At 68.6% G+C, this 209,692-nt stretch carries 228 protein-coding genes and 3 tRNA genes (1 of these 231 only partly in view); 75 read left to right on the top strand and 156 right to left on the bottom strand.

The window, feature by feature from the left end; translation table 11 throughout:
* Positions 1–309: 309 nt before the first annotated feature.
* Positions 310–1,287 (bottom strand): hypothetical protein, encoded by a 978-nt coding sequence (locus RN51_RS14430; RefSeq protein ID WP_156149191.1) that lies wholly within the window; start codon positions 1,285–1,287, stop codon positions 310–312.
* A 316-nt stretch (positions 1,288–1,603) separates the two neighbouring features.
* On the opposite strand from RN51_RS14430, the gene RN51_RS14425 reads away from it, so the two are divergent.
* Positions 1,604–2,284: a YqaJ viral recombinase family protein gene (locus tag RN51_RS14425; protein WP_045264708.1), complete on the top strand. Its 681-nt coding sequence runs from the start codon at positions 1,604–1,606 to the stop codon at positions 2,282–2,284.
* Positions 2,285–2,355: 71 nt separating this feature from the next.
* Here RN51_RS14425 and RN51_RS14420 read toward each other — a convergent pair whose 3' ends face one another.
* From RN51_RS14420 to RN51_RS14400, 5 genes are read right to left on the bottom strand one after another with little or no spacing between them, the layout of a single operon-like run.
* On the bottom strand, positions 2,356–2,850 hold the full coding sequence (locus RN51_RS14420; protein WP_045264707.1) for a hypothetical protein: 495 nt from the start codon (positions 2,848–2,850) through the stop codon (positions 2,356–2,358).
* Complete coding sequence (locus RN51_RS18600; protein ID WP_045264706.1) at positions 2,847–3,482, bottom strand: LPXTG cell wall anchor domain-containing protein; 636 nt, start codon at positions 3,480–3,482, stop codon at positions 2,847–2,849. Before RN51_RS18600 ends, RN51_RS14420 begins: the two co-directional genes overlap by 4 nt.
* Entirely contained in the window at positions 3,479–4,093 is a 615-nt protein-coding gene (locus RN51_RS14410) for a signal peptidase I (protein ID WP_052674732.1), read from the bottom strand. The genes RN51_RS18600 and RN51_RS14410 overlap by 4 nt, the downstream gene beginning before the upstream one ends.
* A 27-nt stretch (positions 4,094–4,120) precedes the next feature.
* Complete coding sequence (locus tag RN51_RS14405) at positions 4,121–4,738, bottom strand: SipW-dependent-type signal peptide-containing protein (protein ID WP_045264705.1); 618 nt, start codon at positions 4,736–4,738, stop codon at positions 4,121–4,123.
* Between the two features lie 7 nt (positions 4,739–4,745).
* Positions 4,746–5,366, bottom strand: coding sequence for a SipW-dependent-type signal peptide-containing protein (locus RN51_RS14400; RefSeq protein WP_045264704.1), 621 nt, complete (start codon positions 5,364–5,366; stop codon positions 4,746–4,748).
* A gap of 280 nt (positions 5,367–5,646) precedes the next feature.
* On the opposite strand from RN51_RS14400, the gene RN51_RS14395 reads away from it, so the two are divergent.
* Both RN51_RS14395 and RN51_RS14390 read left to right on the top strand, forming a co-directional pair.
* On the top strand, positions 5,647–7,362 hold the full coding sequence (locus RN51_RS14395) for an MDR family MFS transporter (protein ID WP_045264703.1): 1,716 nt from the start codon (positions 5,647–5,649) through the stop codon (positions 7,360–7,362).
* Positions 7,349–7,855 carry a MarR family winged helix-turn-helix transcriptional regulator gene (locus RN51_RS14390; RefSeq protein WP_045264702.1) on the top strand — a complete coding sequence of 169 codons (507 nt, stop codon included), beginning with the start codon at positions 7,349–7,351 and terminating at the stop codon, positions 7,853–7,855. Before RN51_RS14395 ends, RN51_RS14390 begins: the two co-directional genes overlap by 14 nt.
* Here RN51_RS14390 and RN51_RS14385 read toward each other — a convergent pair.
* Positions 7,794–8,738, bottom strand: coding sequence for a LysR family transcriptional regulator ArgP (locus tag RN51_RS14385; RefSeq protein ID WP_197073264.1), 945 nt, complete (start codon positions 8,736–8,738; stop codon positions 7,794–7,796). The two genes, RN51_RS14390 and RN51_RS14385, sit on opposite strands and share 62 nt — an antisense overlap.
* Positions 8,739–8,808: 70 nt before the next feature.
* Here RN51_RS14385 and RN51_RS14380 point away from each other — a divergent pair, with 70 nt between their 5' ends.
* The gene (locus RN51_RS14380) at positions 8,809–9,471 is read left to right on the top strand and encodes a LysE/ArgO family amino acid transporter (RefSeq protein WP_045264700.1); all 663 of its coding nucleotides are present in this window, start codon (positions 8,809–8,811) and stop codon (positions 9,469–9,471) included.
* A gap of 6 nt (positions 9,472–9,477) precedes the next feature.
* Here the strand turns inward: RN51_RS14380 and RN51_RS14375 are convergent, their stop codons facing one another.
* From RN51_RS14375 to RN51_RS14330, 10 genes are all read right to left on the bottom strand, one after another.
* On the bottom strand, positions 9,478–9,834 hold the full coding sequence (locus RN51_RS14375; protein ID WP_045264699.1) for an iron chaperone: 357 nt from the start codon (positions 9,832–9,834) through the stop codon (positions 9,478–9,480).
* A gap of 84 nt (positions 9,835–9,918) precedes the next feature.
* Positions 9,919–10,722, bottom strand: a complete 804-nt coding sequence (locus tag RN51_RS14370; RefSeq protein WP_045264698.1) for an amino acid ABC transporter ATP-binding protein — start codon at positions 10,720–10,722, stop codon at positions 9,919–9,921.
* Positions 10,709–11,374, bottom strand: a complete 666-nt coding sequence (locus RN51_RS14365) for an amino acid ABC transporter permease (RefSeq protein WP_045264697.1) — start codon at positions 11,372–11,374, stop codon at positions 10,709–10,711. The genes RN51_RS14370 and RN51_RS14365 overlap by 14 nt, the downstream gene beginning before the upstream one ends.
* Positions 11,375–11,377: 3 nt before the next feature.
* Positions 11,378–12,199, bottom strand: coding sequence for an amino acid ABC transporter substrate-binding protein (locus RN51_RS14360; protein WP_045264696.1), 822 nt, complete (start codon positions 12,197–12,199; stop codon positions 11,378–11,380).
* 253 nt (positions 12,200–12,452) lie between these two features.
* A complete protein-coding gene (locus RN51_RS14355) occupies positions 12,453–13,430 on the bottom strand; it encodes a hypothetical protein (RefSeq protein ID WP_045264695.1) in 978 nt (325 codons plus the stop codon).
* 287 nt (positions 13,431–13,717) lie between these two features.
* The gene (gene rplA / locus RN51_RS14350; protein ID WP_045264694.1) at positions 13,718–14,407 is read right to left on the bottom strand and encodes a 50S ribosomal protein L1; all 690 of its coding nucleotides are present in this window, start codon (positions 14,405–14,407) and stop codon (positions 13,718–13,720) included.
* Positions 14,408–14,418: 11 nt separating this feature from the next.
* Positions 14,419–14,850 carry a 50S ribosomal protein L11 gene (gene rplK / locus RN51_RS14345; RefSeq protein ID WP_045264693.1) on the bottom strand — a complete coding sequence of 144 codons (432 nt, stop codon included), beginning with the start codon at positions 14,848–14,850 and terminating at the stop codon, positions 14,419–14,421.
* 193 nt (positions 14,851–15,043) lie between these two features.
* The gene (gene nusG, locus RN51_RS14340) at positions 15,044–16,084 is read right to left on the bottom strand and encodes a transcription termination/antitermination protein NusG (RefSeq protein WP_045264692.1); all 1,041 of its coding nucleotides are present in this window, start codon (positions 16,082–16,084) and stop codon (positions 15,044–15,046) included.
* A gap of 42 nt (positions 16,085–16,126) precedes the next feature.
* Positions 16,127–16,399, bottom strand: a complete 273-nt coding sequence (gene secE, locus RN51_RS14335; RefSeq protein ID WP_017201518.1) for a preprotein translocase subunit SecE — start codon at positions 16,397–16,399, stop codon at positions 16,127–16,129.
* Positions 16,400–16,439: 40 nt separating this feature from the next.
* Positions 16,440–16,512, bottom strand: a tRNA-Trp gene (locus RN51_RS14330).
* A gap of 195 nt (positions 16,513–16,707) precedes the next feature.
* Here RN51_RS14330 and RN51_RS14325 point away from each other — a divergent pair.
* The gene (locus RN51_RS14325; RefSeq protein ID WP_197073263.1) at positions 16,708–18,531 is read left to right on the top strand and encodes an HSP90 family protein; all 1,824 of its coding nucleotides are present in this window, start codon (positions 16,708–16,710) and stop codon (positions 18,529–18,531) included.
* A gap of 22 nt (positions 18,532–18,553) precedes the next feature.
* The gene (locus RN51_RS14320; protein WP_045264690.1) at positions 18,554–21,352 is read left to right on the top strand and encodes a hypothetical protein; all 2,799 of its coding nucleotides are present in this window, start codon (positions 18,554–18,556) and stop codon (positions 21,350–21,352) included.
* A 26-nt stretch (positions 21,353–21,378) separates the two neighbouring features.
* Here the strand turns inward: RN51_RS14320 and poxB are convergent, their stop codons facing one another.
* The 8 genes from poxB to gabT (RN51_RS14280) form a co-directional block, all read right to left on the bottom strand.
* Positions 21,379–23,103 (bottom strand): ubiquinone-dependent pyruvate dehydrogenase, encoded by a 1,725-nt coding sequence (poxB, locus tag RN51_RS14315; RefSeq protein WP_045264689.1) that lies wholly within the window; start codon positions 23,101–23,103, stop codon positions 21,379–21,381.
* A 56-nt stretch (positions 23,104–23,159) separates the two neighbouring features.
* A complete protein-coding gene (locus RN51_RS14310; RefSeq protein WP_045264688.1) occupies positions 23,160–23,597 on the bottom strand; it encodes a pyridoxamine 5'-phosphate oxidase family protein in 438 nt (145 codons plus the stop codon).
* A 121-nt stretch (positions 23,598–23,718) separates the two neighbouring features.
* Positions 23,719–25,083: an NAD-dependent succinate-semialdehyde dehydrogenase gene (locus RN51_RS14305; RefSeq protein ID WP_045264687.1), complete on the bottom strand. Its 1,365-nt coding sequence runs from the start codon at positions 25,081–25,083 to the stop codon at positions 23,719–23,721.
* Positions 25,084–25,141: 58 nt separating this feature from the next.
* Positions 25,142–26,608 carry an NAD-dependent succinate-semialdehyde dehydrogenase gene (locus RN51_RS14300; RefSeq protein WP_045264686.1) on the bottom strand — a complete coding sequence of 489 codons (1,467 nt, stop codon included), beginning with the start codon at positions 26,606–26,608 and terminating at the stop codon, positions 25,142–25,144.
* Between the two features lie 22 nt (positions 26,609–26,630).
* Positions 26,631–28,178 (bottom strand): APC family permease, encoded by a 1,548-nt coding sequence (locus RN51_RS14295; RefSeq protein WP_045264685.1) that lies wholly within the window; start codon positions 28,176–28,178, stop codon positions 26,631–26,633.
* Complete coding sequence (locus RN51_RS14290) at positions 28,178–29,062, bottom strand: universal stress protein (RefSeq protein WP_045264684.1); 885 nt, start codon at positions 29,060–29,062, stop codon at positions 28,178–28,180. Before RN51_RS14290 ends, RN51_RS14295 begins: the two co-directional genes overlap by 1 nt.
* Positions 29,062–30,444, bottom strand: a complete 1,383-nt coding sequence (locus RN51_RS14285; protein WP_045264683.1) for a flavin monoamine oxidase family protein — start codon at positions 30,442–30,444, stop codon at positions 29,062–29,064. Before RN51_RS14285 ends, RN51_RS14290 begins: the two co-directional genes overlap by 1 nt.
* A gap of 107 nt (positions 30,445–30,551) precedes the next feature.
* The gene (gabT, locus tag RN51_RS14280) at positions 30,552–31,916 is read right to left on the bottom strand and encodes a 4-aminobutyrate--2-oxoglutarate transaminase (RefSeq protein WP_045264682.1); all 1,365 of its coding nucleotides are present in this window, start codon (positions 31,914–31,916) and stop codon (positions 30,552–30,554) included.
* A 98-nt stretch (positions 31,917–32,014) separates the two neighbouring features.
* Between gabT (RN51_RS14280) and RN51_RS14275 the strand changes: the two genes are divergently transcribed.
* The gene (locus RN51_RS14275; protein WP_045264681.1) at positions 32,015–33,523 is read left to right on the top strand and encodes a PucR family transcriptional regulator; all 1,509 of its coding nucleotides are present in this window, start codon (positions 32,015–32,017) and stop codon (positions 33,521–33,523) included.
* Between the two features lie 93 nt (positions 33,524–33,616).
* Here the strand turns inward: RN51_RS14275 and RN51_RS14270 are convergent, their stop codons facing one another.
* Together RN51_RS14270 and RN51_RS14265 are read right to left on the bottom strand one after the other, a co-directional pair.
* The gene (locus RN51_RS14270; RefSeq protein WP_045264680.1) at positions 33,617–34,006 is read right to left on the bottom strand and encodes a riboflavin kinase; all 390 of its coding nucleotides are present in this window, start codon (positions 34,004–34,006) and stop codon (positions 33,617–33,619) included.
* Positions 34,003–34,512, bottom strand: coding sequence for a flavin reductase family protein (locus RN51_RS14265; protein ID WP_045264679.1), 510 nt, complete (start codon positions 34,510–34,512; stop codon positions 34,003–34,005). Before RN51_RS14265 ends, RN51_RS14270 begins: the two co-directional genes overlap by 4 nt.
* Before the next feature lie 103 nt (positions 34,513–34,615).
* Between RN51_RS14265 and RN51_RS14260 the strand changes: the two genes are divergently transcribed.
* Positions 34,616–35,221, top strand: a complete 606-nt coding sequence (locus RN51_RS14260) for a PadR family transcriptional regulator (RefSeq protein WP_045264678.1) — start codon at positions 34,616–34,618, stop codon at positions 35,219–35,221.
* Positions 35,222–35,223: 2 nt separating this feature from the next.
* Here RN51_RS14260 and RN51_RS14255 read toward each other — a convergent pair whose 3' ends face one another.
* From RN51_RS14255 to RN51_RS14220, 8 genes are all read right to left on the bottom strand, one after another.
* A complete protein-coding gene (locus tag RN51_RS14255) occupies positions 35,224–36,108 on the bottom strand; it encodes a ribokinase (protein ID WP_045264677.1) in 885 nt (294 codons plus the stop codon).
* Positions 36,101–37,480: an NtaA/DmoA family FMN-dependent monooxygenase gene (locus RN51_RS14250; protein WP_045264676.1), complete on the bottom strand. Its 1,380-nt coding sequence runs from the start codon at positions 37,478–37,480 to the stop codon at positions 36,101–36,103. Before RN51_RS14250 ends, RN51_RS14255 begins: the two co-directional genes overlap by 8 nt.
* 110 nt (positions 37,481–37,590) lie before the next feature.
* On the bottom strand, positions 37,591–38,439 hold the full coding sequence (locus tag RN51_RS14245) for an ABC transporter permease (protein WP_045264675.1): 849 nt from the start codon (positions 38,437–38,439) through the stop codon (positions 37,591–37,593).
* The gene (locus RN51_RS14240) at positions 38,432–39,229 is read right to left on the bottom strand and encodes an ABC transporter ATP-binding protein (protein ID WP_045264674.1); all 798 of its coding nucleotides are present in this window, start codon (positions 39,227–39,229) and stop codon (positions 38,432–38,434) included. Before RN51_RS14240 ends, RN51_RS14245 begins: the two co-directional genes overlap by 8 nt.
* Positions 39,229–40,332 (bottom strand): ABC transporter substrate-binding protein, encoded by a 1,104-nt coding sequence (locus RN51_RS14235; RefSeq protein ID WP_045264673.1) that lies wholly within the window; start codon positions 40,330–40,332, stop codon positions 39,229–39,231. Before RN51_RS14235 ends, RN51_RS14240 begins: the two co-directional genes overlap by 1 nt.
* Positions 40,333–40,537: 205 nt before the next feature.
* Positions 40,538–41,149 carry a TetR/AcrR family transcriptional regulator gene (locus tag RN51_RS14230; protein ID WP_045264672.1) on the bottom strand — a complete coding sequence of 204 codons (612 nt, stop codon included), beginning with the start codon at positions 41,147–41,149 and terminating at the stop codon, positions 40,538–40,540.
* A 37-nt stretch (positions 41,150–41,186) separates the two neighbouring features.
* The gene (locus RN51_RS14225; RefSeq protein WP_045264671.1) at positions 41,187–42,743 is read right to left on the bottom strand and encodes a glucoamylase family protein; all 1,557 of its coding nucleotides are present in this window, start codon (positions 42,741–42,743) and stop codon (positions 41,187–41,189) included.
* A gap of 130 nt (positions 42,744–42,873) precedes the next feature.
* Positions 42,874–44,325: a helix-turn-helix domain-containing protein gene (locus RN51_RS14220; protein ID WP_045264670.1), complete on the bottom strand. Its 1,452-nt coding sequence runs from the start codon at positions 44,323–44,325 to the stop codon at positions 42,874–42,876.
* A 133-nt stretch (positions 44,326–44,458) separates the two neighbouring features.
* Between RN51_RS14220 and aceA the strand changes: the two genes are divergently transcribed.
* The 3 genes from aceA to RN51_RS14205 all read left to right on the top strand — a co-directional run bounded on the left by aceA (position 44,459) and on the right by RN51_RS14205 (position 48,114).
* Positions 44,459–45,784, top strand: coding sequence for an isocitrate lyase (gene aceA, locus RN51_RS14215; RefSeq protein WP_045264669.1), 1,326 nt, complete (start codon positions 44,459–44,461; stop codon positions 45,782–45,784).
* 142 nt (positions 45,785–45,926) lie between these two features.
* Positions 45,927–47,588 (top strand): malate synthase A, encoded by a 1,662-nt coding sequence (aceB, locus tag RN51_RS14210; RefSeq protein WP_045264668.1) that lies wholly within the window; start codon positions 45,927–45,929, stop codon positions 47,586–47,588.
* Positions 47,589–47,682: 94 nt separating this feature from the next.
* Entirely contained in the window at positions 47,683–48,114 is a 432-nt protein-coding gene (locus RN51_RS14205; RefSeq protein ID WP_045264667.1) for a hypothetical protein, read from the top strand.
* Positions 48,115–48,127: 13 nt separating this feature from the next.
* On the opposite strand, the gene RN51_RS14200 is transcribed toward RN51_RS14205, so the two are convergent.
* Complete coding sequence (locus RN51_RS14200) at positions 48,128–48,646, bottom strand: Lrp/AsnC family transcriptional regulator (RefSeq protein ID WP_082066604.1); 519 nt, start codon at positions 48,644–48,646, stop codon at positions 48,128–48,130.
* Between the two features lie 104 nt (positions 48,647–48,750).
* Here RN51_RS14200 and ald point away from each other — a divergent pair, with 104 nt between their 5' ends.
* From ald to RN51_RS14185, 3 genes are all read left to right on the top strand, one after another.
* Positions 48,751–49,845 carry an alanine dehydrogenase gene (gene ald / locus RN51_RS14195; protein ID WP_045264665.1) on the top strand — a complete coding sequence of 365 codons (1,095 nt, stop codon included), beginning with the start codon at positions 48,751–48,753 and terminating at the stop codon, positions 49,843–49,845.
* An 81-nt stretch (positions 49,846–49,926) separates the two neighbouring features.
* A complete protein-coding gene (locus RN51_RS14190) occupies positions 49,927–51,126 on the top strand; it encodes a pyridoxal phosphate-dependent aminotransferase (protein ID WP_045264664.1) in 1,200 nt (399 codons plus the stop codon).
* Between the two features lie 161 nt (positions 51,127–51,287).
* On the top strand, positions 51,288–51,689 hold the full coding sequence (locus tag RN51_RS14185; protein ID WP_156149190.1) for a hypothetical protein: 402 nt from the start codon (positions 51,288–51,290) through the stop codon (positions 51,687–51,689).
* On the opposite strand, the gene RN51_RS14180 is transcribed toward RN51_RS14185, so the two are convergent.
* From RN51_RS14180 to RN51_RS14120, 13 genes are all read right to left on the bottom strand, one after another.
* Positions 51,647–52,048, bottom strand: a complete 402-nt coding sequence (locus tag RN51_RS14180) for a VOC family protein (protein WP_045264662.1) — start codon at positions 52,046–52,048, stop codon at positions 51,647–51,649. The genes RN51_RS14185 and RN51_RS14180 overlap by 43 nt on opposite strands.
* 78 nt (positions 52,049–52,126) lie before the next feature.
* Entirely contained in the window at positions 52,127–53,260 is a 1,134-nt protein-coding gene (locus RN51_RS14175; protein ID WP_045264661.1) for a UDP-N-acetylmuramate dehydrogenase, read from the bottom strand.
* Between the two features lie 13 nt (positions 53,261–53,273).
* Entirely contained in the window at positions 53,274–53,672 is a 399-nt protein-coding gene (locus RN51_RS14170) for a MaoC/PaaZ C-terminal domain-containing protein (protein WP_045264660.1), read from the bottom strand.
* On the bottom strand, positions 53,672–54,142 hold the full coding sequence (locus RN51_RS14165) for an FAS1-like dehydratase domain-containing protein (protein ID WP_045264659.1): 471 nt from the start codon (positions 54,140–54,142) through the stop codon (positions 53,672–53,674). The genes RN51_RS14170 and RN51_RS14165 overlap by 1 nt, the downstream gene beginning before the upstream one ends.
* A gap of 60 nt (positions 54,143–54,202) precedes the next feature.
* Complete coding sequence (locus RN51_RS14160) at positions 54,203–55,405, bottom strand: glycerate kinase (RefSeq protein WP_045264754.1); 1,203 nt, start codon at positions 55,403–55,405, stop codon at positions 54,203–54,205.
* Between the two features lie 116 nt (positions 55,406–55,521).
* Positions 55,522–57,099 (bottom strand): SLC13 family permease, encoded by a 1,578-nt coding sequence (locus RN51_RS14155; RefSeq protein ID WP_082066603.1) that lies wholly within the window; start codon positions 57,097–57,099, stop codon positions 55,522–55,524.
* Positions 57,096–57,755 (bottom strand): response regulator transcription factor, encoded by a 660-nt coding sequence (locus tag RN51_RS14150; RefSeq protein WP_045264658.1) that lies wholly within the window; start codon positions 57,753–57,755, stop codon positions 57,096–57,098. Before RN51_RS14150 ends, RN51_RS14155 begins: the two co-directional genes overlap by 4 nt.
* Position 57,756: 1 nt before the next feature.
* The gene (locus RN51_RS14145) at positions 57,757–59,331 is read right to left on the bottom strand and encodes a sensor histidine kinase (protein ID WP_082066608.1); all 1,575 of its coding nucleotides are present in this window, start codon (positions 59,329–59,331) and stop codon (positions 57,757–57,759) included.
* Positions 59,324–59,626, bottom strand: coding sequence for a hypothetical protein (locus RN51_RS14140; RefSeq protein ID WP_045264751.1), 303 nt, complete (start codon positions 59,624–59,626; stop codon positions 59,324–59,326). Before RN51_RS14140 ends, RN51_RS14145 begins: the two co-directional genes overlap by 8 nt.
* 71 nt (positions 59,627–59,697) lie before the next feature.
* Positions 59,698–60,495: a sulfite exporter TauE/SafE family protein gene (locus tag RN51_RS14135; protein ID WP_045264657.1), complete on the bottom strand. Its 798-nt coding sequence runs from the start codon at positions 60,493–60,495 to the stop codon at positions 59,698–59,700.
* Positions 60,496–60,545: 50 nt separating this feature from the next.
* The gene (locus RN51_RS14130) at positions 60,546–62,093 is read right to left on the bottom strand and encodes a tripartite tricarboxylate transporter permease (RefSeq protein ID WP_045264656.1); all 1,548 of its coding nucleotides are present in this window, start codon (positions 62,091–62,093) and stop codon (positions 60,546–60,548) included.
* On the bottom strand, positions 62,093–62,662 hold the full coding sequence (locus tag RN51_RS14125; RefSeq protein ID WP_231579308.1) for a tripartite tricarboxylate transporter TctB family protein: 570 nt from the start codon (positions 62,660–62,662) through the stop codon (positions 62,093–62,095). The genes RN51_RS14130 and RN51_RS14125 overlap by 1 nt, the downstream gene beginning before the upstream one ends.
* Before the next feature lies 1 nt (position 62,663).
* Positions 62,664–63,683 (bottom strand): Bug family tripartite tricarboxylate transporter substrate binding protein, encoded by a 1,020-nt coding sequence (locus tag RN51_RS14120; protein WP_045264655.1) that lies wholly within the window; start codon positions 63,681–63,683, stop codon positions 62,664–62,666.
* A gap of 163 nt (positions 63,684–63,846) precedes the next feature.
* Between RN51_RS14120 and RN51_RS14115 the strand changes: the two genes are divergently transcribed.
* Both RN51_RS14115 and RN51_RS14110 read left to right on the top strand, forming a co-directional pair.
* Positions 63,847–65,061, top strand: a complete 1,215-nt coding sequence (locus RN51_RS14115; protein WP_045264654.1) for a PAS domain-containing protein — start codon at positions 63,847–63,849, stop codon at positions 65,059–65,061.
* Between the two features lie 101 nt (positions 65,062–65,162).
* Positions 65,163–66,737, top strand: coding sequence for an AMP-binding protein (locus tag RN51_RS14110; RefSeq protein ID WP_045264653.1), 1,575 nt, complete (start codon positions 65,163–65,165; stop codon positions 66,735–66,737).
* 67 nt (positions 66,738–66,804) lie between these two features.
* On the opposite strand, the gene rplQ is transcribed toward RN51_RS14110, so the two are convergent.
* The 44 genes from rplQ to RN51_RS13895 all read right to left on the bottom strand — a co-directional run bounded on the left by rplQ (position 66,805) and on the right by RN51_RS13895 (position 96,608).
* The gene (rplQ, locus tag RN51_RS14105; protein ID WP_045264652.1) at positions 66,805–67,362 is read right to left on the bottom strand and encodes a 50S ribosomal protein L17; all 558 of its coding nucleotides are present in this window, start codon (positions 67,360–67,362) and stop codon (positions 66,805–66,807) included.
* Between the two features lie 33 nt (positions 67,363–67,395).
* Complete coding sequence (locus RN51_RS14100) at positions 67,396–68,385, bottom strand: DNA-directed RNA polymerase subunit alpha (protein WP_021201111.1); 990 nt, start codon at positions 68,383–68,385, stop codon at positions 67,396–67,398.
* Positions 68,386–68,519: 134 nt separating this feature from the next.
* Complete coding sequence (gene rpsK, locus RN51_RS14095; protein ID WP_017829189.1) at positions 68,520–68,918, bottom strand: 30S ribosomal protein S11; 399 nt, start codon at positions 68,916–68,918, stop codon at positions 68,520–68,522.
* A 31-nt stretch (positions 68,919–68,949) separates the two neighbouring features.
* Positions 68,950–69,324: a 30S ribosomal protein S13 gene (rpsM, locus tag RN51_RS14090; protein WP_017201568.1), complete on the bottom strand. Its 375-nt coding sequence runs from the start codon at positions 69,322–69,324 to the stop codon at positions 68,950–68,952.
* 178 nt (positions 69,325–69,502) lie between these two features.
* Positions 69,503–69,619: a 50S ribosomal protein L36 gene (gene rpmJ / locus RN51_RS14085; RefSeq protein ID WP_005050492.1), complete on the bottom strand. Its 117-nt coding sequence runs from the start codon at positions 69,617–69,619 to the stop codon at positions 69,503–69,505.
* 64 nt (positions 69,620–69,683) lie between these two features.
* Positions 69,684–69,905, bottom strand: a complete 222-nt coding sequence (infA, locus tag RN51_RS14080) for a translation initiation factor IF-1 (RefSeq protein ID WP_017201569.1) — start codon at positions 69,903–69,905, stop codon at positions 69,684–69,686.
* 165 nt (positions 69,906–70,070) lie between these two features.
* Complete coding sequence (locus RN51_RS14075; RefSeq protein ID WP_045264651.1) at positions 70,071–70,739, bottom strand: DsbA family protein; 669 nt, start codon at positions 70,737–70,739, stop codon at positions 70,071–70,073.
* A complete protein-coding gene (gene map, locus RN51_RS14070; protein WP_045264650.1) occupies positions 70,739–71,590 on the bottom strand; it encodes a type I methionyl aminopeptidase in 852 nt (283 codons plus the stop codon). The genes RN51_RS14075 and map overlap by 1 nt, the downstream gene beginning before the upstream one ends.
* A 1-nt stretch (position 71,591) precedes the next feature.
* Positions 71,592–72,197 carry an adenylate kinase gene (locus RN51_RS14065; RefSeq protein WP_045264649.1) on the bottom strand — a complete coding sequence of 202 codons (606 nt, stop codon included), beginning with the start codon at positions 72,195–72,197 and terminating at the stop codon, positions 71,592–71,594.
* The gene (gene secY / locus RN51_RS14060) at positions 72,194–73,516 is read right to left on the bottom strand and encodes a preprotein translocase subunit SecY (RefSeq protein WP_045264648.1); all 1,323 of its coding nucleotides are present in this window, start codon (positions 73,514–73,516) and stop codon (positions 72,194–72,196) included. Before secY ends, RN51_RS14065 begins: the two co-directional genes overlap by 4 nt.
* Before the next feature lie 183 nt (positions 73,517–73,699).
* Entirely contained in the window at positions 73,700–74,335 is a 636-nt protein-coding gene (gene rplO / locus RN51_RS14055; RefSeq protein ID WP_052674730.1) for a 50S ribosomal protein L15, read from the bottom strand.
* Entirely contained in the window at positions 74,335–74,520 is a 186-nt protein-coding gene (gene rpmD, locus RN51_RS14050) for a 50S ribosomal protein L30 (protein WP_017201575.1), read from the bottom strand. The genes rplO and rpmD overlap by 1 nt, the downstream gene beginning before the upstream one ends.
* Positions 74,520–75,200, bottom strand: a complete 681-nt coding sequence (rpsE, locus tag RN51_RS14045) for a 30S ribosomal protein S5 (protein ID WP_269430495.1) — start codon at positions 75,198–75,200, stop codon at positions 74,520–74,522. Before rpsE ends, rpmD begins: the two co-directional genes overlap by 1 nt.
* Positions 75,201–75,220: 20 nt before the next feature.
* Entirely contained in the window at positions 75,221–75,580 is a 360-nt protein-coding gene (gene rplR / locus RN51_RS14040) for a 50S ribosomal protein L18 (RefSeq protein WP_017201578.1), read from the bottom strand.
* Positions 75,581–75,582: 2 nt separating this feature from the next.
* A complete protein-coding gene (gene rplF / locus RN51_RS14035; protein ID WP_045264646.1) occupies positions 75,583–76,119 on the bottom strand; it encodes a 50S ribosomal protein L6 in 537 nt (178 codons plus the stop codon).
* A gap of 6 nt (positions 76,120–76,125) precedes the next feature.
* Positions 76,126–76,524 carry a 30S ribosomal protein S8 gene (rpsH, locus tag RN51_RS14030; RefSeq protein ID WP_021201117.1) on the bottom strand — a complete coding sequence of 133 codons (399 nt, stop codon included), beginning with the start codon at positions 76,522–76,524 and terminating at the stop codon, positions 76,126–76,128.
* Positions 76,525–76,656: 132 nt separating this feature from the next.
* Entirely contained in the window at positions 76,657–77,247 is a 591-nt protein-coding gene (gene rplE / locus RN51_RS14025) for a 50S ribosomal protein L5 (RefSeq protein WP_045264645.1), read from the bottom strand.
* On the bottom strand, positions 77,247–77,606 hold the full coding sequence (gene rplX, locus RN51_RS14020) for a 50S ribosomal protein L24 (RefSeq protein WP_045264644.1): 360 nt from the start codon (positions 77,604–77,606) through the stop codon (positions 77,247–77,249). The genes rplE and rplX overlap by 1 nt, the downstream gene beginning before the upstream one ends.
* Positions 77,607–77,608: 2 nt before the next feature.
* Positions 77,609–77,977 (bottom strand): 50S ribosomal protein L14, encoded by a 369-nt coding sequence (gene rplN / locus RN51_RS14015; protein ID WP_017201583.1) that lies wholly within the window; start codon positions 77,975–77,977, stop codon positions 77,609–77,611.
* Entirely contained in the window at positions 77,974–78,291 is a 318-nt protein-coding gene (gene rpsQ / locus RN51_RS14010) for a 30S ribosomal protein S17 (RefSeq protein ID WP_045264643.1), read from the bottom strand. Before rpsQ ends, rplN begins: the two co-directional genes overlap by 4 nt.
* Complete coding sequence (gene rpmC / locus RN51_RS18815) at positions 78,291–78,608, bottom strand: 50S ribosomal protein L29 (RefSeq protein WP_017829202.1); 318 nt, start codon at positions 78,606–78,608, stop codon at positions 78,291–78,293. Before rpmC ends, rpsQ begins: the two co-directional genes overlap by 1 nt.
* Positions 78,608–79,027, bottom strand: coding sequence for a 50S ribosomal protein L16 (rplP, locus tag RN51_RS14000; RefSeq protein WP_045264642.1), 420 nt, complete (start codon positions 79,025–79,027; stop codon positions 78,608–78,610). Before rplP ends, rpmC begins: the two co-directional genes overlap by 1 nt.
* Complete coding sequence (rpsC, locus tag RN51_RS13995) at positions 79,027–79,782, bottom strand: 30S ribosomal protein S3 (RefSeq protein WP_017201587.1); 756 nt, start codon at positions 79,780–79,782, stop codon at positions 79,027–79,029. Before rpsC ends, rplP begins: the two co-directional genes overlap by 1 nt.
* Positions 79,782–80,180 (bottom strand): 50S ribosomal protein L22, encoded by a 399-nt coding sequence (gene rplV, locus RN51_RS13990; protein ID WP_045264641.1) that lies wholly within the window; start codon positions 80,178–80,180, stop codon positions 79,782–79,784. The genes rpsC and rplV overlap by 1 nt, the downstream gene beginning before the upstream one ends.
* Positions 80,180–80,461, bottom strand: a complete 282-nt coding sequence (gene rpsS, locus RN51_RS13985; RefSeq protein WP_017829205.1) for a 30S ribosomal protein S19 — start codon at positions 80,459–80,461, stop codon at positions 80,180–80,182. The genes rplV and rpsS overlap by 1 nt, the downstream gene beginning before the upstream one ends.
* Before the next feature lie 12 nt (positions 80,462–80,473).
* The gene (gene rplB, locus RN51_RS13980; protein WP_017201590.1) at positions 80,474–81,313 is read right to left on the bottom strand and encodes a 50S ribosomal protein L2; all 840 of its coding nucleotides are present in this window, start codon (positions 81,311–81,313) and stop codon (positions 80,474–80,476) included.
* A 20-nt stretch (positions 81,314–81,333) separates the two neighbouring features.
* A complete protein-coding gene (rplW, locus tag RN51_RS13975; RefSeq protein WP_017829206.1) occupies positions 81,334–81,657 on the bottom strand; it encodes a 50S ribosomal protein L23 in 324 nt (107 codons plus the stop codon).
* A complete protein-coding gene (gene rplD / locus RN51_RS13970; RefSeq protein WP_045264640.1) occupies positions 81,654–82,316 on the bottom strand; it encodes a 50S ribosomal protein L4 in 663 nt (220 codons plus the stop codon). Before rplD ends, rplW begins: the two co-directional genes overlap by 4 nt.
* Before the next feature lie 2 nt (positions 82,317–82,318).
* Positions 82,319–82,978 (bottom strand): 50S ribosomal protein L3, encoded by a 660-nt coding sequence (gene rplC / locus RN51_RS13965; RefSeq protein ID WP_045264639.1) that lies wholly within the window; start codon positions 82,976–82,978, stop codon positions 82,319–82,321.
* 8 nt (positions 82,979–82,986) lie between these two features.
* Entirely contained in the window at positions 82,987–83,295 is a 309-nt protein-coding gene (gene rpsJ / locus RN51_RS13960) for a 30S ribosomal protein S10 (RefSeq protein ID WP_017201594.1), read from the bottom strand.
* An 859-nt stretch (positions 83,296–84,154) separates the two neighbouring features.
* Positions 84,155–84,367, bottom strand: coding sequence for a hypothetical protein (locus RN51_RS13955; RefSeq protein ID WP_045264638.1), 213 nt, complete (start codon positions 84,365–84,367; stop codon positions 84,155–84,157).
* A 154-nt stretch (positions 84,368–84,521) separates the two neighbouring features.
* On the bottom strand, positions 84,522–85,712 hold the full coding sequence (tuf, locus tag RN51_RS13950; protein WP_017829210.1) for an elongation factor Tu: 1,191 nt from the start codon (positions 85,710–85,712) through the stop codon (positions 84,522–84,524).
* 168 nt (positions 85,713–85,880) lie between these two features.
* On the bottom strand, positions 85,881–87,995 hold the full coding sequence (fusA, locus tag RN51_RS13945) for an elongation factor G (RefSeq protein WP_021201125.1): 2,115 nt from the start codon (positions 87,993–87,995) through the stop codon (positions 85,881–85,883).
* Positions 87,996–88,082: 87 nt separating this feature from the next.
* Positions 88,083–88,553 carry a 30S ribosomal protein S7 gene (rpsG, locus tag RN51_RS13940; protein WP_017201608.1) on the bottom strand — a complete coding sequence of 157 codons (471 nt, stop codon included), beginning with the start codon at positions 88,551–88,553 and terminating at the stop codon, positions 88,083–88,085.
* Positions 88,554–88,558: 5 nt separating this feature from the next.
* Positions 88,559–88,927 carry a 30S ribosomal protein S12 gene (gene rpsL / locus RN51_RS13935; protein WP_017201609.1) on the bottom strand — a complete coding sequence of 123 codons (369 nt, stop codon included), beginning with the start codon at positions 88,925–88,927 and terminating at the stop codon, positions 88,559–88,561.
* Between the two features lie 224 nt (positions 88,928–89,151).
* Complete coding sequence (locus RN51_RS13930) at positions 89,152–89,799, bottom strand: hypothetical protein (protein WP_045264637.1); 648 nt, start codon at positions 89,797–89,799, stop codon at positions 89,152–89,154.
* An 85-nt stretch (positions 89,800–89,884) separates the two neighbouring features.
* Positions 89,885–90,316, bottom strand: coding sequence for a hypothetical protein (locus RN51_RS13925; RefSeq protein ID WP_052674739.1), 432 nt, complete (start codon positions 90,314–90,316; stop codon positions 89,885–89,887).
* Between the two features lie 68 nt (positions 90,317–90,384).
* Entirely contained in the window at positions 90,385–91,416 is a 1,032-nt protein-coding gene (locus RN51_RS13920; RefSeq protein WP_045264636.1) for a hypothetical protein, read from the bottom strand.
* 122 nt (positions 91,417–91,538) lie between these two features.
* The gene (locus tag RN51_RS18595) at positions 91,539–91,691 is read right to left on the bottom strand and encodes a hypothetical protein (RefSeq protein ID WP_197073262.1); all 153 of its coding nucleotides are present in this window, start codon (positions 91,689–91,691) and stop codon (positions 91,539–91,541) included.
* A 71-nt stretch (positions 91,692–91,762) separates the two neighbouring features.
* A complete protein-coding gene (locus tag RN51_RS13915; RefSeq protein WP_045264635.1) occupies positions 91,763–92,413 on the bottom strand; it encodes an HAAS signaling domain-containing protein in 651 nt (216 codons plus the stop codon).
* Positions 92,410–92,742 (bottom strand): PadR family transcriptional regulator, encoded by a 333-nt coding sequence (locus tag RN51_RS13910; RefSeq protein ID WP_045264634.1) that lies wholly within the window; start codon positions 92,740–92,742, stop codon positions 92,410–92,412. The genes RN51_RS13915 and RN51_RS13910 overlap by 4 nt, the downstream gene beginning before the upstream one ends.
* 43 nt (positions 92,743–92,785) lie before the next feature.
* A complete protein-coding gene (locus tag RN51_RS13905; protein WP_231579307.1) occupies positions 92,786–93,724 on the bottom strand; it encodes a sugar ABC transporter permease in 939 nt (312 codons plus the stop codon).
* A 1-nt stretch (position 93,725) separates the two neighbouring features.
* Positions 93,726–95,330, bottom strand: coding sequence for an ABC transporter permease subunit (locus RN51_RS13900; protein WP_045264633.1), 1,605 nt, complete (start codon positions 95,328–95,330; stop codon positions 93,726–93,728).
* Positions 95,331–95,399: 69 nt separating this feature from the next.
* Positions 95,400–96,608, bottom strand: coding sequence for a sugar ABC transporter substrate-binding protein (locus RN51_RS13895; protein WP_045264632.1), 1,209 nt, complete (start codon positions 96,606–96,608; stop codon positions 95,400–95,402).
* Positions 96,609–96,793: 185 nt separating this feature from the next.
* On the opposite strand from RN51_RS13895, the gene RN51_RS13890 reads away from it, so the two are divergent.
* The 3 genes from RN51_RS13890 to RN51_RS13880 all read left to right on the top strand — a co-directional run bounded on the left by RN51_RS13890 (position 96,794) and on the right by RN51_RS13880 (position 98,848).
* Complete coding sequence (locus tag RN51_RS13890) at positions 96,794–97,225, top strand: hypothetical protein (protein WP_045264631.1); 432 nt, start codon at positions 96,794–96,796, stop codon at positions 97,223–97,225.
* 13 nt (positions 97,226–97,238) lie between these two features.
* On the top strand, positions 97,239–97,727 hold the full coding sequence (locus RN51_RS13885) for a YajQ family cyclic di-GMP-binding protein (RefSeq protein WP_045264630.1): 489 nt from the start codon (positions 97,239–97,241) through the stop codon (positions 97,725–97,727).
* A 488-nt stretch (positions 97,728–98,215) separates the two neighbouring features.
* Complete coding sequence (locus RN51_RS13880; RefSeq protein ID WP_045264629.1) at positions 98,216–98,848, top strand: GntR family transcriptional regulator; 633 nt, start codon at positions 98,216–98,218, stop codon at positions 98,846–98,848.
* 4 nt (positions 98,849–98,852) lie between these two features.
* Here the strand turns inward: RN51_RS13880 and RN51_RS13875 are convergent, their stop codons facing one another.
* The 5 genes from RN51_RS13875 to RN51_RS13855 all read right to left on the bottom strand — a co-directional run bounded on the left by RN51_RS13875 (position 98,853) and on the right by RN51_RS13855 (position 103,754).
* Entirely contained in the window at positions 98,853–99,860 is a 1,008-nt protein-coding gene (locus RN51_RS13875; RefSeq protein WP_045264628.1) for an alpha/beta hydrolase, read from the bottom strand.
* Between the two features lie 71 nt (positions 99,861–99,931).
* Positions 99,932–101,305, bottom strand: a complete 1,374-nt coding sequence (locus RN51_RS13870; RefSeq protein WP_045264627.1) for an FAD-dependent oxidoreductase — start codon at positions 101,303–101,305, stop codon at positions 99,932–99,934.
* 61 nt (positions 101,306–101,366) lie between these two features.
* The gene (locus RN51_RS13865) at positions 101,367–102,428 is read right to left on the bottom strand and encodes a polyprenyl synthetase family protein (protein ID WP_045264626.1); all 1,062 of its coding nucleotides are present in this window, start codon (positions 102,426–102,428) and stop codon (positions 101,367–101,369) included.
* A gap of 46 nt (positions 102,429–102,474) precedes the next feature.
* On the bottom strand, positions 102,475–103,194 hold the full coding sequence (locus tag RN51_RS13860; RefSeq protein WP_045264625.1) for a class I SAM-dependent methyltransferase: 720 nt from the start codon (positions 103,192–103,194) through the stop codon (positions 102,475–102,477).
* A complete protein-coding gene (locus tag RN51_RS13855) occupies positions 103,191–103,754 on the bottom strand; it encodes a DUF402 domain-containing protein (RefSeq protein ID WP_045264624.1) in 564 nt (187 codons plus the stop codon). The genes RN51_RS13860 and RN51_RS13855 overlap by 4 nt, the downstream gene beginning before the upstream one ends.
* A gap of 56 nt (positions 103,755–103,810) precedes the next feature.
* On the opposite strand from RN51_RS13855, the gene RN51_RS13850 reads away from it, so the two are divergent.
* A complete protein-coding gene (locus RN51_RS13850) occupies positions 103,811–105,079 on the top strand; it encodes an isochorismate synthase (RefSeq protein WP_045264623.1) in 1,269 nt (422 codons plus the stop codon).
* A gap of 13 nt (positions 105,080–105,092) precedes the next feature.
* Here RN51_RS13850 and RN51_RS13845 read toward each other — a convergent pair whose 3' ends face one another.
* Genes RN51_RS13845 through RN51_RS13835 form a run of 3 tightly spaced genes read right to left on the bottom strand, consistent with a single transcriptional unit; the run spans position 105,093 to position 107,966 of the window.
* Positions 105,093–105,935 (bottom strand): polyphosphate kinase 2 family protein, encoded by an 843-nt coding sequence (locus RN51_RS13845; RefSeq protein ID WP_045264622.1) that lies wholly within the window; start codon positions 105,933–105,935, stop codon positions 105,093–105,095.
* A gap of 16 nt (positions 105,936–105,951) precedes the next feature.
* Positions 105,952–107,601: a 2-succinyl-5-enolpyruvyl-6-hydroxy-3-cyclohexene-1-carboxylic-acid synthase gene (menD, locus tag RN51_RS13840; protein ID WP_045264746.1), complete on the bottom strand. Its 1,650-nt coding sequence runs from the start codon at positions 107,599–107,601 to the stop codon at positions 105,952–105,954.
* Positions 107,602–107,615: 14 nt separating this feature from the next.
* The gene (locus RN51_RS13835) at positions 107,616–107,966 is read right to left on the bottom strand and encodes a PLD nuclease N-terminal domain-containing protein (RefSeq protein ID WP_045264621.1); all 351 of its coding nucleotides are present in this window, start codon (positions 107,964–107,966) and stop codon (positions 107,616–107,618) included.
* A 111-nt stretch (positions 107,967–108,077) separates the two neighbouring features.
* On the opposite strand from RN51_RS13835, the gene RN51_RS13830 reads away from it, so the two are divergent.
* From RN51_RS13830 to RN51_RS13815, 4 genes are all read left to right on the top strand, one after another.
* Positions 108,078–108,470 (top strand): hypothetical protein, encoded by a 393-nt coding sequence (locus tag RN51_RS13830; protein ID WP_231579306.1) that lies wholly within the window; start codon positions 108,078–108,080, stop codon positions 108,468–108,470.
* A 71-nt stretch (positions 108,471–108,541) separates the two neighbouring features.
* Positions 108,542–109,195: a DsbA family protein gene (locus RN51_RS13825; RefSeq protein ID WP_045264619.1), complete on the top strand. Its 654-nt coding sequence runs from the start codon at positions 108,542–108,544 to the stop codon at positions 109,193–109,195.
* 89 nt (positions 109,196–109,284) lie between these two features.
* Complete coding sequence (locus tag RN51_RS13820; RefSeq protein WP_045264618.1) at positions 109,285–110,097, top strand: tyrosine-protein phosphatase; 813 nt, start codon at positions 109,285–109,287, stop codon at positions 110,095–110,097.
* A gap of 44 nt (positions 110,098–110,141) precedes the next feature.
* Positions 110,142–112,217: a bifunctional lysylphosphatidylglycerol flippase/synthetase MprF gene (locus RN51_RS13815; RefSeq protein ID WP_045264617.1), complete on the top strand. Its 2,076-nt coding sequence runs from the start codon at positions 110,142–110,144 to the stop codon at positions 112,215–112,217.
* Between the two features lie 46 nt (positions 112,218–112,263).
* On the opposite strand, the gene RN51_RS18460 is transcribed toward RN51_RS13815, so the two are convergent.
* Complete coding sequence (locus RN51_RS18460) at positions 112,264–112,401, bottom strand: hypothetical protein (protein ID WP_156149189.1); 138 nt, start codon at positions 112,399–112,401, stop codon at positions 112,264–112,266.
* A 221-nt stretch (positions 112,402–112,622) separates the two neighbouring features.
* On the opposite strand from RN51_RS18460, the gene RN51_RS13810 reads away from it, so the two are divergent.
* Positions 112,623–113,438 (top strand): nucleotidyltransferase domain-containing protein, encoded by an 816-nt coding sequence (locus RN51_RS13810; protein ID WP_231579305.1) that lies wholly within the window; start codon positions 112,623–112,625, stop codon positions 113,436–113,438.
* A gap of 3 nt (positions 113,439–113,441) precedes the next feature.
* On the opposite strand, the gene tet(42) is transcribed toward RN51_RS13810, so the two are convergent.
* On the bottom strand, positions 113,442–114,728 hold the full coding sequence (tet(42), locus tag RN51_RS13805; RefSeq protein ID WP_231579304.1) for a tetracycline efflux MFS transporter Tet(42): 1,287 nt from the start codon (positions 114,726–114,728) through the stop codon (positions 113,442–113,444).
* A gap of 71 nt (positions 114,729–114,799) precedes the next feature.
* Here tet(42) and RN51_RS13800 point away from each other — a divergent pair, with 71 nt between their 5' ends.
* On the top strand, positions 114,800–115,405 hold the full coding sequence (locus RN51_RS13800) for a TetR/AcrR family transcriptional regulator (RefSeq protein WP_045264615.1): 606 nt from the start codon (positions 114,800–114,802) through the stop codon (positions 115,403–115,405).
* Positions 115,406–115,420: 15 nt separating this feature from the next.
* Here RN51_RS13800 and arfB read toward each other — a convergent pair whose 3' ends face one another.
* From arfB to RN51_RS13770, 7 genes are all read right to left on the bottom strand, one after another.
* Entirely contained in the window at positions 115,421–115,861 is a 441-nt protein-coding gene (gene arfB, locus RN51_RS13795) for an alternative ribosome rescue aminoacyl-tRNA hydrolase ArfB (RefSeq protein ID WP_045264614.1), read from the bottom strand.
* Between the two features lie 85 nt (positions 115,862–115,946).
* A tRNA-Met gene (locus tag RN51_RS18455) sits at positions 115,947–116,022 on the bottom strand.
* A 203-nt stretch (positions 116,023–116,225) separates the two neighbouring features.
* The gene (locus tag RN51_RS13790; RefSeq protein ID WP_052674729.1) at positions 116,226–117,629 is read right to left on the bottom strand and encodes a DUF6716 putative glycosyltransferase; all 1,404 of its coding nucleotides are present in this window, start codon (positions 117,627–117,629) and stop codon (positions 116,226–116,228) included.
* Positions 117,626–118,498, bottom strand: a complete 873-nt coding sequence (locus tag RN51_RS13785; RefSeq protein WP_045264613.1) for an N-acetylneuraminate synthase family protein — start codon at positions 118,496–118,498, stop codon at positions 117,626–117,628. The genes RN51_RS13790 and RN51_RS13785 overlap by 4 nt, the downstream gene beginning before the upstream one ends.
* 93 nt (positions 118,499–118,591) lie before the next feature.
* Positions 118,592–119,752: an acylneuraminate cytidylyltransferase gene (locus RN51_RS13780; RefSeq protein ID WP_156149188.1), complete on the bottom strand. Its 1,161-nt coding sequence runs from the start codon at positions 119,750–119,752 to the stop codon at positions 118,592–118,594.
* A gap of 20 nt (positions 119,753–119,772) precedes the next feature.
* Positions 119,773–121,122, bottom strand: a complete 1,350-nt coding sequence (locus RN51_RS13775; RefSeq protein ID WP_045264611.1) for a polysialyltransferase family glycosyltransferase — start codon at positions 121,120–121,122, stop codon at positions 119,773–119,775.
* Positions 121,119–122,099 carry a glycosyltransferase family 2 protein gene (locus RN51_RS13770; protein ID WP_045264610.1) on the bottom strand — a complete coding sequence of 327 codons (981 nt, stop codon included), beginning with the start codon at positions 122,097–122,099 and terminating at the stop codon, positions 121,119–121,121. The genes RN51_RS13775 and RN51_RS13770 overlap by 4 nt, the downstream gene beginning before the upstream one ends.
* Before the next feature lie 450 nt (positions 122,100–122,549).
* Here RN51_RS13770 and RN51_RS13765 point away from each other — a divergent pair, with 450 nt between their 5' ends.
* Together RN51_RS13765 and RN51_RS13760 are read left to right on the top strand one after the other, a co-directional pair.
* Positions 122,550–123,467: a hypothetical protein gene (locus RN51_RS13765; RefSeq protein WP_045264609.1), complete on the top strand. Its 918-nt coding sequence runs from the start codon at positions 122,550–122,552 to the stop codon at positions 123,465–123,467.
* 9 nt (positions 123,468–123,476) lie between these two features.
* On the top strand, positions 123,477–123,782 hold the full coding sequence (locus tag RN51_RS13760) for a DUF4229 domain-containing protein (protein ID WP_045264608.1): 306 nt from the start codon (positions 123,477–123,479) through the stop codon (positions 123,780–123,782).
* 92 nt (positions 123,783–123,874) lie between these two features.
* On the opposite strand, the gene RN51_RS13755 is transcribed toward RN51_RS13760, so the two are convergent.
* The 3 genes from RN51_RS13755 to RN51_RS13745 are packed head-to-tail and all read right to left on the bottom strand — an operon-like array spanning position 123,875 to position 125,568.
* On the bottom strand, positions 123,875–124,849 hold the full coding sequence (locus RN51_RS13755; RefSeq protein WP_045264607.1) for a 1,4-dihydroxy-2-naphthoate polyprenyltransferase: 975 nt from the start codon (positions 124,847–124,849) through the stop codon (positions 123,875–123,877).
* A 51-nt stretch (positions 124,850–124,900) separates the two neighbouring features.
* Positions 124,901–125,191, bottom strand: a complete 291-nt coding sequence (locus RN51_RS13750) for a DUF4287 domain-containing protein (protein ID WP_045264606.1) — start codon at positions 125,189–125,191, stop codon at positions 124,901–124,903.
* Between the two features lie 14 nt (positions 125,192–125,205).
* The gene (locus RN51_RS13745; protein WP_045264605.1) at positions 125,206–125,568 is read right to left on the bottom strand and encodes a cupin domain-containing protein; all 363 of its coding nucleotides are present in this window, start codon (positions 125,566–125,568) and stop codon (positions 125,206–125,208) included.
* 45 nt (positions 125,569–125,613) lie between these two features.
* Between RN51_RS13745 and RN51_RS13740 the strand changes: the two genes are divergently transcribed.
* Entirely contained in the window at positions 125,614–126,639 is a 1,026-nt protein-coding gene (locus RN51_RS13740) for an ArsR/SmtB family transcription factor (protein ID WP_082066601.1), read from the top strand.
* Positions 126,640–126,654: 15 nt separating this feature from the next.
* Here RN51_RS13740 and RN51_RS13735 read toward each other — a convergent pair whose 3' ends face one another.
* Positions 126,655–127,113 (bottom strand): Lrp/AsnC family transcriptional regulator, encoded by a 459-nt coding sequence (locus RN51_RS13735; protein ID WP_045264604.1) that lies wholly within the window; start codon positions 127,111–127,113, stop codon positions 126,655–126,657.
* Between the two features lie 72 nt (positions 127,114–127,185).
* Between RN51_RS13735 and RN51_RS13730 the strand changes: the two genes are divergently transcribed.
* Positions 127,186–128,625, top strand: coding sequence for a DUF6421 family protein (locus tag RN51_RS13730; protein ID WP_045264603.1), 1,440 nt, complete (start codon positions 127,186–127,188; stop codon positions 128,623–128,625).
* A 131-nt stretch (positions 128,626–128,756) separates the two neighbouring features.
* Positions 128,757–129,428: an SDR family oxidoreductase gene (locus RN51_RS13725; RefSeq protein ID WP_045264602.1), complete on the top strand. Its 672-nt coding sequence runs from the start codon at positions 128,757–128,759 to the stop codon at positions 129,426–129,428.
* A 24-nt stretch (positions 129,429–129,452) separates the two neighbouring features.
* On the opposite strand, the gene RN51_RS13720 is transcribed toward RN51_RS13725, so the two are convergent.
* On the bottom strand, positions 129,453–130,844 hold the full coding sequence (locus tag RN51_RS13720; protein ID WP_045264601.1) for an MFS transporter: 1,392 nt from the start codon (positions 130,842–130,844) through the stop codon (positions 129,453–129,455).
* Positions 130,845–130,899: 55 nt separating this feature from the next.
* Between RN51_RS13720 and RN51_RS13715 the strand changes: the two genes are divergently transcribed.
* Positions 130,900–131,973, top strand: a complete 1,074-nt coding sequence (locus tag RN51_RS13715) for a threonine aldolase family protein (RefSeq protein ID WP_045264600.1) — start codon at positions 130,900–130,902, stop codon at positions 131,971–131,973.
* Positions 131,974–132,010: 37 nt separating this feature from the next.
* On the opposite strand, the gene RN51_RS13710 is transcribed toward RN51_RS13715, so the two are convergent.
* Complete coding sequence (locus tag RN51_RS13710; protein ID WP_045264599.1) at positions 132,011–132,616, bottom strand: NUDIX hydrolase family protein; 606 nt, start codon at positions 132,614–132,616, stop codon at positions 132,011–132,013.
* A gap of 72 nt (positions 132,617–132,688) precedes the next feature.
* Here RN51_RS13710 and RN51_RS13705 point away from each other — a divergent pair, with 72 nt between their 5' ends.
* Entirely contained in the window at positions 132,689–133,345 is a 657-nt protein-coding gene (locus RN51_RS13705) for an alpha/beta hydrolase (protein ID WP_045264598.1), read from the top strand.
* Here RN51_RS13705 and RN51_RS13700 read toward each other — a convergent pair whose 3' ends face one another.
* Complete coding sequence (locus RN51_RS13700) at positions 133,346–133,627, bottom strand: hypothetical protein (RefSeq protein ID WP_045264597.1); 282 nt, start codon at positions 133,625–133,627, stop codon at positions 133,346–133,348.
* Between the two features lie 288 nt (positions 133,628–133,915).
* Between RN51_RS13700 and RN51_RS13695 the strand changes: the two genes are divergently transcribed.
* Positions 133,916–135,535, top strand: coding sequence for an ABC-F family ATP-binding cassette domain-containing protein (locus tag RN51_RS13695; RefSeq protein WP_045264596.1), 1,620 nt, complete (start codon positions 133,916–133,918; stop codon positions 135,533–135,535).
* 48 nt (positions 135,536–135,583) lie between these two features.
* Here RN51_RS13695 and RN51_RS13690 read toward each other — a convergent pair whose 3' ends face one another.
* The 4 genes from RN51_RS13690 to RN51_RS13675 all read right to left on the bottom strand — a co-directional run bounded on the left by RN51_RS13690 (position 135,584) and on the right by RN51_RS13675 (position 138,889).
* On the bottom strand, positions 135,584–136,243 hold the full coding sequence (locus RN51_RS13690) for a response regulator (protein ID WP_045264595.1): 660 nt from the start codon (positions 136,241–136,243) through the stop codon (positions 135,584–135,586).
* A complete protein-coding gene (locus RN51_RS13685; RefSeq protein WP_052674728.1) occupies positions 136,240–137,511 on the bottom strand; it encodes a sensor histidine kinase in 1,272 nt (423 codons plus the stop codon). The genes RN51_RS13690 and RN51_RS13685 overlap by 4 nt, the downstream gene beginning before the upstream one ends.
* 34 nt (positions 137,512–137,545) lie before the next feature.
* Positions 137,546–138,328: a DUF998 domain-containing protein gene (locus RN51_RS13680; protein WP_082066598.1), complete on the bottom strand. Its 783-nt coding sequence runs from the start codon at positions 138,326–138,328 to the stop codon at positions 137,546–137,548.
* Between the two features lie 153 nt (positions 138,329–138,481).
* Positions 138,482–138,889 carry a DUF6157 family protein gene (locus RN51_RS13675; RefSeq protein ID WP_045264594.1) on the bottom strand — a complete coding sequence of 136 codons (408 nt, stop codon included), beginning with the start codon at positions 138,887–138,889 and terminating at the stop codon, positions 138,482–138,484.
* Between the two features lie 70 nt (positions 138,890–138,959).
* Between RN51_RS13675 and RN51_RS13670 the strand changes: the two genes are divergently transcribed.
* From RN51_RS13670 to RN51_RS13655, 4 genes are all read left to right on the top strand, one after another.
* Positions 138,960–143,540, top strand: a complete 4,581-nt coding sequence (locus RN51_RS13670; RefSeq protein ID WP_045264593.1) for an ATP-dependent helicase — start codon at positions 138,960–138,962, stop codon at positions 143,538–143,540.
* A 23-nt stretch (positions 143,541–143,563) separates the two neighbouring features.
* On the top strand, positions 143,564–144,385 hold the full coding sequence (locus RN51_RS13665; RefSeq protein WP_045264592.1) for an EI24 domain-containing protein: 822 nt from the start codon (positions 143,564–143,566) through the stop codon (positions 144,383–144,385).
* Positions 144,385–145,158, top strand: a complete 774-nt coding sequence (locus RN51_RS13660) for a DNA-formamidopyrimidine glycosylase family protein (protein WP_045264591.1) — start codon at positions 144,385–144,387, stop codon at positions 145,156–145,158. Before RN51_RS13665 ends, RN51_RS13660 begins: the two co-directional genes overlap by 1 nt.
* Positions 145,159–145,238: 80 nt before the next feature.
* A complete protein-coding gene (locus RN51_RS13655) occupies positions 145,239–145,646 on the top strand; it encodes a DapH/DapD/GlmU-related protein (protein ID WP_017829277.1) in 408 nt (135 codons plus the stop codon).
* A gap of 23 nt (positions 145,647–145,669) precedes the next feature.
* On the opposite strand, the gene RN51_RS13650 is transcribed toward RN51_RS13655, so the two are convergent.
* Positions 145,670–146,329 carry a LuxR C-terminal-related transcriptional regulator gene (locus RN51_RS13650; RefSeq protein ID WP_045264590.1) on the bottom strand — a complete coding sequence of 220 codons (660 nt, stop codon included), beginning with the start codon at positions 146,327–146,329 and terminating at the stop codon, positions 145,670–145,672.
* Entirely contained in the window at positions 146,322–147,569 is a 1,248-nt protein-coding gene (locus RN51_RS13645) for an ATP-binding protein (protein WP_045264589.1), read from the bottom strand. The genes RN51_RS13650 and RN51_RS13645 overlap by 8 nt, the downstream gene beginning before the upstream one ends.
* A 114-nt stretch (positions 147,570–147,683) precedes the next feature.
* On the opposite strand from RN51_RS13645, the gene RN51_RS13640 reads away from it, so the two are divergent.
* The 4 genes from RN51_RS13640 to RN51_RS13625 are packed head-to-tail and all read left to right on the top strand — an operon-like array spanning position 147,684 to position 151,113.
* Positions 147,684–149,273, top strand: a complete 1,590-nt coding sequence (locus RN51_RS13640) for a PspC domain-containing protein (RefSeq protein WP_045264588.1) — start codon at positions 147,684–147,686, stop codon at positions 149,271–149,273.
* Positions 149,273–149,605 (top strand): hypothetical protein, encoded by a 333-nt coding sequence (locus tag RN51_RS13635; RefSeq protein ID WP_045264587.1) that lies wholly within the window; start codon positions 149,273–149,275, stop codon positions 149,603–149,605. Before RN51_RS13640 ends, RN51_RS13635 begins: the two co-directional genes overlap by 1 nt.
* A gap of 10 nt (positions 149,606–149,615) precedes the next feature.
* Positions 149,616–150,356: a substrate-binding domain-containing protein gene (locus tag RN51_RS13630; protein ID WP_231579303.1), complete on the top strand. Its 741-nt coding sequence runs from the start codon at positions 149,616–149,618 to the stop codon at positions 150,354–150,356.
* Between the two features lie 40 nt (positions 150,357–150,396).
* Complete coding sequence (locus RN51_RS13625; RefSeq protein ID WP_045264586.1) at positions 150,397–151,113, top strand: glutamine amidotransferase-related protein; 717 nt, start codon at positions 150,397–150,399, stop codon at positions 151,111–151,113.
* Between the two features lies 1 nt (position 151,114).
* On the opposite strand, the gene RN51_RS13620 is transcribed toward RN51_RS13625, so the two are convergent.
* Together RN51_RS13620 and RN51_RS13615 are read right to left on the bottom strand one after the other, a co-directional pair.
* A complete protein-coding gene (locus RN51_RS13620) occupies positions 151,115–151,585 on the bottom strand; it encodes a hypothetical protein (protein WP_045264585.1) in 471 nt (156 codons plus the stop codon).
* Positions 151,582–152,796, bottom strand: a complete 1,215-nt coding sequence (locus tag RN51_RS13615; RefSeq protein WP_045264584.1) for a cation:proton antiporter — start codon at positions 152,794–152,796, stop codon at positions 151,582–151,584. The genes RN51_RS13620 and RN51_RS13615 overlap by 4 nt, the downstream gene beginning before the upstream one ends.
* A gap of 116 nt (positions 152,797–152,912) precedes the next feature.
* On the opposite strand from RN51_RS13615, the gene purU reads away from it, so the two are divergent.
* Complete coding sequence (gene purU, locus RN51_RS13610; protein WP_045264583.1) at positions 152,913–153,764, top strand: formyltetrahydrofolate deformylase; 852 nt, start codon at positions 152,913–152,915, stop codon at positions 153,762–153,764.
* 134 nt (positions 153,765–153,898) lie between these two features.
* Here the strand turns inward: purU and RN51_RS13605 are convergent, their stop codons facing one another.
* The gene (locus tag RN51_RS13605; RefSeq protein ID WP_045264582.1) at positions 153,899–154,945 is read right to left on the bottom strand and encodes an NAD(P)H-dependent flavin oxidoreductase; all 1,047 of its coding nucleotides are present in this window, start codon (positions 154,943–154,945) and stop codon (positions 153,899–153,901) included.
* A 145-nt stretch (positions 154,946–155,090) separates the two neighbouring features.
* On the opposite strand from RN51_RS13605, the gene RN51_RS13600 reads away from it, so the two are divergent.
* Positions 155,091–155,363 (top strand): DUF6412 domain-containing protein, encoded by a 273-nt coding sequence (locus tag RN51_RS13600; protein ID WP_045264581.1) that lies wholly within the window; start codon positions 155,091–155,093, stop codon positions 155,361–155,363.
* 66 nt (positions 155,364–155,429) lie between these two features.
* On the top strand, positions 155,430–156,209 hold the full coding sequence (locus RN51_RS13595; protein WP_045264580.1) for a YidC/Oxa1 family membrane protein insertase: 780 nt from the start codon (positions 155,430–155,432) through the stop codon (positions 156,207–156,209).
* Here RN51_RS13595 and RN51_RS13590 read toward each other — a convergent pair.
* The 3 genes from RN51_RS13590 to RN51_RS13580 all read right to left on the bottom strand — a co-directional run bounded on the left by RN51_RS13590 (position 156,181) and on the right by RN51_RS13580 (position 158,578).
* On the bottom strand, positions 156,181–157,098 hold the full coding sequence (locus RN51_RS13590; RefSeq protein ID WP_045264579.1) for an EamA family transporter: 918 nt from the start codon (positions 157,096–157,098) through the stop codon (positions 156,181–156,183). The genes RN51_RS13595 and RN51_RS13590 overlap by 29 nt on opposite strands.
* A gap of 134 nt (positions 157,099–157,232) precedes the next feature.
* A complete protein-coding gene (locus tag RN51_RS13585) occupies positions 157,233–158,117 on the bottom strand; it encodes an SDR family oxidoreductase (protein WP_045264578.1) in 885 nt (294 codons plus the stop codon).
* Positions 158,118–158,230: 113 nt separating this feature from the next.
* Positions 158,231–158,578 carry a hypothetical protein gene (locus RN51_RS13580; RefSeq protein WP_045264577.1) on the bottom strand — a complete coding sequence of 116 codons (348 nt, stop codon included), beginning with the start codon at positions 158,576–158,578 and terminating at the stop codon, positions 158,231–158,233.
* A gap of 186 nt (positions 158,579–158,764) precedes the next feature.
* Here RN51_RS13580 and RN51_RS13575 point away from each other — a divergent pair, with 186 nt between their 5' ends.
* Positions 158,765–159,244, top strand: coding sequence for a hypothetical protein (locus tag RN51_RS13575; RefSeq protein ID WP_045264576.1), 480 nt, complete (start codon positions 158,765–158,767; stop codon positions 159,242–159,244).
* A 25-nt stretch (positions 159,245–159,269) separates the two neighbouring features.
* Positions 159,270–159,818, top strand: a complete 549-nt coding sequence (locus RN51_RS13570) for a CinA family protein (RefSeq protein ID WP_045264575.1) — start codon at positions 159,270–159,272, stop codon at positions 159,816–159,818.
* A 58-nt stretch (positions 159,819–159,876) separates the two neighbouring features.
* On the opposite strand, the gene RN51_RS13565 is transcribed toward RN51_RS13570, so the two are convergent.
* From RN51_RS13565 to RN51_RS13540, 6 genes are all read right to left on the bottom strand, one after another.
* On the bottom strand, positions 159,877–160,965 hold the full coding sequence (locus RN51_RS13565) for an alcohol dehydrogenase catalytic domain-containing protein (protein ID WP_045264574.1): 1,089 nt from the start codon (positions 160,963–160,965) through the stop codon (positions 159,877–159,879).
* An 11-nt stretch (positions 160,966–160,976) separates the two neighbouring features.
* Complete coding sequence (locus tag RN51_RS13560; RefSeq protein WP_045264573.1) at positions 160,977–161,684, bottom strand: phosphonatase-like hydrolase; 708 nt, start codon at positions 161,682–161,684, stop codon at positions 160,977–160,979.
* On the bottom strand, positions 161,681–162,820 hold the full coding sequence (locus tag RN51_RS13555) for a TIGR03364 family FAD-dependent oxidoreductase (protein WP_045264572.1): 1,140 nt from the start codon (positions 162,818–162,820) through the stop codon (positions 161,681–161,683). The genes RN51_RS13560 and RN51_RS13555 overlap by 4 nt, the downstream gene beginning before the upstream one ends.
* Positions 162,817–164,571, bottom strand: coding sequence for a phosphonate ABC transporter, permease protein PhnE (gene phnE, locus RN51_RS13550; RefSeq protein WP_052674727.1), 1,755 nt, complete (start codon positions 164,569–164,571; stop codon positions 162,817–162,819). Before phnE ends, RN51_RS13555 begins: the two co-directional genes overlap by 4 nt.
* Positions 164,568–165,398: a phosphonate ABC transporter ATP-binding protein gene (gene phnC, locus RN51_RS13545; RefSeq protein WP_045264571.1), complete on the bottom strand. Its 831-nt coding sequence runs from the start codon at positions 165,396–165,398 to the stop codon at positions 164,568–164,570. The genes phnE and phnC overlap by 4 nt, the downstream gene beginning before the upstream one ends.
* A 108-nt stretch (positions 165,399–165,506) precedes the next feature.
* Positions 165,507–166,436 carry a phosphate/phosphite/phosphonate ABC transporter substrate-binding protein gene (locus RN51_RS13540; RefSeq protein ID WP_045264570.1) on the bottom strand — a complete coding sequence of 310 codons (930 nt, stop codon included), beginning with the start codon at positions 166,434–166,436 and terminating at the stop codon, positions 165,507–165,509.
* 169 nt (positions 166,437–166,605) lie between these two features.
* Between RN51_RS13540 and RN51_RS13535 the strand changes: the two genes are divergently transcribed.
* The gene (locus RN51_RS13535) at positions 166,606–167,349 is read left to right on the top strand and encodes a GntR family transcriptional regulator (RefSeq protein ID WP_045264569.1); all 744 of its coding nucleotides are present in this window, start codon (positions 166,606–166,608) and stop codon (positions 167,347–167,349) included.
* 253 nt (positions 167,350–167,602) lie between these two features.
* On the opposite strand, the gene RN51_RS13530 is transcribed toward RN51_RS13535, so the two are convergent.
* Positions 167,603–168,745, bottom strand: coding sequence for a sensor histidine kinase (locus tag RN51_RS13530; RefSeq protein ID WP_045264568.1), 1,143 nt, complete (start codon positions 168,743–168,745; stop codon positions 167,603–167,605).
* A 227-nt stretch (positions 168,746–168,972) separates the two neighbouring features.
* On the opposite strand from RN51_RS13530, the gene RN51_RS13525 reads away from it, so the two are divergent.
* Entirely contained in the window at positions 168,973–169,629 is a 657-nt protein-coding gene (locus RN51_RS13525; protein ID WP_231579302.1) for a response regulator, read from the top strand.
* Here RN51_RS13525 and RN51_RS18745 read toward each other — a convergent pair.
* The 3 genes from RN51_RS18745 to RN51_RS13515 form a co-directional block, all read right to left on the bottom strand.
* Positions 169,616–169,843 carry an HNH endonuclease gene (locus tag RN51_RS18745; RefSeq protein WP_231579301.1) on the bottom strand — a complete coding sequence of 76 codons (228 nt, stop codon included), beginning with the start codon at positions 169,841–169,843 and terminating at the stop codon, positions 169,616–169,618. The two genes, RN51_RS13525 and RN51_RS18745, sit on opposite strands and share 14 nt — an antisense overlap.
* 14 nt (positions 169,844–169,857) lie before the next feature.
* Positions 169,858–170,832 carry a DUF222 domain-containing protein gene (locus RN51_RS18740; RefSeq protein ID WP_045264567.1) on the bottom strand — a complete coding sequence of 325 codons (975 nt, stop codon included), beginning with the start codon at positions 170,830–170,832 and terminating at the stop codon, positions 169,858–169,860.
* A 117-nt stretch (positions 170,833–170,949) separates the two neighbouring features.
* Entirely contained in the window at positions 170,950–171,813 is an 864-nt protein-coding gene (locus RN51_RS13515; RefSeq protein ID WP_045264566.1) for an EamA family transporter, read from the bottom strand.
* A 268-nt stretch (positions 171,814–172,081) separates the two neighbouring features.
* Between RN51_RS13515 and RN51_RS13510 the strand changes: the two genes are divergently transcribed.
* The 3 genes from RN51_RS13510 to RN51_RS13500 all read left to right on the top strand — a co-directional run bounded on the left by RN51_RS13510 (position 172,082) and on the right by RN51_RS13500 (position 175,432).
* Positions 172,082–173,362, top strand: a complete 1,281-nt coding sequence (locus tag RN51_RS13510) for a M18 family aminopeptidase (RefSeq protein WP_045264565.1) — start codon at positions 172,082–172,084, stop codon at positions 173,360–173,362.
* Between the two features lie 67 nt (positions 173,363–173,429).
* The gene (locus RN51_RS13505) at positions 173,430–174,872 is read left to right on the top strand and encodes a purine-cytosine permease family protein (protein WP_045264564.1); all 1,443 of its coding nucleotides are present in this window, start codon (positions 173,430–173,432) and stop codon (positions 174,870–174,872) included.
* Complete coding sequence (locus tag RN51_RS13500) at positions 174,869–175,432, top strand: cysteine hydrolase family protein (protein ID WP_045264563.1); 564 nt, start codon at positions 174,869–174,871, stop codon at positions 175,430–175,432. The genes RN51_RS13505 and RN51_RS13500 overlap by 4 nt, the downstream gene beginning before the upstream one ends.
* A gap of 21 nt (positions 175,433–175,453) precedes the next feature.
* Here RN51_RS13500 and RN51_RS13495 read toward each other — a convergent pair whose 3' ends face one another.
* Entirely contained in the window at positions 175,454–176,164 is a 711-nt protein-coding gene (locus tag RN51_RS13495; RefSeq protein WP_045264562.1) for an MBL fold metallo-hydrolase, read from the bottom strand.
* 98 nt (positions 176,165–176,262) lie between these two features.
* Here RN51_RS13495 and RN51_RS13490 point away from each other — a divergent pair, with 98 nt between their 5' ends.
* Positions 176,263–176,787, top strand: coding sequence for a TetR/AcrR family transcriptional regulator (locus RN51_RS13490; protein WP_045264561.1), 525 nt, complete (start codon positions 176,263–176,265; stop codon positions 176,785–176,787).
* Positions 176,788–176,876: 89 nt separating this feature from the next.
* Here the strand turns inward: RN51_RS13490 and RN51_RS13485 are convergent, their stop codons facing one another.
* Both RN51_RS13485 and RN51_RS13480 read right to left on the bottom strand, forming a co-directional pair.
* Positions 176,877–178,250, bottom strand: a complete 1,374-nt coding sequence (locus RN51_RS13485) for a pyridoxal phosphate-dependent decarboxylase family protein (RefSeq protein ID WP_197073260.1) — start codon at positions 178,248–178,250, stop codon at positions 176,877–176,879.
* A gap of 10 nt (positions 178,251–178,260) precedes the next feature.
* Positions 178,261–178,947 (bottom strand): TetR/AcrR family transcriptional regulator, encoded by a 687-nt coding sequence (locus RN51_RS13480; protein WP_045264559.1) that lies wholly within the window; start codon positions 178,945–178,947, stop codon positions 178,261–178,263.
* A 67-nt stretch (positions 178,948–179,014) separates the two neighbouring features.
* On the opposite strand from RN51_RS13480, the gene RN51_RS13475 reads away from it, so the two are divergent.
* The 6 genes from RN51_RS13475 to RN51_RS13450 all read left to right on the top strand — a co-directional run bounded on the left by RN51_RS13475 (position 179,015) and on the right by RN51_RS13450 (position 185,822).
* A complete protein-coding gene (locus RN51_RS13475; protein ID WP_045264558.1) occupies positions 179,015–180,055 on the top strand; it encodes an agmatine deiminase family protein in 1,041 nt (346 codons plus the stop codon).
* Positions 180,055–181,770 (top strand): amidase, encoded by a 1,716-nt coding sequence (locus RN51_RS13470; protein WP_045264557.1) that lies wholly within the window; start codon positions 180,055–180,057, stop codon positions 181,768–181,770. The genes RN51_RS13475 and RN51_RS13470 overlap by 1 nt, the downstream gene beginning before the upstream one ends.
* Before the next feature lie 187 nt (positions 181,771–181,957).
* Positions 181,958–182,809 (top strand): tryptophan 2,3-dioxygenase, encoded by an 852-nt coding sequence (locus RN51_RS13465; protein WP_045264556.1) that lies wholly within the window; start codon positions 181,958–181,960, stop codon positions 182,807–182,809.
* Positions 182,809–183,771, top strand: a complete 963-nt coding sequence (locus RN51_RS13460) for an amidohydrolase family protein (RefSeq protein ID WP_052674726.1) — start codon at positions 182,809–182,811, stop codon at positions 183,769–183,771. Before RN51_RS13465 ends, RN51_RS13460 begins: the two co-directional genes overlap by 1 nt.
* A gap of 1 nt (position 183,772) precedes the next feature.
* On the top strand, positions 183,773–185,011 hold the full coding sequence (locus RN51_RS13455) for a kynureninase (RefSeq protein ID WP_045264555.1): 1,239 nt from the start codon (positions 183,773–183,775) through the stop codon (positions 185,009–185,011).
* A complete protein-coding gene (locus RN51_RS13450; protein WP_082066606.1) occupies positions 185,001–185,822 on the top strand; it encodes a PaaX family transcriptional regulator C-terminal domain-containing protein in 822 nt (273 codons plus the stop codon). The genes RN51_RS13455 and RN51_RS13450 overlap by 11 nt, the downstream gene beginning before the upstream one ends.
* A 92-nt stretch (positions 185,823–185,914) precedes the next feature.
* Here RN51_RS13450 and RN51_RS13445 read toward each other — a convergent pair whose 3' ends face one another.
* Positions 185,915–186,400, bottom strand: coding sequence for an FBP domain-containing protein (locus RN51_RS13445; RefSeq protein WP_045264553.1), 486 nt, complete (start codon positions 186,398–186,400; stop codon positions 185,915–185,917).
* A gap of 298 nt (positions 186,401–186,698) precedes the next feature.
* Here RN51_RS13445 and RN51_RS13440 point away from each other — a divergent pair, with 298 nt between their 5' ends.
* Positions 186,699–187,046 (top strand): hypothetical protein, encoded by a 348-nt coding sequence (locus RN51_RS13440; protein ID WP_045264552.1) that lies wholly within the window; start codon positions 186,699–186,701, stop codon positions 187,044–187,046.
* A gap of 24 nt (positions 187,047–187,070) precedes the next feature.
* Here RN51_RS13440 and RN51_RS13435 read toward each other — a convergent pair whose 3' ends face one another.
* The gene (locus RN51_RS13435) at positions 187,071–187,448 is read right to left on the bottom strand and encodes a hypothetical protein (RefSeq protein WP_231579300.1); all 378 of its coding nucleotides are present in this window, start codon (positions 187,446–187,448) and stop codon (positions 187,071–187,073) included.
* Between the two features lie 214 nt (positions 187,449–187,662).
* Between RN51_RS13435 and RN51_RS13430 the strand changes: the two genes are divergently transcribed.
* Positions 187,663–187,869: a CsbD family protein gene (locus tag RN51_RS13430; RefSeq protein WP_045264550.1), complete on the top strand. Its 207-nt coding sequence runs from the start codon at positions 187,663–187,665 to the stop codon at positions 187,867–187,869.
* Positions 187,870–187,945: 76 nt separating this feature from the next.
* Here the strand turns inward: RN51_RS13430 and RN51_RS18590 are convergent, their stop codons facing one another.
* Entirely contained in the window at positions 187,946–188,110 is a 165-nt protein-coding gene (locus tag RN51_RS18590) for a hypothetical protein (protein ID WP_017201713.1), read from the bottom strand.
* 123 nt (positions 188,111–188,233) lie between these two features.
* On the opposite strand from RN51_RS18590, the gene RN51_RS13425 reads away from it, so the two are divergent.
* The 7 genes from RN51_RS13425 to RN51_RS13395 all read left to right on the top strand — a co-directional run bounded on the left by RN51_RS13425 (position 188,234) and on the right by RN51_RS13395 (position 194,013).
* Complete coding sequence (locus tag RN51_RS13425; protein ID WP_045264549.1) at positions 188,234–188,500, top strand: DUF7218 family protein; 267 nt, start codon at positions 188,234–188,236, stop codon at positions 188,498–188,500.
* An 8-nt stretch (positions 188,501–188,508) separates the two neighbouring features.
* A complete protein-coding gene (locus RN51_RS13420; RefSeq protein ID WP_045264548.1) occupies positions 188,509–189,618 on the top strand; it encodes a carboxylate-amine ligase in 1,110 nt (369 codons plus the stop codon).
* A 44-nt stretch (positions 189,619–189,662) separates the two neighbouring features.
* The gene (locus tag RN51_RS13415; protein ID WP_045264547.1) at positions 189,663–191,060 is read left to right on the top strand and encodes an MFS transporter; all 1,398 of its coding nucleotides are present in this window, start codon (positions 189,663–189,665) and stop codon (positions 191,058–191,060) included.
* 56 nt (positions 191,061–191,116) lie between these two features.
* Positions 191,117–191,809: a DUF899 domain-containing protein gene (locus tag RN51_RS13410; protein ID WP_045264736.1), complete on the top strand. Its 693-nt coding sequence runs from the start codon at positions 191,117–191,119 to the stop codon at positions 191,807–191,809.
* 32 nt (positions 191,810–191,841) lie between these two features.
* Positions 191,842–192,621 carry an endo alpha-1,4 polygalactosaminidase gene (locus tag RN51_RS13405; protein WP_231579299.1) on the top strand — a complete coding sequence of 260 codons (780 nt, stop codon included), beginning with the start codon at positions 191,842–191,844 and terminating at the stop codon, positions 192,619–192,621.
* 121 nt (positions 192,622–192,742) lie between these two features.
* Complete coding sequence (locus tag RN51_RS13400; RefSeq protein ID WP_156149186.1) at positions 192,743–193,810, top strand: iron-containing redox enzyme family protein; 1,068 nt, start codon at positions 192,743–192,745, stop codon at positions 193,808–193,810.
* Positions 193,807–194,013, top strand: coding sequence for a CDGSH iron-sulfur domain-containing protein (locus RN51_RS13395; protein WP_045264546.1), 207 nt, complete (start codon positions 193,807–193,809; stop codon positions 194,011–194,013). Before RN51_RS13400 ends, RN51_RS13395 begins: the two co-directional genes overlap by 4 nt.
* A gap of 12 nt (positions 194,014–194,025) precedes the next feature.
* Here the strand turns inward: RN51_RS13395 and RN51_RS13390 are convergent, their stop codons facing one another.
* Together RN51_RS13390 and RN51_RS13385 are read right to left on the bottom strand one after the other, a co-directional pair.
* Positions 194,026–194,901, bottom strand: a complete 876-nt coding sequence (locus RN51_RS13390; RefSeq protein WP_045264545.1) for a heme o synthase — start codon at positions 194,899–194,901, stop codon at positions 194,026–194,028.
* Between the two features lie 6 nt (positions 194,902–194,907).
* Positions 194,908–195,687, bottom strand: coding sequence for a YggS family pyridoxal phosphate-dependent enzyme (locus RN51_RS13385; RefSeq protein ID WP_231579298.1), 780 nt, complete (start codon positions 195,685–195,687; stop codon positions 194,908–194,910).
* Positions 195,688–195,777: 90 nt separating this feature from the next.
* Between RN51_RS13385 and gabT (RN51_RS13380) the strand changes: the two genes are divergently transcribed.
* The gene (gene gabT / locus RN51_RS13380) at positions 195,778–197,115 is read left to right on the top strand and encodes a 4-aminobutyrate--2-oxoglutarate transaminase (RefSeq protein ID WP_082066594.1); all 1,338 of its coding nucleotides are present in this window, start codon (positions 195,778–195,780) and stop codon (positions 197,113–197,115) included.
* Between the two features lie 4 nt (positions 197,116–197,119).
* On the opposite strand, the gene RN51_RS13375 is transcribed toward gabT (RN51_RS13380), so the two are convergent.
* A complete protein-coding gene (locus tag RN51_RS13375) occupies positions 197,120–197,782 on the bottom strand; it encodes an HAD-IA family hydrolase (protein ID WP_197073259.1) in 663 nt (220 codons plus the stop codon).
* 68 nt (positions 197,783–197,850) lie between these two features.
* Here RN51_RS13375 and RN51_RS13370 point away from each other — a divergent pair, with 68 nt between their 5' ends.
* The gene (locus RN51_RS13370) at positions 197,851–198,873 is read left to right on the top strand and encodes a type I glyceraldehyde-3-phosphate dehydrogenase (protein WP_045264542.1); all 1,023 of its coding nucleotides are present in this window, start codon (positions 197,851–197,853) and stop codon (positions 198,871–198,873) included.
* Complete coding sequence (locus RN51_RS13365; RefSeq protein ID WP_045264541.1) at positions 198,870–199,601, top strand: glutamine amidotransferase; 732 nt, start codon at positions 198,870–198,872, stop codon at positions 199,599–199,601. Before RN51_RS13370 ends, RN51_RS13365 begins: the two co-directional genes overlap by 4 nt.
* Positions 199,602–199,662: 61 nt before the next feature.
* Here RN51_RS13365 and RN51_RS13360 read toward each other — a convergent pair whose 3' ends face one another.
* Positions 199,663–200,208 carry a carboxymuconolactone decarboxylase family protein gene (locus tag RN51_RS13360; RefSeq protein ID WP_045264732.1) on the bottom strand — a complete coding sequence of 182 codons (546 nt, stop codon included), beginning with the start codon at positions 200,206–200,208 and terminating at the stop codon, positions 199,663–199,665.
* A 123-nt stretch (positions 200,209–200,331) separates the two neighbouring features.
* Between RN51_RS13360 and RN51_RS13355 the strand changes: the two genes are divergently transcribed.
* Positions 200,332–201,183: an AraC family transcriptional regulator gene (locus RN51_RS13355; RefSeq protein WP_045264540.1), complete on the top strand. Its 852-nt coding sequence runs from the start codon at positions 200,332–200,334 to the stop codon at positions 201,181–201,183.
* A gap of 25 nt (positions 201,184–201,208) precedes the next feature.
* On the opposite strand, the gene RN51_RS13350 is transcribed toward RN51_RS13355, so the two are convergent.
* The 3 genes from RN51_RS13350 to RN51_RS13340 form a co-directional block, all read right to left on the bottom strand.
* Positions 201,209–201,279: transfer RNA gene (locus RN51_RS13350), tRNA-Cys, on the bottom strand.
* Between the two features lie 13 nt (positions 201,280–201,292).
* Positions 201,293–202,543: a pyridoxal phosphate-dependent aminotransferase gene (locus RN51_RS13345; RefSeq protein ID WP_045264539.1), complete on the bottom strand. Its 1,251-nt coding sequence runs from the start codon at positions 202,541–202,543 to the stop codon at positions 201,293–201,295.
* Positions 202,540–203,901 (bottom strand): aminotransferase class I/II-fold pyridoxal phosphate-dependent enzyme, encoded by a 1,362-nt coding sequence (locus RN51_RS13340; protein ID WP_045264731.1) that lies wholly within the window; start codon positions 203,899–203,901, stop codon positions 202,540–202,542. Before RN51_RS13340 ends, RN51_RS13345 begins: the two co-directional genes overlap by 4 nt.
* A gap of 103 nt (positions 203,902–204,004) precedes the next feature.
* Here RN51_RS13340 and RN51_RS13335 point away from each other — a divergent pair, with 103 nt between their 5' ends.
* Entirely contained in the window at positions 204,005–204,790 is a 786-nt protein-coding gene (locus tag RN51_RS13335; protein WP_045264730.1) for a DNA/RNA non-specific endonuclease, read from the top strand.
* 15 nt (positions 204,791–204,805) lie between these two features.
* On the opposite strand, the gene RN51_RS13330 is transcribed toward RN51_RS13335, so the two are convergent.
* Both RN51_RS13330 and RN51_RS13325 read right to left on the bottom strand, forming a co-directional pair.
* Entirely contained in the window at positions 204,806–205,894 is a 1,089-nt protein-coding gene (locus RN51_RS13330; RefSeq protein ID WP_045264538.1) for an alkene reductase, read from the bottom strand.
* 46 nt (positions 205,895–205,940) lie between these two features.
* Positions 205,941–206,456, bottom strand: coding sequence for a MarR family winged helix-turn-helix transcriptional regulator (locus tag RN51_RS13325; protein ID WP_045264537.1), 516 nt, complete (start codon positions 206,454–206,456; stop codon positions 205,941–205,943).
* Between the two features lie 74 nt (positions 206,457–206,530).
* Between RN51_RS13325 and RN51_RS13320 the strand changes: the two genes are divergently transcribed.
* Positions 206,531–207,100, top strand: a complete 570-nt coding sequence (locus tag RN51_RS13320; RefSeq protein ID WP_045264536.1) for a TetR/AcrR family transcriptional regulator — start codon at positions 206,531–206,533, stop codon at positions 207,098–207,100.
* Positions 207,097–208,056, top strand: a complete 960-nt coding sequence (locus tag RN51_RS13315; protein ID WP_045264535.1) for a DMT family transporter — start codon at positions 207,097–207,099, stop codon at positions 208,054–208,056. The genes RN51_RS13320 and RN51_RS13315 overlap by 4 nt, the downstream gene beginning before the upstream one ends.
* Positions 208,057–208,117: 61 nt before the next feature.
* On the opposite strand, the gene RN51_RS13310 is transcribed toward RN51_RS13315, so the two are convergent.
* Together RN51_RS13310 and RN51_RS13305 are read right to left on the bottom strand one after the other, a co-directional pair.
* Entirely contained in the window at positions 208,118–208,573 is a 456-nt protein-coding gene (locus RN51_RS13310; RefSeq protein ID WP_045264534.1) for a MarR family winged helix-turn-helix transcriptional regulator, read from the bottom strand.
* Between the two features lies 1 nt (position 208,574).
* Positions 208,575–209,692: the 3' portion of an MDR family MFS transporter gene (locus RN51_RS13305; RefSeq protein WP_419865800.1), read on the bottom strand. It continues 637 nt past the right edge of the window; 1,118 of the gene's 1,755 nt are visible here — the last part of the coding sequence; its start codon lies beyond the right edge, outside the window — the gene reads right to left on this strand; its stop codon occupies positions 208,575–208,577.

The following is a 209,692-nucleotide window of genomic DNA, read 5'->3' as shown; positions in this document are numbered from 1 at the left end:
CTCGGATCCGCGTCAGAGCGTGGGTCTGGGCGATGAGCATGGGTCTGGGCGATGAGATGGCGTGAGGACGGGCGCACTCCCGGCGAGACCCACGTTCCGCATCGAGACCCACCCTCGGATCCGCGTCAGAGCGTGGGTCTGGGCGATGAGCATGGGTCTGGGCGATGAGATGGCGTGAGGACGGGCGCACTCCCGGCGAGACCCACGTTCCGCATCGAGACCCACCCTCGGATCCGCGTCGGAGCGTGGGTCTGGGCGACGAGCGTGGGTCTCGGCGATGAGATGGGGCGAGCACGAGCGCAGTGTGCGTCAGGGGTGGAGGCCGAACGCACGGAGCCGCGCGCCGAGAGCATCCGACGTGACGATGTGCTCGGATCCCCAACGGACGATCCGCCACCCGGTGACGCCACGAATCGCATCCTCTCGACGCTTCTCCGCGAGCACCACGGCCTCCGCCGACATTCCTGAGCGCAACGTCGGATCGAGGTACTTTCCCCACCCGTCGAACTCGCCGAACACCCGTGCTCCCCGAAAGGCGAAGTCGAGCCGATAGTCCTCACCCTGCGGTCCGATGACACGCGACTGCAGATCGACCTCGGTGAACCCGAGCCGATGAAGGTGCAGACGGCTCACGCTCTCTCCGGGAAGCTGGGCACGGCCATCCGAGAGCGCGATCACCTCGCGTGCTTGACGGATGCCACGGTTCGAGACCCCTTGCGCACGCCTGCCGAGCTCGCTCCTCCACTCTTCGGCGGCCGCATCATCTTGCTCGTGTCCACGCACCGCTGTGCGCCGCAGCGCCGCGTCGGCGACCGCGATCGCCGCCTCGGGCGTGAGCCGGCACGCCAGATCGAGCACAGTCCTTTCGAGCGAAGTGCACCTGATGCCCTCGACTTCCACGATGTCGCGTGCGCGGAGGGTGAGATCGTGCCTCGCGACGCCCCACCTCACCCTGCTTCGGCTCGTCGGTCCGAGAACCGCGTGAACGTGCGCCGGTGACGTCCGATAGAGCGGAAGCCCGTGGATCACGGCGGCCGAGGCGAAGCAGAATGTGGCACCGCCGTCGATGGATTCGTGGTGCACGGCAAGCACCTTCAGCAGATGACGACCTTCGACCCAAAGCTGCTCCCACTCCGCGGCGTCCACGTACCAGCCGCGACGTACTCGCACGATGGAGCCGCCGTCGACCATGGCCCGGAGTCCACGCTCAGTGACCCCTCGAGCGAGAACATCGCTTCTGGAGAGCAGGAGCTGGCGCGCTTCCTCGAGCGTGACGGCTTTTCGCATGCACTCGATCATCGTCATCCGCGCATGCCCTCCGCGCTGCAGAGCTCCACAAAGCCCCGGCGGTGCGCACAACTGGCTTCGCGTCGACGCTGTGCAGGAAGCAGGACGAGAGAGCATGTCGTCGCCTCGCGGAACCGGCACCCACGCCTATCGCCGAGACCCACGGTCCCGAGCGACTGCGAACGTGGGTTTCGGCGACCACCGTGGGTCACAGCGAGTCCGCGTGCAGTCAGCGACGAGAGGGACGGGGCGGGCGTGAGGGGCAGGGCGGCGTGTGCGGGCGGGGAGGGTCGGCGGACGGGGTTAGGGTCGAAGGGTGACCCCGGAACTCTCAGCACGCATCGTCGCGGATTCCCGTGACCGCGTGGCATGGCTGAGAGCTCGATCGCGCGGCATCACGGCGACAGACGTGGCCGGGCTCACCTCCGAGAAGTCGATCGCGAGGGCAGCGGACTCGAAGCTCGGCGGCGGACCCCGCTTCGGCGGCAACGCCTACACGGATCACGGCCGCCGACGCGAACCCGAGATCGCCGCATGGGTGGCTGCCACCCACGGCATCCTCCCCTCGTCCGCCCTGTTCCGTGCCGAAGTCGAGCATCGCCACCTCGCCACCCCCGACGGCATCGCGGTCGACGCGGACGGACGAGTGAAGCTCGCCGAGATCAAGACCACGAACAAGCCCTTCCGTGGCATCCCGCGCACCTACCTCCGTCAGATCTGGTGGCAGCAGCACGTCCTGGGCGCCGAGCGCACACTGTTCGTGTGGGAGGAGCACGTCGACTTCGCTCCGATCCACGACGAGCCGCGCTGCGTATGGATCGACCGGGACGATCGCGAGATCGCCAAGCTCGTCGGGCTCGCCACCGACCTCATCGACGAGCTCTACCGCCGCACCACAGGACAGCAGGTTCCGAGCCGGCTCGTGGACGCGGCTGCCAGCCGCCGGGAACAGCTTCGAGAGCGCGACGCCTTCCGCGCGCTCGCCCTCGCCGACTGACGAGCTCGCCGACCGACCACTGCGCCGACTGACCGCTGCGCCACAGGCCCGCACCACCGCGCACGCACACCTCACGTGCAGGTGTTGTTGCCGCCGAGGCCCAGCAGGCCACCCACCGACAGCGTGCGCGTGGCCGCCGGTGACACCCACGCCGTTCCCGCGATGCTCTCGACCTTGACGGTGTTCGTCGAACCGAGCAGGCTTCCGAGCAGCGTGTTCAGGAGCCCCGAGCTGATCGTCGACGAATAGGTGTACGGACCGGAGCCGCTCTGCGTGACATTGCTGTTGTCGACGACAACGTTGTTGATCGACAGCCGTTGCTGCGCCGTCAGGTAAGGCGAGGTCCAGGTGATCGTGAACCCGGTGAACGTGCCGAGAAGGTTCGTGACCGTGCACGAGGTCACCACGGGAGTCGCCAGCGTCGATGCCGTGAACGATTGCCCCGCGTACTCGCTGTCGGTGAATGCGGCGTCTGTCACCTGCACCGCCGGAGAGGATACGACACCGAGCAGCACCGCGAACCCGGCAACCGCGGTGAGGATGCGACCACGTCCGCGGCCTCTCATCCCGCACCCCCAGCGCCCGAGCCGGCATGTCGACGCCGGAGCACCAGAACCGCACCCGACCCGACGAGGACCGCACCGGCTCCGACGATCCACGGCACCGCGGACGGAGGACCTGTCGTCGCCAGAGCACCGTCGGACCCCGCGACCACGGTCTCCCCCGCGCCCTGCGCGTGCACGCGGACATCGGTGCTACCCGCGCCCGAACCGCCTGCGGGGTCGAGGACGATGGCGAGGCGGAGGTGCGCCGTCTCGGCGTCGCCGATCTGAAGGAGCGGAACCTCGACGCCGTCGCGAGGGATGTCCCACCCCGCGCGCAGCACCGTCGCACCATCAGGGCATCCGCTTGCGGTCCATGCCTGCGGGCAGGTCGAGACGTCCAGGAGCAGGTGCGCCTCACCTGTCGCGCTCACGGCGATCCGGATGACTCCCGGATCGGGCGCATCGGCGCTCACCTCGATGTCCCACTGCACCGGCTGCCCCGGCAACAGGCTGCCGGCCGCCGCCCAGTCCGCGACGGAGACCAGTCGGAGAACGGATCCCTGGATGACCTGCGTCGTGGGCGCCGCCCAGGCCGCACCAGGCGTCGCGATCGCGGCAACCGCGAGCAGCGCGACGGCGAGCGCGCGCCTCATGGCCCGTTCCCGTCGGGATCGCGCGCGGCGCGATGCTGCTCACGTGGCCAGAAAGCCCAGACGACGAGAGACGTCGCCGCGACGGTCAGGACTCCCAGCACCATCGGATTGCCCATCCCGGCGATGATCGACGCGACTCCCGGTATCGCGAAGATCACCTTCCTGACGGAGGAGACCGTGTAGGGGAAGGGGTCCTCCGCCGTGTTCGCATCCCCTTGCATCGTGATCACCCGCTCCTGCACACTCGCACCCGCGATGACGGAGGTGACGCGGTGGGTGACGGGAAGCTCCCCCTCGCGGTCGACCGTGACCACATCGCCGACCGCGATCTCACTCGCCGGTACGCGCTGCACCACGGCGACCGATCCGGCGGGGATGGTGGGCGACATCGAGCCGGTGCGGAACATGATGAGCGTGATCTGCGCCGTGAGAGCGAGTACGACGAGCAGGATGCAGACCGCGCCGGCGATCGCAGCCAGCCAGAGCAGCACATCGCCGATCACACGCCCCGGTCGCATGCGTGTGTGTACCCTCGCCGCGGTCGCGTGGGGTTCGACCGCGGCGAGGGACGTCTTCTCCGCCCTCAGGCTGCGCCGTGTGGGGGTGGTCATGTGCTCGTCCTCTCCCTGACACCGCTGCTACGACGACGTCCCGAGGAACTGCCAGGTCTGCGTCATCGTCAGCCCCTGCGCCGCGTTCGCGGCGGTGAGCGGGAGCGTGACCGCGAAGCAGTAGTTCACCTGTGCGGCACCGTTCGCGGTGACGACCTGCGTTGCCGAGCCGCCAGCGGTGAGCGCCGATCCGTCCGCCACGACCGACGTCCCTGCCGCGTAGGTGGTCGAGTTGCAGGTGGTGCCGGCGATCGTGCGCACACCGTAGGTGAGGTAGGCGGCGAGCCCCGTCCCTCCCGGCGTTCCCGCCGACAGCTGCAGTGTTCCTGCGACGGACGGGTTCGCGGTCTTGACGCTGAACAGCGCGTAGGTGGAGTTGCCCGGAGCCATCGCGGTGGGAGCGAGCTGGAAGTTCAGGGTCGCGGCGGCGCCGGTGGTTGCGTGGCTCGAGAAGGTGGCTCCATCCACGGCTCCGACGATGTCGAACCTGCCAGCGGTGAAGTTCGCGGCACCGTACTCGGAGTCGTTCCACGCGGCGAGGGTGGCGGCGGCGCCGATGCCGAGCACGAGTCCTCCGGCGAGGACCGCTCGCAGTCGACGTGATCGAAGCTTCCGCCCCTCCCGCACCTCTCTGCGGGTCACCATCACACGCTCAGCTCGTCGACGTGGCCGTGAACTTCCAGGTGGCGTTGGTCACCAGGCTCGGCGTGAGCGCCGCATCCGCCGTCACCTTGAAGCAGAGCTGCACGGCCGTGCCGGGAGCGGTCGTGGGACTGCCGACGGCGAGCGGCACCTGTGTCACGCCGGTCTGCACGTCGAGTGTCGCCCCGGTGGCGATCGGCGTCCCGGTGGCACTCGCCGCGTTGCAGGTCGCGCCGGGTGCGAGTTGATAGATCGAATAGGAGAGGTGTCCGGTGTTGGAGCTCGCTGCGGGGTCGGCTGTGGTCCCTGCGGCGGCGAGGTTGGCTGCGGTCGTCGTACCCCCGGCCAGACGCACCCAGAACCCGGCGTACACCGAGCTCGTCGGCGACATGTTCCCCACCAGCCCGGCGGGGAGCGTGAACGCCAGCGTGGCGGCGCTGCCCGCGGAGTTGTGGTCGGCATACGTGGTGCCGTCCGTCGATCCCTGCAGGTTGAACGCACCTGCCGTGAACGTGCCGTTCGCGAACTCGGAATCGTTCCACACCGCGAGCGTCACCGCGGTGCCGATGCCGAGCACGAGCCCTCCGGCCAATACCGCCAGGACCTTGCGCTGGGTTGCCTTGGTTGCCATGTCGTTTCCCCCTCAGGAACGTCGAGAACCACGTGAACGCGTGTGTTCCGGTCACCCTTCAACGACCCCGCATCCGCGCGTTTGCGCCATCCTCTCCCCGCCCCCTGCGCAGGACAAGGCGATTTCGCGCAGGAGATCGGCTCATCCCGCGCAGAGTGGATGCACCTCGGGAAATCGTTGACCAACATCAACCACCGGCGTATAGTTGACCCAGTTCAACCATCTTGCGCGTGCCAGAGCTGTCGCGACACCTCCTCTCATCTCCTTCGAAAGGTCAGTCATGACCCCGGATTCTCCCGTCAAGATGACGCATCGCCAGGTGCTCGAAGCGCTCACCGGACTCCTGCTCGGCATGTTCGTCTCGATGATCGCCACCACGGTCGTCTCGACCTCGATGCCGGTCATCGTGCACGACCTCGGCGGCGACCAGGCCGCCTACACGTGGGTCATCACCGCGACACTGCTCACCACTGCGATCTCGACACCCATCTGGGGCAAGCTCGCGGATCTCTTCAACCGCAAGCTGCTCATCCAGATCGCCATCGTCGTCTTCGTCGGCGCGACGGCGGCCGCCGGCTTCGCCCAGGACACCAACACGCTCATCGCCTTCCGCGCCGTCCAGGGCATCGGCGGCGGCGGACTCGCGGCTCTCAGCCAGGTGATCATGGCCGACATCATCAGCCCCCGCGAGCGCGGCCGGTACATGGGCCTGTTCGGCGCCGTGATGGCCGTCGCGACGGTGGGCGGCCCGCTGCTGGGCGGATGGATCACGGATGTCGCGAACTGGCGCTGGAACTTCTTCGTCGCGCTGCCCTTCGCCGTCGCCGCCCTGATCATCCTGCAGAAGACACTGCACATCAGCACCGAACGCACCCGCAAGGTGACGATCGACTACGTCGGCATCGTGCTGCTCTCCGCCGCCGTCTCCTTGATCCTCATCTGGATCACCAACGCGGGGTCGACCTTCGACTGGTGGAGCACCGAGACCGTGCTCATGGTCGGCGGCGCCATCGTCTCGACCGTCGCCTTCATCATCGTCGAGCTCCGGGTGCGCGAGCCGCTGATCCCGCTCACGCTCTTCCGCGGTCGCACCTTCACGCTCTCGGTGCTCGCGTCGATCTCCATCGGCGTCGCGATGTTCGGAACCTCGGTGTACCTCGCGCAGTACATGCAGCTGTCCCGCGGCGCGACGCCGACGGAGGCCGGACTCATGACCCTCCCGATGATGGCCGGACTCCTGATCGCCTCGATGGTCATCGGTCAGCTCGTCACGCGGTTCGGCAAGTGGAAGGGCTACCTGATCCTGGGATCCGTGTTGTTGATCGCCGGATCGGTGATGCTATCGACACTGCACTACGACACGAACTTCGTCCTCGTCTCGATCTACATGTTCGTGATGGGCGCCGGCGTCGGCATGACGATGCAGAACCTCGTGCTCATCGTGCAGAACGTCGCCAAGCCCAGCGAGATGGGCGTGGCGAGCTCCGGGGTGACCTTCTTCCGCAGCCTCGGCGGCACGATCGGGGTCTCGGTCATGGGTGCCGTGCTCGCGAACAGCCTCACCGGCCTGTTCAGCGACGGCAAGGAGCGCATCGGAGCAGCGATCGCCCAACTCGGCGAGAAGGGTGCCGAGGTCGCCGCACAGCTGTCCAGCGGAACACTGCCGGAGGTGCGCCTGCTCCCCGAACCGGTGCGCTCGATCATCGAGGACTTCTATGCGCAGGCGATCTCGCATGCGTTCCTGATCGGCATCCCGCTCGCCGTGATCAGCCTGATCGCCATCCTGTTCCTGCCGAATCGTCCTCTGACCACGATGACGACCACCGAGCGGGCCAAGGCCGACGCCGCGCAGCAGACCGACGGGCGTGCGGCAGAGGCCTCCGACGTCGCGATCGCCGACGCAGAGGCGCTCGCCGGAGCACCGACGACCGGCGCGGTGAGCGTCATCGACCGCGCCGACGGCCACGGGGATGCCTCGTCCGATGCTCGACGCTGAGGACAACTCCGACACCCCGGACGACGCCGACACCCCGGAGGCGCGGGCCGAAGCGGTCCGCGCCCTCGAAGCGGAGTTCGGCGAGCTCATCACGCATTTCCGGCGTGTGATCACCGAGAACGCGAACCGTGTGAGTCCGGGGCTGCTGCCCGGCGCCTACAAGATCTTCACCACGATCGCGCGGTGCGAACGGGTGACGGTGTCCACGCTGTCCGAGCGGATGCTCATGGACAAGGGTCAGGTGAGCCGCACAGTGCGCGAGCTGGAGGATCTCGGCCTCATCGAACGCACGGCCGACCCCGCCGACGGACGCTCCTCCCTGCTGGAGCTCACCCCACTCGGCACGGAGAGACTGTCCGCGGCTCGACTGCCGCAGGAAGGCATGCTGCTGCACACGCTCGAGGAGTGGAGCCTCACCGACATCGGCAACCTCACCCGTCTGCTGCACGCCCTCGGGTCCGGCGTGACGCCGCGGACGAACGCTGCCGACTGAACGCAGGAGCCCCGAGGACCCGCCCGGCCTCCGCCGCGACCTCCGCAGCGATGGTGTCGAGCAGCTCCGATCGCAGGTTCCACTGCTGCCAGTAGAGCCGCACCCGGAGCGTCGGACCGCCCAATGGCACGAGTGCACCCGAATCCTGCGGCACCGGGACCATGCCCCACCCGAGTCCGAGAGCCACCGCGAGCGCGTAGTCGTGCGAAGCCGGGACGTAGTGCCGCGGCACGCCGGACTGCTCGACCGACATCGCTCTGAGCCATTCGTGCTGCAGGGTGTCCCTGCGGTCGAAGTCGACGAACGGGGCCGCGGCCAGCGCCGACGATGTCACCCCGTCAGGGAACCAGCGTGCGGCGAACTCCCGCTCGGCCATCGCGCGATACTCGAGCACCCCGAGCGGCGACACCGAGCAGCCGGTGACGGGGGTCTCCTCGCTCGTGACAGCCGCCATCACCGCCCCCGATTCGAGCAGCCGCGCGGTGAAGTTCTGATCGTCGCGATGCAGGTCGAAGTCGATGTCATGCCGGGCGGAGAGCCGCGCGAGCGGGGCCAGGAACCACGTCGCCATCGAATCGGCGTTCACCGCGAGAGGAACCGTGATGCGCCGGTTGCCGTCCGCCTCGTCGATGCCCACGCCGACGAGCGCATCGTGTTCCAGCAGCGCAACCTGTCGAGCCAGGCGGACGACGGCCTCCCCCGCCTCGGTCAGGCGCGCGGGCTTGGTGCGCACCACCAGGATGCGACCGAGCTGCTGCTCCAGGGTCTTCACCCGCTGGCTCACCGCAGACGGCGTGATCTGCAGACGTCTCGACGCCGCGTCGAAAGTGCCCTCGTCGACGACCGCAGCGAGGGTGTTCGCGAGTTCGGGATCGATACGCACATAAGAGATGCTAATGGTTCGGTAGGAATCTTCGCTTCTCTTCATGCCAGGAGGTTCCTACGCTGGAGCCATGCTCACGATTCTCGCCGGCCTCGGGCTCGGCCTCTCCCTCATCGTCGCCATCGGCGCGCAGAACGTGTTCGTGCTGCGTCAGGGAATCCGTCGCGAACACGTCCTGGCCGTCGTGATCATCTGCGCGCTCTCCGATGCGGCGCTGATCGCCGCAGGGGTCGCCGGGCTCGGGTTCGTGATCTCCGCCGCACCCTGGCTGGTCGTGGTCGCACGGTGGGCTGGTGCGCTGTTCCTGCTCACCTATGGAGCACTCGCCGCGCGGAGGGCCTGGCGCGGAGGCGAGGAGCTCGACGTCGACGCGACGGAAGCCGCGTCACTCAGCGCTCCGACGGCCGGAGGCACCACGTCGACGATGACCTGCACACGGCTGGCGCCGGTCGTCCTCACCACCCTCGCTCTCACCTGGCTCAATCCGCACGTGTACCTCGATACCGTACTGATGCTCGGATCGATCGCGGCCACGCACGGTGACCAGCGCTGGCTCTTCGCCGTCGGGGCGATGGCCGCGAGCCTGCTGTGGTTCACCGCGCTGGGCTTCGGGGCGCGGTATCTCGGACGCTGGCTGCGCACCCCGCGGTCATGGCGCATCCTCGATGCCGTGATCGCCGTCGTCATGATCTCGATCGCGATCAGCCTCGTGCTCCCCGTGCTGGGAGTCTGAGCGGAGTCAGGCGCCGTCGATCTGAGCGAGACGTGTGCGGACGAGAGTCTCCAGCACCTCGGTCGGGAGCGGATGCTCGGGCTGGAACCGGATCGTGCCCTTGTCGACACTGGCGCCGGGGTGGCCCGCGAGGGCATCTGCGACGGCGGCCACCGCATCCGGACTGAACGGGTAGACCCCGATGTGCTTCTTGGCGCGCATCACCGAGAGCAGTGGCTTGCCGTGGTGCACCAGCGCCGGCATTCCATAGCCCTTGCCCTGCTCCGCATCCGGCGCCTTCGCGCGGGCGACCGCGTAGACGCGATCGATCGCGGCCCGATCGGCCGGTGCGAGGTCTTCGAGGTAGTCGTCGATGGTTCCCACCAGGGCATCCTCCCACCGATCCGCATCCAAGGCGTGGCTCTCGCGAAGTCTCTCTCGCGAAGTCTCTCTCGCAAGGTCGCCCCGTCAGGCGCCGTCGAGAGGACGCATGATGCGGGTGAGGAACCGCTGCGTGCGCTCGTGCACAGGTGCGCTGAAGAGCTGGGCGGGCGGGCCCTGCTCGACGACGACGCCGCCGTCCATGAACAGCACGTGATCGGCGGCTTCCCGCGCGAAGCTGAGCTCATGCGTGACCACGGCCATGGTCCAGTTCTCGTCGGCCAGTTCCTTGATCACGAGCAGCACCTCCCCCACCAGCTCGGGATCCAGCGCGCTCGTCGGCTCGTCGAACAGCAGCAGGTCGGGCTTGAGCGCGAGCGCACGCACGATCCCGACGCGCTGCTGCTGTCCGCCGGAGAGCTGATGCGGACGGGCGTCAGCCTTGTCGGCCAAGCCCACCCGATCGAGGAGCACGAGGGCCTCGGCGACGACCTCGGCTTTCGGTCGACCCTGCACGCGCCACGGACCCTCGATGACGTTCTCGAGCACAGTGAGGTGCGGGAACAGGTTGTGGTGCTGGAACACCATCGCCGACCGGTCGCGCAGCGCGAGCCGCTTCTGCTTCTGCACCCGGGGCGAGGGCTTCACCGCGGGAGCGAAGTCGATCTCCGGGCCGCCATCGACCACGATCGTGCCGGCGTCAGGCGTCTCGAGCCCGTTGAGGGCGCGCAGCACCGTGGTCTTGCCCGAACCGCTGGGCCCGATGAGCACGACGACCTCTCCGCGGTGCAGGGTCAGGTCGATGCCACGGAGCACCTCATTGGCGCCGAAGCTCTTGTGCAGGCCACGGGCGGTGAGGAGCGCCTCCGAGGTGTTGTCAGTGCGCGACACGGCTGTCGAGCCTCCTCTCGAGGGCACTCTGGCCGAACGACAGCACCAGACAGAGCACCCAGTAGACCAGCGCGGCGGCGAGGTACAGCACCATGAACTCGTAGGTCGTCGAGGCGATCTGCTGCGCCACCTTGAACAGCTCGGTCACGAGGATCAGCGACGCGAGCGAGGTGTCCTTCACCAGCGAGATGAACGTGTTCGACAGCGGCGGGACCGAGACGCGCGCCGCCTGCGGCAGGATGATGCGGGTGAGCGTACGGGTGCGGTTCATGCCGACCGTGTACGCCGCCTCCCACTGCCCCTGCGGGACCGAGAGGATCGCGGCACGCACCACCTCGGCACCGTACCCGCCGACGTTGAGCGAGAGCGCGATGATGGCGCTCGGCCACGGGTCGATCGTCACCCCGATGGACGGCATGCCGTAGAAGATCACGAACAGTTGCACCAGCAGGGGCGTGCCGCGGATCACGGAGATGTAGAACCGCGCGATGCCGGAGAGCACCGGGTTCACCGAGATCCTCATCAGCGCGATACCGATGGCGATGAGCAGCCCCAGGGAGAACGACGCCAGCGCGAGCGGCACCGTCGCTGTCAGACCCGCCCAGGCGATCGGCCCGAGCGAGTCCAGGAACAGCTGCCAGGGATTCTCCATCGACTACTGGGAGACGTCTTCGCCGAAGTACTTCTTGCTGATCTCCGCCAGGGTGCCGTCAGCGCGAAGCTCGTCGAGCGCTCCGTCGACCGCGGTGACGAGGGCTTCCTTGTCCTTGGTGAACGCGAAGGCCGACTTGCCCGCCTCATCGGTCTCGGCCGCGATCTTCAGGCCGGTCGGGCTGTTCGTGGTCTCGTAGTCGAGGAACGTGAGCTTGTCGTTGATGGTCGCGTCGACGCGGCCCTGGCGGAGCAGCTCGACCGCCTGAGCCCACCCCTCGACGCCCTCGACCTTGGCGCCGGACTCGGTGGCGAGGTCGTTCCAGTTGCTGGTGAGGGACTGCGCGGTGGTCTTGCCCTTGAGATCGGCGAAGGACGAGATCGAGTCGTCGTCCTCGGCCACGACGATCACGCCGGGCGAGACGGTGTACGGGGTGCTGAAGAGGTACTTGGCCTCACGCTCGTCGTTGATGGTGACCTGGTTGGCGATCACGTCGAATCGGCCGGCGTCGAGACCCGCGAAGATCGCATCCCACTGGGTCTCCTCGAACTTCACGTCGAGGCCGAGCTTGTCTGCGACGGCCTCGATGATCTCCACGTCGTATCCGGTCAGGTCGCCCGCTCCGTTGTCGCCGTGGAAGCTGAAGGGACGATAGGTGCCCTCGGTGCCGACGGTGAGGACGCCGTCCTTCGCGAGGCCGTACTCCGAGCTCGCAGAGCTCTCACCGGAGCTGGAGGTGCTCGCGGGAGTGCTCGACCCGCTGCAGGCGGTGAGTGCCGCGGCGGCGACGACGAGTGCGGTGACGGCGATGAGACGACGGGACATGAACCCTCCTGGGGTGTGAAGCGCGGTGCGAGTTTACGCGACCGTCACGGGAACTCCCCCACAGTACGTGGCGCATGTCGGTTCCCCGCATCCGATGACGTTTCGTTTCGCGGTCCCGGTCGGACGCAGAAGCAGTGTGCTCCCGTCGCACTTTCTGTCGCTCTGCGGCCGACACAGCGACAGAAAGTGCGACGGGAGCATCGGCGGCAGGAGCGCGGGGCGGCAGGAGCGCGAGGACGGCAGGGGCGCGAGGTCAGCGGGAACGGAGTGCGGCACGAACGCGAGCGACCAGGGCGTGTTCGTCGGACAGGAGCGCGGCGGTCACCTCGATGACGATCCACCCCGCGGCGCGGAGGCGCGCCATCCGTTCCACATCCTTCGCGTATCGAGCGCTGTGGATGAGGCCGTGATACTCGACCGCGACCTTCTGCGCGGAGAAAGCAAGGTCGACGCACGCCAGGAAGCGTCCATCGTCGTCGAACACGTCGAGGTTGAGTGCGGGTTCGGGAAGACCGTGATCGTGGAGGACACACCGCACCCGGGTCTCCCTCGGCGACCAGGAGTCTTCCCGCACGAGCTCGAGCGCAGTCCTGAGCCGCCGGATGCCGACGCGACGACCGGCCTCGATCGACGCAGCGAGTTCATCACGCGTCGCGAGAGAAGGAGCGCCTGCATCCGGGCGACCGACGCCCTCTCGCCACACTCGACACAGGTGATCACCGAGCGCCACGAGGTCATAGAGCGGCAGTCCGCCCAGAGAGGCCCAGGTCGTGGCGGGAGAAGCCACGTCGAATCCACCGATCACCCGCGTCGTCGAGGTCTCGATCCTGGCGCGGTGTCCCACGACTCCCTCGATCCGCGGCAGCGGCATGGTCCCGAAGACGCTGACGTGTACGGGGAGCCCCGACGCGACGACATTCCCGTCAGCGTCGCGTACCAGCGGCAACGGGGCACCCCAGAGCGCAGCAGCCGTCTCATGGCTGAAGAACTGGCGCTCACGGAGGCGCGGGGCGTAGGCGTGTGCGCGTGCCGTCCGTTCCGTCGCCTGCACTGCGAAGTCGTCCAGGTCACCAAGCGTGTGGTCTCGGACGCCCGCCCGGGCACGGATCCCCCGGAACGGGCGCGTGAGGTCCCTCCGTCGCAGCCGTTCGGCGCTGATCCCGAGAGCAGAAGCATCCGAGATGGGGAACACATCGCCGAGCACGGCGGGAAGGTCTCGCGGTCGTCGCATCCGCCATACTGTGCCAGGCCGACGCCCTCACCGTTCGCGCTCTCCACAGCCTCAGCCCCGCTCCGGGTACCGATCCACAGCTTCCCGTCGCACTTTCCGTCGCTTTCCGAGAGAGATAGCGACAGAAAATGCGACGGGAGCAGAAGATCCCGGCCAATCCGTGACGGGACGAGACGATCCGGGGCGGGGATGGCGGGATGCAGCGGGGAGGAATGGTCCCGGGAGGGATGGTCCCGGGACGCAGAAACGCCCCCGGGCGGACCCGGGGGCGTTTCAGAGAGTCAGACTCAGATGGCGTTGACGTCCAGCGGGATGCCGGGGCCGAACGTGGTCGACACCGCACCCTTCTGGATGTAGCGGCCCTTCGAGCTCGACGGCTTGAGGCGGACGATCTCCTCGAGCGCTGCGCCGATGTTCTCGTTCAGCTGCTCGGCGGTGAAGGATGCCTTGCCCACGACGAAGTGCACGTTGGCGTGCTTGTCGACGCGGAACTCGATCTTTCCGCCCTTGATCTCCTCGACGGCCTTGGCCGGGTTCGGGGTCACGGTGCCGGTCTTCGGGTTCGGCATCAGACCGCGCGGTCCGAGCACCTTTCCGAGACGACCGACCTGGCCCATGAGCTCCGGGGTGGAGACGGCCGCGTCGAACGCGGTCCAGCCGCCGGCGACCTTCTCGATGAGCTCGGCGCCGCCGACCTCATCTGCACCTGCGGCGATCGCTGCCTCGGCCGCGGGGCCGGTGGCGAAGACGATGACGCGGGCGGTCTTACCGGTGCCGTGGGGCAGGATGACGGTGCCGCGCACCATCTGGTCCGCCTTGCGGGGGTCGACGGCGAGCTTCAGCGCGACCTCGACGGTCGAGTCGAACTTCGACGAGCCGGTCTCCTTCGCGAGGGCGACAGCCTCGGTCGGGGTGTAGAAACGGTCTGCCTCGATCTTCTCGGCGGCAGCCTTGTAAGCCTTGGACTTGGTAGCCATGATTATTCTCCTCAGCCCTCGACCGTGATGCCCATGGAACGGGCGGTGCCGGCGATGATCTTCGAGGCGGCCTCGACGTCGTTCGCGTTCAGGTCGGCCTGCTTCTGCTCGGCGATCTGACGGACCTGGTCCTTGGTGATCTTCGCGACCTTGACCGTGTGCGGGGTCGACGACCCCTTCTGCACGCCGGCGGCCTTCTTGATGAGCTCCGCAGCCGGCGGGGTCTTCAGGATGAACGTGAAGCTGCGGTCCTCGTAGACGGTGATCTCGACGGGGATGACGTTGCCGCGCTGCGACTCGGTCGCGGCGTTGTACGCCTTGCAGAACTCCATGATGTTGACGCCATGCTGACCGAGCGCGGGGCCGATCGGCGGCGCCGGGTTGGCTGCACCGGCGTTGATCTGAAGCTTGATCAGGCCGGTCACCTTCTTCTTCGGTGCCATTCTCTTTCCTTTCATCGAATCGGATGCCGGAGCACCCGCTTCTCCCACGGATCCGGCCTTTCCGGAACGTGGTCGTCTCTACGCACGCCGAAGCGTCGCACAAACCACACAAGTCTACCCGATCTGCGGACCACCCGTGACGCCGACGCAGAACGGCCGCCCCGGGAGGGACGGCCGTTCTCGCTGACGGGTGTCAGATCATCTTGGTGACCTGGTCGAACGACAGCTCGACCGGGGTCTCGCGCTCGAAGAGGGAGACGAGCACCGTGAGCTTGCCGCTCTCGGGCTTGATCTCGCTGATCGAACCGGGAAGACCCGCGAACGAGCCCTCCTTGATCGTGATGGTCTCGCCGACCTCGAAGTCGACCTCGGCAGGCAGCGGTCGAGCGACGGCGACGCCGCCCTTCGACGCGATGTTCTTGGCCGTCGGCACATCCTTGACCTCGACGAGTGCCTTCAGCATGTTGAAGGCCTCTTCGAAACGCAGCGGCGTCGGGTTGTGGGCGTTGCCCACGAAGCCGGTGACACCCGGGGTGTGGCGCACGACCGACCAGGTGTCTTCCGTGAGCTCCATGCGCACCAGCACATAGCCGGGGATGCGCACGCGGGTGACCATCTTGCGCTGGCCGTTCTTGATCTCGACCACGTCTTCCATCGGGACCTCGACCTGGTAGATCTCGTCCTCGACCTCGAGCGTCGACTTGCGCTGCTCGATGTTGGCCTTGACCTTGCGCTCGAAGCCGGCGTAGGAGTGGATGACGTACCACTTGCCGGGGAGCATACGGAGGTCCATGCGGAAGGCCTCGTACGGGTCCTCCTCGGAGTCGTCCTCGTCGGAGTCGGCGTCTTCAGCCGCGGGGCGGTCCTCTTCGCCGTTCACGTCGGGGCCGTCGTACGGGGTGACCTCCTCGGCCGCCTCCGCCTCCTGCTCCGCGACCTCCTCGGCCACGGAATCGTTGAGAACCTCGGCGGCGGCTTCGGACTCAGCCGCTTCGTCCAGGTTGAGAGCGTCGTTCACGATGGCGTCCGCCTCCGGGTCGTCGATGTCGATGTCGATGTCAGCCACGTCATCCTCTTCGCCGTCCTCATCTTCGACGTGGACCGCGACGTGCTCAGCCGAGGTGACCGAGAGCTCTTCTTCCGCGAGCACGTTGCCCTCCTGGGCCTCGTCTTCCTCGCTGGACTGCTCTGCGGCGGTCGCCCAGTCGGCGTCGTCGGAATATCGTTCAGACACGTTGCTTCTTCTCCATAGCTGCGGCGTGAGCCGCGGGGGTCATCAGCCAGGGATTCCGAACACCCAGTGCGTCACGAACGCGAACAGCGTGTCCAAGCCGTAGACGATGCCCATGACGATGATCACGAAGACGAGCACCACCCCGGTGAACTTGAACAGCTCCTTGCGAGTCGGGGTGACGACCTTGCGGAGCTCGGCGATGACCTGGCGGATGAACAGGGCGATGCTCCCGAAGAACCGGGAGAAGGGGTTGCCCTTCTTCTCGCGGGTGGCGCCGGCCGCGACGACCTCGCCGCGCGGTTCGTCCTGATCCATCCTGAATGTACCTTTCGTGTGTCAGCGTTGCGCTGACGCGCAGGGCGGACAGGAATCGAACCTGCAACCTGCGGTTTTGGAGACCGCTGCTCTGCCAATTGAGCTACCGCCCTAGAGACCGGAAGGTCTCGGGGTGTTCTCCCCACCTTGCCACCGTGACTGCGACCCGGAGACCCCAGGCACGGCGAAAGAATGCAGAGAACAACTGCCCCACAAGCATACGGCATCGATGCGGCGGCGCCGAACCGGGATCCCGATGGCGTGTTCTTGTTAGGCTCGGCGAGCGTATGCAGGAGGAGGGAGCGCCGGTGAGCGCTGAAGTGCAGCAGTTCCAGGTGGATCTGCGCGGAGTCGTCGATCTGCTCAGTCGGCACATCTACTCCAGCCCTCGCGTGTACCTGCGGGAGCTGCTGCAGAACGCCCGCGACGCGATCACGGCCCGCCACGAGGTCGACGGCGGGGGCGGGCGCATCCGGATCACGCCGCTGACCGCGGAGAACGGCGAGTTCGTGCTGCGCGACGACGGGGTGGGGCTGACGTCGGCCGAGGTCGCCGAGCTGCTCGCGACCGTCGGCCGCAGCTCCAAGCGCGACATCTTCGACCTCCCGCGCAGCGACTATCTCGGCCAGTTCGGCATCGGCCTGCTGAGCTGCTTCATGGTCGCCGACACGATCGTCATCCGCTCGCGCAGCGCCCGCGGCGGCGCCTCGGTCGAGTGGATGGGGAGCGCGGACGGCACGTTCCAGGTGACGGAACTCGACGAGGAGTTGCCGATCGGGACCAGTGTGCACCTCGTGCCGCGGTTCGACGCCGACGAGCTGCTGCGCCCCGCAGCCGTGCATGAGCTGGCCACGACGTTCGGAGAGTTCCTCCCCGTGCGCGTCACGATCGACACCGCAGCCGGCGATGTCGACATCACCAGGGACGCCCCGTTCCTGAACGCCGCACAGCATCCCGAGGCCGCCATGGACTTCGGGCGCGACCTCCTCGGCGCGAGCCCGCTCGACGTGATCGAGCTGAGCGAGCCTGCGACGGGCACCCGGGGCCTCGCCTATGTGCTGCCGTTCGCGCCACCTCCCAGCGCACGCCAGGCGACTCGGATGTATCTCGGCCGGATGCTGCTCTCGGAACGCGTCGACGACGTGCTCCCCGACTGGGCCTTCTTCGTGCGGGCCGTGGTCGACTCCACCGGCCTCGCCCCGACCGCCAGCAGGGAGTCACTCGTCGAGGACCCCGCCCTCGAACGCGTGCGCGAGCAGCTGGGCGCCGGCATCCGCCGATGGGTCCTCGAGCTGGGGCTGCGCGAGCCGCACCGTCTCGCCCAGTTCGTGGCCGTGCACGAGGTGGGGTTGAAGTCGCTGGTGCGCCACGACGAGGAGCTCGCCCACTTCATCTCCCGCTGGCTGACCGTCGAGACCACGCACGGCACCGTGCGCATAGGCGACCTCGTCGAGCGATATCCGCACATCCGATACGCGCAGACGGTGGACGAGTTCCGGCAGGTGGCCGGCATCTCCCCCGCCGACGAAGTGCTCGTCAACGGCGGGTACCTCTACGATTCCGACCTCATCCGGATGCTGCCGGACCTCTACCCCCACGTCACCGTCGAGCAGGTCGACGTCACGGGCGAACTCGACCGCCTCGATCCTCCTCCTCTCGATGACCGCGACGCCGCCGTCGCGCTGGAGGCCCGTGCCGGTACAGTGCTCGCGTCATCCGACTGCTCCGTGGTCGTGCGGTCCATCGACCGCCCCGACCTCGCCGCCCTCTACGTGGCCGACCCCGAGGTGCTCAGGGCCATCGACCGCGGCCGCACCAAGGGCGTCACCGGAACTCTCTGGGGCGGCGTGCTCGACCGCATCGACCAGACCCTGTCATCGGCTCGAGAAGACGACCTCAGCGCACGCCTCTGCCTGAACTGGTCGAACCGGGTCGTGCGCGCCCTCGTGCGCGTTCAGGATGAGGCCGTCTTCGCCCGCACCGTGCAGCTGCTCTACATCCAGGCTCTGCTGGCCGGGCACCACCCGCTCGCCGACGCCGACCGGACGCTGATGACCAGCGCCCTCTCCGACCTCGTCTCGCTCTCGGCCGGTCTGGAGGGAGACACCCTTCCCTTCGGCGACGCCCGCTGACCCCTCCCGAAAGGCTCCGTCCATGGCACGTCCGAAGAAGCGCTTCCAGCAGCTGATCGAGGAGATCGATCGCACTCCCTGGGGTCCCGCAGAGCAGGCCCTGGTCTCGGAGGCCGTGGCCCTCGCGATGGAGATCGGCGACGAGCGGCTCGAGTACGAGGCCAGGATGCGCCAGACGGCATCGGCGAACATGAACGGTGCGACCGACGTCATGCTGAACTCGTTCGCCTGGTGCCTCGCGCATCACGACGCGGACCCGCAGCGCTTCCCCGCAGACCTCGACAACGGGGGCGCAGACCTGATGTGGCAGTTCAAGTGGATGGCCTCATCCTTGCGGTCCTCTCCGGCCTTCTCGCAGGAGCAGATCGCCGCCGTCCTGGACGACATGGAGTCGCACTACCGAGCCGCCGGCCTGGGTGTCAGCGGCGTGCTCACCGCTCGTTTCGAAGACGCCTGGGACGCCGGACGCATGGACGAGGCCGAGGCGCTCCGCGTTCAGCTCGAGGCCACGCCCCGCGACGACCACAGCCACTGCGACGCGTGCGGGCGCAGCCAGTTCGCGGGATTCTTCGCCGACACCGATCGCGACGCCGAGGCGATCGTGCTCGTCGAGGAGATGATCGAAGGCGGCTTCTCCTGCGGCGAGGAACCGGAGCACGCCCTGTCCCGTGTGCTGCTCCCCTACCTGCGCGCCGGACGCCTCGAGGAGGCGAAGACCGCGCACCTGCGCAGCTATCGTCTGGCCAAGGACAACCCCGACAACCTGCGCATCGTCGCCAACAACATCGTGTTCGCAGCCCTCACCGGGAACGAGGCGCGCGCCCTCGCCCTGGTCGAGAAGCACATCTCCTGGCTCGCGCACGACGGGCTGAACGTCGACGCGCACTTCGCCGCCCTCGCCGCCCTCGCCGTGGCGCTCGACCGCGTGACGGCGGCCGGACACGGCGACACCCCGGTGCGCGGAGCGGACTCTCCCGCCCTCGTGCCGTTCTTCGGCGAGCACGGAGGCTCCTGGACTGCCGTCGACCTGGCGGCCGCCTCGTGGGCCGCTGCGGAGCGCATCGGCGAAGGCTTCGACGAACGCGACGGCACCGCAGGCCACGCCCGCAGCCTGCAGCGGATGCGCGCGCTCGCGAACGAGAGCTACGACGTGCCGATCCGGTCCGACGCCTTCATCTCCCCCGCTCCCACCACCACCCCGGTCGACGCGGACGGCTGGTTCGAGCGCGCCATGCAGCTCGCCCAGTTCGGCGCCGAGCACGAGACTCTCGAAGCCCTACCCCGTGCGCTCGAGATCGACGACCCCGCCAAGCGCGCCCAGCTGCTCTCGATGCGCCTCGGGATCCTGGTCGCACTCGATCGGGTGGACGAGGCTCTGCAGCTGCTGCCGGAGCGCCTTGCCGCACTCCGCGCCGCGGGGCAGGACGCGCAGGCCGACGTCGAGGAGCGTATCGGGCTCGCGACATTCGGCTTGAACACGCCGGAGACGACCGCCGCTCTGGAAGAGGAGATCGGCGCATCGGACGAGCTTCCCGCGTGGACGCGCGGTGATCTCGCGATCAGCCGCGCGGCCCTGCACCTGCAGTCCGGCGAGCCGGATGCCGCGCTGGATCACGCGGAGGTGGCCGCACGGTCGTTCGCCGAAGCGGACGACATCCGCCTGGCGAACACCACGACGCTGCTGGCCATCTCGGCCGTGCTGAGCAAGGGTGATCTCGACGCAGGCAGCGCGCTGCTGGACCGCTTTCTCGCCCAGGATGATCTCAGCACGGGTCACCGGGCACAGGCCCTGCAGACCCGCGCACGCGTGCGCGGCGGGGGCAATACCTACGCGGAGGGGGCGGTCGATGCCGACGAGTCCTGCCGTCTGCTCGCCGAGCTGGGGGCGACCCGCGCTCTCGGAGACGCGCACCTGCTCGCCGGAGCCCTCTGGGAAGACGCCGACGAACCCGAGAAGGCCGTCTCGCGCTATCGCCTCGCCGCTCGCCTCGGAGGCGACACGGGAGGCGACACGACCGGGCTGGACTTCCGGCTCGCCCGCGCGATGCTGCGGGTCGGTGATGCGGAAGAGGCAGCAGAGCTCTTCGGAGACGTGCTGCAGCGCGAGGAGGAGGCCGACGTCCCCGCCGGTTCTCGAGCCATGACCGCCTCGATGCTCGCACGGGCATTGAGCGCTGCCGGTGAGTTCGGCCAGTCGGTGGGTGCGCACGGTTATGCTTCCGAGCTGTTCGGCCAGGCCGAGGAGCATGCGGACCAGGCGATGGCGATGACGGAGCAGGCCAAGATCCTCGCGCGCTTCGACGAGCACGACGACGCGATCGCCCTGCTCGAATCCGCAGCCGAGATCGTGCGCCGCGCACCCGACGCCGTCGGAGCGCTCACCGAGGTGCTGCACAGTCTCGGGCAGGCCTACGGCGGGCGCGGCGACGAGCGGGCGTTCGGCCTCTTCGACGAGGTCGCCGCCCTCGCACAGCAGCACGAGGCGGGGTGGCTGCTCGCCGACGTGACCGATTCACGGGCCCGAGCCCTTGCCGAATTCGGGCGCATCGACGAGGCCGTGTCCGCCGCCCTCACCGCTGCCGACGGCTTCGCCGCACTGGGCGACCTCGGCTCGGCCGGAGGCTCTGAGCTGTTCGCCGCGCGCGTGCTCGTCGGCAACGACCGTTCAGCCGACGCGGTGCCCGTGTACCGCAGCGCGATCGAGCACGCTTCCGAGCACCCGCCACTTCTCCAGGTCGCGGCGCTGGAGCTCGGCAACGTGTTCGAGGCGCTCGGACGACACGGAGAGGCCGCCGAGATCCGCGCACAGCTGGAGAGCTGAGCGTCGGATCCCGGCGGGGCGCCGGCTCAGAAGAGTTGGCGCCAGTTGGCCTTCGCGAGGTCGAGCAGCTCGTCGCCGCGCCCCGACATGACCGTGCGGATCGCGTAGAGCGCGAAGCCCTTGACCTGCGCGGCTTCGATCGCCGGCGGCATGGAGAGCTCCTGACGCTCGGTGACCACATCGAGCAGGGCCGGACCGTCGTGAGCGAGCACTTCGCGCACGGCGTCCGGCAGATCCTCGCTGCGCTCCACACGGCGCGCGAAGATGCCCATCGCCTCGGCGATCGCGGCGAAGCTGGGGTTGTCCAGCCCGGTGCCGTAGGTGACGAATCCGGCGGCCTTCATCTCGAGCTCGACGAAGTTCAGCGACGAGTTGTTGACCACGATCGTCTTCACCGGCAGCTTGTTCTGCGTGAGAGTGAGCAGTTCGCCGAGCATCATCGCCAGTCCGCCGTCGCCCGCCAGCGCGACGACCTGACGGTCGGGGTGGGCGACCTGCGCCCCGATGCCGTGCATCAGCGCGTTGGCCATGGAGCCGTGGGTGAAGGAGCCGATCAGCCGTCGGTTCTCGGTCATCGACAGGTAGCGGGCCGCCCAGACCGTCGGCGAGCCGACATCGGCGGTGAAGATCGCGTCGTCCGTCGCGTACTCGTCCAGGAGCCTGGCGAGGTACTGCGGGTGGATGGGACGCTTCCCCTTCGCCGGCACCGCCAGCTCGTCGAGCTTCTTGCGGGTCTTGCGGTAGTGGGCGATCGCATCGTCGAGGTGCCCGCGGTCGTCCTTGCGCGCGATCCGCGGCAGCAGCGCCTCGGCCGTCGCCCGCACATCGCCGACCAGCCCGAGGTCAAGAGGATGCCGCTTGCCGAGCTGCGCACCGCGGATGTCGACCTGGATCGTCTTCGCACCGTCGGGATAGAACTGCTCGTACGGGAAGTCGCTGCCCAGCACGAGCAGTGCGTCGGCGGCCTCCATGGCGCGGTAGCCGGATGCGAAGCCGAGCAGACCCGTCATCCCGACGTCGAAGGGGTTGTCGTACTCGATGAACTCCTTGCCGCGAAGGGCATGCACGATGGGCGCACCCAGCTTGTCGGCGAGCGCGATCACCTCGTCGTGGGCGCCTTCGACTCCTGCTCCCGCGAGGATCGTGACGTTCTTCGCCGCGTTCAGCAGCGTCGCCGCCTGTTCGAGCTCTGCACCGTTGGGCACCACCACCGGGCGGGCGCGCTCGATCACGACGGCACGGTCGTCGGCGATGTCGGCCAGCGCGACGTCGCCGGGGATCACGAGCACAGCCACACCGCGCTCCTCGATCGCTGCCCGCATGGCGATCTCCATCAGGCGCGGCATCTGCTTGGGGTCGGCGACGTACTCCACGTACACGCTGCACTCGCGGAAGAGCTCCTGCGGATGCGTCTCCTGGAAGTACCCGGTACCGATCTCGGTCGTGGGGATGTGCGCGGCGATCGCGAGCACGGGGACGCGGGAGCGGTTGGCGTCGTACAGACCGTTGATGAGGTGCAGGTTGCCCGGCCCGCAGGATCCGGCGACGACGGCGAGCTCACCGGTCGTGGCGGCATCGGCGGCGGCGGCGAAAGCGGCTGACTCCTCGTGGCGCACATGCACCCATCGGATCGTGCCGTCCTTGCGCAGGGCGTCCGTGAAGCCGTTCAGGGAATCCCCGGGGATGCCGTAGACACGGTCGATCCCGTTGGCGTGCAGAGTCTTGACGATGTTCTCAGCGACGTTTGCCATGCTTCGACCCTACGCCCGGGGCGAGGCCTGAGGCCAAGAAGCCAGGACGCGCGGGGTCAGTACTCCTGGGGGCCGTCGCGCTCCGGCTCGGGGCTGCGGCGGAACGCGCGCCCGGACACCGAGGTCGGAGCGATGCGCACGTACACGCGCTTGAGGGTGGGGATCCACGGGCGAAGGCCTGCCGCATCCGCACGGTGCACATCTTCGTCGGTCTCCAGCGCGGCGGCGTGTCCGCGCACGATCACGCTCCAGGCATCCGTGTCGGTGTGGTCGTCGACCTCGAACAGCACATCGGTGTTCACCGTGAGTTCGAACAGCTTGCTGCCCGGCGCGGTGCGGAACAGGACGCCGTCTCCGTCGACCACGAAGTTCACGGGGAAGATGTCGATCGTGTCACCGACGTGAGTGACCAGTCGCCCCAGCTCCTGTGTTCCGAGCCGCGCCCAGCTCTGTTCGGTGGTCAGCGTCTCGATCGGGTCGGTGTGCGCGCTCATGCGGCCATTGTCCCTCACCCCTGCCCACAAGACACGTTCCCGTCGCAGTTCCTGTCGGAATGCGCGGAAGCAAGCGACAGAAAGTGCGACGGGAACGCGGTCTCCGTGCGAGTGGAGCGGCTCAGCCGACGCGGATGAGCTTCTTGTTGACGAACTCGTCGGCGGCCAGGTGTCCCAGCTCGCGGGCCGTGCCGCTGCGCTTGACGCCGCCGAAGGGCAGCTCAGGGCTGTCGGCCAGCACGAGGTTGACGTAGACCATGCCCGCCTCGATCTTGTCGGCGACGCGCTCCGCCTGCTCGGCATCCGTCGTGAAGACGTACGAGCCGAGGCCGAACGTGGTGTCGTTCGCGAGCTCGACCGCCGCGTCCTCATCCGCCACTCGGTAGACGACGGCTGCCGGACCGAACAGCTCCTCGCGGTAGACGTTCATCTCCGGCGTCACGTCGGCCAGCACTGTCGGAGCGAAGAACGCACCGTCGCGGGTACCGCCCGTGAGCAGCGTCGCGCCCTGCTCGATCGCCTGATCGATCTGCTTCTGCAGATTCTCGGCCGCGGTCTCGGACGACACCGGGCCGAGGACCGTGTCATCGAGCGTCGGGTCGGTCGCCTCGACCGCCGCCATCGCCGCCGTGAACTTCTCCACGAACGCGTCGTAGAGGTCGTCGACGATGATGAAGCGCTTGGCACCGTTGCAGGCCTGCCCGTTGTTGTCCAGACGCGCATCGACGCCGGCCTGCACAGTGGCATCGAGGTCGTCGGTGGACAGCACGATGAACGGGTCGGAGCCGCCGAGCTCCAGCGCGACCTTCTTGAGGTTGCGGCCGGCGATCTCCGCGACAGCAGCCCCCGCACGCTCGGAGCCGGTGAGCGAGACGCCCTGCACGCGCGGGTCGGCGATCATCGTCGCGATCTGCTCGTTCGTGGCGAGCACGTTCTGGTATGCGCCCTTCGGGAAGCCGGCGTCGTGGTAGATCTTCTCGATCGCGGTCGACGACTCCGGGCACTGGGGTGCGGGCTTGAGCAGGATCGTGTTCCCGACGATGAGGTTGGGAGCGGCGAAGCGCACGATCTGGTACGCCGGGAAGTTCCACGGCATGATGCCGACGAGCGGGCCGAGCGAGGAACGCCGGATGATGGCCGACCCCTCCCCCAGGATCGCGATCGGCTGGTCGGCCATGATCGACTCCGCCTGATCGGCGTAGTACTCGGCGATGTCTGCGGCGAAGTCGACCTCGCCGAGGGCTGCTTCGCGGGGCTTGCCCATCTCGCGCACGAAGATGTCGGCGAGCTCCTCGCGGCGCTCGCGGTGCAGTTCGGCCGCGCGACGGATGAGAGCCGCACGCTCGGCGACCGTGGACGAGCGCGACCACTCGCGGTGGGCCTCGTCGGCTGCGGCGACGGCCTCGTCGATCTGGGCGTCGGTGAAGGTGTCGAAGGACGCCAACGTCTCTCCGGTGGCGGGGTTGATGACGGCGTAGTCGGTCATGACATGTCCTCTCGTTGGGTGATGCGGGGCCCGACGGCGCAGGCCCCGCATCGGGGAATCAGGAGACCGGGATCAGCGTGTACTTGGTGGACAGGTACTCGTGGATGCCCTCGAAGCCACCCTCGCGGCCGACGCCGGACTGCTTGACGCCACCGAAGGGCGCGGCCGCGTTCGAGACCACTCCCACGTTGAGACCCATCATGCCGGTCTCGAGACCGTCGATCATGCGCTGACCGCGCTGCAGGTTCTCCGTGAAGACGTACGACACGAGTCCGTACTCGGTGTCGTTCGCGAGACGTACGGCCTCTTCCTCGGTCTCGAAGGTCGCGATCGCGAGCACCGGTCCGAAGATCTCCTCGCGGAGGATCGCGCTTCCGGCAACCACGTCGGTGAGCACGGTGGGCTCGTAGAACGTGCCGGTGCCCTCGACGGCCTTGCCGCCGGCGAGCAGGGTCGCACCGCGTTCGACCGCATCGTCCACGAGCTCACCGGCCTTGGCCACGGCGTCCTCGTCGATGAGCGGTCCGATCGCCACGCCCTCTTCCGTGCCGCGGCCGATCTTCATGCCGTTGACGCGCTCGGTCACGCGCTTGGCGAACTCGCCCGCGACGTCCTTGTGCACGATGAAGCGGTTCGCCGCCGTGCAGGCCTGACCGATGTTGCGGAACTTCGCGGCCAGCGCACCGTCCACGGCCTTGTCGAGGTCGGCGTCGTCGAACACCACGAACGGAGCGTTGCCGCCGAGTTCCATCGACACACGCAGCACGCCCTCGGCCGCCTGGGCGATGAGCTTGCGACCCACCTCGGTGGACCCGGTGAAGGAGAGCTTGCGCAGACGCGGGTCGGCGATGATGGGGGCCGAGAGCGCGCTGGACTTCGACGTCTGCACGACGTTCACGACACCCGCGGGGAGCCCCGCCTGCTCGAGCAGCGAGACGAAGTACATCGTCGTCAGCGGCGTGAGTGCCGGCGGCTTGATCACGACGGTGCAGCCCGCAGCGAGTGCCGGGGCGATCTTGCGCGTGGCCATGGCGAACGGGAAGTTCCACGGCGTCACGAAGAACGACGGCCCGACGGGGCGCTGCGACACGACCATGTGGCCGGTGCCCTCGGGGTTGATGCCGTAGCGGCCGCTGATGCGCACGGCCTCCTCGCTGAACCAGCGCAGGAACTCTCCGCCGTAGCCGACCTCGCCGCGTGCTTCCGCGAGCGGCTTGCCCATCTCGAGCGTCATGAGCAGCGCCAGGTCTTCCTTGTGCTCCTGCACGAGGTCGAACGACGTGCGGAGGATCTCGCTGCGCACGCGCGGAGCCGTCGCGGCCCAGGCGTCCTGCGCGGCGACCGCGGCGTCGAGGGCGCGGATGCCGTCGCCGGGCGTCGCGTCGGCGATGGTGCGGATCACGGCGCCGGTCGCGGGGTCCTTCACGTCGAAGGTGCCACCCGTCTCGCCGTCGATCCACTGGCCCCCGATGAAGAGTCCGGTGGGGATGCTGTCCAGGAGCGCCTGTTCGGTCTGAGTGCTCATGATTCTCTTTCTGTGAGGAGGGCTAGGAGCGCTTGCGTCGGCTGGGCGGTGCGTCGATGCCCAGCGTCTGTCCACGGAAGAAGGCGGGCCGTCTGATCGCATTCCAGATCATCACGACGAGGCCGACGACGATGATCAGCATGCCGAGGATGAACACGATCCCGACCCCGCCGATCTGCGAGCCGGAGCCGTAGGCCGGGTCCATCGAGTCGATCAGCGTGGTGAAGAACAGGATCGCGAGGATGATGCCGCCCACCAGAGGGAACAGGAACGTGAAGAAGAAGTTCCTCGTCGAGTCGAACCACTGCTTGCGGAAGTACCAGACGCAGGCGAACGCGGTGATGCCGTAGTAGAAGCAGATCATCATGCCGAGCGTGAGGATGGTGTCCCACAGCGTGTCCTCGCTGACGATGCGCATCACGGCGTAGAAGCCCGACGCCACGATGGCCGAGGCGATGGTCGCGTACCCCGGCGTGAAGAACCGCGGGCTGACCTTCGCGAACGACTTCGGCAGCGCGCCATAGTGCCCCATCGCCAGCAGGGTGCGCGCCGGGCCGACGAACGTGGACTGCAGCGACGACGCGGAGCTGGTCAGCACGGCGAGCGACACGAGGAACGCGAGCGGGCCGAGGATCGGGCCGGAGAGGTGGAAGAACACGTTCTCCTGGATGTCTTCGTTGCCGAGTCCCAACGCGCCGGTGCCGACGCCGGCGAACATGATCATCGCGACCGCCAGCAGCAGGTACAGCGAGACGATCATGAGCACCGTGACGGTGGCGGCACGCCCAGGGGTCTTCTCCGGGTCCTTGGTCTCCTCGTTCATGGTGAGGGTGACGTCCCAGCCCCAGAAAATGAAGATCGAGAGGGAGAGGCCGGCCGCCACCGCGCTGAACGAGGAGATCGCGAACGGGTTGAACCAGCCGAGGTCGAACGGCTGGTAGTCGAAGCCGTTGCCGTTCACCGCCTGGACGATCGCGGCGCCGGCGAAGAACAGCAGCACGAGGATCTGGAAGCTGACGAGCCAGTACTGCAGCTTCTGCGTCGTCTGCATGTCGCGGTACGAGATCCATGTCGCGCCGAGCATGAACAGCAGGCACACGCCGATGTTGATCCAGGTGACGCTCGCAAGCGAAGCGATGTCGGGGTTGCCCGTGATCTGCGAGATCAGCAGGAAGAGGAAGTCCACGGCGATGCCCGCGAGGTTGGACAGCACCAGGATCGTGGCGACGACCAGGCCCCAGCCGGCCATCCAGCCGACCCAGGGCCCGAAGGCACGTGCCGCCCAGGTGAACGACGTCCCGGAGTCGGGCATCCGGTTGTTGAGCTCGCGGTAGCCGAAGGCGACCAGGAGCATCGGGATGAAGCCGACCAGGATGATCGCCGGGATCTGCGACCCGACGGTCGAGGCCACGGGTCCGACGGCCGCCGTGAACGTGTACGCGGGCGCGATGCACGAGATGCCGATCACGACCGCGCCGATCAGGCCGACCGTTCCGGCGCTCAGGCCCTTGGTGGAGATGCCGGTGGTGACGCCGGATTCGGGCTCCGTCGCCCGGGGGGTGCTGCTCATCAGCGTTCTCCTGCTTCGTTGCGGGTGCGCGGCACGACGATCATGGGGACGGGCAGCACGTGCAGCATCTTCGCTGCCGTGGAGCCCAGGAACAGGCGGCGCGGCTGTGCCAGCCGGCTCGATCCGACCAGGATCACCTCGCCGGGAAGCCAGGAGAGGTTCGCGACCGCATCCTCGACCGTGTCGCCCGGTGCCTTCTCGACCGCGGCGGTGCGCCCGTCAGGAAGCAGCTCCGTCGCCATCGCGAGCACCTCTCGACCGTGTGTGTCTCCCACGGTGCGGATGGCCCCGGTGTCGAGGCCGGGTGGCACGTCGAACGGCACGAGCGAGACGAGTCGCAGATCGACGCCGCTGTCTCCGGCGAGCGACACCGCTTCGTCGAGCAGCGCGTCCGCGCCCGGCCGTGAGCCGACCGCGACCGTGACACGCGGGATGACGTGGTCGTCCTGCTGGGCGGTGCCGACGGGCGCCAGAGCGACAGGGATGGTCGACGAGTGCAGCAGCTCAGAGGCCACGCTGCCGAGACGGTGGCGCCCGAAGATGCCTCCGCCCGCCGCGCCGATCACGATCAGACGGGCGCCGAACTCCTCACCGGCGGCGATGAGTCCTTCCGCGAAGGACTCGGAGAAGCGGACGTGTCCGCTGCGGATCAGCTCCTGCGGCAACCGGACGACGGCGTCGCCGAGCCACTTCTTGGCCTGCGAGCGGATGTGCTCCTCGTAGGCGCGCTCCGGCGGCACTGCAGCACTGCGCGTGCCCTCGTTGGGCAGCACGATCACCAGGTGCAGGGTCGCCCCCAGGCTGCGGGCGATGCGCGCACCCAGCGCTGCGGCATCCGCCCCCGCGTCCGTCGCCGTGTATCCGACGACGACCGACCCGGTCATCAGCTGCTGCTCTCGACAGCGCCGGCCTCACGACTCGCATCGACGATGTTGGCGGCGACGAGGTGTCCCATGCGGATCGCGCCGTCGACGTGCTGGTACCCGGCGCCTGCCATGTCGCTGCACGCGAAGTGGATCGGTCCGACCGCGGTGCGCAGGTCCGCACCGTAGCGGTGCAGACCGCCCATGTCGAAGCTGGCGGCATAGGCACCGCGCGTCCACTCCTCGCTGCCCCAGTCGCTCTCGTAGTAGACGACCGGGTTCTTGGCTTCGGGGCCGTAGTAGTGCGACAGCGACTCGAGGATGCGCTCCTTGCGCTCCTCGGCCGAGAGCTCGAACACGCCGTCGGCGTTGGCGTCGGAGACGAAGCCGACCAGGGTGCCGCGCTCATCGCCGTGGTTCGTGTTGTCGTAGGCCTCGTGCGACAGCTCGTACGGGCTGAACGCGGTGCCGCTGAGACCCTGCTCGCGCCAGAACGGGCGGTCGTAGACCGCGTGCACCTTGATGACGAAGCCCATCGAGAGGTGCTGGTGCAGCTGGTGCTGGCGGCGGGGCAGCGGCGGATCGAACGAGATGCGGCTGTAGAGCACCGGTGCGTGCGCGAGGATCGCGTGGCGGGCGCGCACGGTGAGCTCGTCGGTGGTGGCGACCACACCTGCGTCCGACCACTCGAGGCGGCGGACGGGCTGGTTCAGCAGCACGTCATCGCCCAGACGCTCGGCGAGGCGCAGCGGCACCTGCTGCAGGCCGCCCACGACGCGCTTGTCGAGGATGAAGTCGGCGTCGACCAGGTTCGAGTAGGAACCGGCGGACGCGGCCATCAGGAGAGACTGCAAGAGCGAGAACGAGTGCGTGGGCTTGGTGAGCATCGCGGAGCCCGTGGCGAAGGCGAGGTTGCGCACGGCTTCGTCGTCGTCGGTCTGCGAACGCAGCCAGGCATCCCAGGTGATGGAGTCCCACTCCTCGGCCTTGGGGTGAGCCCACGGCTGATCGGGGTCGATCTCCGCGACCAGCGCGTCGAGGATCCCCGTGATGCGGGCGATCACAGCCTCGGTCTCCGGCGAGACGGGGAACATCTCCCCCGTGAAGCGGTGGGTCTTCCCGTCGGGGCCGACGTAGACGCTGTCCCCCTCGCGGTAACGGCTGTAGGTCTCGAGGCCCAGCTCCTCGATCGTGTCCTTAAGCGCGTCCTGGTCGGGCGAGACCCACTGGCCGCCGATCTCGAGCATTGCGCCGTCGATGACGTCGGTCCACAGGCGTCCGCCCACGCGGTCGCGGGCCTCCAGCACGGCGACCGACAGGCCGGCCTTGCGCAGGTCGTTCGCTGCCGTGAGCCCTGCGGCTCCGGCGCCGATGATGAGTACGTCGCGGGTGATCTCAGACATCTGCAACTCCTTCGTTGGGGGAAGTAGTGCCGGTCGCGACCCGAAATCCCCCGATTGGGGTCGCGACCGGACAGGGGGTCAGGCCGCGCGGGAGCGCGGCCTGCATGTTATTCGGCGGCGGCCAGGGCGGCGGCCACGATGTCGAGTCCCTCGTTCAGAAGGTCGTCGCCGATCGAGAGCGGAGGGAGGAAGCGGATGACGTTGCCGTAGGTTCCGCAGGTGAGGACGATGACACCCTGCGCGATGCACGCCTTCGCGACGGCAGCCGTGAGAGCGGCGTTCGGCGCCTTGGTCTCGGGGTCGACGAACTCCGCGGCGATCATGGCACCGTGGCCGCGGACGTCTCCGACGCGCGGGTCGTTCTGCTGGATCGCGGTGAGGCGGTCGATGAGGATCGTGCCGATCTCGCGCGCCCGCTCGATCACGCCATCGTTCTCGAACACGTCGATCGAGGCGAGAGCCGCAGCGCAGGCGATCGGGTTGCCGCCGTAGGTGCCGCCGAGACCGCCGGAGTGCGAGGCGTCCATGATCTCGGAGCGACCGGTGACGGCGGCGAGCGGGAGGCCGCCGGCGATGCCCTTGGCCGTGGTGATCAGGTCGGGCTCGATGCCGAAGATCTCGCTGGCGAACATGTGGCCGGTGCGGGCGAAGCCGGTCTGCACCTCGTCGGCGATGAAGACGACACCGTTCGCGCGGCACCAGTCGACGATCGCGGGGAGGAAGCCGTCGGCGGGGACGATGAAGCCGCCCTCGCCCTGGATGGGCTCGATGATGACCGCGGCCAGGTTGTCGGCGCCGATCTGCTTCTCGAGCTGGAGGATCACGCGGGCCGCGGCCTCGCGCCCGTCGAGTCCGTCACGGAACGGGTACGACATCGGCGCGCGGTACACCTCGGGAGCGAACGGGCCGAAACCGCTCTTGTAGGGCATCGACTTGGCCGTGAGCGCCATGGTCAGGTTCGTGCGGCCGTGGTAGCCGTGGTCGAATGCGACGACGGCCTGGCGACCGGTGTGCTTGCGGGCGATCTTGATCGCGTTCTCGACCGCTTCGGCGCCCGAGTTGAACAGGGCGCTCTTCTTGGCGAAGTCGCCGGGGGTGACGCGGTTGAGCGCCTCGGCGACACCGACGTAGGACTCGTACGGCGAGATCATGAAACAGGTGTGCGTGAACTGCGCAGCCTGAGCGGCGACGGCTGCGGCGACCTTGGGGTGCGCGTTGCCGACCGTGGTCACGGCGATGCCGGAGCCGAGGTCGATGAGCGAGTTCCCGTCGGCGTCGACGACCACTCCGCCGCCCGCGGCGACCGCGGCGATCGGAACCGTGTGTCCGACACCCGCGGCGACGGCGTCCGCCTTGCGCGCGAGGATCTCGGCCGAACGGGGGCCGGGGAGGTCCGTGACCAGGCGACGCTCCTGCGGGAGGTCGGGTCCGCCGAGAGGGACTGCGGGGGCTGCGGTGTCGAGGAGTGCCATGTTCGCGAGCGTACGGCGGTGACCGAGACGGCTGCATTCACCGGTCTGTACAATCTGTAGCGTCAGTTCGCCTGCGTGTATAAGTTCCGGAGAATGCCATGGCCGTCACCGCTCAGCCGACTCTGCGCGCGCTGCTGCAGCGTCGCGACCTCGGGCTCTCGCTGGTGCCTCACGAGGCCGACATCCCGGAAGGCGCTCTCGACCGACCCCTGCGCTGGGTGCACAGCTCCGACCTCGCCGACCCGACCCCGTTCCTCTCGGAAGACCTGGCCCTGCTGACCACCGGGACGCAGTTCGACGAGGCCGTGAGCATCGACACGTACGTCGGCCGGCTCGCAGACCGCGGTGTGATCGGCCTGGGATTCGGCACCGAGGTGCACCGCTCCGGCATCCCCGACGAGCTCATCGAAGCCTGCGCCGTGCACGGGATGCCCCTGTTCGCGGTGCCGTACCGCACGCCGTTCATCGCCGTCGCCCGCGCGCACTCCGAGGCCATAGCCGCCCAGGCCTACGCACGGCGGTCCTGGGCACTCGACACGCAGCGCGCCCTCGCCCTCGCCGCTCTCCGCCCCCACGGCCTCGACGCGACGATCGCCGAGCTCGGGCGTCGGCTCGATGTCTGGTCGGGCATGTTCGACGCCGCGGGAGCCCTCACGTTCTCCCACCCGCGGGACGCAGTGGACGCGCGCGTGCTCGAGGAGCTCGGATCCCGCGTGGTGGAGATCCTCACGCGCGGCCTCGAGGCCGGGCAGTCGCTGAGCATCGATGACCACTCGTTCATGTTGTTCACGGTGGGCCGCGGCGGACACCTGCGTGGCGTCATCGCCCTGGCCGTCGAGACGCTCGACCCCGAAGCACGCTCGGTCGTGACATCGGTCATCGCGATGGCGGGGCTCTCGATGGAGCAGAGCGAGCAGTTGGCCCGAAGTCGACGTCGTCTGCACGCCCAGCTCCTCGGTTCGCTCCTCACCGACGACCCCTCTCTCGCCAGACGGGTGCTGGGAAGCCTGCCGCCCGCGCCGGTGCTCGTCGCGGTCGCCGCCGATGCGCCCGCCGGACCCCTGACCGACTGGTGGGAGCGGCACCGGTCCGAGCACGGCACCTCGTTCTTCCTGGCCGAGTCGGAGGACGGCTTCACGATGTGCGTGTCAGTCTCCGACGAGGGTCTGCTGGATGAGGTCGCCGGCCGGTTCGGCATCCGCATCGGCGTCTCCGACTCCGAAGGCTACGACTCGTTCGCGCGCGCTCATGCGCAGGCTCTCACCGCACTGCGCCAGCAGGGCTCGCACGGGACCGCCCGCTACGCCGACACCGTGGGATCGAGCATCCTCACCGCCCTCGCGACCGACGAGGCCCGCCTGGTCGCCGAGTCTCGCCTCGCCCCGGTGCGCGAGCACGACGCCCGCACCGGTGCCGACCTGGAACGCTCACTGCGCACCTGGCTCGAGCACGACGCCAAGGCCGAGTCCGCCGCGATCGCTCTCGGGGTGCATCGACACACACTGCGCTCCCGCATCGCCCACGCGGGCGCTCTCCTGGACGTCGACCTGTCGACGTTCCCCGCCCGCGCCGAGCTCTGGACCATTCTCCAGACCGCCCGCGACTGACTCCCCGCCCTGCCCTTCGATCCTTCCAGTCGCACTTTCTGTCGCTTGGGTGCTCTCAGAGCGACAGAAAGTGCGACCGGAGCGGAGTCGGGGTCAGGGTGTGAGGAGGGCGCGACAGCGGGCGACGTCGTCCGCGGTCTGCGCGATCAGTGCGGCGGCGCCGTCGAAGCAGAGGGTCGGCCGGAGGAACACCATCAAGGTCACGGTCAGCCGCCGACCGTAGAGGTCGAGCTCCGCGTCGTGGAGGTGCACTTCGACACGTCGCTCGCGGTGTCCGTCGAACGTCGGATTCGCCCCGACGCTCACGCTCGCCGCCCAGACCTGCGGATCGTCGTCGATCCCCACCCAGGCTGCGTAGATGCCGTCGACGGGCAGGCTTCCGCGCTCCAACGCCAGGTTCGCCGTCGGGAAGCCGAGCTCCCGCCCCCGCCCGTCGCCCGGCACGACCACACCGGCGATCGTCCCGAGCGGCGGAACGCTCACGCGCTCTCGGGAGCGGCGATGGAGCGGTAACGGCTCTGGTGGAAGACCAGCGGCTCGACGTCGTCGAACAGGGTGACGTCAGCGATCTCGTACAGCGCGACCTCGTGGTCGCCGCCATCGAAGGTGCTGTGCAGACGGCAGGTGAGCCACAGGGCCGCGTCGGCGATGAGCACAGCGCCACCCTCGGTGCGCTGCCACTCGTGCCCGCCGAAACGATCGCCCTCGCGCGCCGAGAGCGATCGGCTGAGGGGCTCATGGTGCGCTGCGAGCACGCTCATGCCGAGCTCGGGCACTGCGCGCAGCACCGGCCAGGTCTTCGAGGTGCGGGCCGCACTGATGGCGACCAGCGCGGGTTCGAGCGAGATCGAGGTGAAGGAGTTGACCGCCATCCCGACCGCACGGTCGTCGACGTGGGCGGCGAGCGCCACGACACCGGTCGGGTACACCGAGAAGGCCCGGCGGAGGGCGAGGTCGCGGGGCAAGGCGTCAGTCACGGCAGTCGTCATTTCGGCTTCCTTTCATTAGTCAACTTTGACTAGTTTTGATAATAGGCAACTTTGATCATGCAAACAACAGGAATCTGCGAATCCAGCAGTTAGCATGAGGGTCATGTCGACCACCCGCCTCGTCGTCCTCGGCGCCGTGAAGCAGTTCCAGCCCGTGCACGGGTACTTCCTCCGCCGTGAGCTCATGACCTGGCACGTGGACGAGTGGGCGCACATCCAGCCCGGTTCGATCTACAACGCCCTGCGCGCACTGGAGGTCGACGGGTACATCGCCGAGAGCGGCACCGAAGCCGAGGGGAAGCGCCCGGCGCGCACGACATACCGGATCACCCCGGCGGGCGAGGTCGAGTTGCAGCGCATGCTGCGCGAGAACCTCTGGAACGTGGCGGCCTTCGACACGCAGGCGATCATGACCGTGGCATCGTTCATGTTCGTGTTGAGCCGGCAGGAGGTGATCGCCGGCCTCGAGCACCGCCTCATCAAGAGCGACGCGATCATCACGCAGAACGGCTTCGATGTGCAGGACACTCTGCGCTCCGAGACCACCCCGAAGTACGTGCGGGAGATCTTCGACCTCTCCACCGCGCGCCTCACCGCCGAGAAGCAGTGGCTGCTCGATCTGCTGGAGCGTCTGCGCGACGGCGAGTACACCTTCGCCGGCGAGACGGTCGAGAACGCGGCGACGAGGGACGCGGCGTCCTCGGACTGACCTCAGCGCGACGCGACGAGCTCGGCGATCGATACGGGCGAGAGCGCCGACGTCGTCGCCCCACGATGCTGCGCCACGATGGCGCCGGCAGCACAGGCTCGACGCAGAGCCGCTTCGATGACGTCTCCCTGCGCGAGGGCGGCGGCCAGAGCACCGCAGAATGCGTCTCCGGCACCTGTCGTGTCCACCGGATCGATCGGGAACGCCTCGACGTGCACGGGGGTGCTCCCCACGCGATGGAGGTCCACTCCCCCGGCACCCCTGGTGCGGACGACGATGTGCGCGCCGGCGTCGTGCAGACGATCGACACCGCCGAGATCGTCGCACTCCGTCTCGTTCACGACGAGGAGGTCGACATCGGCGAGCATCCCGAGCGTCGCCTCGTGTGCCGGTGCGGCGTTGAGGATCGTGAGAGCCCCCGCGGATCGCCCGGCCCGAAGCGCGGCCGCCACGCTCACGACCGGCACCTCCAGCTGAGCGAGCACGACGGCGGCGCCCTCGATACCGGCGACCGCATCGTCGACGTCGAGCTCCGCGTTGGCGCCGGCCGCGACGATGATGCTGTTGTCGCCGTCGTCGAAGGCCAGCACGTGAGCCACACCGGTCGGGGCGTCGGCGCTGCGGCGCAAAACCGACGCCACTCCAGCGTCCGCCAAGGTCTGCTGCAGCACGTCCCCGGCCTCGTCCGCTCCGACGACCGCGCAGAACCTGGTGAGAGCCCCGCTCCGTGCGGAGGCGACAGCCTGGTTCAGGCCCTTGCCTCCCGAGAAGCGGCCGCCGGCACGGCCCAGGAGCGTCTCACCGACGAGCGGAGGGCGCGACACCTCGACCACCAGGTCGAGGTTCGCGCTCCCCACCACGGCGACACCGGTGAGGGTGTCAGACACGCGACATCGTCCGCCGGAACTGCGAGCCGGTGTGCGACTCGGCGAGCGCAGGTGTCGGCGTGCCGATCAGGCGCTCACGCAGCGACTGCGGCTCCGTCGAGGGCTCCGCGATCGCGCCGCGCTCCTTGAGGATCGGCAGCACGTGCTCGATGAAGTCGACGGTCGAGGCGGGCGGGATGACGGGGGCGAACAGGAACCCGTCGAGGTCGGCGCCGTCGGCGAGCTGGATCATCCGGTCGGCTACCTGCTCCGGAGTGCCCACGATCGGGCGGGCTCCGACGCCGTGCGCATGCCAGTCTCCCAGCACATCGCCGACGGTCTTGTCGGCGAAGCGGGCGACCTGCGTCTGCGAGAGCTCGGTGCTGAGCTCCGACATCGGTGTGTCCGGTGCGTACGCCGAGAGGTCGAGCCCGGTGAACCAGGCGTAGGAGGCGACGGTGACGTCGGGGTTCTGCGCATCGGACACCTCGGCGTACTTGCGCCGGGCCTCCTCCTCGGTGCTGCCGACGACCGCCGCGAACGCCGACATGATCTTGACCTCGTCGGCCCCGCGACCGTTCTTGATGGCCTCCTCGCGGATGGCGCTCGAGTGCGCACGGAGCTGTTCGACCGAACCGCTGCCCACGAAGATCGCCTCGCCGTGCTTGCCGCCGAACTCACGACCGGCGGGCGATGCTCCGGCCTGGAACAGCACGGGGGTGCCCTGCGGCGAGCGCGCCGTGTTGCCGTAGCCGTGCGAGCGGAAGTAGGGGCCGTCGTGCGCGATGCGGTGCACCTTGGACGGGTCGGCGAAGCGGCCGGACTTGTCGCGCTCCAGGGCTCCCTCGTCCCACGCCTGCTCCCACAGCTTGTAGACGACCTGCATGAAGTCGTCGGCCATGAGGTAGCGCTCGTCGTGCCCGACCATCGGCACCCCGAAGCCCTGCACCGCGGTGTCGGCGGTCCCGGTGGTGACCACGTTCCAGCCGATGCGACCGCCGGAGAGGATGTCGAGCGTGGCCATGCGACGGGCGAAGGAATAGGGCGGCTCGAGCAGCGTGGATCCCGTGGCGACGAGACCCAACCGCGTGGTCTCCGGGATGAGGGCTGCGAGGATGATCGCGGGGTCGAGACGCGGCAGGTCGAGGCCTTCGACGGAGCAGATGTCGGGGCGTTCGCCCGCGACGTCGGCCCAGCCCCAGGCATCCGCGAGGAACAGGAAGTCGAACCCGGCGTCCTCGACCATGCGCGCCGTGTCGCGCCAGTAGTCGAGCTTGTCGAACAGGTAACGCCCGTTGTCGGGGTGACGCCAGGTCGCGGTGCCGGAGTCGTTCGCCTGAGCGTTCTCGAAGAGGCCGAGACGCAGCTGCTTGACGGTGTTCTGATCGGTCATGTGCGGGTGCCTTCCTTGGGGTGGTGCAGATGGTTCTGGAGTGATTCCGGGCACGCCGGAGGAACCCCGGGACGGGTGGGGGAATCCCGTCCCGGGATGTGGATGCCGCGTCAGCCCTTGGCCGTGACCTCGCCGTCGCTCCACCAGAGCACGCGCTTGCGCACCAGGGCGAGGACGATGATCAGGAGCACACCCAGCAGGCACAGCAGGGAGATGCTGGCCCAGGTGACGGGCAGGTTCGCCTGTGCGGCCGACGTGGTGACGAGGGAGCCGAGACCGGCCTGCTGTCCTGCCGCGACGAACTCGGCGACCGCGGCGCCGACCACCGCGAGGGGCAGGGCGATCCGCAGACCGGCGAACACGTACGGCATGCTGCCGGGGAACCGCAGCTCGCGGAAGATCTCCCACCGCGAGGCATGCAGCGTCTTGAACACGTCCATGGCCTTCTGGTCCACGTCGCGGAGACCGGCGAGCGAGTTCACGAGCATCGGGAAGAACACCACGAGTCCGGTCACGATGAACTTCGGCACCATGCCGAAGCCGAAGGCCACGACGAGTGCCGGAGCGATGGCGACGATCGGCGTCACCATCACGATGATGACCAGCGGCATGACCGCCCGCTCGATGATCTGGAACTCGGCCATCACCACCGCCAGGAGGAACCCGGCGAGGATGCCGGCGGAGGCGCCGACCACGACCTCGAGGAGAGTGACGAGGAAGTTCGACCAGTACATGCCGGCGTCGTCGACGAGGCTGACGCCGATCGCCTCCAGCGTCGGGAGCACGTACGGGTTGGTCCAGGCCACCACCTGCCACAGCAGCGCGGCGAGCACGAAGGTGATCAGGGTGGGACCCCATGATCCCCACCGCAGCCAGGACGGGACGCCGCTGCGGGGCTGGCCCTTCAGGCGGGCGGTCGCGAGGGTCGCGGTGGTGTCTCTCATCGTCAGCTCAGACATGGGCCTTCTCCGTCTGCGCGCGCAGCGCACCGCGCACGACTGCTTCCAGTTCGCGGAACTCGTCCGTCGCGTAGGCCTCCTCGGTGCGGGGCCGCGGCAGGTTCACATCGATCACCTGGGCGATGCGCCCGGGGTGGGCGGCCATGACCACGATGCGGTCGGAGAGCATGATCGCCTCCGGCACCGAGTGCGTGACGAACATCACGGCCTTGCGGTTCGACTGCCAGAAGTCCAGCAGGGCGATCCGCTGCAGGTCGCGGTTCATCTCGTCGAGCGCGGAGAACGGCTCGTCCATCAGCATGATCGCCGGGTCGAACACGAAGGCCCTGGCGATCGCTGCGCGCTGCTGCATGCCGCCGGAGAGCTGACCCGGGTACTTCTTCAGCGCATGGCCAAGGCCGAAGGTCGACAGCAGCTCGGCGGGGTCGCGGAGGGCACGGTCGCCGTTGGCCCCGCGGTTGATCCGCACCGGGAGCTCGACGTTCTCGCGCACCGTCTTCCACGGCAGCAGCGCCGGCGACTGCGGGACGAGTCCGATCTTCTTGTCGCGTGAGGCAGCTCTGACGCTCTCGCCGTCGATCGTGACGCTGCCGGAGTCGGCGTCGAGGAGCCCGGCGACCACCTTGAGCAGCGTGGACTTGCCGCAGCCGCTGGGTCCGATCACCGACACGAACTCACCCATGCCGATCGTGAGACTCACGTCGTCGAGCACGGTGACCTTCGCGCCGTCGACGCCGAAGGACTTCGAGACGTTCCTGACCTCGACCCCGGCACCCTGTGCGAGCGTCATCACTTCTCCTGCCAGATCAGGGTGTCGCCGTCGTAGAGGTCGGCGACCAGGTCGGCGTCCATCATGTCGGCGATAGCGGGCAGGTTCTTGACGTCGCCGTACTTCTTCACGAGGGCGTACTCGGGCTCCCACATGGACTCGTTCTGCACACCGGGGTTGCCGCCGGCGCTCTCGCGCACCCACGCGGACTCCACCTCCCACGTGCGGGCAAGCTGCTCGCGCGGGAACGCTGCTCCCTGACCGCTGTCCTCGGCCAGCTTCGCGAGCTTGTCGATGCACGCATCGGACTCGTCGAGGCAGTACTGCAGTGCCTTGAGGCTCGCACGCATGAAGTCGGCCGCGACCTCGCGGTGCTCATCGAGGAACCGGGAGTTGACCTCCATCACGTTGTACGTCCCTTCGACACCCAGGTCGGAGGGGAGGAACTCGCTGAACGGCAGGCCCTGCGCCTTGAGCGACTGGGGCTGGTTCGAGGCGTAGCCGACGATCGCGTCGACCTGGTCGCGCACGACCACGGTCGGGTCGTAGTTGGTCATCTTCACCATCTCGACCTTCGAGACGTCCACGCCGGCCTCGTCGAGCATGGCCGAGGCGATCGGGGTCAGGTTGATGAAGTATCCGAGGGATCCGCCCTCGAGGTCCTTGAGGGTGTCGAGCTTCTCATTGCCGAAGATGGAGAACGGCGGGGTGGTGCCGTAGGTGGCGACCGCCGTGAGGTTCTTGCTGTTCGCGGCAGCCAGCATCACATCGGACGCGGAGCCGAGCGCGGTGAACTGCGCCTGACCGGACGCCACGAGCTGCTGCCCGTTCGCTCCGGAGGCGTTGATCTCCACGTCGAGGCACAGATCGTCGAAGTAGCCCAGCTCCTCGGCGAGGAACACATCGAGCTGGCCGGCGCTGGCGGAGTAGCCGTAACCGGAGATGTAGGTGATGGTGCCGGCATCCTGATTGCGCTTGCAGGCGTCGCTGTCGCTCGCACTCGTGGGGGCGGTATCGCCGCCTGGCGTCTGCGCGGAGCATGCTCCGAGCGTCAGCGTGGCGACGAGAACGCACGTCAGGGTGGCAGTGATGCGGAATCGGGTTTCCGCAGTGGAAGTAGCCATGAGGGTCCCTTCTCGGCCGTTCGTCGTTGATGGCTCGATGAAAGTAACATAGTCAATCTTGACTAAGCAAGATCAAACTAAGTTTTGACGACCGGTGCGACGGGAGTGGGCGTCAAGTGCGCGAGACCTCGACGAGCGCGCGGCAAGCCGACGCGAAGAAGCCGTGCGCTCGGCACGAAGCCGTGCGCTGGGCGGCACGGAGGATTCAGGCGGGGTAGAGGTAGCGGGTGACGAACTCGTCGAAGAGGGAGACCATGTCGACCGTGTCGTCGAGGAGCCACTGCAGCTGGATGCCGTCCATGACGGCGCTGATCAGACGCGCGGCGCGCACGGGGTCGATGTCGTCACGCACCTCACCCGCTTCCTGTCCACGGCGGAGTATCTCGACGGCTTCGTCGGCTCGCGACCGGTATCGGGCGGCGAAGTCGGCGTGAGACGGATGCTCGGGGTCGGTCGCCTCCGCCGACACGATCGCGTACAGCGAGGTGAGGCCGCGCGAGGTCTGGTTGTGGGCGACGACTCTCTTCGCCTGTTCGAGAAGGGTGTGCTCGGCGGGGTCGCCGGCCGCTGCCCTGACCTTCTCGTCACGCTGGTGCAACACCTCGGCGAACAGCTCCTCCTTGTCGGAGAAGTGGTGCAGGAGGCCGGCCGGGGTCACGCCGACGCGCTTCGCGATCTCCCGCAACGACCCGCCGTGGAACCCGGTGCGAGAGAAGACGATCAGCGCCTCGTCGACGATCGCCTGTCGTCGCGCCTGCCCCGTGGCGTAGGGACCACGAGGGCCGCGCCCGGCTGCCGCCTGTGCGTCCGCTCCCACTCCTGCTCCCTTCCCTCGGCGCGGACCACCCGGGGGCTCAGCCCTGGCGTCCGCCGCCTCCTTCACCCCACGACGAACCGAAGTCCTGCTGCCGCATCGCTGGACGCAGCAGCGTCTCCATCTGTCGATCCACGAAGTAGTCCTTGAGCCTATCCTTCGTGAGCTCGTTGCCGATCGCCGCCATGATCATCGACTGATCGAGCGACAGATAGCGCTCCGCGATCGTGCCGCTCTTCACCGCGACCGCATCGTAGAAGCCGCCGGGGCCATAGGCACCGAGGTCGTTCTCGATGCCTTCGAGGTTGCTCAGCACGCCCTTGCGGTCATAGGGCAACGCGAGGAACGCGGCGTGCGGGGTCACCACACCGTCCCCGAACTCGGGCGCGGGATTCGTCCCGACGGTGCACCCCGGTCGATCGACATCGACGTCGGTCTTCTCGGCGTCCGACGTGTAGCCGTCCGACCGCATGCCCGCGATGTCGACGCCGTACTCCGCGTACCCGCCGAAGGGGTCGCTCGCGGGCGAGAAGCCCCAGTATCCGTAGCCTGTCTCGTCAAGCCCGTGCTGCTTCTGCACGGCGACCGTGATCGGATGGTTGAGCTTCCACGACTTCGACCCCCACTTCGTCTCGGGGACGAGAAGGTCGGGCATCAGCGACTCGAACATGCTGCCACCCCAGCTCGGCACGAACGACATCCCGTCGTAGGAATACGTGCCCTCCCACACCTCGACGCCGTCGTATGTGCGGTACTCCCCCTGCGGAAGCTGCTCCTGCCATGCCCAGTCGCACGCTGGCGGCATCGTGCGATGCGTGCCGTACAGCGCGGTCGCCGGGATCTGTCCATTGGCGATGCCCAGGTAGGTCGCGATACGGCTCTCGCTCACGGTGGTGTCGTAGTGGTGGCACGTGTAGTACGCCGTCTCGCCCGACCCGTTGTACATCGGAGCAGAGACACTGCAGTCCGGCGGCGCCTGCTCCCAGAATCCGCCGCGGTTGGTGCCGGCGGGGAGACCTGCAGCACCGGCAGGATCGAAGAACGCGGAGAAGTCCATCGAGGCGTAAAGCGCGTCGGCTTGTCCCGTCAGCCCGGGGTCGGCCTCGCGGACGATGCGCAGGGCCGCGGCGAGCCATCCGTTGTCCACCGTGCTGAGGAAGGGGTGCACCGGGTCTCCGGAATCGGGCCACGTGGTCAGCTTCTCCCCCGAGGTCGGCGAATACCAGTTGTAGAACATCCCGCTCGCGTCGTTGCGCTCCAGACCGGCGAGCGTCTCGAGCGTCGTCGCGAGCCGGGAGTGCGCCTCCTCTGCGCTGATGATGCGCAGATCCCGGGCGGTGACGGTGGACCAGAGATAGCCGCCGATATTCGTCGGCGAGGTGTACGCGCTGGGGGTCTGCAGATCGCCGGTGACGTTGTCAGCGGGAAGCCCCGTCTCCTCATCGGTCATCGCCACCAGGGAACCCCAGGTGTCCCGCGCCCAGCGTTGGAGCTCCGCGTCGCCCGGACGACCGCCTCCCGCCGCGGCCGGCCCGGCGAGGGCCAGACCCGAGACGACCAGCCCGACCGTCGCCAGTGTGCTCATCCATCGCTTCATCGTGTCTCCTCATCGAGAACGGCGCCGCCGAACGCAGCGCTCCGACACGCGAAAACCTAACACCTGTTCAGTGTTGACTCAACCCCCGGCTCCGCTCCGGTCGCCGTTCCCTTCCGGCAACCACCGCCGTTCACCGCGGCGCGTGGGCCTCCAGGAACTCGTACACGTCGGTGGTGTCCACCCCGGGGAAGGCGCCAGTGGGCAGAGTCGCCAGCAGTGTGCGAGGAGTCTTCACGTTCGGCCAGGAGTTCTCGCGCCAGCGGTCCTCCAACTCTGCGGGGGCCCGACGACAGCACACCTCGACCGAGTGCTTCGAGACGCCGCGGTGCGGGGTGTCCCTGCCCACGAACCACTTCGTGTCGTCGAAGCGCACGCCCACGCTCACCGAGTGCAGCCCTTCGCTCGACGCCTCCACCCGTGCGGTGCACCAGTACGTGCCGTTGCCGGTGTCGGTGTACTGGTAGTACGGGTTGAAGCGGTCGTCTTCGTCGAACACCACCCGCGAGGTCCATCGCCGGCAGCACATCTGCCCCTCGATGGCGCCGAGGCGATCGGTCGGGAAGTTCACGTCGTCGTTCTCGTACGCCTTGGTGATGGTTCCCGACTCGTGCACCTTGAGGAAGTGCACCGGGATGTCGAGGTGCCAGGTGGCGAGGTTCGTGAAGCGGTGCGCCGCCGTCTCATACGACACCGAGTACGCGTCACGCAGGTCTTCGATCGAGATCGCCCTCCGCTGCTTGGCGTCCCGCAACGAGGGCACGACGTGCGCCTCCGGGATGAGCAGGGCACCGGTGAGGTAGTTCGTCTCGACGCGCTGACGCAGGAACTCGGCGTAGCTGCGCGGCTCGGAGTGCCCCAGGATGCGACTCGACAGCGCCTGCAGCACCGCGGTGCGGGCATCGCCCTTCGCCGGCACGCTGCTCGACAGATACAGCCGACCGTTGGCGAGGTCGGCGACACTGCGGGTGGTCTGCGGCAGATCGGGCGCGTAGTGCAGGGTGAAGCCGAGGTACGCCGCGATCTCGGAGGCGGTGCGCTGCGTCAACGGCCCGCCGGGATGACCGACGGCCGCGAGGATCTCGCCCGCCTTCGCCTCGAGGTCGGCGAAGTGGTTGTCCTCTCGCCGCATGAGGTGCCGGAGCTCCACGTTGGCACGTCGCGCCTCCTCCGGAGTCGCCGCGCGCTCGTCCTTGAGGCGGTCGATCTCGCCGTGCAGGGCGAGCAGCGCCTTCAGCGCCTCCGTCGGCACGCTCTTGGCGATGCGGAACGGATCGATGCCCAGCGCCTGGAACGTCTGCCCCTTCATCGCCCGCTCCAGGGCGATCTCGACCGCGCTGCGCTCATCGAGCGGCTCGCCCTCCAGCAGGGCATCGATCGTGACGCCGAGCGCGCGGGCGATGGCCTGGAGCTGCGTCAGCTTCGGCTCGCGCTTGCCGGTCTCGATCATCGACATCTGGCTCGGCGCCCGATCCACGGCGGAAGCCAGATCGTCGAGCGTCATGCCTCTGGCCGTCCGGAGCTGCCGGATGCGTCGGCCGATCGTGAGGGCGTCGGTCTCTTCTGCAGCGTCGTCGATGCTCATGCGGCCGATTCTGTCACAGAAACAGAATTTCCCCCGATCTTCTCTCGCTGATCGGTCATCGGATACCCGGAACTTCACACACAGTGGGTACACGCCACTCCGGCACCGCAGCCGGATCCACCAAGGAGACACCATGACGAACACCGCCAACACCCCGACGCCCCGCCCCGCCGGTCCGCGAGCCGGCGACCAGGTTCAGACGGCCGCCGAGCTCCAGGAGATCTGGGACACCGACCCCCGGTGGGACGGCGTCGAGCGCACCTACACGGCCGAAGACGTCATCCGCATCCGCGGTTCGGTCCGCGAGGACGCCACCCTCGCGCACCGCGGTGCCGAGAACCTCTGGAACCTCCTGCACACGGAGGACTACGTCCGCGCACTCGGCGCCTACACCGGCGGCCAGGCCGTCCAGCAGGTGCGCGCGGGCCTCAAGGCCATCTACCTCTCCGGCTGGCAGGTCGCCGCCGACGGCAACCTCGCCGGACAGACCTACCCCGACCAGTCGCTCTATCCCGCGAACTCGGTGCCGGCGGTCGTGCGCCGCATCAACAACGCCCTGCTGCGTCAGGACCAGCTGGAGCACGCCGAGGGCGAGACCACGCAGGACTGGCTCGCGCCCATCGTCGCCGACGCCGAGGCCGGATTCGGCGGACCGCTGAACGCCTACGAGCTCGCCCAGTCGCTCATCCAGTCCGGTGCCGCCGGCATCCACTGGGAGGACCAGCTGGCCAGCGAGAAGAAGTGCGGCCACCTCGGCGGCAAGGTGCTCGTGCCCACCCAGCAGCACATCCGCACGCTGAACGCGGCCCGCCTCGCGGCTGACGTCGCCGGGGTTCCCACCGTCATCATCGCCCGCACCGATGCCCTCGCCGCCGACCTGCTCACCAGCGACGTCGACGAGCGCGACCAGCAGTTCACCACCGGCGAGCGCACCACCGAGGGGTTCTACCGGATCACCCCCGGCCTGGAATCGGTCATCAGCCGCGGCCTCGCCTTCGCCCCTTACGCCGACCTGCTGTGGGTCGAGACAGGAGAGCCGGACATCGCGCTGGCGCGGGAGTTCGCCGCGGCGATCCACGCGCAGTTCCCCGGTAAGCTCCTGGCCTACAACTGCTCGCCGAGCTTCAACTGGAAGCGCCACCTGTCGGACGCCGAGATCGCGACGTTCCAGCAGGAGCTGGCAGACCTGGGCTACAAGTTCCAGTTCATCACGCTGGCCGGGTTCCACGCCCTGAACCACTCCATGTTCGACCTCGCCCGCGGCTACGCCGACCGCGCCATGAGCGCCTACGTCGAGCTGCAGGAGGCCGAGTTCGCCGCCGAGGCCGACGGCTACACCGCCACCAAGCACCAGCGCGAGGCGGGCACCGGCTACTTCGACGTCATCTCCACCGCGCTCAACCCCGACAGCGCGACGCTCGCCCTCGCCGGCTCCACCGAAGCCGCGCAGTTCCACTGATCCCACTTCTTCGTCCCCACCCCTTCGACACCCATCGGCGGCGTCGAGACCCACCGCCGCGATCGCCTGCAGCGATGGGTCTCGACGACCACCATAGGTCTCGACGGGGCTGAGGGGACCACCACGCAAAGGACTTCAGATCATGACCACTCCCACCAGCACGGCTCCGATCCAGACGACCCAGCAGGGGCCGGCGATCGAGGTCACCGGCCCCATCCGCGATCGCTACGACGAGATCCTCACCCCCGAGACGATCGCCTTCCTCACCGAGCTGCACCACCGGTTCGCGTCTCGCCGTCACGACCGGCTCGCCGACCGGATGCGGCGCCGATTCGAGATCGGCAACGGGCACGACCCGAAGTTCCGCGACGACACGGCCCACATCCGTGAGGACCGGGACTGGCGGGTCGCCGGCGCAGGACCCGGCCTCGAGGACCGCCGCGTGGAGATCACCGGACCGACCGACCCGAAGATGACCATCAACGCGCTCAACTCCGGTGCCCGCGTCTGGCTCGCCGATCAGGAGGACGCCACGAGTCCCACCTGGAAGAACGTCATCGAGGGCCAGCTCTCCCTCAAGGACGCGATCCGCGGCGAGCTCTCGTTCACCTCCCCCGCCTCTGAATCCGGACCCGGCAAGGAGTACCGCGTCACCGCGGAGCGCACCCCCACGATCGTGATGCGCCCCCGTGGCTGGCACCTGCCCGAGAAGCACATCGCCTTCATCGACCGGGCCGGCCGCCGCACCTCGGCATCCGGATCACTGGTCGACTTCGGTCTCTACTTCCTGCACAACGCGCAGGCGCTGATCGAGGCCGGACGAGGCCCGTACTTCTACATCGCGAAGCTGGAGTCGAGCGAAGAGGCGAAGCTGTGGGATGACGTCTTCTCGTTCAGCGAGGAGTACATCGGCATCCCGCACGGCACCATCCGCGCGACCGTGCTGATCGAGACCCTGCCTGCGGCGTTCGAGATGGACGAGATCCTGTACGAGCTGCGCGACCACTGCGCGGGCCTGAATGCCGGGCGCTGGGACTACATCTTCTCCATCATCAAGAACTACCGCGGCCGCGGGGCGCGCTTCGTGCTCCCCGACCGCAGCGAGGTCACGATGACGGTCCCGTTCATGCGGGCGTACACCGAGCTGCTCGTGCAGACGTGCCACAAGCGCGGAGCCTTCGCCATCGGCGGCATGAGCGCGTTCATCCCGAACCGTCGCGACCCCGAGGTGACGGCGCGCGCGGTCGAGAAGGTATCGGCCGACAAGAAGCGCGAGGCCGGCGACGGCTTCGACGGCACCTGGGTCGCGCACCCCGACCTGATCCCGACGGCGCAGGCCGAGTTCGACGCCGTGCTCGGAGAACGCCCGAACCAGGTCGACCGTCAGCGCGACGACGTGCACGTGGAGGCGCGCGACCTGCTCGACCTGCACATCGGCCGTCCGATCACCGCCCAGGGCGTGCGGGACAACGTGTCGGTCGCCATCCGCTACCTGGAGGCCTGGCTGCGCGGGCTCGGCGCCGTGGCGATCGACAACCTCATGGAGGATGCAGCGACCGCGGAGATCAGCCGCTCGCAGGTGTGGCAGTGGATCCACCAGGACCGCACCACGCAGGACGGCACCCCCATCACGGCGGAGTACATCGAGGGACTGATCGACCAGGTGCTCGCACAGGCCACCCGCAGCCACGGCGACCGCTACGACGACGCCGCCGAGATCTTCCGGGAGGTGGCCCTGCAGGAGGAGTTCCCGACCTTCCTCACCCTGGGCGCCTACAGCCGGTACCTCATCGACGAGGACTGAACACGACAGGAGGAGTCCCGGGCGGCAGGCAGCTGCGGCCCGGGACTCCTCCGCGTCCGGAGCCGGGCTCGGCACGCGGGCGTAGCCTGGAGGCATGACCGACGTCTGGGCGGACATCGCCACCGAGTTCCTGCACTTCTACCCGCGAGGCCGGCGGCTGCTCGCGGTGGCCGGGGCGGACGCCGAGCGCTCACGACAGGCAGCCGACGAACTCGCCACCGCTCTGACGGCGTCGGGACAGCAGGTCGTGCGCGAACACTCCGCAGAGGGCGCCGAGACCGAGCTCCGCGGAGCGGTCACCGCGTTCCGCGAGGGTCCGAAGAGCGACGACATCCTGCTCTTCTCCGGTCCAGCGGCCCTGATCGGCGAGCGCACCAGGGGCATGTGGAACTACGCACTGTGGCAGCTGGCGGGCGACGAGCCACCCCACACCGTGGCCGGCTCGATCGTCGACGTGACCGATCCGGCCCATCCGAAGAGACGCTTCGCCGATTACTGCGCGCTACCCGCGTCCTACGGAGCCTGAGCACGCCCGGGCATCACCGGAAGGACGCGGCCACCGAGTTGCGGTGATAGTCGAACACGATGCTCGTCCGCGTGGAGGCGACGCTGCTCTGCGCCGACAGGTGCTCCAGAACGAACTCGCGCATCTCGGACGAGTCGGCCACGGCGATGTGCAGCAGGAAGTCGTCGTCTCCGCCGAGGAAGAACACCTGGATGACTTGGGGCAGCACACGCACGCGGTCCGCGAACTCCACGATGCTCTCCCTCCGCCCACTCGGCCGCAGGGTCACGCCGATCACGGCCTGCAGCCCGGCGCCGAGCTTCCGTTCGTCCACGCTCGCGTGGAACCCCGTGATCACACCCCGATCCACCAGGGAACGCAGGCGCGTGTGCGCCGTCGACGGTGCGACTCCGAGTCGTCCGGCGAGCTCGGCGTTGGTCATGCGTCCGTCCGCCGTGAGCAGCTGCACGATCTTCGCGTCGATCGCATCGAGGGCGGGCGCCCGAACGGTATTCGGCTCCGGGGCCTCCGATGTCGTCTCCATACGAAGCATTATTCAGGAATTCCCGCGCGGACGAATCATCTTCACGGATTCTGTTGTTCTGTCGATGTTTCTGCGATCCTGAGTGCCGAACCGCATCGAACCCTGGAGGATCAATGAAGATCGGCGTCCCCACCGAGGTCAAGAACAACGAGAACCGCGTCGCGTTGACGCCCGCCGGTGCCGACCGCCTCGTGCACGAGGGTCACCGGGTGCTCGTGCAGTCCGGCGCAGGAGTCGGTTCGCGCATCACCGACGACGACTACCGCGCGGCCGGTGCCGAGATCGTCGCGACCGCTGCCGACGCATGGGGCGGAGCCGACCTCGTCATCAAGGTGAAGGAACCGATCGCCCAGGAGTACGGCTTCCTGCGCGATGACCTCACCCTCTTCACCTACCTCCACCTGGCCGCCGACCGCGCGCTCACGACCGCCCTCGCCGACGCGGGGACCACGGCCGTGGCGTACGAGACCGTGCAGCTCCCCGACCGCAGCCTGCCGCTGCTCGTGCCGATGAGCGAGATCGCCGGGCGCCTCTCGGTCACCATGGGCTCGTACTCGCTGCTGCGGTCGCAGGGCGGTCGCGGCATGCTGCTCGGCGGGATCGCAGGAACGCCTCGAGCCAAGACCGTCGTGATCGGCGGAGGCGTCGCGGGCGAGCACGCCGCGGCGAACGCGCTCGGCCTCGGCTCGAAGGTCACCGTGATCGATGTCTCCCTGCCCCGCCTGCGCGAGCTCGAGCACCGTTACGGCGGAGCTCTGGAGACGCGGGCATCGAGTCGCTACGACATCGCCGAGGAGCTGAAGACCGCCGACCTGGTGATCGGATCGGTGCTGATCCCCGGCGCCGCCGCTCCCAAGCTCGTCACCGACGACATGGTCGCCGCGATGAAGCCGGGCTCGGTGCTCGTCGACATCGCGATCGACCAGGGCGGATGCTTCGAGGGCTCGCGACCGACCACCCACGACGACCCCACGTTCGCCGTGCACGACTCGATCTACTACTGCGTCGCCAACATGCCGGGCGCGGTGCCGGAGACGGCGACCCGCGCGCTGACCAACGCGACCCTCCCCTATGTCTCGGCGATCGCCGGCAAGGGCTGGGAGCGCGCGGCGTCCGAGGACGCGGCGCTCGCGAAGGGCCTGAACGTGCAGGGCGGGCGCATCACACTCCCGGCCGTCGCCCAAGCTCACGGACTCACGACCGACTGACCTTCCGAACCCGAAAGAACTCCGGATCTTGGCGGCATCCCACACCTCTCCTGCCGCGCCGACCCGAGTACGCTCGTAATCGTGACCGAACGCGCTTCCCTCTCCCGCAAGCTGTCCGCCATCGCCGAGTCCGCGACCCTCAAGGTCGACGCCAAGGCCAAGGCCCTCAAGGCCGAAGGCAAGGACGTCATCTCGTATGCTGCCGGCGAGCCCGACTTCGCGACGCCGCAGTTCATCGTCGATGCTGCGGCCGAGGCTCTGGCCGACCCGGCGAGCTACCGGTACACGCCCGCTCCCGGCCTCCCGGCGCTGCGCGAGGCGATCGCGGCGAAGACCCTCCGCGACTCCGGCCTCGAGGTCTCCCCGAGCCAGGTCATCGTCACCAACGGCGGCAAGCAGTCGGTCTACCAGGCTTTCCAGGCCGTGGTGAACCCGGGCGACGAGGTGCTGCTGCCCGCGCCGTACTGGACCACCTACCCCGAGGCCATCCGCCTCGCCGACGGCACCCCCGTCGAGGTCTTCGCCGGCGCCGACCAGGAGTACAAGGTCACGGTCGAGCAGCTCGAGGCGGCGCGCACCGCACGCACCACCGCACTCGTGTTCGTCTCCCCGTCGAACCCCACCGGCTCCGTCTACACGGCCGAGGAGACCAAGGCCATCGGCGAGTGGGCGCTCGAGCACGGCATCTGGATCATCAGCGACGAGATCTACCAGAACCTCACGTACGAGGGTGTAAAGGCCACCTCGATCGTCGAGGCCGTCCCCGAGGTCGCCGGCCAGACGATCCTGGTCAACGGCGTCGCGAAGACCTACGCGATGACCGGCTGGCGCGTGGGCTGGATGGTCGGTCCGGCCGACGCCATCAAGATCGCAGGCAACCTGCAGTCACACCTCACCAGCAACGTGAACAACGTCGCCCAGAAGGCCGCGATCGCCGCTCTCACCGGGCCGCAGGACGAGGCCGAGCAGATGCGACGGGCCTTCGACCGCCGCCGCCAGCTCATCGTCTCGGAGCTGTCGAAGATCGACGGACTTGTGGTCCCGAACCCGCTCGGCGCGTTCTACGTCTACCCCGACGTGCAGGGGCTGCTCGGTCGCAGCTGGGGCGGTGTGACTCCGACCACGTCGCTCGAGCTCGCCGACCTCATCCTCGACCAGGCCGAGGTCGCGGTCGTCCCGGGTGAGGCCTTCGGTCCCTCCGGCTACATCCGCATGTCGTACGCACTGGGCGACGAGCAGCTGCTCGAGGGCGTGCAGCGCCTGCAGCGTCTGTTCGCCTGAGTCGGCACGCCCGCCGAGACCCATCGCGCTCGCCGAGACCCACTCCTCCAGTCGCTTGCGGGCGTGGGTCTCGGCGGCGCCGATGGGTCTCGACGCTTGTGAGGGGTGAGGGGGGATACTGGAGACATGGGGACAGAAAGCAGGGGGGTGAGGGGATGCCGGTGACTCTGCGGGTGGCCTTCGCCATCCTGATCACGGTGACCGTGCTGGTCTTCTTCGCCGCCCTCGTGGTCGCGCCCTTCCTCTGGTTCTGGGGAGGAGAGTGGCGAGCGCTGCTCAGTGTGCTCCCCTTCGTACCGGTGGCCGTCTACGCGACCATCACCGTGCTCGTCGCGAGACGAAAGCCCTGGGCCCGATACGCGACCGTGCTGTTCCCGCTCCCGCTCGCGCTCTACGTCCCGGCGGCGACGGGCACCACGTGGGAGTTCCCGGTCGGCCTCGCGGCCCTCGTCCTCACCACCACGGCGGTCGTGTTGATCTTCCTGCCCTCGTCTCGCCCCTACTTCGGCAGTGGGACACCTCAGTCCTCGGGGTGGAAGCCGATCAGCCAGCGCACGCCGTAGCGGTCGACGAGCGTGCCGTCGAAGTCTCCCCACGGGCGCTTCTGCAGCGCATCGATGACCCGTCCGTCTGCCGCCAGCTGGTCGTACCAGTCGGTGAGGGTCAGGGCGTCGGCCGTGCCGAGGAGCGAGAGGAACATGCCGCTCATCTGCACCGCGTCGTCATCCGCACCCGCATCCGCTCCGGCGAGCTCGACCGGCCCACTCAGCTGTCCGTGCGCGATCGCGTCGCCGGGACCGTCGTGGCGTCCTGCCGTGGCATAGTCGAGCAGCTGGAGCTCACCGCCGAACACCGATCGATAGTGACGCAGCGCCTCTGCAGCATTGCCGGGGAACAACAGGTACGGGATCAGTCCGCTCATGCCGCGAGTGTAGCCGCGACCGCCGACGTGCCGTACGGATCGACGCGTCTGAACCTCGACGCCTCAGAGCTCGACGCCTCAGAGCTCGACGCCGACGAGGACGGGCTCCGGCTGCAGCACGAGACCGAACTCGGCGTGCACCCTGCTCTGGATGAAGCGGGCGAGCTCGGCGACCTCGCCCGCCGTCGCACCGCCACGGTTGGTCAGTGCGAGCGCGTGCTTCGTCGACACCGATGCGCGGGAGTGCGGCAGCTTGAACCCCTTGCGGATACCTGCCTGCTCGATGAGCCACGCCGCACTCACCTTGACGTCGGAGACGATCGCCGGCTTCGACAGTGGCACCTGTCCGTCGTAGGCCGCGAGCGGGATGACGGTCACCGTATCCAGGTCGGGGGCGACCGGCCAGCGCGGGCACTCGGGCGGCAGTGCTGCGGCGACGGTCGCCGTCACGATCGCGTTCTGGAAGAACGAGCCGACGCCGTGGGTGTCCGGGTCGTCCGCATCGAGCAGCATGCCCTTCGAGGCCCGGGTCGCCAGGATGCGCTCTCGCACCCAGCCCAGCGGAACCGGGGTGTCGTCCGTGAGGCCGAGGGCCCGACGCAGCTGCTCGCCGCGCACCACGCGCTCACCCGCGACGAAGAGGTCGACGGTCACCGAGAGGATCACGGCACGGCGCTGCGGCACGCTGCCGTGATGATGCTTGAGCACCGAGGTGCGGAACCCCAACCCGAGTTCCGCAGCGGGAACGGTCGAGATCTCACCCGTGGCCTCGTCGATCAGTTCGACCTCGACCAGCGTCTCCTGGATCTCCTGGCCGTACGCGCCGATGTTCTGCACGGGCGCCGCGCCGACGGTGCCGGGGATCCCGCTCATCGCCTCGAGGCCCGCGTAGCCGTGCTCCACGGCGTAGGCGACGAAGTCGTCCCAGCCGTGTCCCGCCTGCGCGCGCAGACGGATGCGACCCGCGTGCGGGGACGGCAGCTCTTCGATGCCCTCGGTGCGCACGCGGATGACCGTGCCCTCGAACGGCTCGTCGCCCACGAAGAGGTTGGATCCGCCACCGAGGACGAACCACTCGTCGCCGCGCGCCCAGGTCTCACGCAGAGCCTCGACCAGTCCGGCGGTCGTCGTCGCCTCGAACATCCGCTCCGGCGCCGCGCCCGTGCGCAGTGTGGTCAGCTCCGCGAGCCGGACCGCCTCGATCTCCCGCATCAGACCGTCCTCATCAGACGGCGACGCGCAGCTGCGCCTTGACGAGCACGGTGGTCTCGCCGAACGTGACCTTGAGGTCGATGCGGGCGACCTCGTCGTCGACAGCGCCGACCGTGGCCACGACGGTGACATCGGCGCCATCGGCCGGGTCGACCACGACAGGCTTGGTGAAGCGCACGCCGTAGTCGAGGATGCGCGTCTGCGGCGCGAGCGCGGCGACCACGACCGACGAGGCGATGCCCATCGTGAGCATGCCGTGCGCGAGCACGCCGGGGAGCCCGACGGAGGCCGCCACGTCGTCGCGGTAGTGGATGGGGTTGAAGTCCCCGGACGCTCCCGCGTAGCGGACGAGCGACTCGCGGGTGAGGTGCACGGTGCGCTCGGCGACCACGTCTCCGACGGTGTAGCCCATCAGGCGGCCCCCTCTTCCTCGGCGCTCGGCTCGGCGCCGACGAGCAGCACACTGGTGGCGGTCACGACGTGGGCTCCCGCCGGGTCGGTGATCTCGGCCTCGCTGGTGATCATCGCGTTCCCGCCCATCATGCGGATGCCGGTGACCCGCAGCTGTGCGGTGAGCTCATCTCCCGCGACGATCGGACGCGTGTAGGTGAAGCGCTGCTCTGCGTGGATGGTGCGCTCGAGCGCGATGCCGGAGTCCTCCTGACCCAGCAGCTGCTGAAGCGTGAGGTCTTGGATGACCATCGCGAACGTCGGCGGCGCCACGACGTCGGAGAAGCCGGCAGCACGAGCCGCCTCGACGTCGGTGTGCTGCGGGGCGTCGGCGAAGACCGCGCGAGCGAACTCGCGCACCTTCTCGCGACCGACGAGGTACGGGGCCGTCGGCGGGAACTCCCGGCCGACCAGTTCTTGGTTCACTGCCACTCCTCGATCCTACCGAGGCCGCGCCGTTCCTCAGGCCCGCAGCCGGCGCGGGGGCACGCTTCAGGCAGCCCGCGCCGACATCGCCGATCCGAGCAGAACCATCCGCATGCTGCGCTCTGCGGCGTCTCGCAGCAGCGCTTCGCCCTGTTCCACCGCCTGTTCGAGGGGCATCGGCACGGTGAGGATCGAGGCGATCGCGTCGATGCCGATGTCGTGCACGGTCGGAGCCCCGACACCCAGAGACCCGGCGATTCCGAGCACGGGGACGCCGGCGACGCGGGCGCGCATGGCGATCTCAGCCGGCACCTTGCCGCGCGGAGTCTGGAAGTCGATGGCGCCCTCCGCGGTGATGACCAGGTCCGCCGCAGCCATCAATCCGTCGATCGGCTCCGGCATCAGGTCGCTGTCGAGCAGCACCTCGAAGCGCGGAGCGAGACGGGCGCCGAGCACCGCGGCCAACCCGGCCCCGAGACCGCCCGATGCGCCAGTGCCTCCCCCGGTGCGCACATCCATCGCGGCACCGAACGGACTCTGCTCCTCCAGGAGGGCTGCCCAGATGTCGAGCCCCTCGGCCAGCTGCTCCACCTGTTCCGGTGTCGCCCCCTTCTGCGGTCCGAACACCCTGGCCACGCCACGAGGTCCGCACAGCACGTTGTGAATGTTGCACGCCAGCACGATCTCGACCTCGCCGATGCGCGGATGAAGGCCTGCCAGATCGAGGTGGACAGCCTCCCGGAGGTGCCGACCGCCCGCAGCCAACGGCTCGCCCGTTCGATCGAGGATGCGCACCCCGAGGGCTTCGAGCGCCCCCGCGCCGCCATCGCTCGTCCCCGAGTCACCGCAGCCGACGACGATCCGCTCGGCACCCGAGTCCAACGCAGCCGCGATCAGCTCGCCGACGCCGTGGGTCGTGGTCGCACCGGGGTCGCGGCGGTCGCGCGGCACGAGGCGCAACCCCGCGGCGGACGCCATCTCGACCACGGCGGTTCCCGACCCGCGCCCTCCGAGTCGCGCCCACTGCGCGTCGACCGCGTCGCCGACGGGCCCCGTCACCCGGGTGGCGATGAGCTCGCCGCCCGTCGCCGCGGCGAGCGCGGCAGCCGTTCCTTCCCCGCCGTCCGGCACCGGATACTCGTCCACCTGCACGCCGGGGATGACCCGACGCACACCGGCGGCGATCGCCTGGGCAACGGCCTCGGCGCTCAGGCTCTCCTTGAATCCGCTGGGTGCGACCAGGATGCGCTGCGGGATGTGGATGGACATGGTTCCTCCTTCTGCGCCCGAACGGGCGACGAGCGCCCGGTGTGCGGGCACGACGAGCACCGGTGCACCGGCGGCGCACGCGGAGTGAAGCGGGTGGGTGAACGGGACGCTGCGGGTCAGAGCAGCAGCGGCAGCCCCATCGACGGCCACACCCAGAGGGCGAACACCGCGACGAGGACGAACATCGCGGGAGCCAGCACCACCGAGAGGCGGCGCAGATCCGGCGGACTGAAACCGCCGCTGACGACGTCGGGGTCAGCGAACATCGCGACGGGCTTCGCCGAACTGGGAAGCGTGTGGCAGAAGCCGGCAGCCGCTGTCGAGGCGAAGGCTGCAGCCATCGGTGAGACCCCGAGGGCGGGAGCGAGCGCGACCACGACGGGGATGATCGCCGCGGAACGGGCCGACCGCGAGGGGATCAGCAGATGCGCCGCCGTCGAGATCGCGATGACGACGAGCACGAAGGCCACGGCGCCGGCAGAGCCGAGTCCACGCAGCGGTGCGAGCGCGGACGAGCTCAGCCACGCGGCAGCACCCGTGGTGGTGAGCGCGGACGCCAGCGCGAGGGTGGCCGCGAGGAACAGCAGCAGCGACCACGGCACACGCTTGATCGCGGCGGGGAACGTCAGGCAGCCGATCCCCGGCGTCACGGCGGCGACGGCCCCGAGGAGCGCGACCAGGGCGGGCGACAGGTGGTGCAGCGGCTCGGTGGCCCAGAGCAGGATCACCGCACCCAGCAGCAGGGCTGCGCGTCGCTCCGGAGTGCTGAGCGGCCCGGTCACTGCCGTCGAGGCGGAGCGGCCGATCTCCGCCGTGCTCAGTCGGAGACGTGTGGCGCGGTCCTCCCTCCGGGTGAAGCGCCAGAGGATGATCTCGCACGCCAGGTGCGACGACACCACGGCGAGCGGCAGTCCGAGCCAGAGCCAGCTCGAGAAGGTGAAGCCCTCCTCGCCCGCAGCGCGCAGCAGCTGATCGGTGACGATGTGTGCTCCGGCCCCGAGCAGCGAGCCGACGGCCGACAGCAGCACCACGGTCGGCATCAGGAGGGCGAGCGCACGGATCACCCTGTCGCGTCCGGGAAGCGCGGTGGCGACCGCGGTGTGCACGGGGACGGCGAGCGCCGCCCGCCCTGACGTCGCCGGCACGGCGAAAGCGGTGAGCGTGAGCGCGACCGTCATGAGGTGGAACAGGCTCCGTGGACCCCGCGCGAATCGCAGCAGGTGGGCGGCGCCACGCAGGGCGAGCCCCGAGGTGGCCACTGCGGAGGCGATCACGAACGCCCCGATGAGCAGCCAGATCGTCTCGTCGCCGAGCGAGGCGAAGAAGTCGCGTGCCGGCAGCACTCCCGTGACGATGAGGGCGATCGCCGCGAGGAAGGCGACGAGCGTGTCGTCCAGGCGCGTCGAGGTCCATGCCCATACGGCGAGCAGGAAGACCGCGAGCGTCACGGCGACCGGCAGGGTGGGCGCGCCGCTCCCCGACGATCGGGTCAGCGCGGCCAGGAGCATCCCGCCCCCGGCCGTCAGCACGAGCCCGAGCGCGACCAGGCGGAGCACACCCGCGCGCCCCAGCCGCCATCCCACGGATCGGCGTCCGACGGGCAGCGGGCGGCGCTCGGGCGGCACCGTCGCGAAGCGCGCCCGCTCGACCGCTGTCTTCCCCACGGGCGACGTGCTCTCGGAACGAGTGTTCATCGGAATCGGTATCCCGCCCCGCGCACGGTCTCGATACGTTCGACGCCGATCTTGCCGCGCAGCGCCCGCACGTACACGTCGACCACGTTGGAGGCCGGATCGAAGTCCATCCCCCAGACGTGACCGATCAGCTGGTCGCGCGAGAGCACCTGACCGGCGTTCTGCAGGAACACCTCGAGCAGCGCGAACTCACGCGAGGTGAGCTCGCGCATGTCGCCGTCGACCGTGACGGTACGGGCCCGCACATCGACCCGCACATCGCCGTGAGTGAGCACCGGACCAGCAGTCCGCCCCTCGCCGTCGCCGATCCGCAACCGCACACGCGCGATGAGTTCAGCGAACTGGAACGGCTTGGTGACATAGTCGTTCGCTCCGCTCTCCAGGCCGCGCACGGTGTCGATGACGGAATCGCGGGCGGTGAGGATGATCACCGGCGTGGTGACACCCTCGCCGCGCAGGTTCGCGAGCACGTCGAAGCCGTCCATGCCCCCGAGGCCGATGTCGAGCAGCACCAGGTCGAACGTGCCGCTGCGCGCCATCAGCAAGGCGGTGTGCCCGTCCGCGGCCTCGGCTGTCTCGTAGCCGGCTGCACGCAGACCCCGCCGCACGAACGAGGTGATGTGCGGGTCGTCTTCGGCGATCAGGATGCTGCGCATCTCACTCGCTCCTCTCTGACGCGGACTGCGGTGGCACGGTGGTCGAGGCGGTGGTTGGCGCAGGGAGATCGATCCCGAAAGCGGCGCCCTCCCCGACGACGCTGTCGACCCAGGCCGAGCCGTCGTGGCCGTCGGTGATCGCCCGCACGATCGCGAGACCGAGGCCCGAGCCGCGGCGTGCGCCGGAACTGTCTCCGCGGGCGAAACGCTCGAAGATGCGCTCGGCGTCGGCCGCTGCGACTCCGGGGCCGCTGTCGCGCACCCACAGCCGCAATCGGCGTTCCCCGCCCTGGCCGTCGAAGCGCGAGCCGATCAGGATGCGGTCGCCCTGTTCCGTGACCTGCACCGCGTTCGCCGCGAGCTGCAGCACGGCCTGGGTGACCCGCTGCGGGTCGAGAGGCGCTGTGCCTTCGGCCACTTCCATGAGCTGCCAGCGGCGATCACCGAGGTTCTGCGCCTTGGCCTCGATGTCGAGGGTGAGGGCGGCGACGTCGCACTCCGCGATCCGCACGAAGTCGGGCTGCTCGGCGCGGGCGAGGACGAGCAGGTCGGTGACGATGCGGCTCATCCGATCGAGCTCGTCGCTCACGAGTCGCAGGGTCGCCGCCCGCTCCTCCGGATCCTCGCTCAAGAGCTCCAACTGCCCGCGCACGATCGTGATCGGCGTGCGCAGCTCGTGGCCCGCGTCGTCGACGAAGCGCTGCTGCGTGGCGTGCACGGCTTCGAGGCGGTCGAGCATCTGATTGAAGGTGGCGGCCACGGCGGCGATGTCGTCCGTCCCCTCGACCGGCACCCGCGCAGAGAGATCGTGCTCCCCGATGTCGCGGGCGACGCGGTAGACCTCACGCACGGGAGCGAGGATCTGACCGGCCACGAGCCAGGCGACGCCCGAGCTGAGCACGATGCCGATCAACGCGACCCACGCGATCGTGGTGAACCCGGCATCGACCTGGGATCGTGCTTCCTGCGTGTACTGCACGATCAGGACGGCACCCGCGCGGTCCCCTGCGGTGAACTCCAGTCGCCCCCAGCGCAGGGGTCCCACGTCCCGCGTCTCCATCGCGCCGGAGGTCGCCGACTGGCCGAGCAGACCGGTCACGAGCGCTTCTCCCCCTGGCACGGCGGAGAGCGTGCCCGGATCGGTCGCCTCCACCCGTCCGTTCGCGACAGCGACCACCTCGTCGCCGACGGATGCGACGACGACCTCGTTCTCGTGCACGGACTGCCGGGCGACGTACTCGCTGACCAGTTCCTCCGGTGTGGTGTGACCGCTGACGGCGGCGTCCTCCGCGAAACGGGCGAACTCCGCAGCCTCCTGTTCGATCTCCGCGTTGGCCGACTGCTCGACGCCAGCGAGGAAGATGCTGCGACCGATCATGCCGACCGCGAGCAGCGTGATCGCGGTGCTGAGGATGATCCACAGGGTGATCCGCCAGCGCGCGGGCAGCGTGCGACGGCGCAGCGTCCGCAGCGGTGCACCGGCCGACCCGGAGACGTGAGGGATCGGTCGCGCATTCCGCGGCGCCGCGGAGCCGGGGCCCTCGAGGTCGAGGGGCAGCGTGGGCGCATCAGTCATCGTCGCCGCCGTCGTCGTCATCGTCGTCACCTGCGGGCGGCGCCGGCGGTGCGGGAGCAGGGGCCGGAGCAGGGGCGGGAGCAGGCGGAGGGGCAGGCGCAGGAGCGGGTACGACCGGAGCAGGTGCGGGCGCAGGTTCCTCGCTCGGCACCGGCGGTGCCAGCTGCACCGTGACGGGCTCGGAGGGGATCTGCGGCGATGGCGGCATCTGGACCAGCACGACGCCTCCGACCGCGAAGGCGACGGGGATCGCGATCAGCGCGCCGGTGACGAGGAGGCGTCGTGGGGTGGACATGACCCCATGATGCCGGTCGATCATGATGCCCAGATGAGCCGTGGATGAGGATCCTTTCATCCACGCGCCGGTCAGGCGCGCTTGCGCCCTCTGATCGCCTTCATGGCCATCTGCACCGCGATCACGACGAGGTATGCCGCGAACAGCATGTTGCCCAGGGTGGGGTCGACGATCGTCGCCAGCCAGGCCCCGAGAGCGGTCGTCGTGCAGGCGGAGACTCCGATCAGCAGGGCGGCCAGCAGATCGACGTTTCGATTGCGGACGTTTCCCACGGTGCCCGAGATCGCCGTGGGGATCATCATGAGCAGCGAGGTGCCTTTGGCCACCAGATCGCTCGTGCCGAAGGCCAGCATCAGCACGGGCACCACGATCACTCCACCGCCGACGCCGATCAGTCCGGCGAGGATGCCGGTGCCGATGCCCACCCCGACGAGGGCGATGCCGGTGAGCCAGGTGAGTTCGAAGGCGGCGTCGCGCGACGGGATGACCAGGAAGAGGCTGACGATCACCACGACGAGGAAGCCCACGAAACCCCAGCGCAGCGCCGTCTGCGAGATGCGCGGCAGCAGTCGGGTGCCGATCTGCGCGCCGACCACAGCACCTGCCGCGAGGATGATCGCAGGGATCCAGGCCACCGACCCGGTCGTCGCGTACGAGATCACTCCCACGCTGGCCGTCGGCACGATCGCCGCGAGCGACGTGCCGGCGGCGAGGCGCTGGTCGAAATGCAGCAGGAGCACGAGCAGCGGGACGATGACCGTTCCACCACCCACGCCGAAGAGTCCGGAGAGGAGGCCGGCGAGGAGGCCGATCCCGATGAACGCCGCGTAGGCACGAGGCCCTCGTGCGGGGGCCTGGACATCATTCACCGGATCAGCCTACTCGCGGCCTCCTGCCCCTCCCGAATCCATGTGTCGGATCAGACTTCGGAGTCCGCCTTGATCGGCACGGCGATCGACTCGGTCAGAGCCTGCTCGTAACGGCGCTGACGACGTCGCAGCCACAGTCCCCCGACGATCAGGAGCGCGAGCACCCCGTAGGCGATCGCGGCGAACGGCTGCATGATCAGCGTGCTCAGGTCGCCCTGACTCAGCTGCAGTGCCTTGCGCAGCTGCTCCTCGGCCATCGGCCCGAGGATCATCCCGACCACGAGCGGTGCCACGGGATAACCGTATCTGCGCATGAAGTAGCCGAGAATGCCGACGATCAGCAGGATCACGATGTCCGACGGCGAGCTGTGCAGCGCATACGCACCGAACACCGCGAACAGCAGGATGCCCGCGTACAGGTACGGCCGCGGGATCTGCAGCAGCTTCACCCACATGCCCACGAGCGGCAGGTTGAGCACGATCAGGATCACGTTGCCGATGTAGAGGCTCGCGATGAGCGCCCACACCAGGTTCGACTGGCTCTCGAAAAGCAGCGGCCCCGGCTGGATCCCGTACGACTGGAACGCGGTGAGGATGATCGCCGCGGTCGCCGTGGTCGGCAGGCCCAGGGTGAGCAGGGGTACCAGCACGCCGGCCGCCGCCGCATTGTTGGCTGACTCGGGCCCGGCGACGCCCTCGATCGCTCCGCGCCCGAACTCGTCCTTGTGCTTCGACAGCTTCCGCTCCATCGCATACGACAGGAACGTGGCCACGTCCGCACCACCGGCGGGGATCGTCCCGATCGGGAAACCGATCGCGGTGCCCCGCAACCAGGGCTTCCAGGACCTGCGCCAATCGGACTTCGTCATCCAGGACCGCCACCCGCGGGTGACCGGGATCACGTCGATGCCGCCGTGTCGCAGTCGGGCCGCGATGTAGAACGTCTCACCGACCGCGAACAGCCCGACGGCGACCAGGACGATGTCGACGCCGTCGGAAAGCGCGGGCAGACCCAGCGTGTAGCGCTGCTGACCGGAGAGCCAGTCGGTGCCGACGAGCCCGAGGAACAGGCCGACGCCGAGCGAGAGCATGCCGCGCGAGATCGAGCTGCCGATCAGCGCACCGACCGTGATGAACGCGATCACGATGAGGGCGACATAGTCGGCGGGTCCGAGGTTCACCGCGAACTGCGCGAGCAGCGGAGCGAGGAGGGTCAGCCCGAGGGTCGCCAGCGTGCCGGCGATGAACGACCCGATGGCAGCGGTGGCGAGGGCGGCGGCACCTCGTCCCATCCTGGCCATCTTGTTGCCCTCGATAGCCGTGACGATCGAGGCCGACTCCCCCGGGGTGTTCAGGAGGATGCTCGTGGTCGAGCCGCCGTACATGCCGCCGTAGTAGATGCCCGCGAAGGTGATCAGCGCGGCGGCGGGATCGAGCGTGTAGGTGAGAGGCAGCAGCAGCGCCACCGTCATGGCGGGGCCGATGCCGGGGAGCACGCCGACCGCGGTGCCGACGAAGACCCCGAGGAAGGCGAACGCGAGGTACTCGGGCTGCAGCGCGGTCGCGAAGCCCTCCAGGAGCAGAGTCCAGCTGTCCATCAGAACATCCTTCCGAGCCAGCCGAGGGCGGGGCCCCACGGCAGCGACAGACCGAGCAGACCGCCGAAGACGACCTGGATCACGAGAGCCACGATGATGCCGACGAGGAACGCCATCCACCACCGCTTGGCGGCGAGCGACCACGCCACCCCGCCGAACAGCAGGGCCGCAGCGGGTGCCCATCCGAGGGGTTCGATCAGGAGCAGGTGCGCGACGACGAGGCCGGCCAGCTTGGCGAGGGTGACCCAGTCGGTGGGCAGACTCTCATCGATGTCTTCCGCCTCCTCGGCGCCGCCCCGCTTCCCGCGCAGCACGCCGACGAGCACGGCGACCGCGGAGGCGAGCAGGATCACGGAGACGAAGATCGGGAAGACCGTGGGGCCGGCCTTCATGCCGACGGGGACATGGATCAGGAAGATGCCGACGACGGCGAAGACACCGAGCGCGACCATGATTCCGGCGAACACGAGTTCGCCGATGGGGACGGACGGAGAGCGGCGTGCGAGCCGACCGTCGTGGTCGACCCGCACCCCCCGCTCCCCGGTCCCCGACGATGCGGGGACCGTCATGTCACTGCACCAGACCGATGTTCTTCAGCGTCGCGGTGACCTCTTCGATGTTCCCCGTGACGAACTCGTCGAACTCCTCGCCCACCAGGAACGCGTCGGTCCACCCCTTGGTCTCGAGCTGCTCCGTCCAGGCGTCGGACTCATGCAGTTCGGTGATCACCCGCACGAGCTCGTCCTTCTCGCCGTCGGAGATGCCGCCGGGGGCGATCACGCCGCGCCAGTTGGTGAGCACCACGTCATAGCCCTCTTCGGTGATGGTCGGCACCTCGGGAAGCTGCGACACCGGCTCCTCGCTCGATACCGCCAAGGCCCTGAGCGCGCCGCTCTCGACATGCTGCGCGAACTCGCCCACGCCCGAGATGCCCGCAGCGACCTTGCCGCCGATGAGCAGCGGAACGGCCTCCCCGCCACCGGAGTTCGGGGTGTAGTTGAGCTTCTCCGCGATCTCAGCGCCGTCGAGCCCGGCCTCCTCGAGCATCAGTCCGGCGAGGATGTGGTCGGCGCCACCAGCGGAGCCGCCCGTGATCGTGACGGACTGGCCGTTGTCGACGATGTCCTCCACGAGCTCTTCGAGGGTGTCGTACTTCGAGTCCGCCGGCACCACCACGACGAGCGGCTCGTCGGTGAGCCGGGCGATCGGGGTGGTGTCCTGGATCCGCACCGCCGAGGCGTTGGTCTCGACGGCGCCGACCATGACCAGACCCATCACCATCAGCGTGTTCGGGTCCTTCTCGTTCGCGAGCTGCGCGAGGCCGACGGTGCCGCCTGCACCGCCGACGTTGGTCACGGGAGCTGAGGTCACGAGGTCATCCTGGGTGAGCACCTGCGACAGGGCACGTCCGGTCTGATCCCATCCACCACCGGGGTCCGCCGGCACGACGATCGAGACGTCGGTGATCGCGGCGACCTCGGCTTCCCCTCCCCCGTCGTCGGTCGCTGCGCTGCCTCCGGCGCACGAGGTGAGTGTGAGTGCGGCCACCGCGGCCAGGGCGGTCCACGTTCCGATTCGGGCGTTCTTCATGTGCGCTCCTCCTTGAGCGTTCGTGATGCTGTGGCTCCACCATGGAGGTCGGAGAACACCTGCTCCAGCTTCGGAAACCATTGGTCGGAGTTTCGGAACTATTGGTCGCGAGTGCCTCCAGGCCCCGCTCGCGCCCCAGTCGGGGAGAGGCCAGAATGAGCAGGTGGCCTCGAAGATGACGCTCCGCGTGCAGTTGCTCGTGCTGCAGGCGCTGATCGTGTTCCTGGTGACCCTGGCGACCGGCATCGTGGCCGGAGCGTTCCAGGAGCAGGCGCTGCGTGAGGCCTACAAGGATCGGATGCAGGCCGTCGCGCAATCGGTCGCCGCCCTCCCCACGGTGCACGCGGCCTTCGACGACGTCGAGCCGTCCGCCGTGATCCAGCCGATCGCCGAGGTCATCCGCGAGGCTTCCGATCTCGCCTACGTCGTCGTCGCGAACGAGGAGGGTATCCGCTACTCCCACCCGAACCCCGACCGCATCGGGGAGAAGGTCTCCACCGATCCGTCGATCCCGCTGTCGGGCGAGATCTACGTCGGCACGCAGACCGGCACGCTGGGCACCTCCTGGCGGGTCAAGGTGCCCATCCGCGACGATGAGGGCGACGTGATAGGCACCGCGTCCGTCGGCATCCTCGAATCGGAGCTCAGCGAGGAGTTCTCGTCCAACCTCGTGTGGTTGATCTCCGCCATGCTGGCCGCAGCCGTGCTCGGGGTGTTCGGATCCGCGTGGGTGACCTCGATCATCCGGCGACGCATCTACCGTCTCGAGCCGCATCAGATCGCCGCCCTCGTCAAGAACCAGGAGACCACGCTGCACGGTCTCAGCGAAGGGGTGATCACGGTCGACGACAGCGGACGGATCACACTCGTGAACGACGCCGCCGCCCGCTTCCTGGACCGGGACGCCGCAGATCTCGACGGGGAGCCCGCCGCCGACGTCTTGGGCGAGGAGCTCACGACCGTGCTCCGAGAGGGCGAGTCGGCCGGACGCCCGGTGATCGTGGGGTCGCACGTGCTCGTCGCCCGGAGCACCGGAAGCGATGCGGGCACCGGAGGCATCGGCGCGACGCTGCTGCTGCGCGATCACACCGAGCTGCACGACGTGGTCCGCCGGGTGGAGGCAGCGGATGCGATCATCGCCTTCCGGCAGCGACTGGGCCTGCCCAAGGGTCTCAGCGCGGAGACGCTCGGTCGCGTCTCCGCCGCCCTCGTCGCCCGTCCCGATGCGTCGGCGACCGAGATCGGCGAGGATCTCGACATCTCGCGCGTGAGCGCCCGCCGCTACCTCGAGCACCTCGCCGCGTCCGGCAGCGCGACGCGCTCCCTCGACTACTCGACCAAAGGCCGCCCGAGCACCCGGTATCGCGCCGCCGTCTGACTCTCGGACGCACGCTTCTCCCCTGGGACGCAGTGCCATTATGTGCGACACTGGATCGCATCCGACGACGTCGTCAGCCTGCCCGGATCGAAGGAGATCTCATGGTTCGCAGTACCTATCCCGATGTGGAGATCCCCGAGGTCTCCATCCACCAGTTCCTCTTCGGCGATCTCACCGATGCGGAGCTCGACACCGTCGCGCTCGTCGACGGCATGAGCGGCGCGACCACCACCTATCGTCAACTCGTCGGGCAGATCGATCTGTTCGCCGGCGCTCTCGCGGCGCGGGGCGTGGGTGTCGGAACGACGGTCGGGGTGCTCTGCCCGAACGTCCCCGCCTTCGCGACCGTGTTCCACGGCATCCTCCGCGCAGGGGCGACAGCCACCACGATCAACTCCCTCTACACGGCGGACGAGATCGCGAACCAGCTCACCGACGCCGGTGCGACCTGGCTCGTGACGGTCTCTCCGCTCCTCCCCGGAGCTCAGGCCGCTGCCGAGAAGCTCGGCTTCGACGCCGATCATGTGATCGTGCTCGACGGCGTGGACGGACACCCCTCGCTCGCTGCGCTCCTCGGCGAGGGGCACCCTGCGCCGGACGTGTCCTTCGACCCCTCGACCCACCTCGCCGTCCTCCCCTATTCCTCGGGCACGACCGGGCGGCCGAAGGGTGTGATGCTCACACATCGCAACCTGGTCGCCAACGTGTCGCAGTGTCGCCCCGTGCTCGGCGTCGACGCGAGCGATCGGGTGCTCGCCGTGCTGCCCTTCTTCCACATCTACGGCATGACGGTGCTGCTGAACTTCGCACTGCGACAGCGGGCCGGGCTCGTCACGATGCCGAAGTTCGACCTTCCCGAGTTCCTGCGCATCATCGCCGAGCACCGCACCACCTGGGTGTTCGTCGCTCCCCCGATCGCGGTCGCCCTTGCGAAGCACCCGATCATCGACCAGTACGACCTGTCCTCTGTGAAGGTGGTCTTCTCCGGCGCCGCCCCTCTCGACGGAGCACTGGCATCGGCCGTGGCCACGCGCCTGGGCTGCATCGTCACCCAGGGGTACGGCATGACCGAGACCAGCCCCGCGGTGAACCTCACCTCGGAGACACGCACCGACATCGACCGCTCGAGCATCGGTCCGCTCGTCCCGAACACGGAAGCACGCCTCGTCGACCCCGACTCGGGCGAAGACGTCGCGGTTCCCACGGAGGGTGCGAGCGAGCCCGGTGAGCTGTGCGTGCGCGGACCCCAGGTGATGGTCGGCTACCTCAACCGTCCGGATGCCACGGCGGAGATGCTCGACGCCGATGGCTGGTTGCACACCGGCGATGTGGCCACCGTCACCCACGACGGCATCTACCGGATCGTCGACCGGCTCAAGGAGCTGATCAAGTACAAGGGCTACCAGGTGGCTCCCGCCGTGCTGGAAGCGGTGCTGCTCGAGCACCCCGCCATCGCCGACGCCGCCGTCATCGGCGCCTTCGATGAAGACGGGCAGGAGGTGCCGAAGGCGTTCGTCGTCCGTCAGCCGGGCGCCGACCTCGACGCCGAGGCGGTCATGGCCCACGTCGCCGCACACGTGGCACCGCACGAGAAGGTCCGGCAGGTGGAGTTCATCGATGTGATCCCCAAGTCGAGCTCGGGCAAGATCCTGCGCAAGGATCTGCGCGCGCGCTGACAGGTCGCCGCAACACGAAGAAGCCCGCCACCCCGAGAGGGTGGCGGGCTTCTTCGTGAACGAGTGCTTACTCGGACTTCTTCTCGACGGCGTCCTCGGCGGCAGCCTCGGCTGCTTCGCCTTCGGCCTGCGACTCGGCGCCGGCCTCGACGGTCTCGTCGGCGGGAGCCTCCTCAGCGGGAGCCTCCTCGACGACCTCAGCCGGCTCTTCCGCCTTCTCGGCCTTCGGAGCAGCAGCCTTCTTGGTCGACTTCGCCTTCGGGGTGACGGGCTCGAGGACGAGCTCGATCACGGCCATCGGAGCGTTGTCGCCCTTGCGGTTGCCGACCTTCGTGATGCGGGTGTAGCCACCCTCACGGTCCGCGACGAGCGGCGCGATCTCGGAGAACAGGATGTGCACGACTTCCTTGTCACCGATGACCGACAGCACGCGACGACGCGCGTGCAGGTCGCCACGCTTGGCGAACGTGATCAGTCGCTCGGCGAGCGGACGAAGGCGCTTGGCCTTGGTCTCGGTCGTCTTGATCGACTTGTGGGTGTAGAGCGCCGCCGCGAGGTTGGCAAGCATCAGGCGCTCGTGGGCGGGGCCGCCTCCGAGGCGGGGACCCTTAGTGGGCTTGGGCATAATCGTCTAACTCCTGGTCAGAAAGGTCGGGTATCAGAAGGACTCGTCTTCGCTGCCGCCGTAGAAGTGGGCGCCGTCGAAACCGGGCACCGAATCCTTGAGCGACAGACCGAGCGAGATGAGCTTGTCGCGCACCTCGTCGACCGACTTCTGGCCGAAATTGCGGATGTTCATGAGCTGCGTCTCCGACAGGGCGACGAGCTCGGAAACAGTGTTGATGCCCTCACGCTTCAGGCAGTTGTACGAGCGGACCGACAGGTCGAGGTCCTCGATCGGCATCGACAGCTCGCTGGAGTTCACAGCCTCCACCGGCGCCGGGCCGATCTCGATGCCCTCAGCCTCGACGTTCAGCTCGCGGGCGAGACCGAACAGCTCGGTGAGCGTCTTCGCAGCCGAAGCGACGGCGTCGCGGGGGCTGATCGCCGACTTCGTCTCGACGTCGAGGACGAGCTTGTCGAAGTCGGTGCGCTCCCCGGCACGGGTCGCGTCGACGCGGTAGCTGACCTTGAGGACCGGCGAGTAGATCGAGTCGATCGGGATCTGACCGGCCTCGGCGTACTCGTTACGGTTCTGCGTCGCCGAGACGTAGCCACGGCCACGCTCGATGGTGAGCTCGAGCTCGAACTTCGCGGTGTCGTTCAGCGTCGCGATGACGAGCTCGGGGTTCTGCACCTCGACACCGGCCGGAGCCGAGATGTCAGCGGCGGTGACTTCGCCCGCACCGGTCTTGCGCAGGTACGCGGTGATGGGCTCATCGCGCTCCGACGAGACGACGAGCTGCTTGATGTTGAGGATGATCTCGGTGACATCCTCCTTCACGCCGGGGATGGTGCTGAACTCGTGCAGCACGCCGTCGATGCGAACGCTGGTGACAGCAGCACCGGGGATCGACGACAGCAGGCTGCGGCGCAGCGCGTTGCCGATCGTGTAACCGAAGCCGGGCTCCAGAGGCTCGATGATGAACCGGCTACGGTTCTCGACGATCTTTTCCTCGGTCAGTGTGGGACGCTGTGCAATAAGCACTCTGTGTTCCTTTCGATCACATGCCCGCTATATGACATGTGGTGGGGTGAGGTTTTGAGTTGTGGAAGTCGATGCCCGCACGCGGGCGTCGAGCCGCTCAGACCGCGAAGGGACCGAGCGGCTCGACACGCGAATCAGACGCGGCGACGCTTCGGCGGACGGCAGCCGTTGTGCGCCTGCGGGGTGACGTCCTGGATCGAGCCGACCTCGAGGCCTGCGGCCTGGAGCGAACGGATCGCGGTCTCGCGGCCGGAGCCCGGACCCTTCACGAGGACGTCGACCTTCTTGACGCCGTGCTCCGCAGCCTGACGGGCAGCGGACTCGGCGGCCATGCCGGCGGCGTACGGGGTCGACTTGCGGGAGCCCTTGAAGCCCACGCCACCCGACGATGCCCAGGCGATGACGGCGCCGGACGGGTCGGTGATCGAGACGATCGTGTTGTTGAACGTCGACTTGATGTGGGCCTGGCCCAGCGCGATGTTCTTCTTTTCCTTGCGGCGCGGCTTGCGCGCGGCGGCCTTGGGTGCAGCCATGAAAGTGTTCTCCTAGTCCCTGGGGCCGCGCTTAGCGGGCCTTCTTCTTGCCTGCGACGGTGCGCTTCGGGCCCTTGCGGGTACGGGCGTTGGTCTTGGTGCGCTGACCACGGACCGGGAGACCACGACGGTGGCGGATGCCCTCGTAGGAGCCGATCTCGACCTTGCGGCGGATGTCTGCTGCAACCTCGCGGCGAAGGTCACCCTCCACCTTGTAGTTGCCTTCGATGTGGTCGCGGAGGGCGATCAGCTGGTCGTCGCTGAGGTCCTTCACGCGGATGCTCTCGTCGATGTCCGTCGCCTTGAGGATCTCGACCGAGCGGGTACGGCCGACGCCGTAGATGTAGGTAAGGGCGATCACCACGCGCTTGTCGCGCGGGATGTCAACGCCGGCAAGACGTGCCATGCGGTTCTCCTGGGTGTTGTGGAGGTGTGGAACAGGATCGGTGCCCGGGCCTCCGCCCCGAGGTGTCCCCCGCATGCGCGGGTTCTGATCCTGCCGTTGTGTTTTCAGTTATGAGATGTGCGTGAGCGATGCCGCGCAGCGCGGGCCCGTCGATCAGACCGGCGGGCCCGCCGGGGACTCAGCCCTGGCGCTGCTTGTGACGCGGGTTGCTCTTGCAGATCACCATGACGCGACCGTGACGGCGGATCACCTTGCAGTGATCGCAGATGGGCTTGACGCTGGGGTTGACCTTCATGATGTTTCCTGTTCGCTGTCTTCGTACCGCCCCCGGCAGGGGCAGGCCGTTACTTCTCGACCGATCAGCGGTAGCGGTAGACGATACGGCCGCGGGTCAGGTCGTAGGGGCTGAGCTCCACGACCACACGGTCCTCGGGGATGATGCGGATGTAGTTCTGCCGCATCTTGCCGGAGATCGTTGCAAGGACCTTGTGTCCGTTGCTGAGCTCAACGCGGAACATCGCGTTGGGCAGAGCCTCGGAGATCACGCCCTCGATCTCGATGACACCGTCTTTCTTAGCCATAGCCTCGCTGACGCTTCTGCAGATCGGTCGATCTGCGGTGGGTGATGGGATTGCGGTGCTGCACCGACGGACACGCCGAATCAAGGCACAAAGCACCAAAGATCTATGTTAGACGCTCCGGAGCCATCCGGCAACTTGGCCGCTTGCGGCGGACGCGCAGCCGGTTCAGCTGATCAGGTCGGTGAACTTCTTCAGGTCGGCCTGGTCCTGCAGGTTGAGGCGCGTTCCGTTGATCTCGACCGTCGGCGTCCCACCGATCTCGTGCGACTTGGCCTGAGCGGCACCGAACTTGCGGTACGTCTCATCGGTGATGCACGACACCGCGTCGTTCGCGCCGACCTGCGTCGCGAAGCCTGCGAGCTGGTCGTTGGTCAGACCCGAGGTGTTCTCCGCCGGCTGGTTCTCGAACAGCGTCTTGGCGAAGTCGAGGTAGAGCTCAGGGTTCGACTCCGCGACGCACACCGCGGCGCCGGCCGAACGCGACGAGTACTCGGTTCCCTGCGAGAAGCGGTCGAGGATCGCGATGGGGTGGTACTCGAGGGTGATACGACCGTCCGCGGCCGCCGTCTCCAGCTGCGTGCCGAACTGGTCCTCGAAGGTCTTGCAGACCGGGCACTGGAAGTCGACGAACACCGCGATCGTGTCTTCGCCGTCGCCGAACGAGATCGCTCCGGTCTCGGAGTTGAACGTGTCGTTGGCCTTGGGCGTCGCACCGGGCGAGGTGGCCTGGTTGTTGAGGAACACCACGAGACCGCCGATCGCCACCAGCACCACGACGACGGCGATCGAGACGCCGATCGCGAACCAGTTGGTGTTGCTCTTCGCCGCTGCCATTACTTTCCGATCTCTCGAGGCTCTACCCCGAACGGGGCGAGTCCGGCTCTTCCACCATCGGGCGCGGTGAGCACCCAGATACCCCCATCATGCAGGGCGACGCTATGTTCCCAATGGGAGCCGTCCGTGCCGTCCACCGTCGTGACGGTCCAGTCGTCCTCCTCGATGAAGGTCGCATCCCCACCGGCGGTGACCATCGGCTCGACCGCGAGCACCAGGCCGGGCTTCACGTCTTCGCCGCGGTCCGGCGTGCGGTAGTTGAAGACACTGGGGGCCTCGTGCATCTTGCGTCCGATGCCGTGACCGACGTACTCGCGCAGGATTCCGTAGGGCTCGCCGGAGACCGCTGACGGCCCCTGAGCCTCGATGTAGTCCTGGATGGCCGCACCGATCTCGTCGATGGACGACACGGACGCCATGGCGGCGATCCCGGCCCACATGGACCCCTCGGTGACGCGGGAGAGCTCCTCGCGGCGGGCGACGAGCTCCGGCCTCTCCGGGTCGGGCACCACGACCGTGATCGCGCTGTCGCCGTTCCACCCGCGGAACTGCGCGCCGCAGTCGACCGACACGATGTCACCCGGCTGGAGCACCCGCTCCCCCGGGATCCCGTGCACGACCTGCTCGTTCACCGAGATGCAGGTCGTGTGGTGGTACCCGCGCACCAGCTGGAAGTTCGACTCCGCGCCACGGGCGAGGATCGTGCGGTTCGCCACCGTGTCGAGTTCGAGGGTGGTGACTCCGGCCTTGATCAGCGGACGGACGGCATCCAGTGCCGCGGCCGTGATCAGCCCGGGCTCCACCATGGCCCGCAGCTGAGCCGGAGTCTTGTAGATCGACCGGCGGAACATCTCAGGAAGCGGAGACCGCGGGGCGCAGACCGCGCGCGGCCAGAGCCTCGGCGATGCGCTCGGTGATCTCGTCGAGCGAGCCGACACCGTCGATGCGGTCGACGATTCCCTTGGCGCCGTATACCTCGAGGATCGGGGCGGTCTCGTTCTCGTAGATGTCCAGGCGATGGCCGATGGCCTCAGGGGTGTCGTCGGAACGTCCCTGCTGGGTCGCACGGAGCGTCAGACGCTCCAGGCTCTCCTCGCGCGGCACGTCGAGGAGGATGACGGCGTCGAGCGCCTCGCCCCGCTCGGAGAGGAACGACTCGAGGTGGGCGACCTGCGCGGTGTTGCGCGGGTATCCGTCGAGCAGGAAGCCGTCAGCGGCATCGTCCTGCGACAGGCGGTCGCGCACGATCTCGCTGGTCAGCTCATCCGGGACGAGGTCGCCCTTGTCGAGGATCGCCGTGACCTGCTGGCCGAGAGGCGTACCTTCCTTGATGTTCGCGCGGAAGATGTCGCCGGTCGAGACCACCGGGATGCCGTAGGACTCGGCGATGCGCACGCCCTGCGTGCCCTTTCCGGAGCCCTGCGGGCCGACGATGAGAAGACGTGCGGAAGCTGTCATCGGAGGAGCCCTTCGTAGTGTCGCTGCTGCAGCTGCGCATCGATCTGCTTGACCGTCTCGAGACCCACACCGACGATGATGAGGATCGAGGCGCCGCCGAACGGGAAGTTCTGGTTGGCGCCGACGGTGGCCAGGGCGATGAGCGGGATGAGCGCGATCAGACCGAGGTAGAGGGAGCCGGGAAGCGTGATGCGGGTGAGCACGTAGTCGAGGTACTCGGCGGTCGGACGGCCCGCACGGATGCCCGGGATGAACCCGCCGTACTTCTTCATGTTGTCCGCGACCTCGACCGGGTTGAAGGTGATCGCCACGTAGAAGTACGTGAACCCGATGATCAGCAGGAAGTAGGCCGCCATGTACACGGGGCTGTTGCCCGTCGTGAAGTTCGTGGTGATCCAGGTCACCCAGGCGGGCGGAGTCGATCCGTCCTGCGGGGTGTTGAACTGCGCGATGAGCGCCGGGATGTACAGCAGCGACGAGGCGAAGATCACGGGGATCACACCCGCCATGTTTACCTTGATCGGGATGTAGGTGTTCGTGCCGCCATAGGTGCGTCGACCGACCATGCGCTTGGCGTACTGCACCGGGATGCGTCGCTGGGACTGCTCGACGAAGACGACGAGCCCCATCACGATGATCCCGACCAGGAGTACGAGCAGGAAGACCTCGAAGCCCTTGGTCTGCCAGATGAGAGCCATGGCACCGGGGAACGTCGCGGCGATCGAGGTGAAGATGAGCAGCGACATGCCGTTGCCGATACCGCGCTCGGTGACGAGCTCGGCGAACCACATGATCAGACCGGTACCGGCCGTCATCGCCATGATGATGAGCAGCTGCGCCCACCACACGTCATTGGTCAGAAGCTGCTGGCACGCAGCGAGATCGGTGGTGCCGAAGAGCTGGCCGCTGCGCGCCACCGTGACGAGAGTCGTCGACTGCAGCAGGGCGAGAGCGATCGTGAGGTAACGCGTGTACTGCGTCAGACGAGCCTGGCCGGCCTGACCTTCCTTGTGCAGCGCCTCGAAGTGCGGGATGACCACGCGCAGGAGCTGAGTGATGATCGTCGCGGTGATGTACGGCATGACACCGAGCGCGAAGATCGACAGCTGCAGCAGCGCACCGCCGGAGAAGAGGTTGACCAGCCCGAGCAGCCCATCGGTGCCGGCGTTCTCAGCGAGACACGCCTCGACGTTCGGGAAGTCCACGAACGGAGCCGGGACGTTGGAGCCGAGTCGGTAGATCGCGACGATGGCGAGGGTGAAACCGATCTTCCGCCGCAGGTCTGGGGTGCGGAAGATCCGCGCGATGGCGCTAAACAAGGACGTTCCTCCTGAAAAGGTTGCCGATTCCCGAAGGACGGCTGAAAGACCAGGGTAACGCAAACCGGGCTTCCCGGAATTCGCCACCGATACCAGGCCCGCCGGATGCGGCCCCAGAGCAAGGTCTCGGAGTGTGAAACCACAAGAGGGGCCGGAGAATCTCCGGCCCCTCTTGCTGTGCGGTTACTTGACGGATCCGCCAGCCGCGACGATCTTCTGCTCGGCAGAACCCGAGACCTTGTCGACCGAAACGGTGAGCTTCACGGCGATATCGCCGTTTCCGAGAACCTTGACCTTCTCGTTCTTGCGAACGGCACCCTTGGCGACCAGGTCGCCGACGGTGACGTCGCCACCCTTCGGGTACAGCTCCGCGAGCTTCTCCAGGTTCACGACCTGGTACTCCACGCGGAACGGGTTCTTGAACCCGCGCAGCTTCGGGGTGCGCATGTGCAGCGGCATCTGCCCACCCTCGAAGCCGACGCGAACGGTGTTGCGCGCCTTGGTGCCCTTGGTTCCACGACCAGCGGTCTTACCCTTGGAGCCCTCACCGCGGCCGACGCGAGTCTTGGCGGTGTTGGATCCGGGGACGGGACGCAGGTGGTGCACCTTCAGAACGCCGGGACGGGAAGCCGGAGCATCCTTCGCCGGCGTCGCCTTCTTGGCGGCAGGCTTCTTGGCGGCACCCTCTGCCTTGGCGTCAGCGGCAGCGGTCTTGGCCGGAGCCTTCTTCGCAGCCGGCTTCTTGTCGGCGGCAGCCTTGGGGGCAGCAGCCTTCTTCGGGGCCTTCTCAGCCTCGACGGCCTCGTTCTTCTCGGCCATTAGTCGATCTCCTCAACCTTGACGAGGTGGGCGACGGTCTTGACGTAACCGCGCGTCTGCGCGTCGTCGGGGCGGACGGTGGTGTCACCGATCCGCTTCAGACCGAGGCTGCGCAGCGTGTCGCGCTGGTTCTGCTTCTCGCTCACCTTGGACTTGATCTGCGTGACCTTCAGTCGCGCGGCCATCAGGCACCTACCTTCTGTGCGGCGATGGCGTCGGCCTCGGCGCGCACGAGACGCGCAGGGGCAACCTGGTCGAACTCGAGGCCACGACGCGCGGCGACCGCACGAGGCTCCTCGAGCTGCTTCAGGGCGGTGACCGTCGCGTGCACGATGTTGATCGTGTTCGACGAGCCGAGCGACTTCGACAGCACGTCGTGGATTCCGGCGCACTCGAGCACGGCGCGGACCGGACCACCGGCGATAACACCGGTACCGGCAGCGGCCGGACGGAGCAGGACCACGCCAGCGGCGGCCTCACCCTGCACGGGGTGCGGGATGGTGCTGCCGACGCGCGGAACGCGGAAGAAGTTGCGCTTGGCCTCTTCGACACCCTTCGAGATCGCCAGGGGGACCTCGCGGGCCTTGCCGTAGCCGACGCCGACCAGACCGTTGCCGTCACCGACGACCACGAGGGCGGTGAAGCTGAAGCGACGACCACCCTTCACGACCTTCGAGACGCGGTTGATGGTGACGACGCGCTCCAGGAACTGGTTGTCGCCGCGGTCACGCGAGTTGCGGTCACGACCGCCACCCTGGTTGCGGTCGCCACGGCCGCCGCGGCGGCCGTCACGCGAGTCGCGAGCCGGCTCGGCCTGCGTGGTGCCGGCAGCCGTCTCGGAAGTGGCAGCAGCCGCTTCGGTCACTTCGTTCTCCTTGTTGTCACTCACAGTGCCAGACCCCCCTCGCGGGCGCCGTCGGCGATGGCGGCGACACGACCGGCGTAGCGGTTGCCGCCACGGTCGAACACTGCCTCGGAAACGCCGGCAGCCTTCGCACGCTCGGCGAGGAGCTCGCCGACCTTGCGGGCCTTGGCGGTCTTGTCACCCTCGAGCGAGCGCAGGTCGGTCTCGAGCGTCGAAGCCGACGCAACGGTGTGACCCTTGCTGTCGTCGACCAGCTGCACGAAGACGTGGCGGGCCGAGCGGTTGACGACGAGACGCGGACGCGCCTCGGTGCCGACGACCTTCTTGCGAAGGCGGGCGTGACGACGCGCGCGGGCGTCAGACTTTGACTTGAGAGCCATGGTTACTTACCACTCTTTCCGGCCTTGCGACGCACGTTCTCGCCGGCGTAGCGCACACCCTTGCCCTTGTACGGCTCGGGCTTGCGGATCTTGCGGATGTTGGCAGCTGCCTCGCCGACAGCCTGCTTGTCGATCCCGCTGACGGTGAGCTTCGTGGTGCCCTCGACCGTGAGCGTGATGCCGGCGGGCGGGTCGATCAGGACCGGGTGCGAGAAGCCGAGGGCGAACTCGACCGAGCTGCCCTTCTGCTGCACGCGGTAACCGGTACCGACGACCTCGAGACCCTTGGTGTAGCCCTGGGTCACGCCGATGATGTTGTTGTTGATGAGCGTGCGGGTCAGGCCGTGAAGCGACCGCGACTCGCGCTCGTCGTCGGGACGGGAGACCAGAACCTGGTTCTCCTCGACCGCGACCTCGATGGGGCTGGCCACCGTGAGGGTGAGCTCACCCTTGGGGCCCTTCACCGCGACCTCACGGCCGTTGACCGAAACGGTCACGCCCGCAGGAACGTCGATGGGAAGTCGTCCAATACGCGACATTTCGAATTACCACACGTAGGCGAGAACTTCTCCGCCCACGCCCTTCTGCTCAGCCTGACGGTCGGTGAGAAGACCGGAGGAGGTGGACAGGATCGCCACGCCAAGGCCGCCGAGGACCGTGGGGAGCTCGGTCGACTTCGCGTACACGCGGAGACCGGGCTTCGAGACGCGCTTGATGCCAGCGATGGAGCGCTCACGGTTGGGACCGTACTTCAGCGTCAGCGTGAGGTTCTGTCCGACGCGGGCGTCAGAGGTCTCCCAGCCGGCGATGTAGCCCTCCTGCTGGAGGATCTGAGCGATGTGCGTCTTGAGCTTGCTCGACGGCAGGGTCACGGAATCGTGGTGCGCCGAGTTCGCGTTGCGCAGACGGGTCAGCAGATCTGCGACCGGGTCTGTCATTGTCATTGTTGTTTTCCTTTGTTCATGAGGTTCCGGCTGCCGTTACACGACAGACGGCCTGCGATGACACGCAATTTTCAATTGTACGTGCACATCGACGGGCTCAGTGACACGAGACCACTGAGCCCGTCGAGGGTGTTACGCCTGTGCGTCTTCCGAGCGGAACGGGAAGCCGAGGTGGCGGAGCAGTGCCCGGCCCTCGTCATCCGTCTTCGCGGTGGTGACGACGGTGATGTCGAAACCGCGAACCCGGTCAATCTTGTCCTGATCGATCTCGTGGAACACGCTCTGCTCCTGGAGACCGAAGGTGTAGTTGCCGTTGCCGTCGAACTGCTTGCCCGAGAGACCGCGGAAGTCGCGGATACGGGGCAGTGCGAGCGAGACGAGGCGATCCACGAACTCCCACGCGCGGTCACCACGGAGGGTGACGTGCGCGCCGATGGCCTGTCCCTCGCGCAGCTTGAACTGCGCGATGGACTTGCGAGCCTTCGTGACGATCGGCTTCTGGCCGGTGATCTTGGTGAGATCGTCGACCGCGCCATCGATCACCTTGCTGTCGCGAGCTGCCTCGCCGACACCGGTGTTCACGACGACCTTGACCAGTCCGGGGATCTGCATGACGTTCGCGTAGCCGAACTCTTCCTGCAGAGCCTTCTTGATCTCGGTGTTGTACTTCTGCTTCAGGCGCGGCTGGATCTTGCCAGCCGGCGCGGCAGTGTCGGTGCTCATCAGAGGTCCTTACCGCTCTTCTTCGCGTAGCGCACACGGACGGTGCGCTTCACGCCGTCCTTCGTCTGCTCCTCGACCCGGTGGCCGACCTTGGTCGGCTTCTTGGTCGAGGGGTCGACGAGTGCGACGTTCGAGATGTGGATGGAGGCTTCGACGGTCTCGATGCCTCCGGTCTTGGTGCCACGCTGCGTCTGGCCGACGCGGGTGTGCTTGGTGACGTAGTTCACGCCTTCGACGATCACGCGGTTCTTGTCGGCGAGGACATCCAGGACCTTGCCCTGCTTGCCACGGTCGCCGCCACGCTCCTGCGTGGCACCGGTGATGACCTGAACCAGGTCACCCTTCTTGATCTTCGCCATGATTAGATGACCTCCGGCGCCAGCGAGACGATCTTCATGAACTTCTTGTCGCGAAGCTCACGACCGACCGGCCCGAAGATACGGGTGCCGCGGGGCTCCCCGTCGTTCTTCAGGATCACTGCGGCGTTCTCGTCGAACTTGATGTAGGAGCCGTCCGGACGACGGACCTCCTTCTTGGTGCGGACGATGACCGCCTTGACGACGTCGCCCTTCTTGACGTTGCCACCAGGGATCGCGTCCTTGACGGTCGCGACGATGGTGTCGCCGAGGCCGGCGTAACGACGCTTCGAGCCACCGAGGACACGGATGGTGAGCAGCTCCTTGGCGCCGGTGTTGTCGGCGACCTTGAGTCGGGATTCCTGCTGGATCACTTGGCCTTCTCCAGAATCTCCACCAGACGCCAGCGCTTCGTGGCGCTCAGCGGGCGGGTCTCGTTGATCAGGACCAGGTCGCCGATGCCGGCGGAGTTCGCCTCATCGTGCGCCTTGACCTTCGAGGTGCGGCGGATGACCTTGCCGTAAAGCGGGTGCTTCACGCGGTCCTCGACCTCGACCACGATGGTCTTGTCCATCTTGTCGCTGACGACGTAGCCACGACGCGACTTGCGGTACCCACGGGCATCCGCATCGCGCACATCGTGAGCAGCGTGCTCAGCCTCGACGGCGGCTTCCTTCTTGGTGGCCATCACTCAGCCTCTTCCTTCACGGCGTCGTCGGCGGAGTCCGCCTTCTTCGCCTTCGACTTGGTCGCCTTCTTCGCGGGAGCCTCGACCGGAGCGGGCGTCGCACGGATGCCCAGCTCGCGCTCGCGGATCACCGTGTAGAGGCGCGCGATGTCGCGCTTGACGGCGCGGATGCGGCCGTGGCTCTCCAGCTGGCCGGTGGCCGACTGGAAACGGAGGTTGAACAGCTCCTCCTTGGCCTTGCGCAGCTCCTCGACGAGGCGCTGGTCTTCGAATGTGTCGAGCTCTGCCGGAGCGAGCTCCTTGGTGCCGATCGCCATTACGCGTCGCCCTCCTCGCGCTTGATGATGCGTGCCTTGAGCGGCAGCTTGTGAATTGCACGGGTCAGAGCTTCGCGAGCGAGCTCCTCGTCGACACCCGCGACCTCGAAGAGGACACGGCCCGGCTTGACGTTGGCGACCCACCACTCGGGGGAACCCTTACCGGAACCCATGCGGGTCTCGGCAGGCTTCTTCGTGAGCGGACGGTCGGGGTAGATGTTGATCCACACCTTTCCACCACGCTTGATGTGACGGGTCATCGCGATACGAGCGGACTCGATCTGACGGTTCGTCACGTAAGCGGGCGTGAGGGCCTGGATGCCGAACTCGCCGAAGGAGACCTTCGTGCCGCCGGTGGCCTGACCCGAGCGACCCGGGTGGTGCTGCTTGCGGAACTTGACCTTACGGGGGATGAGCATTATGCCGACGCTCCTTCTGCGACAGGTGCCTCGTTGCGCGGGGCACGGCGGCGGTCGCCACCACGGTCGTCACGACGAGCCTTGGGTGCGTTGGCCTGCTCGCGAGCGAGCTCCTTCGCGGTCAGGTCGCCCTTGTAGATCCAGACCTTCACGCCGATGCGGCCGAAGGTGGTCTTCGCCTCGTAGAAGCCGTAGTCGATGTTCGCACGGAGCGTGTGCAGCGGCACACGACCCTCGCGGTAGAACTCCGAACGGCTCATCTCAGCACCGCCGAGACGGCCGGAGACCTGGATGCGGATGCCCTTGGCGCCGGCGCGCTGAGCGCCCTGCAGACCCTTGCGCATCGCGCGACGGAACGCCACACGAGCAGAGAGCTGCTCGGCGATGCCCTGTGCGACGAGCTGAGCGTCGGCCTCGGGGTTCTTGACCTCGAGGATGTTCAGCTGGATCTGCTTGCCCGAGAGCTTCTCGAGGTCGCCGCGGATGCGCTCGGCCTCGGCTCCACGACGACCGATCACGATGCCCGGACGGGCGGTGTGGATGTCGACGCGGACGCGGTCACGGGTGCGCTCGATCTCGATGTTCGAGACACCGGCGCGGTCGAGCTGCGTCTTGAGCAGGTTGCGGATCTTGATGTCCTCGGCCACGTAGTCGGCGTAGCGCTGACCCGGCTTCGTCGAGTCAGAGAACCAACGCGAGACGTGGTCCGTCGTGATGCCGAGACGGAAGCCGTACGGGTTTACCTTCTGTCCCATTACTTGCTCGCCTTCTTGTTGCTGTCGCCCGCGGCGGCCGGAGCCACCTCAGGCGTCGAGAGCACGACCGTGATGTGGCTCGTGCGCTTCTTGATCTGGAAAGCGCGACCCTGTGCACGGGGCTGGAAACGCTTGAGCGTGGTGCCCTCGTCGACGTACGCGTTGGCCACGTACAGGTCCTTCTCGTCGAGGAACTCGCCGTCGCGATCTGCCTTGACCTGCGCGTTGGCCATGGCCGACGCGACAAGCTTGTAGATCGGCTCACTGGCGGACTGCTGAGCGAACTTCAGGATCGCCAGAGCCTCCTGTGCCTGCTTGCCCTTGATGAGCGCGACGACACGACGAGCCTTCTGAGGGGTCACGCGAATGTGCTTCACGCGTGCGATCGATTCGACCATTAGCGGCGCCGCCCCTTCTTGTCGTCCTTCTCGTGGCCGCGGAAGGTGCGGGTGGGCGCGAACTCGCCCAGCTTGTGACCGACCATGGTCTCGGACACGAACACAGGGATGTGCTTGCGTCCGTCGTGGACCGCGATCGTGTGACCCAGCATGGCCGGGATGATCATGGACCGACGGGACCAGGTCTTGATGACGTTCTTGGTGCCGGCTTCGTTCTGCACGACCACCTTGCGAAGCAGGTGATCGTCGACGAAGGGGCCCTTCTTAAGACTGCGAGGCATCTTCTCTTACTCCTACTTACGCTTCTTGCCGGCGTTACGACGACGCACGATGTACTTGTCGCTTTCCTTGTTGGCGTGACGGGTACGACCCTCAGCCTGACCCCAAGGGGAGACGGGGTGACGACCACCAGAGGTCTTACCCTCACCACCACCGTGCGGGTGGTCGACCGGGTTCATCGCGACACCACGCACGGTCGGGCGGACGCCCTTCCAGCGCATGCGGCCGGCCTTACCCCAGTTGATGTTCGACTGCTCGGCGTTGCCCACCTCGCCGATGGTCGCGCGGCAGCGCGCATCGACGTTGCGGATCTCGCCCGAGGGCAGACGCAGCTGGGCGTAGGGGCCGTCCTTGGCGACGAGACGGACGGACGCGCCGGCCGAACGTGCCATCTTCGCGCCGCCGCCGGGGCGGAGCTCGATCGCGTGGATGACGGTACCGGTGGGGATGTTCTTCAGCGGGAGGTTGTTTCCCGGCTTGATGTCAGCCCCGGCACCCGACTCGACGATGTCGCCCTGCTTCAGCTTCGCCGGAGCGAGGATGTAGCGCTTCTCACCGTCGAAGTAGTGCAGCAGCGCGATACGCGCGGTGCGGTTGGGGTCGTACTCGATGTGAGCGACCTTGGCGTTGACGCCGTCCTTGTCGTTACGACGGAAGTCGATGACGCGGTACTGGCGCTTGTGGCCACCACCGATGTGACGGGTCGTGATGCGGCCCTGGTTGTTGCGACCACCGGTCTTCGAGAGCGGGCGCAGCAGCGACTTCTCCGGCGTCGATCGAGTGATCTCGGCGAAGTCAGCCACCGACGAGCCGCGACGGCCCGGGGTCGTGGGCTTGTACTTGCGAATAGCCATTATTGTCCTTATCCCCCGGATCAGCCGATTGCCGTGAAGATGTCGATGGTGCCCGACTTCAGGGTGACGATGGCGCGCTTGGTGTCCTTGCGCTTGCCGGTGCCGAAGCGGGTGCGGCGAGCCTTGCCGACGCGGTTGAGGGTGTTGACCCCTGCGACCTTGACGCCGAAGATCTTCTCGATGGCGAGCTTGATCTCGGTCTTCGAAGCGCGCGGGTCGACGAGGAAGGTGTACTTGCCTTCATCGATGAGCCCGTAGCTCTTCTCGGACACGACCGGCTTCAGGATGATGTCGCGCGGGTCCTTGTTCAGGGCCGTCTGGAGAACAGATGCCTGCTCGCTCATGCGGAGACCTCCTGGTTGGCGCCGGACTTGGAGGCGATGAAGCCCTCGAGCGCGGCCTGGGTGAAGACGATGTCGTCGGAGACGAGCACGTCGTAGGCGTTGAGCTGGTCGAACGACAGCAGGTGCACGTTGCCGAGGTTGCGCAGGCTCTTGAGCGCGAGCTCGTCGCCGCGCTCGATGACCACGAGCACGTTCTTCGACGTGGCGACCTGGGCGAGGAAGCCCGCAGCAGCCTTGGTCGACGGCGCGCCGTCGGTGCCGAAGGTGTCGATCGCGTGCAGACGGTCACCGCGGAAGCGGTCGCTGAGCGCGCCCAGCAGGGCGGCCGCGATCATCTTCTTGGGGGTGCGCTGCGAGTAGTCGCGCGGCTTGGGGCCGTGCACGATGCCACCACCGGTCATGTGCGGCGCGCGGATGGAACCCTGACGGGCGTTACCCGTGCCCTTCTGCTTGAAGGGCTTGCGGCCGGCACCGGAGACCTCGCCACGACGCTTGGTCGAGTGCGTGCCCTGGCGAGCCGCCGCGAGCTGCGCGACGACGACCTGGTGGATGAGCGGGATGTTCGTCTTGGCGTCGAACAGCGCGGCGGGAAGCTCGATCGAGCCTGCCTTCTTGCCGTCTGCCTTGAGGACGTCGAGCGCGAGAGTGGAGTCAGCCATGATCAGGCACCCTTCACTGCGTTGCGGACATAGACGATGCGGCCACGAGCACCGGGGACGGCGCCCTTGACGAGCATGAGTCCCTTCTCGATGTCGATGGAGTGCACCGTGAGGTTGAGGACGGTCACGCGCTCGCCACCCATACGGCCGGCCATGCGCATGCCCTTGAAGACGCGGCTCGGGGTCGACGATGCGCCGATGGAGCCGGGCTTGCGGTGGTTGCGGTGTGCACCGTGCGAAGCCGAGACGCCCTTGAAGTTGTGACGCTTCATGACACCGGCGAAGCCCTTGCCCTTGCTCGTGCCGACGACGTCGACGAGCTGGCCCGCCTCGAAGGTGCCGTCGACCGTGAGCTCCTGGCCCAGGTTGTAGTCGCCGGCGTCCGCGGTGCGGATCTCGGTGACGTGACGACGCGGCGTGACGCCGGCTGCCTCGAAGTGTGCGGAGAGCGGCTTGTTCACCTTGCGGGGGTCGATCTGGCCGTACGCGATCTGCACGGCGTTGTAGCCGTCCTTCTCGGGCGTGCGGACCTGGGTGACCACGTTGGGTGCCAGCTCGATGACGGTGACGGGAACGAGCTTGCCGCTCTCGTTCCACACCTGGGTCATGCCGAGCTTCGTGCCCAGCATGCCCTTGGAAACCTTGGAGTTGATGTCAGCCATGTCGAACCTCAGAGCTTGATCTCGATGTTGACATCGGCCGGCAGGTCGAGACGCATCAGCGAGTCGACGGCCTTGGGCGTCGGGTCGACGATGTCGATCAGACGCTTGTGGGTGCGCATCTCGAAGTGCTCGCGGCTGTCCTTGTACTTGTGCGGCGACCGGATGACGCACACGACGTTCTTCTCGGTCGGAAGGGGCACGGGGCCGACGACGGTTGCGCCCGCACGGGTCACGGTGTCGACGATCTTGCGTGCGGACGTGTCGATGACCTCGTGGTCATACGACTTCAGGCGAATGCGGATCTTCTGTCCCGCCATTGTCTGCTCTCTCTCTTTAAGCGTCTTACCGTCCGGGACCGGGTGGCCCTGGGGCATTGGACGCACGTCGGCGCTGTTCGCGCCTCGGCACGAGAACGGCTCTTGCGAGTCGATCTGCTGCACCACTGTTCTTCTGTCAGCCGGACGCCGTGAGGCGACCGGATGCCGACCTTCCACCGCGCACGGCGGAACCCTTCACATGGAGGGGTGTCGGGGTGTGTTCTGCTACCCGCGGCCTAGAACCCTGCACCGTCCCGGAGGAGGCGCCGTCTATGCACTGCCCTGGCAGTGATCCATCGCGCGCACAGCGGCGACGGAATATCGAACCTGTCTATTCTGCCACGGCTGATTTCACTTGCGCAAACCCGGGCGTGTCGCGGCGCTCGAGCCCGCCGATCAACGGTGCCGAAACAGGTCAGATCGCGGAAGATAGCGGGGCGAGGCATCCCCATGCCTCGCCCCGCTTGGGGAGGGCGTTCAGTGCGAGGGGGCACACCGAACGCGAGTAGCCCGGCGTGAAGGGACGCCGAACTCCTCGACCGAGGGCGCGGCGGAAGACCCGCCGCGCAGGCAGGGAGACGCTCAGGCGCCGTGATGGCGCGCGTCGCACGATGATCCCCAAGATCGCTTATCCCCAGTTTGTACGCGGAAACCCCGCGTGCTTCGGGAAACCGAACCCCTTCGGCTTCCCCGACCGCAAGATCCCCAGGCGGTCTCGTCGATCCTACTCGATACAACTGTGGATGCGCCACATCCGACGACGTTTCGAGGCGAATGCCGAGCTTCCCGCCGAGCACACGCGCAGAGAAGAGCGGCGGTCCACCACTGGTGGCCCGCCGCTCAGATCCTCCGGTCCGTCCTACTCGTTGCCGACGGCCTTGTCCGCGCTGTCCCGGATCTCATCGATCTTGTCCGCAGCGCCGGGAGCGATCTTCTTGGCGAAGTCCGCGACACCGTCGAGCACCTTGTCGCTGATGTCCTCCGCCTGCTCGCTCTTGACGGCCTCGGCGATCTTGTCCTTGTTCTGCTCGTACAGGTCTTTGCCCTTGTTCACGGCGTCTTCGATTCCCATGTGATTCCCCTTCTGAAGGTGAGCCGCCGGCCGATCGGGCCGACCCCACTCATTGTGCATGTCCACCCGGACAAACGAAACCCTCGGAGACGCACCGTTGCACGACAAAGGGGCCGGACCCGAAGGTCCGACCCCTTTGCGAGGAAGCAGATGCTTACTTGATGATCTTCGTGACCGTACCGGCGCCGACGGTGCGTCCACCCTCACGGATGGCGAAGCCGAGGCCCTCCTCCATGGCGATCGGCTGGATCAGCTCGACCGTCATGTCGGTGGTGTCGCCGGGCATGACCATCTCGGTGCCCTCGGGCAGCGAGATGACGCCGGTGACGTCGGTGGTGCGGAAGTAGAACTGCGGGCGGTAGTTCGTGTAGAACGGGTTGTGACGGCCACCCTCGTCCTTGGACAGGATGTACGCGGTGCCCTCGAAGTCGGTGTGCGGCGTGACCGAACCCGGCTTGACGATGACCTGACCGCGCTCGACGTCCTCACGCTTGGTGCCGCGGAGCAGCAGACCACAGTTCTCGCCGGCCCAGGCCTCGTCGAGCTGCTTGTGGAACATCTCGATACCCGTGACCGTGGTCTTGACGGTCGGACGGAGTCCGACGATCTCGACCTCGGAGTTGATGGCCAGCGTGCCACGCTCGGCGCGACCCGTGACGACGGTGCCACGACCGGTGATCGTGAAGACGTCCTCGACGGGCATCAGGAACGGCTTGTCACGGTCACGCTCCGGGTCCGGAACGCTGTCGTCGACAGCCTGCATCAGGTCCAGGATCGCCTGGGTCCACTTCTCGTCGCCCTCGAGGGCCTTGAGAGCGGAGACGCGGACGACAGGAGCGTCCTCGTCGAAGCCCTGGCCTGCGAGCAGCTCGCGGACCTCGAGCTCGACGAGCTCCAGGATCTCCTCGTCGTCGACCATGTCGGACTTGTTCAGCGCGACCAGCAGGTACGGAACGCCGACCTGCTTGGCGAGCAGCACGTGCTCACGCGTCTGAGCCATCGGGCCGTCGGTGGCGGCGACCACGAGGATCGCGCCGTCCATCTGAGCCGCACCGGTGATCATGTTCTTGACGTAGTCGGCGTGGCCGGGAGCGTCAACGTGCGCGTAGTGGCGCTTCGGGGTCTCGTACTCGATGTGCGAGATGTTGATGGTGATACCACGCTGGCGCTCTTCCGGCGCCGAGTCGATGGAAGCGAAGTCGCGCTGCACGTTGGTGTCGGACGGGTACTTGTCAGCAAGCACCTTCGAGATCGCTGCGGAGAGCGTGGTCTTGCCGTGGTCGACGTGACCGATCGTTCCGATGTTGACGTGCGGCTTGGTCCGCTCGAACTTGGCCTTAGCCACTGGGTCCTCCTCAGGACGTCGTTGTAGAGGTGACCGGGCACTGGTTTGCGACCGGTTCTCTACGGGTTAGGTTCTCAGTTTAGTAGAGAGGGAATGTGAAGTTGTAGGTGGCCTGGGAACCCCGGGTGCTTCGACGTGATCAGCGCCCCGGGGCTCCCAGAAGAGCGATTACTCGCCCTTGGTCTTCTGGACGATCTCGTCGGCCACTGCGCGGGGAACCTCAGCGTAGCTGTGGAACTCCATCGAGTAGACGGCACGACCCGAGGTCTTCGAGCGCAGGTCGCCGATGTAGCCGAACATCTCGGACAGCGGGACCTGAGCACGGACGACCTTGACGCCGGCGGCGTCCTCCATCGACTGGATCTGGCCACGGCGCGAGTTCAGGTCACCGATGACGTCGCCCATGTACTCCTCGGGAGTACGGACCTCGACGGCCATCAGCGGCTCGAGCAGCACGGGGTTGGCACGGCGAGCGGCCTCCTTGAAGCCCATGGAGCCCGCGATCTTGAACGCCATCTCCGAGGAGTCGACGTCGTGCGCAGCACCATCGACGATGGTCGCCTTGACGCCGACCATCGGGTAGCCCGCGAGCACACCGACGTTCATCGCGTCCTGGAAACCGGCGTCGATCGAGCCGATGTACTCACGAGGGATGCGACCACCGGTGACGGCGTTCACGAACTCGTAGGTCTTCTCGGAGTCGAGGTCGAGCGGCTCGATGGTGAACTGGATCTTTGCGAACTGTCCAGAACCACCGGTCTGCTTCTTGTGGGTGTAGTCGTGCTTCTCGACGGTCTTGCGGATCGTCTCGCGGTACGCCACCTGCGGCTTGCCGACGTTGGCCTCGACGTTGAACTCGCGCTTCATGCGGTCGACGAGGATGTCGAGGTGCAGCTCGCCCATGCCCTTGATGGTCGTCTGACCGGTCTCGGGGTTGAGCTCCGTGCGGAAGGTCGGGTCCTCCTCAGCGAGCTTCTGGATGGCGACACCCAGCTTCTCCTGGTCGGCCTTGGTCTTCGGCTCGATGGCGACCTCGATGACGGGCTCGGGGAACGTCATCGACTCGAGCACGACCGGAGCCGTCGGGTCGGTGAGCGTGTCACCCGTGGTGGTGTCCTTCAGGCCGATGACCGCGTAGATGTTGCCGGCGGTGACCGAGGGGACCGGGATCTCCTTGTTGGCGTGCATCTGGAAGATCTTCCCGATGCGCTCCTTCTTGTTCTTGGTCGAGTTGACGACCGCGGAACCGGAGTCGAGGTGGCCCGAGTAGACGCGCACGTAGGTGAGGCGACCGAAGAACGGGTGCACGGCGACCTTGAACGCGAGTGCTGCGAACGGGTCGTTGGCGTCGGGGTGACGCTCGATGATCGTGTCGTAGTCCTTCGGGTCGTGCGCCTCGATCGAACCCACGTCGAGCGGGTTCGGGAGGTAGTCGACGACCGCGTCGAGCATCGGCTGGACGCCACGGTTCTTGAACGCGGAACCGCAGAGCACCGGGTAGATCTCCGAAGCGACGGTCAGCTTGCGGATCGCGCCCTTGATCTCGGCGACCGTGAGCTCCTCGCCACCGAAGAACTTCTCGAGCAGCGCGTCGTCGGTCTCGGCGACGGTCTCGAGGAGCTGCTGACGGTACTCCGCAGCCTTCTCCTTGAGGTCCTCCGGGATCTCCTGGATCTCGTAGGAGGCGCCCATGGTGACATCACCCTTGGCGTCTCCGGCCCAGACCAGTGCACGCATCTCGATCAGGTCGACGACACCGATGAAGTCGCTCTCCGCGCCGATGGGCAGCTGGATCACGAGCGGCTTGGCACCGAGACGGTTGATGATCGTGTCGACCGTGAAGTAGAAGTCGGCGCCGAGCTTGTCCATCTTGTTGACGAAGCAGATGCGCGGGACGTTGTACTTGTCGGCCTGGCGCCAGACGGTCTCGGACTGGGGCTCGACGCCCTCCTTGCCGTCGAACACGGCGACCGCACCGTCGAGCACGCGGAGCGAACGCTCCACCTCGACCGTGAAGTCCACGTGGCCGGGGGTGTCGATGATGTTGATCTGGTTCTTGTTCCAGTAGCAGGTCACGGCGGCAGACGTGATCGTGATGCCGCGCTCCTTCTCCTGCTCCATCCAGTCGGTGGTCGAGGCGCCATCGTGCGTCTCGCCGAGCTTGTGGTTGACGCCCGTGTAGAACAGGATGCGCTCGGTCGTCGTGGTCTTGCCGGCATCGATGTGCGCCATGATGCCGATGTTGCGGACCTTGCTCAGGTCCGTGAGCACGTCTTGTGCCACAGGAGTGTCCTTATCTTTTGGAGCAGGTGTACTGCGAAGAGGGGGTGCCGGCCCCTCGGCGGGTGGCCGAGGGACCGGCGGAGCTGTCTACCAGCGGTAGTGAGCGAACGCGCGGTTCGACTCGGCCATCTTGTGCGTGTCCTCGCGGCGCTTGACCGCGGCACCCAGGCCGTTCGACGCGTCGAGGATCTCGTTCTGCAGACGCTCGGTCATCGTCTTCTCACGACGGCCCTTCGCGTAGCTCACGAGCCAGCGCAGTGCGAGCGTGTTGGCGCGGTGAGGCTTGACCTCGACCGGCACCTGGTAGGTCGAGCCACCGACGCGGCGGCTGCGGACCTCGAGGGTCGGGCGCACGTTGTCGAGCGCCTTCTTCAGGGTGGCGACAGCGTCCTGACCGTTCTTCGCCTCGACGCCGCGGAGGGCGCCGTAGACGATCGACTCGGCCAGCGACTTCTTGCCGTCGACGAGGATCTTGTTCACCAGCGAGGTGACGATCGGTGCGCCGTATACCGGGTCGTTGACGACGGGGCGCTTGGGGGCAGGTCCCTTACGAGGCATCTAACTCAACCCTTCTTCGCGCCGTAGCGGGAACGAGCCTGCTTACGGTTCTTGACTGCCTGGGTGTCCAGGGCGCCACGGACGATCTTGTAACGCACACCGGGGAGGTCCTTGACACGACCGCCACGCACGAGCACGAGCGAGTGCTCCTGCAGGTTGTGGCCCTCACCGGGGATGTACGCGGTGACCTCGGTGCCGTTGCGGAGCTTCACACGAGCGACCTTGCGCATCGCCGAGTTCGGCTTCTTCGGCGTGGTGGTGTAGACGCGGGTGCAGACCCCGGCCTGCTGCGGGTTCGACTTGAGCGCCGGCGCCTTGGTCTTGGTGACCTTGGGCGAGCGACCCTTGCGAACCAACTGCTGAATGGTTGGCACGTTCTCTCCTCATAGTGCTGCACGGTGACAGCGTGATGGGTTTCACATCATGACCCACCGGCACGCCGGAACCGACGAGCTTTTGGTGTGATGGGTATGCCGTGGGGGCAGACCGACAGGTGTCGGCGCCCAGCGCGCACGCGGAGGCGTGCACACACCTGATCAAGTGTAATGCCGCGTAACGTAGCGGTCAAATGAACGTGGGCGCGGCCAGGGGCGGAACGTCACGGCAGGTCGGGGTCGAACGGCGAGTCGAGCGACTCGGTGAGTTCTGCCAGCAGCGCTTCGATCTGCGGCTCGACGTGCTGCGAGACCGCGGCCTGGATCGAGATGCGATGCCGGAGCAGGATGCCGCAGATCTCGCGGCCGACGAGATTCGCGTACTCATCGGCGAGGGCCACCTCCTGGCGCAGCGCGATCTTGGCCTCTTCCGTGAGGGGAGGCAGCGCAGGGAGTTCCGCGGCCGAGTCGTCCGCGAGTCCGGCGATGGTGAACAGGAAAGGGGCCCCCGGCACGGGCTCTGGATCGAGCGGGAGGCCGTCGAACTCGGGGTCGAGGTCCTCCGCCGGGCGATAGCTGCGGGCGCGGTTGCGTGCGGCCTGCTGGTCGAGTTCACGCTGCAACATGGGCAGGTTCCTCGCCGTGTACTCCGCGACGGCATGGTCGACGATGGTCTTGATCCTGGTCGACAGGCCGTGCTGGACCCCGTGCGGGACGTTCGCCCCGATGCCCGCGGCGGAGAGGATCGGGGAGCCGAGACACCGCCGGCACGGCGCGACACGACCACGGTGGGTCGCCGGCTCCCAGCGCGGCACCCAGCGCAACCAGGCTTCGACGGCCTGGTCGACCTGCGTCTCCAATGAGCGCTCCACCCCACCAGCGTACGGCGCGTCGCCCCTCACCGTCGCGATTTCCCCAGTCCGGCGGGGCGCGGACGGACGACCGCTCGTTCGACGATCACTCCTCGTCGTCGCGCTCCCATGGCCAGCGCGGATGCTCCGCACGGGTACGCCGCAGCGCGATGCCACCCCATCCGGCGATCAGTGCGGCCAGCACGATGACCGCACTCGCTCCCCCACGCACCAGGTCTCCGGCGACCGCGGTCGCGAGCACCAGGTTGCCGTCGCCGATGAGCACGGCGATCCAGACCACGATCAGGTGGGCCAGACCGGCCGTCAGCGCGATCGCGATCGTCGCCGCGTAGGAGGGCTGTGACCGACGCAGCGTCGACCACAGGACGAGGGCGAAGGAGGCGACAGCGGCGATCATCCCGGCTACCCCCGGCACCTGCCCGAGGTTCGGCACCGCGATGATGTCGGTGTCGGTGGCGACGCTCAGCGCTCCGAGCCCGAAGACCGCGAGCGCGAAGAAGCCGATGGTGGAGAGCACCACCGCCAAGACGGCCGAAACCCCCGCGGACTCGGGCCCGCGGGGGTTCGGCGTGGTGGAGTTCGTGATTACCTCGCCAGCGTCGGGCCGGCTTCGAGCGTGCGCTCGTACTCGCGCTGCGCCTCGGTGTTCAGCTCCGTCTTGCGGGCGCCGCTGCGGGCGACCCACGCTCCGAACCAGATGGTGAGCTCGCGGGCGAACACGAAGGCCGCGATGGCCAGCGGAGCGAGGAGCTGCTCGCCGATGAGGTCGGCGCCCTGGCTCGAGCTGAGCTTCCAGAACGGGGCTTCGAAGAGCTGTCCGAGGATGTGGCCCCCGTAGGCGATGACACCGACGATGAGGCCGAAGACGACCCAGAGTCCCCAACGACCTCGGTTGATGATCGCTCCGAGCAACCAGAACCCGAGGAAGAAGACGACGACAGGAGTCCAGAACCCCCAGGTGGTCAGCGGGGCGACGGCGCTCTGACCGATGTTCTCGCCGGTCACGTCTCCGGCGATCGCGCCGAGGCCCAGCCATGCGCCGAGGTACAGCACCGCGAAGACCAAGGTCGCGAGGAGTCCGATCGCTCCCGCCGTGCCGCGGTTGCCCCGGTCGCGGGGAGGCTCGGGAGCCTGGACGAAGATGGGCTGCGGCTGGGCTGCGGCGGCGACCACCACCGGCTCCGAGGGGACGACACGCGTGTCCTCCTCATCGCCGTACTGGGCGTACGCAGCCCCCGCCATGCCGGACTGCTCATGGCCGAAGGGCACCGGTTCGCCGACGATCGGCTCCGGGTAGAAGGAAGTCGTCTCGGCGTCGGCCTGGTTCCTGACCTCATCGGGGCGCTCGTAGGACGGAGCAGAGGACGCAGGGGTCACCGCCGGAGGCGGGGAGGCGAATGTTCCGGGGTGCTCACGCTCAGCTGCTTCGAAAGCGGCGAGGTCGGGGTCGACGGGCTCGGCAGCCGGCCTCGTGTCGGCGCCCTCCGTCGTGGTCTCGGCGGAGCCGGGAACATCCGCACGTGCGGCCGCGGCGGCGTCCAGGCCCGCGTTCGCACTGCCGACGACGTCGTCAACGTCAGCCGGCTTCTCGGGCTGGGGAACGTCGGGGTCACTCATGGGGTGCGCCTCTCATCGGAATCGTGCATTGCGAGGGTACCTCCGCGCGAACGGACGCCCGCGGAGGCGTGCCGACGTGTCGGCGTGTCGGCATGCACGCGGGTGGCCGCGCTCACTCGACCTCAGGGAAGCGCGGTGCGCAGAGCATCCCCGGCGAACTGAGCGAGCACGGGAACCATCGGAAGCGACAGCCACACGAGGACGCCGATGATGCCGACGCACACGATGCCGGCGAACCAGCTCATCCCGAGGTTGCGACCCCCCACTCGTGCCATGGGTCCACGCTATGCCCGAAGCGGCGTTCCCCCGCGGAGCAACGCCGATGTTCGATGCCCGGCAGGCCGGGTCACCCCGCGGTGCGCCCCCGAAGGCGCCACAGCAGCCACAACCCCGAGAGCGGGACGAGGAGGAAGCCGAGGAGGACCAGCACGTGCCACTCCCCCGCACCGGGGACGAGGGGGTTGACGGCAGGGACTTCCGGCGGGGTCCCGGTCCCCGAAGAGCTGCCACCCGAGTCGGACGAGGAGAACCCCGTCAGTGTCGTGACCGTGAGGAAGGAGAGTCCCGTGACGGCGAACGGAACGACGATCGAGACCACCTTCTCCCAGGTCTTCCAGAGCGTGCTCACACTCACCAGCACGGCGCCGACGAACCACCCGAGCACGGGAACCACGATCCCGCCGAAGCTCAACGTCAGGGCGGCGGCGATCGCGAACCCCTTCGTGGAGGTCGCGGGCGGGCGCGGTGCAGGCGTGGCGACCGCTGACGTGTCGAGGGTTAAGACAGCGGGAGCCTCGGCCTGCGCCTCACGGGCGATCGAGACGGGATCGCCGAGCTTCGCGATGCGTGCGGCGGTCGCTTCGGCGTCGAGCCCCTGCAGCTCCTCGAGGATGCCTGCGCGGATGTCGCTCGCGACGCCGTGCGGCAGGTTGCGCATGGCCTCGTCGAGCCGCGCGAGATACTGCGCGCTGAGGTCGTCTGCGGTGAGCTCTGTCATGATCGTCCCTCTCCGACGATGCCCGTGACGGCACGGGCGAATGGTGTCCACTGCACGCGGAACCGCTCGAGCTGGTCGATGCCGCTGTCGGTGAGCCGGTAGTACTTGCGCACCGGACCACTGTCGGAAGGCTGGTCGAACGTGGTGACCCACCCGTTGTCCTTGAGCCGCCCGAGCAGCGGGTACAGCGTGCCGATGCTGGCGATCATGCCGGCGCCGGTGAGCGCATCCGCCAGCTGCCAGCCGTACATCGGCTCACGCGCGAGGAGGCCGAGCACGCAGTACTCCACCACTCCTTTGCGCATCTGGGCGCCGACGTCTGCTGTCATGCATGACAAGGTAGCATGCGTGACAAGAGAGCGGGAGGGGTGATCAGCCCTTCGTCGCTCCGGCGGTCAGCCCACCCACGATGTACTTCTGCAGGAAGAGGAACAGGATCATCACCGGGATCGCCGCCATCACAGCACCCGCCGAGAACGCCGACCAGTCCGCATAGCGCGGGTTCGCGACGAGCTTCGTCAGACCGACCACGAGTGTCTGCTGGTCGACGTCGACCAGCATGACGCTCGCGATCACGTACTCGTTGACGGTGCCGATGAACGAGAGCAGTCCGACCACCGCGAGGATCGGCGCGACCAGACGAAGGATGATCGTGAAGAAGATGCGTGCGTGACCGGCGCCGTCGATGCGGGCAGCCTCGTCGATCTCCTTGGGGATCGTGTTGAAGAAGCCGTACATCAGGTAGGTGTTCACACCGAGCGCGCCACCGAGGTACACCAGGATCAGACCCGTGTGGGTGTTGAGACCGATGGCCGGGAACCAGTCCCCCAGTGTCGACATGAGGAGGAAGATCGCGACCACGGCGAGCAGCTGCGGGAACATCTGCACGACCACGATCGTCACGAGCCCCACGCGGCGCCCGGCGAACCTCATGCGCGAGAAGGCGTAGGCGGCGCACGCTCCGATGAAGACGGTCACCGCGCCGGTGACGACCGCGATCAGGAGCGTGTTGAGGAACCACGTGCCGTACGGGTTCTGCGGATCGCTCAGGATGCGCACGTAGCTGTCGATCCCGATCGCGGAGAACAGCTGGTTCGAGCCCGTCAGCGTCCCCTTCGGGTTCAGCGAGGCCGAGACGACATACAGCAGCGGGAACAGCGCGAAGATGCTCACGACGATCGCCACGAGGTGACGCCATCCGGTGTCGGCGAACCAGGCGCCGAAGCTGCGACGGCGCGGGGCGAGGGTCTGCACCTTCTCGGCGGAACGCGTGGCGGCGGGACGCTCGGTGAGGGGGCTGTCGGTGCTCATGTCAGTTCAGCTCCTCGAGGGCCTTGGTCTTGCGGAAGCTGATGATCGAGATCGTCGCGACCACGATGAAGATCAGGATCGTGAAGGCCGACGCCAGACCGTAATCCCGCGTCTGGCCTGTGAAGGCGACCTTGTAGACCATCGAGATCAGGATGTCGGTGTGGCCCACGGGGATGGACACATCGCTGAAGCGCGGGCCACCCTTGGTGAGCATGTAGATCAGGTTGAAGTTGTTGAAGTTGAATGCGAACGACGAGATCAGCAACGGAGCGACGGTCACGAGCAGCAGCGGCAGCTTGATGCGGCGGAAGACCTGCCACGGGTTCGCACCGTCCATGACTGCAGCCTCGTTGACGTCCTCGGGGATGCCCTGCAGCGCCCCCATGCAGACCAGGAACATGTAGGGGAAGCCGAGCCACAGGTTCACGAGCAGCACCGACACCTTGGCGAGCGTGGGATCGGTCAGCCACGGGATCGCGGCGCCGCCGAAGATCACCTGGTTGATGAAGCCGAAGCTCTCGTTCATCATGCCCGCCCAGACCAGCGCGGACAGGAACGCGGGGAACGCGTACGGGAGGATCAGGATGATGCGGTAGCCGTTGCGGAAGCGCATACGGGTGTTGTTGAACACCAGCGCGAGCAGCAGACCGAGGAAGAACGTGGTCGCGACCGAGATCAGGGCGAACGCGAAGGTCCAGAGCGTCACCGAGATGAGCGGACCGCGGATGGAGGAGTCGGTGACAGCGCGCACGAAGTTGTCGAAACCGACCGTCGTCTGCCATCCGGGGAGGAGCTGCTCTCCGCCTTCGGCTGTGAACGCACCGTCACCCGTGTCGGAGTAGACGATCCCTGTGGTGGTGTCGGTGATCGTGTCTGCACCCTCGTCGTACTCGAGCGTCGAGACGTAGAGGTAGCCCTTCTGCCCGTCGGGAGCGCGCAGGCTGCCCTCGTTGGGGTCGTCGCTGAACGGGACGGAGAGCTGCTCCAGCTCCTCCGACAGCGTGAAGACGGTAGCGAGGGGAAGCGTGGTCCACCCGTCGACCGCGACGGCCTTGTCACCTTCGAACTGGGCGTCGACCTCTTCGAGTGGCTGCTCCGCCGTGCCGAGGAGTGCATCGCCGGTGTCCGGGTCTGTCGCCAGCAGGCCGTAGGTGCCGAACTGCTCGACCACGGTGACGGGGTACGTCGGCGAGTCCTCGACCCGTTCCTGCGCCGATGCGAGAAGCGACGAGATCGCCTGGTCCTTGGTGCCGTTGTGGCCGGTGCCGTAGTTCGTGAACCCGATGTACCCGGTGTAGAGCAGCGTGAAGACCTGGAACACGACCAGGAAGATGATGCCGGGCGTCAGGTACTTCGCCGCGATGCGCTTGCGGGAGAAATAGATGTAGTTGACCAGGACCGCGACGACGACCACGACGCCGAGGATCAACCACTCCTGGTGCGCGAACAGCACGAACGCGGCGTACAGGGCGATCGCATCGACGACCGCCAGCAGGAGGATCTTCAGCAGCATCCAGCCGATCGGCCCGGATGCGGCCTCGGCGATCTTGGCGGCCTGGCGCTGGCGCTTGGTCGGCGGCGCTGTGCGCTCTTCGGTGTCAGTCATGTCGTCCTCGTCATGATCCTGCCGGGGCGGGCGAAGACGCCCACCCCGGCAGAGTCAGTGTCCTGGCTGTTACTTGATCGCGGCGGTCACGTCGTCGACGAGCTTCTGCCATGTCGTCGCCGGGTCCTCGCCGTTGATGATCGCGGCCTCGGCCACGCCCCAGTACTGCCAGACCGCGCCCATGGCCGGGATGGCGGGCATCGGCACGGCGTCGGCGCCGACGGCCTGGAAGCCGGCGATGATCGGGTCGGAGGCCGCTGTGTCGGCGGCAGCGGTGAGGGCGGGCAGCACGTTGCCGGCCTTGAACAGCTCGAGCTGCACGTCTTCGGTGCCGATGTAGTTGACGAGGAAGTCGTTCGCGGCGACCTTGTTCTTCGACTCCGAACTCACGAAGAAGCCCTTCACTCCGGCGAACGGCGATGCGGTCTCACCGGTCGGGCTCGGGATCGGGTCGATCGCGACGTTGATGCCGGCGTCGGTGGCCGCACCCACGTTCCACGGACCGGTCAGCCAGAAGGCGGCGGTGCCGTCGAGGAACTGCTGCTTGGCGATCTCGCCGTCGACGTCGGTGTTGAGCACGCCGGCTGCGCCCTGCGCGCCCAGCCAGTCGGCGAAGGCGAAGCCGCCCTCGCTGCCGAGCTGGAGGTCGGTGGAGTCGTAGCTGCCGGTGTCGTCGGTGCCGAACACCGGAGCGCCGAACGCGGTCTGGAACGGGTACAGGTGGTACGGGTTGCCCTCGGTCCCCTGCTCGACGACGAACTTACCCTTGGAGATCATGTCGTCGAAGCTGGTCGCGGGAGCCGGAACCAGGTCGGCGTTGCGGAGCACGGCGATGTTCTCCACGGCGTACGGGAGCATGTAGACGGTGCCGTCATACGTCGCCGCCTGCAGCGCGACGGGGAGGTAGTCCTCGGAGCTGTCGCCGAGCTCGATCGGAGCGACGACGCCGTTCGTGGAGAGCTCGCCCAGCCAGTCGTGCGCGCCCATGACGATGTCGGGGCCCTTGCCGGTCGGCACCTGCTGGATGAAGTCGTCCTTCATGTCGTCGACCGACTTGCCCGTGAGCTGGACCTTGACGCCGGTCTTCTCCTCGTAAGCATCTGCGGCGCCCTGAAGCGCGTCGACCCGCTCGGCGTCGACCCAGACGACCAGCGCGCTGCTGTCGTCGGAGCCCGAGGTGTCGTCGTTGCTGGTCCCCGTGGAGCAGCCGGCAAGCGTCAGAGTCGAAACGATGGCGATCGCGCCCGCGGCGACGATGCCCCTCTTGTTCACCTTCATTGGTGTGTGCCTCTCTCAATGCTGATCACCTGCAAGGACTGCAAGCGCTTACAGTATGCATCGAAATCGGCGAGATTCGCAATGAGAGAGGGCGTTGATATCAACCCGTGATGCACTGAAATCCGCGTCAGATGGATGGAAACGCTTTCATGGGTCCGGCGAAACCCGCTCCGTAGACTGTCGTCATGACTCGTGGCACATTTCGCATCAGCAGGATCGCGGCAGTGCTCACGTTGGCGCTCACCGCCGTGGGGCTGAGCGGGTGCACCGCGTTCGCCCCGAGCTACGGCGTCCTGGATCGCGACGCCGAGCCGGAGGACGCCCTCCCGGACGCGGTGGCGGAGCAGGACTCCGGAGACGCGGCCGACCTGTCATCCGCCCGCCTGGTGGGTGAACACTCCGGCACCTCGATCTGGCTGCTGCGCGGCGTCGAACCGGGAACGGTATGCGTGCTCGCCTTCCCCGAGGACGGTGTGTGGGGCATGGGATGCGGCGGGAACGGCGCGCCCGTGGAGATGAGCGGTCCTGCCGGACACTTCGTGACCGTCCCCGACGACTACCCCACGCCGGACGGCGCCACCCGGGTCTCCGACAACGTGTACGCGCTGAGCCCCTGAGTAGGATGAAGCCATGGCTGACAGCTCATTTGACATCGTCTCGAAGGTCGACCACCAGGAGGCGGAGAACGCCCTGAACCAGGCCCGCAAGGAGATCGAGCAGCGCTACGACTTCAAGGGCACCGGTGCATCGATCGCCTGGAGCGGCGAGAGCATCCTCATCATCGCGAACTCCGAGGAACGCGCCAAGGCCGTGCTCGACGTGTTCCAGTCCAAGCTCATCAAGCGCGGCATCTCGCTCAAGAGCCTCGAGTCGGGCGATCCGTTCGCCAGCGGCAAGGAGTTCCGCATCGTCTCGACGCTCAAGGACGGCATCTCGTCCGAGAACGCGAAGAAGATCAACAAGATCATCCGCGACGAGGGCCCCAAGGGCGTGAAGAGCCAGATCCAGGGCGACGAGCTGCGCGTGCAGTCCAAGAGCCGCGACGACCTGCAGTCGGTCATCGCGCTGCTGAAGGGCGCCGACCTCGATCTCGACCTGCAGTTCATCAACTACCGGTAGTCCGCTCGCAACGCGACGAGGGAGGGGCCGGATGCCATCGCATCCGGCCCCTCCCTCGTCATTGTTGGATCGCGTACCGAATCCTTGGATTGCATACCAATATATGGGTTCTCGTGCCCAAGACTGGGAAGCGGTCGACTCGACCGGCGACGCGAACGCCGCATGACGCACTGCCGTCGTAGGGCTGCGCGATTTCGGTATTGCGAGCTTGCCCTCGTGGGGACGAGGCCGCGGCAGTTCCATGCGCTCGCGTCTTCGGTGGCCGGCGGATGCTGAGCATCCGCCGGCCACGGAAACCGCGAGCGGGTGATCGCGAGAACGAAGACCATACGTAAGAACGGCCCACCCGAGCCCGTGCTGCGCGCCCCCACGCGGACCGCGGACTCCTGTGGGGGGATATTGGCATCCGAAGCGACTTCATGATGTAGTTGCCCTCCCGGGCGAATCATGGGGCGCTCGGGATCAGAAGGGCAACTGGGGGCGGATCCATGGGGAGTACCGGATCGACGAACATCGGCGAGAGCAAGCAGCTCCTGGCCGAGGAGGTCTTCCACCACATCGGTGGACAGATCATCGATGGCACGTTGGCCGCGGGTGAGCGCATCCGTGACGTCGACGTGGCGGAGGAGCTGCACGTGTCACGGACACCGGTGCGGGAGGCGCTGCAGCGATTGGAACGCCTCGGCATGGTGACCATGTATCCGAGCCGGTACACGGAGGTCACGGCGGTGACCCCCGAGACCGTGGCGCAGTCGCTCGAGTTCGCCGGGTACCAGGCAGGCATCGCGGCGAGACTGGCGGTACCGCGGATCACGATGGCCCAGCGGGAGCATGTCATCACACTGCTCGCCGGGATGCATGCATCGCTGGGAGACGGTGCCGAGACGTCGAATGCACGCTGGGCGGTGTTCTCCTACCTCGGCGATCACAGCGGCAATTCCCAGCATCGCACGCTGATCGACGACGCGAGCATGGTGCTGTTCCGCAACCTCCGCGATTGGGTGGTGCCGCCGTCGGATCGCGCGCGCATGGGTCAGGTCTACTCCGACTTCGGAGATGCCGTTCGAAGCGCGGACGGTGACGCCGCAGAGCGGCTCGTGCGGGAGATGTACTACCTCTGAGGCCTCACTGCACCGCTCGCCACGCGGTGACCCATCGGTCCAGCCGTCGGTAGGCGTCTTCACGCGCCTCGTGGCGCGAGAGGAACACATCGTGGAGCGCACCGTCGATGCGCTCCACGGTGACGCTGGGGCCGAGACGGAGCGCGGCACGGGCGATGTCGTCGACGACCAGCACGGAATCGGCCGAGGTGAGGTCCTCAGACCATCGCGTGGGGGGCACGAATCGCGCTGAGAGCAGCACGCACACCGGTGCGGTGATGGACAGACCAGCTGCCACGGCCTTATGGCCGGACAGGATGGCATGCAGCCAGCCCGCGTACACGGCCATGGTCTGCGCCGGGCGCCAGACCGGATTCACCTCCATCGGGTCGTCGGGGTCTGCCACCTCCTGCTGCGCTCGCGTGTAGAAGCCGAGGTCGACCTGCGGTGCGACCTCCATCGGGCGGATCCTCGCCTGCAGTTCGACCATCGGGGCGATCGCAGCCCTCGCCGGAGCGAACTGGAACTCCAGCCACGGGCTGTTGAGGATCACCGCGTCGGCCGCGCCCGGATGCCGGGACGCCCACAGGCTCAGCGTCAGACCGCCCGTGGAGTGCCCGAGCAGGATCAGACGCCGGTCGGACTCGACACCTCCCTCGCCCCGACCCATCGCATCCAGCGCCGCGGCGATGTCCTCGTCGTAGATCGCGAGATCGGCGATGTAGCCCGGCGTCTGCCCGTCGCGGAGGCTGCGACCGTACTTGCGCAGGTCGAGCGCGAAGAATCTGGCCCCCCGGGCCGTCCAGAAACGGGCGAGGCGCTTCTGGAAGAAGTAGTCGGACCAGCCGTGCACGTACAGCACGTCGACGCCGTCGAGGAGCGGACGGTGTCCTCGCACCCTGTCCCACAGGCCCGGTTCGGTCGGCAATGCGCGTACCAGTGTGGCCACGACGGGACCCTGGTCGTCGACACCGAGATCGAGGGTGCGCTGCTGGAACTCGTCACCGAGCACATCGGGAATCCAGTCGGCCATGCGTTCCTCCCCCGTTCACGCCAGGCTAGCCGAGGCTGCGAACGGGGCGGGGAGGCCCGACCGGGGCGGCGCTATTCGCCGCGGGAGACGCGGACCATCTCGTCGCGCGGCACCACCTTGACGCGGGCCCGCTCCTCAGGGGCACCGAGGGCGATCTCATGCTCGTCGAGGCGGTGCCACCCGTCCAGGTCGGTCCAGCGCACACCACGCTCCTGCAGGAGCTCGACGACGGCGTCCTCGGAGGGGTCCTCCGGGTGCCACCAGGAGCCCTGGTCGTTGATGATGTGGCGCACGGTCTCCATCGCATCGGACTTGGTGTGCCCGATCAGGCCCACCGGCCCGCGCTTGATCCACCCCGTGGCGTAGATGCCAGGGACGCGCTCGTTCGAGTCCTTCGCGAGCACCTGCCCCTCACGGTTGGGGATCACGCCGTGCTTCTTGTCGAACGGGACACCCGGAAGGGGCGAGCCGAAGTAGCCGATGGCGCGGTACAGGGCCTGCAGGGGCACCTCGCGCAGCTCACCGGTGCCGATGGCGCCGCCCTGCCCGTCGGGCTGCGTGCGCTCGTAGACGAGGGCCGCGACGCGCCCGTTCTCGTCCTTGCGGACCTCGACCGGTCGGGCCCAGAAGTGCAGGTGCAGGCGTCGCGATGCCGTGCCGCCGGCGTTGTTCACCGAGTCGCGCTTGCGCCACGACTGCAGGATTCGATCGATGACCATGACCTGCTTGTTGCTGGCGACGGCGTCCTTCGCGGCGTCGTCGTAGTCGAAGTCCTCGTCGTAGACGACCATGTCGACATCCCGCAGCTCGCCGAGCTCGCGCAGCTCGAGCGGCGTGAACTTCACCTGCGCCGGGCCCCGGCGACCGAAGACGTGCACATCGGTGATCTCGCTGGCCTTGAGGCCCTCGTAGACGTTCGACGGCACCTCGGTGACCAGCAGATCCTCTGCGTGCTTGGCCAGCATGCGCGCGACGTCGAGCGCCACGTTGCCGTTGCCCAGCACGCCGACCGACGCCGCATCCAGCGGCCACTCGCGCGGAACATCGGGGTGTCCGTCGAACCAGCTGACGTAGTCGGCCGCTCCGTAGGAGGCGACAGCGTCGATGCCGGGGATGTCCAGCGACGTGTCCCGGATGGCACCAGTGGCGAAGATCACCGCGTTGTAGTGCTTCTTGAGGTCTTCGAGGGTGATGTCCTCGCCGAAGCGGACATTGCCGAACAGGCGGATGTCACCGCGGTCGAGGACATCGCGCAGCGCCGTGATGATGCCCTTGATGCGGGGGTGGTCAGGAGCCACGCCGTAGCGCACGAGGCCATAGGGCGCGGGGAGCTGCTCGAACAGATCGATCGAGACGTCGAACTTGCGCTCGGCCTTCAGCAGGATGTCCGCGGCGTAGATGCCGGCGGGGCCCGCACCGACGATGGCCAGTCTGAGCTTGGTCATGGGAGGTCCTTTCGTGTGCCGTCGCAACAGGCGCGCGACCCGACGGGCCGCCCGCGCGGATTCAGCTGGAGCGTTCGGCGAGGGTCTCTGCGAAGCGGGTCAGTGCCTCGCGCACGGTTCCCCGCGGGAGGCGCGTGAGGGCGTCGACGGCATCCTGGGTCCAGGCGTGCGCGAGCTCGAGGGTCTTCTGCGTCACCGCGTGATCGCGCAGCTCGTCCAGCGGGCCGTCGAGGATCGAGGAGTCGGCGCCGTCGGCGATCAGAGCCACACCGTCGTCGATGCGCGCCGCGAGATCGACCGCATCGGCGTCGCTCTCGGCTTTGAGCAGGAGGTAGGGCATGGTCGGAACGCCCGCGCGCAGGTCGGTGCCGGGGACCTTGCCGGTCTCCTCCGGCTTGGCGGAGAGATCGATCACGTCGTCGAGCAGCTGGAAAGCCACGCCGATCTTCTCGCCGTACACGCGCAGCGGCTCCTCGTACTCCGACGGAGCGTTCGAGAAGATCACCCCGCCCTGCGTGGCTGCGGCGATCAGCGAACCCGTCTTGTCGGCGAGCACCTGGATGTAGAACTCGATCGGGTCGTCGCCCTCCTGCGGCCCCAGGGTCTCGTGCATCTGACCCAGCACGAGCCGCTCGAAGGTGTCGGCCTGAAGACGGATCGCGCGCTCACCGAGTCGGGACATCAACTGGCTGGCGCGGGAGAACAGGATGTCGCCCGTGAGGATCGCGATGTTGTTGCCCCACACGGCGTGAGCGGCGGGAACCCCACGGCGACGATCGGCTCCGTCCATGACGTCGTCGTGGTACAGCGACCCGAGATGCGTGATCTCGAGCGCCTTCGCGACATCGATGACCTGGGTGGTGTTGCCGTCGCCGAGCTGGGCGGCGAGGAGGGTGAGCACGGGGCGGATGCGCTTGCCACCGGCCTCGTACAGATAACGGCTGGCGGCGTCGGCCAACGGGTCGGCGACGCGGACGTCGTCGGCCAGACCGTTCTCGACGAGCTCCAGCCCGTCTTCGATGGCGCGGGCGACGCGACGGGCTGCAGGACCGATGAAGACGCGATCGCTGAAGCCGAGACGGCTCGCCAGTCGCGAACCCGGGGCGATGGGGCTCGAAGTCACGTTCCCAGCCTACCTTCGTCGGATGTCACGGTTTCGTCCGGAAGGCTCACTCCGGCTTGCGCGCTCTGTGCAGGGCCACGATGCCGAACGTGAGATTGCGGTACGCGACCTCGCTCCAGCCCGCCTCACGGATCCACGCCGAGAGACGCTTCTGGTCCGGCCACTCCCTGATCGACTCGTTCAGGTAGTCGTAGGCATCACCGTTCGTGCCGGCCACGCGGGCGACTCGAGGCAGCACCTGCGCGTTGTAGAACCGGTACGCGCCCCGGAACAGCTTTCCCGGTGGCGTCGAGAACTCGTTGATCACGAGCCTCCCCCCGGGCTTCGTCACCCGATACAGCTCGCGAAGCGCCTTCTTGGGATCGTTCACGTTGCGCAGCGCGTAGGACATGGTGACCGCGTCGAACGAGGCGTCGGGGAACGGCAGATCGGTGGCGTCGGCCTGCACGAACGACAGGTTGCGCATCGCGCCGTGCCGACGCTCCCCCTCGGCGAGCATGCCCGGCGAGAAGTCGGCTGCGACCACCTCTGCACCGCTGCGGGCGAGGGATGCCGACGACGATGCCGTGCCGGCACCGAGGTCGAGGATGCGCTCGCCCGGCTTCGGAGCCACTGCGCGCGTTGTCGCCGCACGCCACAGCACGTCGTTGCCGAACGTCATGGCGGTGTTCGTGCGGTCGTACCCCGCGGCGACCTGGTCGAACATGCCGCTGACGCGGGCGGGGTCCTTGCCGAGATCAGCGCGGTTCTTCTCGTTCGAGGTCACGAGTCCAGTCTAGGCGGGAGCCCCAGCGCTTCGAGGCGGTCGAGCCAGGGGTCGGCCGTGGCGTCGTCGAACGGAGCGACCTGCGCACGCACCCGCTCCTCGAGGTCGAGGGCCAGGGCTTCGAGATGGGTCATGACCTGGGCGGGATAGCCGTAGCGCGCGCTGTGCTCGGCCCACTCGTCGCGGTCGTCGACCCAGGTGCCGCGCTCGCCCGCGACCCGCACCACGTCGAGGTCCATGTCGATCCCGGTCACGAGGAGCGGATCGTCGGACCAGCGGATGTCCCACCCCAGGTCGATGTAGATGCGCATGCCCCGGCGGTGACGGCGATTGACGGTCACCGCATGGTCGCCAGCGGCGGGAATCAGGGTGACGTTCGGGCCCCCGGCGTGGAACTCGGCACCCGGCCGCACGCTGTGCCACCCGACGGGCTGTCCGACCCAATCGCCCCACTCGTCGGCACCGAGGTACACGCTCTCGTGACGCCAATGCGGCGAACCGTCCCACTTGCGCCACTGGAAGACCATCTCGGTGCCCGGTGCGGGGCGTGCATCGCTCATCCGCTCACCCTACGGCCACGCGAATCCCCGGCCCCTGAGCGGCATAGGCTGGATGCGTGCACACCACTCACCTGGTCGTGGAGACCCGAGAGATCGACCCGGTCGAAGACCTCCTGGCCTATGCCGACCCCGGGCATCCGCTCGCCTGGCTGCGGCGCGGAGACGGGATCGTCGCCGTCGGCGCGACGCTCGCCGAGATCCGTCCTCCCGCACACACCGGGACCTCGCGCCTCGCGACGCTCGCGACCGAGTGGCGGGCCATGGCCGCGCGCGCCGAGGTCTCCGACCCGCTGGGGCTTCCCGGTACCGGGCTCGTCGCCTTCGGAGCGTTCACGTTCGATGACGAATCGTCGGCCGACAGCGTGCTGGCGATCCCCGCTCAGGTGATCGGACGACACGGCGACCGCTTCTGGCGCACCACGATCCGCTTCGCAGACGCTCCGGGTAACGGTGCGCCCGCGCACGAGGACGAGCTCGCCATACAGCCGTACGGACCGCACTGGGCGGGCACGGTGGGCCCCGGGGCGCAGACGCCTCAGGGGTACCAGGACTCGGTGCGCCGCGCCCTCACCCGCATCGCCGACGGCGAGGTGAGCAAGGTCGTGCTCGCACGCGACCTCACTGGCAGCATCCCCGCAGGGTCGGACCTGCGCCGTCTGGTGCGCGCCCTGTCGACCGGCTACCCCGACACCTGGGCCTTCGCCGTCGACGGCCTGATCGGCGCGAGCCCGGAGACACTCGTGACCGTGCACGGCGGGACCGTGACCGCGCGGGTGCTGGCCGGCACGATCGGCCGTGGAGCCGACGCGGACGCCGACACCGCCGCATCCGCTCATCTCGCGTCCAGCGTGAAGGACCTCGACGAGCACCAGTACGCCGTGCAGAGCGTGCTCGCCTCCCTGCGCGCCCACACCAGGGCACTGGCCGCGAGCGAGCAGCCCTTCCTGCTCAAGCTCCCCAACCTCTTCCACCTGGCGACCGACGTCGAAGGCGAGCTCGCATCCGGCGAGACCGCTCTCGACCTCGTCCGTGTGCTGCACCCGACGGCCGCCGTCGCCGGCACGCCCACACCCGCGGCGATCGCGGCGATCCGCGACCTCGAGCCCTTCGATCGGGGGCGCTACGCAGGACCAGTCGGCTGGGTGGACGCCGCAGGCAACGGCGAGTGGGCGATCGCCCTCCGCTGTGCCCAGTTCACCGAACGGGCGGAAGAGATCGCGGTCACGGCATACGCGGGAGCCGGTATCGTCGCCGGCTCCGACCCCGAGAGCGAGCTGCTCGAGACGCGCGTGAAGTTCCGCCCGCTCGTCGACGCGCTGGCCTGACCGCGCCGCACGCTCAACTGGCGGCGAGACGCTTCTTCTCGGCCTCGACGTCGAAGTCGGCGCTCGGCCACTGCGGATCGATGTCCTCCAGTGCCGAGAGCAGCAGCTCCTGCACCGCGAGCCGCGCGTACCACTTGGCGTTCGCCGGGATCACGAACCACGGAGCGGCCTCGGTCGACGTGCGGTCGAAGACGGTCTGGTACGCCTCCATGTACTGCGGCCACAGCATGCGCTCGTCCACATCGCCCGGGTTGTACTTCCAGTACTTGTCCGGGCGCTCGAGGCGCTCCATCAGCCGTGACTTCTGCTCCTCGGGCGAGATGTGCAGCATGACCTTCAGGATCCGGGTACCCGACGCCGTGACTCGTGCCTCGAACTCGTTGATGGCGTCGTAGCGGCGCTCGATCTCCGCAGGCGGAGCGAGTTCACGCACGCGCCCGATCAGCACGTCTTCGTAGTGCGAGCGATCGAACACCCCGATGAACCCCGGCTCCGGCAGGCGCTTCTCGACGCGCCAGAGGAAGTCGTGCTCGCGCTCCTCCGCCGTCGGCGCCTTGAAAGCGGCGAGCGCCACGCCCTGCGGATCGACACCGCCGACCACGTGCCGCACGATGCCGCCCTTACCCGCGGAGTCCATCGCCTGCAGCACCAGGAGCACGGCGTCCTTCGCCACGCCGACGCGGCTCTCGGCGAACAGCCGTTCCTGCAGCACGTTGAGGTCGGCCAGACCCGCGGCGAGGTCGGAGACCCCCTGCGACTTGCCGTGGTCGTAGCCGGGCTTGGCGTCGGGGTCGACATCGGCGAGGCGGAACCCCTCGTCGACTCGCAGCTTCTGCGTCCAGGTGTGCGCGTTCATACGCACATCCTGCCAGTCAACGCGCCAGCGGTACCTCGATGATCTGACGACCACCGTGCGGCGAGGTCAGCGCCTGATCGAGGGCTGTGCGGGTGGTGACCCGCTGATACTCCCAGCCGTACGCGAGGGCGAGGTGCTCGAGGCGGACGGTGTGCGGCGTGTAGAACGCACGGTCGAGGTCACCGGGCCGTGCCGAGGATGCGACCTCGAGCGCATCGAAGATCGTGCCGCCGCCGTCGTTGCCGACGATGACCTGCAGGCGGGGCTCCGTCTCATCCGGCGGCAGCAGCAGGGCGCCGACATCGTGCAGGAACGCCAGGTCACCCAGCAGCACACGGGTGACACCGGGCGCCCCGGCCGCCTGGCTGGAGATGGCGATGCCTGTCGCGGTGGCGATGGTGCCGTCGATGCCGGCGAGACCGCGGTTGGCGTGGACGGGGACCTTCTTGCCGCCGAGCACCTGGTCGGCGACGCGCACCAGCCGGGAGGAGCCGAACATGAGACGGTCGTGCGGCCAGGTGGCGCGCCACACGGCATCGACGAGGAGCTCGCGATCGAGCGGCCGGCGGACCGCGTCGAGCTCGGCCTTCACCGCTGCTCTGCGCGCCGCGAAGTCGGTGGAAGCCAGTGCCTCCGGATCCGGTGCGTGCTCGCTCAGGTCGACGACCTCGGTGGCGGAGGCCCGCATCCACTCGCCGAGCCAGGTGCGGTCGGCCGCTCCGGGGGCGACGACGACGGCATCGACTCCGCGCGTGCGGTGGTTGAGGTTCAGCTCCTCCCCGCCACGGCGCACGGCGACGACGTCGACGTCCTGCCGCGAGAGAAGCGCGGCGACCTCGCGGCTGAGCGTCGGATGCCCCAGCACGACGACCCGCTCGATGCGTCCGCCGAGGTCTTCGCGCGCCAGGAGACGACGGTACCCATGCACGACCTGGCGTCCGAACCGCGCACCGCTCACGATCTCGGCGATCAGCGGCCACCCGCCGGCGTGCGCGAGCTCTTCGGCATCGGGACCGGCATCGGCCCCTGCGATCACGACGGTCCGCAGGTCGCGGTCGAGTTCGAACGGCTCGTCCTTCAGCGCCGTCGGAGCGTCGCCCCGGACGAGAACCACGGGGGGCAGATCTCCCGAGAGGGGCTCTCTCGTCGGGAGGTTCAGATGCACGGGCCCGGCGATACCGCGGAGGCCGCTCTCGACCTCGCGTGCACCCACCGAGGCAGCGACCGCCCGTTCGGCGAGCCCGGCCCAGTCGCCCTCACCCGGCACCGGAGCATCGAGGGCGTCACGCACCCACGGCCGGAAGAGACCGTCCTGGAGCGTGGCCTGGTTGGCGCCGACTCCGCGCAGTTCCGGCGGGCGGTCGGCCGTGAGCAGAAGCATCGGCACCCCGGAGTGGAACGCCTCCATGACGGCGGGGAGCAGATTGCCGACGGCCGTTCCGGACGTGCACACGACCGCTGCGGGCACGCTCGTCTCCCTGGCGATGCCGAGGGCGGTGAACCCCGCGACCCGCTCGTCGATGCGGACGTGCACGCGGAGGTGCCCGTCGTCGGCTGCACGCACCGCGGCGAGCGCGAGCGCCTGCGATCGCGAGCCCGGCGACACCACGATGTCGCGCACGCCCTGGGCGACGAGTTCGGCGATCAGGGTCGCCGCGGCGTCCATGGCCGGCGACGACGTCACGGGCGCTGGTCCGTGGCGGGGGGCTCGTCGGTCTCGTCGTCGAGGCGAGCGAGCTCCTCCTCGAGGCGGCGGATACGCGCGTCCTGCTCGGACTTGCTGATGCTGCGGAGGAAGGCGGGGTCGTCATCCGGCGCGACGACCGGACGGACGCCGGGATCGTTCGCACGACGGCGGCCGATCACGGACCAGAGGATGCCGCCGATCACGGGAAGGAGCACGACGATCGCGATCCAGAGCGGCTTGGACACACCCCGGTGGCGCGTCGCCGGCTGCACTGCGCAATCGACGATGCTGAACACCCAGAACACGGCGGCGAGGAAGCCGCCGACGATCAGTAGTCTCGCCACTCCTCCAGTCTAGGCGTCTCGCGGCCTCTCCGGCCCCGGGGAGGACAGAGGCGGCGTTGCTAGACTGCGCGGGAAATGCTGCCCCCATCGTCTGATCCGTCGCCGCGAGCAGTGGCCGAACGGGTGCTGATCGCCCGTGTGATCATCGCCGTCGGCCTCGCGCTCCTGCTCGTCGTCGGCGCCTGGTCGACGTCGCGGGGTTCCGCCGATGTGCACGCGACGCTGTGTCTCGCCTCCGGCGTCTCCGAGTCGGCCTCGACTGCCCCGACCTCAGCCGATGTCGAGGGTGCCGCGACGGTCGATGTGCTCTCCTCGGGCGTGGGGATCTGCCTGCTCGCGGTGCTGGGATCCGTCGCATTCATCCTGCTGTTCCGCCGGCTCACGGGCCATGCGGCACGGACCCTCGGCGTCCACTCCCCGCGCGCAGCCGCGCCGAGCCGCGCCGGCCCTGGCGTCCTCGTCTCCGCTCTCACCCTCACACAGCTCTCCATCTCCCGCACCTGACCCGCGACGAGTGTCCGCGCCGCCCACCGGCGGCACCCTTCCCTCGTCGTACCCGTGTGTCTGGAGACCCCATGAAGAACTCTGTCAAAGCGACCCTCGTCGCCATCGCCGTCGCGATCGTCCTGCTGATCGCCGGGATCGTGTTCGCGATCAGCCAGCAGCAACCCGCCGCACCCTCGACGGAGGGAGAACCGCAGCAGACCGTCCGCACTGACTCTCACGTGCTCGACGACGGAGGCGAAGGCGCCGTGACCGTCGTCGAGTTCCTCGACTTCGAGTGCGAGGCGTGCGGTGCGTTCTATCCCGTGGTGGAAGACCTCCGCGAGAAGTACGACGGCGAGATCACCTACGTCGTGCGCTACTTCCCGCTTCCCGGTCACATCAACTCCACGCAGGCCGCGCTGGCTGCGGAGGCCGCCGCTCAGCAGGATCGCTTCGAGGACATGTACCACCGCCTGTTCGAGACCCAGGCGCAGTGGGGCGAGCAGCCCGAGGAGACCCCGGAGGTGTTCCGCGGTCTCGCCGACGAACTCGGCCTCGACATGGCCGCCTACGACGCGGCGATCGCCGATCCGGCCACCGCAGAACGCGTGCAGTCCGACAAGAGAGACGGCGAGAAGCTCGGCGTGAACAGCACGCCCACCTTCTTCGTCGCCGGTGAGAAGGTCGTGCTGCAGGAGTGGGACGACCTCGAAGAGGCCATCGAGAAGGCCGTGAACGGCTGAGACGGCGGGCGGGGCGCGCGGCTTCCGTGTCGAAGCCGCGCGTTCCCGCCGCACCGATATTCTGGCCGCACACCCAGGAGAGGGCCAGAATGACCATCGACATCTCGACCGCCTTGCAGACGACCCACAACGCCCGCGAACTCGCGGGACTCCCGACTTCCGACGGCGGAACGCTCGCCTCCGGCCTCCTCTTCCGGTCGGACGCCCTCGCTGCATTGACGGACGAAGGGCGGCAGGCCCTCGCCGACCTTCGTATCGGCACGGTCATCGACCTGCGCACCGACGGCGAGCGCTCCCGCGCCGCCGACCTGCTGCCGGAGGACGGCAGCGTGACGCTGATCGAACTGCCCATGCAGGGCGGCGCGATGGACGAGATGGTGAAGAAGTTCCTCCCCGCGGCAGGGAGCGCCGGCCTCTCCGTGACCCAGGTCGCCGAGGTGTTGAAGCAGGTGCCGACCCTGGAGGATCTCTACACTTCCATCCTGGAGGCGAGTGCCCCGCAGTTCGCCACCATCGCGCGGACCGTGCTCGCCGCCGCACGCACCGAGCGGCCCGGAGTGCTGTTCCACTGCACCGCGGGCAAGGACCGCACCGGTCTGGCCGCTGCGATCCTGCTGCTCGTCGCCGAGGTTCCCCGTGACGAGATCGTCGCGGACTACACCCTCACGGAGCAGAACCTCGCGCGCGGATTCGCCGAGGCCCTCACCGCGCTGATCACCTCGCTGGGCGTCCCCCTCACGCCGGCGCTGAAGACCCTCGCCACCGAGTCACCGGCGTCGGCGATCGAGACGGCGATGGAGTGGATCACCGCGAATCACGGCGATGTGTCGGGGTACCTGCGCAGCGGCGGCATGACGGACGAGGAGATCGCCGACCTGCGTCGTGTTCTCCGCGGCGAGTAGGAGCGGCTCCGCGACGGCGCGGCCTCCCTCGCTACGCTGAGCGCATGACCGAGGAGCACTCCCCCTCTCCGCATCCCGTGATCGCCGTCGTACGGCGCATCCCCGCGACGCTGACCATGGTGCTGCTGGTCCTCGTGGTCGGGGTCGTCTGGCGTGGACTCTGGGAACCCTTCGAGGACACGGCGTTCTTCCAGACCGTCGCCTACGGATTGCCGAATCTGGCAGACGGCAAGTGGTGGACGCCCCTGACCGGCACGTTCTTCGTCAACGAGCCGTTGGTCTACCTCTTCACGATCGCGGGCTTCTGGGGCATGGCCTACCTGGAATTCCGTCGCGGATCACGCGTCGCGCTGGCCTACTACTGGCTCGGTCAGTTCTTCGCGATCTTCGCCACCGCTCTGCTGCTGATGCTGCTGTCGCAGTTCCCCTGGGCCTGGGCCACCGAGCAGGCCCAGGCGCTCGACGTGGGGGCATCCGGCGGCACCATGGCCTGCATCGCCGCAGCCGTCGGCCTGTTCCGCCCGCCGTGGCGGGTGCGCGGCTGGCTCATCCTGCTGGGTTTCGTCTTCATCTCGATGCTGTTCTGGGGCAAGGTCGCCGATCTCGAGCACCTCCTCGCGGTGCTGCTGATCCTCGTCGTCGATCGCTCGCTTCGGGTGCGCCACACCACGGTGCGCGAGCAGAGGCTCATCGCCGTGGTCGCGATGCTCGTCCTCGGCGCCGTCGAGATCATCACGACGTTCGTGGCGACCGACGGCCCGTTCGGCCAGACCGATCCCGCGTCCGGCGGTTTCATCGACCTGGCCATCGACCTCGTCGTGATCCTCGTGCTGGTGAACGGTCTTCGCCGTGGGCGCCGCTGGACCTGGGTGCTCGCGCTGCTGCTGGGGATCTTCAACGTCCTCACCGCCGCCCTCGTGCTGATCCTGATCACCGTCTACAGCCAGGCGCAGGTCGATTTCCGTTGGGACGGAGACACCGAGCTCGCTCTGGCGAACGGATTCCTCTGGCTGGTGATGCTCGTGTACCTGATCTGGGTGCGACGCGCCTTCCGCGCCAAGCGACGCGCCAAGCTCGGCATGCAGCCCGCTCCCACCGTCGACGACATGAAGCGACAGCTGCGCACGCACGGGGGCGGCACGCTCTCCTGGATGACGACGTGGGAGGGCAACAGCTACGCCAGGGTCATCGGCGGCATCGTGGCCTACCAGCGGCGAAACGGCGTCGCCCTGGCTCTCGCCGATCCGATCGGGCCGGCGCAGACACGTGCAGAGGCCGTGACGGACTTCATCCACGCCGCCGAGCTGGCCGGGCTCGTCCCGTGCTTCTTCAGCGCCGACGAGGCCACACGCGCCGCGGTCCCCTCGACCTGGCGGAGCATCGTCGTGGCGGACGACACGATCGTCGATCTCCCTGGCCTGGAGTTCACCGGCAAGCGGTGGAACTCGGTGCGCACCTCGCTCAACAAGGCGGGACGCGAGGAGATGACGTTCCGGATGACACACCTGAAGGCCGAGCCGTGGGGAGTGCAGCAGCAGCTACGGGCGATCTCCGAGGCCTGGGTGGGAGACAAGGATCTGCCCGAGATGCGCTTCACGCTCGGCACTCTCGACGAGGCGGAAGCCCCGGAGGTGCGACTCGCGCTGGCCCTCGCTCCGAACGGCGACGTGGACGGGTTCCTGTCGTGGCTGCCGGTCTACGGCGAAGGCGGCGTCGTGCGCGGCTGGACCCTCGACCTCATGCGACGGCGCGAGGGCGGCTTCGGGCCGGTGATGGAGTACCTCATCGGGTCGTCCGCCCGTCAGTTCGCCGACGAGGGCGCGCAGATCATGTCGCTGTCGGGCGCGCCGCTCGCCCATGACTACCCGCCGGATGCGGGGATGATCGCGGCGCTCAGCGACCGGCTCGCCGATGCCCTCGAACCGGTGTACGGCTTCGGCTCGCTGCACCGCTTCAAGCAGAAGTTCCATCCGCGGTACGAGACCATGTACCTGCTGTTCCGCGACGAGAGCGACCTCACCCGCATCGGCGGCGCGCTCACCCGGGCCTTCCTCCCCGACGCGACCCTGCGGCAGTTCGCCGGCGCAGGCCTCGAGCTCGTGCGCGGCGGCAAGGACTGACGCCGGCGGGATCCGCACCGAACGCGCGGCACCGTCAGTGCGCCCGTCAGCGAGCCGCTGCAGCGCGACCGTCGAGCAGGTTGCCGACGAAGCGGAGGATCTCATCCTGAAGGCCGGGGTGCGCACCCGCCAGCGGGGCCTGGCTCTGCACGAACGACTGCAGCTCTTCGAGTATGGTCCGCACCAACGCCTCAGGACGCCCCCCCCACGCAGTTCGGTGATGAGATCCTCGGCGGTGAGGTCGGCATGGCGGTACTTCTTGTTGACCGCCAACGCCACCTTCCCGTCGGTATCGATGTGGTGTGCCATCGGCACCACGTTTTCCAGATAACGCAACGGTATGTCGATTTCCGGATAGCCGTAGTGGCCGCACCGGCAGCGAACCGCATGAGTACGATCGGTGTCGTGCTCGATGAAGACCACCTCCACTCCCTGGCCGACGACCTTGGCCGGGTGCCAGGGGTGCGAGCCGTCGCGTTGGGCGGCAGCCGCGCGCGAGGGACGCACCGCCCCGACTCCGACATCGATCTGGGGCTGTACGTGGACGCCGGCGTCGACAGGGCTGCCATCGCGGAGGCGGCGAGCGGATGGACCGGTGAAGACGTCGAGATCGCCGACCGCGGCGGATGGGGACCCTGGGTCGACAGCGGGTCCTGGCTGACCGTCGACGGCGCACCGGTCGACCTCATCCTCCGCGACGTGACCCGAGTCGAGGACCAGTGCGCCCGCGCCGTCCGTGGCGAGTTCGCCTTCCACGCCCAGCCGGGACACCCGCTCGGCTTCCTCGACGTCGCCTATGCGGGTGAGGTGGCGACCAGCGTGCCTCTCCGCGACCCGGACGGGATCCTCGTCGCGCTGGCTCGCAGCGTGACCCCGTACCCCGACGCCCTCCGCGCGGCGTTCATCGAGAATCTCTGGCAGGTCGACTTCCTGCTGAACGCAGCCACGAAGGGCGCGAAGACGGGCGATGTCGCCTACGTGGCGCTGTGCGGAACCACGACGGCCATGCTGATCGCCCACGCCTGGCATGCGGTTGCAGGCCAGTGGGTGACGAACGAGAAGGGACTGGTGCCGAACGTGGCACGCCTCCCGATCGACACGGCGGGGTTCAGCGCCGCAGCCGCCGCGGTTCTCGGAAACATCGGAACCTCGCCGGAACAGTTGCTGGCGTCGGTCGCACGGCTGAGGGGGCTGCCGCGCCCGGCAACCCCCTCGAACTGAACCTCAGCCGGCCGTCTCCACGAGTGCCGCGGGAGCGTCGCCCGTCGTACCGCCGGCCGGGCGCTTCGCGGTGTTCGCGATGTGCGCGCGGCTGACGACGATCACCGCGACGATCATGAGCCCGACGCCGAGCCAGTACGGGGCCGCGTGGCTGACCAGCGCATAGAGCGCACCGGCGATGAGCGGGGCCGCCGTGCCCATCGCCGCGTTCAACGACTGGGTGGCGCCGCCGAGCCAGCCTTGCTCGTCGTCGCCCACGGCGTTGGACATCGCCCCGTCCATCGCGGCCTGAGAGGCACCCTGGCCGGCAGCCAGCATGAGGGCTCCGACGATGAACACCCACGGCTGCGCGAAGACGGAGGCCACGACGGCGAGGGCCGCGAGACCGATCATCTGCGCGACGATGCCGCTCACGATCACTCCGCGCTCGCCGATCCGCGGAAGCAGGATGCCCAGCAGCACGCCCTGAATGAGGATGTCGATGATGCCGACGGCCGCGGTCAGGAGTCCGATCTGGGTCGGCCCCCACTGGATGGAATCCAGGGCGAGGACGCTGAAGTTGTTCACGAAGAAGCCGAACGGCAGCGCGAGCAGACCGAAGCCGATCATCAGCCCGCGCAGCTCCTTGCGTCCGAACGCCTCCTTGAAGACGGCGAAGGGCTGCACATCGCGCAGCGTGATCGCGGCGATCCTGTTGCCCGGCTTCAGACTCTCCGGAAGGAGGAAGATGCTGAGGATCGCGATCGTGAGGGCGACGGCGGCGGTGAGGAACACCGGGAGCTGGATGCTGATCGCGGCGAGCAGTCCTCCGATGGCCGGGCCGATCATGGTGCCGATCCCCGAGAGCGCACCGAGGAGGCCGAAGCGCTTGGCGCGCTGCTCGGGCGGGGTGATGTCGGCCAGGTAGGCGAAGAGGGCGGGCAGGTCGCCCGCGGTGAGGCCCTGGATGACGCGGGCGAGCACGAGCACCCAGAGGGCTCCGCCGAATCCGAACAGCGCCATCGAGAACGCGGCACCGAACGCGGCGACGATGATGACGGGTCGGCGGCCGAAGCGGTCGGACAGCCGACCGAGGAAGGGCGCGACCAGGAACGCGCACAGCCCGTTGATCGCTTCGAGGACGCCGACCCAGATGGCCAGGTCGCTCTCGTGCGAGACGTACTGGAGCACCACGAAGGGCAGGACAGGGAGAACGACGGTCATGCCGATGACGGTCAGCATCGTGAGCACGATGAGCATGATCCACGCGCGGTTCTGGTCCCGCCGCGTGAGAGGAATGGTTGAAGTCATACCGAAAGTGTAGTCATACCAGTTTTGGTGTCAAGCCAGTTTTATAGTCGATTCACGATAGACTGACGGGCATGACGAACCCCGCACCCCTCGGTCGCCGCGAACGGAAGAAGGCCGCGACCCGCAAGGCGATCTCCGACGTCGCGACGGCCATGTTCCTGGAACGCGGCTTCGACGAGGTGAGCATCCGCGAAGTCGCCGATGCCGCAGACGTCTCCCCCACGACCGTGTTCGCGCACTTCCCTCAGAAGGAGGCGCTGGTGTTCGACGAAGACGACGAGCAGCGCGACCGCCTGGTGGCCGCCGTCCGCGAGCGCCCGTCGGGGAGCACGATCAACCGCGCCATCCACGATTTCTACGCCTCAGAGCTCCGCGCGAACGTCGACGAGCATGGGGACGAGATCACTCGCACCTTCATGCGCTTCCTGAACGAGACGCCGGCACTGCGTGACTACGCCGCCAAGATGTGGCTCCGACACGAAGACGCCCTCTCCGACGCGATCGCCGACGAACTGGGACTCGATGCCCCCACCCCGGAGATCCGGGTCTACTCGCGGTTCATCCTGCAGATGCAGCTGCTCGTGAACGAGAACGACGACCCGTTCGGAACACTCGAAGCGGGATTCGTGATCCTCGAGAACGGCTGGGCACCGGTCGAAGCGGGCCTCAGCGACTGAGCCGGCGTCGCAGGTTCAGTCCTCGCGGGGGCGCCGGCGCAGGCTCTTGACATCCGTGCGCCGCTGCTTCGCCTTCAGCCGGCGCTCCTTCGCTCCCCGACTCGGCTTCGTCGCTCGACGCGGCGGAGCGGGCGGGCGCAGCGCCTCCTCCACGAGAGCGACGAGTCGATCGCGCGCCGCATCCCGGTTCCGCAGCTGTGCGCGGTGTTCTGAGGCGGCGATCGTCAGCACGCCGTCGACCAGACGACCGCTCAATCGATCGAGCAGTCGCTCGCGTTGATGCGGCGAGAGCACCGGCGAACGCGCCGCATCCCACACCAGCTCCACACGGGAATCGGCCGTGTTCACGCCCTGACCGCCCGGACCGGACGACCGGGAGAAGCGCCACGACAGCTCGGCCTCGGGGATCGTGAGACCCGACGAGACCCGCAGACCGGGGCGATGTGCGGAGGGCATACCTCCATCATCGGGCCTCGGTGAGTTCTCACCGCACCGAACTCGGGTCCATGAGCCGCCGGGGCTGAGGACGAGCCTTCTGGAGTGGACGCGACGGCGGGAGTCGAACCCGCAACGCCATCAGGTATGAACTGAGGCCCGGGACCGCCCGGATCGCCGCGATGGGAATGACGTTACCTGGCCGTGATCTGACCCGCCAGGACCGTTGCCTGGGATAACACTATGAGTCCCCGGATGACGAAGCGCGGCCGAAACCCAGACGCACCGGAACAGCGTCGGCGTGTCCAGACCCGACACACCGCCCGCACCACGTTCGGTCTGGGTTTTGGCCGCGGCAGCAGCGGCCGACGCACGGAAGGTGCACTCAGCGGCGCAGGGAGTCGTCGAACGGGTTGGGTTCGAGCGTGAAGTCGGTCGAGGCGTCTGCCCAGGTGCCCCCGTCCGACGGTGCCCGGTGTCGACGCAAGGCGGCGAGAGCCCTCGTCGCAGGCGCACCCACGGCGAGCGCGACCGTTCCCTGCATCGTCCGGTCCTCCGTGCCGAGCACACTCACCCGGTGCCAGGCTTCATGCAGCGATCCGCCCCGCGCCGCAGGCACCCGCCGCGCGGGAAGGGCTCCGGAGCGCCGCAGTGCCACGAGCTGCTCTACCCGCTCCCACCACGTGGACTCCTTCTCGGGGTGGAAGTAGTTGTCGCGCAGCCAGTCGGGGTGCGGATGCCGGAAGCGCCCTGCGACGACCTCACTGCGACCGCCGAGCAGACCGCTGCCCACGAACACCGTGTTCAACAGGCTCTTGCTCACCCCGAACGAGTCGAGCGCGATCACGGGGATGCCGAGTGCCGTGGCCTCGATCGCGGCGGTCGAGCTGACGGTGACGAGTCCCGCGGCCCTCTGCAGTGCGGTGCTCATCGAGTCGTACGAGAAGACCAGGTTCTTCGGAAGGCGCGAGGGCAGCAGCCCCGCATACGGTTCACGTTCGAGGTGCGTCTCCGACTCCCCCGGCCGCGACCGCAGCTTGACCACCACTCGGCGCGCGGGCTCGGCCTCAGCTGCCCGCACGAGCAGAGCCGCGATCTCGGCGCGCTGTTCCTTCGCCGCGGGCACGAGAGCCTGCGCGGCGAAGACGATGTCCGTGGCGGGTTGCCGTACCGGGGCGGTCGGAGCCGGACGCTCGGCGACGGCGACACCGCTCCGGCTGCTGACGACAGCGTCGACCCGGAGCCGCTCCGGGCGCAGTATCCGTTGCCGAGGCCGGGCGAACGGAAGGGTCGCGAGCGCCACCGGTGTGTGCACTCCGATCCGACGCCCGAGCTCCTCGAAGGCGCGTACCTCGCGGTGGGAATGCACCACGAGCAGGTCGGTGTGACGGCGATAGTCGAGCGCACCGCGCTGCGCGGGGATCGCCATGCCCGGCAGTCCCGAGACGGTCACAGGGCGATGCGGAAGGGCATCGATCACGCGTCCCATCACGCGCACGAACGGTCCGCGCCCGGCGAGCAGCACCACATCGGGGCGCTGACGCGTCAGCCAGTCCGCCGTCTCCGCGAAGCCGAGGCGGGTGACGTCGTGCGGTCCGAGCCCGGTGCCGGCGAGTGCCGACCGCTCCTGCTCGGCGCTCGCGGTGAGCGGGGTGCGCACGAGCAGCAGATGGGGACGCAGCCCCGGCACGGCCGCGAGCAGGGACGCCGCCCATTTCACGAACGAGTCGGCGTCCGCGACGGCGACGACGCGGATGCCGGGAGTACCGGTCACGCCCGCCTCTGTCATGCGGAGATGCGGCGCAGCTTCGCCATCGGCGCCCGCTCGCTGTCGAACACCCGCTTGACGCCGTCACCGGTCGCGCGCTCGATCACGCGGATGTCGCGCACAAGGTGCTCCAGCCCCGTCGGCTCGAGCGATGCCGCATGGTCGGACCCCCACATCGTGCGGTCCAGCGTGATGTGCCGCTCGATCGCGACGGCGCCGATGGCCACCGCGGCGAGCGAGATCTGCAGCCCACGCTCATGCCCCGAGTAGCCGACGGGCACTCCGGGGTAGCGGTCGCGCAGCGTCGCGATCACCCGGAGGTTCGCCTCCTCGGGCTCCAGCGGGTAGGTCGAAGTGGCGTGCATGAGGACCACCAGGTCGGTGCCGAGGGTCTCCAGCGCGCGGTCGATCTGCTCGATGGTCGACATGCCGGTGGAGAGGATCACGGGCTTGCCGGTCTCCCGCAGCGCGATCAGCAGCTCGGTGTCGGTGAGACTCGCCGAGGCGACCTTGTGCGCCACGACACCCAGGTCTTCGAGGAAGTCGACGCTGGGCACATCCCACGGCGACGCGAACCAGTCCAGCCCGAGCATCGTGGCATGGTCGCCGATCTCGATGTACTCCTCCCGGCCGAACTCGACTCGCCGACGGTAGTCGAGGTAGCTCATCACACCCCAGGGAGTCTCGCGCGGGACATCGCGCATGTGCTCAGGGGTGGAGATCTCCGGGGTGCGCTTCTGGAACTTGACCGCGTCGGCGCCGGCTCGAGCCGCGACGTCGATGAGCTTCTTCGCGATGTCGACGTCGCCGTTGTGGTTGAGGCCGATCTCCGCGATGACGTAGGCCGGACGGCCGCCGCCGATCACTCGTGAGCCGATGCTGACAGTCATGATTCCTCCGGTGTTCGAGCGTTGGTGCAACCCCTTCGTCCTGACTACGCGGCGAGGATGAACACCCGAAGACCACCGGGTTACCGGCATCGGTCAGCTCGACAACACCCGTTCGATCAGCTCCCGCACGGCACCGTCGCCGCCTCGGCGGCGCAAGACCACACGAGCCTCTTCGATCACCTGCGGATGCGCGTTCGCGACGGCGACCGGCCACCCCACGATCCGCATGGCCGGCAGGTCGTTGACGTCGTTGCCGAGATAGGCGATGTCGGCGAGCGGCACTCCGTTCTCGTGCGACCAGGTGCGCAGCGCGCTCTCCTTGTCGTCGATGCCGTGCAGCACGGGCACTCTGAGCTTGTCGGCTCGAGCGCGTACCACCGGATTGACCTCGGTCGACAGGATCAGCAGTGGCACGCCGGCCCGACGCAGCAGCGCGACACCCATACCGTCTTCCCGGCTGACCCGTACGCGCTCCCCGCCCTCGGCGTCGATGATGGCCGTGTCATCGGTGTGCACACCGTCGAAGTCGGTGACCACCGCGCGCACCGGGATGGGCTCCGGCGTCTCGTGCAGGACGGCGAGCGCGCGCGCCACACGGAGCTGGTCCGCATCGTCGATCTCGATCGCCGTCCACTCCGGCACCCGAGCGATGCGGATCCTGCCGAAGAAGCGGTGTCTGCTCGCCCGGAAGCCGGCAGCCCGGAACACGTAGAACGCCCCGGTCTCGAGGTGGTGGGGCTCCCGATCCTGGCGACGCGGGCGATGAGCGGCCTCGTGGTTGATCGCCGCTGCTTCGCCGTGTTCGTCCTCGCGCCAGAGGAAGCCGTAGGTCTCGTGCGCCGCGAACACGCTGTCGGCACGGTCGGCGCGGATCTCCTCCACGGCAGCGGCGAGCGCATCACTGGGGATGAACGGCGACGTCGCCTGGAGGAACGCCACGACATCGACGCTGTCGCCGCTCGCTTCGAGGTCGTCGAGGGCGTGCAGGATCGCGCTCTCCGAGGTCGCGGTGTCTCCCGAGAGCTCCGGGGGGCGACGGACCACCCTGGCTCCCGCAGCAGTCGCCACCGTTGCGATCTCGTCATCATCGGTCGAGACCACGACCAGGTCGACGCCCGCGGCGCGGGCGGCCGCACGCACCGCACGCTCGACGAGCGGCACTCCGCCGACGCGCTGCAGGTTCTTGCGCGGCACCTGCTTCGATCCGCCCCGTGCCGGGATGATCGCCACCGTGAGGGGTCTCTGCTCGTCCATCGTCCCTATCCTCGTCGTCATCATCGTCCGCGTATCGCCCGCCAGACCCGACCTGCACGTCGCCGCGCGCCGAGTGCGTGCAGTCGCCACTCCTCGATCCTGCCCAGACCCCCGACAGGTCGCAGTGCACGACGCACGACGTTCTCCGCCGGGGCGCCGGGCAGTCGCAGTTCGGCGAGCCGTCGCGGCGAGAAGTACCGGTCGCGCTCGCCTGGGTCGAGCCCGCGCAGCAGTTCTTCGGCGCGGCCACGCAGGTGGCCGGCGATCTCCGGCTGCATGGCATAGCCGACCCCATCGAGCAGCAGCTGGAGTCGAGCGGGGTCGGAGTAGGGAGAGTCCGCACGCGTCAGGGCATCGGCCAGGGTCGCGGGGATCCGGTTGCTGTTCTCGAACGGCGTCAGCGCCGCGAGCACCGCGTCGTTCCCCGCCGAACCGATCGAGCGTCCGAAGAGCGTGCGCACTGTCGGCAACGCGGTGGAGAACCCGGCGACGACGGCCACCGCATCCGTCCGTTCGGCGAGCAGCTCCGCGGCGAGCGGACCGCGATACTCCACGAAGTCGATGCCCTGATCGAGCGCGCGCGCCGCGAGGGCCGCCGTCACCACCGGCGGCGCAGCCGGATGCGGCTTGAAGAGGATGCGCTGCGGCTCCCACCTCGCCGCGCGGTCGATCAGATGCTTCTGCAACTCGATCTCCTCGGCCACCGTCATCAGACCGAGCGCCGACAGGTACTGGCCGAGCACGAGCACCGTCGACGGGGAGGCGTCGGGGAGCATGAGGTCCCCGACGTCCGTCTCCCGGAGGGCCGCCGCGAACGACGCCGGCGGCACCGGCACGATTTGCGCGCCCGGTGAGCCCACGAGCGGCCGGACACCCGGTACGACGTCGGCATGGACGACCCGCTCGATCCGCGCAGCGACCGGATACGGCATCCGCACGCGCATCGGCGCATAGGTCATGAGACCATCGCCGACGATCGTGATCCGCGCAGTCGGGAAGAGCGCCATCAACGTGCGGGCCGGCGCCACCTGCGGACTCTGCACGAACAGCTCCAGTTCGCGCGTATCCACCCCCCATGCGCGCGCGAACAGCCGCTCGAGCATCGGGAGGTCGTCTGCGTCCGGTTCCCAGGAACGCGGATGCCGCGGCATGAGCATCTCGTTCAGCGGCTCCGTGCGATCGAACCGCGTACGCAGTGACCGGAGCGCCGGATCATCCCCGATCCCGGTGACGGTCTCGGGGATGATCGACGAGGTGAAGGGCACCAGGATGCGCTCTCCGCCGGCCGGGTCGTCGAGCAGTCCGGCATCCACCGCGGCCGCCGCGGTCGCGAGTCCGTAGGCGCTGTGCAGGGCGAAGATCTGCGTCATGCGGCACGGCCCGCCTGGCGGAGGATGCGCGCGAGGACTCGGCGCCGCGGCCCGTCGAGGCGCGCCAGCACCAGGGCCACCTCATCGGCCGGGAGCCGACGGAGCACACCGAGGATCCCCGCCCGCATCTCGCTGCGCAGCCGAGGACTCATCCGGCGGGCCCGCACGAGGTGGTGGGAGCTGAGGGCGAGCACAGTCCAGACGACTTTGGGGAGAAATCGCTTCGCCTCGGGATCCGCCTCGACGAGCGTGATGACCTCGTCCATCGCCTTCGCGAAGTCGAGCTGCCTGCGGTCACGAGCCTGGGTGAGCGATGTGCCGACACCACGCCGGTAGAGCAGTGCCGGCGCATCGACCACCGCGAACGACTCGGCCTGCAGATGCAGTCGCCAGATCCACGGTCGATCCTCTGCGGTGAACAGTCCATCGGGGAACGCCGCCAGACCCTGATCGATGATCCGGCGATGGAAGAGCCCCGCCCAGGCGTACGGGTAGTCGACCATGGTCGATTCGTGCTCGGGCAGGATGGCATCCCGCGGAGCGATGACCCGGCCGCGCCACGGATACGGTGCACGCACCAGAGCGCGCGTCCCGCCCCTCACGGTGACATGGTCTGTGCGCACGAAGTCGCATTTGAGCTCGCGCATCCGCGACACCAGCACATCGAGCCGACGCGGCTGCATCCAGTCGTCGCCGTCGAGGAAGCAGAAGGCATCACCCTCGACATGCGGGAGCCCCTGGTTGCGAGCGGTCGCCAACCCGCGCGCGGACTCGTTGCGCAGCACCTCGGCGTGGGGGAATCGTTCCGCGTACCGCTGCATGAGTGCACCCGTCTCGTCGCGCGAACCATCATCGATCGCGACGAGCTTGAGAGCGCCGAGATCATCGAACTGCCGCGTGAGCGTCTCGAGCGTCGTCCCGATGTACGCGCCGGCGTCTTTCGCGGGCAGGATGACGGTGACGAGGGGTGTGCGCACAGGACTCCAGGATGTGGACGGTGTGCGGGAATGGTCGCAGGCGGTCGTTGCCGGATGGCGACGCGGAGGTGAACGACGAGTGTCGGCGGAGGCAGCCTCTCGGGCGGAGACAGGCGCTGAGGAGAGACAGGCACTGAAGCGAGAAAGGCACTGAGGTGTGGTCCCGTACCCGAACGGAACCACACCTCCCAGTGCATCGCACTGCCGAACGTGACACGTTCGGGACGCGGGATCGCAAGATGCGACACCGCCTGCCACGGGGCGACTGACCCCCATCAGACGGCCCCGAGGACGCTCATCGTCGTCGCGTCGCCCTCCGAAAGAGGAGGGCGTGACCCGACAGTAACATAATACATGTCAGCAGGATGTCGGCCGCGACGTCGCCCATCCGGCACCCATCCCGTCGTCGTCCGGTTCGCACCCGGCGGCCGCTTCGACGACGATGGGGAGATGCTCTGGCCCTTCGGATCGACCTGGCGTCCCGTGCGGCAGCGGCGACGTGACACCGTCGACCTGCGCTGGCTCAGCGCCAGGACGTGGACCAGGCGCTGGTATCCGCAGGGCGTCGACGTCGGCGAATGGCGCGGCCGACGCACCCTGGCCGTGAGCTGGTTCCGTCAGGAACTGTCGGGAGAGCACCTCGCCTCGCGCGTCACACTGATCGATCTCGAACGCTCTCGTCACATCGACATCCTGCTCGCGGTCGCCGACGACGAGGGCGGACTGCACCCGGCGCGGATCCACGCCGGCGGTCTCGCCTGGTTCGGGGACCGGCTGTTCGCCGCAGCGACGGGCCGGGGCATCTGGGAGTTCGATCTGTCGGACATCCGCACGGTGCGCGGCACGCTCGCCCAGCGGTTGGCCGGGTCGAACCGGCGAGGTGGACGCAGCACCGCCATGATCGCCGTGCGCACCCGCGTGCACCCCGTCGCCCTGCGCTGCTCCTACCTCGGGCGGGTGTTCGACGACGACGGCACCCTTCTGGATCGTGTGCTGATCGGCGAGCACCGACGAGACGGGAGCGGAAGGATCGGCGAGTTCGGGATCCCGCTCGACGTCCACGACGGCTTCACCGAGCTGGACTGCTTCACGCCGGGCATCGAGCGGATGCAGGGTGCCGTCCGCTGGGGCGAGCACCACTTCGTGTCGCAGTCGGACCGCCTGCACCCCGGGACGCTCTGGAGCGGCAGCCGCGGGTCCCTGGTTCCGGACGCCGTCCCCCTCCCCGTCGGGTGTGAGGACCTGGCTCTCGACCTGGAAGCCGGACTGCTCTGGTCGCTCGGCGAACACCCCTGGCGACGGGTGGTGCGTGGCATCCCCTTCTCCAGGCTCGGGATCGGCGACGAGGGCCCTCGAAGGCGAACGTAGACTGGAAGGGTGAAGAAGCCCGCGCCCATCCTCGTCTACACCGTGCTGCGGTTGCTGGCGTTCCTCGTCCCGCTCGCCATCCTCTGGTTCTTCTTCCCGATCTTCCGTGAGTTCTGGTGGCTGGCCGCGATCTTCGCTGCTCTGATCGGCATGAGCATCTCCATGCTGTTCCTGCGCACACCCCTGACGGATGCCTCCGCGCGTCTCCAGGAGCGCCGGGAGAGCCGTTCATCCGGAGGTCAGGACGACGCCGACGCCGAGGACCACGCGATCGATGACTCCGACGCCGCCGTCGACGGGGACGCCAGAGCCTGACGCTCTGCGACGCGGCTCAGCCCGGGAACACCCGTTCAGCCCGCGAACGCCAGGTCAGCCGACGAACGCCAGGTCAGCCGACGAACGCCAGGTCAGCCGACGAACGCCCAGAACAGGGCGCCCGCGTAGAGCAGCGACGTCAACGACGTGAGCGCGAGCGCGGTCACGAGTTCCTTCGGCTGCCGGTAGGACCAGACGATCGCGATGGCCGGGAGCCCTGCGAGCAGCGCCAGCAGCGAGATCCACGCGATCGGGAACGCCAGCGCGAGGAACGCGGCGATGCCGAACGGCGCGAGCACGAAGAGCGTGAACAGTACTTGGGTGGCACGGCGGCCGATCAGCACCGTGAGGGTGCGCTTGCCGACTTCACGGTCCTGGTCGATGTCGCGCAGATTGTTGGCGAGCAGCACGGCGCAGGCGAACAGCCCCGTAGCGATGGCGCCGAGCCAGGCCTGCTGTGGCAGGGCGAAGATCTGCACCCAGGTGGTGCCGAGCGTCGCGACGAGTCCGAAGAACACGAACACGAACACCTCGCCGAAGCCGTAGTAGCCGTAAGGCCGCTTGCCGCCGGTGTAGAACCACGCGGCGACGATGCAGGCAGCGCCGACGGCCAGCATCCACCACTGCCCGGTGCGGATCACGATCCCCAGGCCCACGAGAGCAGCGAGAGCGAAGAAGACGAGGCCGATGATCAGAACGGTGCGCGGCTTCACACGTCCGGATGCCGTGAGGCGGGCAGGCCCGACCCGATGGGCATCGGTGCCACGGACGCCGTCGCTGTAGTCGTTGGTGAAGTTCACACCGATCTGCAGCAGCACCGCCACGGCGAGGCATGCGAGCGCGATAACCCAGTGGAACTCGGGGCCTGTGCTGCGTGCGGCCCCCGTGCCGATCACGACCGGAGCGATCGCCAGTGGGAGGGTGCGCAGACGCGCAGCTCCGATCCAGTCCGCGGCCGTCACCGGACCCGCTTCGACGACCGGACGCTTCGCCGGGTTGCCGCTCGTGCGGGTCGGAGCGTGCTTGGCGCTCTGGTTCTTCTTCTTGCGCTGGGAGGATGCGGCCACGCAGGAGATCCTACTGGCCGCCCCGATGTCGGACCTCTCCAGAGCAACCGCTCAGGGGTTCGGGTTGGTGTCCTTGCCGTCGAGCCAGAGCGTGTCCGAGGCGTCGCCGTGGGCACCGCCCTTGCCCACATGCTTGGCGCTGATCTGCGGGCCCTTGGTGATCACATGCACGAGGGCCATCGCGTGCCCCTGCCCCAACTGATAGTCCTCTTTGAGCCAGGCGACGATAGGAGTGGCCTTCGTCGTCTGGTCGAACCCCTTCGCAGTGGCGAGCTCGATGAACTGCCGCGGGGTGAGGCCGGTCTTGGTCTCGATGTTGTCGAGGTACGCCTGGAAGGACATGTCTTCTCCGATGTTCAGTCCTCGTCGAGGAACGTCTGGATGATGGTGGCCGAGGCGTGGATGCCGATGATCTTGAGCACTCCGTCGCCCACGTTGGTGAAACGGTGCGGCACGGAGGCGGGTCCGGTCGCGGTGTCGCCTGGTCCGGCGACGAAGGTCTCCTCGCCAACCGTGATCGAGGCGATGCCCTCGATCACGACCCAGGTCTCAGGATAGGGATGCCAGTGCAGCCCCGGCCCTTCCCCTGGCTGGTTCTCCACGAAGAAGTACGACACCTCGGCGCCGTGTTCGGCCCCGACGAACCTCCGGCTGCGACCCGTGCCGATGCGGATGTCTCCGGCGGTGACGACCCCGGAGAGAGGCGGTGTGCTGTCCATGGATACAGTCTCGACAGACCCATCAGCTGTCCCTAGAGTTTCGATGTGGATCGAAACTCAGGCCCGATCGAGGGCGTCGAGCACCCGGATCATCGGGTCGAGTTCCATCTGAGCCCCGGCGATCTCGAGGCGGTGCGGTTCGGCATCTCCCCCGGACACGAGCTCGCGCACGCGGTGAGGGTGCTGCGGCGCCCGTCCGCCCATCCGCTGCAGTGGGGGTGGCTTCGCGCCGTTCGCGATCGACTCCCGCGCGACGACTTCGCCCTGCTCGCCACCGTGATCGGCGATGACGGGTACGTGCCCGACTTCCTCACGACCACGCCTCGATGGGATCTGACCCCCGAGGCCGAGCTCGACGAGCTGCGCGCGGCACCTCTCGATCCGATGCGCGTCGACTTCGGGAAGATGGTGCAGCGTTCGACCGGAGCGCGCCGACAGGCCCTGCGCGAGATGCGGGACCACCCCGAGCGCGCCCGTGGCATGATCGCCGACGGGTGGGCCGCCGTGTGGGATGCGGCACTCGCCCCGGTATGGCCGCAGGTCGAACGTCTGCTTCGGGCCGACATCGCGGTGCGCGCCCGCAGCATCGCGACTGCCGGTATCTCCGGGATGGCCGGGGACCTGCACCGACAGGTGACCTGGGGTGCGGGCGCCGTCCGCGTCTCCCTCCGCCGCCACAGTGAGCAGGTCGACTGCCGCGGAAGCGGGCTCGTCCTGGTGCCGTCGGTCATGTCGTCGTGGGGGTGCATGGTGCTCACCGAGCCCCCGGCGCAACCCACCCTGTTCTATCCAGCCCGCGGCGTCACCGCAGGCTGGGCCCGAGACGCCGCGGACATCGAAGATGCTCTCGGCGCCCTGCTGGGACCGGCGCGGGCGGCGATCCTGCTCCAGGCCGGTGCCGCCCGCACGACGACCCAGGTCGCCCACGATGCCGCGATCGCGATATCCACCGCGTCGCATCACCTGGCCGTGCTGCGCGGCGCGGGCCTGATCGCCAGTGAACGCGACGGTGCCAGGATGCTCCACTTGCGCACCCCTCTGGGCGAGGCTCTGGTGGGTGCCGCGCTCTGACACCCGCGGCGCGGGCTACTCGGTCGTGCCCACCGGGATGATCGGACGATGCTCGTAGTAGGTCTGCAGAACCACGGTCGTGCGCGTGCTGACGTTCGCCGCGAGCCTCACATCGCGCACGAGTTCCTCGAGTGCTCGCGGCGACGGCACCCGCACGAAGAGCATGTAGCTCGCGTCACCGGCGATCGAGTGGCAGGCCTCGATCGCGTCGAGGTGCTCCAGCAGTTCCGGGGCGTTGTCGGGCTGGGCGGGGTCCAGCGGCGTGATCTCGATGAACGCCGAGAGCGGTGTGCCCACCTGCTCGGGGTCGAGGATCGCCCGGTAGCCGGAGATCACGCCCCGCGTCTCGAGCCTGCGCAAGCGCGACTGCACGGCCGAGACCGAGAGCCCCACGGCCTCCGACAGCTGAGAGAGAGTGGCACGACCGTCACGGGAGATGGCGGTCAGGATCGCGCGGTCGACAGAGTCATCCATGGCTGTAAGATTATCGTCAGTATTCCGTTTGAACAGGAATCTTTCCGTCAAATACTCCGATCGGAGGTCCCGATGTCCCTTCTCTCTGCCAACAGTTCCGCTGTTCAGGCCATCGTCGGCGAACCCGAGGTCGTCGAGGACGCATCGATCGCCGAGCAGTCCGCCGCCTGGGCACAGCTCAAGGACGCCGCGATCGCGATCCGTGAGATGCAGATCAAGGACGGCTCGATCCCGGACGCCGCGCACCACGCCGCCGCCCGCGAGCTCGTCGCCGCGATCACCGCCGCGATCCGCGCTCTCGCCCCCGCCTTCCCCCACGACGCCGAGTACCTCGCGGCCTCAGTGGTCGACTTCGACCGCTGGGTGTCCGAGGGCTTCGGAGTGCCGGACTTCCTCGACTCGCTCATGGCCTTCCAGCCGCAGCAGCACCGTGTCGACGGCATCCGTCACCTCGTCGTGTTCCCGATGTACACGCAGAACGGCTCGAGCGACCGCCTGGTCGAGGCGCTGATCGTCGAGACGATCTGGCCGGAGTTCATCGCCGCGCTCGAAGCCGGTGACTACGGCAACAAGCTGTTCGTCTCGCTGCGCCTGGTCGACTTCACGCCCGGCTACGACACCAACTCGGCCGTGCTGTTCCCCGAGACCGTGGCCATGCGCGAGATCCCGACCTTCACCTGGGGCGCGATCTTCCAGGACCGTGAGGCTGCCCGCTACCGTCGCGTCACCCGGGCGGCGGCGGAGATCACGAACCTCGATCTCCCGGAGCGCGCCGCGGCGATGCTCGACGATCAGGAGATGGCGGAGAAGACCTTCGTCATGTGGGACATCATCCACGACCGCACGCACATGCGCGGCGATCTGCCCTTCGATCCGTTCATGATCAAGCAGCGGATGCCGTTCTTCCTGTACTCGCTGGAGGAGATGCGCTGCGACATGACGGCGTTCCGCGAGTCCGTCAAGATCGAGCGCGCCCTCGCAGCCCGCATCGCTGAGGGTGAGGAACTCACGGCTTCCGAGCAGGAGATGCACGACTACGCGCACCTCGTGCAGTACGCGGTGATCTTCGACCGCATCTTCCGCTTCTCGATCACCGGCACCCGCGTTCGCAATTACGACGCGGTGGGCGGACAGCTGCTGTTCGCCTGGCTGCACCAGCGCGGCGTGCTGCACTGGACCGACACGGCGCTCGCCTTCGACTGGGAGAACGTGCCCGACGCGGTGGTGGCTCTGGGCGATGCGATCGACGACCTGTACTGGCACTCGATCGACCGCCCCAAGGTCGCGCACTGGCTCGCCGCGTACGAGCTGGTCCGTGGCACGCTCACCCCTCACCCCGCATCCCAGTGGGCCCGCGGGCTGTCGGACGAGATCCTCGCCGGAGCGCCCAAGGGGTACACGGACGCGGTGATGGACGACGAGTTCCCGCTGTCGATGTTCTTCGAGACTCTCGACAAGAAGATGAAGCCGGTGATCGAGTCGACCGTCGGAATCCGCGGCACGGACGACTGATGACCACGCGCGCACCGCGCGCGTTCCGAGTGTGACGCTGGGGCGCACCGCACTGCGGCCGGAACCTCTCGTGCGGGATCTCCCGCAGGTTCCGGCCGCAGAAGCCCCTCCGATCCGGGAGAGTGGACGACATGGTTGAACACCGGGCAGAACACAGCGAATCGACGGCTTCAGGGCGGACAGTCGTGCTCGCCGGGGCCACCAGCGCGGCCGGCTTCGCCGCGACACGGGCACTGGTCGCCGCGAACGCACGGGTCATCGCGACCGGCCGCTCGACGGACCGCCTGCGCAAGCTCGCGGATGCCGGCGCTCAGGTCGAGGTCGCCGATGCGACGTCGCTCGACGAGATGACCACCCTGGCCTCGCAGCTCGGTCCTGTGGACGCGGTGGTCCCGCTGGTCGGCGGGTGGCGAGGAGGCGGCGGCCTGGCCGGACAGTCCGACGAGGACTTCGCCGCGCTGCTCCCGGCGCTCGACGCCGTGCGCGCCACGAGTCGGGCGTTCGACGGTGCGTTGCGCGCCTCCGACGCCGGGCGCTTCGCGATCGTGTCGTCGACCGCGGTCGCGCGACCTCTCGCTGGCGGCGCGAACTACGCCGCGGTCAAGGCTGCGAGCGAAGCCTGGGCCCGAGCGGTCGCGCAGGGCTATGCCAAGGCCGCGCGCGAGGCCGACGAGACCTTGCGCACCGCGTCCGTGGTGTTCCGCGCCAAGGCACTCGATCCCGATGCGCTGGCCGCCCGGATCGTCGCGCTGTGGAACGACGACGCGACCGCGCTCAACGACCGGGTGCTCGACCTGGCGTGAACGCCGCGGCGTCCACGCTCACGATCACCGGGATTCCGGAGGCATCCCCGGCACGACGGGCGGAGCATCCGCACCCGCCTGCTCCGGAGCGTCGATCTCCTGATCGGGAGCCTCGGCATAGAGCTCGGTGAGCTTTCGGTAGGAGCGCGTGAAGAAGGCCAGCGTCGCGGCGACGACCATGATCAGCCCGGCGAACAGGCAGATCAGTGCGATGCCCCGCGCCTCCCCCTCGCCCAGCAGCCAGCCCCATTGCTGCTGGCCGTCGGCGGTGTTCATGTACGGGATGATCAAGAATTCGGCGATAGGAGCGATGAGGAACGCGGTGAGCGGTGCCGCGGCCGCTTCCATCGCGGCGGCCACCCCGAAGACCCGGCCCTGACGCTGGAACGGCACGACCTTCTGGATCACGGTCTGCTCAGCGGCCTCGACCGGAGGCACCAGCGCCATGTACACCCACATGCCGACCACATAGAGCGGCCACCACTCTCGCAGCATGAACACCGACCCGAGCAGCCCCATGGCGATGACCACGAGCAGCATCGTGCGCATGGGCTTGGGACCGAGGCCGAACTTCGCCACCAGCCCGCCGCCGACGAGGAATCCGGTCGAGGCGAAGGCCAGCGCGAACCCCCAGGTCTGAGCATCGAACAGCGTGAGCCCGTAGGGGTCCATGAGCGCCATGTACACGCCGCCGATGAGGTTGTTGAACGTGGAGAAGATGATCAGGGCGAACAGACCGGGAGCCAGCCGGATGGCCCGGACGCTTCCCCGGAAGTCGAGGGCGCTGGACGCGTTCGGGTCGGGCTCGGGTGCGCCTTCCGGAATGCGCACGAACAGCAGGTGCGCGAAGGTGAGCGCCATGGCGGCGATGGCGATCGCCAGGGTCCACCCCATGCCGAGGAAGCCGATCGAGAGTCCCGAGAACACGCTGGTGACCAGGAAGGCGATGCCCTGAACCGTGCCGACCAGACCGTTCGCGTTCGCTCGCTTCTCCTCGGGGATGAGCAGGGTGACGGTCGTGGACAGCGCGATGTTGCGCAGCTGCTCGATCACGCCGCCGAACAGGATGATGCCGGAGAACAGCCAGAACCACGGCCCTCCCAGATCGAGCAGCGCCGCCTCGGGCTGCCAGAGGTAGAGCACCCCGGCGACGAGGAAGGAGACGGCGGAGATGATGCTCGAGATCACCATGACGGTGTGCTTGCGGTTGCGATCGACGATCGTGCCGAAGGCCATCGCGAAGAACGCGACGAACAGCATGTAGGCACCGCCGATGATGCCCGTGGCGAGCACCGACTGCGTCTCGATGTAGACCCAGAACGTCAAAGCGAACCACAGGAAGCTCGTCGTCACGTTCGCGATGAGCGTGTTGACGAGGACGTTGGCGAAGGCTCTCTTCGCTGCGGTGCGCTCCATGGCTTCGAGGGTAGAGCGGGGCGGGGACATCCGGTAGGGCGATTAGGCTTGAGCGGTGAGCATCCAGCATGACCCCGCGATCCGGGGCTTCGCCAGTGACAACTACTCCGGCATCCACCCCGACGTCCTCGCGGCCATCGCCGCGGCGAACGGAGGGCACCAGAGCGCCTACGGCGAGGACGCGTACACCGCGCGTCTGCAGGAGGTGTTCCAGGAGCACTTCGGCGAGGGCGTCGAGGCCTTCCCGGTGTTCAACGGCACCGGCGCGAACGTGACCGGCCTGCAGTCGATGCTGCCGCGCTGGGGCGCCGTGATCGCCGCGTCGACCGCACACATCAACGTCGACGAGGCCGCGGCCCCGGAGAAGATCGGCGGCTTCAAGCTGCTCACGGTCCCGACCGACGACGGCAAGCTCACCCCCGAGCTGATCGACCGCGAAGCCTGGGGCTGGGGCGACGAGCACCGCGCGCAGCCGCTGGTCGTCTCGATCACCCAGACCACCGAGCTCGGCACGCTGTACACGGCAGAGGAGATCCGCACGATCGCCGACCACGCACACAAGCGCGGCATGAAGCTGCACCTCGACGGTGCGCGCCTCTCGAACGCGGCAGCGGCCCTCGACATGCCGCTGCGTGCGTTCACCCGCGACGCCGGCGTCGATGTGCTGACCTTCGGCGGCACCAAGAACGGAGCCATGCTCGGCGAGGCCATCGTCGTGCTGAACCCCGACGCCGCCGACGGCCTGAAGTACTCGCGCAAATTCAACATGCAGCTGTCGTCGAAGATGCGGTTCGTGTCGGCGCAGTTGATCGCCCTGCTCGAGACCGACCTGTGGCTGCGCAACGCGAAGCACGCGAACGCCATGGCCGCGCGGCTTCGCTCCGAGATCGAGGCGGGCATCGCCGACGGGTCCATCCGCGGCGTCGAGTTCACACAGCCGACGCAGTCCAACGGCGTCTTCGCCACGCTCCCCGACGGCGTCGCCGACCGGCTGCGCGACTCGTTCCGGTTCTACGACTGGGACGCGGCGCGCAAGGAAGTCCGCTGGATGTGCGGTTTCGACACCGAGGCGGCCGACGTCGACGCGTTCGTCGCCGAGCTCTCGCGTCTCACCACCGCCGGAGCCTGAGCGCCGGGGAGCAGAGCAGACGTCAGCGCAGCAGGCGTCAGCGCAGCAGACCGAGGCTCGCGAGAGCCTGGCGGATGAGAGTGCCTCGACCGTTCTCCATCTCGGCGGCGACCGCATCTGATCCGGCGGCTTCCGGCGAGAACCACGTGACCTCGAGAGCATCCTGACGCGGCTCGCACGTGCCGGTCACCGGCACGACGAACGCCAGCGACACCGCGTGCTGCCTGTCGTCGTGGAAGGCGCTCACCCCGGGGATCGGGAAGTACTCGGCCACCGTGAACGGCAGCGGCTGCGGCGGAAGCAGCGGGAAGGCCATCGGGCCCAGGTCGTTCTCGACGTGGCGGAACAGGGCATCGCGGATCGTCTCACCGAAGCGCACCCTGCCCGACACGATCGTGCGGGTCATCTCCCCCATCGGGGTGGAACGCAGCAGGATGCCGATCTCGGTCACCTGACCCGAGCCGTCCGTACGCACCGGGATCGCCTCGACGTAGAGCATCGGCAGGCGTCGCCGCGCCTCCTCGAGCTCGAACTCGCTCAGCCAGCCGGGGTTCGCATCGGGCGCGGGACGATTCGAATCCGGGAACTCTCCGAGACCGTCGTCGTCGGGCTCCGGATCAGGATCAGGTGTACGGACCGCCATGTGTCCTTTCTACCAGCCGTCCCTCCGAACTGACACCGCGTGCACGTCTGCGGTCCCTGGCAGGATGACGGTGTGAGCGAGAACCTGACGATCGACGACACCGCGACCAGATGGTCGTCCACCGACCGCGCAGGGGTGCCTCTGCTGGTCCTCCTGCACGGTTACGGGGCGGACGAACACGACCTGTTCGGACTCATCCCCTACCTTCCCGAGGGCATCGCCGTCGCCTCCGTCGCCGCTCCGCTCGCCCCTCCGTGGCCCATGCCGGGGCGCTCCTGGTACCCGATCGAGGGGCTCGACGGACGCAGCTCGGACGCGGTCACCGCCGCGGCCGGCTCCTTCCTGCGCTGGCTCGACTCCGCAGCCGTCGACGTCCCCTCGGTGGCGCTGCTGGGCTTCTCGCAGGGCGCAGCGGTGGCGCTGCAGGCGCTGCGCCTGGCTCCCGAACGCTTCGGCGCGGTGGCAGCGCTGAGCGGATACGCCGCACCGGGAGACCTTCCGAACGACGAGACACTGGCCGAGCTGCGCCCACCCGTGTTCTGGGGTCGGGGCACGCACGACGATGTCATCCCGCCCGCACTGATCGACCACACGGCACAGTGGCTGCCGACGCACTCCGAGCTCTCCGGTCGGGTGTACACCGGACTCACGCACAGCATCTCGGAAGAGGAGCTGACCGACGTGCACCGCTTCCTCACCAAGTGGGTCGAGGGGATCGCCGCGAGCTGATCAGCGTTCCGGCTCCTCCTCGGACGCACCGGAGTCGTCGGCAGGGCGCTCGTCAGTCTCGTCGCCCCCGTCGCCCCCGGCGCGCTCGCGGGAGCCGGATCCGCCGCCCGAGGTGATGGCGACGGAGAGGGCGACGCCGATCGCCACTCCGATTCCGATTCCGAGGGCCCAGTTCTGCAGGGCCGCGCCCAGCGAGGCCCCGATCGCCACTCCGAGCGCGAGCCCGACGCCCAGGCCCATGCGCGAACGAGACTCCTGCGGACTCGGATCATGATCTGCCATGCCTCCACGCTACGGATGGGTCGGGCCGAGGGCATCCCCCGCGCGACGGACTCTCCGACACGCCCGAGGTTGCGCAGGAGCGACACGCCCGGGTATCGTCGGGGAGTCCTGTCCGCCGTGTCTGGAAGTCCTTTGATCTGATCCGTCGCCTCCGCGCTCATCTTTCCGCGCGCTGACCCGACGATCGCCGACTCCACGGCAGACCCGCTCCTCCGCATCCTGTGACGCCTGTCACGGCCCGGCAGGAGCTCGGTGTCAGTGCACCCTCGCACTCGACAGGAGACACTCATGTCAACCCCCACAGCTCTTCACGCATCGGTCGTCCTCGACCGCCTCACCTTCATCTGGCCCGACGGCTCCCTCGCACTCGACGGGGTCTCCGGCTCCTTCGGCTCGGGGCGCACCGGCCTGGTCGGGCGCAACGGCGCGGGCAAGTCCACGCTGCTGCGACTGATCGCCGGTGAACTCGATCCCACGTCGGGCGTCGTCACCGCGTCCGGCGAGGTCGCATACCTCCCGCAGCAGCTGACACTCGACGTCGACCGCCGCGTCGCCGACCTGCTCGGGGTGTCCGCAGCGCTCGACGCCGTGCGGGCGATCGGCAGGGGTGACGTCGACCCCGCCCACTTCGATGCGGTCGGTGACGACTGGGACATCGAGGCACGCGCTGAGGCGTCACTGGCCGAGGCGGGACTGGCCCCGGCCTTCCTCGACCGCACGGTCGGAGAGTTGTCCGGCGGCGAGGCCGTGCTCGTCGCGATCGCCGGCATCCGTCTGCGCCGCGCGCCGATCACACTCCTCGACGAGCCGACGAACAACCTCGACCGCGACGCCAGAGCGAAGCTCGCGGCGATGGTGCGCGCCTGGAAGGGAACGCTCATCGTCGTGAGTCACGACCTGTCGCTGCTCGAGTTGATGGACGACACGGCCGAGCTCTACGCCCAGACGCTGAGCGTGTTCGGCGGCCCCTACTCCGAGTGGCGGGCCTGGCTGGATGCCGAGCAGGACGCGGCGAAGCAGGCCGAGGTCGCCGCTGCCCAGGTGCTCCGCAAGGAGAAGCGTCAGCGGATCGAAGCCGAGGTGAAGCTCGCCCACCGCGCGCGCACCGCGAAGAAGGCGGAGATCGAGAAGCGCGTCCCGAAGATCATCGCTCACGGTCGCAAGATGGCCGCGGAGGTCTCAGCCGGCCGCCTGCGTACCGAGGTCGGTGCGAAGGAGGACGCCGCACGCTCAGTCCTCGATGAAGCGGGGCGGCGTGTGCGCTCGGATTCGTCGATGAAGATCGAGCTGCCCGACCCGCAGGTGTCCCGCACCCGCCGCATCGCGACGATCGGCGATCACGAGCGGGAGTGGGTCGTGCAGGGGCCGGAGCGGGTGGCGCTGATCGGAAGGAACGGCGCAGGCAAGACCACCCTGCTCGAACGGCTGGTCTCCGACGACTCGGCTCCGGACGAGCATCCGCTGCACGCTGAGGCCCACACCGACCTGGTCGCCTACCTGCCACAGCGGGTCGACGGACTGGACGAGGACCGCTCGGTGTTCGAGAACATCGCCGCCGCGGCACCCCACGTACCGGAGAAGGAGCTGCGCAACCGGCTCGCGCGGTTCCTCATCCGAGGAGCCACGGCCGAGCGTCCGGTGGCGTCGCTCTCCGGCGGCGAGCGGTTCCGCGTCGCACTGGCGACGCTGCTGCTCGCCGACCCTGCGCCGCACCTCGTGGTGCTCGACGAACCGACGAACAACCTCGACCTCGACACGGTCGACCAGCTCGTCGAAGCCCTCCGCGCCTACCGAGGTGCCGTGCTCGTCGTGAGCCACGACGACGCGTTCCTGCGCCGCCTCGACCTCGATCTGACGCTCGAGATCGACGGCGACGGCGCACTGCAGGAAGTGACGCTCACGCCGTGACGCGGCGACGCGGCGACGGGGAGACCTCCTCCCCGACGCCGCGTCCCCTCAGACCAGGCCGACCTCGTACGCGAGGATGACGGCTTGCACCCGATCGCGCAGGCCCAGTTTCAGCAGCACTCGGCCGACGTGCGTCTTCACGGTCGACTCCGACACGAAGAGGCTCTCGCCGATCTCCGTGTTGTTGTAGCCCTTGGCGATCGCGAGCAACACGTCGCGCTCCCGCTCGGTGAGCACATCCAACCGCGCATCCTCCCGCTCCGGCTGCCGGGGCAGGCGCGTGGCGAACAGGTCGAGCATCGCTCTGGTGACCCGCGGCGAGACCAGGGCATCGCCGGCGGCGATCGCCCGGATCGCGGCGGTCAGCTGTGCGGGCGGGGTGTTCTTCAACAGGAACCCGCTCGCGCCGGCTCGAAGGCTTCCGAAGGCGTACTCGTCGAGGTCGAAGGTCGTGAGCACCAGCACCCGGCTCGCCGGAGTGCCCCTGACGATGCGCCTGGTCGCCTCGATACCGTCCATCTCCGGCATCCGGATGTCCATCAGGATCACATCGGGACGCAGATCGCCCGCCATGTGCACCGCCTCGGCTCCCGATGCCGCCTCGCCGACGACCTTCATGTCGTCCTCGGCGTCGAGCACCATCCTCATCCCGCGCCGAATCAGCTCATGATCGTCGACGATGAGCACCCGGATCTTCTCTTCGGTCACCGCTGTTCCTCCTGTTCGGGGATCTCGACTCGCACGCGCCATCCACCATCGGGCAATGGCCCGGCCTGCACGGTTCCGCCGGCGAGGCGCGCCCGCTCACGGATCCCGACGAGACCGCGGCCCGATCCCACCGAGGCGGCCGGTGGTCCCGGCTGCCCGTCGTCGATGACGTCGACCACGAGGACGTCGCCCCGGAAATCGAGCAGCACCCGCACCTCGCTCGGGCTCTTCGCATAGCGCAGCGCGTTCGTGAGCGCCTCCTGCACGATGCGGTGGATCGTGTTCTGCAGAGCAGGCGACGAGGGCGCGCTCCCCACGGTCTGCACCGACACGGGAAGCCCTGCCGTCCGGAAGGTCTCGACGAGGGTCGCGAGCTCTGTCAGCCCTGGATTCGGCCGCAACGGGCCATCCTCTTCGCTCTCGGCCGTGTCGTCGCCCAAGGCTCCGAGCAGCTGCCGCATCTCGACGAGCGACTGCCGTCCGATCGCACCGATCTCCTGGACGGCGTCCCTCGACCGCTGCGGATCCTTCTCGGCCAGCGCGTCCGCGCCGTCGGCGAGCGACACCATCACCGACACGCTGTGCGCCACGACGTCGTGGATCTCGCGGGTGATCCGTGCGCGCTCGGCCAGGGTCGCGATCCGTGCCTGCTGGTCGCGTTCGCGCGCGAGCTGGTTGGCGCGATCGAGGATCGCTCCGATGTACCTCCGGCGGTCGCCGACGGTGACACCGAGAAGGGCCGCGATCAGCATCACGACCAGGAAGAACAGACTCTCCGGCACGCTCGTGAAGGCCCGATCCAGTTCTCCCTGGCGCAACCAGTCCAGCAGGGGGAACACGAGGATGCCGACGAACACCGTCACCGCGAACGCGATCCATCCGCTGCGGTTCGAGCGGTACACGAACAGGGCGTACAGCGCCAAGCTGATGCCGATCGGGTCTGCCAGCGTGTCCGTGACGAGTGCGACCACGGAGATCAGAGCGAACGCCGCGAAGGTGAGCCAGGGCCGGTGGCGGCGGAAGAGGAGCGCCACCGCGCCGACGAGCGTGAGCATCACCGGGATGAGGATCGGCGCGAGCGGTGACCATCGGCCGGAGGAGAGCGGCGTGATCAGGGCCCAGAAGTCGCCGAGCACGAAGTAGAGCGCGGCGAGCAGGCTGTCGAAGAGCCAGGGACGACTGCCCCAGAACCGCCGCACGACTCCGGGCGGCCGTGGCAGGCCCACCTCACGGACCCCGACGTCGCCGACCGGTGCTGACCCTCGCATGTGACGACTCTACGCACCGCACGTCGCCGTTCCCTCAGCGGGAGACGGCGACGAGCGGACCCGTCACGGCGCCTCTCGACGTGCTGCGGTGGAGGGCGACGGCTCGAGGGGCGGGACTCCATGTCGCACGCCGCGGCCGCCGACGTCGCGCTATCGCCGTGTCCATGCCGAGGACCGCGAGCCAGCCCATGCCGATCGTGGTCGCGACGAGCTCGAGGATGCTGCCGATGTCGGTGCGGAACTGCAGCAGGGAGAGGATGCCGCCGGCCCCAGCGATCACGGCGGTCGAGACGCCTGCCACCAGGGAGAGGACCCGCAGCGTGCGCCTCCCCTCGACGAACGACACCTGGAGCATCGCGAACGCAGCCAGCGCGAAAGCCAGGACGGCGACGGTCGTGTGCACCAGGTCCTGCCAGGTGAACGCGAGCCCGACGGGAAGCGGGCATCCGGTCGTGCACGTGACCTGCGACGCCACGAGGAACAGTGCGGAGGCCATCGCGACCGAGAACGATGGCGTCCAGATGCTCAGCCAGGGCACGGTCGACCGCAGACCGCGTGCCGCCCACGCGACCGAGAAGCCACCCACGGCGAGGAGCAGCAGGGCGAACGCGAACCACCCGGCGGTCGGCTCTCCGTCTGCTCCGAGACCGCTCACGTACAGGACCCGGTCGATGCTCATCCGCGCGACCCAGATGATGGTCAGGGCGGCGGCGACGAGCACGCTTCCGGCGATCGAGGCGATGGCACGGAGAGCGTCGGAGGCGGTGTGAGCAGCGGTGTCACGGGCAGTGTCAGGGGTGGTGTTCTCGACGGGCATAGGGTGACGGTACGAGCGGAGGCCACCCCGTCGCGTCGGCCCGGAGTGCCTCTCTCCGCGCGGCGTCGTACCTCAGTACGACGCCGCCTCCCCTGCTCGTCGGCTTCGCCGGCGTGCCCCGCTACCGTCGCCTCGGCGAGCGTCGGTCGCACCTCATGCTCGCCGACCCCGCATCGCCCGGGTATGCGTGAGTGCGGGGTCTGCGGCGAGCGCCGCGTACTCCGCCGAGTCCCGCGGCACCAGCGCGACCCGACCCTCGGCGTCGTGGTGGAGTCCCCATCCGTAGCGCTTCCCCAGCGGCGAGGACCGCAGGCAGGGCTGTCCTTTCGAGAAGAACGACTCCCGTGCGGCGGCGTCGTCCACCGCGATGCCGTTGCGCAGCGCATACGTCTCGAAGATCACGTCGTCGGAGGTGCGCGCGTAGGGCTGCTCGGCGATCAGCTGGTAGTGCATCGCTGCGATGGTGGGTTTCCCGGCGATCGGCGGCTCGGTCGCATGATCGATGGGGCAGTCCTCCGCGACCTCGATGAAGGTGTCGACGTAGTTCGTGGTGTGCGGCATCCCCCAGCATCCTCCCTCCCGCGGACATCGTCACGACCCCGATGTCCGCGGCCTCGACGATGATGGAGGGATGAGCGACGTGCTCGACCGCTTCACCCCCGCGACGCAGGACTGGTTCCGGGGGGCGTTCCCCGCGCCCACCCCCGCACAGGCCGGCGCCTGGAACGCGATCTCCGCAGGCCGGCACGCGCTCGTGGTCGCCCCGACCGGGTCAGGCAAGACGCTGTCCGCGTTCCTGTGGGCCATCGACAGCGTGTTCCGCGAGCGCATGGGAGAGGGTGCACCGCCGGCGAAGGGCGAGCCGCGCACGCGCATCCTCTACATCTCCCCCTTGAAGGCCCTCGGCGTCGACGTCGAGCGCAACCTCCGCTCCCCGCTGATCGGCATCGGCCAGTCGGCCAGAAGGCTCGGAGTGGCGGCCCCTGCGGTCACGGTCGGGGTGCGCTCCGGCGACACCACATCGAGCGACCGCCGCAAGCTGGTGTCCGATCCGCCCGACATCCTCATCACGACCCCCGAGTCGCTGTACCTCATGCTCACGAGTCGCGCCGGCGAGACGCTGCGCGGCGTGCATACCGTGATCATCGACGAGGTGCATGCCGTCGCCGCCACCAAACGTGGCGCGCATCTCGCCGTCAGCCTCGAACGCCTCGACGCCCTGCGCCGCGCGAACGGCGTCGAGACACCTGCTCAGCGCATCGGGCTCTCCGCCACGGTGCGGCCGATCGACGAGGTGGCGCGGTTCCTCGGCGGCTCGGCCCCGGTCGAGATCGTGGCACCTCCCGCCTCCAAGACCTTCGAACTCGGGGTGGTCGTCCCGATGGACGACATGACGAACCCGCCTCCGCCTCCCGGAGTACCGGGAGACGTCGACGACGCCGAGTACTCCGAGGTCACCGGCTCGGTGTGGCCGCACGTCGAGGAGGCGATCGTCGACCGCATCCTGCAGAACAACTCGACGATCGTGTTCGCCAACTCCCGCCGTCTGGCCGAACGCCTCACCGGGCGCCTCAACGAGATCTACTCCGAGCGGATCGGCGTCCCCCTCCCCGATGCGACCGTCCCCGCCGCGATGATGGCCCAGGCCGGTGCCACCGCCGGCGCCGATCCCGTGCTCGCGAAAGCGCACCACGGATCGGTGTCGAAAGAGCAGCGGGCACAGGTCGAAGAGGAGCTCAAGTCCGGCGTGCTGCGCTGCGTCGTGGCGACGAGCAGCCTCGAGCTCGGCATCGACATGGGTGCCGTCGACCTCGTGATCCAGGTCGAGGCTCCGCCGTCTGCGGCCTCGGGTCTGCAGCGCGTCGGCCGTGCCGGGCACCAGGTGGGCGAGATCAGCCGAGCCGCCCTCTTCCCGAAGCACCGCGGCGACGTGCTGCACACCGCGATCGTGACCGAGCGCATGCTGGCGGGCAAGATCGAGGCGATCCAGGTGCCGCGCAACCCGCTCGACATCCTGGCGCAGCAGACCGTGGCGGCGAGCGCGCTGGGAGCCATCGGCGTCGAGGAGTGGTTCGAGACCGTCCGCCGGTCGGCGCCGTTCCAGGCGCTTCCGCGTTCGGCATATGAGGCGACGCTCGATCTGCTGGCCGGCCGCTTCCCTTCGGACGAGTTCGCCGAGCTGCGTCCGCGCCTCGTATGGGATCGCGACGCCGGCACGCTGACCGGACGGCCGGGTGCGCAGCGCATCGCCGTGACCAGCGGCGGCACGATCCCCGACCGCGGCCTGTTCGGCGTGTTCGTCGCGGGCGAGTCGACCGGCGCCAGGGTCGGCGAGCTCGACGAGGAGATGGTCTACGAGTCGAGGGTGGGCGACGTGTTCACGCTCGGCACGACGAGCTGGCGGATCGCCGAGATCACCCACGACCGCGTGAACGTGATCCCCGCCTACGGACAGCCGGGCAAGGTGCCGTTCTGGCACGGCGATGGCATCGGGCGCCCATTCGAACTGGGTGAGGCTCTGGGCGCGTTCTCGCGCGAGGTGTCGGCGGCCACCCCGGAGAAGGCGGCGCAGCGGCTCATCGAGGCGGGACTCGACGAACAGGCGCGGACGAATCTCATGGCGCACCTGACCGAGCAGCGCGAGGCGACGGGCACGCTCCCCACCGACCGCACCCTCACCGTCGAGCGCGGGCGCGACGAGGTCGGCGACTGGCGGGTGATCCTGCACTCCCCCTACGGCATGAAGGTGCACGCACCGTGGGCCCTGGCGATCAACGCCCGGGTGCGCGAACGTCTCGGCGTGGAAGGATCGGCGGTCGCGAGCGACGACGGCATCATCGTGCGTATCCCCGATGCCGAGGCGGAACCTCCCGGTGCCGAGCTGTTCGTGTTCGACCCCGAGGAGTTGGAGCTCCTGGTCACCCAGGAGGTCGGAGGGTCCGCGCTGTTCGCCTCCCGATTCCGGGAGTGCGCCGCGCGAGCACTGCTCATGCCCCGCATGAATCCGAACAAGCGCACACCGCTGTGGCAGCAGCGGCAGCGGTCGGCGCAGTTGCTCGAGGTCGCCAGGCGCCATCCGACGTTCCCGGTCATCCTGGAGACCCTGCGCGAGGTGCTGCAGGATGTCTACGACCTGCCGTCGCTGCGTACGCTCGCGACCTCGATCGCCGACCGCCGCATCCGCCTGGTCGAGACCGAGCCTGGCCAGCCGTCGCCCTTTGCCCGCGACCTGCTTTTCGGCTACGTGGGCGCCTTCATGTACGAGGGAGACTCTCCGCTCGCCGAACGGAGGGCCGCCGCACTCTCGGTCGACCCTGCCCTGCTCGGAGAGCTGCTGGGCACGGTCGAGCTGCGCGAGTTGCTCGATCCCGACGTGATCGCCCAGTTCGAACGCGAAGCCCAGCGTCTCGATCCCGACCGCCGCGCACGAGGGCTCGAGGGCGTCGCCGACCTGCTCCGCATGCTCGGCCCGCTCGACGCCGAGGAGGTCACCGCGCGCCTCGACCCCGAGTCGATTACCGGCACCTCTGCCGCCGCTCTGCTCGAGGAGCTCGTCACCGCGCGCAGGGCGATCCCCGTCACGATCGCCGGAACGAGCAGGGTCGCCGCGATCGAGGATGCCGGGCGCCTGCGCGATGCGCTCGGAGCCGCGTTGCCCACGGGAATCCCGGTGGCGTTCCTCGAACCGGTCGCCGATCCGCTCGGCGACCTCGTGGCTCGTCATGCCCGAACGCACGGACCGTTCACGACGGATGCCGTCGCCTCGCGATTCGGCCTCGGAGCCGCCGTCGCCCGGCATACGCTGCAGCGGCTCGAGACGGCAGGACGGCTCACGAGCGGTTACTTCCTGCCCGAGGCGGCAGGCAGCGGCGACGCGATCGAGTGGTGCGACTCCGAGGTGCTGCGTCGGCTCCGGATGCGCTCGCTGGCGGCCATCCGCGGCTCGGTCGAACCGGTGTCCCCCGAGGCGTACGCGCGCTTCCTCCCTGACTGGCAGCACATCGGACGACCGCTCGAAGGCGTCGACGGCGTGCTGAACGTGATCGAGCAGTTCGCCGGTGTGCCGATCCCCGCGAGCGCGTGGGAGTCGCTCATCCTGCCCTCACGCGTGCGCGACTACTCCCCGGCGATGCTCGACGAACTGACGGCATCGGGCGAGGTCATCTGGTCCGGACACGGCACCCTCCCGGGACGGGACGGCTGGGTGTCGCTGCATCCGGCCGACATCGCGCCCTTCACCCTCCCGGAGCGCGACGCCGAGATCGCATCCGACTCCCTGGAGTCGCGCATCCTCATCGCGCTCGACGTCGGGGGCGCCTACTTCGCGGGACAGCTGAAAGACATGGCGGCGGCCGAGAACGAGCAGTCGGTGCTCGAAGCGCTGTGGTCACTGACCTGGGCGGGCTACGTCACCAACGACACCTTCGCCCCGATCCGCTCTCTCCTCACCGGCGGCTCGCAGGCACACAAGGTCAAACGCCGTGCGCCCCGCGCCCGCACCTACCGTGGCGTGTCCTTCACCGGGACCGCGGCGCCCCGCCCGCCCTCGATCGGCGGACGCTGGTCGCTGCTGCCCGCGCTCGAGACCGATCCGGCCCGTAGGGCCACCGTCACCGCAGGGCTCCTGCTCGACCGCTACGGCGTCGTCACGCGTGGCACCGTGCAGGCCGAGGGCGTCCCCGGCGGCTTCGCCCAGGCATACCGGGTGCTCGCGGGCTTCGAAGAGGCGGGCCACTGCCGCCGGGGCTACGTGATCGAGAAGCTCGGCGCGGCGCAGTTCGCCGCGTCAGGCACCGTCGACCGGTTGCGTACCTATGCGGGCCTCGCGGATCCGCCGCCGCGCAAGGCCGTGACCCTCGCGTCGACCGATCCCGCGAACCCCTACGGCGCCGCCCTCGGCTGGCCCAAGCTCGACGGGGTCTCGCATCGTCCAGGGCGCAAAGCGGGCGGTCTGGTCGTGCTCGTCGACGGCGCTCTGGTGCTGTCCCTCGAACGCGGCGGACGCACGGTGCTGTCCTTCAGCGACGACGCCGAGGTGCTGCGCGCCGCGGCCTCCGACCTCGCGGCCACCGCGCGCGCCCGCCGCCTCGACACTCTGACCGTCGAGAAGCTCAACGGAGAGGGCGTCTACGGCACCGAACTCGCCCTCGCGCTGCAGGAGTCCGGCTTCGTGGCGACCCCGCGCGGATACACACTCCGCAAGGTCGTCTGAGCACTACGCCTACGCTGGAAGCCATGATCCGCGAGTTCGCCACCGGTATCCGCACACTGCTGCGCGGCTTCGGGCTGTGGCGCACCCGGCCGGGACTCATGCTGCTCGGACTGGTCCCCGCGATCATCGCATTGCTCCTGCTCGCTGCCGCGCTCGTACCGCTGATCATCGGCCTGCCGTCGGTCTCCACCTGGCTGACCCCGTTCGCCGAGGGGTGGCTCGAACCGTGGCGGGGCCTGCTGCGGTCGGCGGTGAGCTTCGTGATCGTCGCGGCAGCGCTCGCCCTGTCCAGCGTGGTCTTCAGCGCCCTCACCCTGACCATCGGCGATCCCTTCTACCAGCGCATCTGGCACGTGGTCGAGACCGACCTCGGCGCAGCTCCCCCGGCCGACGGCGGCAGCTTCTGGACCACTCTCGGTGAGGGACTCCGCCTGATTCTGCTCGGCATCCTGATCGCGATCGCCGTGCTCCTCATCGGTCTGATCCCTGCCGTCGGTGGGTTCTTCGGACCCATCGCCGGAGTCGTCCTGACCGGTCGGCTGCTGGCCCGAGAGCTCACCGGACGCGCCTTCGACGCGCGTGATCTCAGTCCTGCCCAGCGCGCCGCTCTTTTCTCGGGCAGCCGGGCACGAGTCCTCGGCTTCGGCGTCGCGACCCAGCTCTGCTTCCTGATCCCCGGTGGCGCCGTCGCGATCATGCCCGCTGCGGTGGCGGGTAGCACGATGCTCGCCCGCGACATGCTCGCACGCGCCGGAGCTGCCACTCCGCCCGCCGCTCCGCCCGTCACGTCGCCCGCAGCGTCGCCGCGCACTCCGCCGCCGCCCACTCCCCTCGGTACTCCCTGATGCCAGAGGGCGATACCGTCTTCCGCACGGCGAGGCGTCTCGACGAGGCCCTGGCCGGCACGGAAGTCACTCGATTCGACCTCCGGGTTCCGCGGTTCGCGACGCTCGATCTGACCGGCCAGCCGGTGCATGCCGTGATCCCCCGCGGCAAGCATCTGCTCATGCGCATCGGCGACAGCACGCTGCATTCGCATCTGCGCATGGACGGCGCGTGGTTCACCTATCGCCCCGGCGAGAAGTGGCGTCACCCCGCGTTCAAGGTGCGTGCGATCGTCGGTACACCGAAGAGCGAGGCCGTGGGCGTCGACATCGCGGAGATCGAGGTCGTCCCGACCCGCGACGAGGATGAACTCGTCGGGTACCTCGGGCCTGATCCGCTCGCCGATGACTGGGATGCGGCCGAGGCGGTCCGGCGGCTCGAGGCCGATGCCCGCAGCATCCACGTCGCGCTCCTCGATCAGCGCAACGTCGCGGGGTTCGGCAATGAGTATGCTGCAGAACTGCTGTTCCTCCGCGGAATCCTGCCGACCACACCGACGCCGGAAGTCGATGTCGTCGCCCTCCTCGACCTCGGCGTGCGCACGATCCGCGCCAACCGGGACCGCCGCCACCGCACCTTCACGGGCGTCGATCGCCCAGGTCAGGGCACCTGGGTGTACGGCCGCGCCGGGCGTCCCTGCCGACGCTGCGGCACCCTCATCCGACGGGGCGAGCAGGGCGCCGATCCGACCCGCGAACGCATCACCTTCTGGTGCCCCTCCTGTCAACGCTGACCACATCCATCCGCGGGAATGAATCCGCCGCTGTCGTGGTTGTTGATATATCCGGAGAACTCCGGAGCACGGGAGGAATCGTGGGCAAGAACTACGTCGACATCGAGAACGACCAGGGCGCGACGCTGCGGTATCGCAAGCACGCGAATGGCCGGGGTCTCGTCGCGCACGGCGCGAAGGTGCACCCGAAGGCACACATCGAGGCGGGTGCCTATATCGAACCGGGGGCGCGCGTCGGTGCCGGCGCGACCATCGCCCGAGGTGCCTGGATCGACGAAGACGCCGTGATCGGCGAGGGCGCGTTCGTGGACGCGCACGCGCACGTCGGACACGGCGCGGCGATCGGCGACCACGCCTACGTGGGCGTCCGCACCGACATCGGCGCCGGAGCGCGCATCGTGCGCGGCGCCAGGATCGGCGACGACGAGACCGTCGCCGCGGGACTCACGATCGCGACGGACCAGAAAGGGCTGTGGCTCGCGGCCTGAGCGACCTCACCCGAGCGGTGCGCTCACAACAGGCGCCGCTCGGAGGCCCATGCCGTGAGTTCGTGTCGTGAGGAGAGCTGCAGCTTGCGCAGCACCGACGACACGTGCGTCTCGACCGTCTTGATCGAGATGAACAGCTCTGACGCCACCTCCTTGTAGGCGTAGCCGCGCGCGATCAGGCGCATGACCTCCTGCTCCCGCGCCGAGAGACGGTCGAGCTCGTCGGTCGCGGTCGCGGTCTCGCCCGCGACCGCCCCGAAGGCGTCGAGCACGAAACCGGCAAGCCTCGGCGAGAAGACCGCGTCGCCCTCGGCCACGGCCCGCACCGCGCTGCTGACCTCGATGCCCGAAGACCCCTTGGTGATGTAACCCCTCGCGCCTGCGCGGATCACCCGCACCACGTCGGCTGCCGCGTCGGACACGCTCAACGCGAGAAAGCGGGCACCGGTGGGGGATGATCCTCGGATCACGGCCTCCCCTCCGGCCGCGTCCTCGCCGCTGCCGCCGGGCAGATGCACGTCGAGGAGCACGACATCAGGTCTCGTCTCGGCGATCACGGCGATCGCCGACGGCACATCAGCCGCTTCGCCCACCACTTCGAGGCCCGTGTCGAGGTCGGCACGGAGGCCGGAGCGGAAGATCGAATGGTCGTCGACGATCACGACGCGGATGCTCTCAGCCATGGTGCTCCTCCCGAGCAGCTGTCGGACGCGGCACCGAGCGCTCCTGGTGTGACGGCGTCATGATGCGCAGATGCACCTCGGTGCCGTTCTCGTCGCTGCGAACCCCTCCGCTGCCGCCTGCGCGGCGCATCCGTCCGATGATCGACTCACGCACGCCCAACCGATCGCTGGGCACGTCGTCGAGTCGGAAGCCCGCGCCTCGATCGCGGATGAACACATCGACGCCAGACGCGCTCCCCTCGATGTACACCGAGATCTCGCCGCCCGCGTGGCGGGCTGCGTTCAGGATCGCCTCCCTGGCGGCGGCTGCCAACTCCCCGCTCGCCCGCTCGGTCGACAGGCCGGCGGAGACCACGTCGATGCGCACCGGGTAGTCGAGCTCCAACGCACCGGCATAGTCGCGCAGGTCCGTCGGAAGATCGCTGTCGGCGGGAGCATCACCGTCGTACAGCCAGGCCCGCAACTCCCGCTCCTGTGCTCTCGCGAGGCGCGCGGCTTCGCTGGAAGCTCCCGCCCTGTTCTGGATCAACGCCAACGTCTGCAACACCGAGTCGTGCAGGTGGGCCGCCATCTGGCTGCGCTGCTCCTCGCGGATGCGACGCACGCGCTCACCGGACAGCTCACGCCACCGGGGGATCAACGACGAGGACACCACGCCTGCGAGCCCCGCCAGCGGGAGCAGCACCAGTGCCACGCCCGAGCGGGCAACCGGCCAGGACAGCAGGATCGCGAACAGCAGCGCCAGCAACACGATCGAGAGGACCCGGATACTCAGCGTGTGCCGGGGTCCACGCGCCGTGTCGGTGCGGTCGATCAGGGTCGCCCAGAGTCCGGCGCCGGTCGCGAAGGCCACCGTTGCGCCGACCACGACCGCAGCGATGTCTGCCGGGATCGCGCCGCTCAGCCAGTCGCTGCCGCCACGCCACCCCAGCACGATGAGCATTCCCACGGCCGCGGGAGCCAGCAGCAGCCAGGCCACGGGCATCCGTCTGGTCGGCGCGTCCTCCCCCTCTGCCCAGGGCGTGAACATCCAGCACCAGGCGTAGAGCAGCACCCCTGCACCGCCGCACAGCGCGAGGGCGATGAACAGAGCACGCACCATCCACGGCCGTGCGCCCAGGTGGCGTGCGAGTCCGGCACTGACACCGGCGACCAGGCAGTCGCGATCGCGGGTCAGCGACGGGCGCGGTGGAGCAGCGACGCGCGGAGGTCGCGCGGGAGCGTGCGCCGAAGAGGACATGTCGCCATCCAATCATCCGCGCCGATGCTCCGGGGGCTCCCCCGGCGAGAATCAGGGGTCGCTCAGGGGTTCCCCCCATGGCACAGCGCCCCGCGCCACCGCCAGGATCGAAGCATGACGATTCCGACTGCGCCTCCGCCCCCTGCCGATCCCGACGCTCCGGCCGTCGGCGATCCCGGCACGGGCATCCCGCGCGGCGCCGACCGCTTCTTGCTCTGGGTCGCCGGTCTCGGCGTCGCCCGCACCGAAGGCTGGCTGGGTGGTGTCGCCGCCGGGATCGCCGCCCGCCTGCGCATCGACCCGCTCATCGTGCGGGGCGTGCTGGTGGTCGCCGCGCTCTTCGGGCTGCCGGTGATCTTCCTCTATGCCGCCGCCTGGGCTCTGCTCCCCGATGTCGATGGGCGCGTCCACGTGCGAGACCTGCTGCGTCGCGATTACCAGCCCGTGCAGTGGGGCATCCTGGCGATGGCCGTGATCGGGTTGTTCCCGACTGCTCCGCTCGCCGGCCGCCTGTTCGGGCTCGGCTACGACGGCTGGTCGGCCCTCTCCCTCCTCAGCTGGATCGTCGGGCTCGCGCTCGTCGCCGGTCTGCTCTTCATGATCGTGCGTGCTGCCAGCCGCACCCCGGGCGCTTCCGCGTCTGACCTGCCGATGGCTTCCGCAGATCAGACGGCCCCGGCCGCGTCCGCTCCCCTCGTCGGTTCGGGTACCGCCGAGGGGGCGGACGCCACTCTCTCCGCCGAGGCGGACCTCGCCGCACACACGGTCGTGGAAGCCGACGCCGCGCACGAATCCATTTCGCTCACGCCGCCCGCGCCGCCGGTTCCACTGCCGCCCGGGTCGCAGGATCCCGCAGCCCTCGAAGCCTGGCGCGCCCAGCACGCCGCCTGGAAGGAACAGGATCAGGCGTGGCGTCGTCAGCAGCAGGACGTCGAACGAGCCGCCAGAGACCAGCTGCGCCGTGAGCGCCAGGCCGAAGCCGCCGTGTTCGCGTCGGAGGCGGCAGAGCGCCGACGCATCCGCCGCGCGTCGAACCCGCGAGCCGGGTTCCCGTTCGTGGCGACGATGCTGGGAATCGCGATCATCACGGGCGCTGCCGTGGGACTGGCGACCGGCGGAGGGATCCTCGGAGGGGCTCTCGGTCTCCTCGCCGCAGCGTTGATCCTCGCACTCGGGATGATCGTCGCCGGAGCGTTCCGTCGGCGCAGCGGTTTCCTGGCCTTCGTGACGGTGATCACCCTCGTCGGCGGACTCGTGGCCGGCGCGTTCTCGACGCTCCAGGGATTGACCTTCGGGTGGGCCTCCGTCACCAACAACCGGGAGCAGCACATCCGTCAGCCGTTCGGCGACCTCTCCGTCACCCTCTATCAGCACGACGGTGCGCCGCGACCGATCGTGATCGAGAAGTCCTCCGGGGGGACGTACATCTATGTCGATCCCGGCGTCGAGCTGCAGCTGCGAGCGACCGTGGACACGGCATCCGTGACCTGGACCCGCGTGGAGGGCGACTCGGGAGCGATCGTCGACTCCGGCACGTGGCGCGGCACGCGCGACGGAGGCGAGCGCGACGGAGATGAGACGGTGGTCGTGCAGAGCATCTCCGCCGACACCACCTCCCCGACGACCATCCAGCCGATCACCCTCGATCAGAACAGCGGTGAGATCTCCATCACCGTCGCCGAGCCCGCGAAGGAAGACCAGTGATGAGCGCTCCGACGATCGCCGAGACCCCCACCGTGCCCCGCACCGCCACCACCGCACCCCGCACCCGCTGGGCTGCGATCATCTGGGGCCTCCTGTTCGCCGTGATCGCGGCGACGGCCCTGTGGACGCTGGCAGACGCCGACCGCCGCGATGCGGTCACCGAAGCCCTGCTGGCCCTCACCCCGACGACCGCCGTCACGGTCGCGCTGCTGACCGTCGGTGTGCTGTTCCTGGTCGGCGGGGCTGCCGGGCTCGTCCGTCGCGCACAGCGGAAGCTCTCCGCCACCGGCCCTGCTGCGCTGACGGAGGTGCCTGGCATTCCCGCCGAGTAGCCTTGAAAGCATGGCGAACCAGGGAAGACGTCCCGCGAAGGGCACAGGCCGCGGAACACCGGTGCGCCGGAACAAGGCAGCCCCCGCTGAGCGGTATCCCCCGCAGAAGCCGAAGAAGCCGACCGCCAAGGTCGTCTTCGATGCCCCGCAACCCGAACCGGAGGCGCCGCGCACCTTCCGCCTGGGCGCTGTGCCTGGCGCGACCCCCGGCAAGTGGATCGATGCCTGGAAGCAGCGGATGCCGCATGTTCCGCTCGAGCTCGTGACGATCGACCCCAGCGCACAGCGCGATGCCCTCGACGAGGTCGATGCAGCGCTCCTTCGCCTGCCCCTCACCGACGAGTCGCTGCACATCATCCCCCTGTACGACGAGGTCCCGGTCGTCGTCGCAGCCGTGGATTCGCATCTGATGGCCGCGGAGCAGCTCACTGCGGCCGACCTCGAAGGCGAGGTCCTGATCGCACTGACCGACGACGTCCTGGGGTCTCCTGAGCTCCCGGGGACCGTCCCGGCAACCTTCGATCCCCTCCCCACCGACGAGGCGATCGCGACGGCGGCATCCGGCGTCGGGATCGTCGTCGTCCCGATGTCCCTCGCACGTCTGCACCACCGAAAGGACGCCGATCACCGCGTCCTCGCGCAGGGACCGACCTCGACCGTCGCCCTGGTGTGGCCGCGCGAGCGCACGACGGCCGACGTGGAGACTTTCGTGGGCATCGTCCGCGGTCGCACGGCGAACTCCTCGCGGTGACCGCATCGGCTCGGCCACGCGCGATCGTTAGAATCTCCTGATGGCCTCGCTTCTCTACGTCTGCGTGCGACCCGAGACCGGGGCGGCGGATGCCGAGCACGCCTCCTTCCGTCGGGCGCTGGGCGTCGATGTGGTCGACCGGCTCGATCTGCTGCACGGGGCGTTGCCGATCGAAAGCCTGCGGAACTATCGCGGCATCGTCGTCGGAGGTTCGCCGTTCAACGTCTCGGACGTGGTGAAGTCCGACGAGCAGCTTCGCGTCGAGGCCGACCTGCGCACGCTGGCCGACGCGGCGATGGCCGCCGAGGTCGCCGTGTTCTTCACCTGCTTCAGCATCGGCGTCGTGACCCGCATGCTCGGCGGCGAGGTGGTGACCGACACCCCGGAGCCTGCGAGCGCCACGGTCATCGAGACCACGCAGGCAGGCGCGGTCGACCCGGTGTTCGGGCCCAGCGGCTCCGCTCTGACTGTCTTCACCGCTCACAAGGAGAGCGCGGCGGCCACCCCTCCCGGTGCCGTGCTGCTGGCCACGAACGCCGCCTGTCCGGTGCAGGCGTACCGCGTGGGCACGCATCTGTACGCCGCGCAGTTCCACCCCGAGCCGACGCCTCGCGACTTCGCCGACCGGATGACTTTCTACCGCACCACGGGGTACTTCGACCCCGAGGAGTTCGACGCCGTGCAGCAGCAGGTGCTCGCGGCGTCGGTCACGGAAGGCGCGGCCCTGCTGCGCCGCTTCGCGGAGACCTTCGCCTGAGTCAGCCCGACGACGAGTCGCGGAGCAGTGGCACGCGTTCGCGCAGGTATGCCTCCAACGGCATGAATCCCCCCGCGGTGCTCCATCGCACGGAAGGCACGCCGTCGACCAGAGCGAGAGGACCGGACGAACCTCCGGCGTCCACGGCGTCGACGTCGATGACGCTCCACCCCACGTGCACGACATCGCCCTCGTCGAATCCTCCGCGCAGCGCCTCTGCCCTGCGTTCCGCCCGCTCCCGAGCCGACTCGGCGGTGTAGCCGCGACGGCCGGGATCTGCCGCACGCAGGACCTCGGCCGTCGCCAGCGCATGCGTCTCGGTCAGCAGCAGCACGCCCAGGTGCCACGCCTCACCGACGCGAACGATGCGACGCCCGCGCCAGCGGGAGTCTCTCTGCTCTCCGAGACCCTCCTTCGGGGCACCCCTCAGATCGTTCACGGCTTGCGTCAACTGAGCCGATGCGGTGGTCACAGTTCTCCCTGTCTCGTCTTGTCGGCCAGCTGCGGGCCCACGACCTCTGCGCGATCGCCGCGGAGCGTCATGCCGATCAGCGGATAGAGCAGCACCGAGAGCATGCCTGCCCCGACGAGCGCAGCGGCTGTTCCGGTGTCGAGCATCTTCTGATCCACACCGATGGCCGTGACCGCGACGATGATGGGCAGGCCTGTCGCGGCCAGCAGCCCGAGGGCGGCACGGTCTCGCACACTCGCCCCCGCCGGTGCCGAGAGCTGCGCAGCCGACCCACGGATCACGAGCAGAGCGATCAGGAAGATCGGGACCAGTCCCAGCGCCGTCGGCGAGGACAGCAACGCCTGCAGATCGAACGTAACTCCGGTATAGAGGAAGAAGATCGGCACGAGGAAGCCGAAGGCAATGGCCTCGATCTTGCTCTCGACCTCTTCCGCATCCTTCTTCGGCGCACGCGCCATGATGATGCGCCACACCGCTCCGGCGACGAAGGCCCCGAGCAGCATGTCCAGATCGAGCATGACGCTGAGCCCGACGAGTGCGGCGATGAGCAGGATCACGAAGCGCACGCCGAACTGATCCGAGGTGTGCAGCGTGGCGCGCACGATGCGGTGCAGTCGCCCGTGCGGCACCCGATGCGCCAGCAGCACCGCGAGTCCGGCGAGCACCACGAAGGTCAGCAGCACGGCCGTGGCGATGGGTGTCGTCCGAGTGCTCAGGAAGATCGAGATCGCGATGAGGGGCAGGAACTCGCCCACCGCGCCGATCGCGCTGATGGCACGGCCGAAGGGAGTGTCCAGCTCGCGGGCGTCGCGCAGGATCGGCATCAGCGTGCCGAGGGCGGTCGAGCTGAGCGCGATCCCGACCACCACCATCCCCTCCCCCGGCGCGAAGAAGAAACCGAGGCCGATACCGAGCAGCACACTGAGCAGCCACCCGAGGGACGCACGAGCGAGGGGCTTTCCCGCCACCGTCTTGAAGTCGATCTCCGTGCCTGCGACGAAGAACAGCAGCGCGAGGCCGAAGTCGCTGAGCTTCTCCAGCAGCGGTCCCGGTTCGACCCAGCCGAGCACGGCCGGTCCCACGAGGATGCCGAGCACGAGCTCGAACACCACGATGGGCACCCGGACCACCGGTCGCACGCCGCGTGCGAGAAGCGGAGCCGCCACGGCGAGCAGCGGGATCAGCACGAGGCCGAGATCACTCGCATTCATGCTCTCAGGGTAGGTGAGGGCGCTGCCGCGTGGGGGGAGGGCGCCGGATGATCTTTCGCGATTCGCCCGCTCGGCGCATCCACGGCAGAATCGATGCACACCCTCGAGGAGCCCCCATGTCTCAGCCCGATACCGCCCGCCTGCTCATCGCCTGCGACGACCAGCCCGGCATCGTCGCCGCCGTCGCCGGCGTGCTCGCTCAGCACGGCGCGAACATCATCTCGCTCGACCAGCACTCGACCGACTCCGAGGGCGGACGCTTCTTCCAGCGCACGGTCATCCACCTCGACGGTCTGGCAGCGGCGCGCCCGGCACTCGAAGCCGACATCGCGGCCGTCGCCGAGCGCTTCGGCATGGAGTGGTCGCTGCACGACGTGGCCCGCCGCAAGCGCGTCGCGATCTTCGTCTCGAAGTACGACCACTGCCTCATGGAGCTGCTGTGGCGCACACAGCGCGGACAGCTCGACATCGACATCACCATGGTCGTGTCCAACCACCCCGACCTGGCCGAGGCCGTGCGCTCGTTCGGCGTGCCGTTCGTCCACATCCCCTCCGGCGACAAGGCCGCGATGGAGGAGCGCCAGCTCGAGCTGCTGCGCGGGAACGTCGACCTCGTCGTGCTCGCCCGCTACATGCAGATCCTCACCGACGACTTCATCACGCGCCTCGAAGCTCCGGTCATCAACATCCACCACTCGTTCCTGCCCGCGTTCATCGGCGCGAACCCGTATGCCCGCGCCAAGGACCGTGGCGTCAAGCTGATCGGTGCGACAGCGCACTACGCGACGGCCGACCTCGACGAGGGGCCGATCATCGAACAGGACGTCACGCGCGTCACCCACTCCGAGTCGGCCGCCGAGCTGCAGAGCCGCGGTGCCGACGTCGAGCGTCTGGTGCTCGCCCGTGCCGTGCAGTGGCACGCCGAAGACCGCGTGATCGTGCACGGCAAGTCCACCGTGATCCTCTAGCCCGATCTTCCAGGACAGCGAGGTTCAGTCGCGGTCGCTCAGGATGTCGACCGCGAGCCCGTGGGAGCCCGCTGCCAGGCGTCGGTCATTCGTCCACAGTTCGGTGCAGCCCGCGATCTAGGAACAAGCGCTGGTCACCGTGCAGACGGGAGCCCCGCCACGAGCTCGGCGAGTACCTCGGACGCGGAGTCGTGGCGCACGAGAGGAGCCGCCTGCCCCATCCACAGCGACTGCAGCGCGCCCAGGTTCTGCTCCCCTGCCGCGGTGCGGAAGCGTCCGGTCAGCCAGTTCTGCATCGGGAAGGGAGCGATCGTGCCGCTCGCCTCGATGGCGCGCACGACGCGGTTGCGCGCCCCACGAGCCAGGCGCCCGCTCATGGCACGCGTGAGCACGGTCTCGTCGGCGGCAGTAGAACGGATCGCGTCGCGGTGCGCCGACGTCGCGGCCGACTCCGCGGTGGCGAGGAACGCCGTCCCCACCTGCACTCCCGCCGCGCCCAGCGCGAACGCCGCTGCCACCCCGCGACGATCGGCGACACCTCCCGCCGCGATCACGGGCACCCCAACCGCGTCGACCATCTGCGGCACCAGCGCGAACGTCCCGACCAGCGACTCCTCCGCTGAACGCAGGAATGAGACCCGATGACCCGCGGCCTCGGCGCCGCTCGCGACCACGGCGTCCACGCCCGCTGCCTCGAGCGCGACGGCCTCAGCCACCGTGGTCGCCGTGCCGACGATGAGGATGCCGCGGCGATGCGCCTCCTCGACCACATCGTCCGAGGGCACGCCGAACACCACGCTGAGCACGGCGGGCTCGATCTCCCAGATCGCCTCGAGCTGTTCGTCCAGCGTCGGGGTGTAGCGCTCCGGCCGGGCGGGGACGTCCACGCCCACGGCTTCGTAGAACGGCTGCAGCGCCTGGGCGAACACGGAGTGCTGCGGGTTGGGCTCGACCTCGTCCCCGGTCGGAAGCCAGACGTTCACGGCGTAGGGCCGGTCGGTCAGAGCACGCAGCTCTGCCCCGGTCGCACGGATGCGGTCGCCGTCGTAACCGTAGAGTCCGAACGACCCCAGCCCGCCCGCGTTGCTGACGGCGGTGGTGAGCGCGGTCGAGGAGAGCCCGCCGAACGGACCGAGGATGATCGGGTGCTCGATCCCGAGCAGGGCGCGAAGGTCACTCATGCTTCGAAGTTACGCCCGCGGGAGACCCCGGGGCCGCGTTCGAATCGCGCAACTGGTCGTATCCGGCGCCCGGATGGAACCAGTTGCGCGATTCGAACGCCACCCAGACCCCGGTGATACCCTCGTCGCAGGAAGGGGTGCGGGCATGAGCGAGTGGTTCGGGCAGATGCTGAGCTTCGTCGCGACCGCACTCGGCCTGGTCTCGATGCCCGATGCGACGGCTCTCGGCCTCGCGATCGCGCTGCTCGCCGTGACCGCCCTCACGCTCGCCATCGTGTTGAGCGTGCGCCCCGAGACCGCGGCCGGCTCCCCGCATCCGTTGCGGGCCATCGACGTGGGAACCCTCCTCACACAGAGCGATCCTGATGCCGCTGGGCATCCGCGCCCGCGGGCGCCGGGAGTCGCGATCGCCGCGTAGTCCGTTCACACGACGGGACCGCGCGGCCTTCGCCGACCCTTCCCGACACCATGAACGGACACCCCATTGGACATCTTCGCCTTCCCCCCACTCGCCGCCCTCCTCGACGCCGCATACGGCGCCATGACCGGGCTCTCCGACCTCCTCACCCCTCTCGCCGGCGCCTCGGCGGCTGCTCTCGCCGTGGTGCTCGTCACCCTGCTCGTGCGGGCGCTGCTCATCCCCGTCGGCATCTCCCAGGCCAAGGCCGAGCAGACCAGAGCGCGCCTCGCCCCGAAGCTGCGTGAGCTGCAGCGTCGCCACAAGAAGAACCCCGAGCGCCTGCAGAAGGAGACATTAGCGCTGTACAAGGCCGAGAACACGTCGCCGTTCGCAGGGATGCTCCCGGTGCTGGCGCAAGCGCCGGTGGTCGGCATCCTCTATACGCTGTTCCTGCGCCCCGAGATCGCCGGGCATCCGAACGAGCTCCTCGCCCACGACCTGTTCGGCGCCCCGTTGGGCACGAGCCTGGTCTCCGCGCTCTTCGGCGGTACGGCCGCACCCGCCACGTTCCTGGTGTTCGGGGTGCTGCTGGCGATCATGGTCGCGGTCGCCGAAGTCACCCGCCGCGTGTTCCGTCCGACGCCGGTCGAGGGCGACGACTCGCCACTCAACTCTCCCGCGATGCTGCGCGTCGTCTCGGCGATGCACTACCTGACCGCTGTCTTCGCCGCGTTCGTGCCTCTCGCCGCCGCGCTGTACCTCACGGTCACGGTGGTCTGGACGCTCGCGCAGCGCGTCATCCTGCGCCGCCGCTTCCCGCTGCCGACGCCCGCTGTCAGTCGGGCAGCGGTATCGGCGCGGTGAAGGGACCGGAGGGGCCGCCGTCTCGGCGGTCCCTCCGCACGCCGAGCGTGGTGCCGACGCTCGCGGCGATCACGAGAGCGATGGCGAGCATGCGCAACGGCGTCGCGTCCTGTCCGAGGATGAGCCACCCGGCGAGAGTGGCGAAGGCGGGCTCCAGACTCAGCAGCACCCCGAAGACCCGCTGCGGAAGCCGCCGCAGCGCGGCGAGCTCGAAGCTGTACGGGATGACCGACGAGAGCACCGCGGTGATGGCCGCGAGCAGCAGGAGCTGCGGGTCCATCGCCACGGTCGACGCGGCGGGGATGCCGACCGGGATCAGGAGCACGGCCGCGACCACGAGCCCCATCGCCAGCCCGCTGCTGCCGGGGATGAGCGCGCCGACGCGGGCGCTCATCCGGATGTACATCGCCCAGAAGGCGGCGGCGATGAGGATGAACACGACCCCGAGCGGATCGAGCGGCTCGGCTCCGATCAGGCCGTCGATGCCGAGGACGATCATGCCGAGCAGCGCGACGGCGACCCAGGCGAAATCCCTCAGCTTCCGGGTGAGCAGAGCGGCGAGCACGAGCGGTCCGAGGAACTCGATCGCGACGGCGGGGCCCAGCGGGATGCGATCGATCGCGGCGTAGAAGAATCCGTTCATCGCGGCGAGCGAGACGCCGAAGAGCACAGCAGCGAGCCACTGCGGGCGCGTCCACTTCCCCGGACGCGGGCGCACGATCACGACGAGCAGCACCGCTGCGATCGCCACCCGCAGCGAGGTCACACCCCACGGTCCGAGCAGCGGGAACAGCTGGGCTGCGACAGCGGCGCCGAAGGGCAGCGAGAGGCAGGAGCCGATGACGAGTGCGACCCCCACGAGGGGACCGGACGCGGCGGGCTTCTGCACCAGACAAGCTTAGGCGGCGCCCCTGCTTCAGCCCGGCGTCGAGACCCATCGTGCCTGTCGAGACCCACCGTCGAATGCGCAGCGACGCGTGGGTCTCGGCGACGACGATGGGTCTCGACGGGGTCTCGCGCGGATCAGAGGTGCTTGCCGCCCGTGACCGCGATGACGGATCCCGACGTGTACGAGGACTCGTCCGACGCCAGGTACACATACGCTCCGGCGAGTTCCGCGGGTTGCCCTGCACGCCCGAGCGGGGTGTCCGCACCGAAAGTCGCCAGGCGCTCGGCGTCCCAGCCCGTCGCGGGGATCAACGGTGTCCAGATCGGACCGGGGGCCACGGCGTTGACTCGGATCCCCTTCGGCCCCGCCTCCTCGGCGAGCGCCTTCACGAACGCCACCTGTGCCGCCTTGGTCATGGCGTAGTCGATCAGACCCGGCGAGGGGTTGTAAGCCTGCACCGACGCGGTCACGATGATGCTCGCACCGGGTTCGAGGTCGGGGTAGGCCGCTCGCGCCGAGAACAGCAGGCCGGCCAGGTTCGTGTCGAAGACCCGGCGCATCCGCTCGGTCTCCAGCGACGCGAAGCCGTCGATGTCGTGCTGGTAGCCCGCGTTGAGCACGAGCACGTCGAGCCCGCCCAGCTCGCTCCTCGTCTTCGCGACGATCTCGGTCGCGAATGTCTCGTCGCGAAGGTCTCCCGCGAAACCCACTCCGGTGCGGCCGGTCTCGCGGACCAGGGCGAGCGTGTCCTCTGCGTCGTCCTGTTCCTCGGGCAGATGTGCGATGGCGACGTCTGCACCTTCACGGGCGAACGCGATCGCGACGGCACGGCCGATGCCCGAGTCGCCGCCCGTGATCAGGGCGCGACGGCCTTCCAGACGGCCGTGGCCGACGTAGGTCTGCTCGCCGTGGTCGGGTTCCGGTCGGGTATGTTCCGTCAGGCCAGGCTGGTCCTGGTGCTGCTCGGGGAATCCGTCCTCGCGATGCGCGTGCCGGGGGTCGGTGGTGTCGTCGGTCATGGCGATCCTCCTCGTCTCGTGGAACGTGTCGTCGTATGAGCGACTCTCCCCGACGACTGCCCTCGCGTCACGGGGGTTGACAGGTCCGCGGCGCGTGCGGGGCATCCCGATGATCAGACCGGAGGGGTGACGGGCACCTCCTCGGTTCCCGGCTCCGAGCCCGATTCCGCGGGCTCGGGCACGAGGTACAGCCCGCTCGGCGCGTTCGCGGTGAAGGCGAGTGCCTCGATCCACGCACGGTTGATGGAGGGCTGACGGCTGCCGAAGTACTTGAAGACCAGGGCGCTGCCGGGCTGGATCCACACCGTGGTGCGTCCGCCGCCCACGCTGGTGTCTTCCTTCCAGCTGAACGGGAAGGGCTCACCACGGCGCAGCTTGGCGGTGATGACGAGCTGCAGGTGGGTGAGCGCTCGGTCCTCGATCTCGGTCTTCACGCTGCCTTCGTAGACGAACTTTCCCATGCGGTACTCCTCTGTCGTGGGGGGGGGACGACGGCTGCGACCCATTGTTCCCCAAACAGCCGACGGCCACACAGTCCCTCGGTTGGCGGATCTGATGCCGAGTCGCCGCAGCGAAGTCAACCCCCTCGGCGAGATCTCGACGCGCGCATAATCTCGACCCAGTCGACCCTTGAGGAGAGCACTGCCATGAACGATCGACACATCGATGACCGCCCGGACGAGGGCAACACCCCCGGTACCACGCACGCGTCATGGGGCGCGGGAAACCCCCGTCTGCGGATCACCAGGGACGACGAGCGCACCGAATTCGCGCTCGAAGACGACGTCGTCAGGGTCGGTTCCGCGGCGGGAAACGAGCTGCGCCTGGCCGATACGGATCCGGTGCACGCGACGATCACGCACGACGACCGCGACGAGTATGTGCTGACTCTGCACGGCGAGGGCGAGACGAACGCGAGCCTCGGCGTGGACGCGACGCATGCGGACGAGAACTCCGAGACGCTGCGCACGGGCGCGCACTTCACGGCGGGTCCGTGGACCCTGGTGTTCGCGCGTGACGAGTTCGCCGACCACGGACGCCCGTACGGCGGGCGCGCTGGCGGGGAGTACTCGGACCAGCCGCTGCAGCCGCCGCGTCCCGACTACGACGAGAGCGAAGAGCGATGACACTCGAGAAGGGACGCTCGTCCCGGTGACCGCTCTCGACCCCCACGACACGGATACGCACAGCCACATCGTGCGGTTGAGTGAGCTCTCCTCCGAGCGGGAGCTCCGCATCGGAGTGGCCGAGTCCCTGACCTCCGGGATGCTCGCGGACACGATCGGCGCCGGTGAGGGTGCCTCCGGGTGGTTCGCGGGAGGGATCGTGGCCTACTTCACCGACGTGAAGGAGCGGGTCCTGGGGCTGACCCCGGGAACGGATCCCTGCTCTGCCGCCTGCGCCGAGCAGCTCGCCGCCGGGGCGCGGACCCTGTTCGACGTCGACCTCGCCGTGTCGACCACCGGCGTGGGCGGCCCCGAGCCCCAGGGCGGACATCCCGCGGGAACCGTCTACCTGGGCTGGGCCACGGCCGATGACGTGGGCCACCGCCGACTCGCACTGGTCGGCGACCCGGAGGAGGTGCTCGCGGCGACCGTCGATGCGGCCATCAGCCTGCTGGCCTTCCACGCCGAAGGACTGCGGCCCGCGGGTCCGCGGCGCGGTCGGGAAGACCTCGGCGAGGACCCTCGTACGACCTGAGTCCGACGCCTCACCGGCCACCGCGGGCTTGCGGGCATAGGCCCCACGGGCAGCGGGCTCACTGGCTCGGGACGAGTCCGATCCGCAGGGGCGCGTGCGCCGTGGCGGCCTCGAGCAGTGCCGCATCGATCTCGGCGAGCGGCCGCACCACCCCCACGGCGTCGGCGAAGGGATAGGCGCGGCCTCGACCGGCGAGGAACGCCACGGCCTCCGCCAGCTCTGCTCCCGTGTAGTTGTGGATGCCCGCGACGGTGACCAGCCGGCGCACGATGCTCTCGGCGTCGAAAGGCACCGGGTCCGCAGGGAACACGCTCCCGACGAGCACGACCGTCCCGCCGACCGCCACGCCGGCGAGTGCTTCCTGCACCGCATGCCCCGACGCCTCGATCACGACATCGGGGTCCCTGTCGATGCGCGTCGCTCCGAACCGTGCGGCCAGGGCGCGTCGATCGGCGTTCGGGTCCCGCACCTCGACGATCGCTCCCTGTTCGGCGGCGATGGCTGCGGCGGACAGCCCGACCAGACCCGCGCCGTGGATCCGCACGGAGGCGCCGTCGAGGTCGTGGTCCTTCGCCGCTCGAGCGACCGCGGCCCAGGCGGTCGCCGTGGCGCACGAGGCGGGGGCGAGCACCGCAGCGGGGAGCGCTTCGGGAACCCGGACGATCGCCGTCCCCTCCCGCAGCTGCACGTGGCTCGCGAACGCTCCGGTGAGGTCGCCGTGGGCCCCGACGCGGTCGTGCCCGTACTTCCCCAGCTCACGACACTTCTGCGGCAGCCCTCGCAGACAGCGGTCGCAGCTCGCACACGACACGGTCACCGACCAGACCACGCGATCGCCGATCCGCAACGGGGTGCCGTCGACGGTCCGCGCCCCGGTGTCTCCGGTGGCGATCACCCGGCCGACGCTCTCATGCCCGAGCACCAGGGGCGTCGGGGCGGAGCGCCTCCCCTGCACCGTGTGCACATCGGAACCGCAGATGGTCGACATCTCGACCGCCACGAGTGCGTCCCCGTCCGCGAGAGCCACTCCCGGCACGGCGATCGTCTCGTGCGGATGGCCCTCGCCCACCCAGACCATCGCGGTGGCTGCCGGGCGCAGCGCGACGTCTCTCCGGTGGCCGGGCGGACGGATCAGCATCGTTCCCATGTCACGGTCTCTCAGGAGGCGGCGACGAGGGGGAGCAGTTCGCGCTGGCCCAACGCACCCCGCAGCGCGGTCACATCGCTGAGCACGGCATCCGCCCCGGCAGCGCTCAGCGCCGGACGATCGTGCGCGCCGGTGAGCACGCCCGCGACGTATCCGGCACCGGCTCGACGGCCGGACCGGACATCGCTGACTGTATCGCCGGCGACCGCGACCGCCTGCACGGACGAGGTCTCCGTGCGCAGGAGCGCCATGAGCACGAGGTCGGGCGCAGGGCGCCCCCGTCCGGCATCGATCGGCGACAGGGCGAGATCGACGAGGTCGTGCCAACCGAGTCCGTCGAGCAGGGCGTCTCGGGTCACCGGGGCGAAGCCGGTGGTGAGCGCGACCTTCAGCCCGGCGTCCTTCAACCCCTGGATCGCATCGGCGGCCCCGGGGATCTCGGAGACGCCCTGCTCCGCGACGATCTCGGCGTACGCACCCTCGAAGGCGGCCGTGGCACGTGCTGCGGCCTCGGCGTCTCCGCCGGAGAGGTGCGTGAAGACATCGATCTTCGACTGCCCCATGGTCACGCGCACATGGTCGAGCGCCTCGTCCCACGGCATCCGGTCGGCGACGCCCGTGCGCTCGGCCGCACGCTGGAAGGCCTGCTCCACGACGCCGTCGTCGAGCACCGTGGTCCCTGCCATGTCGAGAACGACGAGTTCGAGAGGAGTGGTCATGATGTTCCTTCCATTGCTGCCGCCCACCCGAAGGCTGCGGCGAGGTTCTCTTCGGCGAGTCCGAGGCCCGTGGTCATCCCGATGCCGGTCGTCGCGGCGAGCACCAGCACACCGTCGTCACCCCGGTCGATCAGGAAGTCCCGCGGACCCTTCGCGTACACGCCCTGCCAGCGCTCGATCACACGCGGTGCCGGTGCGTCGAACAGCGCCTCGGCCTCGTCGAGGAACGCGGTGAACGCGGCTTCGGGTTGGAACGGCGCCGGGGCGACCGCCGTGGCGTGCGAGTCTCCGATGATGAGCGTGCCGTCGGGGAGCTGCGTGTACATCTGGTTGAGGTCGATCGCGGCGAGATCGGGCCGCTCGGCGTGCAGACGCTCGCGCAGCGCACGGGCCTCGGGGCCGTCCGAGAACCGGCCGTAGCGCACCAGCGACCAGCCGGTGAGCAGGGGCGCCGCGAGCGGACGCGGGAACGACACCGCCGCCCGCATCATGTCGAGCGCGCACCGCACCACCCCGTGCCTCTCGGCGACCTCCGGGAGCAGCTGGTCGATGTCATGGTTCACGGCGACGACGACGCTCCCGCAGGCGATCGGCCCGCGCGACGTCTCCACCCGCTCCGCCCCCACAGCGGTCACCGCGGTGCGGAAGCGGAAGTCGACGCCCAAGGCGACCAGGTGGCGCACGATCGCGTCCGCCGCGGTGCGTGGATGCGTCTGCAGATCGGTCTCGATGTGCGCACCTCCGACGATCCCCTCGGCACGGAGCGGGGCCGACCTCAGGAGTTCCGCGGCTTCGAGCATGCGGATGCCGCCCTCACGGGATGCCGTCTCCAGCACGGCGAGCTCGTCATCGTGTCTGGCGGCCACCAGCGTGCCCGACTCTCGCAGCCAGAATCCCGCATCCTGCGAGAGACGCAGCCACAGGTCGCGCGACAGGTCGGCATAGCGCCGCGCCTCGCCGCCCTGCGCGCCGATGCAGAGGTGTCCGAAGTTGCGGATCGTCGCACCGACTGGTGCTGCGGTGCGGTCGACGACGATCACGCGCAGCCCGCGCCGAACCGCCGCGTATGCCGCGCCGAGGCCGACGATGCCGGAACCGACGACGACCACATCCGCCGTGTCGAGAGGGCGGTTCATCGGAACACCTTCCGCATCCACATGGCGAGACCTTCGACCACGAGCACGGTGGCGAGGATCATCAGCACGATCGCCGTCACTGTCTCGTAGCGGGAACCCTGGCTGGCATTGAGCAGGTAGTAGCCGACCCCGCCTCCGCCGACGATGCCGAGGATGGTCGCGGCACGGATGTTCGTGTCGAGCATGTAGAAGCTGTGCCCGATGAGAGCCTGCATGCCCTGCGGCATGGTCGCCGAGGCGTAGGTCTGCAGCCGTGTCGCACCGACCGCTCGCAGTGCGCGCTCCGGTCCGCGATCCACCTCTTCGAACGAGTCGGCGATGAGCTTGCCGAGCAGCCCGATCCCGCCGATGGCGAGCGCGATGACGCCCGCCTGCGCCCCGAGACCGGTGATGACGACGAGCACGATCGCGAGGATCAGCTCGGGGATGCCGCGGATACCGACGAGCAGCAGTCGTGCGGTCCCTCTGGCTCCGGGGTTCGGCGCGACGTTGCGCGCGGCGAGAGAGCCGAGCAGCAGCGACGGGAGCAGGGTGAGCACGGTCGCGGCGAGAGCGATCGCGACGGTCTCGCGCATCGCCTGGAACATGGCGCTCGCATCGTAGTTGCCGAACGAGGGGGGCCAGAAGCGCGCCGCAACCTCGGGCAGCTTGGCCCAGAACGTGATGAGGTCCATCCAGTTGATCTGGCTGACGAGCACGCTGCCGATCACGACGAGCACGGCGACGACGCCGGCGGTGGTGTGCCGGATGCGCTGCGCCGTCCAGGGGCGGCGCACGGCGGTCTCCGGGCTGGTCGCCCAGGCCGGGCGCTCGACCTGGGTGGACGCCGCGTGCGTACCGAGGCGTGGATGCAGGATCCGGTCGATCCAGGAGCGGGTGTGCTTCTGCTCGCCGAGCATCGCTCCGCGCACCATGCTCGAGACGATCTCCATCGCCACGCACAGGATGAAGATCACGAGGGCGATGCCGAGGCCCTTGCCGTAGTTGAGTGACTTGAACGCGTACGACATCTCGAGGCCGAGGCCTGCCACGCCGACGTAGCCGAGCACCACGCTGCCGCGCAGGTTGATGTCGTTGCGGTGCAGCACGGTGGCCACCCAGCTGGGCAGCACCTGCGGCAGGATGCCCGACGTGAACTCCTGCATCTTCGATCCGCCTGCCGCACGGATGGCGAGACGCGGCCCTTCGTCGATCTGCTCGATCGCGTCGGCGAACATCTTCGAGATCATGCCGATGGAGTGGATGCCGATGGCCAGGATTCCCGGAAGCGTGCCGAGCGAGAACATCAGCACGAACGCCATGGCGAGCACGACATCGGGGAGGGCGCGGGTGAGGACGCCGATGAACCGCGCGACGGCACGCCACCCGTTGCCTGGCGTGGTGTTGGAGGCGGCGAGGTACGCGATCGGCACGGAGAGCACGGCGGCGAGCAGCGTCCCCACGAGCACGAGGCCCACCGTGAGGGCGATCAGCCAGGCGAGGTCTCCGGGGGCGGGGAAAGTGAGGCCGCCGACGCGAGCCATGAAGTTCTCGGCGTTGCCCCAGCTCTGCACCATCGCCGGGATCGAGATGTCGACGTCGCGCACCGCGAGGATGCCGAGCACCACGAGCGCGAAGAGCGTCAGGGTCGCCGCGATCCGTTCCGGCGAGACCGGGCGCTTGGGGGCGCGGTCGGCGACGCCGGGTCCGCCGCCCCGAGGGATCCCGCCGCCGCGAGTGAGGGCATTCGTGGATGCGTCCAACGCGGTCATGACGCGGCCACCTGCGCAGCCGCCTCGACGAGCTCTTCCTGCACGGCACGGATCTCGGCGGTCGTGGTGGCGACGCGCCCGTAGATCTCCATGACCTCGGCCTTGGTGAGGTCACCGGTCGGAGTGTCGAGCACCACTTCGCCGTGGCGCAGACCCACGATGCGGTCGGCCCAGGAGATCGCGAGATCGACCTGGTGCAGGCTGCACACGACCGTGAGTCCCTCGTCGGCGGCGATCTCGCGGATGAGGGCCATCACCTGTTCGCTCGACTCCGGATCGAGCGAGGCCACCGGCTCGTCGGCCAGCAGGATCGCCGGCTTCTGCATGAGCGCTCTGGCGATGGCCACGCGCTGCTGCTGTCCGCCCGAGAGCGTGTCGCTGCGCTGGTAGGCACGGTCGAGCAGGCCGACGCGGTCGAGGTGTTCGAGTGCGGTGAGCTTCGACGCGCGGGGGTATCCCCAGAGGCCGAGTCGGGGACCGCGCACGCCCGAGAGCGACCCGGTGAGCACGTTCTCGAGCACCGTGAGAGAGGGAACCAGCTCGAACTGCTGGAAGATGAATCCGACACGACTGCGGAGGTCGCGCAGCGCCCTGCCCTTCAGGGCCGGCACCTGCGATCCCAGCACCTCCACCGAGCCGGCAGTGGGGATCTCGAGCCCGTCGAGGTGGCGCAGCAGGGTGGACTTCCCCGAGCCGGAGAGGCCGAGGAGCACGACGATCTCGCCGCGGGACACCTCGAGGGAGGCATCCTTCAGTGCAGTGGTGGTCCCGAAGGTCTTCGTCACGCCGTCGAGGCGGATGAGGGCGTCGGATGCCGAGGCGGTCATGTCGTAGCTCCTGTGTGTCGTGGGTCGTGCGGTGGTGCCCTCCGGCCCGCCCGCGGGGAGGCGGACGAGCCGGAGGGCGCCGGGTGAGGCGAAGGGGTCAGGCCGGGCTCAGCCCTGGCACTGCTCCGCTTCGGTCTCCTTGCAGATGTCGCGGATCAGGTCGTAGTAGGCGTCGTCGACCGGCTTCGTGGCGTAGAAGACGCTGCGGAACGCGTCGGTGTCCGCTCCGTCGATGCCGGCGGCGATGATGTCGTCGATCGTGATCTCGGAGAGGCCGTCGATGAGCTTCTTCGAGACGTCGTCCGGCAGCGTGGACGAGTAGACCAGCGGCGCGCCGGGAACCATCGTCTCGTCGATGACCTTCACCTTGTCCGACTTCTCCACCTCAGAGTCCTCGGCGAAGCCCGCCTCGCACTCGACCCCCTCGCCGACCTTGGTGACGCTGACGTCGTGCTTGCCCGCGAACACGGGCGTGATGTCGGTCTTGGGGTCGATGCCGGCCTTCAGCAGGTTGTAGGTCGGGAACAGGTAGCCCGAGGTGGAGGACGGGTCGACGAAGCAGACCTTCTTGCCCTTGAAGTCCTCGATGCTCTTGATGTCGCTGCCCGCGGGGACGATCGCCTGCGAGAAGTAGCCGGGTTCCTGGCCCTCTTCCGTGACGATCGAGGAGATCGGGGTGAGCTTGGCGCCGTTGTTGGTGGCCGTGACGTAGGTGAAGCCCGAGAACGAGGCGACGTCGACCTTGCCGGCGACCGCAGCCTCGATGAGCGCGGCGTAGTCGGTGGACTCGTGGTACTCGACCGTCTTGCCGGTGACCTCGGCGATGTAGTCCATGAGCGGCTGGTAGTTCGTCTCGGTGTCGACCGAGTCGGGAACCACGCCGAAGACGAGCGTGTTCTCGTCGACTGCGAATCCGCTGGCGGAGGACGACGCGTCGGCGCCGGGGGTGCCGGAGGCGTCAGCGGAGCCGGAACAGGCGGCGAGGCCGAGGGCGAGGAGCGCGACGCCGGCAAGGGCGGGGAGAGCGCGAAGCTTCATGAGGACCTTTCAGGGTGTGTGGGGTGATCCACGGAAGACTCTGGCAGGTGGCGGAAGCAGATATATACCTAACTCGGAAGAGTTCAGACCTCGTTTACCGGGGATTCGCTTGAGTGAACACTCCCCGAACGGGCCAGCGCGGTTCGGAGTGACCAAGTAATGTACCTATGTGGCCGAAGCTGTGTACACCCAGATCGCCGACGACCTGCGCGCCCAGATCGCCGCCGGCACCCTGCGCCCCGGCGATGACGTTCCCACCGAAGCGGACCTCGCCGAGAAGTGGCACACATCCCGAGGCCCGATCCGCAACGCGCTGGCCGCGTTGCGAGGCGAGGGCCTGATCGAGACGAGCCGCGGCCGGCCGGCGCGGGTCGTGGCAAGGAAGGCCAGTCAGGCCGTCGACGTGTCGGTGCCGTTCACCCGCTGGGCGCGCGAACTGGGGGTCGCACCGGGGGCGCAGACGCAAGAGCTGAGCCTCCGTCGGGCCGGTGAGCTCGGAGCCGCGCTCGGTGTCGACGCCGCCGACACGATCGTCAGTGTGGTCCGACTGCGGCTGCTCGATGGGCGCCCCACGATGCTGGAGCGCCTCAACTACACGGAGGTCGCGGGGCGGAGACTGTTCGACGTGAATCTGGATGAGGTCTCGATCACGGAGTACCTCTCGTCCGTCGGACACCCCATCGTCACCCTCCAGCACGTGATCGACGCGGTCGCCGCCGACGACCAGGACGCGGCGCTGCTGCGCGTGCCGCGCGGGACACCCATCCTGCGCCTCACCCGCACCTCGCGTGACGCGGACGGGCGGATCTTCGAGGCCTCGGAGGACCGGTACCTGAGCGAGGTCGTGCGATTCACCGTCGCAGCATCGGGGATCTCCACCGATGGCCACTACATGCGCGCCGTGGGCGGGTAGTCAGGCGCACGAACCGACGTGCGGGAGGCCGCGGGAAGGGCCGTTAACGCAGAAGGCGATCGCGAGCGCGCAAAGTGTTTCAGAAGCCAGAAAGACCGCGCTCGCGATCGCAGCGCTGGGGACGCTTTATCTGGGGAAACCTCAGAATATGGCCGACTGCAACTCGTTCCACAGTGTCGAACGTCGAGACTTCGCTAGACCTTCGTCTAGGTTCTCGCGGATCGTGGAGAGGGTGCTCACACACTCTAGAGCATCAGACGACCGGAAGTCGGGCCGACACGACCCAGAACCCGTCGACTTCGCCGGCGCTGAACTCGCCGCTCGCGCCCATCACGCGCTCCGCCATGCGGCCGAGACCCGTTCGGCTCGATGAAAGCTCCCGGCGCGGCGTCGTCGGGAGCGGGCTGCGCAGCGTGAGGTGCGCGACCTCATCGTTCACGGCAAGGTCGATCAGCACCTCGCCGGGTCCTGCGTATTTGAGGATGTTGGTGGCCGACTCGCGCACGATGCGCGCGAGGACGATCTCGACGGCACGCGGGATGCGTTCGTCGCTCGGATCGCCCACTCTGGCCACGGAGTGGCCCGCTGCTTCGAACTCGCTCTGTGCCTCGTCGACGGCCGCCGCGAGGTCACCCGTCTGCACGGTCGACGACTGCGGGCCGTCGTCGGCCAGTTCGATCACGAAGCGGAGGTCGGTCATCGCCTTGCGGGCGGCGACACGGATCGCCTCCCGAGAGTCGGTGCTCATCGCGGGGTCTTCGAGCATCTGCACGTGCAGCGACACCACCGTGAGGTGGTGCGCGATGCTGTCGTGCAACTCACCGGCGATCCAACGCCGCTCGGCGAGCACTGCCTGTCGTTCCTGTTCGGCCCGCTCTTCGAGCTCGCGCTCGAGACGGCTGCCACGGGCGAAGGCCAGCCGAAGGGCGAACCCGACGGCTCCGGCCACCGTGGCGAAGATGAGGAAGAGACCGACGTTCACACCGGAGTCAGCAACGCCGTTGGCGACGAGAGCTGCAGCGATGAGGAACGCACCGGTGTACGACAGGATCAGGGAGGTCCACCCCAGTCTCATGACGAGCCCTGCCGCGACAGCGGCGGCGGTCAGAACCTGGGACTCGGTTCCCACGAGAAACGATGCCGCGAACACGACGCCGAGGGCGCATGTGGCGACGAGCGGATTCCAGAGATAGAGAGCGAACGCTGCGGTGCATGCGACGCTCACCAGAAGGGCTACCGGGTTGACCCCCGGTGTGGTGAAGAAACCTATGACGTCGGTGGCGATGGTGATGGAGACGATGACCAGGACGACGATCCGCTCGATCGCGCTGAGCTTCTCGCCTCGACCCAACCGGAACGAATCCGCAGATCGCCGGGGTGACTGGTCGAAGGCCATGGTTCACTATCTCCTATTCGCCAGGTACGCTAGCGGACGAGACCAAAAAACTTGCCAACCTGCTGCCAGAAAGTCATTACGTTCACCTCCATTATGTAGTCGTTTGTCGATGTCTGTATTCATCTTCTCGGCGATGGAAGCGGCGCACATCTGTCTCAGGTCCAGACCTTTTTGGCCAAAGGTCTACATGCCGTCCATGAGGTGCTCGCGCCGTTAGGCTTCCCCCTATGCAGGAAATCCGTGTCGTGATCGTCGATGACGATCCCCTCGTCCGTTCGGCGTTGTCGCACTTCGTTTCGCGCGACCCGGAGATCAGCGTGATCGCGCAGGCAGAGGACGGTCTCGAGGCGATCGCGACTGTCGAGCGCGAACAGCCCGACGTCGTGATGATGGACGTGCAGATGCCCGAGATGGACGGCATCGAGGCGACGGGAGTCATCGCCGAGCGGTGGCCGCATGTGCGCGTGCTCGCTGTCACCACGCTCGACGGGAGCGACACCGTGCTCCCCATGCTGAGCGCCGGGGCGTCCGGCTACCTGCTCAAGGACTCCAGCGCGGAGGACATCGTCACCGGTGTGCGCGAGGTGCACAGCGGTGCCAGCTCGCTGTCGCCGCGGATCGCCTCGATGCTGATCAAACACGTCCGAGATTCGACCCCTGTCGCCGCCGACGCCGCCGCCCTCGAACCGCTCACCGAGCGCGAGGTCGAGGTGCTGCACTGCCTCGCACAGGGGATGTCGAATGCGGAGATCGCGAAGGCGCTCATCGTCTCCGAGGGCACGGTGAAGGCCCACCTCGGACGCATGATGTCGAAGTGGCATCTGCGCGACCGCGTGCAGATCCTCGTGACGGCCGCACACGCCGGACTCGTCAGCTTCCGCTGATCACGCGCCGCCGCGGAACACGCCAGCGACGCTCGGGATCCCACCACGCCGGGCCGCGGACCTGCGGGGCACCTCCCGCCATCCGGATCTCCCACCCTGATCGGTCCAGCGAACGATGATGCCACCAGCACAGGGGCACGCCGTTGTCCGTATCGGTCGACCCTCCCCTGGCGTGCTCGACGACGTGATGGATCTCGCACCATGACGCCGGCACATGACACCCCGGGATCAGGCACTCTCCATCTCGAGCGATGATCGCGCGGCGCTGGTGGACCGTGAACACCCGATCGATGACGGTCGTGCCGACGATCCGCCGTCGCCGAACAGCACCCGCTGAATGGCGCCCGTGCACGCGGCCTGGGTCGCGACCCCGATCGGCACCGGCGACTGCGAACCGACCACGGTCGCCCACCCGGTGCCCGAGACGAGGTCGTTCGCGTCGGCGTGCACCACGAGCGTCGGGGATGCTCCGGCCAGTCGGGGCATGTCCTCGTGACGCGCGGCGATCGCCAGTGCTGCCGCCATGGCGTCGTGCCGTTTCTGCGCGGCGGTGCGCTGTTCGATCACGTTGCGCGGGTCGGAGTTCCACGGATCGACCTCGGCGACGTCTGCACCGGACTCGGCTCCATCGCCCGATCGCTCACTCTCCGACCGGAATGTCACGCCCGGCTCTGTCGGACCGTCGGTCCTCGGACTGCCCCGCGTCTCCGGGTTGGCTCGTACCTTCGGATTGTTCTGAGCGTCGATGATGAGCTGCAGTTGAGCGGCCACGTCGGGAAGGAGGTTGCCCCGGAGCGGATGCACCCCGTTGCGCAGGCGCCCGATGGTGAGGAATCGCCGATTCCGCGCCTTCGCGTCTGTCGGCTCGGCACCATCCGGATCGAGCAGCTGCGCGAGCAGCGTCGCGTACTGCCGGAGGTCGTCAGGGGTGGCGGGCGGTCCTCCAGCTTCGGCGTCCCCGTCCGCCTCGCGGAGTCCGCGTGCCAGATCGGCCAGCGCAGCGTCGGCCGCGATCCGATCCTCCGCCCCGATCCGATCGCCCGCCTGCAGGATCGGCCCGGCCTCCACGCGACGAAGAGCCTCGCCCGCGCCGCGGAGCACATCCAGCCGCGCGGCATCGTCGAGCCCGGCGAGCTGTCCAGCGGACAGCACGGCGTCGAGATCGGCGACGACCCGATCCAGAGCTTCCGCGAGGGGGTTCATACGCCCATCCCACACCCGACCACCGACATTGCGGGGCCGGAACAGTCCTGTTCAGAGCTGCTTTCGTAGCATTCCGGAATACGCTCGACGCCTCCCGTCGGGCCGGCGTTCGACGGCTCACACAGCGAGGAGGACGATCCCCGTCACCACGACGAGCGATGCCGCGATCCGCCAGCCCCCGCGCGACTCCCGCAGCACGAACACCCCGAACAGGCTCACCAGCACGACGCTCACCTCGCGGAGGGGCGCCACCAGCGCCACCGGGGCGATCTGGATCGCGGTCAGCACCAGGATGTACGACAGCGGGGACAGGATGCCGAAGGCGAGTATGCGACGCCACTGCGTGCGCCAGAGCGCCCAGACCGCGTCCCAGCGTCGACGCACCGCGATCGAATAGAACGGCACCTGCAGCAGCGTGGTGCCGACCATGAACGCGACCGGCGAGAGGTTCCACGTGCGCACCGCGTGCGCATCCCAGATCGTGTAGACGGCGATCGCGACGCCGGTGAGCAGGCCGAAGACGATCCCGGGATCTATCCGGCGCGTACCCGAGCCCCTCCCCCGATCGACGAGTCCGATGGCCACGACACCTGCGATCACGGCCGCCACCCCGATCAGGGCGAGGACCGACGGTCGCTCACCCAGCAGCAGGATGGCCACGATCACCGAGAGGAAGGGCCCGGTGCCGCGGGCCGTCGCATACACCGTGGAGAGGTTGCCCTCGCGATAGCCCCGCTGGAGCACAGCCATGTAGCCGACATGGAGCACAGACGAGACGACGACACCGAGAGCGAACGACCACAGGTCGTCGGCACCGAGACCGCCCGTGAAGGGTACTGCCCCGATCCACACGGCGGTGCTGGCGACGGCGCCCCACCAGAGGAACGGCGCGCCCGCTCTGCTGATGCCGTGCGCGATGATGTTCCACGCCGCGTGGGCGATGGCTGCGCCGAAGACGAGGACGAAGGCGAGAGGAGACACGAACAGACCCTTCCGTCCGGCGCACGGCGCGACGAACAGGGTCCTCCGGGCTTTTGTCCTGTCAGATGACGGCTCTCCTGCGGAGGAGGGCCGTGGCGCCGCTCGGACCAGACGGGCGCGAACCCCGGAACCCTAGGCGCTATCGGGACCACCCTAACCCGCCGGGATGAACGGCCGGGAAACAGCGCAGCCGACGACCGCTGCCGTGGAGGACGCACGGACAGCCCGACTACGCTCGAAGGACCGCGCTCTCCAGGAAGGTCACGACATGCCCGTCACCCCCGCCGCCCTCGCCCACGCCGAGGACCTCGCCGACTTCGTCGCCGCCTCCCCGTCGAGCTATCACGCGGCAGCAGAGGTCGCTCGACGGCTGGAAGCCTCGGGGTTCACCCGCCTACGCGAAGAAGAGGCCTGGCCGACGACCGGTGGACGCTTCGTCGTCGTGCGCGACGGGGCGACGATCGCCTGGGTCGTCCCCGAGGATGCTGCGGCGACGACGCCCGTGCAGATCTTCGGCGCGCACACCGACTCCCCCGGCTTCAAGCTCAAGCCACAGCCGACGACGGGGTCGCGGGGCTGGCTGCAGGCTGCCGTCGAGGTGTACGGCGGCCCGCTGCTGAACTCGTGGCTCGACCGCGAGCTGCGCCTCGCCGGGCGACTGGCACTGGCCGATGGCCGCGTCGTGCTGGCGGACACCGGAGCTCTGCTGCGTCTGCCGCAGCTGGCGATCCACCTCGACCGCGGCGTGAACAACGGCCTCGCGCTCGACAAGCAGACCGAGACGCAGCCGGTGTGGGGACTCGGCGACCCGACCGAGGCCGACATCCTCGCCGAGCTGGCCTCGTCCGCCGGGGTCTCGGCCTCCGACATCCGCGGCTACGACGTGGTGATCGCCGACTCCGCCCGCGGAACGGTGTTCGGCAAGGACAACGCCTTCTTCGCGTCGGGACGCCTCGACGACCTCGCCTCGGTGCACGCCGGCGTGGTCGCCCTCGAGGCGCACACCCCGGCAGCCGGAGCACCCATCGCGGTGCTCGCCGCCTTCGACCACGAGGAACTGGGCTCGGAGTCGCGCTCCGGCGCGGCCGGCCCCTTCCTCGAAGACGTGCTCGAACGCGTGTACGCGGGCCTCGGCGCCGACGGATCCGCCCGCCGCCAGGCCTACGCGTCGTCGTGGTGCCTGTCGAGCGACGTCGGTCACTCGGTGCACCCGAACTACGCCGCCAAGCACGACCCCGTGGTGCAGCCGGTGCTCGGATCAGGACCGATCCTGAAGATCAACGCCAACCAGCGCTACGCCACGGATGCGATCGGCACGGCGTCATGGCGTTCCTGGTGCGAGCGCGCAGGCGTCACGACGCAGGAGTTCGTGTCCAACAACAGCGTGCCGTGCGGCTCGACCATCGGCCCGATCACGGCGACCCGGCTCGGCATCCGCACGGTCGACGTGGGCATCCCCATCCTGTCTATGCATTCCGCGCGGGAGCTGGCAGGGGTCTCCGACCTGCACGATCTGACCCGCACCGCGCAGGCCTTCTTCGCCGGCTGAACTCCTCGGCGGAGCCGCCGCACCCGAAACCCGCCTGGGACCGCCCCGGCAGTGCCAGGATGTGAGCATGACGGACATCAAGCCGGCCCTCATCGAGCGCGCGGGCATCGAGATCATCCCCGAATCCGAGCGGACAGCGAAGCCGCGCGACCTCTTCTGGCCGTGGTTCGCCGCGAACGTATCGGTCTTCGGCATGTCGTACGGGTCGTTCGTGCTCGGTTTCGGCATCTCCTTCTGGCAGGCGACCCTGGTCTCGGTCATCGGCATCGTGGTGTCGTTCCTGCTCTGCGGGCTCATCGCCATCGCCGGAAAACGCGGCTCTGCACCCACCATGGTGCTGTCGCGCGCGGCATTCGGCGTGCAGGGCCAGAAGGTGCCAGGCATCGTCTCGTGGCTCACCTCGATCGGCTGGGAGACGTTCCTCGCGATCATGGCCGTGCTCGCCACTGCCACCGTGATCACGCAGCTCGGAGGCGACGGCGACAGCATCGCGCTCAAGATCGTCGCCACCGTGATCGTCGCGGCGCTGATCGTGACGGCATCCGTGCTCGGCTACCACACCATCATGAAGCTGCAGTCGGTGCTGACGTGGATCACCGGCGTCGTGACCGTGCTCTACATCGCGCTCGCCGCTCCCCGGATCGACCTCGCGGCCGTGCTGGCCCGCCCCGATGGCGGCATCGGCCAGGTGATCGGCGCGCTCGTCATGGTGATGACCGGGTTCGGCCTCGGCTGGATCAACATCGCCGCCGACTGGTCGCGCTACCAGAAGCGCACCGCATCGGACGGGGCGATCGTCGCCTGGAACACGATCGGCGGATCGGTCGCCCCCGTGATCCTCGTGGTGTTCGGGTTGCTGCTGGGCGCCTCCGACGAAGGCCTCATGAACGCGATCGCGGCCGACCCCATCGGCGCGCTCGCCTCGATCCTGCCGGTGTGGGTGCTCGTGCCGTTCCTGCTCACCGCGGTGCTCGCCCTCGTCTCGGGCGCGGTGCTGGGCATCTACTCCTCCGGGCTCACGCTGCTCAGCCTCGGCATCAGGATCCCCCGCCCGTCCGCCGCGGCGATCGACGGGGTCATCCTCACGATCGGCACGATCTTCGTGGTGTTCTTCGCGACCGACTTCCTCGGACCGTTCCAGAGCTTCCTGATCACCCTCGGCGTACCCCTCGCCTCGTGGGCCGGCATCCTGATCGCCGATATCCTGCGCCGCCGGAAGGACTACGACGAGGAGGCACTCTTCGACCAGCGCGGGCGCTACGGCGCCTGGGACTGGACCTCGATCATCACTCTGGTGGTCGCGAGCGTGATCGGGTGGGGCCTGGTCGTGAACAACTTCGCCGAGGACGCGGCGTGGAACAACTGGCAAGGCTACCTGCTGTTCCTCATCGGCGGCAGGGACGGCGAGTGGGCCTACGCGAACCTCGGGGTGTTCTTCGCGCTGGTGCTCTCGTTCCTCGTGACCTGGTTCGCGAGGGCGGCGAGGATCCGGCAGCAGGAGGCCGAGTGAATGCGTCAGCGTCCACCGACACCTGGCTCGTGGTGATCGATCCGCAGACCATCTTCGCCGCGTCCGATTCCGCCTGGGGATCGCCGTTCTTCCCCGAGGTGATGCCTCGCATCCGCGCCCTGGCCGACGCATTCGGTGACCGCGTCCTCGTGACCCGGTGGCTGCCGACCGCCGACCGGACGACATCGTGGGGTGCATACTTCGACGCCTGGCCCTTCGCGGACCAGCCTCCGAGCGATCCCCTGTTCGCCCTCGTCCCCGACGCCGAGACGCTCTCGCCGCATCCGAGCATCGACCTGCCGACGTTCGGCAAGTGGGGTCCGGAGCTCGAGCGGATCATCGGACGCGGCGGGCACGTCGTGCTCGCGGGCGTCTCGACCGACTGCTGCGTGATCTCGACCGCGCTGGCCGCCGCCGACGCGGGCGCACACGTGACCATAGCGACCGACGCCTGTGCCGGTTCGACCGCGGAGAATCACGCCGCCGCCCTGCAGGTGATGAGCCTCTATCCGCCGCAGATCACGATGAGCGACACGGCGACGGTGCTCGCGGCGCGCTGACCCCCGCTACGCCCGCGGACTTCAGGCGGAGGCGCGGACCGCCGCGGCGATGTCGGAGGGGGAACCGTGCCAGGGCGCACCGTGACCCGGCAGCACCCACGACGCCGACAGGGCGGCGAGACGGTCGAGCGAGGCCAGTGCCTCCGCGGGCTCGTCGGTGAACGGTGCGGGTTGGGCGCCGGTGCGACCGGTGAGCACGTGACGGGTCGTCAGAGCATCGCCGACGAACACCGCGTCGACGGCGGGGACGTGCACCGCGATGCTCCCCGGCGAGTGGCCGGGCATCCCGAGCACGACCGGCGCGCCCGGCAGGTCGAGCACCTCGCCGTCTGCCACCTCGGTCACGACCGACACGTGCGGCGTGCGCAGCGCGTTCTTGCGGAGTCCGTACGAGAGGAACCCGAGCGTCGGTCCGATCTTGGCCGGCCCCATGGGGGTCTTGGGCTTCTCGCCCGTGCGCACCCGGTGAGCGTCCGCCTCGTGGATGAACACCGGTACCCCGATCTCCTTCCGCAGCCGCTCGGCGAAGCCGATGTGGTCGCCGTCACCGTGCGTCAACACGAGACCGCGGATATCGGACAGCGGGCGCCCGATCGTCGAGAGCTCGCGCTGCAGATCGTGCCAGTGTCCGGGGAGACCGGCGTCGATCAGCGTGATCCCCTCCGGCAGATCGATGAGGTAGGAGGCGACGATGTCGTTGCCCAGTCGGTGCAGGTGCGGTGCGAGCTTCATGGCTGATCCTCTCGGGCTGATTGCGATGGCTACGATACGTAGCTATCATGGCTAATGTCAATAGCCATGGCTGTCAGCAGCCGTCACAAGGAGGATCGATGCCGACGCCCGAACGCACATCCGCCGAGGAGATCGTCGCCGCCGGGCGGGAGATCCTCGAGGTCGCCGGTCCCTCCGGGCTCACGATGCAGGCCGTCGCAGAACGGGTGGGGGTCCGCGCCCCCTCGCTGTACAAGCGCGTGCGAGACCGTGACGCACTGCATTCCGCCGTCGCCGCGGCCTCGATCGACGCGCTCACCGCACGTCTCGAAGCCGCGGGCGACGACATCGGCGCGCTCGCGCACGCCTACCGCGCCTTCGCTCACCGGCATCCGGAGGGCTTCCGCCTCATGTTCACGATCGCGGCCCCGCACGATGCCCTCGAACGGTCGGCCGCGCCCCTGATCCGCGCCGCCTCCGCCCTGGTCGGGGAGGAAGACGCCCTCGACGCCGCGCGCTTCTTCACGGCGTGGGCCACCGGCTTCCTGCAGATGGAGCTGTCCGGGGCGTTCCGCCTCGGCGGCGACGTCGACCGCGCCTTCGAGTACGGCCTGCACCGTCTCACCGCCGGAATGGCTCGCTGAAGCCACCTGCGGCACTTCGAATCGCGCAAATCGTTGCATTCCGTGAGGATCTGGAACCGTGTGCGCGATTCGAAGCAGCACCCTCTTCGCTACTTCATCGTGTCGAGGATGCCTACGAGGTCTTCGAACGTGGTGAGCGGATTCAGGATCGCGAAGCGCGTGTTCGGCCGCCCGGCGTGGGAGCTGGGCACCACGAAGGCACGCTGCGAGTCCAGCAGGGCAGCCGACCACCGGTCGTAGTCGGCACGCTCCCACCCTTCGCGTTCGAAGACCACGATCGACAGCTGCGGGTTGCGCACGAGCCTCAGCTCGGGGCGTCGAGCGATCTCGTCGGCGATGCGTCGGGTCAGCGCCAGGCCGGCACTCACCGCGTCCCGATACGCCGTCACGCCGTAGGTCGCGACCGAGAACCACATCGGCAGGCCGCGCGGTCGGCGGGTGAGCTGGATCGAGTAGTCCGAGGGGCTGAACTCATCCACGTCGGTGAGGATGTCGAGGTACTCGGCGTGCTGCGTGTGCGCCCGGCGCCCGCTGTCGGGGTCGCGGTAGATCAGGGCGCAGCAGTCGAACGGCGCGAACAGCCACTTGTGCGGGTCGACGATGACCGAGTCGGCGCGCTCCACGCCGGCGAACAAGTGCCGCGCCTCCGGGGCCAGCATGGCGGTGAGGCCGTAGGCGCCGTCGATGTGTAGCCAGAAGTCGAACTCGTCCTTGAGCGCGGCGATGCCCGCGATGTCGTCGACGATGCCGAAGTTGGTCGACCCCCCGGTCGCGACGACCGCGCAGATCTCGTCTCCGTGCTCGGCCAGCGCCTCGCGGACACCCTCTGCACGCAGCACGCCGTCTTCTCCCGCCGGCACCAGCAGCACATCGGCATCCATCACGCGTGCGGCCGACTTGTTCGAGGAGTGCGCCTCGACGCTGCAGACGATCTTCCACCGGGTCGGCAGCTCCTTCCCCGCCGCGATCAGACGAGCCTTCGCCGCCTCACGGGCGGCGACCAGTGCCGAGAGGTTCCCGATGGTGCCGCCCTGCACGAACACGCCACCGGCCGTATCGGGGAGCCCGAACTCGCTCGCCAGCCACGACAGCACCTCGTTCTCGGCGTGCACCGCCCCGGCACCCTCGAGCCAGCTGCCGCCGTAGAGCCCGGAGGCCGACACGACGAGGTCGAAGGCGATGGCCGCCATGGTCGGCGCCGTCGGGATGAACGACAGGTACAGCGGGTGACTCGTCGTCAGGCATGCCGGGGCGAGCACGTGCTCGAACACGCTGAGTGCCCGCGCCGCGCCCAATCCCGCATCCGTGATGGTCGCCCCGACGAGGCGGTTCAGCTCGGCCTCGGACTGCGGCTTGTCGAGCGGCACGTCGGCGGCGAGCATGCGGCGACGCGAGTAGTCGAGCACGGCATCGACGATCGCGGTCGATTCGGGCGAGGCCGCGTGCATGCGCACAGCATCCATGGGCGTTCCTTTACGTGTCATCAGATCGGGAGTCTGTGGATCGGGAGTCTGCGGATCGGGAGTCTGCGAGAGCGTCGGGGGCGGCGCTGTCCAGCACAGCCGACAGCGCGCGCCTGGCGAGGTCCGCACGGTCGCGTGGAGCCCACTTCACGAGAGAGTGCGCGTTCATGCCATCGACCATCGCGAGCAGCAGCCACGCGGCGGTGTCGGCACGGCCGGCCTCGATCGCTCCCTCGGCGGCGGCACGGGCGAAGATCTGCTCGAGGGCGCTCTGCCACCCGTCCATCTCCTGCCGCACGCGCGCGGCGAGCGCCTCGTTGCGGGCACCGAGAGCCCAGGCCTGCACCCAGATGAGGGTGACGTCGTCACGGTCGGCATCGAGAAGGGTCTCGATCAGACGCAGCAGACCGCCGCGCAGATCTTCGGCGCGGAAGGCGGTGTCGGCGAAGGCGGAGATCACCTCGTCGCGCTCGGCCGCCACGATCAGGCCGAAGACGTCGGCGACGAAGGCATCCATGCCCGGGCGGTAGTGCGCGACGAGGGCGGGCGTGACACCCACTCGTGCGGCGATCGCGCGAACGGTCAGGCTGTCGAGTCCGCTCTCGCGAGCAAGGCCGATCGCCCCCTCGAGGATCGACTGATCACGCTCCTCCGGTGACATCCGCCGAGCGGTGGTGACTGTTGACGTGCGCTTCATCAGGGGTTACCGTAACACCTGTTGATCGCATGTTCAATAGTCGAAGCGGCCACACGAGGAGACGACGATGAGTTGGCGCATGCCCCCCGAGACCGCACGCCACGAGCGCACGTGGATGGCTTTCCCCGCCGAGGGCGAGACCCTCGGGGCCACCGATGCGGCGCGCGAAGAGGGCTACATCACGTGGACAGCGGTCGCTCATGCCGTCGCCGAGTTCGAGCCGGTCTCCATGGTGGTCGACCCGAGCGAGATCACCAGGGCGCGACGCATGCTCAGCAGCGCCATCGACATCGTGGAAGCGCCCGTCGACGAGTTCTGGATGCGCGACTCAGGGCCGACATTCGTGATCGACGACGAACGGCCGGGTGTCCTCGGAGCGGTCGACTGGATCTTCAACGGGTGGGGCGCCCCGGAATGGGCGGAGTGGCGGAAAGCCGCACAGCATGCGCGTATCGTGGCCGGCGCCGTCGGTGCCGAGCTGGTGAGCTCCACCCTGGTGAACGAGGGCGGCGGCATCCACGTCGACGGAGAGGGCACCGTGCTCCTCACCGAGACCGTGCAGCTCGACCCCCGCCGCAATCCCTATGCCGACAAGCAGCGGGTGGAGGCCGAGATGTCCCGCACGCTCGGCGCCACGAAAGCGATCTGGCTCCCCCGGGGGCTCACTCGCGACTACGACGACTTCGGCACCAACGGCCATGTCGACATCGTCGCCACCATCGCCGCGCCCGGGCGACTGCTGCTGCACGACCAGCAGGACCCGGACCACCCCGACCACGCCGTGACCCGCGAGCTGCGCGCCCTGCTCTCGGAACAGACGGATGCCGCCGGCCGCCGCTTCGAAGTGATCGGCCTGCCCGCCCCCTCGACGCTGAGCGACGACGAGGGCCCCGTCGACTGGAGCTACGTGAACCACCTCGTCACGAACGACGGCTTGGTGGCGTGCGGCTTCGACGACGAGAAGGCGGATGCCGCAGCACGCGAGATCCTCGCCGACGCCTACCCCGGGCGCCGTGTCGTCACCGTGGATGCACGTCCGCTGTTCGACCGCGGTGGTGGCATCCACTGCATCACCCAGCAGCAGCCGGCGCTCGACGGACTCCGCTGATGGTCGACGTGGTCGAGGCTTCCATCGCCGACCTGCGCCGCGCGCTCGAGACAGGCGAGACGACCGCAGTCGAGCTCGTCGATGCCTACCTCGCACGCATCGCCGCGTACGACGCCCCCGGCACCGAGACCGCCCTGAACGCGGTCGTCGTCGCGAACGCGGACGCACGGGACGAGGCCGCGGCCTCGGACGCACGCCGCGCCAGGGGCGAGGCTCTCGGTCCCCTCGACGGCATCCCGTACACCGCGAAGGACAGCTACCTCGTACGCGGGCTCACGGCCGCCGCAGGGAGCCCGGCGTTCGCACAGCTCGTCGCCCAGCGCGACGCCTTCACGATCGAACGACTGCGCGCGGGTGGAGCGATCTGCCTCGGGCTGACGAACATGCCTCCGATGGCGAACGGCGGCATGCAGCGCGGTGTCTACGGCCGAGCCGAGAGCCCGTACAACGCCGCCTTCCTCACGGCCCCCTTCGCCTCGGGGTCGTCGAACGGATCGGGCACGGCGACGGCGGCGAGCTTCGCGGCGTTCGGGCTCGGTGAGGAGACCTGGTCGAGCGGACGCGGACCGGCCACCAACAACGCTCTGTGCGCCTACACGCCCTCGCGCGGAGTGATCTCGACACGCGGCAACTGGCCACTGGTCCCGACCATGGACGTCGTGGTGCCGCACACCCGCACCATGGCCGACCTCCTCGAGGTGCTCGACGTGATCGTGGCCGACGACATCGAGACCCGCGGCGACTTCTGGCGGGCGCAGCCCTGGGTGCAGCTGCCCACCCCCTCGGACGTCCGGCCGGAGTCGTACCCGGCGCTCGCGACGGAATCCGCCCTCCCGCTCGTCGGCGCCCGCATCGGCGTCCCTCGCATGTACATCAACGCGGATCCGGACGCCGGGACCTCGACCGACCCCGGCATCGGCGGTCCTACCGGCCGGCGCATCGAGACGCGGACGAGCATCATCGAACGCTGGGAGGCGGCGCGCCGCGACCTCACCGCGGCGGGAGCGACCGTGATCGAGGTCGACTTCCCCGTCGTCTCGAACTACGAGGGCGACCGACCGGGTGCGCACACCATCGCCACCCGCGGGCTCGTGTCGCCGGAGTACCTGCACCGGGAGATCGTCGACCTCTCGGCATGGGCATGGGAGGACTTCCTGCGGGCGAACGATGACCCGGCCCTGCACTCGCTCGGCGAGATCGACGGGGCGACGATCTTCCCGCATCCGGACGGCGCACTCCCCGATCGCTACACGGGCTTCGACGACGACATCGCGGAGTACCCCGACTGGGTGCGCGAGAACCCGGGGGTCGGGATCGAGGACATACCCGAGCTGGAGAGCGGTCTGCGTGGCCTGGAAGAGACGCGTCGCCGCGACCTCGAGGTGTGGATGGACGTGCTCCGGCTCGATGCCGTGGTCTTCCCCGCGGTCGCCGACGTGGGACCGGCCGACATGGATGTGAACCCGGAGTCCGCCGACATCGGGTGGCGCAACGGGGTCTGGATCGCGAACGGCAACCTCGCCGTGCGCCACCTCGGCATCCCGACGGTCACGGTGCCGATGGGGCCGATGAGCGACATCGGCATGCCGATCGGCTTGACCTTCGCCGGACGGGCCTACGACGACACGAGACTGTTGCGCTTCGCCGCGGCATTCGAGGCCGCCGGCAGCCCGGGCACCCGTCGAACGCCACCGCCGCGCACGCCCGCGCTCTGAATCTGGGCAGCTCCCGGCTTCGACGCCGAAACGGAGACGATCCTTTCACCCGGCGGAGTGTCGCACGCCGACACCCCGCGTCGTGATCGGATCGTCTCCGTTTTCGCACCAGGCACCGGGCACCCGGAAGCACCAACGAGACATAACACTCCTGTGACGCTCGCCACGAAAGTGATATGTTCGGCAGATGCACACCGAGAACGAACGCGCCCTCGAATCCGGCATCGTCACCGATCTGTCGGGGCGCATGACGTACGGCTCGTACGTGGCACTCGACCAGCTGCTCACTGCGCAGCACCCGGTGAGCGAACCCGAGCACCACGACGAGATGCTGTTCATCATCCAGCACCAGACCACGGAACTCTGGCTCAAGCAGCTGCTGCACGAGCTGTCGTCCGCACGTGAGCTGCTCGCCCGAGACGATCTGCGCGAAGCCCTGAAGCGCATCGCCCGCGTCAAACGCATCCAGGACGTGATGACGCAGCAGTGGTCGGTGCTCGCGACGCTGACGCCCACCGAGTACGCACAGTTCCGTGGGGCGCTCGGCAACTCCTCCGGTTTCCAGTCCGTGCAGTACCGTGCCGTGGAGTTCGCCCTCGGCAACAAGAACGAGAAGATGCTGAGCGTGTTCGCCGACCACCCGGCCAACCGCGCGCTGCTCACCGCCGAGTGGGAGAAGCCGACGCTGTACGACGAGTTCCTGCGCTTCGCCGCCCGCCGCGGACTGCCGGTCCCTGCCGACATCCTCGAGCGTGACGTGCGGGAGCCCTACCGGGAGACACCGGCGCTGGTGCCCGCGATCCGCGAGATCTACCAGGACCCGAGCCGCTACTGGGATCTGTACGAGGCGTGCGAAGACCTGGTCGACCTCGAGGACAACTTCCAGTTCTGGCGCTTCCGACACCTCAAGACCGTCGCCCGCACCATCGGCATGAAGGTCGGAACCGGCGGCTCCAGCGGCGTCGGCTTCCTGCAGCGCGCACTGGATCTGACGTTCTTCCCCGAGCTCTACACCGTGCGCACCGAGATCGGCCGCTGATGCACGCCGCGACGTTCTTCGACGGGAGCCAGTGGCGCGAGGGCGTCGTCGAGCTCGTCGACGGGCGTGCGCGCCTGCGCGACGAGCGCCTCGCTCCCGGACTCCCCCGCATCGAAGGCGTCATCACGGGCGGATTCACCGACCACCACGTGCACCTGCAGCTGGTGGACCACACTCTGCTGGCCGGGTCTCGCCTCGGCCGCGTGGTCGACCTCGGCGGAAACCCCGAGGCGCTGCGTCGGCTCACGCCCACCGCCCGCCACCACGTCGGTGTCGAGTTCGCCGGGGCTTTCCTGACCACGCCGGGCGGCTATCCCTCCGACCGCGACTGGGCGCCGGAGGGTTCGGTCCGCGAGATCGCAGACACGGACTCTGCCGCGGCCGCCGTGACCGAGATGGCCGACGCGGGAGCCACCTGCATCAAGGTCACCAGCAACAGCACCGCAGGGCCGGTCTTCACCGACGAGCTGTTCCGCGCGATCGTCCAGGCCGCAGCCGACCGCTTCCTGCCGGTCGTCGCGCACGCCGAAGGTGCGGGCGAAGCGCAGCGGGTGGTCGATCTCGGAGCAGCCCGTCTCGCCCATGCCCCGTTCACGGAGCGCCTCGACGATGACGAGATCGTGCGCCAGGCAGCCTCCGCCGCGTGGATCTCGACGCTCGCCATCCATGACGGCCCCGAACGGGCGATCGCGATCGACAACGTGCGGCGCTTCCACGCCGCGGGTGGCACCGTGCTCTACGGCACCGACCTGGGCAACGGGCCGATGCCCGTCGACCTGAACCCGCACGAGGTCGGCGCCCTCCACGAGGCCGGACTCGACGACGCGGCCCTGCTGCGAGCGCTCGCCCCCTCCGATCCGCTCGACCCCGCCTCGGTTCTCCTGCTGCTCCCTCACGGCAGCCCCCTCTCGCTCGATCCCCTCGACGCCCGTCCCCTCACCCCCGCCGACCTGAAGGTGTGACATGACAACGACTCCCGACGCCGCCCTCCTCGAGCACGCTCGCGCTCTCGATGCGAACGACCCGCTGCGCGCTCACCTCGACGCCTTCTCCGAGGCACCGGGCGTCGATGCCTACCTCGACGGCAACTCGCTCGGGCGCCCGCTGCGCGACATGCCGGAGAAGCTCGCGGCCTTCGTGCGCGACGACTGGGGCACGCGGTTGATCCGGTCCTGGGACGAGCAGTGGATGGCACTGCCGATGGAGCTGGGCGACCGCATCGGACGTGTCGCGCTGGGCGCCGCAGCCGGCCAGACCGTGGTGGCCGACTCGACGAGCGTGCTGATCTACAAGCTCATGCGTGCCGCTGCTGCCGCCGATCCCGCACGCACCGAGCTCGTGATCGAGGCCGGCAACTTCCCCACCGACCGTTTCCTCGCCGAGGGTGTCGCTGCGGAGACCGGCATGACGCTGCGGTGGCTCGAGCCCGACCCCGTGCACGGGGTCTCGGTCGCCGATGTCGAGGCCGTTCTCTCCGAGCGCACCGCCCTGGTGTCACTGAGCCACGTCGACTACCGCTCCGGCGCGCTGGCCGACATGCCGGGCATCACCGCGGCCGCGCACGGCACCGGTGCCCTGATGATGTGGGATCTGTGCCACTCGGCCGGCGTGATCCCGATGCAGCTCGACGAGTGGGGTGTCGACATGGCCGTCGGCTGCACCTACAAGTACCTGAACGGCGGACCGGGTTCGCCCGCGTTCGCCTACCTGCGCCGCGATCTCCAGGGCGTGCTGCGTCAGCCGATCCAGGGATGGTGGAGTGCGGCGGACATCTTCGCGATGGGACCGGAGTACGTGCCGTCCGGCGACATCCGCCAGCTGCTCAGCGGCACCCCTCCGGTCATCTCGATGCTCGCCATGCAGGGGATGCTCGACCTCATCGAGCAGTCCACGATCGCGGGCGTCAGGGCCAAGTCGCGGTCGTTGACCGATCTCGCGATCCGCGCCTACGACGAGGTGCTCGCGCCTCTCGGCGTCCGCCTGCTCAGTCCCCGCGACGCCGAGCTGCGCGGCGGCCACGTGACGATCGGTCACCCGGACTTCCGCGAGGTCACGCGGCGACTGTGGTCCGACGGCATCATCCCCGACTTCCGGTTCCCCGACGGCATCCGCCTGGGGCTCTCGCCCCTGAGCACCTCGCACGTCGAGACGATCACCGGCGTGCTCGCGGTGCGCGATGCCCTGGAGTCCGGTGACTTCTGACATCGCGCCCGCCCCCGTGCTCGACGACATCGATGCACGCCCCGGCAGCATCGCCTCGTTGCTGCGGACGTTCATCGGCGTCTTCCTCCGCCCGCTCGGCGGCTGGATCTCCACTGCCGACCTGGTCGCACTCGCCGGCGACATCGGCATCGACGCTGCCGCAGCGCGCACCGGCGTCGCGCGCCTGAAGCAGAAGGGGCTGCTGCTCGGCGTGCGGGAAGGGCAGATCGGCTACCGCCTCAACCCGGCGGCGATCCCGATGCTGGAACGCGGCGACCGGCGCATCTTCGAAATGCGGGAGATGACGGACGCCGACCCCTGGTGCCTGGTGTCGTTCTCGATCCCGGAGCACGCGAGGAGCGTGCGCCACCAGCTGCGGCGACGACTGCAATGGATCGGAGCGGGCGTCGTATCCCCTGCCCTGTGGATCTGCCCCGGTCACCTTCAGCACGAGGTGGAGCAGATCCTCGACGACCTCGACGCGCGACGGTGGGCCACGCTGTTCCCCACCTCGACTCCCCTGCCCGCCGGGACCCTGATCGACGCGGCGTCGCAGTGGTGGGATCTGGAGGCGCTGCGCGAGGAGCACCTCGCCTTCCAGACCTCGCTCACGACGCTGCCCCGTGAGCCGTTCGCGGCGTACGTGCAGCTGATCGACCGCTGGCGGGTGCTGCCCTACACCGACCCGGGGCTTCCTCCATCGATGCTGCCTCCGGATTGGCCAGGTCGCCGCAGCTTCGAGGAGTTCGCACGCCGGTCGGCAGAGCTGGCGGACCCGGCCTGGACCCACGTGCGCGCGCGGGTCTCCTGATCCGGCCCCGTGCAATCTGGTTCCCGTCGCACTTTCTGTCGCTTCTGCGGCTCGAGAGCGACAGAAAGTGCGACCGGAACGACAGGGTGAGCCTAGCCCGCCACCTCGGCGAGGAAGCCGGCCACGTGCTCCTGCAGTCGGAGGATGCGCAGGTCGCGCGCGAACTCCCGGTCGAACCCCTGATAGGCCAGCGGCGGCAGGATCCGCACGTTGCGGTTGCAGCCGAACTCGGCGCAGGTGAGCACACCGACGCTGTCGCCCTTGCGCCCGGCCGCCCCGGCCTTCCGAGCCACGTAGAGCTGCACATCGTTGCGGAGCGTGACGTCTTCACACCATGAGCACTGCGCCCTGGCGATCACACGCTGCTCCGCACGCTGCAGGAAGACGCCGACGGGCGCATCGTCGATCCAGGTGACGACATAGGCGCGGCGGGGCATCTTCGGGTCGGCCCAGCCGAGGAAGTCGAGACGGTCGAAATCGATCTCGGCGAAACCGGGCGGCAGGGTCAGGTCGGACACCTCTTTGCGGGAGGCGTTGAGGAAGGAGGCGCGGATGGCGCGCTCGTCGATGGGACGCATGAGAGTGAGTGCTTTCGGAGAGGTCGCCGCGGAGGCGAGTCGATCGGAGGAAGGAGCCCGAGCATGGACAGCCGGGTATGACGCAGCGCCGGGGACGGGGTTCCGCCTCCGGTGGGTCCTCAGCCTCTGTCTGCGGCGCGGAAGGCGCCTGCAGCTCCGCTCTGCGCCGCGGGGGCGCTCATCGACGACAGCACCCGGCGAGCTTACACCCGTTTGTTTCGGTCCGTGTCGACTCGCCTAGGCGTCTCCATCCGACCGACCTAGTCTTTCCGGAACGACGAACGAGAAGGAGTCCCCCGTGTCCACGCCGCTGAACCGCCTTTCGCCCCTCCCGGTGCGCGAGCGTGCAGCGTGCATGTGCAGTCACGGCGGCCGGTGCTCGTCCTTCGCCCCCGGCCACGCTCTGCACCTCATCCAGGCGCGGATCGCCTCCGCGACACCGTCCGGGTGGATCGATGCGCTGGTCGAGCGGGCTGACGCCGTCTCCGGGGACCTCGTCGTGCGCACCCTCGACGGCGAGGCGCACTCGCTGTGGAACGGCTCAGGCGCGGCACTCGAAGCCGGCGCGGGAACCCCGGTCGCGCTGCACGAGCGCTACGGAGTGCTCGCCGTCGGCGGTACGCAGTTCAACGTCGCCACCGTCTGATCCTCACCGCGGCACCGGCTCGGCTCAGGCGCTCGCCATCAGCATGTCCTTCATGGCCGAGCAGGCGTCCATGCACGCCTCGCACGCCTGAGCACACATCCGGCACACCTCGCTGTCGTCCGCGTGCCGCGCGCACGCATCCATGCACGCCTTGCACATCGCGATGCAGGCGTTGAGTATCGCCATCATCGACGCCGGAGTCATCCCCTGCATCCGCATCATCGACCGCATCATGGTGTTGCACATGTCGGCGCAGTTCATACAGGCCGGAGCACAGTCCATCAACTGCGTCGAACACACCGTGCAGGCCTGCTCGCAGGCGGCGCACGCATCCATGCACGCCTGCATGACGGACATGTCCATCATCTGCATGTCGGGCATCGACTCCATGTTCTTCGACATGGCGCCCATCATCATCGAGTCCATCGCACACCGCTTCCCTGGTCGAGTCCGCGGGCAGGACCACCCGCCTGGCGCCAGGCTAGTCCTTCGAGGGCTGCGCGTCGATGGCGGCGTGACGTTGTCATGAGCGACGCGGATTGTCAATCCCGTGGCCGGTTCCTTCGGGACATGAAAGCCTCGGAGGCAATCGATCCGACGACGAGAGGAGCACCACATGAGTGCGGGAGACGACATCAAGAACGCCGCCGAGAAGGCCGCAGGAAAGGTCAAGGAAGGCGTCGGAAAGCTCACCGACAACGAGAAGCTCGAAGCGGAGGGCAAGGCCGACCAGGTCAAGGCCTCCGCCAAGCAGGCCGGCGAGAACGTGAAGGACGCCGCCCAGAAGACGGGCGAGAACGTCCGGGATGCGTTCGAGAAGTAAGAGGCCCCGAACACCGAAGAGGTGAGGCCCGCCGATGGGCGGGCCTCACCTCGATGGGGTCAGACCTGTTGTGCTGTCAGACCTTGCGGCTGCCACTGATCGCTCGGATCAACCAGGCGATCACGGCGATCGCGAGGAGGACGAGTCCGACCCACAGGAGGAACTGGAGCGACTGCACCAGTCCTCCGGTGATCGCAAGGATCACGGCGACGACGATGACGATGATCAGGAGGATGTTCATCGGTCTTTCCCTTCTTTCGGCAGGCGCGGACGCCCGACTGTGGTGCCCCCACGCTAGCCGCGGAGGGGCTTCTGTCCGAGGGGGTTGACTTCGACCCCCTGAGTGCGCGAAGGAGAAGAGCACATGCCAGGAAGACGCAACAACTCGCTGAAGGATCCCGATCTCTACGAGGAGCTCAGGGACGACGGAGCCTCGAAGGAGAAGGCCGCACGCATCTCGAACGCAGCCGCGAAGGAAGGCCGGAGCACGGTCGGCCGACGCGGCGGAGAGCACGGCGACTACGAGGACTGGACCGTTCCCGAGCTGCGGAAGCGCGCCAAGGAGCTGGGACTCACCGGCTACAGCGGCAAGCGGAAGTCCGCGCTGATCTCCGCACTCCGGAATCACTGAGGACGCGGATGGCACGCTTCGGCCTCGAGGAGGAGTTCCTCTTCCTCGATGAGCACTCGCTCGCGCCCGTGAGCCTCGCCCCCGGCACCCGGGAGCGCATCACCCGCCTCCGCACGGGAGGCGAGGTCACGCAGGAGTACCTGACCTCGCAGATCGAGTGCCTCACCGAACCTGTCTCGACGGCGGAGGCCGCCACGGAGCAGCTGACGCGCCTGCGCGGGCTCATCGGCTGGCACGCCGGCGACCAGCACGCGATCGCCGCCGGCACCGGCACACCGTTTGCCACGACGCGCTCCTCCGCGGTGTCGCCCTCACCGCACTATGACACGGTCGCCGCGCATCTCGGGCACCTCACGCGCGACCACGAGGTCAACGGTCTTCACGTGCACGTCGAGGTCACCGACGACGAGGAGAGGGTGCGTGCGCTCGATCGTGTGCGCGGGTGGCTCCCCGTGCTGCTGGCCCTCACCGGCAACAGCCCCTTCGTGCACGGGCGCGACTCCGGCTTCGCCAGCTGGCGCAGCATCCTGATCCGTCGGCTGCCCTCGTCGTGGACTCCCCCGCACTTCCGCGACTACGACGCCTACCGCGCGGATGTGCAGCGACTCATCGACGTGGGCGCCATCGCCGACGCGGCCTCGCTGTCGTGGTCGGCGCGGCTGTCGGAGCGGTATCCCACGGTCGAGCTCCGGGTCTTCGACGCGCAGCTCTCGGCCGAGGACGCGGTCTTCGCGGCGCTCCTGTCCCGCGCGATCGTCCTGACCGACGACCTGCCTCGGGCGGACATCGGCGTGGACGGCATCGACGCCTCGCTGTGGACCGCCGCGCGACACGGCATGTCCGCCCGTCTGCTCGATCCGACGAGCGGGAAGGCGGAGGACGCCTGGCTGCTGGCCGACCGGATGCTGGCCACGATCGCTCCCACGCTCCGAGAGCTCGACGATGAGGACAGGGTCCGCGACGGCATCGACCGGCTGCGTGCGTCCGGCACCGGCGGTGATCGCCAACGCCGCGCCGTCGCGGATGGCGGACCGTCGAAGCTCGCCGAGCTCCTGCGTGCGGGGACGCCGTCACCGCTCGCGGCGGATCGCCCTGGTCTCGCGGGATCCACCCCCTGAAGCACACCGCCCCCGACGTCGGCCACCGGGAGTAGTGTCGGCCTGTGCCCGCCTTCGCCCCGCTCCAAAGACTCGTCATCTCGATCGCGGTGCTCGCCTCGTTCGTGACCTTCCTCGACGGCACGGTCGTGAACGTCGCGCTGCCGGCGATCAGTCGCGAGCTCGGCGGCGGCATCACCACACAGCAGTGGGTCGTCGACGCCTACCTGATCACGTTGAGCGCCCTGATCCTGCTGGCCGGGTCGGTGTCCGACGCCTATGGCCGGGTGCTCGTCATGCGCATCGGACTCATCGCCTTCGGGATCGCATCGATCGCGGTCGCGGCAGCCGTCGATCCACTCATGCTGATCGTCGCCCGCGCCGCGCAGGGGGCCGCCGGAGCCTTGCTGGTGCCCAGCTCACTCGCCCTCATCACGGCCACCATGCGGTCCGACGTGCAATCGCGCGCGATCGGCGTCTGGACGGCCTTCACGACGGGGGCGCAGCTGGTCGGTCCGTTGCTCGGGGGACTTTTCGTCGACTACCTCTCCTGGCGCTTCGTGTTCCTCATCAACGTCATCCCGATCGGGATCACCCTGCTACTCCTCGCCCGGCTGCACCTGCCGGAGCACCCCCGCGGCGTCAAGGTCGACTGGTGGAGCGGGGCCCTGTGCGCGATCGGACTCGGAGCCGTCGTCTTCGCGCTCATCGAGCAGCCCAACATGGGATGGCAGTCGCCCGCGATCTGGATCCCCGCGCTCGCCGGCGCCGCGCTGTTCGGGCTGTTCCTGTGGCGGCAGCAGCACTCCGTCTCGCCGCTCATGCCGCTCTGGCTGTTCCGGGTGCGCGACTTCGGGTGGGGCAACCTCGCGACCCTCTTCGTCTACGCGGCGCTGTCGCTCAACGGCTTCGTGGTCGGGGTCTACCTGCAGCAGGGCGCAGGACTCAGCGCCACCGCCGCAGGCCTGGCGAGTCTGCCGATGACGATCCTGATGATCCTGATCAGCTCGCGCGCGGGACAGTGGGCGGGCAAGTGGGGTCCGCGCATCTTCATGACGGTCGGCCCCTTGCTGATGGCCGTCGGCGCTCTGATGCTGCTCCTCGTGTCGGCCGACTTCGACTACTGGTGGCAGGTGCTGCCGGCGATGATCGTGATGGGTCTCGGCCTCTCACTCACGGTGGCACCGCTCACGGCTGCGATCCTCGGGGCGATCGACGAGAACCATTCGGGGATCGCCTCGGCCGTCAACAACGCGGTATCTCGTGTGGCCGGGCTGCTCGTCGTCGCGATGCTGTCGACCATCGTCGGCGGCACTCTCGACCTCGACGGCTTCCACAGCGCCGCCTGGGTCACGGCCGCCCTGCTCGTGATCGGCGGCGTGGTGTCGTGGATCGGCATCCGTCGCAATCCGAACGAGGCGCTCCCCGCCGACACCGCATCCACGGGGCCGCTCCCGCATTGACCGTGTCGCCGGCCGCGCGCAGACTGGACGCATCCGCACAGCATCCGGAGGCCACCGTGAGCACAGCACAGCCCCTTCCCCCTGTCGTCGACGCCGAGACCTGGCGTCGGGAGCTCGACGAGCTGCGGGTGCGCGAGAAGGCCGCGACCAGGGAGCTCGACGCGATCGCCGCGCAACGACGACGCCTGCCCATGGTCGAACTGCCCGAGTACACGCTGGTCGGAGCCGACGGTCCGGTACGCCTGGCCGACATCTTCGACGGGCGTTCCCAGCTGATCGTCTACAACCACATGTGGTCGGACGGCAGTGAGTGGCAGTGTCCCGGATGCACCGGCTTCACCTCGCAGTTCACGCGGCTCGATGTGCTGGAGCGCTACTACGACGCGCGCTTCGTGATCGTGACGAACGGGCCGATCGACGAAGCCCTGGCCTACCGTGAGCGCGTGGGCAATCGGATGCAGTGGTACTCGAGCGCCGACAGCATGTTCGGGGCCGATGTGGATGCCCCGCCGAACGCGGGGTTCGGCGTGAACGTCTTCCTGCGCGACGGCGACACCGTGTACCGGACTTGGCACACGGATGGCCGCGGCACGGAGCGACTCAGCTATCTGCAGGGTCTTGTCGACCTGCTCCCCTACGGTCGCCAGGAGGAATGGCAGGACGTTCCGGAGGGCTGGCCCCAGCACCCGACCTACGCGCAGGGCATGGGGTCGAAGGAGATCGCGGAGCTGTACGGAGCAGCGCACTGACTCGGCTGCTCCGCCGCGCCTCGCCGGCGGCCGTGGTCGCCCTTCTGGCGCTCGGCGGGTGCGCGGTGCCTGCAGAATCGTCGACCTCCGTCCCCCTTCCTCCGATCGGTGCGACGCCGGACTACCAGCTCGGTGGCGCCTACGACCCACCCTCGGGCGTCGGCGTGGTCGGGCGCGACCGCAGCGCGGAGCCCGCGGCCGGCGTGTACTCGATCTGCTACGTCAACGGCTTCCAGACGCAACCGGGAGAGCTCGACTCGTGGTCCGACGATCTGCTGCTGCAGCGCGACGGACACGTCGTCTTCGACCCGGACTGGCCGGATGAGGCACTGCTCGACACGTCGACGGCGCAGCGCCGGGAGCAGATCGCCGACACCGTGATCCCGTGGATCGAGCGCTGCGGGGACGACGGATTCGACGCTGTCGAGTTCGACAACCTCGACTCGTACTCGCGGTCGCAGGGTGCCCTCTCTCTCGATGACAACCTCGCATTGGCTGCGCTCCTGGTCGAGGCGGCGCACGGCGCGGGGCTGGCGGCCGGACAGAAGAACGCCGCCGAGGATGCCGCCGTGCTTCACGACCGAGCCGGATTCGACTTCGCGGTGACCGAGGAATGCGCGGCCTACGACGAATGCGGGGCGTACACCGACGTCTACGGCGAGCACGTGATCGACATCGAGTACACCGACGAGCTGCCACGTTCCTTCGCCGAGATGTGCGCGGACGACGCCTCGCCGGCGACGATGGTGCTGCGGGACCGCGATCTCGTCACCCCGGACGACGACGCCTACACGTTCGAGGCCTGTCCCTAGGCGGCTCCGTGACGGCCGCGTGCGGCCGCTTGCCCGGTCGACGGGCGCTCGTCAAGTCCCTGGCCGGATCTCGTCTGCACCCGCAGGATACGAGGGTCCGCATCGATCAGGAGCACGACACATGACCTCAACAGCCACGGCCACCGCCCCGGCATCCGCCTCGTCAGCCGCACCGCGACTCCCCTTCCACGACCGCGGTCCGGTGAGCCGCGCCGTCATCTCGCATCTCACCGGAGCCGATCGCGACACCGTCCACACGACTCTCGCCGATGAAGCCGCGGCGGCCTGCGCCGATGTCTCCCGTGACGACGACATCCAGCTCGCCCTGTTCGTGCTCTATGCATCCGCTTACGGCTCGCTGCCGGGGCTCGATCCCGAGCTCGAGTGGGATCCGGCGCTCCTCGCGACCCGCCGCACGCTCGAGTCGGCATTCGAGCGGGAACTACGCGCGAACATCCCCCTGCCGGAGCTCCCGGAGCCGACCGTGGATGCCGTCGGGCGGGCGCTCTTCGCCCTCGCCGAAGCGGACACCGGGCCGAGCCTCTCCCGGTACTTCGTGAAGAAGGCCACCGAGTCCCAGGCGCGGGAGATGCTCATCCAGCGCTCGGCGTACACCCTCCGCGAAGCGGATCCCCACTCCTGGGCGATTCCCCGCCTGGACGGTCGGGCCAAGGCCGCTCTGGTCGAGATCCAGTCCGACGAGTACGGCGGAGGCCGACCGCACCGTGTGCACGCCACCCTCTTCGCGCGCGCCATGCGTGCCGCCGGCCTGGATGACACCTACGGCACCTATGTCGACGACCTCCCCGCCGTCACCCTCGCGTCGCTCAACATGATGTCGATGTTCGGACTCAACCGCCGGCTCGTCGGGTCGATCGTCGGACACCTGGCCGCCTACGAGATGACCTCCTCGATCCCCTGCCGCCTGTACGCCGACGGACTGCGTCGTCTGGACTTCCCCACCGACGTCACGGCGTACTTCGACGAGCACGTCGAGGCCGACGCCGTGCATGAGCAGATCGCCGCACGAGACCTCGCCGGCAGCCTCGCCGAAGACCACCCTGAGCTGCTGCCCGACATCATGTTCGGCGCAGCCGCCTGCCTGACGGTGGACGGATGGGGAGGCGCACACATCCTGGAGGCCTGGTCCGGTGGTTCCTCGTCACTGCGCAGCGAGGTGTCGCCGTGAGCGCCGATCACGAACCGGCGACGATCACGCCGTATCCGGACGGTCCGCTGCTCGTGCGCGGTGAGGTCGAACTGCACGCCGCCGACGGCACGCCGATCGCCTCGCACCGACGCACCGTCGCGCTGTGCCGTTGCGGGCTGTCGGCCCTCAAGCCCTTCTGCGACGGCACGCACAAGCCCGCGGGCTTCCGGACCGAGGACTGATCTCGCTCGCGCTCAGGGCGTGAGAAGAGGGTCGACGCCCACCGCGAGGAACAGTACCGCGAGGTAGGCGATCGACGCGCGGAAGACGAGCATGGGACGCAGCTCCGCGTCTCGCCGGGCCCGCGATCGCATCCGCCACGCGGACACCACGAACCCGATACCCGCCCCGAGTGCCACCGTCCAGTACAGCCAGCTCACCTCCGCGACGAAGGGCAGGACGAGCGAGCACACCACCGTGGCCACCGCGAAGCCGATCACCCTGGGGGCGACGTAGACCGGAGGGCGTGTGGCCCCGAGCATCGGCACGCCGGCCCGACGGTAGTCGTCGCGGTAACGGATCGAGAGTGGCCAGTAGTGCGCGGGAGTCCAGAAGAACACCACCAAGAACAGCACCACCGCCGGCCATTCGACAGCGCCCCGCACCGCGCTCCAGCCGACCAGCACCGGCATGCATCCAGCCACCCCGCCCCAGACGATGTTCTGCTCGGTGCGGGGCTTCAGCAGCACGGTGTAGAACACCACGTACAGCAGAAGACCCGCGGTGGACAGTGCGGCGGGCAGAGGCCCCACGAGCGCGAGCATCCACCCCACGGACGAGACGCCGAGCACGAGCGCGAAGATCAGACCGGCCCGCGCAGACACGACGCCGGTCACCAGGGGGCGCTGGGCGGTGCGCTCCATGAGGGCATCGCTCCCGCGCTCGAGGTACATGTTGAAGGCCCCGGCCGAACCGGCGCTGAGAGCCCCGCCCACGAGCACTGCTGCCATGAGCGCGACACTCGGCTGTCCGTCGGCGGCGAACACCATGACGGGGATCGTGGTGACGAGGAGGAGTTCCAGGATGCGGGGCTTGGTCAGTTCGAGATATGCGCGAACGGTCCGCAGCACGTCTCGTCAGCCTTCCGGCCAGTAATAGCTGTCGGGAAGCGCCCTGGCTCCGAAGATCGCCTGCCCGACGCGGACGCAGGTGGCGCCCTCCTCGACGGCGATCTGGTAGTCCCCGGACATCCCCATCGACAGCTCGCCCGCCCCGATCAGGTCGGGGGCATCTTCCCTGGCCTGGTCTCGCAGCGTGCGCAGCAGGGAGAAGCACTCGCGCACGCGCGCCTCATCGGGGGTGAGGATGGCGAGGGTCATCAGCCCCCGTACGCGAAGCGTCTCGTAGGAGGGCAGCGCCTCCAGGAACGCCGGGAGCTCCTCCGGCGGCATCCCGAACTTGGAGTCCTCGGCCGAGGTGTTCACCTGCACGAACACGTCGAGGCTGCGCCCCGCGGCCTGCAGACGTCGGTCGAGCGCCTCAGCGACCCGCAGGCGATCGAGAGCCTGGAACTCGGCGGCGAACGCGGCGACGTCTCTTGCCTTGTTGGTCTGCAGGTGTCCGATGATCGACCACGACACATCGAGGTCGGCGGTCTCCCCGTTCTTGCGCGCCGCCTCCTGCACCTTGTTCTCGCCCAGCAGCCGCATGCCCGACTGGATCGCGACGCGGACGCGCTCGGTGGGGACGGTCTTGCTCACCGGCAGCAGGGTCACCTCGCGCGGATCACGCCCCGTCCGATGTGCGGCCTCGGCGATGCGCGATTCGACGGCCGCGAGGTTGTACCGGAAGTCGTCGACGGTGAACGCCGTGGGATAGCGCTCGTCGGCGCCGGTCGGTGCATCCATCTTTGACATAGGTCAAAGCGTAACATAGTCTTAGGCCGTTTCGTTGGGGCGATGTTCGTCGCTCACCGCCGCTCACCATCGCTCACCGAAGGAGCCACCATGTCCACGCCTCGCGTGCTTCCCGACCTCTCCTCCGCGCCGTCGCTGCTGACCGACGTGCCGGGCCCACGCAGTCGAGCCCTGCACGAGCGACGTGCGCAGACCGTCGCCCGCGGAGTCGGCAGCGTGCTGCCGGTGTACATCGCGCAGGCGGATGGCCCCTGGGTCACCGACGTGGACGGCAACCGCTTCCTCGACCTGGGCAGCGGCATCGGCGTGACCACGATCGGTCACGGGAACCCGGCTGCGGTCGCCGCTGCCGCCGCGCAGCTCGAGCAGGTGACGCACACGCTCTTCACGGTCACGCCCTACGAGGGATACGTACGGCTGGCCGAGCGCCTCTCCGAGAAGACACCCGGCGATCACGAGAAGCGCTCGGTGTTCGTGAACTCGGGCGCCGAGGCCGTCGAGAACGCGGTCAAGATCGCCCGCAGGTACACCGGCAGGCGCGCGGTCGCCGCTCTCGATCACGCCTTCCACGGACGCACCAACCTGACGCTCGCCATGAACCACAAGGCCGCGTACGGCGCCGGCTTCGGGCCCTTCTCATCGGACATCCACCGCGCCCCCAACTCCTACCCCTATCGGGACGGCCTCTCGGGAGAGCAGGCGGCAGAGCGCACGATCGCACACCTCGAGCAGCGCATCGGCGTCACCGACCTGGCCGCCGTCATCGCCGAGCCGATCCAGGGCGAGGGTGGGTTCGTTGTCCCTGCGGACGGCTATCTGCCTGCCCTGCAGGACTGGTGCACGCGCAACGGTGTGGTGTTCATCGCGGACGAGATCCAGACCGGACTCGGTCGCACCGGCACCTGGTTCGCGAGCGAGCACTTCGGCCTCATCCCCGACCTCGTCCTCACCGCCAAGGGCATCGCGGCGGGGCTCCCGCTCGCGGGCGTGACCGGCCGCGCCGAGATCATGGACGCTCCAGACCCCGGCGGACTCGGAGGGACCTTCGGCGGCAACCCCGTCTCCATCGCCGCGGCCCTGGCGGTGTTCGACGAGCTCGAGCGCGGCACCTTCTTCACAGACGCCCTGCGCATCGGCGGAAGCCTCCGTCAGCACCTCGCCGCCCTGGCCGCGCGCCACCCGATCATCGGGGATGTGCGCGGGATCGGCGCCATGTACGCGTTCGAGCTCACCGATCCGTTCACGTCGCGCCCCGCCGCAGGAGCCGCCTCCGCCGTCGCGGCCTACGCCGCCCAGCACGGCATCCTGCTGCTGACAGCGGGCAGCGACTCGAACGTCATCCGCTTCCTGCCGACGCTCACGACCACCGACGATCAGATCGCGGTCGCGATGGATGTGATCGACCGCGCCCTGTCCACGCTCGGCTGACAGCTCAGCCGGGCGCACCCGTCGCCTCGACGACGAGTGCGCCCGCCCGCCATCGCACGCACCCGAGGTCGGGCACGACCAGATCGGGGTCACCGGCCGCCGAACCCGGCCCGACACCGACGACGAACCCGGCGCCTGCCGCGCGTGCCGAGCGGATCCCCGGCACGGAGTCCTCGAACACGATGCAGTCCTCGGCGCTGCGCGCCAACAGGTAGGCGCCGAGCACGTAGGGGTCGGGTTCCGGTTTCCCCCGCGACACGTCTTCCGCTGCGACCAACGTCGGCGGGAGCGGGACGCCGGAGCTGCGCAGCCGTGCCAGAGCCACGGCGCGGTTGCTGCTCGTCACGACCGCCCAGAGGTCGCGCGGCAGCGCCCCCACCAGCCGCGAGGCGCCGACGATCTCCCTGGTGTGGACGGCCGCCTCGATCTCGAGAGCGATGAGCTCTGCCGTGGCCTCTTCCGCGGCTTCCCGCCCGACCAGTCCGCCGACCACCTCGCTCGGTCGCTTGCCGTGCGGTGCATCGCGCAGGAAGTCGAACGAGGGAGCATGTCTGCGAGCCCATGCGTCCCACGCCGGGGCGGCTGCCAGGACCGAGTCCACGAGGACGCCGTCGCAGTCGAACAGCAGCCCTGCTTGCCGGAACTCCCAGGAATCCCCGCTACGCACGTGTGATAATTTTGGCATAGGTCAAAGCTAGCATCGGCACGGGGGGACCGCGCCGCGGAGGGGACACAATGCCTACCAGAATCGCCATCAACGGACTCGACCGGATCGGCCGCAATCAGCTTCGACTCCTGCTCGCCCGACGATCGGAGCTCGATCTCGTCGCCGTGAACGATCCGCGTGGACCGCGCGCCATCGCGGACCTGCTGCGGAGCGACGGCAACAGCGGACCGTCGACGCGCGGCGTGCGATACGACGACGACCACCTCTTCCTCAACGGACACGCGGTCCGCTTCCTGTCCGAGCGCGACCCGCTGCGACTGCCCTGGAGCGAGCTCGGAGTCGACATCGTGATCGAGGCGACCGTTTCCGACGCCGCGACCGTCGACGCGCGCACTCACCTGACGGCCGGAGCGACGAAGGTGATCGCGACGGTCCCGACTCCGGACGACGACGGCACCATCATGCTCGGGGTCAACGAGCACACCTACGACCCGACTCGCCACCACGCCATCTCCACCGCCTCCTGCACGACCAACTGCCTCGCTCCGGTCGCGAAGGTGTTCCATGAGGCGTTCGGCATCGACGCCGGCCTGATGACGACCATCCATGCCGAATCGTCCGACCCCCAGGTGCAGGACCTGCCCCACCCGGACCAGCGGTCCACGATGGCGAAGGGGGCGAAGGAGGGGAGGATCACACCGCACAGCGGAGGAGCCGCGTCGGCGATCGGTCGCGTCCTGCCCGAGCTCGACGACGGCCGGCTCGACAGCTACACCCTGCAGGTGCCCGCCATCAGCGGCTCGATCACGCACCTCACGGTCACGGCGTCCCGACCCGTGACCGCCGACGAGGTCAGGTCCGCCTACGAGACGGCCGCGGAGGGTCCGCTCAAGGGGATCCTGCGCTGCGCCGACGATGAGATCGCGGTCGCCGGCACGGTCATCGATCCGCACTCCTCGATCCTCGACGCCGGGCTCATCCGAGTGATCGGCTCGCAGGTGAAGATCTCCGCCTGGTACGACGACGAGTGGGGATACTCGCACCGTCTGACCGAGCTCACCGAGTACGTCGCAGAAAGGCTGTCCGCATGACGACTTCAGAGATGCCGGAGCGCACGGCGCTCGCGTTCCGACACGTGCACTTCGAAGACCTGGGCATCATCGAACCCCTCCTCCGCGAACGCGGATACCGCGTGGAGTACGTCGACCTCGGCGTCGAGGCCATCGACATCGAACGGGTGGACGATGCCGACCTGATGATCGTGCTCGGTGGTCCGATCGGCGTGAACGACACCGACGAGTACCCGTTCCTGCACGCCTCGAAGGAGGCTGTCGCCCATCGAGTCCGTTCCGCAAGACCACTGCTGGGGGTATGCCTCGGCGCACAGCTGATCGCGGAGGCGCTCGGAGGGCAGGTGCGCCCGACCGGTGCGGTGGAGATCGGCTACGCCCCACTCGATCTGACCACCCACGGCCTGGATTCTCCGCTGCGCGCCCTCGAGGGCATGCCCGTGCTGCACTGGCACGGCGACGCGTTCACGATTCCGGTCGGAACTCGCCGCCTGGCATCCACCCCCGGCTTCCCGAACCAGGCGTTCAGCACGGACACGGTACTCGCCCTGCAGTTCCACCTCGAGGCCGACCACCGCGCGATCGGGAACTGGCTGATCGGCCACGCGCACGAGCTGCACCACAACGGGATCGATCCGCGGATCATCCGGGAGGACGCCAGAGCCTACGGGCCGGAACTCGAACGGGCGGCCCGTTCCGTGATCGCGACATGGTTGGAGTCCGTCGAACCGGCCACTCCTGCGGCCTGACCGCGACGGCGACGAAGGGGCCGGGTCCACGCGGATCCGGCCCCTTCGTCTGCGACAGCGATCAGCTCGCGCGACGAAGAGCCACACTCGGGAAGTCGACGGGGACGTCGAGGGCGATGTTCACGTAGTTGGTGAACAGGTTCAGTGCGACCTGGGCGATCGTCTCGACGATCTGCTCGTCGGTCCACCCCTGGGCGCGCACCGCGTCGACATCCGCCGAAGACACCTGGCCGCGCTCTTCCACCAGCTTGAGGGCGAACGCGAGCAGCGCCGCCGTCCGCGGGTCGTCGGACTCGCCGCTCTGCGCTGCGGTGAGGGCCTCCCTCGTGAGGCCGGCCTTCTTGCCGAGCGCGGTGTGCGCGGCGAGGCAGTACTGGCAGGAGTTGCGGTCGGCGACGGCGACGGCGATCTGCTCGCCGATGGCCGCGCCCAACGAGCCGCCGCCGAAGGCGCCGAACGCACCCCACATGCTCGTGAGTGCCGCAGGAGAGTTCGCGACGGCACGGAACATCGCGGGGACGGCTCCGAAGGCACCGGCGATCTGGTCGAGCTGCTCCTTGACGTTACCGGTGGCGTTGTCGCGGTCGATGAGAGGGACATTGGGCATGGGATGCTCCTTCGATTGTCGATTCGGCCCGGAACCGGGCTCCCTCCAGTCTTCCGAGAGCGTGCGGACGATGCGCACCATAACGTCTTGCTTTCATGACAGATCGTCCTGAATACTGAGAAGGTGTCCGATATCGATCGCCTCTCTCCGCTCCTCGAGCGCTTCCGTGTGCGCACACGGCTGTTCCACAACGGACCCCTGTGCGGAACGACCGTCTTCCCGGCGAGCGGCGGCCACGGCTTCCTCCACGTGCTGCGACGAGGCGAGATGGATGTCACCCATCGCCGGGCCGACGGCGGCAGCGAGCGCGAGGTCATCTCCCGACCGAGCCTGCTGTTCTTCCCCCGCCCGGTCGATCACTCGTTCCTGAACGCTCCGACCGAGGAGTCCGACTTCGCCTGCGCGACGCTCGACTTCGACGGCGGAGCGACCCACCCTCTGGTCCGCACACTGCCCGCGTCGATCGTGCTGCCGCTCGACGAGGTCGAGACCCTCGGTCCCGCACTCGACCTGATGTTCTCCGAGGTCGACAACGTGCGGTGCGGACGCCCACTGGTGGCGGACCGCATGTTCGAGGTCGTGCTCATCCAGCTGCTCCGATGGATGCTCGATCATTCCGAGCGGCTCGACCTTCCGCCAGGTCTCATCCCCGGCCTCGCCGACGAACGACTCGCTCCCGCGCTCGTCGCGATGCACGAGGAGCCAGGGGAAGCGTGGAACCTGGAGTCCCTCGCCCGCACCGCCAACATGTCGCGCAGTGCCTTCGCCGCGCGGTTCAAGGAGGTTCTCGGGCGCTCACCCGGCGATTACCTCACGGAGTGGAGGCTCACGATCGCGCAGGAGCAGCTGCGCGGCGGCATGTCGGTGACCGCAGTCGCAGCACAGCTCGGCTACGCGAGCTCATCCGCCTTCTCGCGGGTGTTCGCCCAGCGCATCGGACACTCGCCGAGGACCTGGCTGACGCTGGCCGCATGAGGGTGCGCCGGCTACAGCCGATGAGAGGTGGAGGCAGGAATCGAACCTGCGTGCACGGTCTTGCGGACCGCGACCTGGCCACTCGGTCACTCCACCGGGTCTGACGGGGTCAGCGCAGCGGCGGAGAGTACCCGTTCAGGAAGGCACCGAAGCGTCGGAGTGCATCGGTGAGCACGTCGGCCTCCGGGAGGAAGGCGATGCGGAGGTGGTCAGGGGTCTGCAGGTTGAAGGCCCGTCCATGCACGAGGAGGATCCGCTCGGCGTCGAGGAAGTCGAGCACCAGCCGCTCGTCGTCGACGATGCCGTGCACCTCCGGGTCCAGGCGAGGGAACAGGTACAGTCCCCCACCCGCCACCTGTACGTCCACCCCGGGAATCCCGGCGAGCACGTCGAGTGCGGCATCCCGTTGCCTCGTGAGCCGCCCGTGCGGCGCGACCAACTCGTCGAGCGAGGAATCGAGGGTCAGCGCCGCCGTGATCGCGTGCTGTGCCGGAACGGAGGCGCACATGCGCATCGAGGCGAGCAGACGCACGCCGGAGAGGAAAGGATCGTCGGCGTGGAACCCGGTCGCCGTCATCCACGCGGCGCGATAGCCCGCGACCCTGTGCGTCTTCGAAAGCCCGGCGAAGGTGATGCAGGGAACATCCGGAGCGACCTGCGCGGTCGAGACATGCTCGAATCCCGGGTAGACGACACGGTCATAGATCTCGTCGGAGAGCAGCAGCAGCCCATGGCGCCGAGCGAGCTCGGCGATCTGCTCGAGCACCGCACGCTCGTACACCGCGCCGGTCGGGTTGTTCGGGTTGATCACCACGATGGCCGCCGTTCGCGGACCGATCGATGCCTCCATCGCCGCGAGGTCCGGTGCCCACCCCTCGGCTTCGATGCACGGGTAGTGCACCGCGCGCCCGCCGGCCAACACCGTCGATGCCGTCCACAGCGGATAGTCGGGGCTCGGGATGAGCACCTCGTCGCCGGGCTCGAGCAGCGCCTGCAGCGTGAGGCCCACGAGTTCCGAGACACCGTTGCCGACCGTGATGTCCTCGATGGCAAGCGCGGGGAAGCCCGGGCGGAGTGCATAGTGCGCACTGATCGCCTCGCGCGTCTCCGGGAGCCCGGCGGACTCGGAATAGCCATGCGCATGGGGCAGGGCGGAGCGGAGCGCCTCGACGATGGCCGGAGGAGCATCGAACCCGAACGGCGCCGGGTTCCCGATGTTGAGACGGAGGATGGACTCCCCCCGCTTCTCCAGCTCGGCCGCCCGGTCGGCGACCGGGCCACGCAGGTCGTACAGCACGCCTTCCAGACGCGAGGAGCGGCCGATCCGCGGTTCGACACCGCGGGGCCGACCGGCCGTCATCCTGCCGCTCCGAAGGGAGCCGATACCCCGGCCACCGCCGCGAGGTCCTCCACGAGCCGCTGCGTCTCCACGTCGTCGAGCGCATGCACGGTGAGCCGCAGATGCGTGGAGCCCTGCGCGCTGTCGGGGTCGATGGCGAACTCGGACCCCGGACGCACGAGCCAGCCGCGCGACGCGAGACGTCGCGTCACCTCGGTGGCGTCCTGGCCGACATCGACCCACACGTTGAGGCCGCTGTCCGCCTGCGCCTGGAGCCCCAGCGCGTCGAGCTTCGACACGAAGGCCTCGTTCCGTCGCGCGTAGTGCTTCCCCGCCTCGACGATCGACTGCTGGACGTCGTCATCGCGCAGCATGACGGCGGCGAGCCGCTGCATCACGTGGCTCACCCACATCGTGCCGGGACTGAGCCGCAGCGCGAGCCGTTGCGCGGTCACCGGATCGGAGGCCGTCACCGCGAGGCGCATGTCCGGTCCGAGGAACTTCGACACCGAACGCACCAGCGCCCACCGTTGCTGCGTGGGCGCGATGATGCTGGCGTAAGGCGTGGGGGCGAGCAGCGAGAAGTGGTCGTCTTCGATGACGAGGACATGGGGATGGTCGGCGAGGACCTCGCGCAGTTCCAGCGCCCTGGCGGCGCTGGTGCCGACACCCGTGGGGTTGTGAGCGCGCGGGGTGCAGACGATCGCGCGCGCGCCGCTCTCGAGCGCCGCCCTGAGACCCGCGACGGTCATGCCCTCTCGATCGACCGGGATGGCGACCGGCGTGTATCCGGCGAGCCGCGCGGTGTGGATGCTGGACAGGAAGCACGGATCTTCGAGCCCGACCCTGTCCCCCTGCACGAGGGTCTGCGCGAGGAGGCGTTCGACGGCATCGACCGCTCCCGCCGTGATCGAGAGCCGGAACGGACGCGGATGATCGGCGGCGATCCAATCCGTGGCCCACTCGGCCAGGTCGGCGTCGATCACCGATTCGCCGTAGAGCACATGACCAGGAGTGACCGTCGCGAGAGCGGCCGCGAGATCGGGGAGGTGCGCGGCGTCGGGGTTGCCGCTGCCGATGTCGCGCAGTACCGAGCCGGGTGTGAAGCCCTCGTCGGGGTTCTTCGCCGACCCGAGCACGGTGGTTCCGGTGCGACCTCCCGTGGCAGCGATGCGTGCGGTGACCAGCGATCGGTAGGCGGCCAGCACCGTGTTCCGATTCACTCCGAGACGAGCGGCGAGGGAGCGCACCGGCGGCAGCTGGTCGCCCGGAGCGTAGGCGCCGCGCTCGACGAGGTCGCGCACACTCTCGGAGATCTCCGCAGCGGTCGAGCCCACGATGCCATCCGAGACGTCTTCGCGATCGGGTGCCTGAGCCATGCTTCGACCGTAGGGGATCATTTGACCTATGTCAAAAGATCCCCGCTTCTCCCTGCAAGGTCGAATGCGTGCGCACGTCGGACGCCCGGTGCACCATGGGAGCATGAGCGACGGCTACGACCTGGACTTCCTCGGAACACCCCTCCCCCTCCCACGACCTGCGCAGGACGTTCGCGCTCTGCCCTATCCCCGGTTCACCGTCCTGCTCGACCCGGCGCGCCGGCTCGCCGCGGTCACCGCCGTGAACATCGACGGCGCCGCATTGCAGAACCTCCCCCGCACCGGCGACTGGCGGCTTGACGGACGCGTGCCGACCGACGAGCAGACCGGGCCGGAGGTGTACACCCGCAACGACCTCGACCGCGGACATCTCGTGCGTCGGCGCGATCCGGGCTGGGGTCCGGCTGCGACCGCGCGCGCGGCGAGCGAGGCGACGTTCTTCTACCCGAACGCCGCTCCGCAGGCCGCCGGGTTCAACCAGTCCAAGGAGCTCTGGCTCGGCCTCGAAGATCATGTGCTCGCCTACGCGGAGAGCACGGACCAGCGGGTCTCGGTGTTCACCGCTCCGATCCTCGACGACACCGACCCTCCGTACCGCGACATCCGGGTGCCACTCCGGTTCTGGAAGGTGGCGGCCTGGCGCGGACCCGGGGCCCTCGCTGCAGCCGGGTTCGTGCTGGACCAGTCCGCCCTGGTCGACACACGGGAGGAGAACAAGGCTGTTCCCCCGCTCGGCGGGTTCCGCACGTTCCAGGTACCGATCGCGGACATCGCCTCACTCACCGGCATCGACCTCGGCGTGCTGTCCGAGGCCGACGTGCTCGCGCGACCGGGCGTCCGTGAGCCGGGATGGCGGCCCCTGAACACAGCGCATGACATCGTGCTGTGAGGCCAGTGCGAGGCCTCAGACTCCGGCGCGCACCGACTCCAACGACGGGTAGTCGGTGTACCCCTCGGCGGTGCGGCCGTAGAACAGCTCAGGGCGCGGAGGGTTGAGCTCGGCCCCCTGCGTCCAGCGCTCCACCAGATCGGGGTTCGCGATCACAGGGCGGCCTGCGGCCACAGCATCGGCCCATCCGTCTGCCACGAGAGCCTCAGCGGCGTCCTTGGTCGTGTCGATCCCGAAGCCGGTGTTGACGATCAGCGGCGCACCTGCCACGCGACGGATGTGCTGCACGAGCTCGCCGGCGGGTTCCGCGTGGAGCACGTCGACGAACGCGAGGCCGAGAGGTGCGAGCCCTTCGGCGACCGCGGTGTAGGTCGCGTGCACGTCGGCGGCGTCCTCTTCCAGCACACCCTGGATGCCGTGCTGCGGCGAGAGACGGATGCCGGTGCGATCGGCTCCGACCGCCGCAGCGACGGCCTCCGTGACCTCGATCGCGAAACGTGCCCGATTCTCCGGCGATCCGCCGTAGCTGTCGTCACGGATGTTCGACACGGGAGACAGGAACTCGTGCACGAGGTATCCGTTCGCACCGTGCACCTCGACACCGTCGAAGCCCGCGGCGATCGCGTTGCGCGCCGCCTGGGCGAACTGCTCGACGACGACCGGGATCTCCTCGAGGGTGAGCGCATGCGCGACCGGGAGGTCGGCCTTGCCCTCGGGCGTGCGCGTCTGTCCTGGTGCCGCGAGGGCGCTCGGGGCGACGACCCGCGCCTCGCCCGAGATCGCGGGGTGCCCCACCCGCCCGCCGTGCATGAGCTGCATCACGATGGTTCCGCCTGCGTCATGCACAGCATCCGCGATCGGCTTCCATCCGTCGATCTGCGCCTGGGTGACGATGCCTGGCTGCCCGGGGTACGACTTGCCCTCTGCTGCCGGCCACGTGCCCTCGGAGATGATCAGACCCTGTCCCGCGCGCTGGCGGTAATACTCCACCATGGTCGCGGTCGGCACGCCCTCGTCATCGGCGCGGGTGCGCGTGAGGGGCGCCATCACGAGGCGGTTGGACAGCTGCAGGGCGCCGAAGACGCCGGGTTCGTAGAGAGTCACAGTGGGAGACAAGGCGCGGGTGGAGCGCCGTATTCCCTCCGTCGTCTCACTTCGGAGCCGAGACCTCTCCGCCTCCGAGCCCGGCGAGCAGGTCGGCGAAGTGGTCGAGATCAGCAGCCGTCCAGTTGCGCAGCCGCTCTCCGATGCGTCCCTCGTACTGAGAGCGGGCGAGGGCCACGCGCTCCTGGGCGAGGTCCGTCGCGACGAGGACGCGGGCCCTGCGGTCGTCCGGGTCGGGCACACTCTCGACGAGTCCCAGCTGTTCGAGCTGCCGCACCTGACGGCTCACCGCGGACTTGTCGGTCTGCAGGCGCTCGATGATCGCCCCCGCAGAGGTCGCTTTGCCCGTCGCGATCGAGGTCAGCACCTGATACCCCAGGGGCTGCAGATCGGGGTGGACGGTCGCCGCTGCCTCGCGCCAGCCGATGCGGATCCGCGCGAAGAGTCTGCCCAGCTCCTGCTCGACCCTGGTGACGGCCTGATCGAGGTCTTCGTCGCCCAACCGATCCGTCGTCGAGGCGGAGGCAGGGCGATCGGCAGGGGCGTCGGGAGAGGCGCTCATGCTCGCCAGTGTACGGAATCATGCGCGAGCCGACGTGCTAGGTAGACTGATCTACCTAGTGGGAAGGAGCGCGTATGAGTGATGAGGTCGTTGCGCGAACCAAATTGCTGGACGCCGCCGCGCGTCTGTTCTACGCGAACGGGATCGCAGCCACGGGCATCAACTCGATCACTGCTGCGGCAGGGGTGGCTCGGATGAGCCTCTACAACAACTTCACGTCGAAGGACGAACTGTTGCTGGCATACATCCAGGCGCGTCATGAGGAATGGCTCGCGCTGTACGCGGCGCGCGCCGGCGACGCTTCTGATCCGAAGCAGAGCATTCTCGCTGTCTTCGATGCCTACGTCGATCACGCGGAGCTGGGGTACGAGCACGGCTTCCGCGGGTGTGGGCTCTTGAACGCCGCGGCGGAGCTGCCGGCGGGGTCGCCCGGCCGTGATGCGGTCCGACGCCACAAGGAGCATGTCGAGCAGATCCTATGCGACCAGCTGAGCGCGCTGGCCTCGCCCAGCGAGGCTTCTGCACTGGCGGAGCACTGCTCGTTCCTCCTCGAAGGTGCGATGGCGCGCGCTGGCCTAGAGGGCGGATCGGAGCGGCTGAAGCGCGCGAAGCAACTCGCCGCACACATGATCGGTGCCCTGTGAACAGGGGGCGTCTGTCCGGACTCGCGGCGATCACGATCACGTCGGTGCTGTGGGGCACGACCGGAACTGCGGCGACGTTCGCACCGAGCGCCGGCCCTCTCGCGATCGGGTCGGCCGCACTGGGTATCGGCGGTCTCCTGCAGGCGGCGATCGCCGTACCCGCGTTGCGCTCCGAGTGGACGGTACTTCGTGAGCAGCGGTGGGTCGTGACCATCGGGGCGGTCGCGGTGGCGCTCTATCCCCTCGCGTTCTACAGCTCCATGCACTTTGCCGGGGTCGCAGTCGGCTCGGTCGTATCCCTCGCGTCCGCTCCCCTCGCCTCCGGCATCCTGGAAAGGGTTGTCGACAGACGTCCGCTGAGCCGGTGGTGGATGCTCGCCGCAGTGCTGGGGATCGTCGGCAGCACGCTTCTCTGCATAGCCAAGATCGAAGACCGGGCGAGCTCCTCCCTCGACACGATTCTGGGCATCGCGCTCGGACTCGTGGCCGGCCTCACTTATGCCACCTACTCCTGGGCATCGCACCGGCTGATGAGCGGAGGCATCAGCCGGGGAGCGTCGATGGGCGCCGTATTCGGAGGGGGTGGACTGCTCCTCATGCCGGTGCTCGTCCTCACCGGCGCTTCGCTTCTCGACTCAGGTCAGAACCTTGCTGTCACCGCATACATGGCGCTCGTGCCGATGTTCCTCGGCTATCTGCTGTTCGGATACGGGCTCACGAAAGTGTCAGCGAGTACCGCCACCACCGTCACCCTCACCGAACCCGCGATCGCGACGGTCCTTGCCGTCGTGATCGTCGGCGAGCGTCTCACCGCCCTGGGATGGGTCGGCCTCGCCATCATCGCGGGCGTGCTCGTGATCCTGGCTGCAGCACCCACCAACGCCGACCCGCGTACGGGTGCCCCCGAGATCAGTAGGCGTCGCCGGTCCAGGGAGCAGACCCTGTCATCGGTGTGACAAGCACCCACCCGAGCCCCGCTGTCGATCGGCACAGCGGGGCTCAGGCTCGGACTTCCGCTCAGACCTCGGCGAGCAGTCGGAAGGCCTTGGACGCCGCCCGGATCTCCTCGGGAGTCAACTCGTCGATCACGGCCTGAAGGCGGGTGCCGTAGTCGCGTCGGACTTCGGCGAGCGCGGTGCACGCCACGGGGGTCGCGCTCAGCACGCGGAGACGCCCGTCCCGCTCGTCCGGACGAGACTCGAGCAGCCCGAGCTCTTCCAGCATCCGCACCTGCCGGCTGATCACCGACTTGTCCATCTCGAACCGCTCAGCGATCTCGTGCGCATTCGCGGTTCCCGCCCGATCGATGAAGGTGAGCAGCTTGTAGCCGGCCACCTGCAACTCCGGGTGGACCCGGGCCGCGGATTCCCTCCACAGCGACCGGGTCCTTGCGAAGATGAGGTTCAGGTGCGCCTGGAGGTCACCGAGCGCACTGTCGACGTCCGCCGACTCCACCGCTCCGGGGGCGAGCATCTCAGCGCTCCTGGTCCCGATCTTCGCGCTCGAGCACGCGGACAGACCCGGTCGTGGGAGACGCCGACCCCGCATCGTCGATCCGGATGGATCCGGTGGACAGCGACGCGCCGACCTCGGCCTCGGAGACCTCGATCACCGACTCCTCGGCCTGCTCGAGCATCTGCTCGGCGGCGTTCTTCGTCGACAGCGGCTTGTTCTTGATGAACGCGATCGCGATGATGGCGATCACGGCGAGCGGGATCGCGATGATGAACGCATCCGCGATGCCGTGCCCATAGGCGCCTTCGACCATCGCGCGGATGGTGTCGGGCAGCTGGCCGACCTTCGGCACGTCGCCGGAGGCGAGGTGCTTGAGCGCCTCGATCTCGGCGGGTGTCGTGGGCACGAAGCCGTCGAGCGCATCGGTGATGTAGTTCGCGACGCTGGTGGACAGCAGCGACCCCATCACGGTGACGCCGATGGTGCCGGCGATCGTGCGGAAGAAGTTCACGTTCGACGACGCGGCGCCCAGCTGCTGCGGCGCGGTGTCGTTCTGCACGATCAGCGTGAGGTTCTGCATGACCATGCCGAGTCCGGCTCCGAGCACGAACATGTAGACGGCGACGAGCGGGAACGGCGTGTCGTAGCGCAGGGTGGCCATGAGGCTGACACCGACGGTGGCGAGCACCGAGCCCGTGAGCATCCAGCCCTTCCACTTGCCGAACCGGCTGACGAGCTGGCCGATGATGATCGATGCACCCATCTGGCCGATGATCATCGGGATGGTCATGAGACCCGACTCGGTGGGCGTGGCGCCACGGGCGAGCTGGAAGTACTGCGCGAGGAACACCGAGGTGGCGAACATCGAGACGCCGATCGCGATCGAGGCGATGACCGACAGGGTGAAGGTGCGGTTGCGGAACAGCGACATCGGGACGATCGGCTCCTTGACGAAGAACTCGACCGTGATGAACGCCGCGATCGCGACCGCCGCGGTGACGATGAGCATGATGCTCGTCGAGGAATCCCAGTCGAACTGGTTGCCGCCCATGGAGACCCAGATCAGCAGGGTCGAGACGCCGACGGCGAGCAGCACGATGCCGAAGTAGTCGATCGACACCTTGGTGTCGCGCTGCG

Origin of the sequence: Microbacterium oxydans, assembly GCF_000956405.1 — a bacterium.
Classification (GTDB): Bacteria; Actinomycetota; Actinomycetes; order Actinomycetales; family Microbacteriaceae; genus Microbacterium; species Microbacterium oxydans_C.
This window is presented reverse-complemented; position numbering and strand designations above follow the sequence as displayed.

Coding starts and splice junctions, on each gene's coding strand:
- RN51_RS14430 (WP_156149191.1), bottom strand. CDS start 1,287: ATGCGAAAAGCCGTCACGCTCGAGGAAGCGCGCCAGCTCCTGCTCTCC.
- RN51_RS14420 (WP_045264707.1), bottom strand. CDS start 2,850: ATGAGAGGCCGCGGACGTGGTCGCATCCTCACCGCGGTTGCCGGGTTC.
- RN51_RS18600 (WP_045264706.1), bottom strand. CDS start 3,482: ATGAGGCGCGCGCTCGCCGTCGCGCTGCTCGCGGTTGCCGCGATCGCG.
- RN51_RS14410 (WP_052674732.1), bottom strand. CDS start 4,093: ATGACCACCCCCACACGGCGCAGCCTGAGGGCGGAGAAGACGTCCCTC.
- RN51_RS14405 (WP_045264705.1), bottom strand. CDS start 4,738: ATGGTGACCCGCAGAGAGGTGCGGGAGGGGCGGAAGCTTCGATCACGT.
- RN51_RS14400 (WP_045264704.1), bottom strand. CDS start 5,366: ATGGCAACCAAGGCAACCCAGCGCAAGGTCCTGGCGGTATTGGCCGGA.
- RN51_RS14395 (WP_045264703.1), top strand. CDS start 5,647: ATGACCCCGGATTCTCCCGTCAAGATGACGCATCGCCAGGTGCTCGAA.
- RN51_RS14390 (WP_045264702.1), top strand. CDS start 7,349: ATGCTCGACGCTGAGGACAACTCCGACACCCCGGACGACGCCGACACC.
- RN51_RS14380 (WP_045264700.1), top strand. CDS start 8,809: ATGCTCACGATTCTCGCCGGCCTCGGGCTCGGCCTCTCCCTCATCGTC.
- RN51_RS14365 (WP_045264697.1), bottom strand. CDS start 11,374: ATGGAGAATCCCTGGCAGCTGTTCCTGGACTCGCTCGGGCCGATCGCC.
- RN51_RS14360 (WP_045264696.1), bottom strand. CDS start 12,199: ATGTCCCGTCGTCTCATCGCCGTCACCGCACTCGTCGTCGCCGCCGCG.
- RN51_RS14355 (WP_045264695.1), bottom strand. CDS start 13,430: ATGCGACGACCGCGAGACCTTCCCGCCGTGCTCGGCGATGTGTTCCCC.
- rplA (WP_045264694.1), bottom strand. CDS start 14,407: ATGGCTACCAAGTCCAAGGCTTACAAGGCTGCCGCCGAGAAGATCGAG.
- rplK (WP_045264693.1), bottom strand. CDS start 14,850: ATGGCACCGAAGAAGAAGGTGACCGGCCTGATCAAGCTTCAGATCAAC.
- secE (WP_017201518.1), bottom strand. CDS start 16,399: ATGGATCAGGACGAACCGCGCGGCGAGGTCGTCGCGGCCGGCGCCACC.
- RN51_RS14320 (WP_045264690.1), top strand. CDS start 18,554: ATGGCACGTCCGAAGAAGCGCTTCCAGCAGCTGATCGAGGAGATCGAT.
- poxB (WP_045264689.1), bottom strand. CDS start 23,103: ATGGCAAACGTCGCTGAGAACATCGTCAAGACTCTGCACGCCAACGGG.
- RN51_RS14310 (WP_045264688.1), bottom strand. CDS start 23,597: ATGAGCGCGCACACCGACCCGATCGAGACGCTGACCACCGAACAGAGC.
- RN51_RS14305 (WP_045264687.1), bottom strand. CDS start 25,083: ATGACCGACTACGCCGTCATCAACCCCGCCACCGGAGAGACGTTGGCG.
- RN51_RS14300 (WP_045264686.1), bottom strand. CDS start 26,608: ATGAGCACTCAGACCGAACAGGCGCTCCTGGACAGCATCCCCACCGGA.
- RN51_RS14295 (WP_045264685.1), bottom strand. CDS start 28,178: ATGAGCAGCACCCCCCGGGCGACGGAGCCCGAATCCGGCGTCACCACC.
- RN51_RS14290 (WP_045264684.1), bottom strand. CDS start 29,062: ATGACCGGGTCGGTCGTCGTCGGATACACGGCGACGGACGCGGGGGCG.
- RN51_RS14285 (WP_045264683.1), bottom strand. CDS start 30,444: ATGTCTGAGATCACCCGCGACGTACTCATCATCGGCGCCGGAGCCGCA.
- gabT (WP_045264682.1), bottom strand. CDS start 31,916: ATGGCACTCCTCGACACCGCAGCCCCCGCAGTCCCTCTCGGCGGACCC.
- RN51_RS14275 (WP_045264681.1), top strand. CDS start 32,015: ATGGCCGTCACCGCTCAGCCGACTCTGCGCGCGCTGCTGCAGCGTCGC.
- RN51_RS14265 (WP_045264679.1), bottom strand. CDS start 34,512: ATGACGACTGCCGTGACTGACGCCTTGCCCCGCGACCTCGCCCTCCGC.
- RN51_RS14260 (WP_045264678.1), top strand. CDS start 34,616: ATGTCGACCACCCGCCTCGTCGTCCTCGGCGCCGTGAAGCAGTTCCAG.
- RN51_RS14250 (WP_045264676.1), bottom strand. CDS start 37,480: ATGACCGATCAGAACACCGTCAAGCAGCTGCGTCTCGGCCTCTTCGAG.
- RN51_RS14245 (WP_045264675.1), bottom strand. CDS start 38,439: ATGTCTGAGCTGACGATGAGAGACACCACCGCGACCCTCGCGACCGCC.
- RN51_RS14240 (WP_045264674.1), bottom strand. CDS start 39,229: ATGACGCTCGCACAGGGTGCCGGGGTCGAGGTCAGGAACGTCTCGAAG.
- RN51_RS14235 (WP_045264673.1), bottom strand. CDS start 40,332: ATGGCTACTTCCACTGCGGAAACCCGATTCCGCATCACTGCCACCCTG.
- RN51_RS14225 (WP_045264671.1), bottom strand. CDS start 42,743: ATGAAGCGATGGATGAGCACACTGGCGACGGTCGGGCTGGTCGTCTCG.
- RN51_RS14220 (WP_045264670.1), bottom strand. CDS start 44,325: ATGAGCATCGACGACGCTGCAGAAGAGACCGACGCCCTCACGATCGGC.
- aceA (WP_045264669.1), top strand. CDS start 44,459: ATGACGAACACCGCCAACACCCCGACGCCCCGCCCCGCCGGTCCGCGA.
- aceB (WP_045264668.1), top strand. CDS start 45,927: ATGACCACTCCCACCAGCACGGCTCCGATCCAGACGACCCAGCAGGGG.
- RN51_RS14205 (WP_045264667.1), top strand. CDS start 47,683: ATGACCGACGTCTGGGCGGACATCGCCACCGAGTTCCTGCACTTCTAC.
- RN51_RS14200 (WP_082066604.1), bottom strand. CDS start 48,646: ATGCTTCGTATGGAGACGACATCGGAGGCCCCGGAGCCGAATACCGTT.
- ald (WP_045264665.1), top strand. CDS start 48,751: ATGAAGATCGGCGTCCCCACCGAGGTCAAGAACAACGAGAACCGCGTC.
- RN51_RS14180 (WP_045264662.1), bottom strand. CDS start 52,048: ATGAGCGGACTGATCCCGTACCTGTTGTTCCCCGGCAATGCTGCAGAG.
- RN51_RS14175 (WP_045264661.1), bottom strand. CDS start 53,260: ATGCGGGAGATCGAGGCGGTCCGGCTCGCGGAGCTGACCACACTGCGC.
- RN51_RS14170 (WP_045264660.1), bottom strand. CDS start 53,672: ATGGGCTACACCGTCGGAGACGTGGTCGCCGAGCGCACCGTGCACCTC.
- RN51_RS14160 (WP_045264754.1), bottom strand. CDS start 55,405: ATGTCCATCCACATCCCGCAGCGCATCCTGGTCGCACCCAGCGGATTC.
- RN51_RS14155 (WP_082066603.1), bottom strand. CDS start 57,099: ATGAACACTCGTTCCGAGAGCACGTCGCCCGTGGGGAAGACAGCGGTC.
- RN51_RS14150 (WP_045264658.1), bottom strand. CDS start 57,755: ATGCGCAGCATCCTGATCGCCGAAGACGACCCGCACATCACCTCGTTC.
- RN51_RS14145 (WP_082066608.1), bottom strand. CDS start 59,331: ATGACTGATGCGCCCACGCTGCCCCTCGACCTCGAGGGCCCCGGCTCC.
- RN51_RS14140 (WP_045264751.1), bottom strand. CDS start 59,626: ATGTCCACCCCACGACGCCTCCTCGTCACCGGCGCGCTGATCGCGATC.
- RN51_RS14130 (WP_045264656.1), bottom strand. CDS start 62,093: ATGGACAGCTGGACTCTGCTCCTGGAGGGCTTCGCGACCGCGCTGCAG.
- RN51_RS14125 (WP_231579308.1), bottom strand. CDS start 62,662: ATGACGGTCCCCGCATCGTCGGGGACCGGGGAGCGGGGGGTGCGGGTC.
- RN51_RS14120 (WP_045264655.1), bottom strand. CDS start 63,683: ATGAAGAACGCCCGAATCGGAACGTGGACCGCCCTGGCCGCGGTGGCC.
- RN51_RS14110 (WP_045264653.1), top strand. CDS start 65,163: ATGGTTCGCAGTACCTATCCCGATGTGGAGATCCCCGAGGTCTCCATC.
- rplQ (WP_045264652.1), bottom strand. CDS start 67,362: ATGCCCAAGCCCACTAAGGGTCCCCGCCTCGGAGGCGGCCCCGCCCAC.
- rpsK (WP_017829189.1), bottom strand. CDS start 68,918: ATGGCTGCACCCAAGGCCGCCGCGCGCAAGCCGCGCCGCAAGGAAAAG.
- rpsM (WP_017201568.1), bottom strand. CDS start 69,324: ATGGCACGTCTTGCCGGCGTTGACATCCCGCGCGACAAGCGCGTGGTG.
- rpmJ (WP_005050492.1), bottom strand. CDS start 69,619: ATGAAGGTCAACCCCAGCGTCAAGCCCATCTGCGATCACTGCAAGGTG.
- infA (WP_017201569.1), bottom strand. CDS start 69,905: ATGGCTAAGAAAGACGGTGTCATCGAGATCGAGGGCGTGATCTCCGAG.
- RN51_RS14075 (WP_045264651.1), bottom strand. CDS start 70,739: ATGGCAGCGGCGAAGAGCAACACCAACTGGTTCGCGATCGGCGTCTCG.
- map (WP_045264650.1), bottom strand. CDS start 71,590: ATGTTCCGCCGGTCGATCTACAAGACTCCGGCTCAGCTGCGGGCCATG.
- RN51_RS14065 (WP_045264649.1), bottom strand. CDS start 72,197: ATGACAGCTTCCGCACGTCTTCTCATCGTCGGCCCGCAGGGCTCCGGA.
- rplO (WP_052674730.1), bottom strand. CDS start 74,335: ATGGCCGAGAAGAACGAGGCCGTCGAGGCTGAGAAGGCCCCGAAGAAG.
- rpmD (WP_017201575.1), bottom strand. CDS start 74,520: ATGGCCGCGCGACTGAAGGTCACGCAGATCAAGTCCAAGGTGAGCGAG.
- rplR (WP_017201578.1), bottom strand. CDS start 75,580: ATGGCTCTCAAGTCAAAGTCTGACGCCCGCGCGCGTCGTCACGCCCGC.
- rplF (WP_045264646.1), bottom strand. CDS start 76,119: ATGTCGCGTATTGGACGACTTCCCATCGACGTTCCTGCGGGCGTGACC.
- rpsH (WP_021201117.1), bottom strand. CDS start 76,524: ATGACAATGACAGACCCGGTCGCAGATCTGCTGACCCGTCTGCGCAAC.
- rplE (WP_045264645.1), bottom strand. CDS start 77,247: ATGAGCACCGACACTGCCGCGCCGGCTGGCAAGATCCAGCCGCGCCTG.
- rplX (WP_045264644.1), bottom strand. CDS start 77,606: ATGGCGAAGATCAAGAAGGGTGACCTGGTTCAGGTCATCACCGGTGCC.
- rpsQ (WP_045264643.1), bottom strand. CDS start 78,291: ATGGCCACCAAGAAGGAAGCCGCCGTCGAGGCTGAGCACGCTGCTCAC.
- rpmC (WP_017829202.1), bottom strand. CDS start 78,608: ATGGCGATCGGCACCAAGGAGCTCGCTCCGGCAGAGCTCGACACATTC.
- rplP (WP_045264642.1), bottom strand. CDS start 79,027: ATGCTCATCCCCCGTAAGGTCAAGTTCCGCAAGCAGCACCACCCGGGT.
- rpsC (WP_017201587.1), bottom strand. CDS start 79,782: ATGGGACAGAAGGTAAACCCGTACGGCTTCCGTCTCGGCATCACGACG.
- rplV (WP_045264641.1), bottom strand. CDS start 80,180: ATGGTCGAATCGATCGCACGCGTGAAGCACATTCGCGTGACCCCTCAG.
- rpsS (WP_017829205.1), bottom strand. CDS start 80,461: ATGCCTCGCAGTCTTAAGAAGGGCCCCTTCGTCGACGATCACCTGCTT.
- rplB (WP_017201590.1), bottom strand. CDS start 81,313: ATGGCTATTCGCAAGTACAAGCCCACGACCCCGGGCCGTCGCGGCTCG.
- rplW (WP_017829206.1), bottom strand. CDS start 81,657: ATGAGCGAGCAGGCATCTGTTCTCCAGACGGCCCTGAACAAGGACCCG.
- rplD (WP_045264640.1), bottom strand. CDS start 82,316: ATGGCTGACTCCACTCTCGCGCTCGACGTCCTCAAGGCAGACGGCAAG.
- rplC (WP_045264639.1), bottom strand. CDS start 82,978: ATGGCTGACATCAACTCCAAGGTTTCCAAGGGCATGCTGGGCACGAAG.
- rpsJ (WP_017201594.1), bottom strand. CDS start 83,295: ATGGCGGGACAGAAGATCCGCATTCGCCTGAAGTCGTATGACCACGAG.
- RN51_RS13955 (WP_045264638.1), bottom strand. CDS start 84,367: ATGGGAATCGAAGACGCCGTGAACAAGGGCAAAGACCTGTACGAGCAG.
- rpsG (WP_017201608.1), bottom strand. CDS start 88,553: ATGCCTCGTAAGGGACCTGCCCCCAAGCGCCCCGTCGTCAACGACCCG.
- RN51_RS13920 (WP_045264636.1), bottom strand. CDS start 91,416: ATGAGTGACCCCGACGTTCCCCAGCCCGAGAAGCCGGCTGACGTTGAC.
- RN51_RS18595 (WP_197073262.1), bottom strand. CDS start 91,691: ATGGCACGAGTGGGGGGTCGCAACCTCGGGATGAGCTGGTTCGCCGGC.
- RN51_RS13915 (WP_045264635.1), bottom strand. CDS start 92,413: ATGACAGAGCTCACCGCAGACGACCTCAGCGCGCAGTATCTCGCGCGG.
- RN51_RS13910 (WP_045264634.1), bottom strand. CDS start 92,742: ATGACAGCAGACGTCGGCGCCCAGATGCGCAAAGGAGTGGTGGAGTAC.
- RN51_RS13905 (WP_231579307.1), bottom strand. CDS start 93,724: ATGAGCACCGACAGCCCCCTCACCGAGCGTCCCGCCGCCACGCGTTCC.
- RN51_RS13900 (WP_045264633.1), bottom strand. CDS start 95,330: ATGACTGACACCGAAGAGCGCACAGCGCCGCCGACCAAGCGCCAGCGC.
- RN51_RS13895 (WP_045264632.1), bottom strand. CDS start 96,608: ATGAAGGTGAACAAGAGGGGCATCGTCGCCGCGGGCGCGATCGCCATC.
- RN51_RS13890 (WP_045264631.1), top strand. CDS start 96,794: ATGACTCGTGGCACATTTCGCATCAGCAGGATCGCGGCAGTGCTCACG.
- RN51_RS13885 (WP_045264630.1), top strand. CDS start 97,239: ATGGCTGACAGCTCATTTGACATCGTCTCGAAGGTCGACCACCAGGAG.
- RN51_RS13880 (WP_045264629.1), top strand. CDS start 98,216: ATGGGGAGTACCGGATCGACGAACATCGGCGAGAGCAAGCAGCTCCTG.
- RN51_RS13875 (WP_045264628.1), bottom strand. CDS start 99,860: ATGGCCGACTGGATTCCCGATGTGCTCGGTGACGAGTTCCAGCAGCGC.
- RN51_RS13870 (WP_045264627.1), bottom strand. CDS start 101,305: ATGACCAAGCTCAGACTGGCCATCGTCGGTGCGGGCCCCGCCGGCATC.
- RN51_RS13855 (WP_045264624.1), bottom strand. CDS start 103,754: ATGAGCGATGCACGCCCCGCACCGGGCACCGAGATGGTCTTCCAGTGG.
- RN51_RS13845 (WP_045264622.1), bottom strand. CDS start 105,935: ATGAACGCGCACACCTGGACGCAGAAGCTGCGAGTCGACGAGGGGTTC.
- menD (WP_045264746.1), bottom strand. CDS start 107,601: ATGGACGCCGCGGCGACCCTGATCGCCGAACTCGTCGCCCAGGGCGTG.
- RN51_RS13825 (WP_045264619.1), top strand. CDS start 108,542: ATGAAGAACTCTGTCAAAGCGACCCTCGTCGCCATCGCCGTCGCGATC.
- RN51_RS13820 (WP_045264618.1), top strand. CDS start 109,285: ATGACCATCGACATCTCGACCGCCTTGCAGACGACCCACAACGCCCGC.
- RN51_RS13815 (WP_045264617.1), top strand. CDS start 110,142: ATGACCGAGGAGCACTCCCCCTCTCCGCATCCCGTGATCGCCGTCGTA.
- RN51_RS13800 (WP_045264615.1), top strand. CDS start 114,800: ATGACGAACCCCGCACCCCTCGGTCGCCGCGAACGGAAGAAGGCCGCG.
- arfB (WP_045264614.1), bottom strand. CDS start 115,861: ATGCCCTCCGCACATCGCCCCGGTCTGCGGGTCTCGTCGGGTCTCACG.
- RN51_RS13790 (WP_052674729.1), bottom strand. CDS start 117,629: ATGACAGAGGCGGGCGTGACCGGTACTCCCGGCATCCGCGTCGTCGCC.
- RN51_RS13785 (WP_045264613.1), bottom strand. CDS start 118,498: ATGACTGTCAGCATCGGCTCACGAGTGATCGGCGGCGGCCGTCCGGCC.
- RN51_RS13780 (WP_156149188.1), bottom strand. CDS start 119,752: ATGGACGAGCAGAGACCCCTCACGGTGGCGATCATCCCGGCACGGGGC.
- RN51_RS13775 (WP_045264611.1), bottom strand. CDS start 121,122: ATGACGCAGATCTTCGCCCTGCACAGCGCCTACGGACTCGCGACCGCG.
- RN51_RS13765 (WP_045264609.1), top strand. CDS start 122,550: ATGCTCTGGCCCTTCGGATCGACCTGGCGTCCCGTGCGGCAGCGGCGA.
- RN51_RS13750 (WP_045264606.1), bottom strand. CDS start 125,191: ATGTCCTTCCAGGCGTACCTCGACAACATCGAGACCAAGACCGGCCTC.
- RN51_RS13745 (WP_045264605.1), bottom strand. CDS start 125,568: ATGGACAGCACACCGCCTCTCTCCGGGGTCGTCACCGCCGGAGACATC.
- RN51_RS13735 (WP_045264604.1), bottom strand. CDS start 127,113: ATGGATGACTCTGTCGACCGCGCGATCCTGACCGCCATCTCCCGTGAC.
- RN51_RS13730 (WP_045264603.1), top strand. CDS start 127,186: ATGTCCCTTCTCTCTGCCAACAGTTCCGCTGTTCAGGCCATCGTCGGC.
- RN51_RS13725 (WP_045264602.1), top strand. CDS start 128,757: ATGGTTGAACACCGGGCAGAACACAGCGAATCGACGGCTTCAGGGCGG.
- RN51_RS13720 (WP_045264601.1), bottom strand. CDS start 130,844: ATGGAGCGCACCGCAGCGAAGAGAGCCTTCGCCAACGTCCTCGTCAAC.
- RN51_RS13710 (WP_045264599.1), bottom strand. CDS start 132,616: ATGGCGGTCCGTACACCTGATCCTGATCCGGAGCCCGACGACGACGGT.
- RN51_RS13700 (WP_045264597.1), bottom strand. CDS start 133,627: ATGGCAGATCATGATCCGAGTCCGCAGGAGTCTCGTTCGCGCATGGGC.
- RN51_RS13695 (WP_045264596.1), top strand. CDS start 133,916: ATGTCAACCCCCACAGCTCTTCACGCATCGGTCGTCCTCGACCGCCTC.
- RN51_RS13685 (WP_052674728.1), bottom strand. CDS start 137,511: ATGCGAGGGTCAGCACCGGTCGGCGACGTCGGGGTCCGTGAGGTGGGC.
- RN51_RS13680 (WP_082066598.1), bottom strand. CDS start 138,328: ATGCCCGTCGAGAACACCACCCCTGACACTGCCCGTGACACCGCTGCT.
- RN51_RS13675 (WP_045264594.1), bottom strand. CDS start 138,889: ATGCCGCACACCACGAACTACGTCGACACCTTCATCGAGGTCGCGGAG.
- RN51_RS13670 (WP_045264593.1), top strand. CDS start 138,960: ATGAGCGACGTGCTCGACCGCTTCACCCCCGCGACGCAGGACTGGTTC.
- RN51_RS13665 (WP_045264592.1), top strand. CDS start 143,564: ATGATCCGCGAGTTCGCCACCGGTATCCGCACACTGCTGCGCGGCTTC.
- RN51_RS13660 (WP_045264591.1), top strand. CDS start 144,385: ATGCCAGAGGGCGATACCGTCTTCCGCACGGCGAGGCGTCTCGACGAG.
- RN51_RS13650 (WP_045264590.1), bottom strand. CDS start 146,329: ATGGCTGAGAGCATCCGCGTCGTGATCGTCGACGACCATTCGATCTTC.
- RN51_RS13645 (WP_045264589.1), bottom strand. CDS start 147,569: ATGTCCTCTTCGGCGCACGCTCCCGCGCGACCTCCGCGCGTCGCTGCT.
- RN51_RS13640 (WP_045264588.1), top strand. CDS start 147,684: ATGACGATTCCGACTGCGCCTCCGCCCCCTGCCGATCCCGACGCTCCG.
- RN51_RS13635 (WP_045264587.1), top strand. CDS start 149,273: ATGAGCGCTCCGACGATCGCCGAGACCCCCACCGTGCCCCGCACCGCC.
- RN51_RS13630 (WP_231579303.1), top strand. CDS start 149,616: ATGGCGAACCAGGGAAGACGTCCCGCGAAGGGCACAGGCCGCGGAACA.
- RN51_RS13625 (WP_045264586.1), top strand. CDS start 150,397: ATGGCCTCGCTTCTCTACGTCTGCGTGCGACCCGAGACCGGGGCGGCG.
- RN51_RS13615 (WP_045264584.1), bottom strand. CDS start 152,796: ATGAATGCGAGTGATCTCGGCCTCGTGCTGATCCCGCTGCTCGCCGTG.
- purU (WP_045264583.1), top strand. CDS start 152,913: ATGTCTCAGCCCGATACCGCCCGCCTGCTCATCGCCTGCGACGACCAG.
- RN51_RS13605 (WP_045264582.1), bottom strand. CDS start 154,945: ATGAGTGACCTTCGCGCCCTGCTCGGGATCGAGCACCCGATCATCCTC.
- RN51_RS13600 (WP_045264581.1), top strand. CDS start 155,091: ATGAGCGAGTGGTTCGGGCAGATGCTGAGCTTCGTCGCGACCGCACTC.
- RN51_RS13585 (WP_045264578.1), bottom strand. CDS start 158,117: ATGACCGACGACACCACCGACCCCCGGCACGCGCATCGCGAGGACGGA.
- RN51_RS13580 (WP_045264577.1), bottom strand. CDS start 158,578: ATGGGAAAGTTCGTCTACGAAGGCAGCGTGAAGACCGAGATCGAGGAC.
- RN51_RS13575 (WP_045264576.1), top strand. CDS start 158,765: ATGAACGATCGACACATCGATGACCGCCCGGACGAGGGCAACACCCCC.
- RN51_RS13565 (WP_045264574.1), bottom strand. CDS start 160,965: ATGGGAACGATGCTGATCCGTCCGCCCGGCCACCGGAGAGACGTCGCG.
- RN51_RS13560 (WP_045264573.1), bottom strand. CDS start 161,684: ATGACCACTCCTCTCGAACTCGTCGTTCTCGACATGGCAGGGACCACG.
- RN51_RS13555 (WP_045264572.1), bottom strand. CDS start 162,820: ATGAACCGCCCTCTCGACACGGCGGATGTGGTCGTCGTCGGTTCCGGC.
- phnE (WP_052674727.1), bottom strand. CDS start 164,571: ATGACCGCGTTGGACGCATCCACGAATGCCCTCACTCGCGGCGGCGGG.
- phnC (WP_045264571.1), bottom strand. CDS start 165,398: ATGACCGCCTCGGCATCCGACGCCCTCATCCGCCTCGACGGCGTGACG.
- RN51_RS13540 (WP_045264570.1), bottom strand. CDS start 166,436: ATGAAGCTTCGCGCTCTCCCCGCCCTTGCCGGCGTCGCGCTCCTCGCC.
- RN51_RS13530 (WP_045264568.1), bottom strand. CDS start 168,745: ATGGCCTTCGACCAGTCACCCCGGCGATCTGCGGATTCGTTCCGGTTG.
- RN51_RS13525 (WP_231579302.1), top strand. CDS start 168,973: ATGCAGGAAATCCGTGTCGTGATCGTCGATGACGATCCCCTCGTCCGT.
- RN51_RS18740 (WP_045264567.1), bottom strand. CDS start 170,832: ATGAACCCCCTCGCGGAAGCTCTGGATCGGGTCGTCGCCGATCTCGAC.
- RN51_RS13510 (WP_045264565.1), top strand. CDS start 172,082: ATGCCCGTCACCCCCGCCGCCCTCGCCCACGCCGAGGACCTCGCCGAC.
- RN51_RS13505 (WP_045264564.1), top strand. CDS start 173,430: ATGACGGACATCAAGCCGGCCCTCATCGAGCGCGCGGGCATCGAGATC.
- RN51_RS13495 (WP_045264562.1), bottom strand. CDS start 176,164: ATGAAGCTCGCACCGCACCTGCACCGACTGGGCAACGACATCGTCGCC.
- RN51_RS13490 (WP_045264561.1), top strand. CDS start 176,263: ATGCCGACGCCCGAACGCACATCCGCCGAGGAGATCGTCGCCGCCGGG.
- RN51_RS13485 (WP_197073260.1), bottom strand. CDS start 178,250: ATGGATGCTGTGCGCATGCACGCGGCCTCGCCCGAATCGACCGCGATC.
- RN51_RS13480 (WP_045264559.1), bottom strand. CDS start 178,947: ATGAAGCGCACGTCAACAGTCACCACCGCTCGGCGGATGTCACCGGAG.
- RN51_RS13475 (WP_045264558.1), top strand. CDS start 179,015: ATGAGTTGGCGCATGCCCCCCGAGACCGCACGCCACGAGCGCACGTGG.
- RN51_RS13470 (WP_045264557.1), top strand. CDS start 180,055: ATGGTCGACGTGGTCGAGGCTTCCATCGCCGACCTGCGCCGCGCGCTC.
- RN51_RS13465 (WP_045264556.1), top strand. CDS start 181,958: ATGCACACCGAGAACGAACGCGCCCTCGAATCCGGCATCGTCACCGAT.
- RN51_RS13460 (WP_052674726.1), top strand. CDS start 182,809: ATGCACGCCGCGACGTTCTTCGACGGGAGCCAGTGGCGCGAGGGCGTC.
- RN51_RS13455 (WP_045264555.1), top strand. CDS start 183,773: ATGACAACGACTCCCGACGCCGCCCTCCTCGAGCACGCTCGCGCTCTC.
- RN51_RS13445 (WP_045264553.1), bottom strand. CDS start 186,400: ATGCGTCCCATCGACGAGCGCGCCATCCGCGCCTCCTTCCTCAACGCC.
- RN51_RS13435 (WP_231579300.1), bottom strand. CDS start 187,448: ATGTCGAAGAACATGGAGTCGATGCCCGACATGCAGATGATGGACATG.
- RN51_RS13430 (WP_045264550.1), top strand. CDS start 187,663: ATGAGTGCGGGAGACGACATCAAGAACGCCGCCGAGAAGGCCGCAGGA.
- RN51_RS18590 (WP_017201713.1), bottom strand. CDS start 188,110: ATGAACATCCTCCTGATCATCGTCATCGTCGTCGCCGTGATCCTTGCG.
- RN51_RS13425 (WP_045264549.1), top strand. CDS start 188,234: ATGCCAGGAAGACGCAACAACTCGCTGAAGGATCCCGATCTCTACGAG.
- RN51_RS13420 (WP_045264548.1), top strand. CDS start 188,509: ATGGCACGCTTCGGCCTCGAGGAGGAGTTCCTCTTCCTCGATGAGCAC.
- RN51_RS13400 (WP_156149186.1), top strand. CDS start 192,743: ATGACCTCAACAGCCACGGCCACCGCCCCGGCATCCGCCTCGTCAGCC.
- RN51_RS13385 (WP_231579298.1), bottom strand. CDS start 195,687: ATGTCAAAGATGGATGCACCGACCGGCGCCGACGAGCGCTATCCCACG.
- gabT (WP_082066594.1), top strand. CDS start 195,778: ATGTCCACGCCTCGCGTGCTTCCCGACCTCTCCTCCGCGCCGTCGCTG.
- RN51_RS13370 (WP_045264542.1), top strand. CDS start 197,851: ATGCCTACCAGAATCGCCATCAACGGACTCGACCGGATCGGCCGCAAT.
- RN51_RS13365 (WP_045264541.1), top strand. CDS start 198,870: ATGACGACTTCAGAGATGCCGGAGCGCACGGCGCTCGCGTTCCGACAC.
- RN51_RS13360 (WP_045264732.1), bottom strand. CDS start 200,208: ATGCCCAATGTCCCTCTCATCGACCGCGACAACGCCACCGGTAACGTC.
- RN51_RS13345 (WP_045264539.1), bottom strand. CDS start 202,543: ATGACGGCCGGTCGGCCCCGCGGTGTCGAACCGCGGATCGGCCGCTCC.
- RN51_RS13340 (WP_045264731.1), bottom strand. CDS start 203,901: ATGGCTCAGGCACCCGATCGCGAAGACGTCTCGGATGGCATCGTGGGC.
- RN51_RS13335 (WP_045264730.1), top strand. CDS start 204,005: ATGAGCGACGGCTACGACCTGGACTTCCTCGGAACACCCCTCCCCCTC.
- RN51_RS13325 (WP_045264537.1), bottom strand. CDS start 206,456: ATGAGCGCCTCTCCCGACGCCCCTGCCGATCGCCCTGCCTCCGCCTCG.
- RN51_RS13320 (WP_045264536.1), top strand. CDS start 206,531: ATGAGTGATGAGGTCGTTGCGCGAACCAAATTGCTGGACGCCGCCGCG.
- RN51_RS13310 (WP_045264534.1), bottom strand. CDS start 208,573: ATGCTCGCCCCCGGAGCGGTGGAGTCGGCGGACGTCGACAGTGCGCTC.